General features: G+C 55.5%; 179 protein-coding genes, 1 tRNA gene, 2 other RNA genes, 3 pseudogenes, 1 CRISPR repeat array and 1 riboswitch (2 of these 187 only partly in view). Of the genes and pseudogenes, 56 read left to right on the top strand and 129 right to left on the bottom strand.

Annotated elements, in window-relative coordinates; genetic code table 11:
- Positions 1-1,484 carry the 5' portion of a preprotein translocase subunit SecA gene (secA, locus tag CE153_RS03705; protein ID WP_033513099.1) on the bottom strand. Its footprint begins 1,393 nt before the window's first position, so the window shows 1,484 of its 2,877 coding nt (coding positions 1-1,484); its start codon is at positions 1,482-1,484; the stop codon falls past the left edge of the window.
- A gap of 213 nt (positions 1,485-1,697) precedes the next feature.
- Positions 1,698-2,357, bottom strand: coding sequence for a ribosome hibernation-promoting factor, HPF/YfiA family (hpf, locus tag CE153_RS03710; protein ID WP_003834414.1), 660 nt, complete (start codon positions 2,355-2,357; stop codon positions 1,698-1,700).
- A 177-nt stretch (positions 2,358-2,534) separates the two neighbouring features.
- Here hpf and rnpB point away from each other — a divergent pair.
- Positions 2,535-2,897: RNase P RNA component class A (gene rnpB, locus CE153_RS03715), an RNA gene on the top strand.
- A gap of 73 nt (positions 2,898-2,970) precedes the next feature.
- On the opposite strand, the gene CE153_RS03720 is transcribed toward rnpB, so the two are convergent.
- The 9 genes from CE153_RS03720 to miaB form a co-directional block, all read right to left on the bottom strand.
- A complete protein-coding gene (locus tag CE153_RS03720) occupies positions 2,971-3,651 on the bottom strand; it encodes a regulatory protein RecX (RefSeq protein WP_099571269.1) in 681 nt (226 codons plus the stop codon).
- 3 nt (positions 3,652-3,654) lie between these two features.
- Complete coding sequence (recA, locus tag CE153_RS03725; protein ID WP_099595161.1) at positions 3,655-4,836, bottom strand: recombinase RecA; 1,182 nt, start codon at positions 4,834-4,836, stop codon at positions 3,655-3,657.
- 254 nt (positions 4,837-5,090) lie between these two features.
- A complete protein-coding gene (locus CE153_RS03730) occupies positions 5,091-5,324 on the bottom strand; it encodes a DUF3046 domain-containing protein (protein ID WP_180753391.1) in 234 nt (77 codons plus the stop codon).
- A 90-nt stretch (positions 5,325-5,414) separates the two neighbouring features.
- A complete protein-coding gene (locus CE153_RS03735) occupies positions 5,415-5,927 on the bottom strand; it encodes a helix-turn-helix domain-containing protein (protein ID WP_099595162.1) in 513 nt (170 codons plus the stop codon).
- A 60-nt stretch (positions 5,928-5,987) separates the two neighbouring features.
- Positions 5,988-6,554, bottom strand: a complete 567-nt coding sequence (locus CE153_RS03740; RefSeq protein ID WP_099595163.1) for a CinA family protein — start codon at positions 6,552-6,554, stop codon at positions 5,988-5,990.
- Positions 6,555-6,561: 7 nt separating this feature from the next.
- Positions 6,562-7,242 (bottom strand): CDP-diacylglycerol--glycerol-3-phosphate 3-phosphatidyltransferase, encoded by a 681-nt coding sequence (gene pgsA, locus CE153_RS03745; protein WP_099595164.1) that lies wholly within the window; start codon positions 7,240-7,242, stop codon positions 6,562-6,564.
- A 67-nt stretch (positions 7,243-7,309) separates the two neighbouring features.
- Complete coding sequence (locus CE153_RS03750) at positions 7,310-10,108, bottom strand: FtsK/SpoIIIE family DNA translocase (RefSeq protein ID WP_099595321.1); 2,799 nt, start codon at positions 10,106-10,108, stop codon at positions 7,310-7,312.
- Between the two features lie 138 nt (positions 10,109-10,246).
- A complete protein-coding gene (gene miaA, locus CE153_RS03755; RefSeq protein WP_099571497.1) occupies positions 10,247-11,230 on the bottom strand; it encodes a tRNA (adenosine(37)-N6)-dimethylallyltransferase MiaA in 984 nt (327 codons plus the stop codon).
- A gap of 43 nt (positions 11,231-11,273) precedes the next feature.
- Complete coding sequence (gene miaB, locus CE153_RS03760) at positions 11,274-12,728, bottom strand: tRNA (N6-isopentenyl adenosine(37)-C2)-methylthiotransferase MiaB (protein ID WP_180753392.1); 1,455 nt, start codon at positions 12,726-12,728, stop codon at positions 11,274-11,276.
- A gap of 132 nt (positions 12,729-12,860) precedes the next feature.
- On the opposite strand from miaB, the gene CE153_RS03765 reads away from it, so the two are divergent.
- Positions 12,861-13,589: a GTP pyrophosphokinase gene (locus tag CE153_RS03765; RefSeq protein ID WP_099571274.1), complete on the top strand. Its 729-nt coding sequence runs from the start codon at positions 12,861-12,863 to the stop codon at positions 13,587-13,589.
- On the opposite strand, the gene CE153_RS03770 is transcribed toward CE153_RS03765, so the two are convergent.
- A complete protein-coding gene (locus tag CE153_RS03770) occupies positions 13,576-14,571 on the bottom strand; it encodes a DMT family transporter (RefSeq protein WP_099595165.1) in 996 nt (331 codons plus the stop codon). The two genes, CE153_RS03765 and CE153_RS03770, sit on opposite strands and share 14 nt — an antisense overlap.
- A 118-nt stretch (positions 14,572-14,689) precedes the next feature.
- On the bottom strand, positions 14,690-15,523 hold the full coding sequence (locus tag CE153_RS03775; RefSeq protein WP_099595166.1) for a Bax inhibitor-1/YccA family protein: 834 nt from the start codon (positions 15,521-15,523) through the stop codon (positions 14,690-14,692).
- A gap of 276 nt (positions 15,524-15,799) precedes the next feature.
- Between CE153_RS03775 and CE153_RS09160 the strand changes: the two genes are divergently transcribed.
- The gene (locus CE153_RS09160; protein ID WP_236824453.1) at positions 15,800-16,429 is read left to right on the top strand and encodes a hypothetical protein; all 630 of its coding nucleotides are present in this window, start codon (positions 15,800-15,802) and stop codon (positions 16,427-16,429) included.
- Here the strand turns inward: CE153_RS09160 and CE153_RS03785 are convergent.
- Positions 16,313-17,575, bottom strand: a complete 1,263-nt coding sequence (locus CE153_RS03785) for an AAA family ATPase (RefSeq protein ID WP_442861966.1) — start codon at positions 17,573-17,575, stop codon at positions 16,313-16,315. The genes CE153_RS09160 and CE153_RS03785 overlap by 117 nt on opposite strands.
- Before the next feature lie 360 nt (positions 17,576-17,935).
- Between CE153_RS03785 and CE153_RS03790 the strand changes: the two genes are divergently transcribed.
- The 3 genes and pseudogenes from CE153_RS03790 to CE153_RS03805 all read left to right on the top strand — a co-directional run bounded on the left by CE153_RS03790 (position 17,936) and on the right by CE153_RS03805 (position 21,202).
- The gene (locus CE153_RS03790; RefSeq protein WP_099571277.1) at positions 17,936-18,355 is read left to right on the top strand and encodes a nuclear transport factor 2 family protein; all 420 of its coding nucleotides are present in this window, start codon (positions 17,936-17,938) and stop codon (positions 18,353-18,355) included.
- Positions 18,356-18,801: 446 nt separating this feature from the next.
- Positions 18,802-19,038, top strand: a pseudogene (locus tag CE153_RS09165) (response regulator transcription factor); the annotation flags it as partial.
- A gap of 52 nt (positions 19,039-19,090) precedes the next feature.
- Complete coding sequence (locus CE153_RS03805) at positions 19,091-21,202, top strand: GmrSD restriction endonuclease domain-containing protein (RefSeq protein ID WP_099595167.1); 2,112 nt, start codon at positions 19,091-19,093, stop codon at positions 21,200-21,202.
- Between the two features lie 63 nt (positions 21,203-21,265).
- On the opposite strand, the gene CE153_RS03810 is transcribed toward CE153_RS03805, so the two are convergent.
- Both CE153_RS03810 and CE153_RS03815 read right to left on the bottom strand, forming a co-directional pair.
- Positions 21,266-21,928 carry a response regulator transcription factor gene (locus tag CE153_RS03810; protein WP_099595168.1) on the bottom strand — a complete coding sequence of 221 codons (663 nt, stop codon included), beginning with the start codon at positions 21,926-21,928 and terminating at the stop codon, positions 21,266-21,268.
- Positions 21,925-23,247: a sensor histidine kinase gene (locus CE153_RS03815; RefSeq protein WP_099595169.1), complete on the bottom strand. Its 1,323-nt coding sequence runs from the start codon at positions 23,245-23,247 to the stop codon at positions 21,925-21,927. The genes CE153_RS03810 and CE153_RS03815 overlap by 4 nt, the downstream gene beginning before the upstream one ends.
- A gap of 234 nt (positions 23,248-23,481) precedes the next feature.
- Here CE153_RS03815 and CE153_RS03820 point away from each other — a divergent pair, with 234 nt between their 5' ends.
- The 3 genes from CE153_RS03820 to CE153_RS03830 are packed head-to-tail and all read left to right on the top strand — an operon-like array spanning position 23,482 to position 27,031.
- On the top strand, positions 23,482-24,480 hold the full coding sequence (locus CE153_RS03820; RefSeq protein WP_099595170.1) for an ABC transporter ATP-binding protein: 999 nt from the start codon (positions 23,482-23,484) through the stop codon (positions 24,478-24,480).
- 30 nt (positions 24,481-24,510) lie between these two features.
- Positions 24,511-25,755 carry an ABC transporter permease gene (locus tag CE153_RS03825; protein ID WP_099595171.1) on the top strand — a complete coding sequence of 415 codons (1,245 nt, stop codon included), beginning with the start codon at positions 24,511-24,513 and terminating at the stop codon, positions 25,753-25,755.
- Complete coding sequence (locus CE153_RS03830) at positions 25,742-27,031, top strand: ABC transporter permease (protein WP_099595172.1); 1,290 nt, start codon at positions 25,742-25,744, stop codon at positions 27,029-27,031. Before CE153_RS03825 ends, CE153_RS03830 begins: the two co-directional genes overlap by 14 nt.
- 70 nt (positions 27,032-27,101) lie before the next feature.
- Here the strand turns inward: CE153_RS03830 and CE153_RS03835 are convergent, their stop codons facing one another.
- Positions 27,102-28,157 carry a helix-turn-helix domain-containing protein gene (locus tag CE153_RS03835; RefSeq protein ID WP_442861964.1) on the bottom strand — a complete coding sequence of 352 codons (1,056 nt, stop codon included), beginning with the start codon at positions 28,155-28,157 and terminating at the stop codon, positions 27,102-27,104.
- A 189-nt stretch (positions 28,158-28,346) separates the two neighbouring features.
- Here CE153_RS03835 and CE153_RS03840 point away from each other — a divergent pair, with 189 nt between their 5' ends.
- The gene (locus CE153_RS03840) at positions 28,347-28,994 is read left to right on the top strand and encodes a sugar O-acetyltransferase (protein ID WP_099595173.1); all 648 of its coding nucleotides are present in this window, start codon (positions 28,347-28,349) and stop codon (positions 28,992-28,994) included.
- 117 nt (positions 28,995-29,111) lie between these two features.
- Positions 29,112-30,491 carry an MATE family efflux transporter gene (locus CE153_RS03845; RefSeq protein WP_099595174.1) on the top strand — a complete coding sequence of 460 codons (1,380 nt, stop codon included), beginning with the start codon at positions 29,112-29,114 and terminating at the stop codon, positions 30,489-30,491.
- An 88-nt stretch (positions 30,492-30,579) separates the two neighbouring features.
- On the opposite strand, the gene acnA is transcribed toward CE153_RS03845, so the two are convergent.
- The 13 genes from acnA to CE153_RS03910 form a co-directional block, all read right to left on the bottom strand.
- Entirely contained in the window at positions 30,580-33,282 is a 2,703-nt protein-coding gene (gene acnA / locus CE153_RS03850) for an aconitate hydratase AcnA (protein ID WP_099595175.1), read from the bottom strand.
- A 69-nt stretch (positions 33,283-33,351) separates the two neighbouring features.
- Positions 33,352-35,838 (bottom strand): HAD-IC family P-type ATPase, encoded by a 2,487-nt coding sequence (locus CE153_RS03855; protein WP_099595176.1) that lies wholly within the window; start codon positions 35,836-35,838, stop codon positions 33,352-33,354.
- Between the two features lie 136 nt (positions 35,839-35,974).
- Positions 35,975-36,556, bottom strand: a complete 582-nt coding sequence (locus tag CE153_RS03860) for a sugar ABC transporter substrate-binding protein (protein ID WP_099595177.1) — start codon at positions 36,554-36,556, stop codon at positions 35,975-35,977.
- A gap of 2 nt (positions 36,557-36,558) precedes the next feature.
- On the bottom strand, positions 36,559-37,824 hold the full coding sequence (locus CE153_RS03865) for a class I SAM-dependent RNA methyltransferase (RefSeq protein WP_099595178.1): 1,266 nt from the start codon (positions 37,822-37,824) through the stop codon (positions 36,559-36,561).
- Complete coding sequence (locus tag CE153_RS03870) at positions 37,824-38,570, bottom strand: DUF3159 domain-containing protein (RefSeq protein ID WP_099571288.1); 747 nt, start codon at positions 38,568-38,570, stop codon at positions 37,824-37,826. The genes CE153_RS03865 and CE153_RS03870 overlap by 1 nt, the downstream gene beginning before the upstream one ends.
- 26 nt (positions 38,571-38,596) lie before the next feature.
- Positions 38,597-39,427, bottom strand: coding sequence for a DUF3710 domain-containing protein (locus CE153_RS03875; RefSeq protein ID WP_180753393.1), 831 nt, complete (start codon positions 39,425-39,427; stop codon positions 38,597-38,599).
- A 117-nt stretch (positions 39,428-39,544) separates the two neighbouring features.
- Positions 39,545-40,405: an exodeoxyribonuclease III gene (locus CE153_RS03880; RefSeq protein WP_099595179.1), complete on the bottom strand. Its 861-nt coding sequence runs from the start codon at positions 40,403-40,405 to the stop codon at positions 39,545-39,547.
- A gap of 77 nt (positions 40,406-40,482) precedes the next feature.
- Positions 40,483-42,492, bottom strand: a complete 2,010-nt coding sequence (locus tag CE153_RS03885) for a dipeptide ABC transporter ATP-binding protein (protein ID WP_099571291.1) — start codon at positions 42,490-42,492, stop codon at positions 40,483-40,485.
- A gap of 20 nt (positions 42,493-42,512) precedes the next feature.
- Positions 42,513-43,478, bottom strand: a complete 966-nt coding sequence (locus CE153_RS03890; RefSeq protein WP_099571292.1) for an ABC transporter permease — start codon at positions 43,476-43,478, stop codon at positions 42,513-42,515.
- Between the two features lie 17 nt (positions 43,479-43,495).
- Positions 43,496-44,422, bottom strand: coding sequence for an ABC transporter permease (locus CE153_RS03895; protein WP_099595180.1), 927 nt, complete (start codon positions 44,420-44,422; stop codon positions 43,496-43,498).
- A 301-nt stretch (positions 44,423-44,723) separates the two neighbouring features.
- Positions 44,724-46,376 carry a peptide ABC transporter substrate-binding protein gene (locus tag CE153_RS03900; protein WP_099571294.1) on the bottom strand — a complete coding sequence of 551 codons (1,653 nt, stop codon included), beginning with the start codon at positions 46,374-46,376 and terminating at the stop codon, positions 44,724-44,726.
- A gap of 226 nt (positions 46,377-46,602) precedes the next feature.
- Positions 46,603-48,246: a peptide ABC transporter substrate-binding protein gene (locus tag CE153_RS03905; protein ID WP_099595325.1), complete on the bottom strand. Its 1,644-nt coding sequence runs from the start codon at positions 48,244-48,246 to the stop codon at positions 46,603-46,605.
- A gap of 142 nt (positions 48,247-48,388) precedes the next feature.
- Positions 48,389-49,315, bottom strand: a complete 927-nt coding sequence (locus CE153_RS03910; protein ID WP_099571296.1) for a tyrosine recombinase XerC — start codon at positions 49,313-49,315, stop codon at positions 48,389-48,391.
- A 178-nt stretch (positions 49,316-49,493) separates the two neighbouring features.
- Between CE153_RS03910 and CE153_RS03915 the strand changes: the two genes are divergently transcribed.
- Positions 49,494-49,751, top strand: a complete 258-nt coding sequence (locus tag CE153_RS03915) for a DUF6725 family protein (protein ID WP_099571297.1) — start codon at positions 49,494-49,496, stop codon at positions 49,749-49,751.
- 4 nt (positions 49,752-49,755) lie between these two features.
- On the opposite strand, the gene CE153_RS03920 is transcribed toward CE153_RS03915, so the two are convergent.
- From CE153_RS03920 to infC, 14 genes are all read right to left on the bottom strand, one after another.
- Positions 49,756-50,793, bottom strand: a complete 1,038-nt coding sequence (locus CE153_RS03920) for a prephenate dehydrogenase (RefSeq protein WP_180753394.1) — start codon at positions 50,791-50,793, stop codon at positions 49,756-49,758.
- Positions 50,790-51,770 carry a prephenate dehydratase domain-containing protein gene (locus CE153_RS03925; RefSeq protein ID WP_099595182.1) on the bottom strand — a complete coding sequence of 327 codons (981 nt, stop codon included), beginning with the start codon at positions 51,768-51,770 and terminating at the stop codon, positions 50,790-50,792. The genes CE153_RS03920 and CE153_RS03925 overlap by 4 nt, the downstream gene beginning before the upstream one ends.
- Positions 51,771-51,836: 66 nt before the next feature.
- The gene (locus CE153_RS03930; protein ID WP_099595183.1) at positions 51,837-52,403 is read right to left on the bottom strand and encodes a hypothetical protein; all 567 of its coding nucleotides are present in this window, start codon (positions 52,401-52,403) and stop codon (positions 51,837-51,839) included.
- Positions 52,404-52,485: 82 nt separating this feature from the next.
- Positions 52,486-54,417: a translational GTPase TypA gene (gene typA / locus CE153_RS03935; RefSeq protein WP_099571301.1), complete on the bottom strand. Its 1,932-nt coding sequence runs from the start codon at positions 54,415-54,417 to the stop codon at positions 52,486-52,488.
- Between the two features lie 87 nt (positions 54,418-54,504).
- Entirely contained in the window at positions 54,505-55,794 is a 1,290-nt protein-coding gene (locus CE153_RS03940; protein WP_099595184.1) for a cysteine desulfurase family protein, read from the bottom strand.
- The gene (gene nadC, locus CE153_RS03945; protein WP_099595185.1) at positions 55,791-56,678 is read right to left on the bottom strand and encodes a carboxylating nicotinate-nucleotide diphosphorylase; all 888 of its coding nucleotides are present in this window, start codon (positions 56,676-56,678) and stop codon (positions 55,791-55,793) included. Before nadC ends, CE153_RS03940 begins: the two co-directional genes overlap by 4 nt.
- On the bottom strand, positions 56,672-58,273 hold the full coding sequence (locus CE153_RS03950; protein WP_442861967.1) for an L-aspartate oxidase: 1,602 nt from the start codon (positions 58,271-58,273) through the stop codon (positions 56,672-56,674). Before CE153_RS03950 ends, nadC begins: the two co-directional genes overlap by 7 nt.
- 104 nt (positions 58,274-58,377) lie before the next feature.
- Positions 58,378-59,658 carry a quinolinate synthase NadA gene (gene nadA, locus CE153_RS03955; RefSeq protein ID WP_099571305.1) on the bottom strand — a complete coding sequence of 427 codons (1,281 nt, stop codon included), beginning with the start codon at positions 59,656-59,658 and terminating at the stop codon, positions 58,378-58,380.
- A 97-nt stretch (positions 59,659-59,755) separates the two neighbouring features.
- Positions 59,756-60,535 carry an NUDIX hydrolase gene (locus CE153_RS03960; RefSeq protein WP_099571306.1) on the bottom strand — a complete coding sequence of 260 codons (780 nt, stop codon included), beginning with the start codon at positions 60,533-60,535 and terminating at the stop codon, positions 59,756-59,758.
- A 404-nt stretch (positions 60,536-60,939) separates the two neighbouring features.
- The gene (locus tag CE153_RS03965; RefSeq protein WP_099571307.1) at positions 60,940-61,779 is read right to left on the bottom strand and encodes a ParA family protein; all 840 of its coding nucleotides are present in this window, start codon (positions 61,777-61,779) and stop codon (positions 60,940-60,942) included.
- An 87-nt stretch (positions 61,780-61,866) separates the two neighbouring features.
- Complete coding sequence (xerD, locus tag CE153_RS03970; RefSeq protein ID WP_099571308.1) at positions 61,867-62,820, bottom strand: site-specific tyrosine recombinase XerD; 954 nt, start codon at positions 62,818-62,820, stop codon at positions 61,867-61,869.
- 150 nt (positions 62,821-62,970) lie between these two features.
- Complete coding sequence (gene rplT, locus CE153_RS03975) at positions 62,971-63,354, bottom strand: 50S ribosomal protein L20 (RefSeq protein ID WP_003834366.1); 384 nt, start codon at positions 63,352-63,354, stop codon at positions 62,971-62,973.
- Positions 63,355-63,404: 50 nt separating this feature from the next.
- Positions 63,405-63,599 carry a 50S ribosomal protein L35 gene (rpmI, locus tag CE153_RS03980; RefSeq protein WP_003834365.1) on the bottom strand — a complete coding sequence of 65 codons (195 nt, stop codon included), beginning with the start codon at positions 63,597-63,599 and terminating at the stop codon, positions 63,405-63,407.
- Positions 63,600-63,617: 18 nt separating this feature from the next.
- Positions 63,618-64,316, bottom strand: a complete 699-nt coding sequence (gene infC / locus CE153_RS03985; RefSeq protein WP_004220560.1) for a translation initiation factor IF-3 — start codon at positions 64,314-64,316, stop codon at positions 63,618-63,620.
- 314 nt (positions 64,317-64,630) lie between these two features.
- On the opposite strand from infC, the gene CE153_RS03990 reads away from it, so the two are divergent.
- The 3 genes from CE153_RS03990 to ybaK all read left to right on the top strand — a co-directional run bounded on the left by CE153_RS03990 (position 64,631) and on the right by ybaK (position 67,225).
- Positions 64,631-65,386, top strand: coding sequence for a thiamine diphosphokinase (locus CE153_RS03990; protein WP_099595187.1), 756 nt, complete (start codon positions 64,631-64,633; stop codon positions 65,384-65,386).
- 147 nt (positions 65,387-65,533) lie between these two features.
- On the top strand, positions 65,534-66,589 hold the full coding sequence (gene gap, locus CE153_RS03995; RefSeq protein ID WP_099571310.1) for a type I glyceraldehyde-3-phosphate dehydrogenase: 1,056 nt from the start codon (positions 65,534-65,536) through the stop codon (positions 66,587-66,589).
- Between the two features lie 129 nt (positions 66,590-66,718).
- Positions 66,719-67,225, top strand: coding sequence for a Cys-tRNA(Pro) deacylase (gene ybaK, locus CE153_RS04000; protein WP_099571311.1), 507 nt, complete (start codon positions 66,719-66,721; stop codon positions 67,223-67,225).
- Between the two features lie 25 nt (positions 67,226-67,250).
- Here ybaK and CE153_RS04005 read toward each other — a convergent pair whose 3' ends face one another.
- The gene (locus CE153_RS04005) at positions 67,251-68,264 is read right to left on the bottom strand and encodes a 4-hydroxy-3-methylbut-2-enyl diphosphate reductase (RefSeq protein ID WP_099571312.1); all 1,014 of its coding nucleotides are present in this window, start codon (positions 68,262-68,264) and stop codon (positions 67,251-67,253) included.
- 161 nt (positions 68,265-68,425) lie between these two features.
- Here CE153_RS04005 and CE153_RS04010 point away from each other — a divergent pair, with 161 nt between their 5' ends.
- Together CE153_RS04010 and CE153_RS09170 are read left to right on the top strand one after the other, a co-directional pair.
- Positions 68,426-69,376: an aldose 1-epimerase family protein gene (locus CE153_RS04010; RefSeq protein ID WP_099595188.1), complete on the top strand. Its 951-nt coding sequence runs from the start codon at positions 68,426-68,428 to the stop codon at positions 69,374-69,376.
- 147 nt (positions 69,377-69,523) lie between these two features.
- Complete coding sequence (locus tag CE153_RS09170; RefSeq protein WP_003817083.1) at positions 69,524-69,598, top strand: 50S ribosomal protein bL37; 75 nt, start codon at positions 69,524-69,526, stop codon at positions 69,596-69,598.
- Between the two features lie 158 nt (positions 69,599-69,756).
- Here CE153_RS09170 and CE153_RS04020 read toward each other — a convergent pair whose 3' ends face one another.
- Both CE153_RS04020 and CE153_RS04025 read right to left on the bottom strand, forming a co-directional pair.
- On the bottom strand, positions 69,757-70,005 hold the full coding sequence (locus CE153_RS04020) for a hypothetical protein (RefSeq protein ID WP_099595189.1): 249 nt from the start codon (positions 70,003-70,005) through the stop codon (positions 69,757-69,759).
- Entirely contained in the window at positions 70,002-70,643 is a 642-nt protein-coding gene (locus CE153_RS04025) for a sigma-70 family RNA polymerase sigma factor (protein ID WP_081995949.1), read from the bottom strand. The genes CE153_RS04020 and CE153_RS04025 overlap by 4 nt, the downstream gene beginning before the upstream one ends.
- A 59-nt stretch (positions 70,644-70,702) precedes the next feature.
- Between CE153_RS04025 and CE153_RS04030 the strand changes: the two genes are divergently transcribed.
- Together CE153_RS04030 and CE153_RS04035 are read left to right on the top strand one after the other, a co-directional pair.
- Positions 70,703-72,256, top strand: coding sequence for a UDP-N-acetylmuramoyl-L-alanyl-D-glutamate--2,6-diaminopimelate ligase (locus CE153_RS04030; RefSeq protein ID WP_099595190.1), 1,554 nt, complete (start codon positions 70,703-70,705; stop codon positions 72,254-72,256).
- Positions 72,257-72,317: 61 nt separating this feature from the next.
- Positions 72,318-73,316 carry a lipid II:glycine glycyltransferase FemX gene (locus tag CE153_RS04035; RefSeq protein WP_099595191.1) on the top strand — a complete coding sequence of 333 codons (999 nt, stop codon included), beginning with the start codon at positions 72,318-72,320 and terminating at the stop codon, positions 73,314-73,316.
- Positions 73,317-73,477: 161 nt separating this feature from the next.
- On the opposite strand, the gene CE153_RS04040 is transcribed toward CE153_RS04035, so the two are convergent.
- A complete protein-coding gene (locus CE153_RS04040) occupies positions 73,478-75,097 on the bottom strand; it encodes a bifunctional folylpolyglutamate synthase/dihydrofolate synthase (protein WP_236824457.1) in 1,620 nt (539 codons plus the stop codon).
- Between the two features lie 146 nt (positions 75,098-75,243).
- Between CE153_RS04040 and CE153_RS04045 the strand changes: the two genes are divergently transcribed.
- Positions 75,244-76,845, top strand: a complete 1,602-nt coding sequence (locus CE153_RS04045; protein ID WP_099595192.1) for an aminopeptidase P family protein — start codon at positions 75,244-75,246, stop codon at positions 76,843-76,845.
- 1 nt (position 76,846) lies between these two features.
- Entirely contained in the window at positions 76,847-77,368 is a 522-nt protein-coding gene (locus CE153_RS04050; RefSeq protein ID WP_099595193.1) for an NUDIX hydrolase, read from the top strand.
- 103 nt (positions 77,369-77,471) lie between these two features.
- Here CE153_RS04050 and CE153_RS04055 read toward each other — a convergent pair whose 3' ends face one another.
- The 4 genes from CE153_RS04055 to CE153_RS04070 all read right to left on the bottom strand — a co-directional run bounded on the left by CE153_RS04055 (position 77,472) and on the right by CE153_RS04070 (position 83,252).
- Positions 77,472-79,181, bottom strand: a complete 1,710-nt coding sequence (locus tag CE153_RS04055; RefSeq protein ID WP_099571318.1) for a dipeptide ABC transporter ATP-binding protein — start codon at positions 79,179-79,181, stop codon at positions 77,472-77,474.
- A 4-nt stretch (positions 79,182-79,185) separates the two neighbouring features.
- A complete protein-coding gene (locus CE153_RS04060) occupies positions 79,186-80,358 on the bottom strand; it encodes an ABC transporter permease (RefSeq protein WP_099571319.1) in 1,173 nt (390 codons plus the stop codon).
- Position 80,359: 1 nt separating this feature from the next.
- Positions 80,360-81,451 carry an ABC transporter permease gene (locus CE153_RS04065; protein WP_099595194.1) on the bottom strand — a complete coding sequence of 364 codons (1,092 nt, stop codon included), beginning with the start codon at positions 81,449-81,451 and terminating at the stop codon, positions 80,360-80,362.
- A gap of 169 nt (positions 81,452-81,620) precedes the next feature.
- Entirely contained in the window at positions 81,621-83,252 is a 1,632-nt protein-coding gene (locus CE153_RS04070; protein ID WP_099595195.1) for an ABC transporter substrate-binding protein, read from the bottom strand.
- 329 nt (positions 83,253-83,581) lie between these two features.
- On the opposite strand from CE153_RS04070, the gene CE153_RS04075 reads away from it, so the two are divergent.
- From CE153_RS04075 to CE153_RS04090, 4 genes are all read left to right on the top strand, one after another.
- Entirely contained in the window at positions 83,582-84,784 is a 1,203-nt protein-coding gene (locus CE153_RS04075) for an ROK family transcriptional regulator (RefSeq protein WP_099595196.1), read from the top strand.
- Between the two features lie 27 nt (positions 84,785-84,811).
- Positions 84,812-85,711: a carbohydrate kinase family protein gene (locus CE153_RS04080; RefSeq protein ID WP_004220608.1), complete on the top strand. Its 900-nt coding sequence runs from the start codon at positions 84,812-84,814 to the stop codon at positions 85,709-85,711.
- Positions 85,712-86,087: 376 nt separating this feature from the next.
- Positions 86,088-86,484: a transfer-messenger RNA gene (ssrA, locus tag CE153_RS04085) on the top strand.
- Positions 86,485-86,784: 300 nt separating this feature from the next.
- Positions 86,785-88,041 (top strand): AGE family epimerase/isomerase, encoded by a 1,257-nt coding sequence (locus tag CE153_RS04090; RefSeq protein ID WP_099595197.1) that lies wholly within the window; start codon positions 86,785-86,787, stop codon positions 88,039-88,041.
- Between the two features lie 156 nt (positions 88,042-88,197).
- On the opposite strand, the gene CE153_RS04095 is transcribed toward CE153_RS04090, so the two are convergent.
- The 12 genes from CE153_RS04095 to mraZ form a co-directional block, all read right to left on the bottom strand.
- On the bottom strand, positions 88,198-89,292 hold the full coding sequence (locus tag CE153_RS04095; protein WP_442861965.1) for a cell division protein FtsQ/DivIB: 1,095 nt from the start codon (positions 89,290-89,292) through the stop codon (positions 88,198-88,200).
- Positions 89,292-90,857, bottom strand: coding sequence for a UDP-N-acetylmuramate--L-alanine ligase (gene murC, locus CE153_RS04100; protein WP_099595198.1), 1,566 nt, complete (start codon positions 90,855-90,857; stop codon positions 89,292-89,294). Before murC ends, CE153_RS04095 begins: the two co-directional genes overlap by 1 nt.
- Positions 90,858-90,989: 132 nt before the next feature.
- A complete protein-coding gene (gene murG / locus CE153_RS04105; RefSeq protein WP_033524071.1) occupies positions 90,990-92,165 on the bottom strand; it encodes an undecaprenyldiphospho-muramoylpentapeptide beta-N-acetylglucosaminyltransferase in 1,176 nt (391 codons plus the stop codon).
- A gap of 130 nt (positions 92,166-92,295) precedes the next feature.
- Positions 92,296-93,537, bottom strand: a complete 1,242-nt coding sequence (locus CE153_RS04110) for a peptidoglycan glycosyltransferase FtsW (protein WP_004220622.1) — start codon at positions 93,535-93,537, stop codon at positions 92,296-92,298.
- Complete coding sequence (gene murD, locus CE153_RS04115; protein ID WP_180753407.1) at positions 93,518-94,957, bottom strand: UDP-N-acetylmuramoyl-L-alanine--D-glutamate ligase; 1,440 nt, start codon at positions 94,955-94,957, stop codon at positions 93,518-93,520. The genes CE153_RS04110 and murD overlap by 20 nt, the downstream gene beginning before the upstream one ends.
- 95 nt (positions 94,958-95,052) lie before the next feature.
- Entirely contained in the window at positions 95,053-96,150 is a 1,098-nt protein-coding gene (gene mraY, locus CE153_RS04120; protein ID WP_099595199.1) for a phospho-N-acetylmuramoyl-pentapeptide-transferase, read from the bottom strand.
- Positions 96,151-96,223: 73 nt separating this feature from the next.
- A complete protein-coding gene (locus CE153_RS04125; RefSeq protein ID WP_099595200.1) occupies positions 96,224-97,699 on the bottom strand; it encodes a UDP-N-acetylmuramoyl-tripeptide--D-alanyl-D-alanine ligase in 1,476 nt (491 codons plus the stop codon).
- Positions 97,700-97,804: 105 nt separating this feature from the next.
- Positions 97,805-98,683, bottom strand: a complete 879-nt coding sequence (locus tag CE153_RS04130; RefSeq protein WP_099595201.1) for a UDP-N-acetylmuramyl peptide synthase — start codon at positions 98,681-98,683, stop codon at positions 97,805-97,807.
- A gap of 33 nt (positions 98,684-98,716) precedes the next feature.
- Positions 98,717-100,462, bottom strand: coding sequence for a peptidoglycan D,D-transpeptidase FtsI family protein (locus CE153_RS04135; protein ID WP_099595203.1), 1,746 nt, complete (start codon positions 100,460-100,462; stop codon positions 98,717-98,719).
- Between the two features lie 53 nt (positions 100,463-100,515).
- Entirely contained in the window at positions 100,516-100,971 is a 456-nt protein-coding gene (locus tag CE153_RS04140; RefSeq protein ID WP_099571326.1) for a hypothetical protein, read from the bottom strand.
- Positions 100,972-100,973: 2 nt separating this feature from the next.
- Positions 100,974-102,005 carry a 16S rRNA (cytosine(1402)-N(4))-methyltransferase RsmH gene (rsmH, locus tag CE153_RS04145; RefSeq protein WP_099595204.1) on the bottom strand — a complete coding sequence of 344 codons (1,032 nt, stop codon included), beginning with the start codon at positions 102,003-102,005 and terminating at the stop codon, positions 100,974-100,976.
- The gene (gene mraZ, locus CE153_RS04150) at positions 102,005-102,475 is read right to left on the bottom strand and encodes a division/cell wall cluster transcriptional repressor MraZ (protein ID WP_180753408.1); all 471 of its coding nucleotides are present in this window, start codon (positions 102,473-102,475) and stop codon (positions 102,005-102,007) included. Before mraZ ends, rsmH begins: the two co-directional genes overlap by 1 nt.
- A gap of 306 nt (positions 102,476-102,781) precedes the next feature.
- Here mraZ and CE153_RS04155 point away from each other — a divergent pair, with 306 nt between their 5' ends.
- A complete protein-coding gene (locus CE153_RS04155) occupies positions 102,782-105,061 on the top strand; it encodes a HelD family protein (RefSeq protein ID WP_099595208.1) in 2,280 nt (759 codons plus the stop codon).
- Positions 105,062-105,071: 10 nt separating this feature from the next.
- A complete protein-coding gene (gene serA, locus CE153_RS04160; protein WP_099595209.1) occupies positions 105,072-106,271 on the top strand; it encodes a phosphoglycerate dehydrogenase in 1,200 nt (399 codons plus the stop codon).
- Positions 106,272-106,456: 185 nt separating this feature from the next.
- On the opposite strand, the gene nrdR is transcribed toward serA, so the two are convergent.
- On the bottom strand, positions 106,457-106,909 hold the full coding sequence (gene nrdR, locus CE153_RS04165; protein WP_033500596.1) for a transcriptional regulator NrdR: 453 nt from the start codon (positions 106,907-106,909) through the stop codon (positions 106,457-106,459).
- Between the two features lie 294 nt (positions 106,910-107,203).
- Between nrdR and lexA the strand changes: the two genes are divergently transcribed.
- Positions 107,204-107,917 (top strand): transcriptional repressor LexA, encoded by a 714-nt coding sequence (gene lexA, locus CE153_RS04170; protein WP_039198951.1) that lies wholly within the window; start codon positions 107,204-107,206, stop codon positions 107,915-107,917.
- 110 nt (positions 107,918-108,027) lie between these two features.
- Here lexA and CE153_RS04175 read toward each other — a convergent pair whose 3' ends face one another.
- The 3 genes from CE153_RS04175 to hflX all read right to left on the bottom strand — a co-directional run bounded on the left by CE153_RS04175 (position 108,028) and on the right by hflX (position 111,863).
- Entirely contained in the window at positions 108,028-108,963 is a 936-nt protein-coding gene (locus tag CE153_RS04175; RefSeq protein WP_099595210.1) for a cation diffusion facilitator family transporter, read from the bottom strand.
- 274 nt (positions 108,964-109,237) lie between these two features.
- Positions 109,238-110,200 (bottom strand): L-lactate dehydrogenase, encoded by a 963-nt coding sequence (locus tag CE153_RS04180; protein ID WP_004220646.1) that lies wholly within the window; start codon positions 110,198-110,200, stop codon positions 109,238-109,240.
- A 202-nt stretch (positions 110,201-110,402) separates the two neighbouring features.
- Entirely contained in the window at positions 110,403-111,863 is a 1,461-nt protein-coding gene (gene hflX / locus CE153_RS04185; protein ID WP_099595212.1) for a GTPase HflX, read from the bottom strand.
- A gap of 161 nt (positions 111,864-112,024) precedes the next feature.
- Here hflX and CE153_RS04190 point away from each other — a divergent pair, with 161 nt between their 5' ends.
- Both CE153_RS04190 and hrpA read left to right on the top strand, forming a co-directional pair.
- Positions 112,025-112,636 (top strand): class I SAM-dependent methyltransferase, encoded by a 612-nt coding sequence (locus tag CE153_RS04190; RefSeq protein ID WP_180753395.1) that lies wholly within the window; start codon positions 112,025-112,027, stop codon positions 112,634-112,636.
- Positions 112,633-116,733, top strand: coding sequence for an ATP-dependent RNA helicase HrpA (gene hrpA / locus CE153_RS04195; RefSeq protein ID WP_099595214.1), 4,101 nt, complete (start codon positions 112,633-112,635; stop codon positions 116,731-116,733). Before CE153_RS04190 ends, hrpA begins: the two co-directional genes overlap by 4 nt.
- Before the next feature lie 108 nt (positions 116,734-116,841).
- Here the strand turns inward: hrpA and CE153_RS04200 are convergent, their stop codons facing one another.
- From CE153_RS04200 to CE153_RS08825, 3 genes are all read right to left on the bottom strand, one after another.
- Positions 116,842-117,918: a hypothetical protein gene (locus CE153_RS04200; protein WP_099595215.1), complete on the bottom strand. Its 1,077-nt coding sequence runs from the start codon at positions 117,916-117,918 to the stop codon at positions 116,842-116,844.
- 6 nt (positions 117,919-117,924) lie between these two features.
- Positions 117,925-118,983 carry a hypothetical protein gene (locus CE153_RS04205; RefSeq protein WP_236824458.1) on the bottom strand — a complete coding sequence of 353 codons (1,059 nt, stop codon included), beginning with the start codon at positions 118,981-118,983 and terminating at the stop codon, positions 117,925-117,927.
- A 113-nt stretch (positions 118,984-119,096) separates the two neighbouring features.
- Positions 119,097-119,633 carry a hypothetical protein gene (locus CE153_RS08825; RefSeq protein ID WP_033524074.1) on the bottom strand — a complete coding sequence of 179 codons (537 nt, stop codon included), beginning with the start codon at positions 119,631-119,633 and terminating at the stop codon, positions 119,097-119,099.
- Positions 119,634-120,000: 367 nt separating this feature from the next.
- Between CE153_RS08825 and CE153_RS04215 the strand changes: the two genes are divergently transcribed.
- Positions 120,001-120,651: an ABC transporter ATP-binding protein gene (locus CE153_RS04215; protein WP_099595217.1), complete on the top strand. Its 651-nt coding sequence runs from the start codon at positions 120,001-120,003 to the stop codon at positions 120,649-120,651.
- Between the two features lie 91 nt (positions 120,652-120,742).
- On the opposite strand, the gene CE153_RS04220 is transcribed toward CE153_RS04215, so the two are convergent.
- Complete coding sequence (locus CE153_RS04220) at positions 120,743-121,969, bottom strand: MFS transporter (RefSeq protein ID WP_099571339.1); 1,227 nt, start codon at positions 121,967-121,969, stop codon at positions 120,743-120,745.
- Between the two features lie 135 nt (positions 121,970-122,104).
- On the opposite strand from CE153_RS04220, the gene CE153_RS04225 reads away from it, so the two are divergent.
- Complete coding sequence (locus tag CE153_RS04225) at positions 122,105-123,034, top strand: hemagglutinin (protein ID WP_099595219.1); 930 nt, start codon at positions 122,105-122,107, stop codon at positions 123,032-123,034.
- Positions 123,035-123,149: 115 nt separating this feature from the next.
- Here CE153_RS04225 and glnA read toward each other — a convergent pair whose 3' ends face one another.
- The 16 genes from glnA to CE153_RS04305 all read right to left on the bottom strand — a co-directional run bounded on the left by glnA (position 123,150) and on the right by CE153_RS04305 (position 142,281).
- Complete coding sequence (gene glnA, locus CE153_RS04230) at positions 123,150-124,487, bottom strand: type I glutamate--ammonia ligase (RefSeq protein ID WP_099571341.1); 1,338 nt, start codon at positions 124,485-124,487, stop codon at positions 123,150-123,152.
- Positions 124,488-124,599: 112 nt separating this feature from the next.
- Complete coding sequence (priA, locus tag CE153_RS04235; protein ID WP_099571342.1) at positions 124,600-125,325, bottom strand: bifunctional 1-(5-phosphoribosyl)-5-((5-phosphoribosylamino)methylideneamino)imidazole-4-carboxamide isomerase/phosphoribosylanthranilate isomerase PriA; 726 nt, start codon at positions 125,323-125,325, stop codon at positions 124,600-124,602.
- 126 nt (positions 125,326-125,451) lie between these two features.
- Positions 125,452-126,099, bottom strand: a complete 648-nt coding sequence (hisH, locus tag CE153_RS04240) for an imidazole glycerol phosphate synthase subunit HisH (protein ID WP_099595221.1) — start codon at positions 126,097-126,099, stop codon at positions 125,452-125,454.
- Between the two features lie 96 nt (positions 126,100-126,195).
- Positions 126,196-126,969, bottom strand: a complete 774-nt coding sequence (locus CE153_RS04245; protein ID WP_099595222.1) for a hypothetical protein — start codon at positions 126,967-126,969, stop codon at positions 126,196-126,198.
- Positions 126,969-127,568 carry an imidazoleglycerol-phosphate dehydratase HisB gene (gene hisB, locus CE153_RS04250; protein WP_099595224.1) on the bottom strand — a complete coding sequence of 200 codons (600 nt, stop codon included), beginning with the start codon at positions 127,566-127,568 and terminating at the stop codon, positions 126,969-126,971. The genes CE153_RS04245 and hisB overlap by 1 nt, the downstream gene beginning before the upstream one ends.
- Before the next feature lie 59 nt (positions 127,569-127,627).
- Positions 127,628-128,803, bottom strand: coding sequence for a histidinol-phosphate transaminase (locus CE153_RS04255; protein ID WP_099595226.1), 1,176 nt, complete (start codon positions 128,801-128,803; stop codon positions 127,628-127,630).
- The gene (gene hisD / locus CE153_RS04260; protein WP_180753409.1) at positions 128,800-130,182 is read right to left on the bottom strand and encodes a histidinol dehydrogenase; all 1,383 of its coding nucleotides are present in this window, start codon (positions 130,180-130,182) and stop codon (positions 128,800-128,802) included. The genes CE153_RS04255 and hisD overlap by 4 nt, the downstream gene beginning before the upstream one ends.
- Positions 130,183-130,306: 124 nt before the next feature.
- On the bottom strand, positions 130,307-133,897 hold the full coding sequence (gene dnaE, locus CE153_RS04265; RefSeq protein WP_099571348.1) for a DNA polymerase III subunit alpha: 3,591 nt from the start codon (positions 133,895-133,897) through the stop codon (positions 130,307-130,309).
- A 34-nt stretch (positions 133,898-133,931) separates the two neighbouring features.
- Positions 133,932-134,870, bottom strand: a complete 939-nt coding sequence (locus CE153_RS04270) for an RluA family pseudouridine synthase (protein WP_099571349.1) — start codon at positions 134,868-134,870, stop codon at positions 133,932-133,934.
- A complete protein-coding gene (locus CE153_RS04275) occupies positions 134,867-135,415 on the bottom strand; it encodes a signal peptidase II (protein ID WP_099595331.1) in 549 nt (182 codons plus the stop codon). The genes CE153_RS04270 and CE153_RS04275 overlap by 4 nt, the downstream gene beginning before the upstream one ends.
- Before the next feature lie 21 nt (positions 135,416-135,436).
- Positions 135,437-137,128 (bottom strand): DivIVA domain-containing protein, encoded by a 1,692-nt coding sequence (locus tag CE153_RS04280; protein WP_099595229.1) that lies wholly within the window; start codon positions 137,126-137,128, stop codon positions 135,437-135,439.
- 108 nt (positions 137,129-137,236) lie between these two features.
- Positions 137,237-137,518, bottom strand: coding sequence for a YggT family protein (locus CE153_RS04285; RefSeq protein WP_099571351.1), 282 nt, complete (start codon positions 137,516-137,518; stop codon positions 137,237-137,239).
- Positions 137,519-137,611: 93 nt separating this feature from the next.
- Positions 137,612-138,091: a cell division protein SepF gene (locus CE153_RS04290; protein ID WP_099571352.1), complete on the bottom strand. Its 480-nt coding sequence runs from the start codon at positions 138,089-138,091 to the stop codon at positions 137,612-137,614.
- Between the two features lie 30 nt (positions 138,092-138,121).
- Positions 138,122-139,372: a cell division protein FtsZ gene (gene ftsZ / locus CE153_RS04295; RefSeq protein WP_180753397.1), complete on the bottom strand. Its 1,251-nt coding sequence runs from the start codon at positions 139,370-139,372 to the stop codon at positions 138,122-138,124.
- 174 nt (positions 139,373-139,546) lie between these two features.
- Complete coding sequence (gene dusB / locus CE153_RS04300; RefSeq protein ID WP_099571353.1) at positions 139,547-140,776, bottom strand: tRNA dihydrouridine synthase DusB; 1,230 nt, start codon at positions 140,774-140,776, stop codon at positions 139,547-139,549.
- Between the two features lie 29 nt (positions 140,777-140,805).
- Positions 140,806-142,281: a glycine--tRNA ligase gene (locus CE153_RS04305; RefSeq protein ID WP_099571354.1), complete on the bottom strand. Its 1,476-nt coding sequence runs from the start codon at positions 142,279-142,281 to the stop codon at positions 140,806-140,808.
- Between the two features lie 409 nt (positions 142,282-142,690).
- Positions 142,691-142,799, top strand: a riboswitch (TPP riboswitch).
- Between CE153_RS04305 and CE153_RS04310 the strand changes: the two genes are divergently transcribed.
- The 9 genes from CE153_RS04310 (at position 142,790) to CE153_RS04350 (ending at position 153,470) form a co-directional block, all read left to right on the top strand.
- Positions 142,790-143,659, top strand: a complete 870-nt coding sequence (locus CE153_RS04310; protein WP_099595230.1) for a hydroxyethylthiazole kinase — start codon at positions 142,790-142,792, stop codon at positions 143,657-143,659. It overlaps the preceding riboswitch by 10 nt.
- A gap of 115 nt (positions 143,660-143,774) precedes the next feature.
- Positions 143,775-144,617, top strand: coding sequence for a bifunctional hydroxymethylpyrimidine kinase/phosphomethylpyrimidine kinase (gene thiD / locus CE153_RS04315; RefSeq protein WP_099571356.1), 843 nt, complete (start codon positions 143,775-143,777; stop codon positions 144,615-144,617).
- Between the two features lie 67 nt (positions 144,618-144,684).
- Positions 144,685-145,050 (top strand): thiamine-binding protein, encoded by a 366-nt coding sequence (locus CE153_RS04320; RefSeq protein ID WP_099571357.1) that lies wholly within the window; start codon positions 144,685-144,687, stop codon positions 145,048-145,050.
- 105 nt (positions 145,051-145,155) lie between these two features.
- Positions 145,156-146,199, top strand: a complete 1,044-nt coding sequence (locus CE153_RS04325; RefSeq protein ID WP_099595232.1) for a LacI family DNA-binding transcriptional regulator — start codon at positions 145,156-145,158, stop codon at positions 146,197-146,199.
- Between the two features lie 284 nt (positions 146,200-146,483).
- On the top strand, positions 146,484-147,809 hold the full coding sequence (locus CE153_RS04330) for an MFS transporter (RefSeq protein WP_099595234.1): 1,326 nt from the start codon (positions 146,484-146,486) through the stop codon (positions 147,807-147,809).
- A gap of 164 nt (positions 147,810-147,973) precedes the next feature.
- Positions 147,974-149,530 (top strand): glycoside hydrolase family 32 protein, encoded by a 1,557-nt coding sequence (locus CE153_RS04335; protein WP_099595235.1) that lies wholly within the window; start codon positions 147,974-147,976, stop codon positions 149,528-149,530.
- Between the two features lie 271 nt (positions 149,531-149,801).
- On the top strand, positions 149,802-150,650 hold the full coding sequence (locus tag CE153_RS04340; RefSeq protein ID WP_236824459.1) for an ABC transporter permease: 849 nt from the start codon (positions 149,802-149,804) through the stop codon (positions 150,648-150,650).
- A gap of 292 nt (positions 150,651-150,942) precedes the next feature.
- Positions 150,943-152,040: an ABC transporter substrate-binding protein gene (locus tag CE153_RS04345; RefSeq protein ID WP_099595239.1), complete on the top strand. Its 1,098-nt coding sequence runs from the start codon at positions 150,943-150,945 to the stop codon at positions 152,038-152,040.
- Between the two features lie 188 nt (positions 152,041-152,228).
- Complete coding sequence (locus CE153_RS04350) at positions 152,229-153,470, top strand: nucleoside hydrolase (RefSeq protein WP_099571362.1); 1,242 nt, start codon at positions 152,229-152,231, stop codon at positions 153,468-153,470.
- A 61-nt stretch (positions 153,471-153,531) separates the two neighbouring features.
- Here CE153_RS04350 and CE153_RS04355 read toward each other — a convergent pair whose 3' ends face one another.
- From CE153_RS04355 to CE153_RS04380, 6 genes are all read right to left on the bottom strand, one after another.
- The gene (locus CE153_RS04355; protein WP_099571363.1) at positions 153,532-154,323 is read right to left on the bottom strand and encodes an isoprenyl transferase; all 792 of its coding nucleotides are present in this window, start codon (positions 154,321-154,323) and stop codon (positions 153,532-153,534) included.
- Between the two features lie 5 nt (positions 154,324-154,328).
- Positions 154,329-155,057 carry a DNA repair protein RecO gene (gene recO, locus CE153_RS04360; protein ID WP_099595241.1) on the bottom strand — a complete coding sequence of 243 codons (729 nt, stop codon included), beginning with the start codon at positions 155,055-155,057 and terminating at the stop codon, positions 154,329-154,331.
- Positions 155,058-155,145: 88 nt separating this feature from the next.
- On the bottom strand, positions 155,146-156,858 hold the full coding sequence (locus CE153_RS04365) for an alpha/beta hydrolase family protein (protein ID WP_099595243.1): 1,713 nt from the start codon (positions 156,856-156,858) through the stop codon (positions 155,146-155,148).
- 109 nt (positions 156,859-156,967) lie between these two features.
- Positions 156,968-158,164 (bottom strand): flavodoxin-dependent (E)-4-hydroxy-3-methylbut-2-enyl-diphosphate synthase, encoded by a 1,197-nt coding sequence (ispG, locus tag CE153_RS04370; RefSeq protein ID WP_099571366.1) that lies wholly within the window; start codon positions 158,162-158,164, stop codon positions 156,968-156,970.
- Between the two features lie 87 nt (positions 158,165-158,251).
- A complete protein-coding gene (gene dxr / locus CE153_RS04375; protein WP_099595245.1) occupies positions 158,252-159,430 on the bottom strand; it encodes a 1-deoxy-D-xylulose-5-phosphate reductoisomerase in 1,179 nt (392 codons plus the stop codon).
- Positions 159,431-159,520: 90 nt separating this feature from the next.
- The gene (locus tag CE153_RS04380; protein ID WP_099571368.1) at positions 159,521-161,086 is read right to left on the bottom strand and encodes a DivIVA domain-containing protein; all 1,566 of its coding nucleotides are present in this window, start codon (positions 161,084-161,086) and stop codon (positions 159,521-159,523) included.
- 208 nt (positions 161,087-161,294) lie between these two features.
- Here CE153_RS04380 and CE153_RS04385 point away from each other — a divergent pair.
- A tRNA-Val gene (locus CE153_RS04385) sits at positions 161,295-161,368 on the top strand.
- Between the two features lie 142 nt (positions 161,369-161,510).
- Here CE153_RS04385 and CE153_RS09095 read toward each other — a convergent pair.
- The 3 genes from CE153_RS09095 to CE153_RS04395 form a co-directional block, all read right to left on the bottom strand.
- On the bottom strand, positions 161,511-161,633 hold the full coding sequence (locus CE153_RS09095; RefSeq protein WP_260847286.1) for a hypothetical protein: 123 nt from the start codon (positions 161,631-161,633) through the stop codon (positions 161,511-161,513).
- Between the two features lie 132 nt (positions 161,634-161,765).
- Positions 161,766-162,191: a DUF3052 domain-containing protein gene (locus tag CE153_RS04390; RefSeq protein WP_180753398.1), complete on the bottom strand. Its 426-nt coding sequence runs from the start codon at positions 162,189-162,191 to the stop codon at positions 161,766-161,768.
- Positions 162,192-162,277: 86 nt separating this feature from the next.
- Positions 162,278-163,180: a YlbL family protein gene (locus CE153_RS04395; protein ID WP_427177921.1), complete on the bottom strand. Its 903-nt coding sequence runs from the start codon at positions 163,178-163,180 to the stop codon at positions 162,278-162,280.
- A gap of 57 nt (positions 163,181-163,237) precedes the next feature.
- On the opposite strand from CE153_RS04395, the gene CE153_RS04400 reads away from it, so the two are divergent.
- Positions 163,238-164,815 (top strand): zinc-dependent metalloprotease, encoded by a 1,578-nt coding sequence (locus tag CE153_RS04400; RefSeq protein ID WP_099595250.1) that lies wholly within the window; start codon positions 163,238-163,240, stop codon positions 164,813-164,815.
- A gap of 22 nt (positions 164,816-164,837) precedes the next feature.
- Here CE153_RS04400 and CE153_RS04405 read toward each other — a convergent pair whose 3' ends face one another.
- Complete coding sequence (locus CE153_RS04405; RefSeq protein WP_410050008.1) at positions 164,838-166,337, bottom strand: ATP-dependent helicase; 1,500 nt, start codon at positions 166,335-166,337, stop codon at positions 164,838-164,840.
- A gap of 217 nt (positions 166,338-166,554) precedes the next feature.
- On the opposite strand from CE153_RS04405, the gene CE153_RS04410 reads away from it, so the two are divergent.
- Positions 166,555-168,075 carry a phosphotransferase gene (locus CE153_RS04410; RefSeq protein ID WP_099595253.1) on the top strand — a complete coding sequence of 507 codons (1,521 nt, stop codon included), beginning with the start codon at positions 166,555-166,557 and terminating at the stop codon, positions 168,073-168,075.
- A 60-nt stretch (positions 168,076-168,135) separates the two neighbouring features.
- A complete protein-coding gene (locus CE153_RS04415; protein WP_099571373.1) occupies positions 168,136-168,360 on the top strand; it encodes a DUF3107 domain-containing protein in 225 nt (74 codons plus the stop codon).
- Positions 168,361-168,536: 176 nt separating this feature from the next.
- Here CE153_RS04415 and CE153_RS04420 read toward each other — a convergent pair whose 3' ends face one another.
- Positions 168,537-169,415, bottom strand: a complete 879-nt coding sequence (locus CE153_RS04420) for a PHP domain-containing protein (protein ID WP_099595255.1) — start codon at positions 169,413-169,415, stop codon at positions 168,537-168,539.
- A gap of 90 nt (positions 169,416-169,505) precedes the next feature.
- Between CE153_RS04420 and CE153_RS04425 the strand changes: the two genes are divergently transcribed.
- The gene (locus CE153_RS04425; RefSeq protein ID WP_180753399.1) at positions 169,506-170,174 is read left to right on the top strand and encodes a vitamin K epoxide reductase family protein; all 669 of its coding nucleotides are present in this window, start codon (positions 169,506-169,508) and stop codon (positions 170,172-170,174) included.
- Positions 170,175-170,315: 141 nt separating this feature from the next.
- Here the strand turns inward: CE153_RS04425 and dapF are convergent, their stop codons facing one another.
- The gene (gene dapF / locus CE153_RS04430) at positions 170,316-171,215 is read right to left on the bottom strand and encodes a diaminopimelate epimerase (protein ID WP_099595257.1); all 900 of its coding nucleotides are present in this window, start codon (positions 171,213-171,215) and stop codon (positions 170,316-170,318) included.
- Between the two features lie 66 nt (positions 171,216-171,281).
- On the opposite strand from dapF, the gene murI reads away from it, so the two are divergent.
- The 3 genes and pseudogenes from murI to CE153_RS04440 all read left to right on the top strand — a co-directional run bounded on the left by murI (position 171,282) and on the right by CE153_RS04440 (position 174,114).
- The gene (murI, locus tag CE153_RS04435) at positions 171,282-172,058 is read left to right on the top strand and encodes a glutamate racemase (protein WP_099595259.1); all 777 of its coding nucleotides are present in this window, start codon (positions 171,282-171,284) and stop codon (positions 172,056-172,058) included.
- Between the two features lie 12 nt (positions 172,059-172,070).
- Positions 172,071-172,295: pseudogene (locus CE153_RS08830) on the top strand (DUF6363 domain-containing protein); the annotation flags it as partial.
- A gap of 169 nt (positions 172,296-172,464) precedes the next feature.
- Positions 172,465-174,114, top strand: coding sequence for a peptide ABC transporter substrate-binding protein (locus CE153_RS04440; RefSeq protein WP_374110575.1), 1,650 nt, complete (start codon positions 172,465-172,467; stop codon positions 174,112-174,114).
- 131 nt (positions 174,115-174,245) lie between these two features.
- Here the strand turns inward: CE153_RS04440 and CE153_RS04445 are convergent, their stop codons facing one another.
- A complete protein-coding gene (locus CE153_RS04445; protein ID WP_144166037.1) occupies positions 174,246-175,184 on the bottom strand; it encodes an isoaspartyl peptidase/L-asparaginase family protein in 939 nt (312 codons plus the stop codon).
- A 155-nt stretch (positions 175,185-175,339) separates the two neighbouring features.
- On the opposite strand from CE153_RS04445, the gene CE153_RS04450 reads away from it, so the two are divergent.
- The 3 genes from CE153_RS04450 to CE153_RS04460 all read left to right on the top strand — a co-directional run bounded on the left by CE153_RS04450 (position 175,340) and on the right by CE153_RS04460 (position 178,634).
- Positions 175,340-176,188: a patatin-like phospholipase family protein gene (locus CE153_RS04450; RefSeq protein WP_039199042.1), complete on the top strand. Its 849-nt coding sequence runs from the start codon at positions 175,340-175,342 to the stop codon at positions 176,186-176,188.
- A 13-nt stretch (positions 176,189-176,201) separates the two neighbouring features.
- On the top strand, positions 176,202-177,218 hold the full coding sequence (locus CE153_RS04455) for a LysR family transcriptional regulator (RefSeq protein ID WP_099595262.1): 1,017 nt from the start codon (positions 176,202-176,204) through the stop codon (positions 177,216-177,218).
- A gap of 189 nt (positions 177,219-177,407) precedes the next feature.
- Positions 177,408-178,634, top strand: coding sequence for a MalY/PatB family protein (locus CE153_RS04460; protein ID WP_099595263.1), 1,227 nt, complete (start codon positions 177,408-177,410; stop codon positions 178,632-178,634).
- A 209-nt stretch (positions 178,635-178,843) separates the two neighbouring features.
- Here CE153_RS04460 and CE153_RS04465 read toward each other — a convergent pair whose 3' ends face one another.
- From CE153_RS04465 to CE153_RS04510, 10 genes are all read right to left on the bottom strand, one after another.
- Entirely contained in the window at positions 178,844-179,086 is a 243-nt protein-coding gene (locus CE153_RS04465) for a ribbon-helix-helix protein, CopG family (protein ID WP_099595264.1), read from the bottom strand.
- Positions 179,087-179,168: 82 nt separating this feature from the next.
- A CRISPR array of direct repeats spans positions 179,169-183,038; the repeat unit is 33 nt; unit sequence ATTTCAATCCACGCTCTCCATGAGGAGAGCGAC.
- 384 nt (positions 183,039-183,422) lie between these two features.
- A complete protein-coding gene (gene cas2, locus CE153_RS04470; RefSeq protein ID WP_099595265.1) occupies positions 183,423-183,713 on the bottom strand; it encodes a CRISPR-associated endonuclease Cas2 in 291 nt (96 codons plus the stop codon).
- A gap of 67 nt (positions 183,714-183,780) precedes the next feature.
- Positions 183,781-184,812 carry a type I-C CRISPR-associated endonuclease Cas1c gene (gene cas1c / locus CE153_RS04475; protein ID WP_099595266.1) on the bottom strand — a complete coding sequence of 344 codons (1,032 nt, stop codon included), beginning with the start codon at positions 184,810-184,812 and terminating at the stop codon, positions 183,781-183,783.
- Positions 184,812-185,489 (bottom strand): CRISPR-associated protein Cas4, encoded by a 678-nt coding sequence (cas4, locus tag CE153_RS04480; RefSeq protein ID WP_099595267.1) that lies wholly within the window; start codon positions 185,487-185,489, stop codon positions 184,812-184,814. The genes cas1c and cas4 overlap by 1 nt, the downstream gene beginning before the upstream one ends.
- 33 nt (positions 185,490-185,522) lie before the next feature.
- Positions 185,523-186,368 (bottom strand): type I-C CRISPR-associated protein Cas7/Csd2, encoded by an 846-nt coding sequence (gene cas7c / locus CE153_RS04485; protein ID WP_099595268.1) that lies wholly within the window; start codon positions 186,366-186,368, stop codon positions 185,523-185,525.
- A gap of 60 nt (positions 186,369-186,428) precedes the next feature.
- Positions 186,429-188,306: a type I-C CRISPR-associated protein Cas8c/Csd1 gene (locus CE153_RS04490; RefSeq protein ID WP_099595269.1), complete on the bottom strand. Its 1,878-nt coding sequence runs from the start codon at positions 188,304-188,306 to the stop codon at positions 186,429-186,431.
- Between the two features lie 3 nt (positions 188,307-188,309).
- Positions 188,310-189,017, bottom strand: coding sequence for a type I-C CRISPR-associated protein Cas5c (gene cas5c, locus CE153_RS04495; protein WP_004220816.1), 708 nt, complete (start codon positions 189,015-189,017; stop codon positions 188,310-188,312).
- A 242-nt stretch (positions 189,018-189,259) separates the two neighbouring features.
- Complete coding sequence (locus tag CE153_RS04500) at positions 189,260-191,677, bottom strand: CRISPR-associated helicase/endonuclease Cas3 (RefSeq protein ID WP_099595270.1); 2,418 nt, start codon at positions 191,675-191,677, stop codon at positions 189,260-189,262.
- A gap of 571 nt (positions 191,678-192,248) precedes the next feature.
- A complete protein-coding gene (ileS, locus tag CE153_RS04505; protein ID WP_099595271.1) occupies positions 192,249-195,560 on the bottom strand; it encodes a mupirocin-resistant isoleucine--tRNA ligase in 3,312 nt (1,103 codons plus the stop codon).
- 352 nt (positions 195,561-195,912) lie between these two features.
- Complete coding sequence (locus CE153_RS04510) at positions 195,913-196,923, bottom strand: LacI family DNA-binding transcriptional regulator (RefSeq protein WP_099595272.1); 1,011 nt, start codon at positions 196,921-196,923, stop codon at positions 195,913-195,915.
- A gap of 119 nt (positions 196,924-197,042) precedes the next feature.
- On the opposite strand from CE153_RS04510, the gene CE153_RS04515 reads away from it, so the two are divergent.
- Positions 197,043-197,249, top strand: a complete 207-nt coding sequence (locus tag CE153_RS04515; protein ID WP_236824461.1) for a hypothetical protein — start codon at positions 197,043-197,045, stop codon at positions 197,247-197,249.
- Between the two features lie 47 nt (positions 197,250-197,296).
- On the opposite strand, the gene CE153_RS04520 is transcribed toward CE153_RS04515, so the two are convergent.
- From CE153_RS04520 to CE153_RS04535, 4 genes are all read right to left on the bottom strand, one after another.
- A complete protein-coding gene (locus CE153_RS04520; protein ID WP_099595335.1) occupies positions 197,297-199,300 on the bottom strand; it encodes an ABC transporter ATP-binding protein in 2,004 nt (667 codons plus the stop codon).
- Between the two features lie 67 nt (positions 199,301-199,367).
- Positions 199,368-201,179: an ABC transporter ATP-binding protein gene (locus CE153_RS04525; RefSeq protein WP_099595273.1), complete on the bottom strand. Its 1,812-nt coding sequence runs from the start codon at positions 201,177-201,179 to the stop codon at positions 199,368-199,370.
- 38 nt (positions 201,180-201,217) lie between these two features.
- Positions 201,218-201,931, bottom strand: coding sequence for a MarR family winged helix-turn-helix transcriptional regulator (locus CE153_RS04530; protein ID WP_236824462.1), 714 nt, complete (start codon positions 201,929-201,931; stop codon positions 201,218-201,220).
- Between the two features lie 193 nt (positions 201,932-202,124).
- Positions 202,125-204,371: an exo-alpha-(1->6)-L-arabinopyranosidase gene (locus tag CE153_RS04535; protein ID WP_099595274.1), complete on the bottom strand. Its 2,247-nt coding sequence runs from the start codon at positions 204,369-204,371 to the stop codon at positions 202,125-202,127.
- Between the two features lie 266 nt (positions 204,372-204,637).
- Between CE153_RS04535 and CE153_RS04540 the strand changes: the two genes are divergently transcribed.
- Positions 204,638-205,216: a TetR/AcrR family transcriptional regulator gene (locus CE153_RS04540; protein WP_099595275.1), complete on the top strand. Its 579-nt coding sequence runs from the start codon at positions 204,638-204,640 to the stop codon at positions 205,214-205,216.
- 340 nt (positions 205,217-205,556) lie between these two features.
- Complete coding sequence (locus CE153_RS04545) at positions 205,557-206,741, top strand: glycerate kinase family protein (RefSeq protein ID WP_099595276.1); 1,185 nt, start codon at positions 205,557-205,559, stop codon at positions 206,739-206,741.
- Positions 206,742-206,880: 139 nt separating this feature from the next.
- On the opposite strand, the gene CE153_RS04550 is transcribed toward CE153_RS04545, so the two are convergent.
- The 6 genes from CE153_RS04550 to CE153_RS04575 form a co-directional block, all read right to left on the bottom strand.
- Positions 206,881-209,223, bottom strand: a complete 2,343-nt coding sequence (locus CE153_RS04550) for a glycoside hydrolase family 3 N-terminal domain-containing protein (RefSeq protein ID WP_099595277.1) — start codon at positions 209,221-209,223, stop codon at positions 206,881-206,883.
- 177 nt (positions 209,224-209,400) lie between these two features.
- Positions 209,401-210,036 (bottom strand): TetR/AcrR family transcriptional regulator, encoded by a 636-nt coding sequence (locus tag CE153_RS04555; protein ID WP_099595278.1) that lies wholly within the window; start codon positions 210,034-210,036, stop codon positions 209,401-209,403.
- Positions 210,037-210,083: 47 nt separating this feature from the next.
- Positions 210,084-211,283, bottom strand: coding sequence for a glycoside hydrolase family 5 protein (locus CE153_RS04560; RefSeq protein WP_180753401.1), 1,200 nt, complete (start codon positions 211,281-211,283; stop codon positions 210,084-210,086).
- A gap of 222 nt (positions 211,284-211,505) precedes the next feature.
- Positions 211,506-213,152: a glycoside hydrolase family 43 protein gene (locus CE153_RS04565; protein WP_099595279.1), complete on the bottom strand. Its 1,647-nt coding sequence runs from the start codon at positions 213,150-213,152 to the stop codon at positions 211,506-211,508.
- Positions 213,153-213,371: 219 nt separating this feature from the next.
- Positions 213,372-214,589 carry a glycoside hydrolase family 5 protein gene (locus CE153_RS04570; RefSeq protein WP_099595280.1) on the bottom strand — a complete coding sequence of 406 codons (1,218 nt, stop codon included), beginning with the start codon at positions 214,587-214,589 and terminating at the stop codon, positions 213,372-213,374.
- A 496-nt stretch (positions 214,590-215,085) separates the two neighbouring features.
- Complete coding sequence (locus tag CE153_RS04575) at positions 215,086-216,411, bottom strand: MFS transporter (RefSeq protein WP_099595282.1); 1,326 nt, start codon at positions 216,409-216,411, stop codon at positions 215,086-215,088.
- Positions 216,412-216,768: 357 nt separating this feature from the next.
- Between CE153_RS04575 and CE153_RS04580 the strand changes: the two genes are divergently transcribed.
- The gene (locus CE153_RS04580) at positions 216,769-217,395 is read left to right on the top strand and encodes a TetR/AcrR family transcriptional regulator (RefSeq protein ID WP_099595284.1); all 627 of its coding nucleotides are present in this window, start codon (positions 216,769-216,771) and stop codon (positions 217,393-217,395) included.
- 20 nt (positions 217,396-217,415) lie between these two features.
- Here CE153_RS04580 and CE153_RS04585 read toward each other — a convergent pair whose 3' ends face one another.
- The 8 genes and pseudogenes from CE153_RS04585 to nrdG all read right to left on the bottom strand — a co-directional run.
- A complete protein-coding gene (locus CE153_RS04585; protein ID WP_099595286.1) occupies positions 217,416-219,542 on the bottom strand; it encodes a beta-galactosidase in 2,127 nt (708 codons plus the stop codon).
- Between the two features lie 285 nt (positions 219,543-219,827).
- Positions 219,828-221,021, bottom strand: a complete 1,194-nt coding sequence (locus tag CE153_RS04595; RefSeq protein ID WP_099595288.1) for a histidine kinase — start codon at positions 221,019-221,021, stop codon at positions 219,828-219,830.
- Positions 221,005-221,676 carry a response regulator transcription factor gene (locus CE153_RS04600; protein WP_039199107.1) on the bottom strand — a complete coding sequence of 224 codons (672 nt, stop codon included), beginning with the start codon at positions 221,674-221,676 and terminating at the stop codon, positions 221,005-221,007. The genes CE153_RS04595 and CE153_RS04600 overlap by 17 nt, the downstream gene beginning before the upstream one ends.
- Positions 221,677-221,787: 111 nt before the next feature.
- On the bottom strand, positions 221,788-222,594 hold the full coding sequence (locus CE153_RS04605) for a DsbA family protein (RefSeq protein WP_099595290.1): 807 nt from the start codon (positions 222,592-222,594) through the stop codon (positions 221,788-221,790).
- Between the two features lie 433 nt (positions 222,595-223,027).
- The gene (locus CE153_RS04610) at positions 223,028-223,657 is read right to left on the bottom strand and encodes a TetR/AcrR family transcriptional regulator (RefSeq protein WP_099595292.1); all 630 of its coding nucleotides are present in this window, start codon (positions 223,655-223,657) and stop codon (positions 223,028-223,030) included.
- A 180-nt stretch (positions 223,658-223,837) separates the two neighbouring features.
- Entirely contained in the window at positions 223,838-225,109 is a 1,272-nt protein-coding gene (locus tag CE153_RS04615; protein ID WP_099595293.1) for a glutamate-cysteine ligase family protein, read from the bottom strand.
- A gap of 288 nt (positions 225,110-225,397) precedes the next feature.
- Positions 225,398-230,293, bottom strand: a pseudogene (locus CE153_RS04620) (acyl-CoA dehydratase activase-related protein).
- Between the two features lie 206 nt (positions 230,294-230,499).
- Positions 230,500-230,686: the 3' portion of an anaerobic ribonucleoside-triphosphate reductase activating protein gene (nrdG, locus tag CE153_RS04625; RefSeq protein ID WP_099595295.1), read on the bottom strand. Its footprint extends 527 nt past the window's final position; only the last 187 of its 714 coding nucleotides appear in the window; the start codon falls outside the window, past its right edge; it ends in the stop codon at positions 230,500-230,502.

Raw genomic sequence — 230,686 nt, forward strand, 5'->3', positions numbered from 1 at the left:
ATATCGGTACCACGGCCTGCCATGTTGGTAGCCACGGTGACGGCGCCCTTACGGCCTGCGACGGCCACGACGGCAGCTTCCTTGTCATGCTGCTTCGCGTTCAGCACCTGGTGGGGAATGTTGGCAACGTCAAGCAGGGACGACACGATTTCGGAGGATTCCACGGAAGCGGTACCCAGCAGCACCGGCTGGCCCTTCTTGTGACGCTTGGCAACATCGCGCACGATGGCGGCAAGCTTCTCCTTCTTGGTACGGAAGATCAGATCGTCCTTGTCTTCACGAATCATCGGCTTGTTGGTCGGAATCGGGAGCACGCCCAGCTTGTAGGTGCCCATGAACTCCGCGGCCTCGGTTTCTGCGGTACCGGTCATGCCCGACAGCTTGTCATACATGCGGAAGTAGTTCTGCAAGGTGATGGTGGCAAAGGTCTGATTCTCAGCCTTGACTTCCACGTTTTCCTTGGCTTCGATTGCTTGGTGCAGACCTTCGTTGTAACGACGACCCGGCAGGATACGACCTGTGTGTTCATCGACGATGAGCACCTCGCCGCCGGTCACCACGTAGTCGCGGTCGCGCAGGAACAGTTCCTTGGCCTTGATGGCGTTGTTCAGGTAACCGATCAGTGCGGTGTTGTTCGGCTCGTACAGGTTGTCGATGCCGAGATAATCCTCGATCTTGTTGATGCCTGGATCGAGAATGCCGACAACCTTCTTCTTCTCATCGACCTCATAGTCCTCGTCACGGGTGAGCTTGAGCACCAAACGAGCGAACTGGCGGTACCAACGGGTCACGTCGCCTTCGGCCGGACCGGAGATGATCAACGGGGTACGAGCCTCGTCGATGAGGATGGAGTCGACCTCATCGACGATGGCGAAGTGGTGGCCGCGCTGTACCAGATCGGACTTCTCCCACGCCATATTGTCACGCAGGTAGTCGAAACCGAACTCGTTATTGGTGCCATAGGTGATATCGGCGTTGTACTGCTTACGACGCTCCGGCGGCTTCTGGTTGGTGATGATGCAGCCGGTGCTCATGCCGAGGAAGCGGTAAACACGACCCATGAGTTCGGCCTGATAGCTTGCCAGATAGTCGTTGACGGTGACGACGTGCACGCCCTGGCCATCGAGCGCGTTCAGGTATGCCGGCAGAGTCGCCACGAGGGTCTTGCCTTCACCGGTCTTCATTTCAGCGATGTTGCCCCAGTGCAGCGCCGCGCCGCCCATGAGCTGCACGTCGAAGTGACGCAGGCCCAGCGTGCGCTTGGAGGCCTCGCGCACGGTGGCGAAGGCTTCCGGCATCAGCTTGTCGAGGGACTCGCCATTGTCGAGACGCTGCTTGAACTTGGCGGTCTGGCCCTTGAGCTCCTCGTCATTGAGCGCTGCAATCTCGTCTTCCAGCGCATTGGTTGCCTGAGCGACAAGCTCAAGCTTCTTGATCTGTCGGCCTTCGCCCATTCGCAGAGCTTTGTCAACGATATCTACCACAATCACTCCCTTTGTGTATGCGAGTTACCTCGTCCGAGGTTAGTCGCTGTTTAACGATTTCCGAAAAACACCGTCCATTTTACGTAACTTTCAGCGTGTTGCGGCTTTCTACCATTCGACATACCGTCTGCAGTCATGAAAAAGAGGCCCGCACATACACTGTGCGGGCCTCATTCGGTCAGATTATCTCCCTATCCGACCACGTTGCATGTCTTACTTCGCCACATTCTCCGGGGTGTCGATCTCGAAGACGCCATAGCTCCAACCGTGACGATGGTAGACGACGGACGGACGACCGGTCTCCTTGTTCACGAACAGGAAGAAGTCATGTCCGATCAGCTCCATCTCATACAGCGCCTCATCGATGGTCATCGGCTCCGCGATATGCAGCTTGCGACGGATGACAATCGGAGTGTCGCCTACCTGGACCTCGACGGACTCACCCGGACCCAGCTCAGCGGCGACAGCATCGGCCGGGCTGTTATTCGGCTCTTCGACCGGCTCCTCGACTTCCGGAGTCGGCTCGACGACGCCAAGATCGACCGGGACCGGATCGCTGTAGCCACGACGATGATCCTTGCGACGATCACGGGTGCGACGCAGACGGAGGGTCAGCTTGTCGAGAGCCATGTCCAAAGCGCTGAACTCGTCGGCGCTTGAAGCCTCGGCACGCACCACAGTACGACCGGCGATGACAGTGATTTCAACGCGCTTGGCAGTATCGGCCTGACGCGGATTGCCCTCATGCGACAGCACAATCTGAACACGCTGCGCATCCGGAGCGATAGCGGTCACACGATTCATCTTGCTTTCGACAACGTCACGGAACCTTTGCTTGATCTGCGTATGACGTCCGGTAACGACGATTTCCATGTGGACCTCCCTAGACTCAAGCGGTGTTACCCGCTATATACGGACCAAACAGCTGCTTCGCTGTTCGGTAGTCAACATTGTAGCCGCAACATTGTGATTTCACTGAAAAGTTGACGAAAGAAAAATAAAGTTTTTTTGATTTTCCTTTCGTCCGTTTTCTTGCTATCATAGTGCGTTTGAGACCTCTTGATGGCCGCGACCGATCCGTCGGTTGAGGAACTTCCGGGCTCCATAGAGCACGATGGCGGATAACGTCCGCCCAGGGCGACCTGAGAGATAGCGCAGCAGAGAACAGACCGCCTATCGGTTTCGACCGGTAGGTAAGGGTGAAACGGCGGTGTAAGAGACCACCGGGCCACTGGTAACAGTCGGCCGCATGGCAAGCCTCATCGGGAGCAAGGCCAAGCAGAAGGCGTTTGAGGGCTGCTCGCCCGAAGCCTTCGGGTAGGCTGCTAGAGCCTGGCGGCAACGTCAGGTCGAGATGGATGGCCATCCGTGCCTAAGGCACGACAGAACCCGGGGTATAAGAGGTCTCACTCCCTTATCGCATCGACCGATCCCCGTGGCGAAACAGTGTTCAAAACCCGCATAGCCACTATGCGAATCAGCCGTTTCAGACGAACAATTCCTGTGCGATTTCCCGCAGAACTTCAGGATTATGGCCTTTCCTACCACCAGCACTCCAGAACCGTCTTTTACGCACCTCGACATCCAATCCAGCAGTTTTTCTCGCCGTCCGACGTCCCAGCTCCCATGCGGCCTCGGCGAACACGCCTTGGGATTCGGCCTCATCGCACACACGTTGCGCAAGCTGGCGGTCTACACCTTTGCGTTTGAGCTCCATAACTGCTCCCCTATGCCCCATCAGTCGTGATGCGCAGTACCGCACCGCGGACTGGGCGTACGCCTCGTCGTCGATGAGACGAACCCGAATCAGTCTGGCAATCACATCGTCCACTATTTCAGGAGCGTACCCTTTGCCAACGAGTCGCTCCCTCACCGCACCTGACGGACGCGGCGCCGCATCAAGCAACCGGAGGGCGGCCTCCCTGCACGCATCCAGATTATTCGGATCGTCAGGGGTTCGCGACACGCCAACCACGACACGCCCTGCGTGTCGTGCGTGTCGCGCACGCTTCGGCGTGTCTTCTTCATCATTGCGCAAAACCTGTCCGCAGCCGGATTCGATTCGGTCGTCCTGCAGCCGCCCGCCGCAGGCAAGGGCAGGGCCCCCAGCCTCGGACGATACCGGCTGGAGGCCCTGCTGTTCAAGAAATTGCTCGGCACTGATCATACGTCATGCCTTGTCGGCGGTCTTGGAAGACCTTGCCGCGCCCTTGACCGTTTCCGGCTTGGCAGCAGATTTCGCCTTTTCCTCGCCCTTGGCATCCTTCGCCGACGCATCGTCACTATCCTCGGCGAATTGGTCGGTAGGCTCAATGAGGCCGAATTCGGCTTTCACCTTATTCTCGATCTCTTCAGTGAGCTCCGGGTTGTCTTTGAGGAACTGACGCACGTTCTCACGCCCCTGCCCCAGTTGGTCGCCACCATACGTGAACCACGATCCAGACTTCTTCACGACATTGACCTGCAACGCCATGTCAAGTACAGATCCTTCTTTGGAAATCCCCTCGCCGTACAGCACGTCGAACTCAGCAGTCTTGAATGGTGGAGCCATCTTGTTCTTGACGACCTTGACCTTGGTGCGGTTGCCCACAGCCTCGTCGCCGTTCTTGATGGTCTGGATGCGACGAATATCCATGCGGACGGACGAGTAGAACTTCAATGCCTTGCCACCGGTGGTCGTTTCCGGATTGCCAAAGAACACGCCGATCTTCTCACGAAGCTGGTTGATGAAGATGGCCGTGGTGCCCGCCTGAGCCAAAGCGCCAGTCATCTTACGCAATGCCTGGCTCATCAGTCGCGCCTGCAAACCGACGTGGCTGTCGCCCATTTCACCTTCGATTTCGGCCTTCGGCACCAATGCCGCCACGGAATCAATGACGATCACGTCAAGCGCTCCAGAACGAATCAGCATATCCGCGATCTCCAGCGCCTGTTCGCCGTTATCGGGCTGGGAGACGATTAGCGAATCCGTGTCGACGCCAAGCTTGCGCGCATAGACAGGATCAAGCGCATGCTCCGCATCGATGAACGCGGCGACCCCACCGTTTTTCTGAGCATTGGCCACCACATGCAGCGCCAGCGTGGTCTTGCCGGAGGATTCCGGACCGTAGATCTCCACAATACGACCCTTCGGCAAACCTCCGATGCCCAATGCCATATCCAATGCCAGTGATCCGGTAGGAATCACCTCGACATCCTGCTCGGGACGATCGCCTAATCGCATGGCTGACCCCTTGCCGAAACTCTTCTCGACCTGCGCAAGCGCCGTATCAAGCGCGGCCTGACGACGCGGGTCGATGCCGTTCGCGGACTTGTTCTGTGCGGCTCCCTTTGCCGCGCTCGTCTGTGCCATGACTACTCCTTCTGCCGACTATGACGAATGGTGGCTTCACCGTAAGGCCACAGCATTCGTTTTTGCAAATCCAACGACCGTTGTGGTCGGAAGACATGCAATCCAACGAGTCATAAACCAACATTCCTTGGAAAATCAACGTTCTCACGCGACTTGAGGAATTTGGAAACAGCCCGTTTATGTTGTTGTCTGTGGATAACTATATCCCAACATGCGAACATCTGTTCGAAAAGGTGTGTTGTATTCGAAAAAACTCAACGAACCGGCATGGGAGGCGCGTTATGATCTTTGCCCCAACGTTGGGAATCCGGGATGCCCATCTGGTCGCATAGCACATTCCAGACCACTCGAGGCTCCTCGCCCGCACTGAGCGCGTCGACCGCCGTCATACCGCCAAGGCGATCAAGTACCTGATCATGCGCCAACGATCGACCATAGCTACGTCCGAGCACTTCCTCAAGCAACTGCCAAAATTCACGTTCCTGCACGCGCCCCAGTGTACACAGACTTGATTTATATGCGAAAAGAGAAACGCCCAGCGAACAATCGCCGGGCGTCATCATGTCATATTCCACAAATCAGGCAGTCACGGAATCAAGATAGTCAGCCACCATGCGAAGCATCTGGGCTGTGGACAACCCCAAGGACTGCGCGATGGATGACAGTAGCTCAGAGCTGGCTTCCTTCTGCCCGCGTTCCACTTCGGAAAGGTACCCCAACGACACACCGGCCTTTTCGCTGACCTCACGAAGCGTCCTATGGTCTCGCGTGCGCAGGTCACGCAGCACATGACCGATGGCCTCGCGCAACGAAACCTCCTTGGCCTCATCAGACTGCTCCGGAGCATGCTGCACAGCATGCGTACGTACACGCTCGGAGTCCTCTTCCTGCCACATTCGCGTCAACGCGGCCTGACGCTCGTCCTTGGCTTTCTTGGCCGCACGAGCACGGAGCACCTGCTGCTGCGCGAACATCACCGCACGCCTCTGAGCCGGTGTGAGTTCCCTGACACGAGCCCCGGCAGCCTGCGCGGTTGCGGGGGCCATAGCCTTGAGTTCCCTCTGTTCTTCGGTGAGTGTCATCGTTTCCATTCATCAGCCCCTTTTTCGTGCGTACGTCTGTCCACTATGGTCAACACTCATCTTTGTAGATTATTCCTGTGAATCCGCTGAAAGCTCCCTCAGTTTTTGCAGAATACAATGCACGACTCCACGCCGTACGCTTTCCCTATCTCCCTGCAGGCGCAGCTCGAAAGCCTCCGTTCGCCTGGAGCGAACAGATCCAAAACCGTCCGGCAGGGAACAGCCGACGTAGGCAAGTCCCGCAGGCTTGTCTCCGTCAGGTCCAGGACCTGCAACACCGGTGGTCGACAATCCGACGACACAATCGCCATCCTCCCGCTGCCGGTACAGCCTCGCCGTTCCGAAAGCCATCTGGCGCGCCACTTCGGGATGGACAGCCCCCTCTCGGCGCAACAACTCGGCATCCACACCAAGAATCGACGCCTTGGCGCGAATGTCGTATGTCACGGCGGAGCCAAGAAACACTTTCGACGCCCCCGGCACACGCACGAAAGCATCGGCCAGCAAACCTCCCGTCAACGACTCGGCCGCCGCGATTTTGAAACGATTGGTTTCGCAATATGCAAGAACGGCCGTCGCCAATTCATCGCATTGCGATTGGTTGGCGGCAGCCGTCTGGTTCAAGGATTCAACCATGAATACCCTACTTGGTTTCTTTTCCGGTCTTGTCTGCGGGCTTCTTACGACCGCCGAAAGTATTAACCAGATACTCGCCGCCGGAATACAGGCAGAGAATCAGCGCAAGATAAATCAGCGCGTACGTGATGATGTAGTAGACGGTCATCCACATCGGGATGTCGTTAAACCCTTTCGGAGCCAAGCTCCACATCGGCAGCATCAACATAGCCAGACCGATGCACTGGCAGAGCGTCTTGTACTTGCCCGCCTGGGATGCGGCGATAACCTTGCCGCCCGTGTCGATCACGAAGAAGCGCATGATGGTGATACCGATCTCACGAATCAGGAACAGGGCGGTCACGACCCATCCCAGCACCGGATTACCGAATTCGTTGAAGATGGCGGCAACGATCAGTGTGCCACAGGTGAGCAGTTTGTCGGCGATCGGATCCATCAGCTTGCCAAGTTCAGTGACTTGGTTGTATTTGCGAGCCATCCAACCGTCAAGCTTATCGGTGCATGCCGCGATGATGAAGATGACCGCGGCAACCCAACGCATGGTGACGTTGTCCACGCCCCACGCGCCAGCTTTGGCGTACAGCACCAAAAACACGATGACCAAGATGATACGAGAGAAGGTGACAAGGTTCGGCGGCTCATTCCAGCCGTCAAGCAACGATGATTTGCGTTCTTCTTGCTTTTCCATACCGTTCACGTTACCCCGACACTTCTACTTGCTTACCAATTTGCGTTTCATACGGAGCGTTCCCCGATCACATCGCCTCTTCGGAATCCGCTGCCGAAGAAGCTGCCGAATTCAGCGACGAGGTCTCGCCTTTGATGAAGGCGAGCACCTGCGGCAGGTCCTGGGGCTGCACCAACACCTCGCGTGCCTTGGACCCTTCGGACGGCCCCACGATGTCACGCGACTCCAGCAGATCCATGAGACGTCCTGCCTTGGCGAATCCGACGCGCAGCTTGCGCTGCAACATGGATGTCGAGCCGAACTGCGATGTGACCACCAGTTCCGCCGCCTGCAACAGCACGTCCATATCGCCGCCGATGTCTTCATCCGGTTCGATGGCCTTCTTGTCGGCTTCCTTGGACATTTCCTCGATATCTTCGCGGTAATGTGGCTTGCGTTGGGTGCGCACGAACTCCACCGCACGACGGATTTCCGATTCGTCGACCCATGCGCCCTGCACACGCAACGGTTTGGCCTGTCCCATCGGCAGGAACAGCGCATCGCCCTGCCCGATCAGGGTTTCCGCTCCGGTGGAGTCGAGGATGACTCGAGAATCCGTGGCGGACGAGGTCGCGAAAGCAAGCCGTGAAGGAATATTCGCCTTGATCAGACCGGTGACCACATCAACCGACGGACGCTGAGTGGCGAGCACCAGATGCACACCTGCCGCTCGCGCCAGCTGCGTGATGCGCTGAATGGAGCTTTCCACATCGTTCTTGGCCACCATCATCAAATCGGCCATCTCGTCGACGACCACCAGGATGTACGGATATGGGGCGACCTTCCGCTTCGACCCGGCCGGCGCATGCACTTTGCCCGCACGCACGGCCGCGTTGAAATCCTTGATGTGGCGGAATCCGAAGAATTCAAGATCGCTGTAGCGGGCATCCATCTCCTTGACCACCCATTCAAGCGCCTGCGCGGCCTTCTTCGGATCGGTGATGATCGGGGTCAGCAGATGCGGTATGCCCGCGTAAGCGGACAGTTCCACTCGTTTCGGATCAACCATGATCATGCGCACTTGGTCAGGCGTCGCCCTCATGATCACAGATGTCAGCATGGAGTTGATGAAACTGGACTTGCCGGAACCGGTGGCGCCTGCCACCAGAAGATGCGGCATCTTGGTGAGGTCGGCCGTTACAAAATGACCTTCCACATCCTTGCCCACGCCTGTGAGCATAGGGTTCGGATCATTCCTTGCCTTGTCCGAACGAAGCACGTCGCCAAGCACCACGGTTTCACGGTCGGTGTTCGGTATTTCGATGCCGATGGCAGACTTGCCTTCGATCACCGACAGGATGCGCACGTCGGAGCTGGCCACCGCGTAGGCAATGTTTTTCTGCAGATTGGTGACCTTCTCCACTTTCACGCCAGGACCAAGCTCCACCTCGTACATGGTTACGGATGGACCGCGCAGGAAACCGATGACTTTGGCATCGACGTTGAATTGCTGGAAGGTGACCGTAAGCGCGCGAATCACACGATCGTTCTCCGGCGTGTGCACGGCGTGCGGTGCGCCTTGCTTCAGCATGCCGAGGTCAGGTAGATGGTATGGGCCTTCCGGAATCTCGTCGGATTCATCGGAAACGCCTTCTTCGCTCAAACCGCCATTCAGATCGTCTACGACCTCGTTGGTCGCCGCATCGACCATGACCTGCGTTCCGTTGGATGTGCCGTTCTCATCGATGACCGCCCACGGATCGTCCGCAGCCACGCCGATTGACTTGATTTCACTGGATGGCACCGCTCCAACCATCGCAGGGACGGTTTCTGGAATTTTCGGCATGGTGCCACTTGCAATTCCGATCGGATCTGACGAAAGGGAACGCGCCACAGGCATCTGAGTCATGACGACGGTTCCGCCAGAATCCTGAGCGGAATGTTCGCTGGATGAAATGCTGCGCGGCTGCGAAACACTCTGATATGGTTCGTCAAGCATGGTTTCCGCCGTTTCGCCATGTCGTTCGGCGGCATTGCGAAACGCCTCATCGCCGTCATAGTATTCGAGTCCGCCCTGAGCGCCCTGTTTCTTGGTTTTTGATGATATCAACTGCTTTAAGCGAGAAAACAGCATCGGTTTCTTCTCTTCGGCTGCCGCATCGTCGGTCCCATCATGCGCCGGCACTCCCTCGGCAAAGGACAGCGTGGTATCTCCGATGCGCACCTCATTCGGGAATTGCTCAGTCTCGTCATCGTCCGTCTTATTTGCACCGAAACCAAAACGGGACATCAACGCGCATATTTTGTCGGGAACCTCATCAACCCGCGTACGGGTGATCAGCAACAGCGAAAACAGAATGACGACCGCGAAAATAACGATGGCAAATGCTTTGGAAAGCCCCCATGCCAACGGGCAACCAAGCACGTAGCCGAGCAATCCTCCCGATTTCTGCAGCAGTGCCATATCGAAGCCTTGGATGTCGGATGCAAGCGCCGCGTCAAGTATGGAACAGACAGACCACAAGATCATGGACCATCCCGTCGCCATACGCGCATTGTCGCTTTTGCGCTGGGTTTTATGCATAAGGCTGAACACCACTAGCATTAGGAAAACCGGCAAAATGATGCTCATCAGGCCAAACAATCCGGAGGCCATGGCATGGAGCGCCCGGCCGAACGCACCTTGCACCCGGAACCATTCCGAGGCGCAGAACAGCACCGCGAGAATCACCAGAACAAAACATGCGATGTCGCGCCTGTACTTGGTCAAGACGCCCATCACTGGCGATGGTTCGACCGCGTCCATGACCTTGGTCTCGCCGGAACGGGCCTTGCCAGCGGATCTTTTGCCGCTGGATTTCGTGTTGGAAGATGCTGTTCGTGCCATAACGGTCATGATTTTACCCATGGGATGAACCATGACATGTCATTTCCTCGAATCGCACACATTTTCTAACTTAAGGCAGAGGGGAGGCATGATACTGCGAATGAAACCCCGTTGCCGATATGGCAGCGGGGTTTCATTTCAGGCGAGGTCTCCGAGATGATGCTGGGTGTAGGCGTCCGCCTGCACGTCTATGGCGTCGTAGGCGCCTGCATCGGCATGCTCGATGATGGCCATCGCATTGTCTAGCAGCGCCGGATTGAGCGCTTGGAGCCAGTGGATGCGCGGGTCACGGCCGAACCATCCCATCTGTTTGCGTGCCAGACGCTTCGTTTTCTGTGCGATGTCCATGAACGTGTCGTTCAGGTCACGCAACCCGTCCAAATAGTCGACGACCTGCTGGTAACCGAGCGCTTTGGCTGCGGTGATGCCCAGTTTGGGGCGTATGCGCTCCACTTCTTCGATGAATCCGCCTTCGAGCATCTGCTTGGTGCGAATGTCGATGCGACGGTCCAGTTCCTCCCGAGGCAGATCGAGACCGATTTGCACGGTAGGAATGACGTACCGATAGTGCGGAAGGCTTGCCGAATAGGGACGTCCCGTCACTTCGATGACTTCCAGCGCGCGGATGGTTCGTCTCGGATTGTGCGGGTCCATGCGCGCCGCCGCTTCGGGATCCTTGGCCTTCAGCTCGTCGAACAGCGCGCCCGCACCTTCGGCTTTCTCCCGTTCCTCAAGCGCCTTGCGTACTTGCGGGTCGGTGCCGGGGAAGGAGATGTCGTCGATAGCCGCCCGTGCGTACAGGCCGGAACCTCCAACAAGGATCGGACGCACTCCCCTGGCCTGTAGTTCGGCTATTTTCTCGCGGGCGAGCTCTTGGAACCGCGCCACGGACATGGCATCGTCCGGCTCGATGATATCGATGAGATGATGCCTGACCTGCGCCTGCTCCTCAGGGCTCGCTTTGGCCGTACCGATATCCATGCCCCGATACATCTGGTATGCGTCGGCGTTGATGATTTCCGCCTGTTCGCCTTTGCGCGCCAACGCTTTGGCGACGGCAATGCCCAACCCGGTTTTGCCGGATGCGGTTGGACCGACAATGGATACGACCTTACGCTGCAAGGCAGGATCGGCATCCCCTGTTTTGCCTGTTGTTTCAGAAGTCTCAGTGTCGAACGGCATAGGTCTGCCCCGCCTTCAAATCGGGATCGGCGATGAGATTGTGGCGCCCCGCATGGGTGATGGTGACGGTCACGAAATCGCCTACCTGCGGCATTGGCTCGCCTTCGGGCACACCGACATGCACGAGCACGCCGGTTTTCTCTCGCCCGGTGACGCGATGGGTTGCGGCATCCTTCTTGCCGGATGCGCCGGTGACCATCACTTCGACGTCACGGCCTTCGAAGGTTTTGAGATTTTCTTCGGTGATTCGTTCCTGCAATGCCACGAGTCGTTCGAACCGGTCTTGTGCCACGTCGTGCGGCACCTGCTCCATTTCGGCGGCCGGAGTGCCTGGGCGCGGCGAATAGATGAAGGTGAATGCGGACGCGAATCTCGCCTCTTCCACCACGCGCAAGGTTTCCTGGAAGTCCTCTTCGGTTTCACCCGGGAAACCGACGATGATGTCGGTGGAAATCTGCGCATCCGGCATTGCCTCACGAATTTTTCGCAGAATGTCAAGGAACTTCGCGGAACGATACGACCGGCGCATGGCGCGCAGGATTCGGTCGGATCCGGACTGCAGCGGGAAGTGCAGCTGGTGCATGACATTGGGCGTTTCGGCCATGGCTGCGATTACGTCGTCGGTAAAGGCGGCGGGATGCGGCGAAGTGAATCGCACGCGCTCCAATCCTTCGATCTCACCGCATGCGCGTAATAGCTTGGAGAAGGCGAAACGGTCTCCGATGCCGTAACCGAACGAGTTCACGTTCTGGCCGAGCAGCGTGACTTCCTTGGCTCCTTCATCCACGCACTGGCGAATTTCGGCAAGAATGTCTCCCGGGCGACGATCATGTTCCTTGCCTCGGGTGGTAGGCACAATGCAGAATGTGCAGGTGTTGTTGCATCCGACGGAGATGGCCACCCAGCTTGACACCTTCGACGCACGGTCGGTGGGAAGCTGGCTTGGGAAGTAGTTGAGCTCCTCTTTGACCTTGACCTGGGCATGGCCTTCGATACGTGCCTGATCGAGCAGCTGCGGCAGTGAGCCGATGTTCTTCGTACCGAACACGGCATCGACCCACGGCGCCTTTTTGGCGATTTTCTCACGGTCGAGCTGTGCCATGCAGCCGCCGACGGCGATCTGCAGGTTCGGGCGCTGGCGCTTCATTTCGGCCCACAGGCCGATGGTACCGTACATGCGCTCCGCCGCGTTTTCTCGCACCGCGCACGTGTTCATGACGATGAGATCCACGTCATGGTCGAGGTATTGCCCCTCGGTGGCGGGCACGTAGCCGTCCGCTTCAAGCACGCCTGAGATACGTTCGGAATCGTGCACGTTCATCTGGCATCCGAGGGTGTGCACATAGAACACGCCTTTGCCTCTCGTGGCGGTGTCTTCTGCGGTAGGTTCCGCGAGTTTCGAGGCGCGCTCCGCCTCGGTCATCATGTCTTCGTTCATAGTGTTCCATGCTATCGGCAGGGATTCCCAGCACGCGCCGTACTGTGCTTGGCATGTTGAAGGATTGAAGGAATAACGTTTTTTCAGCGCTTTTCCAGTTTTCCACGCCCCTTTTGGGTACACTATGGAACCGTGATACTTGATAGACAGAGCCGCATCAATACCAGTGAACTGCAAGCGCGATTGAAATCGATAAATTTCGACGATGGTTCGTTGCCATCCAATCAGATCACCGAGTTCATCGATCAGATGCAGGTGTACGAGGGTGCGATGTATGAGATTAGCACCAAGTTGGAGATTCTTGATTCCGAATTCCAGGTACGTTTCTCCCACAATCCCATCCATCACATGGAACGCAGGCTGAAGTCCATCAATTCCATTCTCGGCAAGCTGGAACGTAAGGAGCTGCCGCTGACGGTGGAGTCGATCAAAGACAATCTGTTTGATGTGGCCGGCATTCGCGTGATCTGCAATTATCGCGATGACGTGTATTCAGTATCGAATTATCTGTCTGCCCAGAACGATATTCAGGTGTTGCGCGTGAAGGATTACATCAAGAATCCGAAGCAGAATGGTTACCGTTCGCTGCATGTGATTTACGCAGTGCCTGTTTTTCTGTCTTCCGGACCGCATTACACGCCTGTGGAGGTGCAGTTCCGCACTATCGCCATGGATTATTGGGCGAGTTTGGAGCACGCTCTGCGCTATAAGACGGATCTGCCCGACACGAAGCTGTCGGAGCATTCGCAAACGCTGCTTGATTGTGCGAGGAGTCTGCAGAATATCGAAACGCAGATGCAGAACATCCACCGCGACATTAATGGCGCGCCTCAGGCTGGCGAGGCCCCTAAGGCCGATTGACGTCCGCCTGCCTGCATTTGACCGCGTGCAGAAGCTGGTCGATGGGCAGCTGGGCAAGTATGGTGCCCGCGAAGATGAGCGCACAGCCGATATAGGCTCGGGTGGTCATGATCTCGCCAAGCAGGAGTGCGCCGCCGACCGCAGAGAAGAACGATTCGAGCGACATGATCACGGACGCTCTGGTCGGGGTCACAAGTTGTTGCCCTACGACCTGAAGCGTATAGGCTACGCCAGCGGAGCAGACGCCCGCGTAGACGATGGCGATCCAACTTTGCGCGGCACCGGCCCAGTCGATGGATCCTTCGATGATAGAGCCGATCCAACTGAGGATCGCGGTGGTGGTGATCTGCCCGAATGAAAGCAGGATGGGGTCCATGTCTCGCCCGAAGGTGTCTATGACGAGGATGTGCCCAGCGAAGAGAACCGCGGTGAACAGCAGCACCATGTCCGCCAGGGTGATGGATCCGAATCCGTCGGTGACGCACAGCAGGTAAAAGCCGATAACGGAGATGGCGACGCTGATGACGACGCTGAGGTGCACTCGTCGACGCAGTATGACGAAGGCAAGCAGCGGAGTCATGACGATGTATAGCGCGGTGATGAAGCCAGATCGTCCCGCCGATCCGGAGTAAAGGATGCCGTATTGTTGGACGGTGCTTGCGGTGAAAAGCACGATTCCGCAGATGATGCTGACCACGATGGGATTGCCGGCCCATTTCGGCATGGCGACGATTGCGCCGTTGCCGAGGGTGATGGACGGTTTTCCCTGGGTTTCACGGCGTTTACGCTCTTGTTCCGCTATGGTGCTGCGGCGAACCCAAAGCAACGGTATCAGCGAGATGGATCCGAGGGTGAATCGGGTGGCTCCGAAGAACAGCGGTGTTGTGGAGTCCATGCCTTGCACTTGCGACACGAATGCGAATCCCCAAATGAGGGCCGCCAGTACGAGGCATGCCATGCCGCCAATCTCTTTTCTCTGCATGAGCACCCACCGTAAAGCATGTCTTTGACCAACGGATAAAGCCTGGCCACATTCTGGTCAGGCTTTATCCGTTACGTTGACCGAGGAGCAATTCCGAGGACGCTCCGTCATTTGGATTTCAGTCGCGATTGCCAAGGAGTTGGAGAATATACATGAACATGTTCACGAAATCCAAATACAGATTCAGCGCGCAAAGGATGGAAACCTTCTTGACCATTTCGGGGCCTTGGGCGGAATACTGTTCAAGCATCGCGCGGGTGGCTTGGGCGTCGTAGACGGTCATACCAGCGAAAAGCAGAAGGCCGATGGCAGAGACGATCATGAGGGTGGTGTTGCCGGGGGCGAAGATCATGAGAATCACTTCGGCGATGATGAGCACGATGAGACCGACGAAAAGGATGGGGCCGGCCTTGAGCATGTTGATCTTGGTGGTGCGTCCGAACATGGTGAGCGCGAAGAAGAAGCCGGCGCACAATGCGAGGGAAATGCCGATGGTGCCAAGATCGTAGGCCATGAAGATGGTGCTGAGGGTGAAGCCCATGAGCGCCGCATACACGTAGAACATGACGTATGCGGTGGAGACCTTCATTGTATGGATGCGCGCGCCAAGGTAGATGGCAAGCACGATTTCAATGATGGCGGGAGCGAAGATGCCGATGATGCCCGTGGTTTGGATGAGTGCCAGGTATGCGCCGCTCATTTGGGTGATGATGGCGACCACGGCGGTGACGATCAAACCGAGGGTCATGTGCGTGTATGCGCTGTTGACGGAACTGCGTTCGGCCTGCTCGTAGGAATAGGTGGCCTGCACGTTGACCGCGGCGGTACCGTTGGGCGCGTAGGCGTATTGCGGCTGCGCATTGTACTGGTTGTACTGTTGGTTGTACTGGTATTGATTGTTGAAGCCGTTATTCTGGGCGTTGTTACCCTGGGGCTGCTGACCGAATGCCATAATCGCTCCTTTTTGCTCGATTGCGCATCACGATACGGCATTTTCCTGACGATTTCATGAATATTGGCTTAATCTCGTATTTTCTTCAAAGCCCGCATAGGTTTCGCGTTCGACACGGGGAGTGTGCCGGACGCGAAAGACTGGGACATGCCATGTCAGATGGCGAACTTGTGCGTCACTTTGGCGGTGTCGAGTTCCTGACCGTTTTGGAAAACTTTCGGACCTTCCCCCGTCGACGTACCGGTACGCACCAGAATCTGGTGCACCATACCGATGATGGCGTGCGCTAGTTTCGCCTGTCTGGCGCAGGCATCTTTCGCGTCCCAACAGTATGCGCAGGATAGCGCACCTTATTTATGGATGATCCTATGCGCGCTCGTTGCGATTTCTTCGGGCTTGATCCTTCTGTCCCGCAATAGCCACCCGCAGGCAGTGTTCTGGACCGCATGCCTACTGGTGGTGGTGCTCCCCTTCGATTCGCTGATCGTGCTTATGGCATTGACTCCGCTGCTCGCCAGGCGTCAGGATGTCAAGATGACGCTTCGTTCCGTATTGACCGCAGCGGCGGCGACCATCTGGTCCCAGGTGCGCGATGCGTTGCAGTCTGCCGAATTGACCCGCGATTCGCTGTTGCGGTTGATTGGTGACGTTCGCGCCGCGGGCATGCGGATCGACACGTGGATCGATATTCAGCAGTTGGGCCAGTTAGATGATTCCATCAGCATGATCGCGTATCGTGTGGTGCAGGAGGGGCTCACCATGAAGCGTTTTGTCAAGTGCTTTTTTGAGTTATTGACGCAAATTATCGTGAAAGTGCGAAAGTGCAAAGTGCAAAGGGTCTGCGTTTTGCACTTTCAGCTTGCGGGTTCGGGGGGCTACTCCTTCTTGATGAAGTTGTACCATTGAACCGCCCACGCGCCTTGCGCCTAAAACCGCGCTCATGTTGCGCTTGGCGTTCTGCACCGTTCTCTCGGATATTCCGGCTTCGGCTGCGGCTTTTACAATGTCCTCGCTGGCAAGCTCTTTCCCGTCTGCAAGCAGGTCAAGTATCAGCCTTTCAGCCTGTTCGGTTTTGGTGGCGCTGTTGCCGCCCGCGCCGGACAGCAGCTCGTCGGCGGTGATGTCATATTCGCCTACCCACGAAAAGACCGTTTCGGGGTCAAGACAGAACGCCATCGGCTTGCCCTCCGGCGCAAGAGAAGATTTGTCATGCACGATTACCCGGATATTCGGCTCACGCTTCACGCACCCGATCAGCAAGACGCTCCTTGCTGCGGCGCGAAAGTCGATAGAACCTAATCCCCGGTATGCGCTCTGCCCTCCGGCTGATTTGTTTAAGTGTCCAATAAGCACAACGGCGCACCCGGTACACTCCGCAACATCGGCAAGGCGGCGGAACATGGGGCGCACTTCGTTTGCCCGGTTCATGTCGGTTTTTTCGCCCATGTACGCTTGTATGGGGTCAAGGATAATCAGACGCGCCCCGTTCTGTATGATTGCTTTCTCTATGCGCTCGTCGGACAGGGTAAGCTCCCGTTTTGCTTCATCAATCACAAGCACCCGGTCAAGGTCTGCGGCAGCTTCTATCAAGCGGGGCTTGACGGTATCGCCCAAACCGTCCTCGGCGGTCTGATAAATCACTTGAAACGGCTGCATGGGCTTCATGCCCGGAAGCGTCCCGCCAGTGGTGCAGGCAGCGGCAAGGCGCAGCGCAAATGTGGTCTTTCCCTCGCCGGGGTTGCCCTGTACTATGGTTATTTTCCCAAAGGGGATATACGGTTTCCATAGCCATTCGACGGTCTGTGTGTCAACCTCGCTCATGCGGATAATCTCAACGATTTCCTCCTGCGGTGGCTCTTTCAAGCCGTAGACTGCTTCCCGCAAAAACTTTCCGTCTGTGATTTCCGCCCGGTGCTGCAACACCTCGTTCCAATCCTTGAAAAGAGGGATAAGCCGGTGAACGGCGCAGCCCTCCGGCATGAGCTTCACGAGGCGGCTGCAAGCGTCGTTTCCGGCTTCGTCGCTGTCAAGGCAGAGATAAACGGTCTTGATGGCCGGCGGTTGGGCTGCGCCTTTTCTCCTGCCAGCAGTTCAACGGCTTCGGTGAAGCTCTTGCCGAAAACTCCATGACAAAATCAACGGGGCCGCCGCCTTTGCTTTGGCTGTGGCGATACCATTTGTTTCCCCGGACGGTCAGGCTGTCGTGCCGCGTCCAGCGGTATTCCTGTCCGGCGCGGGTAAGCTGCTCGCCCTGTGATTGCAGGAACAAAACAAGGTCAGCTTAGTTCGCCCGGTCTATCTGTTCTTGGGTGTAATACATAAGTTTTGATACCTCGCTTTCTATGGTTGAATTGTTCATAGTTTTGATGTAGAACGAAACCGAAAAATCGGAAGTTAGTGAGGTGTCGGATTGTGAATGAAAGAGAAAGAATTATTCACTTATGGTTTGAAATGTGGCTTACAAAACAGGATTTAGGTATTGATAATATTTTTGCAGAAGATGTAATTTATACTGAAAGTTGGAGTCCAAAATATAATAACCGTCAAATCGTAAAGCACTGGTTTCAGGAATGGAATACCCGTGGCAAAGTCGTTGCTTGGGAAATCAAACAATTTTTCCACAAAGGAAATCAGACGATTGTGGAGTGGTATTTCAAAAATGAAATGAACAATGGGAGCATAGAGGAATTTGATGGAATTTCCCTGGTTGAATGGACAAAGGATAATAAAATAAAATCATTGAAAGAGTTTGGTTGCAATTTGAATAATTATAATCCTTATGAGCATAGTGACTTGCCCGAATTTAGGGACGAAAGAGCAAGTTGGTTTTAATATTAGGAATCAATAGCGTCCATTTTATCGGAAAACATTTAGGACGGACAGGCAAAGCAATGCGCGTAGACATGCGCTTGGAACGCCGGTGACGTTGCAGGTCAATGCGAATCCTTCACAAGGAGTGCATGTGCATGTCAGCAATCCGACGATATCGCAATCTCATCCCGATACGGCAAATCCAAGGAAGGGGGCTGGACTTCCCAGTTTGGCGGAACGTGTTCGGAGAGCTGGTGGAGCATGCCAATATGGTTTTGACCAACATAACGTCTTCCACCTTGATGTGCGACTACCATGGGTTGGGTGAGCACCGAGCGTAACCATGACGAGCAGCCGATCACCGTCGGCGTGATTGATGATGATCCGATGATCTGCCAGATGATGCGTTTGATTTTGGAGGATTATTCCTCCGGACGCATCAGCGCTGTGTTCACCTGCACCAGCAACAGACTCAGTCCCGACGTGACGAAGCACGCGCCATGCTCGACGCTTTGCCGGAGCGCGAACGTGAAGCGGTCATCCTCGCGGCCGAAGGATTCGCAAATGCAGAAATCAGTGAAAGAATGTTCATTTCCGAACGCACGGTCAAAGCGCATCTTTCATCAGCCGCAGACAAACTCTACATGGGCCGCGTGCAAATGGCCCGCCTAGTGGAACGCGCCAACCTGCCGCCACGACTATGACATCACACACTCGTACACTTGAACACAGAGCAACGCAACGAGGGGGAACGCCATGTCAATCAACGCAACGGAAAAACCATTAGGCAAGATTTTCACTTCGGATTACCGATTCGTCATCCCATCATTCCAACGCGCGTACACCTGGCAAACAGAAAACATCGCGCAACTGGTCACCGATCTGCAGGACGCATGCCACGACCCGGACACGCCGTATTTCCTCGGATCGCTGATCCTCGTCCATGATGGACAAACCAAATACCAAGTCATCGATGGACAGCAACGCCTCATCTCACTTTCCATCATCATTTCCGTACTACGAGAACTGGAAGATGACCCCGAACTCATCGAAAGCCTCAACGACCTCATCGTCGAACCAGGAGACAAACTACGCGGTATCAAAGCCGAGCCGCGCCTCAAACTACGCGAACGCGACACCAATTTCTTCCGCATGTACGTGCAGGAAGGAGATCTGGAGGGACTGTTCGACCTGCGCGACAACGACATCGAATCGCACGCGCAACGCAACATCGCCATCAACACCAGACAAGTATTCGACGAACTCGCGAAAATGCCAACCCAAGACCGCCGCGCATTCGCCTCATATCTCGTCAACGAAGTCACCCTCGTCATCGTAACCACCGACGATCTCGCCGGCGCACACCGTATTTTCGACGTCATGAACATGCGCGGGGTGCCCCTCACCGCATCCGACGTATTCAAAGCAAGAACCATTGCGGAAATCTCCCCAGTCGCACGCAACGCCTATGCCTCCCGCTGGGACGACATCATGGATCCGCTCGGCGATGACGCACAAACACTCGAAGCGTTCTTCAGCGACATCCACCTCATCATCTCGCATAAAGCCGTCTGCACGCAACTGCTTGAGGAATTCCGCAAAGACGTACTCAAACCGTACGTCAAGAAACAGAACGTCATCTCCTTCATCGACGATCTGCTAGCCCCCTACGCCAACGCCTGGCGCATCATCGGCCACCCGACCGACGCCAACCTGCCAGATGACATCATCGGTCAACTCGTCGCACTCAACGACTACCAGACCACCGACTGGAAACCGGTGGCCATGTGGGCGCTCGTCAACTCCATCCGCAACCTCGGCAACCCCGGCACACGCATATTCTCTACTCCAGGCACACACGCGCCAACAGCCACACGCACCTCGAAAAAAGACCTCGAAGAACCACAGCTGCACGACCTCGAGCGACTCCACGACGTACTCGCGGCCCTGGAACGCGCAACCGGCGTAGATAGTCTCAACAGACAAACCCCACTCAGCCGCCGCACACGCTCAGCCAGCACCATCCGCGACCTCGACAAAAACCACACCATCCAACAAATCCGAGGACTGCTCATCACCGACGAAGACCGCCGCAGCGCGCTCGCCCACCTGCGTGGCGAGTTGCAGACCAGTCCCGCCATGAAGAAACTGCTGCTGGTGCGTGCCAACGAGCAACGAGCCGGGCATCGTATCATCCGCCCACGTAGCCTCAATGCTTTGCCGATTATGCCAGAGCAGGTAGCTTCTGATTCATCGTTCGCCACATGGCCTGAAGCGACGCGCGACCATTGGGCCAACCGCATCGGCAATCTTGCGCTCAGCCAGGCCAACGACAAGCAGATCGCAGAATTGGCCTCTTATGAGGACCGTCGTGACCGCATGCTGCTGTCCCCGAGTTCCAAACGGTTCCCACTCACCGCGGAACTGGCCGATATCGCGGACTGCACGCCTCAAACCCTGCAGTATCGGCAGGATGAGGCCGTTCGTCTGATCGCCGACTATTGGAATATCCGTTATGATGCCGAACGCAATGATCTGTCCACGTTCAGCGAGGAATCGTTGAGGGTTAAGGATACGTCCACCTCGCCTACGTCCAAACGTGTGTCCATCACGCAGGTGCTTGAGGCAGGTCTGCTTATTCCTGGCGAAACGCTGGTGTGGGATCGGCCTCGCAAGGGCGAACGTTGGGTAGTGACCGTCACCGCGGAAGGCAAGCTGCGCATGGATGACGGCAACGAATATTCCACGCCGACCGCGGCCGCACGCGCCGTCGGCGGCAGTTCGGCGGGATTGACCGTGTGGAAGCGCACGTCGAACGGCCAAAAGCTCAGCGATGTGTGGAAGACCTATCGTCTGCGCACACGCTAAGAGTGGTATCCGTTGGTCGCTTGCGTGGGTGCCATTGGCCAGCGGTCATTTACTGACGGTCGCTTATTGGCAGGCCAGCCATTCGACGGCAAGCTTCGTTCGATTCGTGATGTTGGTTTTCGCGAGAATGTCGCTGATGCGATTGCGTACCGTACCTTCGCTTAAGAACAGTTTCGCGGCGATCTCCCGATTATCGTAGCCTTCGGCGACCAGTTGCAGCACGTCGCGCTCCCGTTCGGTGAGATTCGTGAAACGGCCCGGAAACTGAGCCACTTCGCTCTTATGCGCTTGTGAAACGTCGTTCCGTGCTGGACTGGTATTGCCGACGTGCAGTTTCTGCAACACCTGTGTCCCCATGACGACCTGCCCTGCCATCACCGACTGCACTGCGGGAATTACCGATGAGACATCCTGTTTGATCAGATAGCCTTTGGTGCCGATTTCCAGCGCTTTGGCGATATACGACTCGTCCGCGAATGTGGTGAGGATCAGGATTTTCGCATTCGGATGGGCGTCGATGATCTTGCGTGACGCAGTGAGCCCATCCATGACCGGCATCTGCACGTCGATCAGGAGCACGTCCGGATTATCGTCTTCATATCGGTCCACCGCGGTTTCGCCATCGCAGGCCGTCCATGCGATGTCGGCGGTGCCTGTCGCCTTGAGGATCGTGGACAGCGACGAGCATACGATCGGATCATCATCGACGATTGCGACTCGCGTCATACGTTCTCCTTCGTTGCCATATGCGTTGCCGTGCTATTGTCCGTTTTGGGAATGGACACAAACACCCGCCACCCTTCATGATAAGGGCCGCACACCGCTGTGCCACCGAGGGCGCGCGCACGTTCCTCGATATCGGCCAATCCAATGCCTGTATCTCCTTGCATCGCCTCCTTGCGAACGGCACTGCGGAACTGGTGGATGCGGACGGAAGTCTCCCCCATCATGCTGGCGTCTCTTTCCTGGGAGCCATCGCTCCACAAGGCCCCGTCATCCTGTATACGCAACTGCCATAGCGCAGGAAAATCACGCAAAACGATATCGACGTTGCGCGCCATACTGTGACGGATCGTATTGTTCAACGCCTCACGAATCGTCGTGGCGAAACAGCGTGACACCGCGGCCGGAGCCGCATCAATGCCGTTGCTCAACATGACCTTCACTCCACTGGAACCATCAAAACCATGTGCGGAGGCTTCGATCTGCGCCACGAAATCCGTGCCTTCGTCCTTCAGATCATGCACCGCGCCTCGCACCAATGTCATCGCCTCGCCCACAGTGTCGCGAATCTGCGCGAATCCTTGAGCCGCCTGTTCCTGTCCGGAAATCTGCGCCACCACCTGCGACGCTTCGGACTGCATGATGGCGCGGGTGAGCATATGACCGACGTTGTCGTGGATTTCCCGTGCTATGCGCGTACGTTCCGCAAGCGTGGCCGCACGTACCGAGGCGGCGCGATCCTCCTCGCTTTCCGCCAATTGCGAGCGCAACCGACGTATCTGGTCGCGTCTGGAATCTTGGAGTCTCTTGTTTTGCCATGCAAGTTCGATGTTGCGGGCGCATAGCATGCCGACCGCGAATCCTAATATCATGTGCAGGATCAGCAGCGCGGCGACCATTGGAGAGTTTTCGTTCGTGCTTGCACCGTGGCAACGAAGCATCGACGCCACGGCAGGAGCGAGCCATGCCCATCGCACGACAATCCGTATGATTCTCGGCAAGATGTGGTGCGGTCTTGATGCTTGCTGACGTTGGATAGCGTATTGCCGGTCGGCGTCATGTGAGGCTGCAGGCAACATGGCTACATTGTATGCGGCGATCGGCACCATCGCGCACCATGAAGGCATGATGCAGGCGCCGCAGTCCAACACCAGCAATAGGGCAGCGTTCCATACCGACGAGCGTGCATACTCCCCCACTGAGGCGCAGCAGATGGCCAGTAACGCTCCACATACCAGTTCGGCTGACGCATCTCCTGTCATATATAGATTCGCAATCAACGCGAACGCCAGGAAAATGGCTTGGAACATCAATCGCAACATGCCATCCTCCATTGTCGCCGCCCAACGTGGTCACGTCTTATCAGCGTAGTGCACGATGCCGTCGTTACCGTCCCGCTTTGCCTCGAAGATGACATTTGTCACCTTTTGCCCGTTCGTCTCGCATCGTATTTCATGACTGCAAACACTGTGTTGTTCCTCTTTCATCGGAGAGAATGGAATCATCATCGAACAACGGCCGCCATCGTCGGTGGAACATGTGAGTAAGGAGTTGCTATGAGCGGGCATATGGAACGCGGTACTGATGAGCGTTTCGGTAGCGCGGTCAAGGTGTCGAAGCTGGTCAAACGGTATGGGGATATGCTTGCGCTTGACTATTTCGACCTTGACGTGCGTGAAGGTGAGATTTTCGGTTTGCTTGGCCCGAATGGTTCAGGCAAGACCACTGCGATTAATTGCATTCTCGCATTGCTTACGTTCGATGAGGGTACGGTGCGCGTGTTCGGCGAACCGATAGGCCCGACCAGTTATGCGCTGAAACGTCGCATTGGCATTGTGCCTCAGAATGTTGCCGTGTTCAACGAGCTGACCGTTGAGGAGAATATCGATTATTTCTGCTCATTGTATGTTCCCGACAGGGCTCGTCGCCATGCGATGGTTGAGGATGCGCTGGATTTCGTGGGCTTGCGCGATTACCGCAAGTTCCGTCCGTCGAAACTGTCGGGAGGTTTGCTTCGTCGATTGAACATCGCATGCGGTGTGGCGCATAAGCCGGATCTGATTTTCTTCGACGAGCCGACCGTTGCCGTCGACCCGCAGAGCCGCAATGCGATTCTGGAAGGCATTCAGCGGCTTAACCGCGAAGGCGCGACGGTGATTTACACGAGCCACTACATGGAGGAGGTCGAACAGATCTGCGACCGCATTCTCATCATGGACCACGGCAGGCATCTGGCATTGGGCACTGCCGACGAGTTGAAGACGATGATCGACACCGGCGAACGTATCAGCGTGGAAACCGATGACTTGGGCGGTACTCACGATGAGTCCGGCATAAGGAAGACGTTGGAAGAGCTGAGAGCGCTGCCATGTGTGGTCGGCGCCGATTATGACGGTCACGAATTGACGGTGCGTTGCCGCAGAGGCGACCACAATCTTCTTGACGTGCTGACGTTGCTGAAAACCAACGGCACGAATATCGGGCATCTTTCCTCTCGGCAGCCGACGCTGAACGACGTGTTCCTCGAGCTGACCGGCACCGCGTTGCGCGACTAGTGGAAACCATAATCTGAAAGGTTTGGCATTATGCTGCAGACACTGCTGGTCAATCTGAAACTTCATTTCAGGGAAAAGTCGTCACTGTTCTGGCTGTTCGCTTTTCCCATCATTCTGGCGACCATGTTCAACGGCATGTTCGGCAATATCGCAGAAAGTTACGAATTGCACACGATCGATGTCGTCGTGGTCGACAATGACGATTGGCGTGCCTCCCCTGGCGCGCAAACGTTGGTTGACGGCATTTCGTCCGGCTCCGACGGCGATCATGAAAAGGCCGATAGTGGTGATGGTGCCATGCCAAAGCTCATCACGGCTACGAAAACCAGCTCAGTGCAGGCCGCGAATCAGCTGCTTTCCGACGGGAAGGCGCAAGGCGCGCTATCCGTCGACGGCGAAGGGAAACTGCAGTTGGCCATTTCACAGGCCACGCAATCGTCCGTCACGGATGTGATGGCATCAAGCAGCGGCTTGGACATTTCCCTGACGGTATTGGGCAATATCGTGGACTTGTACAATCGCAACACCGACGTGGTGGTCAATGCCGTGCAGCATAATCCGTCGGCTTTGCTGGATGACGCATTCACCGGCAGTATCGGATCGTCAAGCGGGTTCACGAAAGAAATCCAGTTGACGAATTTCAAACCGAGCAGCACCGCACGCTACTATTACGCGCTGCTTGGCATGGTTGCGATGATGGCCATGAATTTAGCCGTGAACGTGGTATCGATGGCGCAGGCGAATCTTTCGACGCTTGGCATCCGACGTTCCGTCGCTCCCCTGCCGAAATTGCAGCAGTTACTTGCCGGTTTTCTTTCCAGCTGGATCTGCTCGTTCCTAAGTCTGACCGTGGACATGCTGTACATCCGTTTCGGTTGTCAGATCTCCCTTGGCGGCCGTGAATGGGCAGGTTTGTGCGCATGTTTGATGGCATCGTTCGCCACGAGCGCGTTTGGCACATTAATCGGCGCATTGCCGGGTATTCCCGCAGGCGCCAAGCAGGGATTGTGCACGGCTCTGGCTTGCATTCTTTCACTGTTTTCCGGTTTGTATGGTTCGTTCGCCATGGCTCTGAGCGATCAGATAGCGCAGCACGCGCCCATATTGAGCACATTGAATCCGGCACAGCAGGTAACGAACCTGTTCTACGACATTCTGTATTACGACAGTTTCCGGCCGTTCCTCACCACGGTGGGCGTGCTGGCTGCAATGAGCCTGGTCTGCCTTGCTGTGGCGACCGTTCTGTTGAGGAGGCAGCGCTATGAACACCTGTAAAGCCGCGATGCGCATTCTCAAGGCGCGCAAATTGTATGTGATCATCTATTTGGTGCTGATCGGCACGATGATGTTCTCAATCAGCTGGCAGATCATGCGAGGCTCCTCAACTGCCGGAGCGTCGACGTATGAGCCGAAATCAGCCCGCATCGCAGTGATCGACCGTGATAATAACGCTGACCATGTGGCGGAATCGTTGCGTTCCTATCTCGCCTTGGATGGTGAGATGGTCGACATTGACGACGATTCCGTATCATTGCAGCAGGCTGTCGCATCGAATTATGTTGATTTGATTGCGATTGTTCCAGAAGGTTTCGCCGAGCACTATTTACAGTACGCGGACGGTGGCACGGATGCGCAGCCAACCATCGATACCGTGGTCAGCTATGCTTCCGGAGCTGGATCCCTGGCCCAGCTGGAAGTCAACGAATTCCTTTCTTTGACGCGTACCTCCTATCTTGGTCTGCCGCAATCGCAACGCGAACTCGGCACCGCCATGACAACGGTGTTGGATGTTGCCAACGACGATACGAAACAATCACATATCGCCGTGGTGTCTTCGTCTTCCGAAGATGAAAGCATAGTCAAACCGGGTGCGTCGGCATTCGCGGGCACGATCAAAACCGGCCTGTATCCACTGCTGCTGGTCATGCCGATATGCACGTTCCTGGTGGTCAGCACGTTCAACGACAGCGAGATCAGGCGCAGACTCTACTCGTCGCCCGCACGCACGGTATCGTTGGAAGCACAGCAAATGTTGACATGCGGAGCGTTCGGCCTGCTGGTATGCGTGGCCTACACTGCGGTGACGTTCCTGCTGATGATGTTGGCCGGAGTCTCCTTTGACGGGCTCACCATCATAAATGTCGGACTGGCATTCGTGTCGCTGCTGACTTACACGTTCATGGCGATCGCATGCGGCTTTCTGCTGGGATCGACAGGCTTCAACGAAATGGCGACGAATGGCTTCGTCAACGTGTTCGCTCTGCTGGTCATGTTCACCTCCGGCATGTCATTTCCTACGGACATGATGCCGGATCCCATGATCACCATCGGCAAGCTGTTGCCTGGATGGTGGTTCTGCACGTCAATCGATCAGGTGTTCGGCATTGGCACCGCAGCATCCACCGGCGTGAATATCGGCCTATGGGCATCATCCATTGGCTTGGTGGCACTGTTCGGAGTGACTTTTATCTGTCTTGGCCTCACTTTTGGACGCATCCGACGTACAAGGCCAACACTCGCCTCCCCCGCTACCACACAACTCGCCAAATAACATAGGCGATCACATATGTCTTCAGCATTGCGCTGATCACGCACCCCGTCGGCCTACCGCAAAAACGCGTTTATCTGCGCATGCTTCTGCGGTAGGCCGATGGCGTAACATGCATATATCGTTGAAACACTCGCGCAAAAAACGACGAACGTGAGAATCCCACCCGCACCGCAATCTCCGCAACCGGCAATTGCGTGGTCGCCAGCAATTCAGCGCCAGCGCGAACGCGCACATCATTCACAAACTCAATCGGCGACTGCCCAACCATGTCGTGAAACAACACCGCGCATTGCGTGCGTCCCACACACCCCGCAGCAGCAATCTGCGCCAACGTAACCCGTTGATGATAATGCTGTTGCACATAATCAATCATGCTGCGCAGCGCGGCAATTTTCGCCTCATCAACGCCACCAACACGAGAACCATCCCCTTCTCGTTCCTCCGCAAACGCCGTCAATGCTCGTACCATGGCATAGAAACAACTCAGTACAGTCAACGATTCACTATCGGACCACAGCTTTCTATACAGCATGTCAACCGGTTCGGATGAAACGAATTCAGAAGAAACCAGACCAGACAACGCCGGATGTTCGTTGCATGTCGAACAGCCGAATTTCGCGCGATGGATTCGTCTGATGCCGTCAACCAACGCATTACCATATTCGCTGTCGGTATCGAACACGATATATGGCATTGATGAATCCGCCAGAATCGGCGCTATGAATCGTTCGTATACCGCATTGGGCGCGCCCATTCGCGTGGGATTGAGCAATGTGCATGAGAATTCACATTCCGCATTGTCTTTGGTGAAACCGTAATGCAGTTGTCGCGAGTTAACGAATATGCCTTGCCCCTCATCGAGGCGGATTGTTTCGCCATTCACGAAATACCACATATGGCCGCGCATAATGTAAGTGAATTCGAAATCGATATGCCAATGGCATTCCGCACGCATGTTCGGATATTGGCTCAATAACGAATGCTCGGTGAATGAGAAGAACATCGGAGCGTCGTATTGCACCATTTCCGCACCATTGGGCAAACGTCCCCATCCAGTGATCGGCATGCATACACAAGAAACGTTCAAACCGCCTGTTGCCGCGCTTTCTGCTTGCGTCACGGTCATATCGCATGCCATATCATTCACCACTGTATTCCACCATTTCGGTAAATAATGCAAATTCTGGGAACGATAATACAGGCAGATACTGTGTTGCCGGGCAATCATGCCATTGAATGATATGCGTAAGACCATTATTGACCAGAAGGGGCGTGCGGCATGCTATCGCACGACTCATAACACAGGAGCATTACCATGGCAGATACTGCAAAGCAGTCAGCGGCAGATGAGTGGGAGCGCATGCTCTCCGGTGAACTGTATGTGGCCGATAGTCCACAACAGCATGACGCGAATATGCGCAAACGTCGCTTGGTGCAGGCCATCAACACATCCAAGTACGACGCGTTCAAGGAACGTGACGAGCTGTTTCACGAATTGTTCGGTGCCTTTGGAGAAGGCGGATTCGTAGAGCCACCGTTCAATTGCGATTATGGATGCAACACGTTCATCGGCAAGAATTTCTATGCCAATATGGATTGCATTTTCCTTGATGTGGCACGCATCACCATCGGCGACCGCGTTTTTTTCGGACCTCGCGTGGGCCTGTACACGCCGTATCATCCGATTGATGCGGCCGTACGTTCCTCCGGGCCGGAAGGTGCACGCCCGATCACCATCGGCAATGATGTCTGGTTCGGCGGCAATGTGGTGGTCGGCCCCGGCATTACCATCGGTGACGATGTGGTGATCGGCGCGGGATCGGTAGTGGTCAAGGATATTCCTTCGCATTCGGTGGCAGTCGGCAATCCATGTCACGTGATCCGTGAGATCACCGATGCCGACCGCGAATATTGGGAAGGCAAGGCAGCGGAATATCGCGCTTGGAAGGGTTCGATTCAGTAAATCGTTAGTTCACGCACCGCAATTTCACTCGGGTGCGGGCATTGGCTATCATCGACCACACCCCATCAATGTATTTCTCGTACATTTCCTACACGCACCAACCATTCTCACATCATCATGCAATCTTCCATCACTTGGCGCGAGTTTCTTCGACAGACGTTGACGCTCGCCCTGCCCATCGCGTTTCAACAACTAATGCTGGCGCTGTCATCGTGCGCCGACACTCTTATGCTGACGAACGTTGGTCAAAATGAGCTGTCGGCAGTGTCTCTTGCCACACAGTTCCAGTTCATTTTCAGTTTGTGTCTTGCCGCGCTCACGCTTGGCATGAGTATTCTGGTGGCCCAGTATTGGGGTGCGGGCAACACGAATGCCGTCGAACGTGTATTGGCGTTCATCATGCTGTATGCCGGCGGATTGTCGCTGGTGTTTTTCGCATTGACGCTACTCATTCCGGAAACGTTGATGTCGATTATGACGAACGACATAACGCTGATTGCTACCGGCTCACAGTATTTGCGGGTTTCGTCGGTTTCGTACCTGTTCATCGGTTTGTCTCAGATGTATTTGTGCCTGATGAAGAATGTGGGTGCGGCGGTCACCGGAATGACGATAAGCACGGTTGGCGTGATCGTGCATGTTGCGCTGAACGCGGTGCTGATCTATGGTTGGTTCGGTTTACCTGCATTAGGTATTTTCGGCGCGGCGATTTCCACGGTGATTTCCCGAGCTATCGAACTGGTGTGGTCTGTGCTTGTAGCCAGCCGCAATGGTCGCCCACATTTGCGGTTGTCGATGATGCTGCATCCGGATGTGGCGTTGCAGAAGGATTTTTGGAAGTATAGTCTGCCCGTGCTGGGCAATGAGCTGGTTTGGGGTTGCGGTTTCACCATGTACACCGTGATTATGGGTCATCTTGGTACGGATGCGGTGGCGGCCAATTCCATTGCGAATATCGTCAAGGATTTGTTGGTCTGTTTGAGTCTTGGCCTTGGCAATGCGGGCGGCATTCTTGTCGGTAATCTGCTTGGCCGCAATGCTTTCGATCAGGCGAAGGTTATGGGCGATAGGCTCTGTGTACTGGTGGCGGCAGTTGGCGTTGGAACCGGCCTGTTGATTATCGCGGTACGTCCTTTGGCGTTGCAGTGGGCGGGATTGACGCCGCAGGCCACGCATTATCTGTCGGTTATGCTGTTCATCTGCGCCTATTATGCTGCATGCGGGTGCATGACGAATCTGACTATCGCCGGCATTTTCCCTGCCGGAGGCGATTCCCGGTTCGGACTTGTCTGCGATGCGATCGTTATGTGGCTGATTGTCGTACCGGTCGGTCTGTTGGCGGCTTTCGTGTGGAAGCTGCCGGTATTGGCGGTCTATGCTTTGCTGAATACCGATGAATGCCTCAAGATGATCCCTGCTTTGCTGCATTATCGGAAGTATCGTTGGGTCAACAATGTGACGCGACAAACCGATTCCGCCACAGTATCAAACGCATGAACAATCCGACATCAACAAAGCCCGTGTCATACTGCATTGCGCAGTGCGACACGGGCTTTGTCACTTGCCGATCTCAATCATTTGATATTTATTTCATGAGATTGCGCAGCACGTACTGGAGGATGCCTCCGTTGCGGTAGTAGTCAGCCTCGCCAGGAGTGTCGATGCGCACGACCGCATCGAATTCGGTCGTGGAACCGTCACCATGGGTGGCAGTGACATGAACCGTCTTCGGAGTGACGCCATCGTTAAGCCCTTCAACACCAGAAATATCGTATGTTTCAGTGCCATCAAGACCAAGGCTCTCATAGGATTCGCCTGCGGGGAACTGCAACGGCAGCACGCCCATGCCGATCAGGTTTGAACGGTGGATACGTTCAAAGCTTTCGGTGATGACGGCTTTGACACCCAGCATGACGGTTCCCTTGGCGGCCCAATCACGAGATGAGCCGGTACCGTATTCCTTGCCTGCGAGCACCACCAACGGTACATCATGTTCGATGTAGTCACGGGACGCCTCGAAAATCGTGGCCGGCTTCTGGTCAAGGAAATCATACGTAAAGCCGCCAGGAGTGACCTCCTCGCCTACAGATGCAAGCAGCTGGTTGCGCAGTCGGATATTGCCGAACGTGCCACGTACCATGACCTCATGGTTGCCTCGACGGGAACCATAGGAGTTGAAGTTCTTCGGTTCGACGCCGCGGTCGGTCAGGTATTTGCCAGCAGGACTGGAAGCTTTGAACGCGCCGGCCGGAGAAATATGGTCGGTGGTCACGGAATCACCGAGCAGCGCGAGCACGCGGGCGCCATGAATGTCTTCGACGGGGTCCGGAGTGGCCTTCATGCCATCGAAGAACGTCTGCTTACGCACGTAGGTGGAATCCTCATTCCATGCGAACAGTTCGCCTTCCGGAACGTCAAGTCCTTTCCAACGACGGTCGCCTTCGAATACGGAAGCGTAATCCTTCAGGAACATCTCACGGCTGACGGTACCATCCACCACGGAGGCGACTTCGCTATTGGTTGGCCAGATATCCTTCAGATACACATCATTGCCGTCCGAATCCTTGCCAAGCGGCTGGGTTTCAAAATCGAAATCCATGGTGCCTGCGAGCGCATAGGCGATGACGAGCGGCGGGGATGCCAGGTAGTTCATCTTGACGTCCGGGCTGATGCGGCCTTCGAAGTTGCGGTTGCCTGACAGCACTGAGGTGACGGTCAGATCGTTGGCGTTGATGGCTTCGGAGATTTCCGGCAGTAGCGGGCCGGAGTTGCCGATGCAGGTGGCGCAGCCGAAACCGACCAGCTGGTAACCGAGCGCGTCGAGATCGTCTTGCAAGCCAGCCGCCTTAAGATAGTCGGCCACAACCTGGGAGCCCGGTGCGAGCGAGGTCTTGACCCACGGCTTGGGCTTCAAACCCTTGGCATGCGCGTTGCGTGCAATCAGGCCGGCGGCGATCATCACGGACGGATTGGATGTGTTCGTGCACGAGGTGATGGATGCGATTGCCACATCACCGTTGGTGATGTCGAAGTCGCCGCGGAAGTCGGTGGAAACAGCAACCGGCTCCTGCACGGTCTTGTCTGTTTCGTACGCGAGCAATGTTTCGGCGAATTTCGCTTTGGATTCAGACAGTTTGATGCGATCCTGCGGGCGCTTCGGGCCTGCGATCGACGGCACGACAGTACCGAGGTCGAGTTCCAGGTATTCGGAATACTGCGGTTCGACGTAGTTCGGATCGGTGGTGTCGCCCCACAGCTTGTTCGCCTTGGCATACGCTTCGACCAATGCGATCTGGTCTTCGGAACGGCCGGTCAAGCGCAGATAGTCGAGAGTGACGCCGTCGATCGGGAAAATGCCACAGGTGGAGCCGAATTCCGGCCCCATGTTGCCGATGGTGGCACGATTGGCCAGCGGCACCGAGGCGATGCCATCACCGTAGAATTCCACGAATTTGCCGACCACACCATGCTGACGAAGCATGTCAGTGATGGTCAGCACCACGTCGGTGGCGGTGACGCCTTCAGGAATGGAACCGGTAAGCTTGAAACCGACAACACGCGGCACCAGCATGGAGATCGGCTGTCCAAGCATGGCCGCTTCGGCTTCAATGCCGCCAACGCCCCAGCCGAGCACGCCCAAGCCATTGACGGTGGTGGTGTGCGAGTCGGTGCCCACGCAGGAATCAAGGTAGGCAAGAGTCTTGCCACTGTTTTCTTCGACCTTGGTCATGATGACCTTGGCGAGATATTCGATATTGACCTGGTGGATGATGCCTGTTCCCGGCGGTACCACGCGGAAGTTCTTGAATGCCTGCTGGCCCCAACGCAGGAACTGGTAACGTTCGCCGTTGCGCTGGTATTCGATATCCATGTTTTGTTCGACCGCGTCGGCGATGCCGTACTTGTCGATCTGTACGGAATGGTCGATGACCATGTCGGACTGCACCTGCGGGTTGATGACCTCCGGGTCTCCCCCAAGATCCTTGACCGCATCACGCATGGTGGCAAGATCCACAATGCAGGGCACGCCGGTGAAATCCTGCATGACCACACGGGACGGGGTGAACTGGATCTCATGGCTCGGCTGTGCAGCCGGATCCCAATCCAACAGTGCCTTGACATGATCATCCGTGATGTTGGCGCCATCGATGTTACGTACCAGATTCTCGACGAGAACCTTCAACGAATACGGCAGATGATCGATGCCCGGCAGATCTGCGATGCGGTAATATTCATAATCCTCGCCGTTCACCTTCAAGGTGTCGAGCTGGTCGTCGCGCACAGACATGCTACCTCCGAGCTTCTTGGCTGTATAACACAGCTGATTATTCGTTGCCTACGATACAGCCAAGTTAATTCAGCTCTGGCGTGTCTTCTTAAAGTATGGGAAAATACTCGGAATTTTCGGTACCAAACGCAAACATACCAAGAACACGAGCGCCGAAAGCGCCATTGCCACCGTCGTCGCAGCCAGCATCTGCCCGGTCGGCACCACCAGCGCAAAGAAATTCGCCACCGGTTTTACAAACATGCCCCCGAATCCAATTGAGGCAAAGGCCAATACCAATATGCCACGCCACGAATGCAACGGCCTTGCCACACGCGCAAGCACAAACACTCCCATCATGAGCAGAATAATCGCGTTGACTCCACGCAGCATCGCCAACTGCGCACCCGAATCCTGCACATTCCACTTCATGAATATCGGCAGCAGCCACGACGTGGACAAAATCGACAATCCAACAGCCACACCGCAGGGCACAGCAAAATGCAGCACACGTTTCAGGAATCCTGGAATATAACGACGCGTGTTCGGAGCCAACGCAAGAATGAATGCCGGCACACCAATCGTCAATCCGCCCACATATGTGATGTGGCGAGGCAGATACGGAAATGGTATCTGCGTCAACACCACGCCCAACGAAATCAGTGCGGAATACACGGTTTTCACGAGGAATAGGCTTGCCACACGTTCCATATTGGCCATGACCTGACGCCCTCGCGCCACTACATCGGGCAGATGTGAAAATTTCGAATCGACAAGCACCACCTGCGCCACGGCCTTGGTGGCGGGAGCAGCATTGCCCATCGCAATACCCAGATCGGCCTCTTTGATGGCGAGCGCGTCGTTCACGCCGTCGCCGGTCATCGCCACCACATGCTCACCCGCATGCAATGCCTCCACGATCGCCTTTTTCTGATCGGGCAGCACACGCCCAAGCACATCCACGTTTTCCAGTACTTGTGCCAGTTCCGCAATGTCGGCAGGCAATTCACGCGCGTCCATGAATCGTGGTTCATGGACGCCGGTCAGATGCACTTTTCTTGCGATTGCGCCAACGGTTACAGGATTGTCACCGGAGATGACGCGACAACGCACACCCTGTTCACGGAACCATGCAAGCGTTTCTTCGGCATCGGCGCGAATATGTTCGGAACAGCACACCAATGCGACAGGGCACGATGCCGGATTGAGTTTTGGATTGGTTTCGTAATCGTCGGGCGCTGCACCGTCGATTCGCGCGACCAGTAGCACACGGTTGCCGTCGTTGGCGAAATCATTGACCTGCTTGAGTATGTCGGCATGGTCGCCATCGATTTGGGAAAGAATGACTTCCGGCGCACCCATCGTCCATACTGCATTGCCGTCATAGATCGAACTCCACTTGCGCGCCGACGAGAACGGTACTCGTGCCTCGACAGTGCCGTCCGCAAATCCCTGTTCCCGTAGTCCAGACAGAATCGCCTGTCCTGTACCATTGGGCTGTCCTTCGTTCGATAGGTCGAATAGAGCCTGTTTGACGTCATGCTCATTCACGTTGCCGCACATAGTGCCGGCGCTTCGAATATCCAGCAATTCCACGGAATCAAGTCGGATGGTGCCGTCGGTGACAGTACCGGTTTTGTCAAGGTTCAGGCAATCCACACGAGCGAGAGTCTCCACGGATTCCAGCTCCTGCACCAGCGTGTTCTTACGTGCCAAACGAATGGCTGCGAGCGCGAAATTCAGCGAGGTGAGCAGCACCAGGCCTTCAGGGATCATACCGACCACACCGGCCACTGCGGAAATGACTGCGGAACGCCATTCACCGGTTGAGATGGCCGCATTCCAGCCGCCAACAGTGCGTACCTGCGACCAGATGAGCAGCACACAGAGCGGCACCACCAGGAAGGTCATGAATTTCAGAATCGTATTGATGCCCTTGTTTAGGTCGGATACGGTTTTCTTGTAGACCTTTGCCTGTGCGGTAAGTTTGGCTGCGTAGCTGTGTTCCCCGGTGGCGGTGACTTTCACCAATGCCATGCCGGAGATGGCGGTGGATCCGGAGAAAATGTCGCAGCCTTCGCCTTTGCGTACGGTCCGTGATTCGCCGGTGAGCATGGATTCGTCCAGTTCCAGTCCCCAAGTGTGCACGATCTGTGCGTCCGCGGGTACCTGTTCGCCGGAGCGGATCCACATGAGATCACCGAGCACGATATCGTTGTGTGGTACTTCAACGTCTTTGCCGTCGCGATGCACAAGGTAATCGGAGGCCACCAGAATCGATAGTTTGTCAAGCGTACGTTTGGCTTTCAGTTCGGTGCAGATGCCGATGCCGGTATTGATGATGATGATCAGACCGAACACCGCGTCTTTCCACGAACCGGTGATCAGTACCATGACCATGGCGGCGAAAATGATGCCGTTGAACAGGGTGAACACGTTGGCTCGCACGATGTCGACAAGAGATCGCGAAGTCGATGCTTTGACTGTGTTATCCAGTCCGCTTTTTTTGAGGGTGATCACTTCGCCTTGTGTTAGCCCCGTCTCTTCGATGGGAGGCATTGTTCGACTTTCGCTCATAATTGCCAGACTACCGTCACAGTCCCGTTTTCTGGTCAACTTCTTGTGAAACACAGGTAAAAATCAGGGAATTTTCAGGGTACTCGCCGAGCACTGATTTGGCACCCATCTCACGTAGGCAAGGCACAGAGCCATGTCAGTGGTCGATTGTAGTCACCAGCATCTCACGGTCGTGGGGATCGTTGTTGGCTACGGCCACGACCGCATCGTCGAGCGGCGTCGCTTCGGTCATGCGGTCGTTGATGGTCATGGTTGCCGCATAGAGTTTGTTGTCTTCCGGCACAGCGATAGGATCGAGAAGCGCCACTGGAACGCCCGCTTTTCTTGCGGTTTCCAAAGCATCATTCCAGTTTTCGGCATTGGTTTTGTCCACGTCGATTCCTGCGATGACAATGAGGTCGGCCTTGCGTTGCGCCATGTCACGCACGCCTTGCTGCGCGGTGGATTGCGCGTCCACAGTGCCTGAGACGGTAATGTACACCGGCTTGAGCTTACCGGCTTTCATGGCATCCATTGCCATGGAATCGGCAGTGACATCATCCGATCCAATCATGGCGATGGACAGGCTGTCACGATCCTCCATGGAGTGCGCCACCGCGGTACCGGGAGATTGCGTATCCCCCACCGCGGCATTCGACGGCACGCAACCAGATAGCGACGCGCAAGGCAACGCAATCGCGGTCATTCCATAAAACGCACGACGTGCGAATAACGGCATGCTCACTGCTCGTGCTTTCTGAACAGCGCCACAGTCTCAACATGATGGGTCATGGGGTAAATGTCGAATGCGCGGATATCCGCCAATTCGTAGCCCAGCGACACGAGTGTGGCAGTATCTCTGGCGAGGCTTGCCGGATCGCATGCGATATAGACCACGCTTTTCGCTTCGGCTTCGGCAATCTGCCTGCACACTTTCGCACGAGCGCCGGCACGCGGCGGATCAAGCACCACCACATCGGGTTTGGCGAGATCATTGCGCACGTTGGCAAGTGTTTTCGCCACATCGCCCACACGTGCATCGACGTTGCCCAGATGAATGTGCCTCAAATTACGCTGCGCGTTCCTTACCGCGGTTTTGCCGCCTTCGACGCTCAACATGCGAGTGCGCTCCGCCGTCAGCGTAGCCAACGGCAGCGTGAACAGACCTGAACCGGAATACAAATCCCACAGGCATGCGGATTTGGCGCCGTCGAGCTCGCCGCGTACCAAATCAATCACATGGTTGGTCAAAGCGATCGGCGCATGCCTATGCATCTGCCAGAAACCGCCTGCATCCACGTTGTATTCGAATGCACGGCCGGCAACAGTCACCTTTTCCGTAAGCTCACGGCTTCCAGCAACCACCTCACCGTTCACAAGCACGGCGTAATTGTCTGGAATCGGCGCATTATCGCGAGGTTCCGGAACGGATAGACGAATCTGGGAACCCGGCTCAAAGCCACCCTCCCATACATGCTCACGCTCGGCCACTTCCAGCAACGTACGGCTGGCCAACGGCATGGTATCAATCGGAACGCGCACATGCGTGCCCCGACGGCGCATCGACGGACGGCCATCTGCATCAGCGATCATCTCGATGCGAGTACGCCAATGCAGACCTTGCTCCGCATCGTCTTCCGGCATACGCTCAATGGGCACTTCCGTATCAACGTGGCCGAGTCTTGCCATCTGTTCCGCAACCGACGCGGCTTTCCACTTGAGTTGCCCGGCAAGCGACACATGCACCAGATCGGCGCCGCCGACGCCACCGCCCATGGCAAGGGGGCCTGCCAATGACCATATTGGATCAGTACGGTCTTCGCTCGCCTCGAGCACTTCCACCACTTCGCCCGTCCAGAAGCGATCCTCACGATCATGTGGCTCGTCCAATGCGACACGGACCAGTTCTCCGGGCAATGCGAATCGCACGAACACAACACGTCCGTCAATATGACCGACACAACGGCCTTGGTCGGCGTACCGTTCAATGCGGATGGTTGTTTCCATCAGTGTTCTTCCCTCATTTCGGTGGTTTGTGCTGCCTCAGCATCATCTTCGGAAGCTTCCTGCACCATCTTATGCCGGTGCATTGGCGTCGCCACGATCAGATACGAGACCCAAATCGCGAGCGCCCAGAACGGAATGCCCATCAGCAGACGCGCCGTTCCCAGCCAGCCGACGTGATTGCCGAAATAGAGCGGCACCTGCACGATCAGACGCAGCGCGAACACCCCGATCCACATCGCGGTGATGATGGTATAGGCGCGATTGAGCGCCTTGTCACCTCGCCAATCGGCAAGCCAGGCACGAAAATGTTCGGTCGGTAACGTTCTGATGAACTCGATGACCAATCCTAAGCCAGGCACTCGGGCCAGCAGTGAAATCGTCAGCAGAATAACGTAAAAGGCGTTGGTCAGGAATCCGAACATGTAATAGTTACGTGCCTCGTGACTGTTCCATGCCCAAATCAGGCAGATACCTACTGCCAGCAAGCCTGATACCGCTCCCATGACGGACTGTCGTTGGCACAGGCGCACGATCACCTGCAGCACGGCCAACACTGCGGACACGCCGATGGTCAGTTGCAAATTGGACGTGATGACGAACAACACCACGAACACGACGCCCGGCAGCATTGATTCGATAACGCCTCTCGGACCGCCAATGGCGTCGATCACGGAAAAATCGTCAGTATTACCGGCATCGGCAAGCGCACCAAGACCGGTTCGTTTTTTTGCTTCGGTTTCAGCCATACGTATTAGTTATCGGTTCGAGCGGCTCAGCGCACTTCGGAGAACATCGGTCCACGAGACAGCGTGGTCTTGACCTCAACCTGCTGGTCGGAGTCGAATGGACCTTTCGGCTTGCCTGGAATCTCAGTCTTCTGCTCAGCCTCTTCCGCAGCGGCCTTCGCGGCCTTGCGTTCGGCCGGAGCGACCGGCGGATGCATGGGAATCAGGTCGCGCGGTGCCAACGGATCATCGCCTCGCTCCACCACAATATCGGCGAAGAACTGGTTCAACGCCTTTGCTTCCTCACCCTCAGGATCGGTGGCGGCCTTGCCGGAGAAGATGCCACGCAGCATCCAACGCGGACCGTCGACGCCTACGATGCGGGTAAGCACCTTGCGTCCACCCTTGACGGTGACCGGCAATGCCAGTTCGGTGCCGAACACACCTTCGACTTCTTTCGCGTCCTTGTTGGCTTCAATCAGGTCGGCGCGAACGTCATCCCACAATCCGAGCGTCTTCGGGGCCGCGAACGCTTCAATCTCCACGCTGGAGGAACCGTAGGTGATGGTGGTGCCAAGAACCTGCTGAGTGGCACGGTTGGCTTTCACGCGCAATTCAATGCCCTTCAGGAACGGCAGATAATATGATCCCATATCGAGGTACTCGTCGTAATCAGGAACGTTCTCATCTTCCACGTCCCACGGACCATGCTTGTCACCGCGACCCTCGTATTCAGCGGAAGGCTTCGGAAGCGCCACGCCCTCCTGAGCTTCGTCAACATTTTCAGCTGCGTCGACAGCCTCTTCGTTTTCTTCGGCGGATGCTTCAAGAGCTTCCTCGCTCTGACGCTTCTTCTTACCGAATCCAAACAATCCCATGATGTTCCTCATTTCATAACGTTTGCAACCGTGACTAGCCTAGCACCCATGCTTAATATGGGCTGGGAATCGGGGTGTGATATTCCAATTCCCAGTCTGTGCACGGTAAACAGTGGCTTAAATGTCATACATAATGCTGAGCGGCGCATGATCGGACCAGCGCAGGTCGTAGGTCGGAGCCTTATCGATCACGAATCCGCAGGCCGTTTCCGCAAGTTCCGGTGTTGCGAACTGGTAGTCGATTCTCCAGCCGACATTGTTGTCAAATGCACGACCTCGCTGACTCCACCATGTGTACGGTCCCTGGATGTCTCCGGCGAGATCACGCATCACATCCACAAATTCCAGTTCTCCCAGCCATTTGTCGACATATGCGCGCTCTTCGGGGAGAAATCCGGCATGCGTTTCGTTGGCTTTGGCGTTTTTGATGTCGAGCGGCGTGTGCGCGATATTAAAATCACCGCACAGCACCGCTTGTTTCCCACCATGTGCAGCTTCATCGCGCAATTGCTCCATACGTACCAGCATGGTGTCGAGGAAACGGTATTTCTGCTTCATTTTTTCCGGATCATCGGTATTTCCCGCATGCACATACACGCAAACCACGGTAACGGCATAGCCTTGCGGAGTTTGCACGTCCGCTTCGATCCAGCGTCCAGAATCAACATCCTCATCAAGTCCCGGCAAGCCATACCGCCGTTCGGCAACAGGCAATGCCGACAGTAGACCGACACCGGCACGCCCTTTGATGCGGCAGATCTCGTTCATGCGATGCAATTCACTTTGATCAGCGATACGGCCTGCAGTCGAATATTCAAAACCGAATTCGTCAAAGATGGGATCGATTTCGTTTTGCGGAGCACGTACTTCCTGCAGGCACCATACGTCGGGAGTGTTGCGACCCGCCCATTCCTCGATGCCTTTGCGTTTCGCCGCGCGGATTCCATTCACATTAGAGGTTGTGATAGTGATCGTCATAGCGTCCTAGAGTAGCCGGAATACAAGAAAAGCCTCCGGCAATGCCGAAGGCTTTATTTTGAGACATATCGGTCGGATCAGTCAAGACCGAGCTGCAGCTTGCCGCCGGGGATGGCGTCAAGCAGATCACGAGTGTACTGCTTTTGCGGATGCTCGAAGACCTCGTCAGTGGTGGCGTGCTCCACAAGCTTGCCGTGCTGCATCACCACGACCTCATCGGCAATCTGGCGCACAACCGCCAAATCGTGGGTGATGAACAGGTAGCTCAGGCCCTTTTCCGTCTGCAGGTCATTGAGCAATCGCAACACCTGGTCCTGTACCAGCACGTCCAAAGCGGATACGGCCTCGTCGCAGACGATCACGTCCGGATCGAGAGCCATGGCTCGTGCGATGGCGATGCGCTGTCGCTGACCACCGGAAAGCTCGTTCGGGTAACGGAAACGCACAGATCCCGGCAGTTCCACCATATCGAGCAACTCACGCACACGGGCAGCACGACTTTTCTTGTCTCCAATGCCGTGGATGCGCAGTGGTTCTTCGATGGAACGGTAAATGGAGTACATCGGGTCAAGCGAACCATACGGATTCTGGAACACCGGCTGCACGTGACGACGGAAGTCAAGCAATTCCTTGCCTTGGAAGCCGGAAATGTCCTTGCCTTCATAGGTGACGGTGCCTGAGGTCGGTTCAAGCAGCTTCAGCACCATGTTGGCCACCGTGGACTTGCCGGAACCGGATTCGCCCACAATCGCCAGCGTGGTACCCTTTTTGACGGAGAAGCTCACATCGTCAACGGCCTTGAACATCTCCTTCTTGCGCGGCAGCTTGAACTCGCGCGTCAGATGATTCACCGTGATGATGGATTCGCCGGTCTTCAGTGAATCCTCATTCACCTTGTGTTCCATCACACGGCTGGCATCGCCACCATGCTCCTTGACGGAGATGATGCGCTGCGAGGCCAACGACGGCGCTGCCGACACCAGTCGCTTGGTGTACGGATGCTGCGGATGCTGCAGTACTTCCAGAGATGGGCCAGACTCAACGACCTGTCCCTTGTACATGACCACGATGTGCTGCGCACGCTCAGCCGCCAAGCCCAAGTCATGGGTGATGAACAGCACTGCGGTTCCCAACGAATCGGTGAGCATCTGCAGGTGATCAAGGATCTTCTTCTGCACGGTCACATCAAGCGCGGAGGTCGGCTCGTCGGCGATCAGCAGTTCCGGACGGCATGCCAAGCCGATGGCGATGAGCGCACGCTGGCGCATACCACCGGAAAACTCGTGCGGATACTGGCGTGCACGAGTGGCGGCATCCGGCAGACCTGCCTCAGAAAGAAGACCTGCGATGCGGTCGTCCATGGTAGAGCCGATTACATACTTCTTGGCGATGTACCAAGCGTCATCCTCGGCCACGCCGGCCTTGATCAGGTCGTCGGCCACGCGCCAACGCGTTTCAGATCCCGGAACCCACTCCGACTCGAAGTATGCCACGGTCTTGTCGAAGTCGTCGCCGGTCTTGCCGATCTTGGACAGCGCTTCCTTCGCCGCGGACAACAGCTCCGGAAGATCCTTGGAGCCAAGGAAAGTCTCATCGTCGTTGTTTTTAAGCTCGACATCAGCATCGGCGAGAGCCTTCGACAGCGAGGAACGCTTCTCATGGGCGATATCCATATTGTTGGCGACCAGCGCCTCCTTCACCTGGGTGCCGATACGCCACACCGGGTTCAGGTTGCTCATCGGATCCTGCGGGACAAGACCCATCTTGTTGCCGCGCAACTTGTCGAAATCCCTCTGCTTGTAACCGGAGATTTCCTCGCCATCAAGCTTGATGGATCCTCCGACCACATGGCCTGTGCCTGGAAGCAGACCAAGCACTGCCATAGCGGACGTGGACTTGCCGGAGCCGGACTCACCAACGATAGCCACCCACTGACCCGGGTATACGCTGAAAGAGGAGTTGCGCACCGCATGTATCGGCCGGCCATCATCAGTGGTGAAGTCGACCTGGAGGTTCTTGACTTCCAGCAGCGGACCGTTGGCGCGTTGCATGGCCTCGAGCTTGTTTTCGGTATTCATTTCAGTCATCGAATATCCCTCACTTACACTCACGCACGGCTCTTCGGATCAAGCGCATCCTTCACAGCGTCGCCCATCATGATGAAGGCAAGCACAGTGATGGCAAGCGCCGCGGACGGGTAGAACAGCACCATCGGATCTGTACGCAGAATGGACTGCGCATTGGAGATGTCGCCGCCCCAGCTGACGGTAGTGGTCGGCAGACCCAGACCAAGGAAGCTCAACGTTGCTTCCAACACGATGTAGGTAGCCAGAGACGTTGTGCCCACCACAATGATCGGTGCCAAGGAATTCGGCAGAATGTGGCGGAACAGGTTACGCCATGGCGTTGAGCCAAGTGCGGTGGAAGCCGTATTGAACTCCAGATTCTTGGCTTCCATAACAGCGCCTCGCGCAATTCGCGCAACAGATGTCCAGCCGAACAACGTCATGACCAGAATAATCTTCCAAATGGAACCGTTGGTCTTGAACATCTGCAGCACCACGATGGCACCAAGCAAAATCGGCAAAGCCAGGAAAATATCGGTCAAACGGCTGAGAATGCCGTCAACCCAGCCTCCGAAGAAGCCGCTCAATGCACCGATCAGCGTGCCCAACAGCACCACCAGCACCGTAGCGAACACGCCGACGCTCAGCGAGGTACGAGTACCATACACCACGCGAGAGTACACGTCGCATCCTTGCAGATCGAATCCGAAAGGATGTCCCTTCGAAGCCGATTCCAAGGAGTTCTCAAGCGTGCAGTAATTCGGATTCTGCTTGGTCATCACTCCTGGGAACAGCGCCACGAAGATAATGAACACAATAAGCACAGCGGAGATGATGAACATCGGGTTCTTGCGCAGGGTACGCCATGCGTCAGCCCAAAGGCTTGAAGCCGGTACGGACTCGTCGACCGAGTCAACGTCCTTAAGCGGCGTCTCCTCAAGAGGAGCAACATATCGTTCCTGTCCCGGAAGTGCGTGGGAAAGATTCGTTTCGTTCATATCAGTCATTGTTCAATCCTCCCAACTCACGCGTAGCGGATTCGCGGATCAAGCGCCGCATAGAGCATATCGACCAGCAGGTTGCACACTGCGAAAATCAACATAAGCAGAGTCACAATGGACACCACCAGGTTGCCTTCGCCCTTGATGATGCTTTGATAAGTCAGGTAACCAATGCCGTGCACATTGAAGATGGTTTCGGAAATCATGGCACCGCCCATCAGTGCGCCAAGATCCTGACCAAGGTAAGTGACGACAGGAATCATGGAGTTACGCAAAACGTGACGATTCATGACCGACCTATTGCTCATGCCTTTGGCGCGTGCGGTGCGCACATAGTCAAGCGCGATATTGGAGGAAATCTCCGAACGACTCAATCTGATGATATATGCCATAGACACAGATCCAAGCACTATTGCCGGCATCAGTAGATCGATGAATCCTGGATTGGCGCCGGCCGTAACTGGAAGCAGACGCAACTTCACGCCTAGGAAATACTGGGCAAGGAAGCCCGTGACAAAGGTCGGGACGGAGATGAGCAGCAGAGAGATGATCAGGATCACGGTATCGCACCACTTGCCCTTGTTCAGACCGGAAATCGCGCCGAAGATCACGCCGAATACGGCTTCGAACACGAAAGCCATCAGTGCGAGCTTGATAGTGACCGGGAATGCACGTCCGATCTGGTCGATGACCAGCTGGCCGGAGAAGGTCTTGCCAAAATCAAGAGTCAGCGCATTTTTCAGGAACAGCAAATACTGTACGATGAACGGTTTATCCAGATTGTATTCGGCACGAATCTGCGCAGCGACGGCCTCATTGACCGGCTTATCGCCAAACATCGCCTTAACCGGGTCGCCCGGCAATGCGAACACCAGGGCGTACACCAAAAGCGTCGTGCCGAGAACCACAGGGATCATCTGCAGAATGCGTCGCAGAAGATATCTGCCCATTGGTTTCTCCTTTTATTGCTTATTCATTGTCAACCTTTTCAGATTATTACTCATAATCATCGGGGAAGGTTAACGATTTACCCCGCAAGTTTTGTGGCAACACACAACAAACTGCTTTATATTGCAGTTTCATGGGAATCAGCTGGGAAAAATGCATTGGTTGCCGGCATCTATCCCTGACGCCTCTTGGCCACACTGATCTCACCCTAAAAAACGGTGCGTATTACATGGAAAGGAAGGAACGGATATGATCCGTCCCTTCCTTCAATTGGCTCAGCGAGATTCACTCACGAAGATCGGCTCACTTGCCGGACTTGGTCATGTTCTCGTAGACCGGCAGGTTCTGCCAGTTCATTTCGAAACCGGAAACGCCGGTAGCAGCCACACCGTAGGCGTTGGCGTAGTACAGCGGAACGGCCGGGAGATCGTTCAACAGAATCTCCTGAGCCTGCTGGTACAGCTTGTTGGCCTCGTCGGTGGTCTGAGCGGCAGCGGCCTTGGAGCACAGATCGTCGAACGCCGAACTCTTGTAATCGCCATCGTTGGAACCATTGCCATCGGCAGCGGAGGAAGCGAAGTTGGCCACCAGATAGTTTTCGGCGGACGGATAATCCGGCTGCCAGCCGCTACGGAATGCGCCCTGCACCTTGCGATCGGACACGGCGGTACGGTAATCGTTGAAGGTCGGGTACGGGTTGGTGGCAGCCACTTCGGAACCAAGCGTGTTGTTGATGGAGTTCACCACAGCGGTGTAGGTGGTCTCGTGGCCACCGTCAGCGTTGTAGGCGAAGGTAAGCTTGTCGTCGGAAGTCCACGGGCTGATGGCGTTGGCCTTCTCCCAGAGTTCCTTGGCCTTCTTCTCGTTGTACTTCAGATTCTCGCTACCCTTGAGAGAGTCGGAATAGCCCGGGGTCAGAGGAGAGGTGAAGTCGACGGCCGGAGTACCGGTGCCGTTGAGCACCTTGTCGCAGATGTTCTCGCGGTTGATGGCCATGGAGATGGCCTGACGACGCAGGGTGCCTTCCTCGGTACCAGCCTCGAAGTGCTTCAGGCTGGACGGAATGGTGAACTGCTGGATGACGGAACCGGCCTTGTTGTAGGCCTGTACGGTCTCATCGGTTTCGAAGGTCTTGGTGGCGGAGGCCGGCACGGACTCCATCACGTCGAGGGCACCGGACTGGATGTCGGCGTAGGCGGCGTCATCCTTGGTGTAAACCTTGAAGGTCACGCCGTCGTTCTTCGGGGTGCGGTTGCCCTTGTAGTCAGGGTTCTTCACGAGCACGATCTCGTTGTCGTGATCCCAGGATTGGAACTTGTACGGACCATTGCCGACCGGAGCCTCACCGAAGGCATCCGTGTCCTTGTAGAAGGATTCCGGCAGCGGAGCGAATGCGGAATAGCCCACCTTGATGGCGAACACGGAATCGGACTGGTTCAGGTCGACGGTGAACTCGTGATCGTTGACGATCTTCAGACCTTCAAGCTGCTCGTCACCCTTGAGGTTGTCGGTGTTCTGCAGTGCGTCATAGCCCTTGATGGTGGAGAAGAAGGAGGAGCCGACCATGCCATTCTTGGCGTTGGCCACGTAGCTCCAAGCCTTGGTGAAGGACTCGGCGGTCACATCGGTGCCGTCAGTGAACTTCCAACCATCCTTGAGCTTGATGTCGTACTGGGTGGCGTCATCGTTAGCCTCAATGGACTCAGCCACTTCGTTGGAAGCATTGCCCTGGGCGTCGAAGGAAATCAGGCGGGAGAACAGCAGATCAACCGGTTTGCCACCACCGGTCTCGTTAGTGTTGCCCGGAATGAGCGGGTGCTGCGGTTCGGAATTGTATGCGGTGATGATGTTGGCACCTTCAGCGGCGGTATCGCTGCCGTTGGAAGAGCCACAGCCGCTCAGCAGCATACCAAAAGCGCATGCGGCGGCAGCGAAAGCCAATGCTTTCTTCTTCATATAATCATTCTCCTATTCGATATCACATCGGGATTGTCCTCCCGCAAATGGAAACGAGCCGACCTACTCACCGACGCATCTCTATTTGGCGATAGTGCACTATTCTTGCTCAATTGACGGACAACCTTCCCGTGAAACCAAAAAACGCATACCGTTCCTTAACGATATGACGGCGGAAAACATACGTTTTCCGCCGTCATATCGAACAATGTATCCGAAGAATAAGTCAGCTCTTCGAAATCTCGTTATACATCGGAACATTCTGCCAGTTCATGACGAAGTTCTTCACGCCGGATGCTGCAACGCCATTGGCATTGGAGTAATACAGCGGAACGGCCGGGAGGTCGTTCAACAGAATCTCCTGAGCCTGCTGGTACAGCTTGTTGGCCTCGTCGGTGGTCTGAGCGGCAGCGGCCTTGGAGCACAGATCGTCGAACGCCGAACTCTTGTAATCGCCATCGTTGGAACCATTGCCATCGGCAGCGGAGGAAGCGAAGTTGGCCACCAGATAGTTTTCGGCGGACGGATAATCCGGCTGCCAGCCGGTACGGAACGCGCCGGTCATCTTACGGTCGGTAACGTCGTTTCGGAATTCCTGGAAGGTCGGCACCGGGTTGGTGGTCACGTCGATACCAAGCGTGTTCTTCACGGAATTCACCACGGCTTCAAAAATCGGCTTGGCTCCGCCGTCTGCGTTATAGGAGAACGTAAGCTTGTCGTCGGAAGTCCACGGGCTGATGGCGTTGGCCTTCTCCCAGAGTTCCTTGGCCTTCTTTTTGTTGTATTTCAGATTCTCGTTGCCCTTGAGCGAATCGGAGTAGCCCGGAGTCTTCGGAGACGTGAATTCGACTGCCGGAGTTCCCAAACCATTCAGCACCTTGTCGCAGATGGCCTGACGGTCGATGGACATGGACAATGCCTGTCGACGCAACTGGCCTTCTTCAGTGGATGTCTTCCAATGTTCAAGATCCGACGGAATGGTGAACGTCTGAATCACGGAACCGGCCTTGTTGTATGGCACCACGGAGGAATCGGATTCGAAGGTCTTGCTGTCGGCGGACGGCACGGTATCCATCACATCAAGGTTGCCGGCCTGAACATCGGCATAGGCCGCGTTGGCGTCCGTGTAGATCTTGAACGTCACACCGTCGTTATTCACCTTGCGATTGCCCTTGTAGTCGGGATTCTTGACCAGCTTGATTTCCTTGTCATGATCCCAGGAACTGAACTTGTACGGGCCATCGGAAACCGGCGACTCTCCGAAGGCCTTCGGATCCTTGTAGAAGGATTCTGGCAGCGGATAGAATCCCGAGTAACCCAGCTTGATGGAGAACGCGGAATCCGGCTGGCTCAGGTCGACGGTGAACTCGTGATCGTTGACGATCTTCAGACCTTCAAGCTGCTCGTCACCCTTGAGGTTGTCGGTGTTCTGCAGCGCGTCATAGCCCTTGATGCTGGAGAAGAAGGAGGAGCACAGCTGCGCGTTCTTCGCATTGGCCGTATAGCTCCAAGCCTTGGTGAAGGACTCGGCGGTCACATCGGTGCCGTCAGTGAACTTCCAACCATCCTTGAGCTTGATGTCGTACTGGGTGGCGTCATCATTGGCAGTAATGGAGTCGGCCACTTCATTCTTGGCCTTGCCATCCTTATCGAAAGACACCAATCCGGCGAACATCAGATCGATAGGACGACCACCGCCGGTTTCATTGGTGTTGCCCGGAATCAAGCTATTCTGCGGTTCGGAGTCAAATGCCGTAATGACATTCGACCCTTTAGCCGCGTCCCCAGATGTGGAAGATCCACAGCCGCCCAGCGCCATGCCAAGCACACAGGCCGCCGCCGCAACGACAAACACCTTGCTTTTCCTCATATTCATTATGTTTCCCTTCATTATTTTGATTACCGGTCGGTATCGTTTCCCCGTACCAGCTCCACCTAGTAAATACACCCTAAATCAAGAAGAAACACCAATTTCTGTTACAGGAATGTAACGAAATATCCATGGACCGCGTCTACGCACGGGGAAAAGCCTGACCGTATCGGGCTTTCAGCTGTTCGATGGAGACATGCGTGTACCGTTGCGTGGTCTTCAGCGAGGAATGTCCCAAGAGCTCCTGCACCTCACGCAAATCCGCTCCCCCGTCAAGCATATGCGTGGCGGCACTGTGCCGCAGAGCATGAGGGCTAATGTCGGGAACGCCGGCATCACGCGCGCATGCGTGCACCACACGACGTACCATCCGCTGATCAATGCGTTTGCCTTGCATTCCAAGAAACAGCGCTGCCGCGGACTGCTCCCCCACCAACAGGGGACGCCCATCATCCAGCCAACGACATATCGCTTTTTGCGCCGGAGCACCAAATGGCATGACTCGTTGTTTGTTGCCTTTGCCGGTCACTTTGACCGTTCGATTGGAAAAGACCACATCCGGCACATCGAGTCCCACCAGTTCAGCCACACGCATGCCCGTCGCATACAGCAGTTCCAGCATTGCGGCGTCACGCAGCTCAATGGCCTGCTGCTTCATGGTCCGCTCCTTCGAATGAGACGTTTCACCCTCCTCATCCACGCGTTCCATCAGTTGTTCGGCCTGTGATTCGCTGAGCACCTCCGGCAACGTATCGGGTATCTTCGGGGTCATGAGCACACAAGCCGGATCCGACATCGTCACGCCATGCTCATGCGTCCACGCGAAAAAACCACGTACCGCCACGGTTTTTCGGGCCATGCTGCTTCTCGCATGGTTTTTCGATGATTCTGCCATCCACATGCGAAGATCTTCGATGGTCACCTCGTTAAGATCCCTGCATCCAAGCCGTTCCAAGGCAAGCAGACATTCTTCGACATCACCTCGGTATGCCTTCCGCGTGTTTTCACTCAATCCACGGTTAGCTTTCAGATATGTATCGAATGCCTCTGCACTCTCATCGAACAGCATGCCGATCAGCCTTTCCCGAGCTCAACAGCAAGCCCGAATCCATGAATTTCTCTCCATTATGTGTCCATTCTCCGATAGAAACCGCAATCCCGACACAACTTGAAAGGAGACCAACTATGCTATCCAGTAGCGTTCGCTTAGCGAATCCGTCGATAATCGTCTATTCGAAGGGGAGATTATGCCGATTCCAAACGAAATTCCAGCAGGCGCGCGCATTGTGGTGCGCACATGCGAAGGTGTTGATCCAAAGGACCAGCGCATGAAATTCCGCGATTATGTCGGTCACGTGCGTTCTTGGGACGGGCAGACACTGGAAATGACGCGCGATGCGGCAGCCAACGGTTCGCGTCCGGAGCAACGTGTCAGTATTCCCGCCGACACCGTCGTCACCATCAAACCGGTTCCGGAACGTTCCATGACCAGGCCGCGCCCATAGCGCGTCATACTGAGGAACGCACCTGTGCCATGGCTTGACGGTAGCCGTTGAATCGCACAATATGCTCTCCCCTGCGTGCCGAATCCAGCAGCATCTTCTGCCAATCGGTCTCAGGGATTGACAGTTCGGCCGTTTCGCAACGTTCTGCGAAATCAGGTTCTTTGGCGAGAGCCTTGTATTCACGGAATGGCTGTCCCTGTACGAAGAAACGCGCCATTTCCTTATCATCGCCCGCAGTAGGCGCGCCCTGCTGCGCGGTCATGCCATGCAACACATTGGCCATAAGCATCAAGCGATTGGCCATGTTACGCAATAACGCTTCAACGTTGGCCGCGTCCTCTTCCACCATTGCACGGGTACGGTTCGGATCGGTCAGCGCAACACGGGTCATATCTCGCCACGAGCCGGCGGCGAGCGCTGCCGCGATGTTTCGATCGGGATTGGCCACCAGCTCGTTGATCATGGCCGTGGAAATGACGTGTGGCATGTGAGAGATCAGTGCCGCGCAACGATCGTGGGTCGCATCGTCGAGTACGATGAGACGATTCGCGCAATGGTCGACGATCATTGTCGCAACGGCGCGGAAACGCTGGTATTCAGTGTTTCCATCCACGGTAATGGCCCAAAGAGCACCGTCGTAAAGCGTTGGATCCGACGATTCCCAACCGGAAAGTTCATTGCCGGCCATGGGGTGCGCCCCCACATAGCAGTGTTCCAGACCTGCGGCCCTGACCTGCTCCCTGACCATTCCCTTGACGCTGCCTACATCGGTGAGCGTGGTGACACTTGGATCGATCAGCGGTTTGAGTGCACCCAGAATTTGCGGCATGGCTTTAAGCGGATTGCATAGCACAAGCACGTCAGGTTTTGCATCAGTAAGCACAGCCAGCGTGGGCACGCATCGTATGCCGTCCGCCTCCGCGGTTTCATATGGCCGATCGTTATGGTTCCATGCGACGACCTCGCAGCCCGCATTGACGAGCCTGCGCGCCAGGGACCCCCCAATAAGTCCGAGACCCACGATTGCGATACGTTGCTTCACCACATCAGCTCCTTTTTGGCCGTTTCACTGTCCTGCCAATCGTTTAGCAGATGCTGTTCGTCAAGACGTACGCCTCCCTGGGGCAGCATCCATGAGGTGACTGGAGGATTAGGGCGTTCTCTACGCGGATATACGGCCAGAGTTTTGGCCCAGTCACCATGTTCTGCGATTTCGACCAGAGCATCGTGGAAACGTTGCTCCCACGGTGCCGCATCGAACGTCGCAATAAAACTGTAGGTGCCTGTGCGTCCTTTGATTGGCCGTGAGATGAAGCTTGTCATGTTGAGTCCCGCGTCGCGGAATACGTCCAGCAGGTTCGCAAGTACGCCGGGGCCGGTGACGAGCGGGATAAGCGTCAACACGGATTCGTATTCCATACCGGCTTGGGAACGTGGCTGTTCCAACAGTTTCCCTGCTTCCCCGCGCGGGGCGAGCACAAGGAAATCAGTTTGCGCGCCTTGATAATCCTGCACGGCGGTGCCGATGCGTGTGACGTTGTAGAGTTCACCGCAGACACTTGGCCCAAAGGCTATTTCGTTCGCTTTAATGTCTCGACATGCGGCGGCGTTGGATGGTGCTGGAACCGGCTGCAAACGGTGTTCCGCGATAAAACGTTTGCATTGCGCGAGTCCGTGCGAATGCGCGGTGGCCACGGTGGCATTTTTCGGATCGGATCCCGAACGCACGTACGCGTCAAAAGTAACATCGACGCCCACACGCGCGAATCCGGCCAGGTCTTTGGCGTCGATCAGCGCGTCCAAGTTCGGTACCACGAAGCCTTCGACATTGTTTTCCCATGCCACGACGCCCCAGCCCTCACCCTGCTGCACGGCTTCGAGAATCTGCGGTACATCGTCCAAAGCCATCAATTCGAACCCTTCAGGTTCGAGATGGGCCAGCTCCTGCGATGCATTGACCGCAGCCTGATGGGTGAAGGTGCCTTGCGGCCCCAGATAGAACAGCTTTCGTGCGCTCATTCAACCCCATTTCTTGTCTTGATGTTTCCATGCACCTTATCTCATTGACATGGAATCAGCCGCCAATCATTTCACTGGTTGGGCGATGCCAGACGTTTCGGGCCCTCTCGTTTGGGTGTCGGTAACAAACGCATCATCATGCGTCTTCTTGCGCGGAGGCGTGACGAACCAACATTTCGGTAATACCAGCATCACGATCGGAATGAGCACGACTCCGTATAGCCAAAAATATCCCGCTTGTGCACTGAAGAACGGCATGGGATCGTCTCCGCCGAATCCAACGGGAATCATGGCATCTCCGCCAGGACCATACCCAGCCATCACTGTCCAGACCACCAGAGAAGAGCTAATCAGATGCAACGCGAGGCCTGAAACGCCGTCACGCGATCGAGCGGACCATGTTGAGATGATCACCATGAGATAGGCGATCAGCAATCCGTAGGGAACGTTCATGGATGCCCCCATACGGTGAGACATGGTTCCTACCATGCCAACTACGATTCCAGAAGCAAGATCGATCAGGAATCGTCCCCATATCGGCAGGCGGTACGACCATGGCATCAATCGCGCATCAGCCACCATCCGTTGATTGGATTCATCCGTATCATGCGATTGCTTCATCTGTTGCGTCATATCTCCACTATCTCTCGCTAACCTGAAAAGAAAAAGAGACACGTGAGAACACGTATCTCTTTTCGTAAAAGCAACGCGAAAATCACTTGTTATTTTGAGCGTTATTCTGTCGGCGCTGCTTGGCGCGCCACTTATACCAGTCCTCACGGCTGAGAATGATCTTGCGCACGCGGATGGATTCCGGGGTGACTTCCACGCACTCGTCCTCGTTGGCGAAGTCCAAAGACTCCTCGAGGCTCATCTTGATCGGCGGAGTCAGAGTTTCAAGCACATCCGCGGTAGAGGAACGCATATTGGTCATATGCTTGGCCAATGTGATGTTCACATCAAGCTCGTCCGGCTTATTGTTCACGCCGACGACCTGACCCTCGTACACCGGAGACTGCGGCTCAACAAAGAAGTTGCCGCGCGCCTGCAGACGCTGCATGGCGTACGGGGTGGCGATACCCTTACGATCGCAGACCATGGAGCCGTTCTGGCGCGTCACAATCTGACCGGCCCACGGAGCGTAGCCGGCGGAGATGGAGGATGCGATGCCGGTGCCGCGGGTGGCGGACAGCAGCGCGGTACGGAAGCCAATCAGGCCACGGGACGGCACGGTGAACTGCAGACGGACCCAACCGGTGCCGTGGTTGGTCATGTTCTCCATACGGCCCTTACGGTCGGCAAGCAGCTGAGTGACGGTACCCATGTACTCTTCCGGAACGTCGATGGTGGTGTTTTCCATCGGCTCGTTGATCACGCCGTCGATGGTCTTGGTGACCACCTGCGGACGGCCGACGGTCAACTCATAGCCTTCGCGACGCATCTGCTCGGCAAGCACGGCCAGCGCAAGTTCACCACGGCCCTGAACCTCCCAAGCATCCGGACGCTCGGTCGGCAGCACCTTGATGGACACGTTGCCGATGAGCTCGCGGTCGAGGCGATCCTTGATCATGCGGGCGGTAAGCTTGTGGTCTTTGCCTTCAGTGCCTGCAAGCGGGGAATCGTTGATACCGAAGGTCATGGAGATGGCCGGGTCATCAACGTGAATCAGCGGCAGCGGACGCGGATCAGACGGGTCGACGATGGTCTCGCCGATCATGATGTCGTTCACACCTGCGACTGCGACGATGTCGCCAGGGCCCGCGGAATCGACCGGAGTACGCTCAAGGCCCTGCGTACGCAACAGTTCGGAAACACGGAAGTTTTCAATGGAACCGTCCACACGGGACAGTCCGTAGGTCTTACCCTTCTCAAGGGTGCCATTGTAGATGCGCACCAAGCCGAGTCGTCCAAGGAAGTCGGAGGAATCGATGTTGGCGACGTGTGCCTGAAGAGGAGCGCCTTCCTCATATTCCGGAGCCGGAATGTTCTTGATGATGGCCTCGAACAACGGTTCGAGATCTTCATTGTCTGGCAGACCGCCATTTTCCGGCTGGTTTTCGGAAGCATAGCCAGCCTTTGCCGCACAGTAAATGACCGGAAGGTCGAACAGTGCGTCTTCATCGAGGTCGATGCCTTCCTCGATAACATCCTGGGCCAAGCCGAGCAACAGGTCGGAGGATTCACCCACGACTTCTTCAATACGGGCGTCCGGACGATCGGTCTTATTCACGCACAGGATAACCGGCAGTTTGGCTTCCAGAGCCTTGCGCAGCACGAAGCGGGTCTGCGGCAGCGGGCCTTCGGAAGCGTCGACAAGGAGCACAACGCCGTCCACCATGGAGATACCGCGCTCGACCTCACCACCGAAATCGGCGTGGCCAGGGGTGTCGATGATGTTCAGGGTGATGCCTTCCGGATGCCCGTACTTGGCTGCCAGCGGACCGGTGTACTGCACAGCGGTGTTCTTGGCGAGAATGGTAATGCCCTTCTCACGCTCCAGATCATTGGAATCCATCACACGATCCGGAACTTCCTCACGCTCGTTGAACACGTGGGACTGTGCCAGCATGGCATTTACCAGCGTGGTCTTGCCATGATCGACGTGTGCCACAATCGCTACATTTCGAATATCGCCGCGAACCGCCATCGAAACCTCTCTTAGTATTACTGTTCTTGTTGCGTAATGTTCGGTACGTGATTGATTATCTGCACTTACACATAAACCGAGCCAATATTAGCGAGGTAATGCGACAGCGTCCGTGTGGGTGAGTAAACGGCAGGATTCCTCAATGGCCGCAGCAACGCGGTTGATCTGTTCGGACGTAAGCGGCGTGCGGAAGGTCATACGCAACGCCGATTTCGCAACCGGCGCGGTGAATCCCATGGCCAACAGCGTTGCGGGCGCCTCATGGCGGCCAAGCGCGCACGCCGAACCGGATGAGCAGGCGATGCCACGCGCATCCAGATCGACCAGCAGAGCCTCGCCCGACAGGCCGGGGAACACGAACGACGCGTGACCGGGAAGCCTGCGTTTCGGATCACCGGTCACCTGCGCCCTCGGTTCGACGCGCAGCACGGCATCCATCAGCCTGTCGCGCGATTCGGTCAACGCCTGATATTGCCCGGCCATGCGCGTGTTCGATTCATGCAACGCGATGGCGAGCGCCACGGCACCGGCCACGTTTTGCGTGCCGGATCGCAATCCCCGCTCCTGCCCGCCGCCGGACAGCACCGGTTCGGCCGGCGTGCGACCGCGCAGCAGCAAGGCGCCGAGCCCTTTCGGGGTGCCGAACTTATGCCCGGATACGCTCAGCGCGTCCACATCCCAGTCGCGCATACGAATCGGGATCTGTCCGGCCGCCTGCACTGCGTCGACATGTATGGGTACGCCGTGGGCGTGCGCGATGTGCGCGATCTCATCGACGGGTTCGATGGTGCCGACCTCGTTGTTGGCGAGCATGACGGACACCAGCAGCGTACGGTTGGTCAGGGCGAGCGTACTTCCACTCCCCTGCCCGGCCATTTCGTGTTCGCCGTTGTCGATGCCGGTCATATCGCCTTGCGCGAGTTCACGCTCCAACGCCGCCATATCGATATGGGCCTGTTCGTCGACGGGGATGCGTACGACTTCCACGCCGAACCAGCGTTCCATCCAAGCTGTCGACTGCAGTACGGCAGGATGTTCAATCGCGGAGACGATGATACGCGGTTTCACCGATTCGCCGTACTTGTCGCGCAACATGCGCATCCGGGCCATGCCGATGCCTTTGACGGCGAGATTGTCAGATTCAGTGCCACCCGAAGTGAAGATCACATCATCCGGACGTGCCCCCAAATCGGCGGCCAGCGAGGCGCGGGCCGCGTCGAGCGCACGCGCCGCGGTTTTGCCCGGCTGATGCACGCTCAGCGGATTCGCGTATGCCTCGGTGAGGAACGGCATCATCGCTTCAATTACATCGCGTGACACCGGTTCGGTGGACGCCGCGTCCAAATACAGTTCGTCCCCTGCTCCGTTCCCGCTCATCGCACCCAATCCAATCCCAAGTCGATGCTGCGCACGCTGTGCGTCAACGCGCCCACGGAGATCACGTCCACGCCCGTGGACGCCACTTCGGGTACGCGTTCCACCGTCATGGTGCCGCTGGCTTCCACAATCGCACGGCCATCGATCATATCCACGCCGGCGCGCGTATCCTCCAGCGTGAAATTGTCGAGCATGATGGTGTCTGCGCCGCCGTCGAGCGCCGCCGGAATCTGTTCGAGCCGGTCGACTTCCACCTCGATATGCGTGGTATGCCCCACCTGTTCGCGGATATGCCTGATCGCGCCGGCCATGTCAATGCCTTGTTCAGCAAGCGCGACCAAGTGGTTGTCCTTGACCATCACCGCGTCGGACAGCCCGTACCTGTGGTTGTGCCCACCGCCGCAGACGACCGCGTATTTCTCGAACGGACGCAGTCCGGGCGTGGTTTTGCGCGTGTCGACGATGCGCGTGGCGGCGTAGGTGCGCGGGACGCGATACCCGGGCAGGGTTCTCGCCTGATCGGCCGCGGCCACGAACGTGTCGGTCATGGTGGCGATGCCGCACATGCGCTGGGTGAAGTTCAATGCCACGCGTTCCGCGGTGAGCAGGTCACGCACCGGGCCGCTCACGGTGGCGAGCATCCGCCCCGGTTCGAAACGCTCACCATCGGCGATTGCCGGCGTGACCACGATTTCGGGATTCTGCATCTTGAATGCCGCGGCAAACACGTCGATGCCGCTCATCACGCCACGCTCGCGAGCGACGAGACGCACCTCTCCCCATGCCTGCAGCGGAATCGTAGTGGCGCAGGTGATGTCGCCGTTGGGCGCATCCTCTTCAAGAGCGGCCTCCACGGCCTTGCGGATGACCTGACGGGTCAGCATGACGTTCCTTTCAGACGGTAGGCGATGGAATGTGCGATGGTCGGATTGACCATCGCATAGTCGGTGCGGGTGTGCGCGCCACGCGATTCGCAACGGTTCAGCGCGGCGACGGCCTCGACGTATCCGACGGTGAGCAGATTACGGTTCTCCAGCACGGCGATGCAATCGGCATACGAACCAGCACCTGACATGCCGGGTACCGCGGCGTTCGCTCCGGCGAGCGCGTCGGCAAGATCCGTCACCGCAGCGGCAAGCCCGTCATGGTCGCGCAGCACACCGACATGCTTCCACATCTCGTCCTCGATGTGCTTGCGGTCCCATACGCCCGTGTTCGCGTTGCCATCATCATGGCTGGGCATGTCCAGCACCATCGGCTCTTGGGCGACCGGCAGGCTTGCAATCGCACTGTTGTTAAGAGTTTGCGGCTGCCATACGGCATCGTCCGTATCACGCACCGCGGCGAGTCCCGCGCGGTATCCGTAAACGAGTCCTTCAAGCAGTGAGTTGGAGGCGAGACGGTTCGCACCTTGCACGCCGGTTCGCGCACATTCGCCCGCGGCATACAGGCCGGGGATGCTGGACCGTCCGAACAGGTCGGTGCGGATGCCGCCCATCCAGTAATGCGCGGCTGGGGCGACCGGAATCGGCTCCTTGCTCCAGTCGAAGCCGAGGGAGCGCGTGTATGCGTCGATGGTCGGGAACCGGTGACGTAGGAACGCCGCCAAATCAGGGTTCTCTTTGGCCATGGGTGAAACGTCAAGCATGACCGGCTTGCCGCCCTGCGCCTGCATGGTGCGGAAGTTGGCACGTGCCACCACGTCGCGCGGTGCGAGTTCGGCCTTGTGGTCCACGTCGGTCATGAACCGGTGCCCATGCTCGTCGAGCAGTATCGCGCCTTCTCCTCGGACGGCTTCGGAGACGAGGAAGTGTTCGCCAATGGCCATGGCCGTGGGGTGGAACTGATAGAACTCAAGATCGGCGACCTGCGCTCCGGCACGCAGTGCGGCGGCCAGTCCATCGCCGGTGGCCACGGCGGGATTGGTGGTGTACGGGTAGAGTCGGCCCGCACCGCCCGTGGCGAGGATCACGCGCGTCGCGTCGATTGTGCGGGATTCGGCTTCGCCGTCCACGCCCCGCACGATGAGCCGCACGCCGGAGACATGCCCGTCGCGCACAATCAGATCGTTCAGGAACGCGTGCTCAAGCACGTGGATGCGCCGATTCTCACGAACCATGGCGCTCACATCGAGTTCGAGCACCTTGCCGGTGGCGTCCCCTCCGGCGTGCACCACGCGGGAACGGCAGTGCGCGGCTTCGAGCCCGCGCAGCACCGAACCGTCCTCGCCGCGATCCACATGCCATCCGGCGGCGATGAGTTCGCGCACGCGGCGCGCCCCCTCATCGGTGAGCACGTCCACTGCGGTGCGGTCGCATAGGCCATGCCCTGCGGCCATGGTGTCCCCGGCATGCAGCTGCGGGTTGTCGTCGCTGAAGATGGCACATGCCACGCCACCTTGGGCATGGTAGGTGTTGGACTCCACGAATTCATCCTTGCAGACGAGCAGCACGTCATCCGAGGAGTTGTTCCCGGCGATGTTCGCGTTCCCGTATGTGGTGAGGCCTTCCGCGCCTACGCGCTTGTCCCCCGCGGCCGCGAGCGCCGCGGACAGTCCGGCGATGCCGGCGCCGATCACGACGATCACGGGTGCACCTCCAGCATGCGCTGCAGGGCGATTTTGGCGTCGCGGGCTGTGGCGTCGTCCACGGTGATGCGGTTGACGATATTGCCTTGTTCGATGTTTTCCAACGCCCAGGCGAGGTATGCCGGGTGGATGCGGTACATGGTGGAGCACGGGCAGACCACGGGGTCGAGGCAGAACACGGTCTTGTCGGGGTATTGCGCGGCGAGACGGTTCACGAGGTTGATTTCAGTGCCGACAGCCACGGCGGATCCGGACGGGGCGTTGGCGATTTCCTTGACGATGTAGGCGGTGGAACCGGTGCCGTCCGCCGCATCGACCACGTCCATCGCACATTCGGGGTGCACGATGACCTTCACGCCGGGGTATGCCTTGCGGGCCCGTTCGATTTGTTCGACGGTGAAACGCTGATGCACGGAGCAGAACCCCTTCCATAGGATCATCTTGGCATTGGCGTACACGGACGGGTCTTCGGCGCCGCCGGCGGGCTTGAACGGATCCCATAGTGGCATTTCTTCCAGCGGGATGCCCATGGCGCGGGCGGTGTTGCGGCCCAAATGCTGATCGGGGAAGAACAGGACGCGCTTGCCGCGGGCGAATGCCCATTCGAGTACGGCGTGCGCGTTGGATGAGGTGCATACGATGCCGCCGTTGCGTCCACAGAACGCCTTCAGCGCGGCGGACGAGTTCATGTAGGTAACGGGCACGATCTGCTGGCGACCATCTGAACCGGGCTGGGTGCCGCAGATTTCGCCGAGCTGCTGCCAGCATTCCTCGACCTGGTCGATGTTGGCCATGTCGGCCATGGAGCAGCCGGCGGAGAGATTCGGCAGGGTCACGGTCTGTTCGGGCGTGGAGAGAATGTCGGAGGTTTCGGCCATGAAATGCACGCCGCAGAAGACGATATGGTCGGCGTCGGGACGTTCGGTGGCGTTCTTGGCGAGTTGGAAGGAGTCGCCCACGAAGTCGGCATGGCAGATGATTTCATCGCGCTGGTAGAAGTGGCCGAGGATCAGCAGTTTCTTGCCAAGGCGGGATTTGGCTGCGCGGATGCGTTCCTGCAGTTCCTCGTCGGAGGCGTTACGGTATTCCTCCGGGAGCACCTGCTGTCTGGGGGCGTTGCTCGGCAGCGGGTCGAACATGGATGCGCCGGGTCCGTAGCTCGGCTTGGTGGTGTCGAAATGCCATGGATCCTGGGTGAGTCCGGCGTCGCAGGTGCTTTGTGCGCCGAGCTTGGCGATGATTTCGTCGACGGACGGCGAGGAGAGTGTTGCAGTCATGCTGCGTTCCTTTCATATGGTGTGTTCACGATGATGCCGACATGGCGCTGTGATGTGCCGATGCCGAAAGATTTCCGATGTGGCTCGCCGTGCCCTGTCACGACGGCATGAGCGCGGATAGCGCGTCGTCGGCAAGGGTTTCCGGTTTGCCGTGTTCCACCGTTGTGGGAAACGTGAATTCGGCGCGTGGCTCGCCGTCATGCCGGTACCGGTATATGGCCGCTGGGCGGCTGCGCCCCACGTGGAGTTTCCTGCCAGTATCTTCCAAATGTCCGGATGCGAGCATTTTTCTGCGGAAGTTCGCCAGGTCGATCGGCTGGCCGGTAACAGCCTCGTATACGTCGTGCAGCTGGCTGAGGGTAAATTCCTCGCCGACGAGTTTGGTGGCGATGTCGGGGTATTCGAATTTGCTGCGCGAGCGCCACAGGGCGTAGTCGATGATGCGTCGATGGTCGAAGGCGAGATCCGGCAGATCGTCGACCGGGAACCATTTGACGTTGTCCTTTTCGGCGAAATCCTTGGTTTCGGCTTCGCCGACGAGCGCCCAATACACGATGGAGACCATGGGAAGCCCACCGCTCGACCGTGAGGGGTCGCCGAACGTGTACAGCTGTTCGAGATATTTCGGATGCAGTTCGGTGGTGGATTCCAGAGCCTTGAACGCTGATTCCTCCAGGGAATGTCCTACACGCAGGTCACCGCCCGGTAACGCCCAGGAACCCATGAAGGGTTGTCTGACGCGGCGGACCAGCGGCAGCCATAGACGGCTGCTTCCGTTGGCCGCGCTGTCGCCATGCGGGCCGAGCGCGAGAATCACCACGGAGATGCCGATGCTCGGTTGCGCCAAACGCCTTTCCGAGACATTTCCGATGCCCATGGCCGTTCCTTTCACGGCAGGGTATTTCCCTGCTATGAGACATAGCGTAACACCATTTATAGTCAAGCCGACCATAAATGGTGTCATCATGGAATCATCGACTTCCCGCAGCCGGCCCACCGGGCATCAACACCTCTTGGCATACCCGAACAACTGGCTTTGCAGAACGAACGCACCCGCCATCACGGCAGCCGTCGCCATTGCCTGTTTACGCCGTTCCGAGGCATTTCCCATGATCCTTGCGACTTCACTCCTTCAAATTCCCGTCAATACAAATTGTTTCGAAATCACAACGTATCACTTATAGTCAATGTGACTATAAGTTGGGTGTTCCACCAATCAATCATCACAATTCAGCACACATCCAGCCAACGAAAAAGGCCCCGCAAGGGAGCCTTGAACATCTATGCGATAACGCCTTGGAAAATCAGCTCCCGGGCAACCTCACGGTATTCCTTCGCCGTCTTGTGATTCGGCGCATAGATGGTAATCGGCGCAGCAGCGACCGTTGAATCCGGCAACTTGATGGATCGCGAGATCACCGAGTGGAAGACCTTGCCTTGAAACGCCTCATAAATGCGCTGCAACACCTCATCGCAATGCAGAGTATGCGTGAACATGGTGACGAGCACTCCATACACTTCCAGACTCGGATTGATACGGGACTGCACCTTTTCTATGGATTGCATCAGCAAAGCCACGCCACGCAACGCAAAGAACTCGGCAGCCACAGGGATGATCACGCCATCCGCCGCGGTCAGCGCATTCACCGTGAGCAAGCCCAACGAAGGCTGGCAATCAATGATGATCACGTCATATTCATCCTTGACCTGTCGCAGCACGCCAGCCAGCACCTGTTCACGTCCAACTTCGGTGACCAGCTGCACCTCGGCGGCCGATAGATCGATATTGGCCGGCATGATGTCGAGGTTCTCGAAATCGGTATGTTGAATCACGGTATGTACATCCATGCGCGGATTGAACAGTGCCGTGTACACCGTATCTTCCACGGCATTGGCGTTGATGCCCAGTCCCACCGTGGAAGCACCCTGCGGGTCGAAATCGACGATAAGCACACGACGACCGTACTGGCTCAACGCACCGGCGATATTGATGGAACTGGTGGTCTTGCCAACGCCACCTTTCTGGTTGCACATGGCGATGACCCTCGCCGGACCGTGCGTCTGCAGCGGTTCCGGAGCGGGAAACGTCTCATAATCTCGTCCAAGCAAATCCGTAGGCATACCGTTTACCTTACCAACATCCTTGTGTCAACTTTCACTGTAATCCATGCTAGTCCATTGCCGCCGTTCAAAACGGCAGCAACACCATCATCTGGCGCGGGGGTGAGACGTCAGATACGTTTCAATCAGGTTTTCGGGACTGACGTGCGTGTATATCTGTGTGGTGGTGACGCTTGCATGTCCAAGCAGCTCCTGCACGGTACGTACATCAGCGCCGCCTTGAATAAGATGCGTGGCGAAAGAATGACGCAACGTATGAGGATGCAACGGCTTGTCGATGTGCGCGCGTTCCCCCGCAACCCTTATGATCTCCCAAACCGACTGTCTCGACAATCTTCTTCCGCGCTTGTTGAGAAACAGGGCGCGACGCTCTTGAGGACCTTTCGACTTCGACTCCAGTATTGGGCGTCCCGAACGCACATACCGGCTGATCGCCTCGCATGCGTAGCTGCCGACAGGAACCAAACGTTGTTTTGAACCTTTGCCCATCAGTTTGGCGATTCTGGCTTCCGTATCGACGTCATCAAGATTCGCCCCGCATGCCTCCGACACTCGCGCGCCGGTCGCATACATGAATTCAAGCAGCGCCTTGTCTCGAAGCATCACAGGATCATCCGGGACCTCCAACGAAGCGTCGCCAGGAGCTCTGTTCTGGGAAACGGGAATCGCTTCCAATAATCTGGCGACCTCATCAATAGCCAGCACATCAGGAAGGGTGTTTGCACCTTTGGGAGCCTTCACCTGCGCGGATACATCGTCGGCGACGCTATGTTCGTTCACTGCGAAACGATGAAACGCGTGGATGCTGGCCAACCGGCGGGCCTTGCTTCGGGCAGATTCCCCGGATTCGTCAAGAAAAGCGACGTAGTTCTCCACATCCTGCGTCGTCACGGACGTAATGTCATTAATACCATGATCGGCAAGCCACTGCCGATATTTTTTCAGATCGGCGCCATATGCCGATACCGTTGCTTTTGACAATCCTCTTTCAACATCGATGTGTGCAAGAAACTGTCTGATCATCCGCTCGAAATCGTTCATCACCCTCCTTCCGCCGAAGGTTGCCCGTTTGCATCGTATACCGCCGTTGCCATGGCTATGAGATGGATGGTTTCCGATGCGCAATGCAAGAACCCCCGCCCATTGCTGGAGCGAGGGTTCCCATCAGTCACGCTGAATCAGCGAAGAAGCTCAGGCTTCCTTCGGAGCGTTCACATCAGCCGGAAGAGCAGCCTTGGCCTGCTCAACGATGGCCTTGAAGGTCTCCGGATCGGAGATGGCCAGCTCGGCGAGAGCGCGACGATCCAGCTCAATGCCAGCGAGGTGCAGGCCCTGGATGAAACGGTTGTAAGTGATGCCCTCTGCGCGGACAGCAGCGTTGATGCGCTGGATCCACAGCTTGCGGAAGTCACCCTTGCGAGCCTTGCGGTCGCGGAAGTTGTAGGTAAAGGAGTGAAGCAGCTGCTCCTTGGCCTTACGGTACAGACGGGAGCGCTGGCCACGGTAGCCGGAAGCCCTCTCGAGAACGACGCGACGCTTCTTGTGGGCGTTTACTGCGCGCTTGACACGTGCCATATTTAATTCCTCAGCTTTCTATTAAGTCTTCTTATTGGCTCTCGCTATGCTCAGCGACCGAGCAGCTTCTTCATGTTCTTGCTCTGGGAAGTAGCCAGAACGCCGTCGGCCTTCAGTGCGCGACGCTTACGAGCGGACTTGTGCTCGAGGTTGTGGCGCATTGCGGAGCCAGCGTGCATCAGCTTGCCGGAACCGGTCACGCGGACGCGCTTGGAAGCGGCGGAATTAGTTTTCATCTTCGGCATTGCTGCCCTCCTTGTTTGTTACTTCGTTTCGGAAGTCTTCGGTTTGTCGGACGTCACTGCGGCCTTAGCTTCGGCTGCTGCCTGAGCCTGGGCTTCCTGCTTGGCCGCCAAGCGTGCGGCCTGACGAGCCTGACGTTCGGCACGGGACTGATCACCACGACGACGCTGCTCGGACTGGGTGTGGACCTTCTTGCCCTTCGGTGCGAGCGTCATGATGATGTTGCGGCCCTCCTGCTTCGGAGCGAATTCGACAGTGCCGTATTCCTCCACTTCGCTAGCAAGACGCTGCAGCAGCTCGACGCCACCAATTGGACGGGACTGCTCGCGACCGCGCAGCATGATGGTGACCTTGACCTTGTCTCCGCCATTCAGGAAGCGCACAACATGGCCCTTCTTGACTTCGAAGTCGTGGTCGTCGATCTTCAGACGGAAGCGAATTTCCTTGATTTCCGCAGTGCTCTGGTTACGACGTGCCTCGCGAGCCTTGATCTTCTCGTTGTACTTGTACTTGCCGTAATCGATGAGCTTGGCAACCGGAGGCTTCGCGTTGGGCGCCACCTCGACGAGATCGAGGTTCGCTTCCTTTGCCAGGTTCAGTGCGACGGAAGTCGCGATGACTCCCACCTGTTCGCCGTTCGGGCCGATCAGACGCACCTGGGAGACGCGAATCTCGTCGTTAATGCGTGGTTCGTCGCTGATGATGACTCCAATCCTCATGTTCCATTCAACGGAATGCTCCCAGATTGGCAGTTCTTCAACGTCTCAAAAGTTCATGGCACGCCAGACGCACCCATAAGGGCACGCCGAAGAACGTTCTGATACGCTCTTCATTGCACTGTTTCAACACAGTGACAGGGCATTATGCCTGAACCCGAGGCCCTGAAAGGCTTCCAGGTGGGGACATCCCGCTTTCTTGATTTCTCAAGCCTCGTAGATAATACCACACACCACGACCACCGCGTGTCGCATTCACAAGCCCAGCTAAAGCGCACCTTACAACAACGCCGGTCAGCATACTACACTGACCTTGTATGACAAATAATTCCAATACCTGTGTGATTTTCGCGGCAGGCGAATATTACGGAGAAGCACCAATAGTTCCGGCTGACTCGTTCGTCATCGCCGCGGACGGTGGGCTCGATCATGCCCGCGCTCTTGGAGTGACGCCCGATGTGGTGGTAGGCGATTTCGATTCGATTACGGGAAATCGCCCAACCAAAAGCGAACGTACCATTGAACTGCCACCGGAGAAAGACGATCCGGATTTGCTGTCCGCACTTAAGATCGGATGGTTTCACGGTGCAAGGCTTTTCCATATCTACGGTGCGCTCGGAGGACGAATCGACCATACGATATCCAACATCCAATTGATGGCATTGCTCGCCAATCATGGCGCCATCGGTTTTCTGCATGGCAATGATTCCATTGTGACGGCGATATGCGATGGAGATCTCGACTTCGCAGCAAACGATGTCAAACCGGGTCGCATGATCTCCGTCTTCTCGCATTCCGACACTTCCGTCGGCGTTTGCGAAAAAGGATTGAAATACAAGTTAAGCGACGTACTCATGACCAGCACCAAGGTCAACGGAGTCAGTAACGAGTTCCGGCATGGCCTGCCCGCGCATGTCGGAGTTACCCAGGGCACGCTCATCGTGACATTCCCAGCCGAGGCTCCTCTGCCGCAGGTCTCCTGGCATCATGCGTTCAAGGGCGATCTCGGCCCATTGGACACCCAAATCTCGTCTGCGCTTGTCGAATGCGGCCTGAAACCACATGCAGCGTGAGCGCTCACAGAAAATACGACGTTTTCTGAAACACACGCGCGAATGCGTTGCCTTAAGTACAGGTGACGCACTAAAGTGGGTGACGTTGGTAAACAATGGCTTCTGTGTGCCCAGCACACGTGTGGCCTACCCTAAAGGGAGAATTACATGACAGTTAAGATTGGTATCAACGGCTTTGGTCGTATCGGTCGTCTGGCTTTCCGCCGCATCTTCGAGCTGCAGGCTCGTGGCGGCCAGGCCGGTGACATTGAGGTCGCTGCAATCAACGATCTGACCACCCCGTCCATGCTGGCCTACCTGCTGAAGTACGACAGCACCCACGGCACCTTCCGTCATGACGATGGCACCCCGGTTGAGGTCACCTCCACCGAAGACTCCATCGTGGTTGATGGCAAGGAATACAAGGTTTACGCCGAGAAGGATGCCAACAACATCCCGTGGGTCAAGAACGATGGCGTTGAGTTCGTGCTCGAGTGCACCGGCTTCTACACCTCCGCTGAGAAGTCCCAGGCTCACATCAACGCTGGCGCCAAGAAGGTCCTGATCTCCGCTCCGGCAAAGGACGAGACCACCCCGACCGTCGTCTTCGGTGTGAACCAGGACATCCTGAAGGCTTCTGACGTGATCGTGTCCGCCGGCTCCTGCACCACCAACTCCATGGCCGCTATGGTCAAGCTGCTGGACGAGAACTGGGGCATCAAGGCTGGCTTCATGACCACCATCCACGCCTACACCGGCACCCAGATGATCCTTGACGGCCCGCGCTTCCCGAAGGCTCGCAACAACCGCGCCGCCGCAATCAACACCATTCCTCACTCCACCGGTGCTGCCAAGGCCATCGGCAAGGTCGTTCCGTCCGTGAACGGCAAGCTGCAGGGCCACGCCCAGCGTATCCAGGTTCCGGATGGCTCCGTCACCGAGCTGACCACCGTCCTGAACAAGGAAGTCACCGCTGACGAGATCAACGCCGCATTCAAGGCCGCCTTCTCCTCCACCGACTTCTACGGCTACAACGAGGATGGCATCGTGTCTTCCGACATCATCGGCGACACCCACGGTGGCGTGTTCGATCCGACCCAGACCGACGTCAACACCGTTGACGGCGTGACCATGGCTCGTACCGTTTCTTGGTACGACAACGAGTACGGCTTCACCTGCAACATGGTGCGCACCCTGCTGTACTTCGCCGAGATCTCCGAGTGAATCAATAGCGGAACAATCCGCACGATTCTAAGTAGAACTTAGTGTAAGGGCTTTCGCTTCACGGCGGAAGCCCTTTTGTTAACCGACGCAAATACGTACCGATACAAATACGTTTTAGAGTAAAGCAACATGGGCAAGAAAAAGCATGAAAAGGGAGCCGGTTCAACACCGGCAACAGTGCAACTCGAACAAGCGGGAATCCCATTCAAGACTTACGAATATGCACATTCAAACGACCATATGGATGACGGCTATGGGGTCGAAGCCGCCACCAAACTTGGCTTTGACGAGCACCAGGTATTCAAAACGCTTATGGCCGATACCGGCTCCGAACGCGTAGTAGGCGTAGTTCCAGTAAGCGGACACATGGATCTGAAGGCGTTGGCCGCAGCGGTCGGAGCCAAAAAAGCCGCCATGGCCGACCCAAAGGTCGCCATGCGCGAATCCGGATATGTGGTTGGAGGCATCTCACCGCTCGGCCAACGCACACATCACAAAACCGTGCTCGACGAAAGCGCTTTGCAATATAGCGAAATACTGCTGTCGGGAGGCAAACGCGGCTTCTCAATCGGTGTCAATCCTAACGATCTGCTCAAAGTGCTTGACGGCGTAGCCGCGCCTATCGGCACTTGGTAAAGTACTCGACGATCGTAAGGTCCAATCAGCAGACCGGTTTCTTGCGAAGTTCACTGGGAAGCACGAAATGCATGTTTTCCTTGATGGTTTCAATGGTGGTCACATCATTGAAACCTTGACTTTGCAGCGATTCGATCACGCCTGACACCAATTCGTCAGGTACAGATGCGCCCGACGAGATTCCCACGGATTCAACCCCCTCGAACCATGCGGGATCAAGCTCGGACGCATCATCCACGCGGTAGGCCTTTCCGCAAGCACCATCAAGTACACCGTCAAAACGCGTGTTCAGTCCCTCCTGCGCAACCTCCATCAAGCGTACAGAATTCGACGAATTCGCCGAACCGACGATCACCACGCAATCCGACTGCTCGGCAACGAGTTTGACCGCGGCCTGACGATTCGACGTGGCATAGCAGATATCGGAATTCGGAGGCATCTCAATCCATGGGAACCGCTCTTTCAACGCGGTGATAGTGCCTGCCGTCTCATCCACGCTCAGCGTGGTCTGCGAAAGCAGCACCAACTTCGTGTCCGAAGAAAAATTCAGCGAATCAACATCCGACTCATGCTCAATCAGATGCACATGTTCCGGAGATTCGCCGACCACGCCAACAGCCTCATCATGACCCTTATGCCCGATGTAGATGATTTCGTAGCCTTCTTTGACGAAACGCAACACCTCACGATGCACCTTGCTCACCAAGGGGCATGTGGCATCAACAATATGCATGCCCCGAGCCGCGGCCTCAGCCTTCACTGCAGGAGACACGCCGTGCGCAGAGAAGACAATCGGAATTCCTGCGGAAGCCGCGGAATCGGGAATCTCAGCCAATTCCTGCACGAATACTGCACCTTGAGCCGACAATTCTTCGACGACATGCTTGTTGTGCACAATCTGACGACGAACATACACCGGCGGCAGATCGTCATTCCGAGATGGATTGGCAGCCTTGAGAATCGTCTGCACAGTCAGAATCGCCCTGTCTACGCCCGCACAAAAGCCACGGGGATCCGCCAGTACGATGCGTTTGGTCATGATGGCCGCCTTTCGTCACTTCGTGAAAACCTCATCAATACTAAGACATGGACGGCACGCCGAAGAAGCTGCATCGTCATACGGCGTAAAACAGGTAGACTGTGGTGTTGGTGGTAACAATACCGTTACCGGAACCTATCCAACGGCACTATGGAGTGACTATGACCTGCATCAACCTGCCTGCCCGCACCGGACAGCAATTCTCCATCTCCCATGGCGACTATGAAGCCGTCATCACCGAACTTGGCGCAACTATGCGCAAACTGACCTATAAGGGCGAGGATCTGACCGTCGCCCTTGGCCCTGATGATCTGGTAACCTGCTGCCACGGCCAGATCCTCATTCCGTTCCCGAACCGTATCAAGGGCGGCGAGTACACGTTCGAAGGTAAAACCTATTCGCTGCCAATCGACGAGCATGACCGCAACACCGCCATCCACGGCTACGGCTACCGCTCGTTCTGGAAGCTGATCTCGCTTGCCGAAGACGCAGTGACCCTCGCCTGGCGCTCCCCCAACATGGTCGGTTACCCGTTTGACCTGTATGTCACCGCCACCTACAGCCTCGCCGATGACGGCATGCACTTGACCGTCAGCGCCTACAACAATGGCAACGCAAACGCGCCGTGGGCTTTGGCCATTCACCCGTGGCTCGCCAACAGCCTTAACGGCTATGGAGACGAGATCGACGAGCACAACGCCAAATGCAGCCTCACGCTGCCGGCTCGAACGCACGTCACCGTAGACGAGAACCTCATTCCGACCGGCACCGAGCCGGTTGACGGCACCAAATACGATCTGCGCGAAGACACTCTGCTTACCGAGCAGCCGTTCGACGATGCATGGACCAATCTGGAGCATGCCGAAGACGGTTCCGTCACGGCAGTGTTCACCCGTGCCGACGGCAAGAAGGTCCGTGTTGGCGGCGATGAAACCATTACTTCGTTCCAGGTGTGCACAGGCACGAAGTTCCCCGCATCCCAGCATCCCGCCGGCGTTGCAGTGGAACCGCAGACCGCTTATGCCAACGCGTTCAACACGGGTAACGACCTGATTGTGATCAAGCCGGGCGAAACCACCAGCACGTCGCTGTTCCTCGGTATGGCCGAGTGATCTGATCGTCTGAATCAACCGACCTCGTTCACATCAAGGTCCACGGATAAGCCGAAATGGTCATGTATCGAACACAGGATTTGTCAAACGTCTTGCTTGTGTGCGATAATCCCGAAGGCTTGTTAATCGTAAGTAAAGGAGTCCATCATGGGCATGCGCGGACGTAAGCGCAAGGATCGTCGTAAGAAGGCCGCCAATCACGGCAAGCGTCCAAACGCCTGATCCCTGCCAGCGTGAATAACGCTACAGAACATTGAAAACCCCGCCGAATCACCATTGATTCGCGGGGTTTTCTCATATCTCCTTTCAGTCTGTCACAAGTCCGTCGTGCCAACTGCCACTGCCGATACCAATGCCACTGTCAAACGGCATGCACAAGCTCACTCGCCACAGCAATGGTCGAGTGTGGCTTCAAGACGGTCAATCAGACTCTGCGGGGCATGCTGCGGACGCAGATACGCGCGCATGGCCGCGATCAATGCCCTTTCATGCTCGTCGCAGCAACGTTCGGGGTCGAAACAATCACTGGAGGCGCTAACGCGCACGCTGGTATGCGTAACCCGGGTCACAACAGTGCCGTCCTCGCTGGTGGTGACAGTGGTGATATGCCGTTCGATCGATTCACTCATGCTCTGCCCTTCCCCGCCGTGGCATAGCCACGTTCCTTCGCATAGTTGGCAAGTTCTCGTTTCAACTGCGTGCGCGCGCGATTGAGACGGCTCATCACCGTACCGATTTTCACACCCTGCTCGTCAGCTACCTGCTGGTATGACTTGCCGTCGATCGCAGCGTCGATGAACACCTGACGGCGTTCCGGCGAAAGCTTGGCGAGCGCCGCCATGATTTCTTCAGGCGCGTAAGCGTCCAAATATTCCTGTTCCGCTGATTTAAGCTCTTCCGGTGAATGCCCAGAAGCCGAATAGATGTCCCAATCGTCGTATTCGCCGGTGGAATCGTTGGCCCGCTGCGGTCTGCGCTTGGCTTTGGCGTATTGATTGAAGTAGGCGTTGCGCTCAATGGTCGTCATCCATGCGGCGAAATTCGTTCCCTCTTGGAAGGAGTCGAATGCCTTGAATCCTCGTTCGAAAGTATCCTGCACCAAATCTTGGGCGTCATCGGGATCGTTGGTCAGCTTCATCGCCTGCCGGTACAACGCATCAACCACAGGCATGGCAAGTTTTTCAAAACGCGCCCTTTTGCTTGCCATGGTTTCCGTTCGTACTTCAGTCACAGCTTCATTGTAATCACATCGACTTCCACATGCCATGCACATAGCTGAAGGTAGAATGGCTGTTCGGTATCCGAAGAACAGGGAGAACACGAAACATGGCTTTGACTCTGGCATCAGCAGCACGTCTGCTCAGCGAGTACGGATTGCTGCGCGAAATCATCCAAGGAGACGCCTGGACGCTTGACGCGCAGACCATCAACGGATTCGACAAGCCATTCAGTTCAATCACCTACGACACCAGGCAGGTCGTATCTGGCACACTCCTGTGCTGCAAAGGCCGTTTCAAAGCGGAATATCTCAATGGCATCGATGATCGTGGTCTTGCCGCATACGTTGCGGAAAACGACTTCTCCGCAACAACAACGGCCCCTGGACTCATTGTGAACGACGCGCGCAAGGCCATGAGCCTACTGTCTGCCGCGTTCTACGGCCATCCGCAGAATCAACTGAAAGTCGTCGGCATTACCGGGACCAAGGGAAAAACCACCACCGCCTATCTCACCCAGGCCATGCTCAACGGCTGCTCCGGAGGAAAATGCGCACTATTCTCCTCCGTCGACAATTGCCTTGACGGACATACCTATGTCGAATCCGACCTGACCACTCCGGAATCCATGGATGCGTTCCGTATGATGCGCGAGGCTGTTGACAATGGCATGGAATACCTGGTCATGGAGGTTTCGTCGCAGGCGTACAAAGTCGACCGTGTTTTCGGACTCACCTTCGACGTCGCCGCATTCCTCAATATCAGCCCGGACCATATCAGCCCCATCGAACATCCTACATTCGAGGATTACTTCCACTGCAAACGCCAGATCGTAAAGAATTGCCGTTCCCTGGTTCTCGGCACGGCATGCGCACACGCCGATCTTATTCGTCAGGATGCTGCAATCGCCGATATTCCCGTCGCCACGTTCGCTCTTGGCGAAGCATCGGCCGCAGATGTGACCGCGTGGCCGAAATCCGCCGACCATAGTAGATTCGCCATTGCGCTGGAAGGTGAACAGATTGGCTCTCTCAGCCTGCAATTGGATGGCGATTTCAATTATGCGAACGCCGCCGCGGCCATTGCCATTGCGCATGCCGTTGGATTCGATTTCCACGAAACCGCCGCGAAGGAAGCGCTGCGCAATATGGAACCGGTACGTATCGCCGGTCGTATGGAGCATTTCCACGATACGAAATCGAATACCATCGCCATTGTCGATTACGCGCACAATTATGCTTCCGTAACGGCGTTGCTCGACTATGTTGACCAACGTTACGGCAAGGACGATCCTGAAGTCACGCTGGTCACTGGATCCGCAGGCAATAAAGCGTATGACCGCAGATCAGAAATCGTCAGGGCCGCGCAGAATCGCATCGACCATCTGATTCTCACCTTCGAAGACACGGATGATGAGCCTGTGGAACGCGTCTGCCAAGACATGCTTGACAGTGTCACCAATCCTGATCTGGATGCGAGAATCATTCTCGACCGTACGGAAGCAGTGGAATCGACCGTAGCAATCGATCGCAAGAATCCCAACCGCCTCCATATCATCCTCATCATCGGCAAAGGCAACGAGCGCTGGTTCAAAGACCACGGCAAGCATGTTCCCTTCGAAGGCGACGACCACATTGTGGAACGTATTTTTGAACTTGCCTGACCTGCGGCAACAGCCGACCAACATCGAGTAATCACCAACCATAAGGAACAATCCAACAATCATGATCACTCTTGAATTCACCGACGCAGCCACCATGGAGCAGCAGGCTGTGCAGGCGGGTCTTACCCTGCCCATCGAACAGACCGCAGTGTGGGCCAAATATCAGAACACCATTGACGGACGTACGCCGTGGGGTGCGTATGTGGTGAAGCAGGACGACGCCCCAATCGCATTCATCTCATTCATAGATTACGAAACCCATGGCTACCACTATTTGAGGTCCGTTCATGGTCCGGCTTGGCTTGACAAGCCTTCCGCACAGCTGGAAAAGCAGGTTCGTGACCTGCTTGTTGAGGATGTACGCAAGCGCGATAAAAACGTTGTGTTCCTGCGTATCGATTTATGGGATTTCGAAGGCTCGTTCCCGGTGCTTTCCACCGTTCCTTACAACGAGACCGTGTATGTGGACATCACCGGTGGTGATGAGGCGGTTCTTGCACGCATGAAGAAGCGTGGCCGCCGCGACGTACGTAAGGCGTTGAGGGAGAGTCCTGCCGCTTGCGCCGATGAGACCGCGCAGGCGATGGCTGATTTCTCCGAATACTACGAGGTCATGGTTGATACCGCCCGCCGTGATGGCTTCTCCCCCGCTCCGATGAGCGACTACGTCGATATGATCAGCAATCTTGGCCCTGATCATGCTCGCGTATTCGCGGCACGTATCGACGGCAAGGTCGTGGCATGGTCCATCGTCACCATCAATGGCGATCACGCGGTCTATTACTATGCGTGCATGCGCACGGAAATCATGAGCCAGCATGTTCCTGACAAGCTGATTTACGTTATATGCTGCGCGCTTGGAGAGCAGGGCTGCACTGTTCTCGATTTGATGGGCATCGGCAACGATTTCGCCCCTTCGCTCAAGAGCCTGAATGGGTTCAAAACGAAATTCTCAGAGAACATCGTACAGATTTCCGCAGGTCGCGATATCCCAGTCAAGAAAGCGTTCTACCGTTCGCTCACATTGCTGCAGTCGCTGCGTCGCAAACTGCGCAAGTAGTGATCGCACTGCACAATAGATAGTGCAAATATCATAACAAGAAGGATGCCGCGAAACCAGTTCGCTGCATCCTTTTTGTATTGCTTATGGACTGTTTACGAATGCATCGCCGATTGCAAGGATCTCAAGCGACGATGCACCATTCACATGCGTATATGCGATTACCGCACGCCATCGGAAGATGCATCATCCGCACGTTCAGTATCGGCAGCATCTTCGGAAACATCAGTATCTTCATTTTCAGCAAGATCAGGACCGACACTGCCGAAATCGTTGATATCGAAATCAGGATTGGCGTCGGATTCGAAATCGAGATCCGCCTCGTCCTGATCCTTACGCGGCTCCGGCTCAACAGCCTCCTGGAAGACACGTTCCGACTTCGGCTTCTTCAAATCGGGATTGACTTTCTCTTCCAGCATGAGACGCGCATCGCCAGCCGTAGTGAAGCTACCGCAAATCAGCACACCGTGACCATAGCCAACGCCAAGCTCATCATCGGCGTCAACCATATTGACAGCCTCCTGAATGGCGTCCGGCAGTTCAGGAACACATGTAACCCTTTCCGCCCCAAACACGCGCTCGGCAATCTTTTTCAGATCTCCCGCAGGCATCACACGATCACGCCACGAATTCTCCGTAACGATCACATGGCTCAACAGCGGTTCAAGCACGCCCAAATACTCTTCGACCTGCTTGTCTCCCATCATGGCGATCACGCCAACGAGCTGCTGGAAATCGTAATTTTCCTCGATAGCGGCGCGCAACGATTCCGCAGCATTCACATTATGACCGCCGTCCAAAATAATGGTGGGAGACGTACGGATCTGCTCGATGCGGCCTGGAATCTTCACCGTGCTCAATGCCTCGGCCACAAGATCGCCGTCGAGCGCACCGTTGACGGGAATCACCACTTCCGCCGCACACAGGGCCGCGAGCGCATTATGCGCCTGATGTTCGCCGAATTTGGCGACCGGCACTTCCGCGTATGTGCCATTCGGCGTACGCAAGGTCACAACCTGACCGCCGACTGCCGGAATGCGGGTCACGACTTCCGCTTCGATGCCGTCCCTCACCAGATTGGCATGGTTCTGCTTCGCCGCTTCTTCAATGATCGGCATGACGGCCTCTTCATGCGGTTGACGCCCGATGACCGCAGTGCAGCCAGGCTTGATAATGCCGACCTTTTCGGAAGCGATCTGTTCCACGGTATTGCCAAGCCATGCCATATGGTCCATATCGACCGGTCCAATAATGGCCGCATCGGCATCAAGCACGTTGGTGGCGTCCCAGCGGCCGCCCATGCCAACTTCAACGATGGCCACATCGACCGGAGCGTCGGCGAACTTCCAGATGGCCATGGCGGTGAGCACTTCGAAGAAGCTCATTTTCGGCTTGTCGAGTTCTTCCATCTTCATGTCGACCATGGCTACAAGGTCCTTGATTTGATCCCAGGTATCAACGAAATCGTCGTCGGAGAGCTGCTGCCCGTCGATGGCGATGCGCTCGTTGACATGTTCAAGATGCGGTGACGTGTACAAGCCGGTTCGCATGCCGTAGGCACGGCAGATCGCCTCGGCCATGCGTGCGGTAGACCCTTTGCCGTTGGTTCCGGTGATGTGAATCACACGGAACGACTGCTCGGGATGTCCCATGATGTCGAGGATCATCTTCATGCGTTGCAGGTCAAGATTGGTGGTATTGCGCTCTGATGGGCGGCTCATGATGTCGCGTTCGACGTCGATCATGCTTTCATTGTTGCGATTCGGATGTTCGAATGACATATTCTTTCGAATTCCTCCCCTACCTTGGAATTACTCACTCAATCTCCCTTATTCTATGTGCTTGCATGAACGTTGCGCGGCACAAAAGGTTATAGGATGGTTTGCGGTAATTGCGTAAGCATGGATAACCATATTCAGGAGATGTGATGAACGAAGTCATTACCGATAAAGACAAGGAGTATGAAGCCATGGAGCAGTCCAGCGCCCCTGGCCCTGATCAGGCGATGAGCGACCGTGTGAACAATCGTTCGCTGCGCCCGCGTTCCGAGGCGTTCAAGGAGTTCATGACCACCGGTTGGGATGATAATGAGCCGACTATTGAACCGTTGGAGTCTTCCCATTACATTCAAGCTCGTCTTGACACGCTGGGTAAGGCTTTTCCCGGAGAACGTATTGTGATTCCGGCCGGTCAGCCGAAGGTGCGCAACAACGACTGCGATTATGCGTTCCGTCCGGATACGACGTTTTCGTATTACACCGGTTTGGGTGAAGACTACGAGGCCGGTGCAGTGCTGGTGTTGAATCCGATTGATCCTGATTCTCCGGAGGCTGCGGCCGGCAAGACGCATGTGCCGGAATTGTTTGTGGCTCCGCGTGCGAACCATTACACGCAGGACTTTTTCATGGATGCCCATTATGGAGAATATTGGGTTGGACCTCGTGCCGGATTGCAGGAGATGACTGCAATGACCGGTATTGAGACCAATGACATTGCACAGCTGGCTGATGCATTGAGCAAGGATGTCGGTTCTGAGGCTGGTGCCGTGCGTGTGCGTGTGATTCGCGAGGCTGATCCGCAGATCACCGAAATGGTGGAGGATATTCGCGAGGCGAACGGCTTCGCCGATCCGGATGGCAATACCAATGCCGATGACAAGCTTCATGAGTTTGCCGCCGAGGCTCGCATGTGCAAGGACGAATATGAAATTCGTGAGATGCGCAAGGCCGTTGCCGCAACCAAGCATGGTTTCGACAATATTCTGCGCAAGCTGCCGTCATCGCTCGACAAGCCTCGTTCGGAACGTATGCTGGAAGGCGCGTTCAATGCCATTTCCCGCGAGGAAGGCAATGAGGTCGGCTACGATACAATCATCGCTTCCGGCGCTCATGCGCCGATTCTGCATTGGATGCGTAACACCGGTACCGTGGAGTCCGGCGATCTGCTGCTGATTGATGCCGGCGTGGAAGTCAATAGCTTGTATACGGCCGATATCACGCGCACGTTCCCGACCAACGGCAAGTTCACCGATTTCCAGAAGAAGCTGTATCAGGCGGTTTTGGATTCTCAGCAGGCAGGCTTCGAAGCCGCCAAGCCGGGTGCCACGTATTCCGACATTCATCATGCGTGCATGCGTGTGATCGCCGAGCGTCTGCATGATTGGGGCATTCTTCCAGTCGATGTCGAGGAGTCGCTTTCTCCGGAAGGACAGCAGCATCGCCGTTGGCTCGCCTGTGGTGTGGCCCATCATCTTGGTTTGGATGTGCATGATTGCGCCCAGGCACGTTATGAGTCGTATCAGGGTGCTGCGATTCGTCCTGGCATGATTTTCACGATTGAGCCGGGTCTGTATTTCCGTGAGGATGATCTGTTGATTCCACCGGAGTATCGCGGCATCGGCATTCGCATTGAAGATGATGTGCTGATGACTGAGGATGGTCCGGAATGGATTTCCGCCGGCATTCCGAAGCAGATAGATGAGGTCGAAGAGTGGATGGCCAACATGGCTGCCGAAGGCGCAAAGGCCTGATATGCCAACGCCTGAATTCATTCTCGAGTTACGCAAGAAAGTCGGTCATGATCTCCTGTGGCTGATGGGCGTCTCCGGCTATGTCGAAGACGAGCAGGGTCGCGTGCTGCTCGGCAGACGTTCCGATACCGGTGAATGGGCCATGGTATATGGCATCAATGAGCCTGGCGAGGAACCTGCCGACACGGTGGCGCGTGAGATCAAGGAAGAAACGGGCGTGGATGTTATCGTCACCGACTTGGTGTCGGTGAAATCCTCACGCAAGGTGCTTACCTATGCGAACGGCGACAACACCATGTACATGGATCACCTGTTCGTGTGCAAGCCAGATCCGAATGGCAATGCCGAACCGTTCGTAGGTGACGAGGAAAGCCTCAACGTGGGCTGGTTCTCTCCCAACGACCTGCCTCAGCCCTTAGCCGACACCACAGTGGAACGCATGGGCTACGTGCGCGAGTACCTTAAGAACAGGGCAAACGGAGACGCACACGCACAGTTCTCCTTCAACGGCACGATTCGCTGAACACAGTCACAATTGAATATATAAACTAAGAGCTGGTGTGACGATCATGAACCGTCACACCAGCTCTTGTGTATGTCAGGAAGCCGCGAAACTCACTCCGGAATCAAATTCCTTTGGCGAGCAATTCGTGCAGCTGGGCGCGATGTTCTCGCTGTTCACGCGGATCAGGCACCGGCAGCGATGCCAACAACTTCTGCGTGTAGGGATTCTGCGGGTTATTCATAACCTGATCGGCATCACCATGTTCCACAATCTCACCCTTATGCATCACCATAATGCGATCGGCCAGCATATCGACCACAGCAAGATCATGGGTGATGAACAGGCATGCGAAACCTATTTCCGCCTGCAGTTTCTTGAACAGTTCCAACACCTTCGCCTGTACCGACACATCCAATGCAGAAGTCGGCTCGTCGGCGATAAGCAGGCTTGGCTTAAGCGCCAGTGCTCGCGCCAAGGAGGCACGCTGACGCTGACCGCCGGAAAGCTCGTGCGGGAATCGGTTCATATACGCACGCGGCAACTGCACCATTTCGAGCAGATCTCCCACATAGTCGCTCGCATCCGACACAGACGAGTACTTTTTATGCACAATCAGCGGTTCTGCCACATTCTCCGCGATTGTCATCAGCGGATTGAATGAGCTACCCGGGTCTTGGAACACAAAGCCAATATCAGCACGCTTGGGTTTGAACTGACGTTCCTTGACACCGTTCATTTCTACACCCAACACATTCAGGGAGCCACCGGACACCTTCTGCAAGCCCGCGATGGCACGACCAGTAGTGGATTTGCCTGAACCGGATTCGCCGACCAATCCCAGCACTTCAGAACGGCGAATAGTGAAATCAATGCCATTGACCGCCTTGAAATCAGGCTGCGTCAAATGCCCCGGATAGGTGATAGTCAGTCCCTTGGCCTCGACGGCAATGGGTTGGTCATGCCAATCCTTGCTGCGTTCAATCACCTTGCCCTGCTCATCACGAACGACCAGTTTCTGCCCGATACGCGGCACAGCTGCGAGCAACCGCTTGGTGTAATCGTCTTTTGGCGAGTAGAAGATCTGTTCGACGCTGCCCTGCTCGACCACATGACCTCGATACATGACCACCACTTCATCGGCGATATCGGCGATCACACCCATATTATGAGTAATAATCAGCACGGAAGCGCCGAATTCGTCGCGGGCAAGACGCAACAAGTCAAGGATTTCGGCCTGCACAGTCACGTCGAGTGCAGTAGTCGGTTCATCAGCCAGAATCAGACCTGGATTGAGCACCAACGCCATGGCGATGACGATACGCTGTTTTTGGCCGCCTGAGAACTGATGCGGATAGTAGTCAATTCGAGTTTCGGCATCAGGAATACCTACTTTTTTGAGGATATCCACGGACTTGGCACGAAGCTCCTTCTTGTCTTTCATGCCGTGAGCGCGAAGTCCCTCTTCGATTTGCCATCCGATGGTATACACCGGATTAAGTACCGAATTAGGTTCCTGGAACACCATGGCCGCTTCCGATCCGCGCATACGGCGCAGATCTTCTCCGGAAAGGGACAGCACGTCAAGCTGCTCATTGCCTTCACGGTTCGACAGATAAATCACGCCGGAAGTGGTTGCCGTCTCCGGCAACAGCTTGATAATCGAACGCGCGGTCACGGATTTTCCGGAACCTGATTCGCCAACCACACCTACCACGGTTTTGCGTGGGATGGTGAAGTTGATTTTGTCGATGGCTTTGATGGATCCTGCGTCGGTCATAAAGGAGACGCTCAGATCCTTGACTTGCGCAAGATTGGTTTGTTCGTCACTCATTGCGTCACTCTTCTTCCTTGGAGCCCCATTCGGAGGCGGTAAATGACGGGTCGCGATCCGTAACGGTCACTGGCTGATCGCTGGCTCCCATTGGATTCTTGGCGGCCTCGAGCTCGGCTACGACCTCGTTGCGAACGCCCGGCTTCTGGGTGGGATCAACCGAAGTATCTTCGATGGATCCAACCACCTCACCAGCGGATTTGCGTGCACGCAGACGCGGGTCGGCAAGGTCATTGAGGGATTCGCCCACCAAGGTGATGCCCAGAACAATCAATACGATGGCGATACCCGGGAACACTGCGGTCCACCAAATGCCTGCGGTGACGTCCGACACGGAACGATTCAGATCGTAACCCCATTCAGCGGCTGCGGTAGGCTCGATGCCGAATCCGAGGAAGCCCAATCCTGCAAGAGTCAGAATCGCTTCGGACGAGTTCAACGTCAGAATAACCGGTAACGTTCTGGTGGAGTTCTTAAGAAGGTGCTTGGTCATGATGCGCCATGTCGACGCGCCCACCACGCGAGCGGAATCAACGTAAGCGGATTCCTTGATGCGAATGACTTCGGATCGAATGGTACGGAAATACTGCGGAATATAAACCACGGTGATGGAGATACCCGACGCGAAAATGCCACTCCACAGACCAGACTGACCGCCGGAAATCATAATGGCCATCAGAATCGCAAGCAGCAGCGAGGGGAAAGAATAGATGGCGTCGGCGATCATGACAAGCACACGATCCACCCAGCCACCGAAATATCCGGAAACCAAACCGAGCAATACACCCGCGAAAATAGAAAGCAGCACAGCGATCACAATCGCAATGACAGCAGTACGAGAGCCCCAAATCACACGGCTGAACACGTCATAACCACCTGCGGTGGTACCCCAAATATGTTCGGATGAGGGTGCTGACTGAGCTGGGAATGAAACTCCATTGGCATCTTTGAGCTGCGCATAGCCGTACGGCGCAATCACGGGCGCAAACAAGGCCACGAGCAGGAAGAACGCAGTAAGCGACAGGCCGGTAATCAGCATGCCTTTCTGCCAGCCGACCGCTACGTGAAGCTCCTTGATGATCGGAATCTTGGTCCAGAACGGAGCTTTCCTGCTGATTTTGAGATCGTTCAGACGAGTGTCACCCGGGACGGTGACGTTATTTGCTGATGCAGTCATATCAGTACCTCACTCTCGGATCCACCAACGCGGCGATAACGTCAACGATGAAGTTGACGACGGCCACGATGATGGCGATCAGAATCACAATGCCCTGCACAGCTACGAAGTCACGCGCCTTCAGATATTGGGACAACATGAATCCGAGTCCCTTCCATTCGAAGGTGGTTTCGGTAAGCACCGCGCCGGCGAGCATCAATGCGATCTGCATGCCCATAACGGTGATGATTGGAATAAGAGCCGGCCTCCATGCGTGCTTGCTGATCAGACGCTTTTCGGAGACGCCACGCGAACGCGCAGCCTCGACGTAGCCGGAATTGTAGGTGGAAATCACATTGGTACGTACCAAACGAATAAACACGCCTGCGGTGAGCAATCCCAACGCCAGTGCAGGAAGTACGGCGTGACTCAACACGTCGGTAAGCACGCTCATATCACCCAGCTGCAGTGCATCGATAATGTAGAAGCCGGTCGGAGAGACGAGTCGGCTGAACTGCATTTCCGAAGACAACGAGCATCGACCGGATGCCGGCAACACGTTCAGCCAAATGGCGAAAATGAGTTTGAGGACCAATCCCAAGAAGAACACGGGGGTGGCATAGCACAGAATGGCAAAGGTTCGAATGCCCGCATCGGCAGCGTGATCGCGTCTGCACGCAGCTACACGACCTAAGCCGATACCTACAATCAAAGCAACAATGAGCGATAGGAGCGCCAATTCGAAAGTCGCTGATCCGTAATGAACAAGAATGCTGATAACCGGCTGATTATCAGTCAATGTAGTGCCGAGATCCCCATGGAGCAAACCCCCAAGGTAATCGATATATTGCACAATAAGAGGACGGTCGTAGCCGGCCGCATGAACACGCTTTTGCAACTCGTCAGGGGTAAGACGACCACCCAATGCCGCAGAAATAGGATCACCTGTAGCTCGCATCACAAAAAACACGACGGTGACGAGAATGAAAACGGTTGGAATAATAAGTAGGAATCGAGTCAGGACAAAACGGAAAAATCCGCCTGACAAATGATTCTTTTTGGCTTGTTTCGGCTTCGTCTCTTGAGAGACGGCCGGAGCTGCTGTGTCTGACACGCGATGCTCCTTGATAAGAAGCCTGTACGGCTTTGATTTACAACAATATCGAATCACTGCGCCGTTTCAGGCAGATAATTCGGGAAATGGGGACCTCCGGCCATAGACCGGGGATCCCCAGTGGTTTTCTATGCAGACTGCGGCAGGTTATGCCGCACATCCGCACACATCACGCCTTGGTGACAGATGCGAAACGGAAACGGAAGGAAGCGTCGAGCACAACACCCTTCACGTTGGTGCCGGTAACTGCAACCTGCGCACCCTGCAGCAGCGGGATGGTGGACAGGTCTTCGGTTTCAAGGGTCTGAATCTTCTTGAGCAGATCCTCACGGGCGCTTTCGTCGGTTTCACCAGCCTGCTCCATAATCAAATTGTTGATTTCGGAGTTGGAGTAAGCGTTGTTCACGAAGTTGCCGTCACGGAAGAACGGAGACAGATAGTTATCCGGGTCGGAGTAATCCGGGAACCAGCCGAGCTGGTAGACCGGGTAGGATCCATCAGAATCCTCGGTAACAACACGGTCTTTGTTGTACTGAGTCCATTCGGTGGACTGCAGGTCGACCTTGAACAGGCCACCCTCCTCGAGCTGAGCCTTAAGAGCCGCATACTCGTCGGCGGAAGAGGATCCATAGTGGTCCGGATTGTACTGCAGCTTGAGCTCAACCGGAGTGGAAACGCCTGCGTCCTCAAGAACCTTCTTGGCCTTGTCGGCGCTCGGCTTGCCGTTGCCGTCACCATACGCGGTCTTGAAGGTGTCTTCGTGACCAACTAAACCGTCCGGAATGTAGGAGTACATCGGGGTGTACGTGTCCTTATAGACCTTGGTCGCCAACTCCTCGCGGTCGATGAGGTTAGCAACGGCCTGACGCACAGCCTTGGCCTTGTCGGCATTCGGTTCATCGGACTTGGTGCCGTACGGCTGGATGCTGAGGTTGAAGACCAGGAAGCGTTCCTCACCGCCCGGACCCTTGACGACCTTAACCTTGGAGTCCTTAGACAGATCATCGATATCGGTCGGAGTCAGAGAACGGTAGGCCACGTCGATCTGTCCCTGCTGCACGGCCATCTTCAGGTTGGAAGAATCGGCAAAGTACTTGACCTGAACAGTGCTGTTCTTGGCCGGGGTCAGACCCTGATAAGAGTCGTTCTTGGAGTAGCCTGCAACCTCATTGGCCTTGTAGGAGGTCAGAATGTATGGACCAGCGAAAGCCTTCTTCTTGATGATAGTGTCAGCATCAGTGAGCTTGTTGGCGGAGAAGACCTCTTCATCGACAATCGGACCGGCCGGGCTGGAAAGCACCTGCTTGAGGGTCACATCGTTCTTGACTTTGGAATGGAACACTACAGTGGTGTCATCTGGCGCATCTACGGATTCGATGTTGGCCAGCAACGAACTCGGACCATTCTCATCGTTGATCGTGTTGACACGGTCGAAGGAGAACTTGACATCGGACGAAGTCAGGTCGTGACCATTGGCGAACTTCAGGCCAGACTTGATCTTAACGGTGAACTCAGTACCGTCGTCACTCCAAGTACCGTTATCCGCAGCAATGTCCGGAGACAGTTCAGAAGTGTTGTAGTCCTGCGCATACAGGAACGGGAACACGTTGATTTGAACGGCATAGGAACCGTTGTCATAGGAGCCGGCAGGGTCAATGCTAGTAACCTTGTCTGTGGTGCCGACGGTAATGACATCCGCATTCCCCGAGGCGGAACCACTATCCTTTACGCCGCCGCATGCCGCGAGCGAGGCCAGCGCGGCAACCGAAACAGCCGCAGCCATAATCTTCTTGTGATTCACTATGGAATCCTTTCTCTTCCTACTGCCGTAATTGGTACTCCAAAACGACGCGCCTTAAGGGTAGGGCACACTTTGTTAGCGGAACATTTCATGGAAGTTCATTTTGCGACACCACCCTTTTTATATACGACGAAAACCCAGCAATCACAACTGTTTTGCAGTCAATAACTTCCCAAAAAGGGTGTGTCAAATAATGAGATAGTTAAGCCCATATCAGGAATCGACGTTCTTCATGACACGCCGAAAGACGGAACTTGCATCAAGTAATTAACGTCGTTAATATATCAACTAGTTCAACGAGGGTCCATGCACTGTCGCAGGGAGGTGTCATGAGTAGTTACAGCGCTCAGCAATCATCGATTTCAGAAAACAATCGTTCCAGGATTTTGCAATACCTCTACCACAACGGCATCAGCTCACGTGCGCAGATCGCCAAAGCCATCGGACTTACGCCCGCGGCCATCACGAAAATCACCGCGAAACTGCTATTCAGAAACGTCATCGAAGAAACCGGAGATATGGAAGGCGATAAGAACCGCCGTTCCATCGGACTGAACCTCAATTGCGCGAAATACCATGTCGTAGGAGTGAAATTCGCACGAAGCCTGGTTCAGATCGCAGTGTTCGATCTGAAATGCAACCGCATCTCGCTTACCGATCTGCCGACCGTCGACGAAAAGAACATTCCAGAAACGGTGGAACAGATCCGCTCCACCGTGCGCCAGCTCATTGCCGACGATCCAAGCATCGTGGCGGTCGGCATGGCCGTTCCCGGTCCATATTTAGTGGAGGAAGGCCACACCGCGCTCGTCTCATCCATGCAGGGTTGGAGGCGAGTCAACTTCATCAAGGAATTCAGCGAAGCCTTCAATGTGCCCGTATTCGTGGAGCAGGACGCACGCGCAGGCGCCCTGGCACAGTTCCTGTTCAACCCGGAGCTGTCCGAAGGATCCCTCGCCTACTATCTGCTTGGCGAAGGCATTGGCCTCGGCATCATCGATAACGGTTCAATCTATTACGGGGCGCATGGCACGGCCACCGAAATCGGCCACATCTCCGTCGACGTCAACGGCAAACCCTGCGATTGCGGCAATGTCGGGTGCCTGGAACGCTACTGCTCGGCCAATGCGATCCACGAGCGACTCAACGAGCAGCCAAGCATTGTCCCAGGATGCGAAACCATGACCCACGCACAGGCATGCACCGCACTGTTCGCCAAGGTTTCCGCGGGAGACAAGGCAGCCACGGAACTGACTTCCGAAGTCGCACGATATATCGGTTATGGCGCGGTCAACATCATCAACGCCTTCAATCCGACGCATATCGTGTTGGGAGACATCATTTCCCAAGCAGGCCAACCCCTGCTCGACGAAGTCAAGAAAGTCGTTCGTGAGCGCACCATTCCCGAAGTCGGGAACGATACCGAAATCACTCTGTCCAGCCTTCCAACGGACGCCACCGTCACTGGCGCCGCAGCCGTGGCCATCACCAGTTTTCTAGAACATCCTTCGATGTTCTTTGACGTCGCATAGCACGCCACAACCAAAGAAAGGAACACCATGTCCAAGCCAATCGTCATCTCTCTCGGCGAAATCCTATGGGATATGCTCCCCACCGGCAAGCGCGCCGGCGGCGCGCCCGTCAATTTCGCATATCATGCGTCCCAGAATGGCGCGGAAAGCTTCGCCATCAGCGCGGTCGGCAACGACGAGCTGGGCAATGAGCTGCTTGCAGACGCCCACAAGGCCGGCATCAACACGCTGGTGCAGGTCAACGAATACCCGACCGGCACGGTTGATGTGGCTCTGACCAACGGCATTCCGGAATACACCATCGTCGAAAACGTGGCCTGGGATCACATCAAGCTCACCGACGAGCTCGTCGAAGCCGTGTCCAAGGCCGACGCCGTCTGCTTCGGCACCCTCGGCCTGCGCTCCCCCGAATCCCACGACACCATCGTCGAACTGCTCAAGCACACCAAGGAAAGCGCACTGAAGTTCTTCGACATCAACCTGCGCGCCAACTTCTACTCCAATGAGCTCATCGAAGAGCTGCTCGACTACGCGAACATCTTCAAGATCAACGACGAAGAGCTGATCATGATGCGCGACATGTTCTCCATTCCTAAGTGCAATGACGAAGAGGCATGTAAGTGGTTCATCGACCGCTTCAACCTCGAGTACATCATTCTGACCGGCGGCGCCACGTTCAGCACCATCACTGCCAAGAATGGCGAAGTCTCCACCCTGCTGACCCCGCATGTCGAGGTTGCAGATACCGTCGGGGCCGGCGATTCCTTCTCCGGATCCTTCACCGGCAAGCTGCTGACCGGCGCTCCGCTCAAGGAAGCCCATCGTGCCGCCGTGAACACCGCGGCCTACGTGTGCACCAAGGAAGGCGGCTGGCCGACCTACCCGGCGGAAGGCGTTCCGGATTATCTCGCCGAAGCCGGTAAATAATCCTAGTTTTCCCTTTCATCATCACCAACGAGGCCATGTCTGTTATCATGGCCTCGTTTTTCATCCTCATATTCAATCCGCAATTTGCGCAATCCCGATTGCCACGGCATACGCACCTCAACGAAGAAGATGCTCTGAACGAACCCTACACCACCATGAATGCCGTTTCTCAATCCGATATTCCACAGTCATCCTCCGATTTCATGCAGCGCATCACCGACCTGTATGGATTATTTCGATATTCGGGTCAGGCAGTAAGCCCATGTTTAGACTTCGCTCGCAGCGCAAGAAAAGCGGCATATAATTTGCAATTATTGACATTCCGTGATATCTTGAAAAGTCCGGTCTTGCATCGGGTGCTTGATAATTCAAGATTGGGGATGATCGGTTTCGACGGTGACCTGTTCGTCGCAGGGAAGCGTGCCGAGAACGTAGGGTCCACTCGTGGATGCCCCCTACAAAAGAATAAGTGCTAAATCTAACCGCACTGAGTTCGCTCTCGCTGCCTGAGCTTCGCGCCAGGATTAACCAGTGAGCAGCCGCTCCGTTCACTCCTTCTCGTCTTTGGGAGGATGTTGAGCGTCGTTAAGAAGACTTGCTTTGTCGGCTGAGCCACAGGGCCGGCAAGGGACTTTTACTGTAGATATGCTCGCCATCAGTTGTCTGCGATATCGATGGGGGCAGAAAAACCGCCGCACGGCCAGCAGACTACGCACGTAGAAGACTGAGGGTTCGGTTATCGGACCGGGGTTCAATTCCCCGCATCTCCACGTATTGAAAGCCGCCAGAAATGGCGGCTTTTCTTTTATTTCCAACGGTTTTCAAAGATCCTTGAGTTTACTGTAAACCACCCCCGCCATACCGGATATTCAAAAAATATTGACGCAATATTGTCGAAAGCCCCCTTCTTGTCTTGCTTGATCTCACATACCCAGCCCCATTACAAATCGCATATAATCCCAGCTTCAAATTCCGCGTGTCGACTTGCATTAACCGCTTAAGTGATTAACATAGTTAATACTTCAACCTAGTTATCACGTCACAGCAGACGATGTCAAGGAAGGACTTGATCGATGACCTGCACTTACTCTCCCGAAGCCTACGTATTCGGCTCCGAAGAAAACCATAGCCTGCTCAATGCGGAAACCAACGAGCTCCTGCACTTCGGCCACAACTTCCCCGCCCCGCAGGGTGGCTCCTATTGGCTGGACGACACCGGCAATCCAGATCTGACCCAAAGCATCCACACGTGGATCACCTGCCGTATGGCACATGTGTATTCCTTGGGATTCCTGTATGGCGAGCCAGGCGCAGTCGAACTGGTCGACAAGGCCATCGCCGGTCTGTGCGGTCCACTGCATGACGATGAGAACGGCGGATGGTATCCGTCCATTTCCGCAGACGGCTCCACACATGAAGCAGGCAAGGTCTGTTACGCTCACGCTTTCGTGATTCTTGCCGCCACTTCCGCCAAGCTCATCGGCCGTCCGGGCGCTGACGAGCTGCTCGAAGAGGCTCTGGCAACTTACGACAAGCATTTCTGGGATGATGAGATCGGCTTAGCCGTCGATACTTGGAACACGGAATTCACCGAGCTTGACTCCTACCGTGGCATCAACGCCAACATGCACACCACCGAAGCGTTCCTCGCCGTCGCCGATGTTACCGACAACGAGGAATACCGCGAGCGTGCGGGCCGTATCATCGACCATGTGGTCGGCTGGGCGTCCAACAACAGCTGGCGCATTCCAGAGCATTTCACCGCCGACTGGCAGCCGGACCTCGAATGCAACCACGACAAGCCGGATGACCAGTTCAAGCCGTACGGAGCAACCCCAGGCCATGGCATTGAATGGGCTCGTCTCATCACCCAGTATGCGCTGAGCTCCAAGCAGCGTTCCGAAAAAGGCAAGCAGCAGCTTATCGAGGCAGCCGAAAATCTGTTCGCCCAAGCACTTTCCGACGCATGGAACGCCGAAGGCACCATTGGCTTGGCCTACACCACCGATTGGAACGGCAAGCCCGTCGTCACCGACCGTATGCATTGGACCCTCGCCGAATCCGTGAACACCTCCGCCACGCTGGCCACCGTCACCGGCAAGCAGGTGTACAAGGACTGGTATGCGACCTTCTGGAAGTACATCGACGAATACCTGATCGACCACGAGAATGGTTCCTGGTTCCACCAGCTGAACAAGGACAACGAGGTCATCGGCACCGTCTGGCCAGGCAAGTCCGACCTATACCACGCCACGCAGTGCACGCTAATCCCGCGTCTCGATCCGGCGGTTTCCGTCGCTCCGGCGCTGAAAGCCAATCCGAACGCCTGACGGCACGCAATAATAAGCTCCCCCTTTTTTTCTCTCTTCTTTTCTCTCCTCCTATTTGCGAAGAACCCCGGTCACGGCAAAGCGACCGGGGTTCTTCGCATACCAAACCAGACTACTCAACGTATGTAATTCCCCTAATTTCCCATGTCTTCACCACTATTTGATGATCGGGCGTAGAGGCGCGGACACGTCGACGTTGTGTTTGTCTCCGATCACATTTGGATCGTTGATGATCTTGTCGACAACGGCTTTCTTCAACTTAAGATCGGAAGAGTCACCCCATACGATCACACGGTCTCCCCCATTGATTTCCGTGGTGATGGAATCCTGGGTTTCAGCCGTCACCTTGGTAATGGAGTTACGTATAGATTCAGGAAGCGAGCTCAAAATCTTCAGTGCCTCTTTAATGGAGCGGTGGCTCAGACTCGTCTCGACATCCTTCACTTCGATGACGGGAATTCCATCCACGGAGGCACCGCTGACGGAATTCAATATACGGCCCTTGCTATCGACCGCGGTCATGCTGTCTTCACCTGTTTTAAGCATCGCAGCCGGCTTCTGCGCTTTGATGGTCACTTCAAGGGAATTAGGAAGTTGCTTCTTGGATTGCGCGGTGGTGACTCCCGGTATTTCCTTGATTTTCTTCTCCACATCATTGTTTGATACCAGCAGAATCGATTTGCCGGCCTGCTGACCGGCAATATCCAATACTTGCGACTCGCTCACCCATTCGTTGGCTCCGACAACGGAAATATTGCCAGCTTCAAGACGAAACACCGATGAGAAGAAAAACAACCATATCAGCGCCACCACGACGGCCGCAACCGCGGCCGACACGAAAGCTCGCATCGCTACAACACGTGCATTCGCCTTACGTCGTTCTTTCAACCGCGCTTTGAAATCAACCACTTTCGGACGGGTGACCACCCCCAAAGTGCCAGTGGTTTCCTCCAGCGTCTTCGCAACGAAATCCTCACCCGCAAGATTGCGCGCATCCACGAAGTCACCTGACCGGGAGCGACTTGCCTTGTTCTTGCCTCCGTGCGCCATTTTGGCTTCCGCCTGCGCATGGCTCACTGAAGAAGACGAACGTCCCACTCCTCCAGCAATGGAACGACCATTCGGCTGAGACTGAGCCGGGGAGTCGAAATGTTTCCGGCTTTGAATGCTCCTGCCGCGCAACGCATGCTTTTCAGACGTCGTTTCAGAACCATCCGACCCCGTACCGGAGCTGACGACCCTTCGCGCCATCAGCCCTCACAATCCCAGCGATGAGCCTGCAGCGCGTGCAATATCACCTCGTCCATCTGCGTGATATCACCCGCACCAACGGTGAAGATGACATCACCATGATGGGCGCGCATCACCATCATCTGCGCCGCGGTATGCATGTCTTCCACACCACGGATCCAATCCTCGGCAGGCGTATGGTCGAGCTTAAGAGCCTCATCCACAATGGTGGCCGGGCCGACCGTCGGATAATCCTCCTGCTTTTCACGTGCAGGGAAAATGCCAGTGACGATCACATCATCCGCCTTGGCCAGCGCCTCCGCGAATGCTTCCGCGAAGAACTTGGTGCGGGAGAACAAGTGCGGCTGGAAAATCACACGAATCGCCGATTGCGGATATTTACGGCGGGCAGCATCCAGCAAAGCCGAAATCTCAGTGGGATGATGCGCGTAATCGTCAACGACGGTCACCTGGCTGACGGTGCCGCGTACTTGGAAGCGACGGGCTGCGCCGAGGAACGACGTGGCCGCTTCAGCGGCCTTCTCAATGTCGACTCCCAGCAATGCTGCCGCGATAATCGCCGCAGAAGCATTGCGCGCATTGTGAATGCCTGGAACGGCGAGCGTCACGGGAACCATACGTTCCTGTTCGCCCAGCAGTCCCGCAGGCACATGCAAGGTGAAATGTTCGGCGCCGCTTTGCGCGCTTTCACTTTCCGATTCGATATGTACGAATGCCGCACCGTTCAGCTCACCCAACGAAGCCGCATCCTGTGTCGCATACACGACCGTATGTGCTGCCGCAGACGCGTCAAGAGCGCGCAACACAGCCAGATTCCCTTCGTCGTCACCGCACATCACCACCGATTTGATGGCATGCTGAACATGGTTCACGAAAGCCGCCCGATAGTTTTCCTGCGTTCCATAATGGTCAAGATGGTCAGCTTCGGAATTGGTGACAATCGCGATTTCCGGATGATATTTGGCAAAGCTTCCATCGGATTCGTCGGCTTCCGCCACAAGCACATCGCCTTGGCCTGCATGGCCTCCGTCAAGTATCACGCCATCCTTGCCTTGGATGGATCCGCCAATGGCATAACTTGGATCAGCCAGATTTCCCTCACCGGCATGGGTGAGAATATGGGCGAGCATGGAACTGGTTGTGGTTTTGCCATGGGCTCCCGCAACCGTTACCGCACGTTTCGTATTCATCAGCAACGAAAGAATGTCGCTGCGGTGCACGATGCGTTCGCCCGCCGCATGCGCTGCGACGATTTCCGGATTGTCAGGCTTGATGGCACTGGAAAAAACAATAGTTTGTTTGCCTTCGACGTTTTCCTCGCGCTGCCCGAATTCGACGGCAATGCCAAGCCCCTGCAAACGATCGGTTTTGGCGCTGGGCTCACGATCCGAGCCATCCACCTCCACACCCTGCTCGTGCAGCATCTCGGCAAGTACGCTCATACCCGCTCCTCCGATGCCGATGAAATGGGTGGCCCCCAAATCGTTCACGCCTTCCTGCTGGCTGAATGACACATGGGTTGGATCAAGAATAATGGTACCGGCCTCACGCTGGTTGTCAGTCACGACTGCTCCTCTTGCATATTATGTTTAGCTTGTTCCATTATGGTCTCACCCATGGTCTCGTACTTGGTCGATCATGGGTGAGATTCGGAACGCGACTTCAAATGCGACGGACACACCTGCCGCCGCTACGGCTTACCTTTCGTCAATCATGGAAAGTACACGCTTGGCCATGACTTCGGCGGCATCTCGAATACCATATTTCCAAGCGTTATCGCCATACCTGGCAAGCGCATCCGAATCGGCTAGCAGATTCGGCACATGACGTTTGACCCATTCGGCAGTGAAGTCAGCGTCCGCCACCATCAGGCCACCTTCCGCATCGACGACCGGCTGAGCGTTGAAACGCTGCTCGCCGTTGCCGATCGGTAATGGAACATAAATCGCAGGAAGTCCCAAAGCAGTCAATTCCGAAACGGTGCCCGCTCCGGAACGGCAGATAATCAGATCGGCACAAGCGAACGCAAGGTCGATACGTTCCAAGTAAGGCGCGACTCGATAATCACCGTCGTTGGCATGCTCTGGTCCAAGCTCACCAAGCACCTGCTCTCCGGCACTCACCGACACCAACGAACGCACCTCATCGTCTTTGCCTTTTCCCGTCAGGTGAATCACCTGCGCATGTTCCAGCAATTCCTTGGCGGAAGCCGCCACCGCACGATTCACGTTCACAGCACCCAACGATCCTCCGGTCACCACCACCAGAGGACGGTTCGGATCGACTCCCAGCTGCGCTGCAGCCGTTTGCCTTGTGGCTGCACGGTCATGTTCCATACCTTCGGCTATTGCCGCAATTTCAGCACGCAACGGCAATCCCACACGTTCGGCTTCAACACCCTTGCGTGGTTTCAAACCGGTTTGCGCGTACGCGGTGCCGATCATGGACGCCCAGCGTGCACCCAGCTTGTTGGCCATGCCGGCACGGGCGTTCTGCTCATGCATCGCAATCGGAATGCCCATCTTGTGCGCAGCCGCATACACGGGAGCCGACGTGTATCCACCGAATCCGACGACCACCTGCGCCTCGTGTCGGGTGAGAATATCACGTACCTTGGCCGTTTCAGCCTTCCACTGCGCAGGAAACTTCAATGCCGCCATATTGGGTCTACGGGGGAAGGGCACCTTTTCAATGGTTTCCAGCTCGAAGCCCGCTTGCGGAACCAACTCGTGTTCCAGACCGACTGCAGTGCCCACCACCGCAATATCGGCATCCGGCTCAAGCTCGCGAATCACATGTGCCACGGCGAGCAGAGGATTGACATGACCTGCCGTACCACCGCCGGCTAGAACGATATGCTTCTGATTGCTCATAATGTACGAGCTTAGCCCCACGGTATCCCGGCACACCATGCGCCATACCGATGCTCACAAGGATACTCACATTTCATCTACGTTTGATTACCGCCGCATGCGACAGCACCCCGCAGGCAACAGTGGCTTTTCAGACTCTCTGAATCTCCGCTTGGATCTGCGGCTGCTGTTTCATCATGCTGATGGTCACGCCCGCAGCGCCCAAACACAGAATCAACGACGAACCACCGGCCGACACGAAAGGCAAAGGCACACCCATAACAGGGAACAGCCCCACCACGACACCAATGTTCACAAACGCCTGACCGACGATCCACACGGTAATATTGGCCAGCACCAAAGTGATATATCTGTCATGCGCTTGGATAGCCACCACCAGCATGCACCATCCAAGCACAAGGAACAGCAGAATCACCAACGAAGCGCCGACGAAACCCGTTTCCTCACCAATGATGGCGAAAATGAAATCGTTGTGCGCTTCCGGAAGATATCCCCATTTTTCTCCGGAATTGCCGATCCCAACGCCCAGCAAGCCTCCGGAAGCCATGGCGTATTTGCCATGCACCACCTGATAGCAGACACCCTCCATATCAGCTGCGGAACAAGTCTGATATGTAGCCATGACGCGGTTAAGTCGGTTCGGACTGCTGATAACAAGACCGCCGACCAAAGCCAGACCGCCACATGCCACAATAGCCAGCCATTTGCCAGGAAAATTTCCCAGCAACAACGCGGTTCCCGCAATCGCAAAGAGAATCATGGCCGTACCAAGATCCTTGCCGCCCATAACCAACAGCAATGCAAGACCAAGCCACGTAATCAACCTGCGATATGCATTGACCGGCCCCACCTTACTTACCCGCTTCTGCGCGCTAATCAGCTCCCGAGGCAGCCATACGCATAGCGCAAGCTTGACGACCTCAGCCGGCTGGAAGGTAAATCCAAAAAGACCAATCCAACCTTTATTACCCTGAGCATCAACACCTAACGGCGTAAATGTCAACGATTGCAAGAACAAGGCGACGAGCAGAAAAGCGAAACTGACCCTTCTGATAAGCTCCGCCGGAACCATCATGCAGGCCACGCCCACAATAAGTCCGAGAACGCAGAATGCGCCCTGCTTAATCGCTTGTGACCATGGAGATTGGTCATTGGCAATCATATACACCGAAGAGCTGGAAAACACCATGATCACACCGAAAATGGTGAGGATAACCACAGAGACCCTAAACCCGTGAAAACACCAAATCGGATTAAGCATGCTTCGCAGACCGACATAACCACGAAAATCGTCGACCCGTTCTTCAGCAGCAGCCTGCCTCTTCTGACGGGTACCGTCACTCTGCTTGGTTTTAGGCTTCTCCATGCTCATTCACCCAACGCTGAGCCTGCTGCGCGAACTGGTTTCCACGATCGGCATACGACTTGAACTGATCCATGGACGCACAGGCAGGCGCCATCAGCACCACATCGCCGGATTGGGCATATTCACCCGCAGCATCGACGGCCCGTTCCATAATGACGTCATTATTCGCCGGATCGATGATGGTCAACGGAATGTCGGGGGCACTCGCTGCGAACGCGTCCAAGATGGGCTGCTGATCTTTGCCGATGACGACCGCGGCTTTGATGGTGTGCGACTGTTCTGCCACCAACTGTTCGAAACGGCTGCCCTTGGCCAATCCGCCAGCGATCCACACCACGGATTTGTCTGCAAAACTATTGAGCGATGCCTTGGCTGCATGTGCATTGGTCGCCTTGGAATCATCCACGAAACGAATGCTGCCCCCATCTGGCGTGGTGGCGGTGGCGACAGTCTGAATGCGATGCCCGCCTGGCGTGAATTGTTCCAGAGATGCGATGGCTTTCTCTTTGTCTGCGCCAAGCCCCAGCACCAGCGCCAATGCGGTCAACGCATCAGCAAGCAAATGCGGGTACACCGTGCCATCAGGCTCAGTCAGATGCGTAAACTCAGACACCTTGGCGACCTGCTCTGGCATTCCAAGCTCGCCACCTGCGATGCCAGACATATCGACGATCCAACCGTCCTTCACGCCGATCTGACCATCTTGCGGCTCAGACAGAGTGAATCCGACCTTGCGGCAGCCTTCCGCCGTCTCGGCTGCGAACGCCAGCCTGGTCACACGCTCGTCATCGGCGTTATATACCAAAGCCTTCTTGACGCGGTGGAAGACCTTCGCCTTATCTGCCGCATAATTTTCAATGCCGCCATGCCAGTCAAGATGATCATCCGCGATATTGGTAATCGCAGCGCAATCCAAAGCCAGCGAATCGGTGAAATGCAACTGGAAGGAACTCAGCTCAACGCATAGCACATCATTTGCCGGATCGACCACGGCATGGGATACCGCCTTGCCGATGTTGCCGACAGCCGGTGCCGTCAGGTCACAAGCCGTCAGCATTTCCGAAGTCATTTCCGTAGTGGAGGTTTTGCCGTTGGTGCCGGTGATGCCGATCCATTGTGCTGGTTCGCCGGTGGAATCGCAATTCACTCGCAGCTGCCAAGCAAGCTCAACCTCGCTCATCACAGGAATGCCACGACGCTGCGCCTCAAGAATAAACGGAGTCCTCGGATTGAACACCGGCGAAGTCATAACCAAATCAACATGATCCCAGTCGATGCGATCAAAGGAGTGCAAATCAGCATCGGGCTTCTTTTCATCCACGCCAAGCACTTTTTCGGCGCGGGACCCCAACACTTCCATCATGCTTTGGCCAGAAACTCCAAGACCCGCCACAATCACGGTCTTACCGCTCATATCCATATCCATCATCCTTCGATTGTCGGCACCTCATATGCCTTGATATTCCTTACAGATCACAGTCATGTTGCAGCCGTTCACATATCAGCGGAACGCAACAGCCGTCACAGACCGGAACGGGAGACCCAATCGCCGTAGAAAATCACCAACGCAATTAACACGAACAGCAATTCAATCATCCAGAAGCGAATTACAACCTTGACTTCCGGCCACCCCTTCAATTCGAAGTGATGATGGATCGGAGCCATCTTGAACACACGCTTGCGAGTCATCTTGAAATAGCCGACCTGAATAACGTCGCTCATGGTTTCAATCACAAACAGGCCGCCAAGGATAATCGCCAAGAATTCCGTATGTGTGGCGATTGACATGGCCGCAAACAAGCCGCCAAGCGCCAGAGAACCGGTATCTCCCATGAAAATGGATGCTGGATTGGAGTTGTACCACAGGAATCCGAAGCACGCCATCGCCGCGCAGGCCGCGATGATGGTCAGATCAAGAGGATCGGACACCGCGTAGGCGAAGCCTTCATGTCCCAAACCCTTGAGGTGGTAGAACTCCCAAAAAGTGATCACCGCATATCCCATGAATGCGATCATCGAAGAACCAGCAGCCAATCCGTCAAGACCATCGGTCAGGTTGATGGCATTGGTCCATGCGGTCATCAGGAAGTTCACCCAGATCACGAACAACACGATGGCCACGGCTTTGCCTGCGAACTCGAAACTGAAAAACGGCTCTTCAATGAAGCTCATGCCGGCCTGCGCGCTGGGGAAGCCGGAATTCGTCGGCAGAATCAACGCCAGCACCGCATAGATGGTGGCGAGAATGAACTGGCCGATGAATTTGCCTTTGACCGTCAGGCCTTCGCTCTGCTTTTTGCGAACCTTCGCGAAATCATCGATGAATCCCAGCATACCCATCGATAGCATGGCGAACAGCACCAGCAGCGCCGACCATGACGGCACCTCTCCCCTGGTGATGAAGCGATACAGTGCCGACGAGCCCCAACCCAACACAACCGCCAGATTGATGACCACGCCACCCAACGTAGGCGTGCCACGCTTGACCAGATGGGACTTCGGACCATCTTGGCGTATGTACTGCCCGTAATTAAGCTTGTGTACCAAACGAATCAGCAGCGGTGTTCCCACAATCGTTACGACCAGCGACACCACAATTCCGATGATGAGCGAAATCACCTGATGTTCTCCGTTTCAGTCAGACATTCTTCAGATAACGTCGATTATTCAAATCTTGCCAAATGCTTTTGTTCTATTGTGCAGCCAGGGCCTGCCAACGTTCGGCCAGAGCGCTCAAGCCGGAAGCGTGGGAACCTTTAAGCAGCACCACGGCACCTGGATGTTCGACGGCGAGTCGCGTCACAAGACGATCGGCCTCATCGATATCGTGAACCCAATCGACATGAGAAGCGTCTCCCGCCGAGGATGCGCCGTCCGCCATGGCACCTGCCAGAGCGTCCAGGGAAGCATCGGATGCACTGCCAACCGTCAGCAGCGCATCAACCCCGCCTTCCAACGCATACCGGCCGATGCCAACATGCAAATCCTTTTCATCCGGACCGAGCTCAAGCATGGCGCCCAACACCGCAACACGGAATGGCTGGCTTTCGGAACCAGCCTTCCAACGCAGCAATCCGTCAAGACCGGCTTTCATGGAATCAGGATTGGCGTTGAATGAATCATCGATCAGCGTGAATGACGTTTCCTGCTTGTTCACGATGGAAACAGCCATGCGATGGGGACTGATGGCCGTCACATCCGACAATGCGGATGCGACATCGCCAATCGACATGCCCAAACGCATCGCCACTGAAGCGGCGGCAAGCGCATTCATGACATTATGCTGACCGCAGATGTCCAAGGTGACTTCGGCATGCTCGCCATCACCGTTTTCTAAAGTGAAGGACGGATGATCCAACTCGTCGCAACGCACATGCTGAGCGGTGATCGCAGGATTGCCACCTTCACCATTCGGAAGTCCGAACCACATCACATCGCCCGGCGCGAAGGCGCTCATCGCAGCCACATGCTCGTCGTTCGCATTCAGCACGGAAAGACCGCCGGGAACGAGACCATGAATGATTTCCGACTTGGCCTGCGCGATGCGTTCCACGGAGCCGAATTCACCCAAATGCGCAACGCCGACTTTCAGCACAACCGCGATGTCCGGCGGCACCAGCGACGTCAGATTGGCGATTTCCCCAACATGGTTGGCGCCCATTTCCGCTACCAGAAAACGAGTTTCGGCATTTACTTTGAGCGAGGTCAGAGGCAGGCCAATTTCGTTATTGAACGATCCGACCGGCGCAACCGTCGATCCCATGCGAGACAGCAGCGCCTTCATAAGATCCTTAGTGGTGGTCTTGCCGACGGAACCGGTAATGCCGACCACCGTAAACGGAGTTCCCAGCGCGCGACGGCGCTCGATATTATGCTTGGCCAACGCCCCCAAGGCCAGCACCGTATCCTCCACCACAATCTGAGGCACACCGGCGTCGGCGATCTCATGGTCGACTATTGCGGCAACGGCACCTTGAGCGCCCACACGCGGCACGTAATCGTGACCGTCCACACGTTCTCCGGCAATCGCTACGAAAACCGAACCTTCAACGATCTGTCTTGAATCGGTGAATGCGCTGGTGGCCGCCGGCACATTCACTGCCGCAGTTCCGGCAATCAGCCGTCCCTGAACCGCCTGGGCGATCTCCTCCAAGCTCATTGGCATCATGGTCGGGCTGCTCACTGTGTTTTCTCCTCTGTGTTGCTGTTCCGTTTACTGTTCACGTTGTTTTGCGATTATCGTGTGCGTTTTACGCATCCGTTCCGATTGAAACTAGTTCAGATCTCGGGATACGCGCAACGCACTTTTGATGTTGGCCTTGCGCACACCCGCCGCAAGCACCATCGATATGGACAGCGACAATGCGCTGCTGTTCGTCTGCCCGTACGCCGCTGCCGCTTGCGATGCGAGCATATCGGATTCCTGCGTACGGACGGCGATACGGGTCCGCTTCCCGACGGTGCATCCGAATCGCGCAACCGATTTGACGATATCGGCTTCGCTTAGACCATTGTCATCGCAACCAAGCACATCGACACTTACCGACTGTAATGCGTCGTCTTTCAACGTCTCCTCGCTCAGAGCGAGAATCGCAGCCGCAGCACCGTCTTCAGCGCACACGGCCATCGTACGCTGCACGTCAAGAATCGACAATGGATAGTTCAGATCAAGATATCGTTCCAACGATTGCGAGTTGCCCGAGCTGATCACACCAACCGGATTACCAAGCATATGCAGGAAATCAGCGAGATCCCTCACCCCTTGGTCCACCGCCTGCGTATCGCTTCCCGCCACGGCGAACACCGCTAATGAATCGGACGGACTACCCGCCATTTCGCTGGCAAGCCTACCCAACTGCTGTGCGGTCGGCTCGGCATAGATCACAGGAATCTGTATATCTTCTGTCTTTCCACGCAACGCATGAGGTACCACCGCACCATATGCGCCAAGTGCCTGAGCCTGACGCAGCTGTTGCTCATCCACCGGTGCGGACGGCATGAACAACGATCCCGGCCGTACCGAATCGATATCGTCCGCAATGGACGTGATCGTCACTTCAGTGGCAAACGTAGGATCCAAGTCAAAGCCATATCTGCTGGCAAGCAGACCCAATGTCATTCGTCTGTTCATGGACTCACTGATCGCGCTCATCTTTCCACCCCTCCGTTCTTCATGCTTGCATACTCACCAAGTTACTGGAATAGCATCAGTTCGCGGGCTTGACGCAGGCACTTCATACTTCTGCATAAGGAATTCACCAATCTCCGCGGTGACCGGACCTGCCGTCAGACCACCAAAAACGCCTTGCGGTTCCTTCAACACCACCGTGACGACAAAGCGAGGATTGTCCGCAGGAATAATCGCCGAATAATCGCTGATAATCGACGACAGTCTGCCATCGGCACCAGCGACTTCCGCCGTACCGGACTTTGCTGCGACACGATAACCATCCACCTTGATGAACTGGGAGTAATGGTCGGACACGGATTCCATGGCGTTCAGCACCTGAGAGGCCACCTGCTCGTCAATCACGCGCGTTGCCTCGCCCTCGGGCTTTTGCTCTTCGGAATGTCCTTCGGCATCGCTGATCGCCTTGATGATGCGCTGCGGCTTCTTAACGCCCTTATTGGCGATCACGGCAACCGCATTCGTCAGCTGGAGTGCATTGGTCGTGTAAGCCTGGCCGAACAACACGGTGTTCTGGGTTCGCAGATCCCATTGATCGGCCGAATATAGCAAACCATCCGATTCGCCAGGAAGCCCGAGCCCATTGTCTTGGCCGATGCCGAATTTGCTGATGAAATCGTATCGCTGCTCGTTAGACATCTTCTCCCCTGCGATGATCATGCCGACGTTCGACGATTGCTCGAGAATGCCCGCAAGGGTCCAGTGTTCGTCACCGTGGGTGGTCGCGTCGCTGTAGGTCTGCCCGTTCATCGTGATATGGTCCGGTACAGTGAATTTGTCTGACGCCTGATGCAATCCAAGCTGGATCATTCCCGACATTGTGAAGACCTTGCCAATGGAACCTGGCTCAAACGTTTCGCTGACGGCCCTGGAAACCGTCATCTTCGCCTGATCGCTGCCGGCTTCGATCTCGTCACTGTCTGCGAGCGCGAGAATATCCCCTGTTTGAGTGTCCTGCACCACGGCGATTCCCCATGGCGAACTGTATTTTTCGCAGCTTTCTCTCAGTATTTTTTCGACATACCACTGCACGTCGTGGTTGATGGTCAGCGTGACATCGGATCCATTGACCGCATCTTTCGATTCGGTCATGGTTCCTGGGATTTCGACGCCGTTGTTGCCTTGTTGGTAAACCTGGTATCCGTCTTCGCCAGTCAGCGTCTTATTTTCCATTTGTTCGATACCGGCGACGCCTTTGCCTTCGCCATCGACGCCTCCCAGCAACGCTCCCATCAAGGTTCCGTTAGAATAGATACGTTCGTTGCTGAGTTCCGCATAGACGATACCGTCCAAATTGAGCTTGGAGATTTTGCGTTTAACCGCCGGCGTCACGTCTTTCTTCAGTACCGCGTATTGACCTGTTCCCGAGAGCATGGCACCCAATTCGGTAGCATCCATGTCCAGTACCGGGGCGAGCAGCCTGGCCACGGCCGCGGCTCCTGTGGCACCTACCGGTTTGCCGTTGATCTGGTGGCAGATGTCTCCGGTTTGTTTGGTGCACGTTATCGGCGTGAAGGCCTGCGCCCTCTCGGGATTGCCGATGATGGTGTATCGTTCCACGCTCTGTGCGAGGATAGAACCGTTCGTGTCCATGATTTTTCCGCGGCTCGCCTTTAATGTCACTGTGATGGTTCTGCTTTGCGCCGCGGCTTGCGCCATGCTTTTGCCGTTGATCAGCTGAACGTTGGCCAATTGGATAAGGCATGCCGTGCCCATCAGCGCCAGAAGGACGCCGATGGCCATGGTTTTTGTGAGCAGCTTCTTATGGAAACGCGTGTACGTACTGCGAAAAGGATTCACTGAGCGTCGTCTCCGCTTGGCTGATAGCCGTTCAGATCAATCGTCAAGGCACCTTTTTGAGGCACCATACCCATTTCCTCGGCTTTGCTTGGTAGCGAGGCCTCAAGCTCGTCGAGCTTGGTCTGGTCATCTCCCACGTCTTGCGTCAAACGGATGATGTTCGACTCGATCCTGTTCGCGTCGAAGGAATCCTGCACCATTTGGGTGCGTAGCATCAAGGATCCCACAAGGCAGATTCCAAGGAAAATGACAGCAATGACCAAATGCAGCAACGGGGTGCTTCTGGTGCGAGTCCATGTGATGAGCTGTTTGAATCCTCGCTTGACACCATTGCCTTCGGCACGCGTTCCTTTGACGACATGCAATTCAGGGCGAGTGGTGCCTACAGTTTCGGTTTGGTCCCGGCGTCCTGCGGGAGCCGCGTTTGATGCGATCGTTCTTGGTGCGGCCACGTTCAGCCCCTCCTTCCTTGCCGTTTCATGCTTGCGTAGTCATTGCCCCGGTCGAATCGTTTTCGCCAGCGTTCGGGAATTGGCCTGGTCAGTTCCACTGCACGCAATCGTACGGAAGCCGACCTCGGATTCATGGCGATTTCCTCCTCGTCGGCTTTAATGGCGCCTCGCGTGAGTTCCTTGAAGAACGGCATCATATCCGGCGGAACCACCGGCATGTCCGCAGGTACATCAGCTTTCAGACCTTGGTTCATGAATGTTTTGACGGTTTTGTCTTCCAGCGAATGGTACGACTCCACCACCAAACGCCCTCCCACCGCGAGACGGTTGGCGATCTGGGGCAATGTTCCCGCCAATTTGTCGAGCTCACCGTTGACTTCGATGCGCAACGCTTGGAACACTCGTTTGGCAGGATTTCCTGCAGGACGGTGCGCCTGCGGCACAACCTCATCCACAAGACGGTTAAGCTGCCCTGATGTGGTCAACGGCTCGATCTCACGCCTACGCACGATCGCACGGGCGATCTGCTTGGAGAAGCGTTCCTCACCATACGTACGGAAAATGCGTGCCAGATCGGCAAACGAATATTCGGCAAGCACCTGCTCAGCGGTCAATGGCTGGGTCACGTCCATACGCATATCCAAAGGCGCATCGTGGGAATACGAGAATCCCCGCTCCGTCTCATCAATCTGCAGACTTGACAATCCCAAATCCATGAACACGGCGTTCACTTGATCGATTCCCTGATCATCAAGCACTTGCGCAAAATCGTCGAACGCGGCATGCACAGGTATGAAGCGATCGGCAAGGCCTTCCATCTGCATTCGCTGTGTGGCAAGCGCAAGCGCCTCGGTGTCTCGGTCGATGCCGATCAGGCAAGCATGCGGGCTCGCTTTAAGGAATGCCGTGGAATGCCCGGCCAAGCCAAGCGTGCAATCCACTGCGATCGACCCTGGCTTCGCCAATGCAGGCGCCACCAGATCCACGCAGTCACGCAGCAACACTGGCTGATGAATCGTTGTCACATCTGTCATCAGAATTCCACCGCCGGTAATACGTCATCGGCAATATCGGAATACCCCTGCTCCTTTTCGGCGAGATATTCCTCCCATGCCTGCTTATTCCAAATCTCCGCTCGGGTTCCCACACCAATCACCACAATGTCGCTTCCCAACTTCGCGTAATCGCGCAACATCTGCGGCACGAGCACACGTCCTTGCTTGTCCGGCTCCTGGTCAACAGCACCGGAAAGGAATACGCGCAAATAGTCGCGCGCGGCCTTATTGCCCATGGATATGCGCTGAATCTGCAACGCGATCCGGCGAAATTCCGATTGGGGCAGCAGGTAAACACAACGCTCCTGACCTCGGGCCATCACCATGCCCGGTCCCAATTGACTGCGAAATTTCACAGGCAGTGCCATGCGTCCTTTGGCGTCGATTTTTGGAGTGTATGTTCCCAGCAACAATGGCGGCAATTCCACCATCATGTTGCCTGCCTGCATTGCATCGTCCTCGGAGAATGGTGTGGTTGCAACACTTTGAACCATCACCACACCTCCTTATCCGACACACATGAACACCTCAGGCCCGAGACTCTTTCCCACTTTACCCCACAGGTCACCATAAATCCCCACGTAAATGGAAAAAATCGGCAAATAAAAGTCCGTTTCTCCCCACAATGAACAAGCTCCGTCGAAATTCACTCATCATCCTGCCCTAGAAACATCGCTTTTCGTTTGACAATAATGTTTTCGTAGAAGCCTCGGGGTACATTGGAGTGCCTAAGTTTTGTGAGGAAGGGATTGTAGATGTCGAGTTATTCCGCCCAGTTGCGTGAAGAACAACAGGCCGTCAGCCGCGCGTATGGCCGCTTGGACGACCTACGGGCTCAAGCTCGCGCCCGTCTCGACACCGTGCGGGCAGCGGGCTCGCACGGTTCGCCCACGCAACGCACCGAACGCGACTCCTTCGCCACCATGTACGAGGACCGTCTCACCCAGTTGCGTGCAGTCGAGGACCGTCTGGTGTTCGGCAGGCTCGATGATGTTCACGGCACGCACCGGTATATCGGTCGTATCGGATTGTCCGACGAGCACCATGAGCCGATCCTCACCGATTGGCGAGCCGACGCGGCACGCCCGTTCTATGAGGCGACGCCTTCGCACCATGGCGATATCGTAATGCGTCGCCATATCACGCTGAGTTTCCGTGAAGTGGTCGGTGTCGAAGATGAGGTGCTCGATGTGCATTCCGACCAAGTAGGTCAAGCGTCCTCGGACGGCACGCTAACCGGTGAAGGCGCGCTGCTTGCATCATTGAACGCCAAACGCACCGGCAAGATGACCGACATCGTGGCCACCATCCAAGCCGAACAGGACCGTATCATCCGTGCAGACCTCAATCAGGCCGTGGTGGTGCAGGGCGGTCCGGGTACCGGCAAAACCGCCGTTGCCCTGCATCGCGCCGCATATCTGCTCTACACGCATCGAAGAATGCTCGAACGTTCCGGCGTGCTGGTGGTTGGTCCGAGCTCTACGTTCCTGCATTACATCGACCAGGTGCTTCCCTCCCTTGGTGAGACCGGAGTAGTCAGCCGCACCATCGCCGATCTCATTCCCGGCGTAATCGCGACAGCGCATGACGATCCGTTCGTGGCAAAACTCAAGGGCGACCGACGCATGGCCAAGGCCATCGCCAACGCCGTCGCAGCAAGGGAACGCGTTCCTTCGCAATTGCCGTCGATTCGTATCAACGGATTCACTGTGTCCATCGTGCGCACGGATATTGAACAGGCCATCACCGATGCCAAACGCACGCGACAGCAGCACAACAAAGCACGCGAAACCTTCGTGCACAGCATGCTGATCGCCATGCGCAACCGTTATGTGGACAAACTTGATTACGAACCGGAACAAGCCGAGTTGACGGATGTGATGCAGCAGCTGCGCATGAACGACGCACTGCGTAAGACGTTGAATCTCGCCTGGCTGCCGATGACCGGCGAATGGCTGGTCGACCAATTGTTCTGCAAGCCGCAGCAGCTTCGCCGTTTCGCACCTTGGCTTGAGGAACGAGACATCGAAGCGCTGACGCGCCCGAAGGGATCGCCGTTCACAGTCAGCGACGTTCCCTTGTTGGATGAGGCCATGGAGCTGCTTGGCCCCGACCCGAAGGCGGTCGCCCGTCAAAAGGCGTTGGACGCCAAACGCGCCGAAGAAGAGCAATTCGCACAGGACACGTTGGCACAGGCTGGCATCGGGTCCGGCATCGTTACCTCGCAAATGCTGGTGGACAATATCAATGGTATGGACGCCGAACTCACCGCGCAGCGCGCCGCCTCGGACCGCGAATGGACGTATGGCCATATCGTCGTCGATGAGGCTCAGGAGCTCACCGCCATGGATTGGCGTATGCTCATCCGCCGTTGCCCATCGCGTTCGTTTACCATTGTGGGCGACGTAGCGCAAACGTCCGCGTTAGGCGGCACTCGTTCGTGGCGACGCATGATGGATCCTCTATTCGGCCCCCGCAATTGGCAGCTCAACGAATTGACGATCAACTACCGTAATCCAAAGGAAGTGTCGCAACTCGCCTGCGATTTCGCGGCTGCCGAAGGTTTGTACATCTCCACCGTCAATGCGGTTCGCGGCGTGCCTGATTCGGTCAAGCGTCTCACCTTGGCCGATGAAAGTCTGATTTTCGACGCCGTGGCGCAGCAGACCGTCGATCTGGTTCGTTCGTACATATCCGCCGACGGCACTGGACGTGTGGCCATCATTGCGCCTGATGATATGGTCAAGTCACTGCGTAGGCGCGTGTACGAACAGTTGCGTGAAACATTGCCGACAAAGGAATTCGACCGTCTTGATGCGCAAAGCTCCTGGGATGAGCAGGTGACCGTCTGCTCCACCCAAATGGTAAAGGGACTGGAGTATGACGCGGTGATGGTGGTACAGCCGGGAATCATCGAGGAGAACGCTCCTTCGCGCATTGTGGCAGCCGCCGATCTGTATGTCGCCATGACCAGACCGACGCAACGCCTGCTTATAGTCCGGACAAATGCTGACGAAAAACTGCTCAAGCTATAAGGTAGGAATCATGCCTAAAGCATTGTTACTTGAAAACATTCATCCCGACGCGGCGCAGTCGCTGCGTGACCACGGCTTCGAAGTCGAGTGCCTCAAGGGCGCTCTCAACGAAGACGAACTCATCGACGCTCTGGAGGGCGTTGACCTTCTGGGTATCCGATCCAAAACCAGCGTGACCCGCAAGGTCATCGATGCCCGTCCGACGCTCACCGCGGTCGGATGCTTCTGCATAGGCACCAATCAGGTCGATCTTGACTATGCGGGCAAGCATGGCATCGCCGTGTTCAATGCCCCATATTCGAACACCCGTTCCGTGGTGGAACTGGTCATCGGCGATATCATCTGCCTGATGCGCCGCATTCCCGCGCACACCCATCACATGAAGCATGGCACGTGGGATAAGTCCGCTTCCGGCTCCCATGAAGTGCGAGGCAAAACGCTCGGCATCATCGGCTACGGCAATATCGGTTCCCAGCTTTCCGTTATCGCCGAGGCGCTTGGCATGCGTGTGGTGTTCTACGACATCGAAGAGAAGCTTGCCATGGGCAATGCTCACCGTTGCTCCACGCTAAACGAGCTGCTTGAGCAGTCCGATGTGGTCACCTTGCATGTCGATGGCCGCAGGTCCAATACCGGTTTCTTCGGTGAGGACCAGTTCTCCCATATGAAGCAGGATTCGATTTTCATCAATCTGTCCCGCGGTTTCGTGGCGGATTTGGACGCGTTGAAGAAGCACTTGGATTCCGGTCATATTTCAGGCGCTGCAGTGGATGTGTTCCCTATCGAGCCGAAGAAAAGCGGCGATGAATTCCTGACGAACCTTTCAGATGAAGACAATATGATTCTGACCCCGCATATTGGCGGCTCCACACTTGAAGCGCAGAAATCCATCGGCCAGTTCGTTTCACAGCGTCTTGAGGATTATTGGTTCAAAGGTTCCACGATGTTGTCGGTTGATCTTCCGCAGATCACCTTGTCCGATATCCGTTCGAACTTCCGTATCGCGCATCTTCATGCGAATCTGCCTGGCGTCCTCGCCAAGGTGAACCACGTGCTTGGCGAAGAGAACATCAATATCGCAGCCCAGGCGCTTGGCACCGAAGGCGAAATCGGCTATGTGGTCACTGATGTGGCGCAGCGCCCGAGCCAGAAGGCTTTGGACGAGCTTGCAGCCATTGAAGGCACGATTCGCATGCGTATAATCAGCTGACGGTCTGCAATACGACATACGTCAATACGGCATAAATGCATTGTGGGGGGTTCCAGCCTAAGCGGCTGGACCCCCCCACAATGCATAAATCGTCATGTCATGCCGTAATCGCCCAACTTCTGCGTCACTTAGTCCATCCTTGACGAGACAACGCATTGCCACACGTTTCGATAGCGACCATCAAACTACTTCAGCGCGTCAGCTTTCAGCTCATTGATAGCGTTCTGAAAATCCCCAAGATTCTCAAAGTTCTGATACACACTGGCGAAACGCATGTAAGCAACCTCGTCAAGATCACGCAACGGTTTCAAAATGGCTTTGCCGACCTCGTCGGACTTGACCTGGGCAAGCCCTCGAGCACGAAGATCCTCTTCAACCTGCTGCCCGAGCGCCTTCAAATCGTCTTCCTTGATCGGGCGACCCTGGCATGCTTTTCGAACGCCGGAAATCACCTTGTTCCTATCGAACTGTTCGACGTTGCCGGAACGCTTCACCACCAACAGCATGGTGGTCTCCAGCGTAGTGAAACGCTTGGAACATTTCGGGCACTCTCGCCTACGGCGAATGGAGTGGCCGTCATCGCTGATGCGGGTATCGACCACCTTGGTATCTGGATTCTGACAAAAAGGGCAATGCATGATGTCAAGAATAGCCTGAGCCATTGAACTAGGACAATCCCACGTGAGTTACACCTCGTCAGGAACGATAAGCCTTTGCCCACTCTGAACGAAACAGAATCCAGATTATTCAAGCGCGCCAGCTCGTTTACTGCACACGAATCATCACAACAACCCTTCTCAAACAGCTGTTCTATCGAACGCACGTTCTACACATAGCACATATGTTCGATAATCGCAAACACACCTCGAACAGATGTTTGATTTCCTCAGCGTTTCGCGTTATGCTTACCTGAGACCTGAAAGGAGCCCACCGTGAGCACCGTCCCATTCACACCCAAAAAGGATGCTGAGCGTCCGGATGAAAGCACGCTGACCGATCGCCAGCGCAAGGTGCTCGGCGCCATCAAAAAGCATCTGGCGGAACAGGGTTTCGCCCCTTCGTTCCGCGAAATCGGCGAAGCCGCAGGGCTGAAAAGTCCGTCATCCGTCAAACACCAGCTGCAAGTGCTTGACGAAAAGGGTTTTATTCGCATGAATGCGAACAAGGGCAGGGCTATTGAAGTCGTAAGCTTTGACGATGAATCCTCGCCGAACAAGGTGGCACGGGTCATTCCATTCCCAGGCCAATCCGATTCCAGCGGTTCCATCATGGCCTCACGAGATGTTCCTTTGGTGGGGCGCATCGCCGCGGGAGTGCCCATCACCGCCGAACAGCATGTGGATGATGTGATGCGACTGCCCGAACGGCTCACCGGTACCGGAAATCTGTTCATGCTTGAGGTGCACGGCGATTCCATGATCGACGCGGCCATTTGCGACGGCGATTTTGTGGTGGTACGCGAGCAGAATACCGCGGAGAACGGAGATATTGTGGCGGCACTGCTCGACGATGAGGCCACAGTGAAGACGTTCCGCAAGGATCACGGTCATGTCTGGCTCATTCCGCACAATCCCGCTTACTCCCCCATTGATGGCACGCATGCTGAAATCATGGGCAAGGTGGTTACCGTACTCCGCAAGATCTAAGGCATAATGATCGTCTCGCCCTTTACAAAACCGCGCTCTTGGACGTGAAGTCAAACATTTGATTTCACGTCCAAGAGCGCGGTTTTTCATAACACAGCAGGCTTCGTTGGTCAGGAATGCATTTCGGATTTGCTCGCCGAACTGTATCCCTCCGGTTCGAGCTGGAAGGTAGTGTGTGGCACCGATACGGGGAAATGCTCACGCAGACAGTCCTGTAGTTGGGCGAGTATTTCTGCAGCCTCCTTCATGGTGAGGTCTCGTTCGACCACGACATGTGCCATGAGGATCGGCATGCCGGTGGATACGGTGCTGGCGTGAAGGTCGTGCACGGCAATAACATGTGGCACTTGTTCCAAATGGGCCCGCACTTCGTCAAGGTCAAGTCCGTTGGGTGTTTCTTCCAAGAGCACGCGGACCGCATTGTGCAGGAGCTTGATGGCGCGTGGAATCATCATGAGCGCGATGATGCCGCCGGCAACCGCGTCGAAGCCGGCCCAGCCGGTGCAGATGAGTACGATCGCCGATACGATTACGGTTACGGATCCCAGGGCATCGTTCATAACTTCGAGGAACGCCGCTTTCATGTTCATGTTGTCTTCGCTTTGCGATGCAAGGATGAAGATTGATCCGACGTTGGCGGCAAGGCCGAGTATACCCATGAAGAGCAATAGTCGCACATCGTTTATTTCGTCAGCAGCTCCTCCGAAAAGTCTCATGCCTGCTTCCACGAGAGCGTAGATGCCGACGATGAAGAGTATGAGGGCTCCGACTGCCGCGGTGAGCACTTCGAGCCGCGCCCATCCCCAAGTGCGTTTGTTGCTGGGTTTGCGTTGCATCAGTATTGCGGTGACGGTTGATGCGATGAGTACGGACATGTCGGTGAGCATATGGCCCGCATCTACGAGCAGTGCCAATGATCCGGTGATGATTGCGCTGACGACTTCCGCGATGAATACAGTCGAGGTGAGCCCCAGTGACATCATGAGTCGTTTTTGATGTTCTGCTCCCGTGTTCGCCATTGTTCCGTACGTGTGGTCATGTGCCATGTATGCAATCCTTCAACCTAATTAATTGAGGAACTTATTGAAATTGTTTCTCAATACCATTTTCATTGCTTGTAAAACGCAAGAAACCCCAGCCAAAGGCTGGGGTTTCCGTTATTTCTGCTTGCAGTCTAACGACTCATCATCCGTCTGTCAATAGTCAAAACAAACAAAAAACGCAGCAACGCTTGCATCGGCAAGGCACACAAGACGAAGGCGTGCAAAAGTACGTCGAATTCCGTGTAACGCAGCTGACGCTCCGTTACCGCGTTTTTTATCAGAAGCCGAATTGGGCGGCGGTTTCCTTCAGCGTCTCTGCAGAGCGCGTAAGGGCTGCGAGTTCGCGGTCGGACACCGGGGTGTTGATGGCGGTGTTGACGCCGGAGCGGTTGAGGAGGGTCGGCACGGACATGCAGACGTCGGAGATGCCGTGGAAGTCGTGAAGCATGGAGCTCACCGGCAGGATGCGGTTAGAGTCGCGCATGACGGCTTCGATGATGTCAACGCCGGACATGCCGATGGCGTAGTTGGTCGCACCCTTGCCGTTGATGATCTTGTAGGCGGCGTTCTTGACGTCCTGGTGAATCTGCTCACGGACTTCGGCGTCGAGCGGGGCGTGGCCCGGCAACGGGGTCCAGTCGCACATCGGGACGCCACCGATGGTGGCGGAGGCCCACAGCGGCACTTCGGAATCGCCGTGTTCACCGGCAATGTAGGCGTGCACGTTCTTGACGTTGACGCCGGTCTGCTGGGCGATCAGGAAGCGCAAACGTGCGGAGTCAAGGTTGGTGCCGGAGCCGAAGACCTGGTTTGCCGGCAGGCCGGAGATCTTCTGGGCAACATGGGTTGCAATGTCGACCGGGTTGGTGATGAGCATGTAGATGGCATTCGGGGCGACCTTCACGAGACCTGGAATGATGGCCTTGAGAATGTTGATGGTGGCACCGACCAGTTCGAGGCGGGACTGGCCCGGCTTCTGACGCGGACCTGCGGTGATGACGATCATGTCGGCGTCGCGGCAGATTTCCGGATCGTCGGAGCCTGCGATGGACACGGTCGGGAAGAAGCTAGAGCCGTGCTGCATGTCGAGCACTTCGGCTTCGACACGTTCCTTGGCAATGTCTTCGAGCACGATCTCACGTGCGACGCCACGCTGAGCGGCAGCGAAAGCGAGAGTGGAGCCGACTGCACCGGCACCGATGATAGCGAGCTTTGTGGGCTTGATTGGTGAATCCACCATGTGCTTACCTCTCTTACAAGAAAAGAATGTCCCGCTAGTAGCAGGTTTTCTCTTAGGATTTCATCTTTACTTTATCCATACAGCATGACGTTTTGACATGCTGTAACACGACTTGCAAGTACTGAAAAAGTGATTTGCCTCACAAAGTATGTGAGCGCTCACAAACGCTGTGTCCGTTGCGTTGCACTGTTTTGCAAGGTTTTCAGCCGATTGACTGTTCCACGATTTGCGCAGCCAAATGATCGTCCACTTCCGCTTCGAGCATCATACCATCGTCACGGTATTCGACGTTGATCACTTTGCCATATTCACGTACGCGCGACACCAGCGAACCGGCAGTGTATGGCAGCAACGCCTCGACATGCACGTTCGGCGTCGGCAGCATGGATTCCACCTGCATACGCAGCTCGTCGACGCCTTCGCCGGAAAACGCCGACACGATGTACGCTTCTGGCATCAACGCCTCGATACGCTCGTGTGTGGCCTCATCCATACGGTCGGCCTTGTTGAACACGATAATCGTGGGAATGGTTTCGACGCCGTCGATGTCGGAAAGCACATCGTCGACCGCGTCGATTTGCGAGAACGGGTCCGGATGCGAGCCGTCCACCACATGCACGATCAGATCGGCTTCGGAAACCTCCTCCAGCGTGGATTTGAACGCTTCAATCAGCTGCGTAGGCAGTCGACGCACGAACCCGACGGTATCGACGTACGCATATTGACGTCCATCTTTGGCGCGCGCCCTGCGCACTGCGGTGTCCAGTGTGGCGAACAACGCATTCTCCACCAGTTCCGCGGAACCGGTCAGCCGATTTGTCAACGACGATTTGCCCGCATTCGTATATCCCACCACGGCAACGGTCGGCAATCCGAAACGACGGCGAGCGCCACGTTTGACGTCACGCGCGGGAGCCATCTGTTCGATCTGTTTGCGGAGTTTGGCGATGCGGCTGCGGATCACGCGGCGGTCCATTTCGATTTTCGTTTCGCCTGGTCCTCGCGAGCCGATGCCGGCGTCTCCTGCGGCTCGGCCGCCCGCCTGTCGTGACAGTGACCCACCCCAGCCTCGCAGTCGTGGCAGCATGTACTGGAGTTGCGCCAGTTCCACTTGGGCTTTGCCTTCGCGTGAGGTTGCGTGTTGGGCGAAAATGTCAAGGATCACGGCGGTGCGGTCGACGACTTTTACTTTGGTGGCGTCTTCCAAGGCGCGGCGTTGACTTGGCGGCAGGTCATCGTCCACAACGATGGTGTCGGCTTCCTCTTGCGCCACGATTCCAGCGAGTTCGCGGGCTTTGCCGGAGCCAACGTATGTAGCTGCGTCCGGCTTGATACGATGCTGCAGCAGGCCGTCGCATACCACGGCGCCGGCGGTTTCGGCAAGCGCGGCAAGTTCTCGCAATGATTCTTCGGCCTGTGCCTGTGTGGTTTCACGGCTTGACCATACGCCGACGAGCACGACGCGTTCAAGGCGGACTTTTCGGTATTCAACTTCGGTGACGTCTTGCATTTCGCCGAGTCCGGACACATGCTTCAACGCATTGCGGGATTCTCGTTCCTGCCATTGTTCGTCATGGGATTCGTTGAAATGGTTTTCGCCGTTGGTATCAAGCAGCACTTCGGACTGGTCTGCGAGCACGCCTGACACGTCGTTGGCACTCATGCTATGCTCGATGTCGTTTTCTTGGCTCAATGGCACCTCTCACGGTTAAACTATGGTGTCTTTATTATCATCATTCTCTAGAGACATGGGTATCGGGCATTCGCCACGTGGATGAGCGTGGCTTGCGTGATACCGGAGGCGAGCGTTTGCAAGGAGTGGGTATGGCACAGGCCGAACAGTATTTCGCGGCTGATCCGCAGTCGAAGGATGTACGTAAGAGGCTGCATGTTGTGTTGCGAGGCAACGAGGCCGATGTTGAGGTTTCCAATGGCGTGTTTTCCGGCAATCGCGTGGATTTGGGAACGTCCGTGCTGCTTCGTCAGGCTCCGGAGCCTCCTGAGGAGGGTACGTTCCTTGATCTGGGTTGCGGTTGGGGTCCGATTGCGTTGACACTTGGTTTTGCTTCGCCGAAGGCTGATATTTGGGCGTTGGACGTGAATGAACGCGCGTTGGATCTGACGCGTCGCAATGCCGAGCTCAATGGTGTGGGAAACATTCGTGCGGTCACCGCCGATGAGATTCCTTCGGATGTGACGTTTGATCTGATTTGGTCGAATCCGCCGATTCGTGTCGGCAAGGATGTGCTGCATAAGCTGCTGATGACATGGCTGCCGCGTTTGAATGCGGGTGGTGCCGCCTATTTGGTGGTGCAGAAGAATCTGGGGTCGGATTCGTTGATTCCGTGGCTTGCCACGCAGCTTGGCGATGGTTATGAGGTAAGTAAATACGCGAGTTCGAAGGGCTTCCGCGTTATCGAGGTTATGAAGGCATGAAATTCGAATATCCTTCCCAACTGCCGGTTTCTGCTGCGCGCGGCGATATTGCCGAGGCGGTGAAGTCGAGCCAGGTGGTGATTGTTTCCGGTCAGACTGGTTCCGGTAAGACCACGCAGCTGCCGAAGATTCTGTTGGAATTGGGTCGCGGATCGCATGGCAGGCAGATCGTGCACACGCAGCCGCGTAGGCTGGCCGCGCGTACCGTAGCCGAACGTATCGCCGCGGAGATGGGCGTGCGTCTGGGTGACGAGGTCGGCTATCAGGTGCGTTTCACCGATGAAAGTTCGCCGAAGACTCGTCTTCGTGTGGTGACGGACGGTATTCTGCTGGCGCAGATTCAACGTGATCCGAAGCTGATGCAATACGATACGATCGTTATTGACGAAGCGCATGAACGTAGTCTCAATATTGATTTTCTTCTTGGATATTTGACTGCACTGTTGCCGAAACGACGTGACCTGAAATTGGTGATCACGTCGGCGACGATTGATTCGGTGAAGTTCCAAGAGCATTTCGAACATGCTTTGCATACGAAAGTACCGGTTATCGAGGTTTCGGGGCGAACCTACCCCGTGCAGGTCGTGTATGAGCCGCTGGGTACCGCTCCCGCGTTGATGCGTTCCGTACCCGGTTTTGAAACGGGCGCGATGCCGGGCGATGCTGACTATGAAGCATTGTCTGCCGCCCCCGATGCGAAGGATTCTCGCGAGCCGAATGTTGATATGCCGACGGCTGTGGCACGCGCCTGTGCCGAATTGGTGATTCATTCGAGTCATGACCGTGGACCGCGCGATATTCTCGTGTTCGCTTCCGGCGAGCGCGATATTCATGATTTTGAGAATGCGTTGCGTCATCATTATGGCCCGCGTGCTGTTGATATGCGTCGTCCTGATGCGATTGAGATTGTGCCCTTGTTCGCACGATTGTCTGCCAAGGAGCAGCATCGTGTGTTTGAGCTGCATGATCATCAGCGTATTGTGATCGCTACGAATGTGGCTGAAACGTCGTTGACGGTACCGGGCATTCGTTATGTGGTTGATCCTGGTACCGCCCGTATTTCGCGTTATTCGAAGAGTGCGAAGGTACAGAGGCTTCCGGTTGAGCCGATCAGTCAGGCGAGTGCGAATCAGCGTTCGGGCCGTTGCGGCCGTATTGCCGATGGTATTGCGATTCGCTTGTATTCTCGTGAGGATTTTGAGACGCGTCCGGAGTTCACGGAGCCTGAGATTCTGCGCACGTCGTTGGGTGCGGTTGTGTTGCATATGCTATCGGTGGGTGTGGCTCGTACCGCGCAGGATGTTACGGATTTCGGCTTTATCGATCCGCCTGATATGAAGGCGGTGTCTGATGGTTTCAATGAGTTGACCGAATTGAAGGCTGTGGCGCGTAAGCATGGCGAGGTTGTGCTGACGCACACGGGCCGTATGCTCGCGCGCATTCCGATCGACGTGCGTTTGGGCCGTATGGTTATCGAGGCTGCAAAGTCGACTACGCCGAACACGTTGGCCGCGGTGCTGGTGGTGGTCGCGTTTCTGAGTTTGCAGGATCCTCGCGAGCGCCCGGATGAGAATCGTGAGGAGGCCGACCGTATTCATAACCGGTATGCCGATTCGTCCAGTGATTTTCTGACCGCGTTGAACTTGTGGGATCGTGTGTTTCAGGCTGACGGTGAGCCCAGTAATTCCGCGCTTCGTAAGATTTGCAAGACTGAATATTTGAGTTGGCTGCGCATTCGTCAGTGGAAGGATCTGGTCACGCAGTTGCGTGAGATGTGCAAGGAATTCAAGTTCAAGGTTGGTGATCCGATTCCGGTTTCGCGTCCACCGCTTGAGATTCGTCAGCTTCCGTTGAACCAGCAGGCTGCGCATTCGCTGTGTTGTTCGTGGGATGCGCAGGGTATTCATACGTCGATGCTTTCGGGCTTGTTGTCGATGATGGGCATGCAGATCGTGCGTGAGCCGAAGGCGTCTGATTTCGCTGGTTTGAAGGGCGCTGCCCGTGCACGTGCCATGAAGCGTGCGCAGAAGATGGCGAAGAATGATTATCAGGGTGCGCGTGGCACGCATTTCGCGTTGTTCCCGGCTTCCGCGGTTGCCAAGTCGACGCCGCAATGGGTGATGAGCACGGAGTTGGTGGAGACGAGCCGCTTGTGGGCGCGATATTCCGCCCAGATCGATCCTGCTTGGGCTGAGCCGTTGGCGGGTTCGTTGACGCGAACCACGTATGCGGATCCGCATTGGTCTGGTTCGCGTGGTTCCGCGGTGGCGAGCGCGAAGGTGCTGTTGTATGGTTTGCCGATCGTGCAGGATCGTACGGTGCAGTGGGGTCGTATCAATCCGCTGGAGGCCCGTGATTTTCTGATTCGTCAGGGTTTGGTCGAGGGCGATATTCAGCAGCGGTTCTCGTATGACGATTTCATTGCGAAGAATCGCGATGTGTTGGAGGATGCCGCAGACGATGCGAGTCGTACACGTCAAATGGCGCAGACGGTCAGTGATGAGGATCTGTTCGATTTTTATAATTCGGTGATTCCCAATACTGTCACGTCGGTTGCGGATCTTGCGAAATGGTGGAAGTCGACGCGTGATGAGCAGCCGGATTTGTTGGATTTTGATCCGGAGAAGGTGGAGCGTCTTGCTGATGCCGAGTCGGTGTCGTTGGCTGACTATCCGGATCATTGGCATACGTTGGGCACGGACGGCTCCCCTATCGATTTGCGGTTGAGTTATGTGTATGACCCGCATGATCCGCATGATGGCGTGACTGTGCATGTGCCGTTGAAGGTGTTGTCTCGTTTGACACCGGAGCAGTTCACGTGGAATGTTCCCGGATTGTTGGATGAGTTGATTGTCGGTATGATCAAGTCGTTGCCGAAGACGCTGCGTGTGCAGTTTGTTCCCGCTCCTGATACGTCTCGTAAGATTCGTGCGTGGATTGATGAGAGATATCCGGATCTGCCTGGTTCTGGTAGCCAGCAGAAACCGAATCTTGCTCCTGCCAATGCGGAGGGTGTGAGCACGTGGCCGGATTTGCCGCATGTGTTTACGCAGGCGGCCATCAACATTGTCGGCGCGCAGATTCACCCTGAAGTGTTGACTGGTGAATTGTGGAGCAAGCTCACACCGTATTTGCGCGTGACGTTCTCGGTGGAGCAACAGTTGCCTCCGAGTCGTAAGAGTCAGCATGGCAGGCGGCATGCGCGAGGTCCGGTCAAGGTGCTTGGCACGGGCAAATCGTTGGTGGAGTTGCAGCGCAAGTTTGCGGAGCAAGCTGAGGCTTCCGCACGGCAGATGGTGAAGAAGCAGGCGGAAAACGCCGGGAATCAGGGTAAGCTTGTGGAGCAGGCCAATCTGCTGCATAAGGCTGGTGCCACTACTGAAGCCCGTTCCACCATGCTGTGGCGCGGTGCGCTTGATGTTTTGCGTATGCCCAGCGAACGTATTTCGTCGCGTTGGTTGGGTGCGGAGGCGTTGATGTTGGCGTCCGCACCATATCAGTCCACGAAGGATCTTACTGAGGATCTGCAGTTGGCTGCGGTGAAGCGTTTGCTGCCGAATGTTGATGAATTGCCGGATGATGAGGCGTTGGCGAATGCGGTGCTTGATGTGCGTGAAGTGTTCGAAGATACCGTGTATGCGGTTGCGCATGATGTGATTGCTATTTTGAAGCGGTATGCGGAGGTTGATAAGGCCGTGTCAGGCAAGGCTGATCTGCCGATGTTGAGCGTTTTGCAGTCGATTCGTGAGCATATCGCCACGCTGGTGTATCCGGGATTCATTGGTAAGACTCCCCCGGATGCGTTGGCGTCGATTGAACGGTATCTGCATGCTGACATGCTTCGTTTAGGTAAGGCGAAGAACGACAAGAATCGTGATGTACGTTGGGCTTGGGAGGCTGATGAAGCCAAGCAGTTGGCCGACAAGGCCATGGCGAAGGCCGAGCGCGAGCCTGCAGGTCCGCGTCATGAGGCGTTGATGAAGCAGGCGGCCACCGCACGTTGGATGCTTGAAGAATTCTACGTATCACTGTGGGCGCAGGAACTCGGCACGCCGAAGCCGATCAGCCTGCAGCGCATCAAGAAAGCGTTGAGCTAACGCATATCATCTTTCGCATTCCATTGCCGTCGATACTTGCAGTTTTCCAGTATCGACGGCAATGGAACCTAACGAAATCATTCTCAACCGAACCATGGTTAGCGATGTTTAGCGTTGCTTGAAGAAACGGAACAACTGCGTTTCACGTATCGTCATACCGACGAGCATGCTTGATACCATCACTCCAGCGAATATCGCACATGGCGTGCGCATCGCACCCAACCATACGGTCATCGCATCGGCGCTGCTCATGCGAACGCAATACGCACCCAACAGCGCGACTGAAGAGACACACGCCAAACCGCTCCAAATCATCGTTTCCGCAGTGATTTCCAGCAATTGAGCACCTTTGGACTGTCCTGAATGCAATGCGCCAGCGTATTCCAATCTACGACGACGTACGCTGAACGCGCCGAACATCAGCCCCACAGCTAATCCCAGCCACGGCATCCAACGGGTCATGCGCTGCTCGTACGAAGCTTGCGCATCGTAATGCGAATCGAAACTCTTATTCACCTGCGTCACGCCGGCATTGGATGACGACCCCGACGCGACCAGCGTGGAATATAACAAATCCCCCGTCTGCCCGCTTTGCGGCCACTGTCTGACCCAACATTCGTCGAATGTGCCATTCGACGCGGATACAGGCACAAGGAACGCGTAGGCGAATCGCGTGTCACGACTATCGTTCGGCCAATCAAACACGCCTGCGACGCTCATCGTTCCCTGTTCGGTCTGCATTACGCTGCCTTTGGTGAGACCAAAATCCTTGGCCACGTCGGTAGATACCCACACGCCGGACACATCGGACTTCGTGCTCCCAGCGATCATCCTGATCATGCCGGGCGTCACTTCATACGACGATATATCCTTGCCGGGCGTGGCAAGCGGCACAATCTGTTGACCGGCACGCATCGCACCGGCCAAGGTGCCCATCACACCGTCGCCAGCGTCGGCGAGCCTGTCGCATGCGGCTCCGTCCACCGTTCCCCCGACGATGGCGTCAACGTCGGCATAGGCGTTGATGCGTTGTACCGCCTCGGTTTCGAGCCCTACCACATTGACGGCCTCGTACCCGCCGAGCAATGTAGACGCAAACAATACCGCTGCGAACATGAGCATCGCATGACTCACTCCCGCGCCAATATTGCGTAACGCTTCGGAAAGTACCGATCGTAATCGCATAATCGTCTACTCGCAGGTGAAATTGTTGAGTCCGCTGCCGATTTCCACATTGGAGATCGAAGCGATGTCTTCGCTGTTGGCTTGCACGAGGCTCACGCCAAGTTCGCCTCCCACGATCGACACTTTCACGGGAGTGTTGCCATGGTTATTGGATTTGGGCACGATGCAGCCGGTTGAACCGTTTATGCCGAATACCGCGCCGGCGGGAACGCGCAGCACTCGCATCCGTTCGCTCAAGGCCAAAGTGGCGTCAAATCCCGCTTTTCTGGATTCCACGTCCACGGATTGGTAACTGTCGTTCGCTTCGACTTGTTGCAGGAACCCGGCATCCGTGATTTCAGTGGTATTGGCTGGCAATGTTCCCGTAATGCCGAATATCGTCAACGAACGTTCCTGCGCGGATGCAGTGCCGTTTTTGATGGTGAGTTTCGTCAATGATCCGGGGATTTTGCCGATTGCAGTGCCGCCCGTCACCATGGATCCGGCGGTTGCGTTCCACTCGGCAACTGCGACTTCGTGTTCGGGAATCCACAATGTGTCGGCCAATGACAATGATCCGTCCGACGTATTACCGTTGTCGGCCATCAACTGCTTCCACCCGTCCGATGTGGCCCACCCGTAGGTATCCGATCCGGGAACGCTGTTGTAGCCAAGTAAGTTGAGTTCATTATTCAGGGCGAGCACATCGCCGCCGGTGTCTCCGGTCTTCAAGTCGCGATACAAGGGGGTTGCGGTGTTCAACGCCACTACCGTGCGATCGTTCACCTGGTAGGCGCCTTTGCCTGAGATCAGGCCGTCGCCGGACCAGTCCGCGGTGACCATGCCACTCGCATTGCCGGAAAGATCACGGTCACTGGAAATGGTGGGCACCACAGTAACCTGCTGCATGCCCGCGTATTCCTGTACGCTGGCGGGAGCCACAGCCTTTTCCCCCGCCGAACTGAGCAATGTCGGAGTGCGGTCAGGCAGCCACAATGCGCAGGATCCGACCGCAATACAAGCTGCCGTGACAGCCGCCAGCAGAGTCCAAGTCACAGCAGTGCACTTCGAACGCTTACCGCCCATCCTTTGTTTCATTTCGAATCGTCGCGTCATACTCACATATACCCACTCACTCACAGCCAACAAGCACCATCAGCGAACACATCACCATGATTCCCCTGGAATCACTTACCTTCTCACCACAACTGTTCCGTATCGTCGGTCGCATATCCCACGTTGTAGCCGTTCGACACAAGGCAACTGCGCACTTGCAGGTTCTGCATGTCAAACGAAGTATTGCCATCCGTTCCGGAAAACTCCTTGTTGAACCGGCTTACGGTATAGTCCTTCGGCACGAGCGAGTCTCTATGCAAACAATCGACCACGGCCTGCGCTTGATCGGCATACAGATTCGGATTGCCTACGATAATGCCGTACACATCTTGCACATCTGCAACATACTCATCGCCGCATTCCGTGGAATCATCGGAATATCGGGATTCCTGAATAGTCGTCCCCTGTTTGTGTCCAGCTTCGGCATAGAGTCCGCTCGGATATTTGATGAGTTTGATTTCCTTATATCCTTTGTCGATCATGCACTGCCGGTAATCGGACCAGGCTTTCTCATAATCCGACGTCGAAATCTCACCCGTACTTTTGGCTTTGTCCAATATCGTTTTCTGCGATTCAGCGATATTACCTTGCGATTCCCGCTGTTCGATCCATTCGCTCAAAGACGCCGCCAATTTCTGTCCACTGGTTGACCCATTTTCGGATGATGATTCCGATGTGACAGAATCAGAAGATGTGCCTGTGGCATCCTGATTAATTGAGCATCCAGCCAAAAGCATTGACAATGCGACAGCAAGAACGCAAGTCTTGCAAAATGACATCCAAGAAGTCACCATCTTCACCCCCGTACTAATGCGTCACAGCGAGTGTAGCACTGCACGATAATGTGCATAGCAAGCGGCGTTTCCGAAAAACTTACTTGCATATACACGAATGAGGTAGGGTGGGTGTTGCACGGGGGTGATTGGCGGACTATAAATGATTGGCAAGGGTGCGTTGGTAAGGTGATTGCCTCGTGAAAGGTTGGCTATGCGCGTTGCGGTTGAGGGGTTGGCTCATCGATTTGAGGGAACCGATCTGCTGTTCGAGAATTTGAGTTTCGTGGCCGAACCTGGTGTAACCATTGCGATATGCGGTCCGTCGGGATGCGGCAAGTCAACATTGCTGTCGATTCTTGCAGGATGGGAGCAGCCTTACGCTGGCACGGTGACGCGAGAAGGTGTGGATCGTGTCGGATGGGTGTTTCAGAATCCGTATGGTGTTGCGGAGCGCACGGCGCTCGACCATGTGGTGTTTCCACTGCTCGCCAAGGGAATGAGCCGCCGCGAAGCGGAACCGAAGGCTTTGGAAGCGATGGAACTGTTCGATCTGGCGTATGCGGCGGACAGGCGTTTCTGCGATTTATCTGGAGGCGAGGCGCAGCGTCTTATGCTCGCGCGTGCGGTATGCTCCAGGCCGAGCATGTTGCTGGTTGATGAGCCGACCGCCCAGTTGGATACGCGTACATCACATTCCGTAAGCCACGTGCTCGGCAATCTGGCCGGTCAGGGCATGATCGTGCTGGTGGCAACCCATGATCCGGACACGCGGAACGCATGCGATCGCGTAATCGACCTAGCCGACTACGCTCCGCAAGTCGGTGGATCTACTGCCCAACTCGCCAACATCGCAGTCCCCTAATCGTTTTCCGCAATCTCAACGAATGACAGATAAAACTTCTATAACTTTGCCGCTCTCAAAACCAATCGCTCAAAACCACAACCAAATGCCATCAGGCTTGCTGTTTGGCATAGAAATCGCGTTCTCGAGCTACGAACGGGAGCAGCAGGGTTGTGGTGCCAACCGCACACAGCAAGAAGATCGCGCCCACAGGACCAAGCCACATCAATCCCAAATGGGTGTTGACCAGTCCGCCAACCGCGGAGCCGACCGCAATGCCGATGTTGAACGACATGGAATTGAGCGACGCGGCCAGATTCAACGATCCCGGATGCGACTGCGAGGCAACATCCATATACAGCACCTGCGAGGCGGAATTCTGCAGATACATGAACATGCCAAGCACCACCAGCAGCAACGCACCATACACAGGCACCCAATGCGCTACGATCAACGATGCCATAAGCACGGCGTGCGCGCAGTAGATCGGACGAATATGCGTCAGCGGTTCCACTCCCCTGCCACGGTCGGCAAGCTTGCCGCCATACAGGTTGCTCCACAGGCAGGCCGCGCCGAAAATCACCAGGCCGACGCTTAAATACTGTTCGGGAACATGCACTTCGTCTCGCATGATCGGCGTCAGATACGTGTAGAACACGTAAGTTGCCGCCGCGCCAAACACCACGTCAAGCACGCCCAGCTGAATACGACGGTCGAAAAACAGGCGGAATTGCGGCAGAAAACCAATCTTCACAATATGGCTGTTGCGCGGCAGCACCATCACCATGAGCACAATAAGCGCCACCGTAAGCACGTTCACCAAATGGAACGCCCAACGCCAGCCGAACGTGTTCGCAACCCACGTGCCAACCGGCACACCCACCACGGATGCGATGGAGAAGCCGGAGAACACCCATGCGATGAACTTCGTGCGGTACTGTTCAGTTGTTACATCGGGCGCGTACGTCATGGCGATAGCCACCAGCGTGCCAGATACCAATGCGATAAGGATTCGCGCCACCACAAGCACGCCATAATTCGGCGCGAACGCGCACAACACGTTGCCAATGAGGAACACCCCAACCAGCGTCAGATGCGTGGCAAAACGCGGAAAACGAGCCGACAACGCCGATCCGAGCGGCGTGACCGGCGCATACACGAACGCGAACAGCGACACAAGATTGCCGACCGTCACCTCCGACACCTTCAAACCGGCCGCGATATCCGGCAGAATGCCAACGACAATGAACTCGCTCATACCCAACATGAAACTCAGCGAGATCAGCACAATCACAGGCAGATTGAAAAACCGTTCCTTCGCCACATCACTCTTAGCCATACTCTTCTCCTCCATGACCCCTCACGCTCCCCACGCCTTGCCAGACTCACATTTTCCTTGAATCTTCTCACGTCAATCGTTTGACGAATCAATCGTCAAACAAACGATAAGCCAAACGCGATACAATGATGCGCGATGACACGCAAAACAACCACCACAGCAAAAAACAACCGCAAACCCAAGAAAAACAACCAGCCAAGCTTCGCCAAACTCCGTAACGTCTGGAAAAAAGCAAACACCAAAAAGCGCATCCTCATAGTCGGCGAAACAACCGTAGCCATTATCGCCGCGCTCGCGTTGATCATTGGATTGGTGCGATTCATCGGCTGGCGTGTGCAAGTGGACGAAGCGGTCGCCTCGCAGGAACAATTGCAGACGAAATACGATTTCAATCCGGGCAACATCATTTCAGATGGTCTGTTCTTTAACGGGAACGCGCTGAGCGAGCAGCAGGTGAACGCCATCATCGAAGAGCAGGGCGCCGCATGCAACGGCGAGAAATGCTTGAAATCCATGACGTTTAGCACCGAATCGCAGCCTGCCAACGAATACTGCGAAGCATATGAGGGAAGGTCGAACGAAAGCGCCGCGGCGATCATCTACAAGTCGGGAAAGGCGTGCGATATCAGTCAAAAAGTGTTGCTTACCGTGCTGCAAAAGGAACAGCATCTGCTTACCGCCACCGATCCAAGCGACTTCCAATTCAAGTCGGCCATGGGATTAAGCTGCCCGGACGACGCGAACTGCGATCCGGAATATGCAGGTTTTTTCAAACAGGTGTATGGCGCGGCGAAACGCTACCAGTATTACGTGCATCATGAGGATCGCTACGGATACCATGCGGGCACGCTCAACTATATTCAATACAATCCGGACGCCAGCTGCGGTGGCAGCAACGTGTACATCGAAAACAAGGCGACCGCACTGCTGTACATTTACACGCCTTATCAGCCGAATACAGCCGCATTGGATGCGGGAGTCGGCGAAGGAGACGCCTGTTCGACCTACGGCAACCGCAACTTCGCAATCATCTACGATTCGATGTTCGACTCTCCTCGAAGCTAATCAGCAATTGTAGATACGTAAATACAAATTTTCAGGCATACGAAAACCCGCTGTGTGATCATTTTCGATCACTACAGCGGGTTTTTGATATGCGATTTTCGATTATGGGAAACCGTTACAGCCTCGGCAAGTACTTCTTCAATTCGAACGGAGTGACCTGCTTGCGATACTCCTCCCATTCCTGACGCTTGTTGCGCAGGAAGTATTCGAACGCGTGCTCGCCGAGCACGCTGGCCACGAAGTCGGACTTCTCCATAACCTTCAACGCCTCGTCAAGAGACTCCGGCAGCGGCTGGATGCCCATGGCCTGACGTTCCGCATCGGTAAGCTCCCAGACGTCATCGCTGGTCGGCTCACCCAACTGCATCTGCTTGTCGATGCCATCGAGTCCCGCGGCCAAAAGCACGGAGTATGCGAGGTACGGGTTGGCGACCGGATCGAGCGCACGGAATTCCATGCGGGCGGAATTGCCCTTGCCTGGCTTGTACTGCGGAATGCGCAGCAACGCGGAACGGTTGTTGTGTCCCCAGCAGATGTAGCTCGGAGCCTCATTGCCGCCCCACAGGCGCTTGTAGGAGTTGACGTACTGGTCGGTGACCGCGCAGATTTCAGCCGCATGGTACAGGATGCCGGCGGCGAACTGGCGTGCGGTGACGGACATGTTGAATTCCTGACCCGCCTCATAGAACGCGTTGGAGTCACCTTCGAACAGGCTCAAATGCGTGTGCATGCCTGAACCTGGAGCGTCGGAAAGCGGCTTCGGCATGAAGCTGGCATGAATGCCACGCTCCAGCGAAATCTCCTTGACGACGGTACGGAAGGTCATGATGTTGTCGGCCGTGGTGAGCGCATCCGCATAACGCAAATCAATCTCATTCTGGCCTGGACCCGCCTCATGGTGCGAGTATTCCACCGAAATGCCCATCTGTTCGAGCATGTTGACGGTGGCACGGCGGAAGTCCATGCCAGGGCTGCGCGGCACATGGTCGAAATAGCCGCCCTCATCGATTGGGGTTGGCGTCTGGGACCAATCATCCTGCCTTTCGAACAGATAGAATTCAATTTCCGGATGCACGTAGAAGGTGAAGCCCTTCTCCTTGGCTTTCGACAGAGCCTGCTTCAGCACATGACGCGGATCGCCCAACGACGGCTCGCCATCAGGGGTAAGCACGTCGCAGAACATGCGCGCAGTGCCCTGCGGACCGCCACGCCATGGAAGAATCTGGAAGGTCGACGGATCGGGTTTGACGATCATATCGTCTTCGGACACACGGGTGAGACCTTCCACCGCGGAACCGTCGAATCCGAGCCCTTCCTCGAATGCAGCTTCCAATTCAGCCGGTGCGATAGCCACGGACTTCAATGTTCCCAACACATCCGTGAACCACAAACGAATGAAGCGCACGTCGCGTTCTTCGACTGTGCGCAAAGCAAACTCTTGCTGTTTATCCATAGTGTCCCATCGTTCCATGCGCATGTTACGAAAGCCGTTAACACGCGCCGAAATATGACGAGACCGTCCACGTTGTAGACGGTCCTATCATCATTGGCTTGTCGAACAATGTTCAGCGTGCGACTTCAAGAGCCTCTTCCAAGGTGAAAGCGCATGCGTACAGCGACTTGCCGAGAATGGCGGAGTCCACGCCCAAATCGGCGAGCTCCTTGATGGCACGCAGGTCATCGAGCTTGGAAATACCGCCGGACGCGGTGACCTTCGCATCGGTACGTTCCGCGACTTCACGCAGCAGGTCGATGTTCGGGCCGCTCATCATGCCGTCGCGGGCCACGTCGGTGACCACGTAACGGGAGCAGCCGACGGAATCCAGAAACGCCATGGTTTCGAACAGGTCGCCGCCTTCCTTCACCCATCCGCGTGCCGCGAGGGTGTGGCCGCGCACATCGAGGCCGACTGCCACGCGATCACCGTACTTCTTGATGACGGAAGCGGTCCAATCCGGATTCTCGAGAGCGGCCGTGCCAATGTTCACACGGGCTGCTCCTGCTTCCAAGGCCGCATCGAGCGATGCATCGTCGCGCACACCGCCGGACATTTCAATATTGACCTTGTCGCCCAGTTCCTTGACGATGGCACGCAGCTGGTCACGGTTGTTGCCCGTGCCGAACGCGGCGTCAAGATCGACCAGGTGAATCCATTCCGCACCGGACTCAGCCCACGTGCGAGCGGCCTCCAACGGCGAACCGTAGTCGGTTTCCGAACCGGATTCACCCTGACGTAGGCGAACGGCCTTGCCATCACGAACATCGACGGCGGGAAGCAATGTCAAAGACATGTCTGTACCTCTCTGTGATCAACCGATCGCCATTACATGGCAATCGCAAGTATGTGCATCAAATAAGCGTGTATCAATCGTATATATGAAGTCAACGTCGAAACAGGCGATGACGATCTCATATCATCAGAACGTCGCAATCCAATTGCGCAGCAGCTGCGAGCCCGCTTCGGCGGACTTTTCGGGGTGGAACTGCGTGGCGAACAGCGGACCACGCTCGTAGGCCGCCACGAAACGGCTACGTCCGTACGTGCACCAGGTCACGCGCTCCTCGGCGTCATCGAAATCAAGCTGGTCGCCGGACATGTCGGCAGGAGCGGCGTTCATCGCGGCGAAGGAATGCACGAAGTAGAAACGTTCACCTTCCACACCCTTCATGAGCACGGAACCTTCCGGTGCCTCGACGGTGTCCCATCCCATGTGCGGCACCACATCGGCGTCAAGCAGTTCCACGTCGCCCTTGATCAGACCAAGGCCCGGAGTGCCGGCGCCGTGTTCCATACCACGTTCGAACATGATCTGTTCGCCCACGCACACACCGAGCACCGGTCGCCCGGCACGCAGACGATCTTTGATCACGGTGTCTCCGCCCACCGACTTGAGACCTTCCATGCATGCACCGAAAGCGCCCACGCCGGGCACTACCAGACCGTCGGCTTCCAAGGCCTGCCGATGGTCGGAAGTGAGGGTCACGTCAAGGTTGAGATTGGCCAGCGCACGAACCATGGAACGCACGTTGCCGAAACCATAATCGAAAACCACCACGGATGTCATGGGCGTTCTCCTTCTTGTGTCATTCGTTGTTCTATGGCGTGAGTCGTCTTGTGTCGCGTAACGCATGTTCGGCAGGATGACTCACGTTTGCCGTCGTTAACTGATGCTTGATGCGCCGCGTCCGAACCGCGTATGCTCGGCGATAATGCTCATCGCTGCATCCCGATCGAGGTCGGCGGAATCGAAAATGGTCATATCCGCCTGTTCCAGCGCGTTCATATCGGTGATGCCAAGCATGAGATCTTCAACGAACGGCGCAGTGGAGGTGAATAGCACCGGCGGAGCGAAGGTTTTGCCCGCCTTGCCTTCCACGTACATCGTCGCTTCGAGCTTGTCCGCACGGTTGACGGCAAGAATCGCGGGCATGCCGGCAACGACGATCGTCATGTCTTTGACCGCCGCTTCCGGACCGTCTCCGTCGAGATTGCGCAGCACCGCGACAGCACCTTGCGCCGATCCGATGCATTGTGCGGAAATATCGGACAATTCGCAGAATGCCGCCAGCAATCGTGGCGAGGTCAGTCTGGTGATGATCACAGCCACTTTCGCACGATTGCCAAGCAGTCCCTGCAGCTCGTCTTCGAATTTCAACGAATCCTCAGCCGCGTTGAGCATGTCGTCGATTCCCGAGGATTCGGAGGATTCCGCATCATCGGAAGCTTCGGAGGAATCGAGAGCTTTAGATGGCGGATTGTCCGTCCGCTCATTCTTGCTTGCCTCGGCATCTTTGAATTCCTGCTCGAAGCCAGCCATAGCCGCTTCCAATTCCTCTTCGCTGAAATGCATGCCATCAGCGTTGGGATCGCCGAAATCGTTGGATCCGTCGAATCCTTGGAAATCGTCGAAATCGTTATTTCGATCGTCGCTCATCACAGAGCGCCCTTCGTGCTCGGAATACCATCGACACGCGGATCCGGCTCGATGGCGAAACGCAGCGCACGCGCCAAGGCCTTGAACTCGGCTTCGGCGATGTGGTGCGGATCACGGCCAGAGATCACCTGCAGATGCAGGCAGATTCCGGCATGCATGGCGATGGATTCCATAACGTGACGCACGAGGGAGCCAGTGAAATGGCCGCCGATCATGCAGTATTCGAAGCCTTCCGGCTCTCCGGTGCACACGCAGTACGGGCGTCCGGAAATATCGACCACAGCCTTGGCGAGCGCCTCATCCAACGGCACGGTGGCGTCGGCAAAACGACGGATGCCACGCTTGTCACCCAACGCCTGCTTCAACGCCTCGCCGAATACGATGGCAATGTCTTCGACGGTGTGGTGCGCGTCGATGTCGGTGTCACCGGCGGCTTTGATAGTCAGGTCGATCAGCGAATGCTTGCCGAGTGCCGTCATCATATGGTTGTAGAACGGCACCGAAGTGTCGATGTCGGTTTTGCCTGTGCCATCGAGATTCAGGCTCAGTTCGACTTTGGATTCGCTGGTTTCACGAACGATGGTTGCGGTACGCGCCATGTTGCGACTCCTTTTGAAAATGCTCGATCCTGCTTTGGTGCAGTTTTTACGTATGTATTTCAGTCCTGTTCCACAATACGCAGCACTTCGACCAATGCTTCGCGGAAACGCGCCATTTCCTCGTCGGTGCCCATGCATACGCGCATCCAGCCATCAGGGCCGACGGTACGGATGAGCACGCCACGCTTGAGCAGTTCGTCGAAGATGCGGCTGCGATCGTCGAAATGACCGCCAAACAGGATGAAGTTGGACTGTGTTTCGGCCACTTCGAGCGGCTGTCCCTTGTAGGTTTGTTCCTTGAGCCACGCTGCGGTCTGATTACGAATGTCACGCAGGTGTGCCACACGGCTGAGCTGCTCGTCGGTATGTTCGAATGCGGCAAGCGCGGCTGCCTGGGTGACGGCCGACAGGTGGTACGGCATGCGCACGATGCGCACGCAGTCGATGATGCCCTTGTTGGCGGCCAGATAGCCGACTCGTGCGCCTGCGAAGGCGAACGCCTTGCTCATGGTTCGGCTCACGGCGAGATTCTCATACTCGTCGATGAGTTCGAGCGCGGTGGGCGTGCCCGGATCACGGAATTCGATGTAGGCTTCGTCCACTACGACCACCGGATGCACGCCCTCGGCGGCGCCTTCGACTTCAGCGGTTTTGGCGGCGTCAAGCACACGCTTGAGATCGTCCATCTTCAGCGGGGTGCCGGTCGGATTGTTCGGGCTGGTGAGCACGATCATGGCCGGCTTGACGTCTTCGATCGCTTTGATGGTGGCGTCGACGTTCAGTGAGAAATCCTCGTTGCGGTGCGCAAGCTTCCACGTGGTGAACGTGTCGCGAGCATATTCCGGATACATCGAATACGTCGGATCGCAACCGAGCGCAATGCGCCCTGGACCGCCGAAAGCCTGGAACAGCTGCAGCATGATCTCGTTGGACCCGTTGGCGCCCCACAGCTGGTCGACTTCCATCTTAACGCCGGACTCGCGTTCGAGATAGCCGCAGAACGCCTGACGCAACGCGATATGCTCACGATCCGGGTAACGGTTGAGCGACGGGGCGATCTCCTTGACTCGCTGCGCGATGGTTTCGACCACTGCCGGTTCCGGCGCATACGGGTTCTCGTTGACGTTGAGGCATACAGGCACGTCCAATTGCGGCGCACCGTACGGCTCTTCGCCGATCAGATCGTTACGCAGCGGGAGATATGCCGGAATGGCGTTGCTGGAAGTCTCACTCATCGAAGGCCTGCCTGCTCTTCCTGTTCCTTGATGGTTTCCTTGTTGTACGGATCGTCGATGAAGCGGCTCAGCACGCTTTCGCCGTGTGCCGGCAGATCTTCCGAAACGGCGAAGGCGTTCACGCGAGCAGCGAGGGTCTTCAGGCCCTGCTCGTCGTATTCGATGACTTCGACCGGCTTCATGAAGGTGTGCACGCCCAGGCCGGAGGCGAAACGTGCAGTGCCGGAGGTCGGCAGCACGTGGTTGGAGCCGGACATGTAATCGCCCAGCGGCACCGGAGAATACGGGCCACGGAAGACGGCACCGGCGTTGCGGATCTTGGCGATCACGGCATCCGGGTCGGCGGTCTGGACCTCAAGGTGTTCGGCGGCATACGCGTTGGCCGCGTCGATGGACTGTTCGATGCCATCGGTGAGGATGATGCCGGACTGACGACCACGCAGCGACGTGTTCACACGCTCGGAATGCTCGGTGCGAGGCACGCGGTACTTGAGATCCTCCTGCACCTGTTCGGCGATCTCTTCGCTGTCGGTGATGAGCACGGAACCGGCGAGTTCGTCATGCTCGGCTTGGCCGATCAGATCGGCGGCCAGCCAGCTCGGATTGGCGCCCTTGTCTGCGATGATGGCGATTTCGGTCGGTCCTGCCACGGCGTCGATGCCGACAATACCCGACACCATACGCTTGGCGGTAGCGACGAAAATGTTGCCAGGACCGGTGATCTTGTCGACCGGATCGCACAGGATCTCACCGTCCTGCGGTTCGGAACCCTTGGCACCGTAGGCGAACATGGCCACGGCCTGAGCGCCGCCGACCGCATACACTTCATCAACGCCAAGAATGGCGCAGGTGGCGAGAATGGTCTTGTCAGGCAGACCATCGGCATTGTTACGGCTCGGCGGGGTTGCGATGGCGAGAGATTCCACGCCGGCGGCCTGTGCCGGAACCACGTTCATGATAACGGAGCTCGGGTAGACAGCCTTGCCGCCAGGCACATACAGACCGACACGCTGCACCGGAATCCAACGTTCGGAAACGCGGGCACCCTCAGCCAGATCGGTGTGGAACGGTGCCGGCACCTGGGAAGCGGACACGGCGCGGGAACGACGCACGGACTCTTCGATGGCGGCACGCACTTCCGGATCCAACTCGTCGACGGCGGCCTTCATGGCTTCCACCGGCACGCGCAGATTCTCCGGACGGATATGGTCGAATTTCTCCGCGAAGTCACGCAGGGCCGCAGCACCGCGGGCCTTCACATCGTCAAGAATGGGCTGCACGAGATCGGTTGCCTCGTTGGTGCCCATCTCGGCGCGGGGCATAGCCTCCAGCATTTCAGCTCGGGTCAACTTCTTGCCGCGCAGGTCAATGATTCGCATATAGTTTTCTTCGCTCATAACGCCCCATGGTAACAACGTAATGTCACGAGAACGCCTGCACGTCTCAAGTTCAGCCGCATAGTGAGATATTCGGCTGAACTTTCGGCATCATCCCCACGACCGGTCAGCCCAAAGGCAGAGAACTGGGACCGAAAAGGATTTTGATTTCAGCGAACAGACTCGTGTCGCGGCGCACGCGGAAACGGTCGCCGAACGTCAGTACCTTGGCGTTGCCCTTATCGTCCATCAATGCGAGCTTCACTTCGCAGGGTCCAGGATGATTCGAGAGAATCTGCCCCAACTGCTGCACATGCGATTGGTCAAGCGCGATCGGCGGCAGCATAATCGTCACCGGCTTCTCATCTTGCGCCTCCAACGTCGGCACGTTGAATTCCGTGGCACGCATGCTCACCGTCTCATCGCGTTTTTCGACCTGTCCACGGATCTGCACCACCGTATCGACTGCCAGTTCGGGAGCGGCGGCCTCGTATACCTTGCCGAAGAACATGCACTGGATGGAGCTTTCCAAATCCTCAATCGTCACAATCGCCCAAGGATTACCCTTCTTCGACACGCGACGATCCACATTCGTGATCAAGCCCGCCACCGTCACCTGCTGACCGTCAGGCATATTTGCGGCACGATCAATCAGATGCGCGATCGACATTTCACACAACGACGCCAGAATCGACTGCATGCCGCTCAACGGATGGTCGGACACATACAAACCAAGCATTTCACGCTCGAAATTCAACTTGGTTTTCTTATCCCACTCCTCCACGTCAGGCACGTTCACCATGGCATCACCCATGCCGGCATCATCTTCGCCGGAATCCTCCAAATCGGCGAACAAATCAAACTGGCCCTCAGCCTGCTTACGCTTCAAACCGACCACCGAATTGATCGCAGCCTCATGAATCGTAAACAACGCACGACGGTTCGGATCAATCGAATCAAACGCACCGGCCTTGATCAACGATTCAACCAATCGACGATTCAATGCCTCCATCGGCACACGCTTGATGAAATCAGGGAAATTCACATACTTGCCATGACTGCCGTCACGTTCCTTGACGATCGCATCAACCGCAGCCTTGCCAACGTTACGAATGGCGCCAAGACCAAAACGCACCACATCGCCAACAGCGGAATACTCATACACCGACTCGTTCACATCAGGCGACAACACCTGAATGCCCATGCGGCGAGCCTCACCCAAATACAACGCGGTCTTATCTTTGTTCGTGCTCGCACCCTGCAGCAAAGCCGCCATGAACTCCACCGGATAGTGCGTCTTCAAATACGCGGTCCAATACGAAATCAAACCGTATGCGGCCGAATGCGCCTTATTGAACGCGTAGCCTGAGAACGGCACCAAAATATCCCACACGGCCTGAGCCGCCTCCTGAGAATACCCATGCTCCTTCATGCCCGCGAAGAACGGCACCTTCTCCTTGGCCAGTACCTCAGGCTTCTTCTTACCCATCGCTCGACGAAGCACATCTGCCTTGCCCAACGAATAACCAGCCAAAATACGCGCAGCCGACTGTACCTGCTCCTGGTACACAATCAGACCATACGTCTCATCAAGCACCTCCTTCAGCGGCTCAGCCACCTCAGGATGAATCGGCGTGATCTTCTGCAAACCATTCTTACGCTTCGCATAATTCGTATGCGAATCCATATCCATCGGACCAGGACGATACAACGCGATCAATGCGGAAATATCGTTGAAGTTATTCGGCTTCAACGTTTTCAGCAACGAACGCATACCATCGGAATCCAACTGGAACACACCAAGCGTGTCACCTCGCGACAACAGATCGTACGTGGCACGGTCATCCAACGGAATCTTCGTATGGTCGATACGCTCCTTGCCATTCGCCTCGATATTATTCAACGTATCGCGAATAACCGTTAAGTTGGAAAGACCAAGAAAATCCATCTTGACCAAACCGAGCGTTTCACACGTATGATATTCCAACGTGGTCGTAACCGTACCATCGGTACGTTCCAGCAGCGGCGACGTATTCGAAATCGGCTCGCTACCCATGATCGTGGCGCACGCATGCACGCCGGTCTGACGAATCAACCCCTCAATACCCATCGCCTCATCCGTAACACGCTTCGCATCCGGATCGGAATCATACAATTCACGGAATTCACGAGCCTCCGCATAACGTTTCGACGTCGGCTCGAAAATATCGCGCAACGGAATATCCTTGCCACCCGTCTGCGCCGGCGGCAACGCCTTGGTGATACGCTCGCCCATGGAGAATTCGTAGCCCATGATTCGCGCGGAATCCTTCAGCGCCTGCTTGGTTTTGATGGTGCCGTAGATCACACATTGCGCGACCTTGTCTCGACCGTACTTGTCGCCGACGTAATCAAGCACTCGGCCGCGGCCATCCGGATCGAAATCGACGTCGATATCAGGTAGTGACACACGTTCCGGATTAAGGAATCGTTCGAAGATCAGACCATGTTTAATCGGGTCGAGTTCGGTGATGCCCATGGCGTACGCCACCATGGCTCCTGCCGCGGATCCACGGCCCGGCCCCACCATCACGCCATGCGATTTGGCCCAGTTGATGTAGTCGGCCACCACGAGGAAGTATCCGCAGAACTGCATCTGGCAGATCACACCGCATTCGTAATCGGCCTGCTTAAGCACTTCGATCGGCGGATGACCGTCATAGCGCTGTTCCAAGCCTTCCTCGACTTTTCGCAGGAACAGCGAGGTCTCGTCCCAGCCTTCCGGGCAGTCGAATTGCGGCATGAACGCGCCGTCCTCATGATCGTCGAACATGACATTGCAGCGTTCGGCGATTTCCAACGTGTTGTCACACGCTTCGGGAATGTCTTTGAACAGTTCGCGCATTTCTTCGGCAGATTTCAGGTAGTAGCCGGTTCCGTCGAATTTGAATCGTCCCGGCTCGTCCAACGTGGAACCCGAGTTGATGCACAGCATGGCGTCCTGCGAGCCCGCGTCTTCGGCACGCACGTAATGCGAATCGTTGGTGGCAAGCAGCGGCGCGTTCAGTTTTTTCGCAATGTCCAGCAGACCGTCGGTCACTTGCTTTTCGATTTTCAGACCGTGGTCCATGAATTCGATATAAAAATTGTCGCGTCCGAAAATATCCTGTAATTCCCCTGCAGCACGCAATGCTTCGTCGAATTGGCCGAGCAGCAGTCGCGTTTGGATGATTCCTGACGGGCATCCGGAAGATGCGATGATGCCTTTGGAATATTTGGCAAGGATTTCCTTATCCATTCGAGGGTATCGCATGACACGTCCCTCAAGATTCGCGTCGGTGGACGCTTTCATAAGATTGACGAGGCCTTCGTCGGTTTCGGCCCACATCGTAAGGTGGGTGATCAGGCCGCCGCCGGATACGTCGTTAGGGTTGCGCCGGCGATGCTGCGGATCGATATCGGGATTCCAGTTGGTGTCCCAGCTGACGCGGGTTTGGTCCTGTCGCGCGGTTTCCGGCGTCACATACGCTTCGATGCCGATGATCGGTTTGACGCCCTCTTTGACCGCGGTGCTCCACATTTCGTATGCACCATGCATGTTGCCATGGTCGGTGATGCCGACGGCGGGCATATTGAGTTCTTTGGCACGCTTGACCAGATCCGGAATTTTCGATGCGCCGTCAAGCAGCGAATAATGCGTGTGATTATGCAGTTGTACGAAATTTCCGGAAGTAGCCATGCGTTCCAATCTACCGGTGATTGGTGACGTGCGCTCACGCTTCGGGCTTGTCTTGTGTGTCGTGTCTGTCGCGCATCACATCAAGCGCATGCTCCAGATCAGCTGGGTAATGTGATTTCACCGTAGTCCAGACACGGGTTCGCGGATGGCGGAATTCGAGTTGCATCGCGTGCAGCCACTGCCGTTCCAGTCCTAACGTTTCGCTCAGTTGCGGATTGGCGCCATACATGGCGTCTCCGGCAAGCGGATGCCCGATGGATGAGAAATGCACGCGAATCTGATGCGTACGCCCGGTTTCAAGGTTCACGGAAACTAGTGTCGCCTCACCGAAACGTTCCATCACATCCCAATGGGTAATGGCCTCTTTGCCGGCAGGAGTCACGCAAAAACGAAAATCGGAGACTTTGGCGCGACCGATCGGTGCTTCGATGGTTGCTTTGTTTTCCTTGAGATTGCCTTGCACGAGCGCATGATAGGTTTTTACGACTTCATGTTCGGCGAATTGTCTGCGCATTTCCACATAGGCGAGATCGGACTTGCATACGAGCATCAATCCGGATGTGCCCACGTCGAGGCGGGATACGATGCCTTGACGCCCTGCAGCGCCATAAGAAGTGATGTGCACTCCCCTGTCGAGCAGACTGCCGAGCACCGTCGGACCGGTCCAGCCGACGGAAGCATGAGCCGCCACACCCACCGGTTTGTCAACCACCACCACATCGTCGTCTTCATAGACCACGGCCATATCATGCGCGATCGGTTCAGGATCGGTTCGTTCCTCGACGATATCGAATTCCACGGTTTCGCCTGATTGCAGAGTCGACGATTTGGAAATGTCACGGCCAAGTACACGCGCCTGCCCGCTTTCGATGAGTTCCGCTGCCTTGGCACGGGAAATGCCCAGCATTTTGGCAACGGCGACATCGAAACGTTTGCCGACAAGCGCGTCGGGTGCGGGAACAAGACGGCTCATGTGCTCTTCTCTCCAGCCGTCCGTTCCATCTGTTCCTTGTTCCGTTCGTCAAGTTCCTTCTGACTGAACGGTTCTCCTACGAGCAGCAATGCAACTGCGGCAACGCCCGCCACCATCAGGAAAACGTCAGCAACATTGCCGACCGACCATCCGTAGTTGAGGAAGTCGACGACTTTGCCGTTGAGGAAACCTTCGGCATATGCAACGCGGTCGATGAGATTGCCTAACGCTCCGGCGAATGCAAGAGCGAACACCACCGTCCATTTCATGGAAATGGTACGGATCTCCAGTACCACCAACGCCACGCAAGCCACAATGGCAAGCAGGGAAATCAACCACGTCATGTTGGATCCCATACCCAAGGACGCGCCCGGATTATGCACCAACGTGAATGAAAGCATTCCCGGAACCACACGTACCGTATGCCCGTCGGCAAGCGCCGACTGCGCCCATGCCTTGGTGATCTGATCAAGTACCAGCGCCGCAACGGCGATACACGCAAAGACGGCCACGCGAGTGCGCAGCCGTCTTTGATCATTTGTCATGATGTCAGACACAGCCTAATCTCAGTCGTTCTGGGAATCCTGATCATAGTTGTTCGTGTCGGACACCTGCGACACGAGCTGTCCGAGGAATTCGGTAAGACGCGCGCGGTATTCGGTTTCGAACTGCTTGAGGCCCTGAATGTTACCTTCGATGACCTTGGTCTGCGCTTCGAGATTGTCGCGGACCTGCTGAGCATAATCGTCGGCTGCGGTACGGGTCTTCGAATCGTAGTCGAAGGCACGCTTCTGCACTTCGGACTCGTACTCGTCGGCTTCGTTGTGCTTCGTGGAGAAGTAGGTATCGCCATCCTGGGTCTTCTGTACAAGGTAGGCATCGCCCTCCTGAGTCTTCTGATCCAGATAAGCATCACCATCCTGGGTCTTCTGCGCAAGGTAGGCATCGCCCTCCTGAGTCTTCTGATCCAGATAAGCATCACCATCCTGGGTCTTCTGCGCAAGATAAGCATCACCATCCTGGGTCTTCTGCGCAAGATAAGCATCGCCCTCCTGAGTCTTCTGATCCAAGTAGGCGTTACCCTCCTGAGTGCGCTGTGCCAGGTAGTCATCGCCTTCTTGGGCACGCTTGGCCAAGTACGCGTCGCCTTCCTGAGTCTTCTGGTTCAGGTAACCATCAGCCTTGGCACGGGTGTCGGCCGAATACTGATCAGCATCGGAACGGGTGCTTTCGGAATAGTTGTCAGCCTCGAAACGAGTACGGTTGGAGTAGTCGTTGGCATTGCCGATGAGCTCATCGTACTTGCGCTGGGACTCGTCGGTAATTTCCTTGGCCTTGGCCTTGCCCTTGTCGACATACTGGTCGTGCAGCTGCATGGCCAAGGTCAGCATGGCGGTGGCGCGCTCCGGCTCCGTATTAGCGGTGGCTGCGGCTCCTGCGATCTTCTGCAGGCTTCCGGTTTCGGTGCTCGGCTCGACCTTGGCGACCTGCTCGCGCAGCTGGGCTTCACGCTGCTGCGATTCCTGCAGCTGCTGTGCAAGCTGCTGAATCTGCGCGGCCTGCTGCTGGGCACGCTCATCCTGCTGCTGGGACTGTGCCGCATGCTGCTGCGTGAGCTGCTGAGCTTGGGCGACCTGCTCCTGAGCCTCTTCAAGCCTTGCATTGAGCTGCTGGATCTCAGCCGCCTGCTGCTGGGCCACCACAACCTGCTGCTGGGCGGAAGCCAGCTGACGGGACAGGTCTTCGGTCTGCGCACGGAATGCGTCGCGCTCATGCTGCATGGAGGTCAGCTGTTCGCCCAAATCCGCCTGGCCGGCAGCTTCAGCCGCCTGTGCGGTGAGCTGGTCAACCTGTGCGGACAGACGATCCACCTGATCCTTGAGCTGTTCGTTCTGAGCCGACAGAGCACGGTTGCTTTCCTCAGCCTCGGTAAGCTTGGCTGCTGCGACCTGAGCTGCCTGAGCTGCCTGATCACCAGCGCCGGCTGCCTGCTCGGAGGCGGACTTCAATGTCGCGTTCTCCTGCTGCAGGGACTGAACCTGAGCGCTGAGCTCGGAAATCTTGGAGTTGAGCCCCGCAACATCCGGGCCGAGGGCCTGAGTGGCCTGGCCGCTGGCGACTGCCTGCTTGCCTAGAGCCTCCACCGTCTCGGTTACCTGATCGAGAAAATCGTCGACTTCGTCGACGTCATACCCCTCTTTGAACCTTACGGTCTGGAAAGTATGCTCTCTGATATCTTTCGGCGTCAACAGAGCCATAAATCTTACACCTCGCTTTGGGCTTGATGCCTTGCTGTTGTTGCTTTCATTTGTTGACTCTAGCACGGAACCACCGATTTTTTGCGAAAAATCGGCATTTGACATGCATTAAATGAGGAAATCAATAACAATGAGAATGAAATAAAGAACGATGAATGCCACATCGAAATAAATAGGACCCATTGGAATAGGGCGGATATATTGGCGTAGCCAGCGCAGTGGAGGCTCTGTCAACTGGTAAACCGCGTCAATCAGCGACGACGCCAACCCCCGTGGACGCCATGCCGACGCCAACACAGCTATCCAATCGAGAATCATGCGAATGAACAGCACCAGAATGTAGGCATTCACCAGAAAGTGAACGACGCTACCGATCAAAGTCAAAATCATGGAGCACCACCATAGCAACAGAACATAACAAAGCCCCCATCACGAGTGATGGAGGCTTTACGCAGTCTGATTTCGCAATGGCTTTCGTCTGCGTCAGTCGGCGAACAAATCGTGCGACGAGCTATTCACCTGCGGTTCCTCAACCTTGATATTCACTTGAGCTGGGCTAAGCAGGAACACACGCGGAGTGACACGTTCGATGGAGCCACGCACGCCGAAAACCACACCCGCGGAAAAGTCCACAATACGATACGCCACGGCCTCGGCAACGCCAGTTAGGTTCAGCACCACCGGAACGCCGTCGCGAATGGCACGTCCGACCAGCTGCGCATCCTCATAGGACTTCGGGTGAATCGTGGTGATACGGCTCACCCTTCCACCTTGGAACGGGTTGGCTTTGGTCTGCTCGCGCGGTGCGGACGTCGCGGCAGGCGTCGAAGCCATCGGGGTCACAGAATGATCGGAATCGAACGAGGTTTCGCCGCTCTCAGCCTCCTCGTTAAAATCCTCGTCACCCTCGGCAACGTCGGTCATGCCCAAATAGGACATCGCGCTTTTCATAAAACCTGCCATGAACGATCCTTTCGCGTCTTCGCGTTGCTTTTAGCGCAGGAAATCCGGAATATCCAAATCGCCGGCGTCGTTCGAAGACACCACTTCATGCTCGGTGGTCTGATCGAATGACGGAACGACGGGTTCCGGAGTGGACGGAACATAAGTGGACAGCGGCTGCACCTTCGGGGCTTCCGGAGTCTGAATGAGCTGAGGCTGCTGCGGAGCCGCCGCCCTCGGAGCAGCAGCTCTCGGAGCCGCGGACAGCGCCGACAGCGGAATCGTATCTTCCGCAGGCTCGGCCTGCTTCTGGGCCTCGGCCTGAGGGGCCTTCTTGGAGTTGGCATCGAAGCCTGCGGCGATGACAGTGACACGCACTTCGTCGCCATAGGCGTCGTCGAGGGAAAGACCCCAAATGATCTGCGCTTCCGGATGGATGGCCTTGCCCACCAGCTGAGTGGCGGCAGCCGCTTCCTGCAGCTTCAGGTCGGACGGACCCGCGATGTTGATCAAAGCGCCATGAGCACCCTCGATGCTTTCTTCCAGCAGCGGAGAGCTGATGGCGATTTCGGCGGCCTGGGTGGCGCGATCCTCGCCCCGGGCGGAACCGATGCCGAACAGTGCGGTGCCTGCGCCACGCAGAATGGCGTTGACGTCGTTGAAGTCGACGTGAATGTAAGAATTGGAGGAAATCAGGTCCGTGATGCCCTGCACACCTGCCAGCAATGCAGTGTCGGCGGTCTTGAACGCGTCGACGATACCAATGGTGCGATCGGAAAGCTCAAGCAGTCGATCGTTCGGAATCACAATCAGTGCATCGACTTCCTTGCGCAGATTCTCAATGCCAAGTGCTGCGGAAGCCGCACGCTGGGGACCTTCAAAGCCGAACGGACGGGTAACCACCGCAATGGTCAACGCACCCTGCTGGTGTGCGGCACGAGCTACGATCGGGCTTGCGCCGGTACCGGTGCCACCACCCTCACCGCAGGTCACGAACACCATATCGGCGCCCTTGAGCGATTCCTCGATATCAGACTGATGATCCTGAGCGGCTTTAGCGCCCTTCTCCGGGTCGGCACCGGCGCCAAGACCACGGCTGGTGGCATCGTTCAAGGAGATCTTGACATCAGCGTCGGAACGCATCAGATCCTTCGCGTCGGTATTGATCGCAATAAATTCAACACTTTGAAGACCCTCGGCAATCATGCGATTGACGGCATTACCGCCAGCTCCACCAACACCGACAACCTTGATATTCGTCTTGTCGTTGAAATTGTCAGTCTGGGCAATCTCGCTCACCATAGTCTCCTGTCACTCGCGTTTACGCACAACTTTATCGCAGACACGCCGTAATACGCGCGCTTTTCGCCGTGTGTAACGACGTTTTTTCACTTTTTATTGCTAACGTGTTCATTTCGCCTCAGATGTACCCTCTTTCGGCGCCCCACACGATTTAACCACATCAGCATGTCATGTTCAATAACTGGCATCCATAGGATCATCGCCGAACAGCGCCTGACGTTCATCATGCGTCGTTTCCCGTGATTCCAACCATCCGTAGGGCAAATGCACTTTCTTTGCGAAGCGCACGCGCCCCCTTGGCTTGTCGACCACTCGTTCGGGGAAACGGGTGTCGGGATCCAGCTTGCCTATTTCGGTTCTGACATCCTCAAGATTTTCACATTCCATGAAAGCGCGACGGGTGGAGCCTCCAACGGGGAATCCCTTGAGATACCACGCGATATGCTTACGCAGATCATGCACGGCCATCTGCTCGTCGCCATCATAAAATTCGGTCAACAGTTCCGCATGGCGTTCAACCACACGGCACACGTCTCCCAATGTAGGGTCGACACGCTTGTCGCAGCCGGCGAACGCGTTCTTGATATCGGCAAACAGCCACGGCCTGCCTTGACAGCCACGGCCGATCGCAACACCAGCGCAACCGGTTTCGGCAACCATGGCAAGCGCATCGTTCGCACCCCAAATGTCACCGTTGCCGAACACTGGAATATCTAGCGCTTCGACCAGTTCACCGATTCTGCTCCAGTCGGAATGCCCACCGTAATATTCGGCGGTGGTACGCGCATGCAGGGTAACGGCCCTGCAACCTTCCTCCTGCGCGATATGCCCGGCTTCAAGGAACGTCTCATGCTCGTGGTCGATGCCGACACGAATCTTCGCCGTAACAGGCACATTGGCCGCATCACAGACCTTGACCACGCGTTGGATAATCTCACGGAACAGATCCGTCTTCCATGGCAACGCCGAACCGCCGCCACGCCTGGTCACTTTGGGTACGGGGCATCCGAAATTCAGATCGACGTGGTCGGCCATGTTTTCGTCGATGACGATTTTCGCAGCCTGTTCCACGATTGCTGGATTCACGCCATACAGTTGCAGCGAGCGAATCTTCTCGCTTGGAGCGAAATGACACAACCGCAATGCTTTGGGATTGCGGGCAACCAACGCGCGCGCGGTGATCATTTCAGCTACGTACAGACCGTCAGGACCGTAGCTTTCGCAAATCACGCGGAACGGCCAGTTGGTCACTCCCGCCATAGGCGAAAGCACCACCGGCGTCTCAACATGCACCGACCCTAAATCAACAGGCTTAATAACCGGAGGAACCGACGGCCTCACCGCGTCGGTACGCGGGTCGAGCACGTCGGATTCCTCGTAAGCAGTCACAATGCTATCTGGCATAAGAACGCTATGGTAACCAGTAACCAGTTTTAGTACAAGCCACCGGCTTCGGCGATCTTGACGGACTCAGGCCAAGCCTCGCCGCCCATCTCGACCGGTACCTGCGGGTAGCGCACATGCTTCTCGCCAATGCGTGCAGACACGTAATCGGCCACCTTGTCGAGTGCGACGCGCTCCTGCTGCATGGTGTCACGTTCACGAATGGTGACGGCCTGATCGTCGAGCGTATCGAAGTCGACGGTGATGCACAGCGGGGTGCCGATTTCGTCTTCGCGACGGTAGCGACGACCGATCGCACCGGCCTCGTCGTAGTCGATCATCCAATCGTGCTGACGCAGGTCGGCTGCCAGATCATGTGCCACGGTCTGCAGTTCCGGCTTCTTGCTCAACGGCAGCACTGCGGCCTTGACCGGAGCCAGGCGCGGATCAAGACGAAGCACGGTACGCTTGTCGACGCCGCCCTTGGTGTTCGGCGCCTCGTCAACGTCGTAGGCATCAACAAGGAAGGCCATGAGAGAGCGGGTCAGGCCTGCGGCCGGCTCGATGACGTACGGCACGTACTTTTCGCCGGTGGCCTGGTTGAAGTAGCTCAGGTCCTCGCCGGAATGCTTGGCATGTGCAGAAAGGTCGAAGTCAGTACGGTTGGCCACACCTTCGAGTTCACCCCAATCGGATCCTTGGAAGCCGAACTTGTATTCAATGTCGACGGTACGCTTCGAATAGTGGGCCAGCTTCTCCTTCGGATGCTCATAGTGGCGCAGGTTCTCCGGTTTCACGCCAAGATCGATGTACCACTGGGTGCGTGCGTCGATCCAGTACTGGTGCCATTCCTCATCGGTACCCGGAGCCACGAAGAATTCCATTTCCATCTGTTCGAACTCGCGGGTACGGAAGATGAAGTTGCCCGGGGTGATTTCATTACGGAAGGACTTGCCCATGTTGGCGATGCCGAACGGCGGCTTGGAACGAGAAGAGGTCATCACGTTCTTGAAGTCCACGAAAATGCCCTGCGCGGTTTCCGGACGCAGGTAGTGCAGCGAATTCTCGTCTTCGACCGGTCCGAGGTGGGTGCGCAGCATCATGTTGAAGTCGCGCGGTTCAGTCCAGTTGCCACGGGTGCCGCAATCCGGGCACACAATATCCTTGAGACCGTTTTCCGGCAGCTTGTCGCCATGCTTTTCGGCATAGGATTCCTCAAGCTTATCCGCACGGTGGCGCTTGTGGCAGTTGAGGCATTCGATCAGCGGATCGTTGAACACGGACACGTGGCCGGAAGCCACCCACACAGCCGGCGGAAGAATAATGGACGTGTCAACGCCCACCACGTCGCCACGGGTGACGACCATGGAACGCCACCATTCGCGCTTGATATTGTCTTTCAGCGCAACGCCGAGCGGACCGTAATCCCACGCGGAACGGGTTCCACCGTAGATTTCACCGGCGGGGAAAACAAAGCCACGACGCTTGGCGAGGGATACGACTTCATCGAGTTTGGATACAGCCACAATGCACCTTCTGGTTTGAACGGTTTGGGGTCTTTACAAGCGCAAAGCCTACCTTCACGCGGTGACAGAACGCCACCCAATTGGGTCGTATCTCGCCTGCGTATGGCAGATTCCACATCTCGACATGAGGCTTCTCGCTTATATATGGTAGGTCAAATAGTCAAACCGGCCATTTTCACACCCCCGATATGGCCTTTCTTCGGAGAGGACTGCCATATATAAGCGAGAAGCCTCCGTACAAACCCCATACACATATTTACATATCCATGGTTTAGCAGAATCTAAACAACAATAACTATGTAATTATCTGCTGTTTAAGATGGATCATAACCACAGATGTGAATCACCTCGAGCAAGGCATCCACGTCAGTAGTACAGTGTCAGGGCCTTTGTATAGGTTGGATACGTTATGTACATGCAGGGGGGCTTCCGACGAAAGTGGGAGCTGAGATAGGCGAATGCCTGACCCTTTGAACCTGTTGGTTAGGACCAACGTAGGGAGCAGACAATGAGCGATGACTCATTTTCGGCAACGTTGCGCGAACAGATTGCACAGGCAGTCAACAACGTACGAACGACCACGCCTTTGGCGCAGTCGTTCACCAATTTCGTCACGATGAATCTTGTGGCCAACGCACAGCTTGCCGCCGGAGGCACTGCCGCCATGAGCTTTCTACCGGACGATGTAATCGACACCGCGGAAATCGCAGGATCGAACTACATCAATGTGGGCACGTTGCTGCCGTTCTTCAAAGATGCGCTGCCGGAAATCGCCTACAAACTACACAAGAACGGCAAGACGTGGGTGCTTGACCCGGTCGCCGCGGGCATCGGAAAAACCCGTACCGCCATTCTCGAATCGTTCCGCACCTATCCGCCGACCATCGTGCGCGGCAATGCGAGCGAGATCATCGCACTCGATGCGATGTGGGGTCTTGCACAAAACGATTCCACCGTTCCCGGCACGCGTCCGGCAGGCGTGGAGGCTGTGGACGAGGTCGATGCAGCTGTTGACGCAGCCAAACGAGTGGCTCGTCATCTTGCCAAACACTCCCCCACCGGCGCCGGTGCGGTGGCCGTTTCCGGAGCAGTCGATCTGGTGACCAACGGCGAGCATGTGTTCCGTCTGCCAGGCGGCAGCGCGATGATGACGAAGATCATCGGCGCCGGCTGCTCACTTGGCGGCGTTACCGCAACATACTTGGCCGTAGCGGAACCGTTGGTAGCTGCGATTTCCGCTTCACTGCTGTACAACAGGGCTTCCGAAATCGCCGAAGCGAAATCTTCAGGCCCGGGGTCCTTCCAAGTAGCGCTGCTCGATGCGCTTTGGAACGTCACAGCCGAGGAAGTCGCCGCCTCCGAAATCATCGTCGACTAGACTTTGCCGAACCCTGCACACTATGCGGCATGTTATGCAGGGTTCGGCAATTGCGTATGCGGAGTATTTCAAAACTTCAGATCACAAGTAAGCAAGAGCAAGTAAGGAGTCATTCATGACCAGCACATTGCCACCGGTATTGAGCATCGCGGGATCGGATTCCTCCGGTGGTGCCGGCATTCAGGCGGATTTGAAAACCATGATCGCCAATGGCGTGTTCGGCATGACCGCCATCGCTGCACTGACCGCGCAGAACACCACAGGCGTGACTATGGTCACGAACACTCCTCCGGAAATGCTCGCCGCGCAAATCGACGCAGTATTTGAAGATATTCCGCCGGTCGCCGTGAAGATTGGCATGGTGTCGAGCGTGGAGCTCATCAACGTGATCGCCGACCGTCTGATTGCGCATGGTGCCACGAATATTGTGCTTGATCCGGTAATGGTGGCAACGTCCGGCGCGAAGCTTATCGAAGATGACGCGATTGCGGCACTGACTTCCAAGCTGTTCCCGCTGGCCACCGTCATCACGCCGAATATGCCGGAAACCCAGGCGCTGTGCGAGCTGGCCGTCGAACAGGGTGCCGACGCGATCGACTACGAGAATGGCGAGAGCATCTCCAGCGAGAACGACATGGTGACTGCAGGCCATATGCTCGCCGGCCATTTCGGCTGCGCGGTGCTCGTCAAGGGCGGTCATGGTACGCAGGATGCCAGTGATGTGCTCGTTGAGCCGAACGGCAAAGTCACCTGGTTCCGCGCGCGTCGTATCAACAATCCGAACACGCATGGCACCGGATGCACGCTGTCTTCGGCGATCGCGTCGCATCTGGCGCTTGGCGAAACATTGCCGGAAGCCGTCGACAGGGCAAAACTGTATCTGACGGGAGCCTTGGAGGCACAGCTTGACCTCGGTCACGGATCCGGACCGATGGATCACGCTTGGAAATGGCGCTGACAGCCAAATTCGCACCATCCAATCCAAGCCATATCAAGTCGATAGGAACGCAACGAAAGGAACGAACATGACCCTTGATCGCAATGCGGAAAAGCAGGAAGTGCCGATCAATCCGGAAACAGGCAAGCCGTATATCAACACGCTTGCCGCAGTCGCCATTTCCCCCGCTGGAGCAAGCCCTGAAAAGTCCACGTACGTGGCGCAGGCGGTCGACGTGATCCGCCAATCCGGATTGCCGAGCGAAACCAACGCCATGTTCACCAACATCGAAGGCGATATCGACGACGTGCTCAAGGTGATTCGTGACGCCACCCTGAAGCTGGCTGGCCAAGGCTATCGCACCGACGTGGTGATCCGTCTCGATATTCGTCCGGGTTTCGAAGGTCAGATTCACGCCAAGCAGGCGCTTGTGGATGAAATCCTGTCGGAATAAATCCGGCAATAGACTGTTATATCGTCGTAAAAAAAAAATCGAAAAGCGCGTCATCTATAAGAAATGGCGCGCTTTTCTTATTGATTCAGGTATAGTGTAGCGATCATGACTACGATGAAGGAAATTGCCGAAGCGGCAGGGGTGTCCATTTCCACCGTTTCCTTGGTACTTAACGGCAGAGATGAGGGACGTGTGAAAGCCCCGTTGGCCGCACTCATACGTGAGAAGGCGGACGAACTCGGCTACACGGTCAATCCTCTGGCGCGCAGCCTACGCACTTGCCGCACACGAATTCTCGGCTTCATCAGCGAGGAAGTCGCCACCACCCCGTATGCAGGCGGCATCATTCTGGGTGCGCAGGATGCGGCAAGCACCTACGGGTATATGATCATCACGGTCAGCACCGATGGCAAGGCAAGCGAAGAGAATGAAATCGCCACATTGAAACGGTATGGCGTGGATGGTTTCTTCTATTCGAAGATGTCGAACCGCATTGCAACCGTGCCCGCATCCCTCGATGATTATCCGGTAGTGATGGTGGATGCCACCGATGCCGACAACCAGATCCCCAGCATCGAGCCAGACGAATTCCAAATCGCCTACGATGCCACAAAACGGCTGATTCAAGCCGATTGCGAGAGGATCGCCTATATCGGATGTTCCGAAAACATGATTGCGCAGGATGGTCGTTTTGCCGGATATCAGGCAGCGTTGCAGGATTCCGGTTTTACCTACGATCCTTCGTTGGTATGCAATGTACTCCATAATGGCCCGGCGTTGCGCGCCGTCGACAAGCTGTTCGACGAACGCAATCCCGACGGTTTCTTCTGTTTCAACGATGCGCGCGCGTGGTATGTGTACGAATGCGCGGCACGCCGTGGACTGACTGTCGGCAAGGATATTTCCATCGTCGGCGTCGACAACCACCGCGTGTTTGCCGAAACGCTGGAACCGCAGTTGACCACAGTGGAGCTGCCCCACTATGAGATGGGTTATTGGGCTGCCTGCAAGCTGATTTCGCTGATCGAACGCAAGCCTGTCGACAGCTCGTCCTGGCCGAGCACCACCGCTCCCCTGCCACCGTTGGATTCGCCGATTCCCGCGAAGATCCATTGTGCGCTGATAGAAAAGGGATCAGTCCGAAGCTGATTTCCTTGATTTGAGATCATGCAAGAAGGTTTTTGACATGTCTGTTGCGACACGCCGAAGGCCTTCTTTTTTCATACCTCATTTCGGCTTAATTGCAACACTTCTGAGAAGCGTTGCAATTATTGACGTCAATCGATTGACGTCAATCGTTTGACACGCTATTATTTAACCATGTTCATTCACTTGGCACGGAAGCCGGGTGAATGACGGTACAACACAGCATCGGTCAAACAATGAAGTGCTGCGCGGTAGCGGCACCAACAAAGAGAAACAGAGAAAACAACATGGCAAGCAACACTCGATCTGCATGGAAGAATCCTTCCTACCTGCAGAGCTCCTTCGGCATCTTCATGTTCTTCTGCTCGTGGGGCATCTGGTGGTCCTTCTTCTCCCGCTGGCTCACCGACCCGACCCACGGCCTGGGCATGACCTCCGCAGAGCAGGGCCAGATCTACTCCATCAATTCCTTGGCAACCCTAGTCATCATGTTCGCCTATGGCGCCATCCAAGATCAACTGGGCATCAAGCGTAAGCTCGTGATCTTCGTCTCCGCCATCGCAGCGCTCGTCGGCCCGTTCGTACAGTTCGTGTATGCCCCGATGCTGACCGCCGGCGGCACCACCCGTTTCATCGGCGTGCTCATCGGCTCCATTGTGCTCTCCGCAGGCTTCATGGCCGGCTGCTCCCTGTTCGAAGCGCTCACCGAACGCTACTCCCGTAAGTTCGGCTTCGAATACGGCCAGTCCCGCGCTTGGGGCTCCTTCGGTTACGCCATCGTGGCACTATGCGCAGGCTTCCTGTTCAACATCAACCCACTGCTGAACTTCTGGGTCGGCTCTATCTGCGGCCTTGGCATGCTGTGCATCTACGCTTTCTGGGTTCCGGCCGAGCAGAAGGAAGAACTCAAGAAGGAAGCCGATCCGAACGCGGCTCCAACCAACCCATCCTTCAAAGAGATGATCTCCGTTCTGAAGATGCCGACCCTGTGGGTGCTCATCGTCTTCATGCTGTTCACCAACACCTTCTACACCGTGTTCGACCAGCAGATGTTCCCTAACTACTACGCTTCCCTCTTCTCCTCCACTGAAGTCGGCAACGCCACCTACGGCACCCTGAACTCCTTCCAGGTGTTCCTCGAGTCCGCCATGATGGGCGTCGTCCCGATCATCATGAAGAAGATCGGCGTTCGTAACTCCCTGCTGCTCGGCGCAACCGTGATGTTCCTGCGTATCGGACTGTGCGGCGTGTTCCACGATCCGGTCAGCGTCTCCATCGTCAAGCTGTTCCACTCGATCGAGGTTCCGCTATTCTGCCTACCGGCATTCCGCTACTTCACCCTGCACTTCGATACCAAGCTGTCGGCAACCCTGTACATGGTGGGCTTCCAGATCGCTTCCCAGATCGGACAGGTGATCTTCTCCACCCCGATGGGTGCTCTGCACGACGCCATGGGCGACCGTCCGACCTTCTTCACCATCTCCGGCATCGTGTTCGCCGCTCTGGTCTACGGCTTCTTCGTGATCAAGAAGGACGACCAGGAAGTCGGCGGTGATCCGTTCTACACCGATAAGCAGCTCAAGGCCCAAGCCGCAGCTGAAGCGAACGCCTGAGCGTACGCCAAAATCAGCAAGAACACAACTAAATCGTGCTGCTCGAAGCGTTTCACCCTTTTTCCGCTTCGGGCAGCATTCTTAAAAACTCTCACTTAAAAACTCAATACGCAACAATTCAACAATCGCAAGATTCAACAATCATTAAGAAAGGCTGTTCAACGATGACTGACTTCACTCCGGATGCACCCGTCCTCCACGAAATCAAGAACCACAGCGAAGCTCTGGCACAGGCGGAAGCAGGCGTTGCGGCCATGGCCGCCGAACGAAACAACCGCTGGTACCCGAAGTTCCACATCGCATCCAACGGCGGTTGGATCAACGATCCGAACGGCCTGTGCTTCTACAAGGGCCGTTGGCACGTCTTCTACCAGCTGCACCCGTATGGCACCCAGTGGGGCCCGATGCATTGGGGCCACGTCTCCTCCGCCGATATGGTCAATTGGAAGCGTGAACCGATTATGTTCGCCCCGTCTCTGGAAGAGGAAAAGGACGGCGTCTTCTCCGGTTCCGCAGTGATTGGCGACGACGGCGAACTCAAGTTCTACTACACCGGCCACCGTTGGGCCAACGGCAAGGACAACACTGGCGGCGACTGGCAGGTACAGATGCTCGCCGAACCAGACAACGATGAGCTGACCAGCGCCACCAAGCGCGGCATGATCATTGATTGCCCGACCGACAAGGTCAACCACCACTACCGAGATCCGAAGGTCTGGAAGACCGGCGACAAGTGGTACATGACCTTCGGTGTCTCCTCTGCCGAGAAGCGCGGCCAGATGTGGCTGTTCTCCTCCGATGACATGGTTCGTTGGACCTACGAACGCGTACTGTTCGAACACCCGGATCCGAACGTCTTCATGCTTGAATGCCCGGACTTCTTCCCGATCAAGGACGCCGAAGGCAACGAGAAGTGGGTTATCGGCTTCTCCGCCATGGGCACCAAGGCTTCCGGCTTCATGAACCGCAACGTTTCCAATGCCGGCTACATGATCGGCACATGGACTCCGGGTGAGGCGTTCCAGCCGGAAACCGAGTTCCGCTTGTGGGATTGCGGCCACAACTATTACGCTCCACAGTCGTTCAACGACGGCGAACGCCAAATCGTATACGGCTGGATGAGCCCGTTCGTTGAGCCGATTCCGATGCAGGATGACGGCTGGTGCGGCAACATGACCCTTCCACGTGAGATCACGCTGGGTGCCGACGGCGACCTGCACACTGCTCCAGTTGCCGAAATGAAGGGCTTGCGTGAAAACACCACCGATTTCGGCGCAATCTCACTGGGTGTCAATGGCGAGCAGACCATTGCTGATGATGCTGAAGCCGTGGAAATCGAAATGACCATCGATCTCAACGCCTCCACTGCGGAACGTGCTGGTCTGAAGATTCACGCGACTGAAGATGGCGCTTACACGTACGTTGCGTTCGACGATCAGATCGGTCGTATGGTGGTCGATCGTCAGGCCGCAGCCCAGGGTGATCGCGGCTACCGTACCGCCCCGCTTTCCACCGAGGAACTGGCTTCCGGCGAACTCAAGCTGCGCGTGTTTGTGGATCGCGGCTGCGTGGAAGTGTATGTGAACGACGGTCACCAGGCCATGAGCTCCTTCAGCTACGCTTCCGAAGGCCCGCGCGCCATCAAGCTTGTTGCCGAATCCGGCACGCTTGAGATCAAGTCCCTGAAGCTCCACACCATGAAGTCCATCGGACTGGAGTGAAGCTGATCCAGGGCAGTAGCAAGGGGTAAATAGTAAGGTGGGTTCCGTGTCAGGCAAGATGCGGAACCCACCTTGCGTTATGCCGCAAGTTGTGACTTACGTTTTGGTTTGAAAAACGATTTTCGTTTCAGAACGTGGTTTAGGGAGTGCTTTATACTAACACCCCGGTAATGAACTTTTCTGACCGGAACGCGGGCAGGCTCCTCACCTTACTGATTTCTCGCCACCGGTCACGTGCGCGCCCACTATGGCGCAGAAAGCAAGGTGAACGATGGCGGTTTCGCACGTTCAACACATACACTCTGAGCATGCTCAGTCAGTAATCTCACGATATTTCTCCACTGTTTTGAGTATCTGCAAGCGCCGCATTCCCACAGTCATCGCAGTAGTGTTGCTGTTAGTGATTTGGGAGGCGTGGGTTCGTATCGGCAATGTGCCCAGCACTATGATTGCCGCGCCGAGCGAAATCGCGCAGGCCACCGTCGAAACCTGGTCGACGTTATGGCCCGCCACCCAAGTTACCCTGATTGAAGGCACCGTCGGTTTTCTGTTCGCCGTACTGTTCGGCATTCTTATCGGCATATTGTTGTACTGTTCGCGCATTGCGAACGCCGCATTGTTCCCGTTGCTTTCGGCCGCGCAGACCATGCCGTTGATTTCCATCGCTCCCCTGTTCTTGATTTGGTTCGGTTTTGAAATTTCCGGAAAAATCGTGATCGTAACAGTATTCGGCTTATTCCCGATTGCAGTGCAGACGATTCGCGGTCTTGAAGCGGTCCCCCAGTTTTATTCGGATGTTGCGCTGACTTGTGGTGCCACGAAAGCGTGGACACTGTGGCATGTGAAGTTGCGTGTTGCCGCTCGTCAGATTTATGGCGGCATCCGCGTTTCCGGCGCATACATTTTCGCCACTGCCGCCACCGCAGAATATTTGGGCGCACGCAAGGGTCTTGGCATTTGGCTACAGGCCGCCTACAATTCGTTCCGCACGCCGCTGATCTTTGCGGCAACGCTTGTCATCATCGCCATCACCGGCATATTGATGATTGTGGTGAACCTGAGCGAACGCATATTGCTTGGCCCTGCCGACGCTGACGCCGATCCCGACGCGGACCAGTAAATCGCGCGCGTACCTCATTACGGCAATCACCCGCCTTTCCAAAAGCACGCGGCAATCCGCCACTCCGCATCATGCAGACGGTCACACTGACTGCATATAATAAAACCCGCTGTTAAGCCAATGTGTGGCAAACCGGCAATGTTCCACAGCCTTTCAACAGGCACCATAAGGAACGTCGGGGGCATTGGACGAGCGGGGGCCTTAGGCCCTTCGTATCGTTTTCTGCCCGAACTCCGCTCGCAGCACATCCCTAGAAAACGGTAGAGAAGATAGATTCAAGGGAAATCGCTTTATGAGCATCTTCAGCAGGCATGACGCCACCGCACATACTCACATCGCAGGTAAAATCATCGCACTCTTCAGCGCAATCGCCATGCTGTTCAGCGTCACCGCATGCGGGCAAAGCAACGATTCCGCAACAAGCGCAACAGACGGCAGCGGTCTGACCAAAGTGACCTTCATGCTGTCCTGGGCGCCCGACACCAATCATATCGGCGTATATGTGGCAAAAAACAAGGGCTATTTCAAAAAGGCAGGTCTTGACGTCAATATCGTGGCCGTGGCACAGGCCGGTGCCGAACAAGCTGTGAACAACGGCGTGGCCGACTTCGCATTGTCGAATCTCACCAACGTAGGCACGTATGCCATCAAGGGCGCAACCATCAAGCAGGTGCTGCAGGTGCAGCAGAAGCCAAGCGCCATCTGGTGTTCGCTCGCTTCCAACACTGAAATCAAATCTCCAAAGGATTTCGACGGCAAAACCTTCGCCACCTTCGGTTCCAACGAATCCGATGCGGTGATCCGCCGCATGATCCAGTTTGACGGCGGCAAGGGCGAATTCGACAAGGTGACCGTCGGCACATCCACGTTCCAAGCGCTTTCCAGCAAAAAGGCCGATTTCGGCGGCTTCTACGCCACTTGGGAGGGTGTGCAGGCTGACATGTACGGCCCGAAGCTCAACTGCTTTGCCGAACCGGATTACGGCGTTCCCGGCAATGCCGACACTATTGGCGTGATCACCAACGACAAGACGATTTCCAAGAATCCTGAGCTGGTGAAGAAGTTCGTGCAGGCCACCAAGAAGGGCTACGAGTACGCATATTCGAATCCTAACGATGCGGCGAAGATTCTTGTGGACGAGGCTCCCGATGCGAATCTTAAGCTCGATTTCGTCAAGAACAGCATGAAAACCATTGTGGATGGCCAGTATTGGGGCGATCCTGCCAAGATCAAGGACGGTTCGTTCACGTTCGGCACGAACGATGTTGAAGGCGCACAGCAGTATTTCGACTTCCTCGCGCAGGAAAACGCCTACACCGATTCGCATGACAAGGTGATTCATGACGCTCCGCAGGCCAAGGATCTCGCCACCGACGAGTTCCTGAAATAATCGGGTTTGAACGAATAGGTTTGTAACCCGTTTATGTGCGAATAATCGAAATATTGGAATACGGCATCCTGCATTTTTATTTCATGCCCAGCACTGCTTGCTCAGTACGGGTTGAACATGGTTTGTAGGATGCCGCACCTTTATGCGTTGCGCTTGGCTTCATTGCACGAGTTTGATTAAATAAAAATATGACACGACTGATTCTTGATGTGGACACCGGTATCGACGATGCGCTGGCGTTGGCGTATCTTGCGACGTTCGATACGGTTGACGTGCTTGGCGTGATCGGCACGTACGGCAACGTTTCTGTCGACACTGCGGTTCGCAATACTTCGTATGTGCTGGAACGGTTGGGGTTTCGGCACATACCGGTGATGCGCGGATCGTCGCATCCTTCGTGGGCTCGGTGTTTCATTCCGGATGCAGGTTGTGCGCAATTCCATGGCACGGACGGATTGGGAGGATTCGGCCCGGCTTGCGATAGTTCGTCTTCAGATAATGCTTTTTCAGATAATTTTGTGGGTAATTCCGGTTCTGATACTGTTTTTTCTCGTGATTATCGCAGTCTGATTTCCGTTGGCGGATATGCGTTGGATGATATTCATGCGAATCCTGCGGTTGATTCGTTTGAATTGTCGCTTACTACGGATTCGGCTTCTTCTATTCATGCTGATGATTCTTCCGCCGACTCGGTTTCCGAGGGCGTACAGTTCATTATTGATCAGGTTCGTGCTTATGGTTTCGACGTCACTGTGGTTGCGACTGGTCCGTTGACCGATATTGATGCTGCGATTGCGGCCGCTCCGGATATTGCGGGCAAACTCAAACTGGTGATGATGGGCGGCACGTTGACGCAGGAAGGCAACTGTTGGGATCTGACTGCGGAAACGAATATCATTCAGGATCCGGAAGCCGCGGATCGTGTGTTCCATTCCGGTGCAGACATCACTATGGTCGGTCTGGACGTGACACATCAATGTCTGATGGGTTCTGATACAACCCGTGCTTGGCGTGAAGCAGCAAATGCCGACACACTTGGTGATCCAGCCGGTAATTCGAATGCAGCTTCAGCTCGAACCTCAAGTTCGGACTCAGGCCCATCTGCTTCCGATGTGCGCGTATTCCTCGCTGGCATGGCTGATTTTTCCATTGCCGCGAATTACAAAGCCGATGCACGCCTGTTTTCTCAAGGCATGCCTTTGCATGATCCACTGGCCGCAGCTGTCGCCGTAGATCCGTCACTGGTGAACTGCATTGATCTGCCAATGAAAGTTGAACTCGAAACCGGCGATTTCCATGGCACGCGCGGCCGAACCATCGGAGACCCCGCCGGCCTGATCGACTCCAACGCCCCTCGTATCCACGTGGCCCTTCAAGTCGATTCCCATCGTTTCGTCTCTGACTTCACCACCCGCATAAAGTCTCTGTAGCAATACAAAACGGGGAGAGCCTTATGCTCTCCCCGCAGTGAACGCGATCAATTAGGCAACACTACTTTTTGACGCCACCGAAACGACGGTCGCGGTGAATGTAGTGATCGATCGAACGCCATAGCACGTCTCGACCGCAATCAGGGAACAGTTCCGGCACGAAATCGAGTTCGGCATACGCCGCTTCCCACGGCAGGAAGTTCGACGTGCGCTGTTCGCCGGAAGTACGAATCACCAAATCGCAATCAGGAATATCAGGATTGTACAGGTGTTCGGCAATCATTTTTTCCGTTACGCGATCGCCGGAGATCTTGCCGTCACGCACTTCCTTTGCGATTGCCGCGCAAGCATCCGCGATTTCGGCACGTCCGCCGTAATTCAGGCAGAACACCACGTCGATGGTCGTGTTGTTTTTGGTACGTTCCTGTGCTTTTTCCAATTCGTCGATAACGGATTTCCATAGTTTCGGACGGCGGCCGGCCCAGCGCACGCGCACGCCCCACTCGTTCATCTGTTCCACACGACGATGGATGATGTCACGCGAGAAGCCCATCAGGAAGCGCACTTCCTGCGGAGAACGCTTCCAGTTCTCCGTGGAGAACGTATATAGCGACAGGTAACGCACACCAGCTTCGATGGCACCTGCGATGGTGTCGAACACCACCGGTTCGGCAGCCTGATGTCCGTCAGTGCGAATCAGCCCACGCTGCTGCGCCCAACGACCATTGCCGTCCATAATCACGCCGATATGGCGCGGAACCTTGTTCTTCGGAAAATCGGGAATAATCGACGGGTCCGAAAATGGTGCCGCCGGAATGTCAAGGGACTTGTAATCCACGTTCTCAAAAGCCATACCCGCTAATCTAGCAAGCACATGGAACGAATCGGACGTTCCAAATAGTATTCACCCCATTTTTCCACCATTTGGCGGGTTTTCGGAAGCAATGCCGTACCGTCCAGCTCTCCCCAATCGCCGTCGACAAGCGCCTGCAACTGGCAGATCGCATTCCACGAAACGTCAAACGATTCACGAATATGATCGGTCGAACACATCAGACCACCCGCGGAAATCGAGAAGAACCATGGACGATCAGTAGAAATCGGATCCCTGCACACCACGCAGGCACGCAAACGTGGCGTCCAACCAGCAATTGCAAGAGCACGCATCACGTAGGAATCACCAATCGCAGCAGACTCATGTGCATGCTTGGAAAGGGCATTCAATGCTCCCAACACCAGCCGATACTGCGCCACGGAACGCTCATGCTCCGTCACCACAAGCTTGTCAGCCGTTTCGCAAATCACATTCGCCGCGGTATACGCCTTGAAATCGGTGCAGATGCCTCTCGCATACGCCGACACCGACTCGGCTTGGGAAATCACATCAAGCGAACGTCCTTCCGCAATAAGCAACGAGACGCGCATGAAAGGCTCCAAACGACCTCCGAAACGCGATTTGGTTCGGCGCACGCCTTTGGCGACGGCACGGATTTTGCCATGGTCGCGTGTCAGCAAAGTGACGATACGATCAGCTTCGCCAAGTTTGACGGTGCGCAAGACCACGCCCTCGTCCTGATACAGCGGCATTCACACGCCTCCTTTGCCTCGCCTCGTTTTCCCAACTGAACTATATATTTTCCGCACATTCTCGCGCCAGCCGCACTTTCCCGCGATATCAGTAAATAAACAATCCCCAGAACGCGAACACCAACAGCATATACAGCATGGTGACCGCCGTGATCCAAAACATCACACGTCCGAATCGCGTCGATGCGAGCACCGGCTGGCGGCCACTCACAATCGCGCCTATAGCCCCCTTACGCGGTGGCCATTGTGCAAGACCACGATTCGTCGCCTCCTCGATAAGACGCATGAATACGCGGGACCACGCCCACACCACGGCAACGCAAACCATTTGAATAACCGGCCAACTCCAATACATCATGCCCGGATTCTCGGCGGGAGCGCCACCCCACGCTAGCTTGACCACGCCCATAACCACTTCGCCCAATCCTGCACCAAACAGCACAAAAGTGGCCATGGTGGTCACGGCAAGCGTAATCAACGCGTTTTTGAACACAGGACTCAGCCCCAACACATATCGGCGTCGATGCACACGCGCCCAAATTTTACGTACAAGCACAATCAACCACAGCACGCCGATCACCAGCAGCAAAAGCACCATGCTGACATGCAACACCACTAGATAGATGGTCAGCCCACTATTCGATCGCAATTCCAACGGAACCGCGATCGACTGGTACAGGTTGGTGCCGGCCACACGTTCGCTGGTCTGCTCCAGTCCTTGCGTGGTACCGACGGCCCAACTGATCACATCATCCACGTAGGCGTCAGCGAACGGAGTACCGCTGTTGGCTTCGTCGCCGAGTCGGAGCACATGGTTGGCGATCGGATATGTGCGCACGGTCACGTCCCAATTGCCCGACTTATGCGCCATGTCGATGATTTCCTCCGTGCCTTCCACCTGCGCGGTCATCACGTCTTTGGTGCCGTACGCCACAAGCGTGGGAATGGAATAGGCTTGGGGATTCAACGTGTCGAGGTCGAGATTAGTCAGGCCGAACAATTTCGCATCGATGTTGAATGCGCGGCGCACGATGGACTGGTATCCATCATGCGCTCCGACCAGCGCGAAATCCTGCGCCGCAAGGAATCCCAACGAATATCGTGGCGAATACACCATTGGGCTCAACAGCACTTGGAACGCCACGTTAGGGTCTTGCCCAAGCAGATATGAGGAAATCCATGTGCTTTCGGAAGTCGCGTAAATGCCAACATTCGAAGCGTCAACGTTGTCGAGATCACGCAACATGTTGATGACCTGATCGTAGATGGCTGCGGATCCTGGATAGTCACGGGTCGCATCGTTGGTGGACCACACCGGCTTGTCAAGCACAGCCGTCACGAAACCCGCGGATGAGAGCGCAAATGCCATGTCTCCGAAGGAGCTGTCGCATGTGCCATAACCTGCTCCATGCATGAACACCACGCCAGGCCGATTATTCCCTGCACCTTTCGGCTCACGGATCAGCACTTTGATATGTTGGATCTCACCGGTTGACGGTTGCTTGGCGTCGATGGTGACATAGCGTTGCGTCACTTCGTAATCGCCTTGTTTGGCAAGGGTTTTGCCCGAAGGATTGCCGAAGGTCACGGACGTGTCGGACGTCAACGTTTCGATGGTTTGCCCGGTCGGCTCGTAATTCCATGATGATGCCGTCAGATTGGAGACCGATACCAGAATGCCCAACAATATGATGAAAATGGGCAGACTGACCATCAGTCGTTTGCTCCTCGTCCACTGACTGGATTGGATTTCCCCGTTGGACATGACTGACTGACGTTCCTGATCTGACACGCCGTTCATTGTACCGACCCCAGCTGAAATGACAATCAACAGCCAGCGAAATCAGCAGGAGGTCGATCACAATCTGTGATCGACCTCCTGTAATCAATGAATCAGAGCACTCAACGAATCAGCAATTACCCTGTGTCACCGGCACCACTACAGGGCCGGTGGCATTGACTGGCATCTGTCCGTCCGCTTCCATCTGTGCGGCAATTTCCTGCGCTTTGGCCAGCAACGTTTCCACAATCTGATCTTCGGGAACGGTCTGAATAACCTTGCCCTTGATGAAAATCTGCCCCTTGCCGTTGCCGGATGCCACACCCAGATCGGCTTCTCGTGCCTCACCTGGACCGTTCACGATACAACCCATCACGGCCACACGAATCGGCGCGGTCACGTCCTTCAATCCTTCGGTCACGGCATTGGCCAGCTGAATCACGTCAACCTGGGAACGGCCGCAGCTCGGGCAGGATATAATATCAAACTTACGCGGGCGCAATCCCATGTATTCCAGCAGTTTGCAGCCGACTTTCACTTCTTCGACGGGCGGTGCGGACAGTGAAACACGAATCGTATCTCCAATACCTTCAGCCAGCAGCGCACCGAATGCAAGACAGCTTTTGATCGTACCCTGCCATGCGGGACCCGCCTCGGTAACGCCGAGATGCAGCGGCCAATCGCCTTTGGACGCGAGCAGACGGTACGTCTCCACCATGGTGATCACATCATGATGTTTGACGGAAATCTTGAAATCATGGAAGCCGACGTCTTCAAACATGCGCGCTTCCTTCATGGCGGACGCAACCAACGCTTCCGGCGTCGGACCGCCATATTTTGCATACAGTTCCTTATCGAGCGAGCCCGCGTTCACGCCGATGCGCAACGAGATGCCCGCATCGGTGGCGGCCTTGCAGATGGAGGGACCAACCTCATCGAATTTACGGATGTTGCCCGGATTCACGCGTACCGCGGCACAGCCCGCATCGATAGCCTGAAACACGTATTTGCTTTGAAAATGAATATCGGCGATTACCGGGATCGGCGATTTCTTCACGATTTCCGGCAGCGCGTTGGCATCATCCTGGTTTGGCACGGCCACGCGCACGATGTCGCATCCGGCTGCGGTCAGTTGGGCAATCTGCTGCAATGTTGCGGGCACATTAGCGGTCAGCGTGTTGGTCATGGATTGCACCGAAATTGGCGCTCCCCCACCTACCGGCACCGATCCGACCATGATTCGGCGGGACTTGCGGCGCGGATGCAATGGGCTTTCGCTAATGGCTGCCTCACCGGTTTTACGGAACGGCTTTTCGATTTCTGGCATACGTCAAATCCTTGCAATAACAAGGCTCCCAACACGGGGAGCCTTGCGTCACTCACGTTTCGTTTGTTTGTCTTGTTTCGTTTTCCGTTACTTGTTTATCAGGTTGTCGGCACGATGGCGGGCTTCAAGCTCGAGTTGGCTCATTTCCTCCACGGAAGCGAACAACGGATTGCCACGCAGCTCCGCGTCCATTTCGTCCAACACTTCCCTGACGGTATCGACAATGCCGAGATACGGCAGACGATGTTCAAGGAAAGCATGGACGGCCTGTTCGTTGGCAGCGTTCAACACGGCCGTATGCTTTTCGGAAGCTTCCAGGCAGTGTCGAGCCAAGCTCACCGCGGGGAAAGCCTCATCGTCGAGCGGTTCGAACGTCCAGGTCGCGGCTTTTGTCCAATCGCATGCCGCCGCAATATTGCCAAGTCGTTCCGGAGCGGACAGTCCAAGCGCGATCGGCAGGCGCATGTCAGGCGGCGAAGCCTGCGCAATGGTGGCACCATCGCGGAATTCCACCATGGAGTGCACGATAGATTGCGGGTGCACGGTCACGTCAATGCGGCTCGGAGGCATGTCGAACAGACGACTCGCCTCAATGACTTCAAGTCCCTTGTTCATCAGTGTGGACGAGTTGATGGTCACCACCGGACCCATATTCCAAGTGGGGTGGTTCAACGCCTGTTCCGGTGTGATATCGGTCATCTGTTCGCGTTTCCAACCACGGAACGGCCCGCCCGAAGCGGTGACGACCAGTTTCGACACTTCACCATGTGTGCCTGAACGCAACGATTGCCAGATGGCGGAATGTTCGGAATCGACCGGATTGATCTGCTGGGCGCGCACTTGCGCGTCGAACAGCAAATGCCCGCCTGCCACTACGGATTCCTTGTTGGCGAGTGCCAGCTGCGATCCTGCCTGCAGTGCCGCGATGGAAGGCTCAAGTCCGATGGATCCGGTGATGCCGTTCAATACCACGTCGGCTCCGGATCCGGCCATGGCGACCACGGCCTCCGGTCCGGCTGTGATTCTCACATTGCCTGCACCAGCTTGCTCTAATGCCTCACGTAGTGCTTTTGCCGCGCTTTCTTTGAAAACAGCGACTTCTGAGACATGGAATTGTGCCGCCTGTTGGGCCAGAAGTTCCACGTGGGAGCCGCCTGCGGCAAGTCCGACCACGTTGAAGCGGTCGAGATGTCGGGAGATGACGTCAAGACCTTGGGTACCGATGGATCCGGTGGATCCGAGAATGACTACGGTTGAGGTTTGCATGGGTTATGCGTGTGCTCCGTATTGTTTTTGTTTGCTCGTGTGAACGTGAAAACAGGCTGACGGTCACGCCAGCCTGTTCAATGCGATTGCTTATTCAAAAGAGGGGAACGACAGGTCGGGAATGTCGACATCCAGATTGCTGTTGGTCGCTCCGAACATCGGATTGGTTGCCGGCTGAATTTCGTTCTTCTTCTCTTCCACTGTCGGCTTCGCCGGTTCAACGGGAGTTGCCGTTGTCGAGTGATCTGCAGAGGTTGCCGGTTCCGGCGTGAAGGAAGGTGGAACGGTCGGCAAGGTTCCGAGATCGATCGAGTCGGTGTTGATCTGCGGAAGGTTCGGCGTCGATAGGCTTGGCACGCGCGGGGTGAACGTGTCTTCAACCGGATCGGGAGCGTCGATGTTCTGGGCCATCTGCGCCAAGGCAGCCAACGAAGAATCGGGAGCGATATTGATGCCGTGAGACTCTTCCGGCTGATGCGCGACCGGAGTGTCTGGAATCACAGGAGCCGAAGGCTCGGACGGAGCATCATAGCTCGGCGCGTCATCATCGGAAAGCGGATTGAATGCTTCGGTTTCCGTTCCTGCGGAAGATGGCTCATCGGCAACCGCATTGGACGCTTGGAACAGGTGTGCCAACGACTGTTCCGGAGCCGCTGGAGCAATCGGAGCAGCCTGAGGTTCCGACGTTGCAGAAGCTGCCGGAGTTACCGGAGCCGGCGGAGTGCTGACGGTCGGCTGGAACACAGGCGGAACCACGGGAGCATACGTCGGCGCAGCGGTTTGAGCGGCCGGAATGCTCACCGGGGACGCTGCAGACGTGGTGAAAATCTCACGTTCCGCCTTATTCAAAGCATCGAAGGAGTCGGCGCCGTTTTGAACCTGAGCGGACTGCGCAGTAGGTTCTGCGGAAACGGCTGGAACGGTGAATAGCGGCGAAACCACCTGCGTCTCTTGAGATTCCAGACTTGTTGAGGACGGATTGACTGCGGCTATCGCGCTTGCGGAGGGCTCGCCCACGAAGTCGGCCACACGCGCATAGGATTCGAGTCTGGTCAGCAGCTGCACGCATTCGTTCAGGTAATAATCCACCTGACGCTCGTCATAGCCACGCTTGCCCTTGCGCTGGGTGAAGATCACATTCGCCACGGTCTGGGAGTTCAGATCGACGAGTTTCTTGGCATCGTCTTCCGATACTTCCTCAACGCCGAGCTCGCCAGCGGCCTTCGTCAGGCACTGATCGACGATGCGATCCACTTGCTTGCGGTCATAGCTCGGGTCCTTGCCTTCTCCTGGCTTGAAACGTTCGCCGTGCTCACGTTTGGAGTGGGTGTCAAGCTGACTGAACAGGGTTTCGGTCTGTGCCTTCCACGCCACGCGGCCATGCTGCGAGATCTCCCATGTGGTCTGCTTGTCTACCACGGCACGCTCCAGCCGGGCAAGGGCCGCGTCCACCTGAGCGATCATATAGCCGCCCTTGACCAAATCGAAAGAAACATTTTGAATATCATGCTGGGTGAGTTGCGCTCCCTCACCTTCGTATAGCATGTGCGCACGCTCAAGAAAAGCGTCCACCTGTTCGGAATCGTACCCCCACTTGCGCTTCGAAGTACGAGCGATCCCCGATGCGTTCCTCTCGGATTCAGGTTCCTGCGCCATTGGCTATCGACCTCCTACTGCACTACTCAACGCAACTACTCTACGTGATTGATTCGACGCGTGCCGCTTTCATGTGGAAAATTCAGCGAATTGACACTCAAAATCGCACCGTTTTTCACGCATTTGCCGTGAGAGGAACCCCTTATCTGACAACGCGACACACGTTGAAGCTGTCGCCGGCAACGAATACTGTACAGTAGAGCTTTGCGGGCGATTAGCTCAGTTGGTTAGAGCGCCACCTTTACACGGTGGATGTCGGGGGTTCGAGTCCCTCATCGCCCACCTTTCGTTTCCGCGGAAAATAAGCCGTTCCGACTCTTCTGATATTCCCAACTATCTCGCGTGCATGTCAGCCTCGCGTACACGTTCGAGAAGTCATGGCTTCCGTCAATGCTTTGTCAAAACCTCTGTCAACGCTACCGATTCATTCTTCGATGATGTTGCCTTCGGCGTCGATGCGAGGCGCGGTAACCGCAGCATAACCAAAAAGCAGCAATATGGAACGGCAGAATCCAACGCGATATACACGGTTATTACATTCGCTCAAATATGGAATTTCATGGAAACATCTTCTTCGACCGTTTCCACAAGCAAAAAGGCTTGGAATGGTGTGATTCCAAGCCTTTATATGAGCGTCCGACCTTGGCCAAGCGTGCCGAGGCGGGCAAAACGAATACGATCAGCGGCCTTTACCGAATGCACGCAGACGGATGCCGTTCCAGTCGCCGCTGACGGTCAGTGGCGTGGCTGCATTCATGCCGGCGGTCTTCGCGGCGGACTGCACGGTGCTTGAACTTGCCGCGCCCGGACGTCCCGGCTTCGGGGTGAGCACCCACAATGGACCGTCGCCTCCAAGGACCGCATACGCATCGACGATGGTGTCAGACAGTTCGTCTTCGTCATCGCCGTCGCGCCACCAGATAATCACGCCATCAACGGCGGAATCATAGTCCTCGTCGACCAGCTCCTCACCGGTCAGCTCCTCGATCTTGGCACGGATCGAGTCGTCCACATCATCGTCCCACAGCCATTCCTGTACCAGGTCGCCGGCGTGGAAACCGAATTCTTCAGCGTTATCAGATGCCGTTTGATTCACGTTCGTCAATATACCAACACTGCTCGAACATATACGTTACAAACCGTGAAATTGCTCACTTTGCGAGATTGTTTTTTCTTATATTTTGGAATGCGTCACTCTTCCGCAGAGCATTGCGGCAGTGATGCACCCTTGCCGTCTCGGATGGCGATCAGCGCATCGTATGCCTCCTGCAAAGTGGACGCTTTCACCACGTTCAAGCCTTCCGGAATATGGCCTACAACGCTGGAACAATTGGATTCCGGGGCGAGAAACCAGGTTGCGCCGTCGCGTTTCGCTCCGAGCATCTTCAAACGGATGCCTCCGATTTCGCCGACTTCACCTTTGTCGTTCATCGTGCCCGTTCCCGCGATGATCTTACCCCCGGAAAGTTTTTCACCGGTCACCTTGTCGATCAGACCAAGCGTGTACATCATGCCCGCCGAGGGCCCTCCGATGTCGTCCACATGCATGGACACTTTCATGCCGGACACGTCATAGCCATGCTCTTTCAGAAACTTTTTCGCCGCCGCGGTGGCGGAATCCTGCGATGACGTCATCTCCTTGTCGCTGGAATCCTTGTATTCCTCTGCGGTCTGCCCAACAGGAACCACCGCCTCCTGAGGCATCACCGTGGATTTCGAATCGGCCCACGCCACCAATGCCTGCGCGTTCGACACCGGGTATCCTGGCACACCTGAAGCATTGACCGTGACCAACAGCAGCTGGCCTGAGTCCTTATACGTTTTCACACCGGAAACGGCGACGACCTGCTTGCCGGAAACCTCCCCGAGCACATTCTGCGTCGGACCGGGCATCTGCACCACATATGCGCTGGGCATAATCAACACCAATACGCACAGTACCGCCACCACCGGCCCTGCAAGATAACGCCATGAACGCGCGGACAGCCAACCTTCCGCGTTTATCAGCCATCGTTTGACACGTCCCGGAGCACCGTTACGTGTGTTTTTGCCGTAAATTCGTCGTGTTTCCTTCATCTTGGGCATACCTCCCATAGCATAGTATGGAACCAACCAAACTTGAAAAAACGCTTAGGAAAAGGCAGGGCCGGCATGGACGAGAACGCGATCCGCCAATGGTTTATCGATTGTTTCGGACCAATTCAAGGCGAGATGGCATGGAACCAGTTTTCCAACATGCCGGAGGAGTTGCGCGACCAGCTGATGAGTCAGGATGTAAGCAAGCTTCCCAAACCGGCTGAAGTCAGGTCTATGATGCAGGCGTTCACCGCGGGCGGACTCAACACTTTCGGAGACATCCAGCACATTACCGAAGAAGGTCCAATCAACGTCAAATTGGCAAAATCATTGGCACTGCAGCAGACCAATGGCGAGGGATCTGAAACCAGCGTGAGCGCGGAATACGGAGAGATGGCCCGCCGCGCCATCAGCGAGGCGAATCTGTGGCTCGATACCGCCTGCGAGTTCAATCCAGCACAGGGCGAGACGCAGGTACTCACCCGCGCTGGATGGGTGGAAGGCTGCATCGATTCCTGGGCGCAGTTCGCATCTCCCATAGCCGAGTCGATGAGCGACGCACTGGCTTCGATTTTATCTCAGCGCTTTGGAGATTCGGAGTTTCATACAGAAGTTTCCGGCATTTTCGCTGGTCCGGTGCAGATTCCGATTCCTGATGACATGAAGGATCCGGCAAAGCTGATGCGTTTCGTCGGCAACACGTCGTTTGCCATGCAGTTGGGACGCGCCGCCGGTGATCTGTCACATGAGGTGCGCGGCAGTTTCGACCAAGGTATTTCGCTGCTGAAGAATCCGGCTGGAGGCCTGATTGTACAGAACGTCGTTGAATACGCCAAATCCTTGGAAATCGATGTGACCGAGGTGATGGGCTATCTTGCGTTGCAGGAGCTCGCCCATTCGCGCCTGTATGCTTCCGTGCCGTGGCTGATGCCACGCTTCGAGGCGCTGTTGGGCAAATATGCCCGTGGCACCAGCATCGATTTGGACGCCATGGAGGAGCAGATCCGCGATGCGCAGTCCGTCGACCCGGATTCCATGGCCGACGCGGTGAACATCACCAAGGTGGCGTTCCCCGACACGCCTGAACAACAGCAGGCCATGAAATCGCTGGAGAATCTGCTCGCCTTGGTCGAGGGCTGGGTAGACACCGTAGTGTGGCGCGCCGGCATGGCCCATATTCCGCATATCGAACAGCTTCGTGAGATGCTCCGCCGCGAGCGCGCCATCGGAGGTCCTGCGGAACGAACCTTCGAAAGCCTGATCGGCTTGCAATTGCGTCCGAAGCGCATGCGTGAAGCGGCCGCATTGTGGGATAACATCTGCGCCACGGAAGGCGCGCAGGCACGAGACGCGAAATGGTCGCATCCCGATCTGCTGCCGCAACTGCCGAATGATGACGATGGCAACGCCTCGCAATCGCAAAACAACGGATCGTCGGAAAGCACGGAAAATACGACGTTCGCCGCTTCCAATGCAACCGGCACGGCACCACAGCCCCTTGGCGACGCCGATGGCATGACCATCGATTGGGATGCCGAACTCAGCAAGCTGCTTGACGAGGAAGAGCACAAGGGCGGCGAATCCGATACCAATGGCGACGGCTCTGACGATTCCGCAGAATCCGGCAGCAACAACGAAACCGACGCCGAGTAATCGCGCTATTCCGTTAGCAGTATCAGCGGAAGAAGCGCGACACTCGTCGTGCCCTTTCGCCCTCATTGCCTTCACGGGTGCGCGCATATGAGACGTCCAACGTGTCCTCGGCGCGCGTCACGGCCACATACATGAGTCTGCGCTCCTCTTCAAGCACGTCGCCCTCCTGCGGCGCCCCATACGGTATGAGCCCTTCCGAGCAGCCGATGAGGAATACGTGTTTGAATTCCAGACCCTTGGATGCATGGATGGTGGAAATGGTCACGCCGCTAAGATCCGCACCGACGCCCAATGCCTCCAACATGGCCAATCTGGTTTGTACATCGTCGGAAAGCGCAGAATTCTGCCACCCGCTATCCCTGCGCACGCGATATCTCAGATGCTGTTTGCCCAATGCCTTGCACAGGATTTTCTGCTGCGCGTTGACTCTGGTGAGGATCGCGCAATCGGCCGTCGACTCCCCCGCATCCACCAGTTTACGAATACGTGCCGCTACGCCTTGCGCTTCTTCCCAATCATTGCCGTATATGGTTTCCACAACCCTCCGCCCTTTGCTCCTTTCAGAGCTAAGCTTCAGATAATCGGCCCGTTGCGGCGATGCGGCAAGTATACGATTGGCATAGTTGACGATCTGCGGCGTGGAACGGTAGTCATTGTTGAGGTTGATATCTGCGGTGAGCGGACCGAATTCCGAAGCGAAATTGAGCAGACTGTAACTGCTTGCGCCCGCGAACGAGTAAATGGTCTGCGCGGGATCTCCTACCACGCAGATGTTGCGGTTTGAGCCAAGCCATCGGGTGAGCAAGCGGTGTTGCAATGGCGAAACGTCCTGATATTCGTCGACGGTGAGCCATGCGATATTGGAACGGATGGCCGAGGCCACGTCATCATCGCTTTCCATCAAATGGCATACGATCAGCAGAATATCGTCGAAATCGATTTCGTTGCGATTTGTTTTTTCCGCTTCATACGCTTTGTATACATCTACGAATTGGCTTGGTTCAAGACCTGAAGGCGGCTGACGATGCGTTGCCGCGCAAACGCGCACGTAATCTTCCGGCGCGATTAGTGAGATTTTGCACCAGTTGATTTCCGTCTGCAAGTTGCGTATGGTGTCGTCATCCACCTGGAAGGTGGTGACGCGGCGTAGCGAACGCTCCACCAGTTCCCGTGGATTTCGACAGATGAATGGCATCGGCCCTTCGCACACGTCCGGCCAAACCTGACGAAGCTGGTGGAGGGCCGCGGAGTGGAAGGTCGCGGCTTTGACGTCGGCTGCGACATCAAGCTTCGACAGTCGGCTACGCATTTCCGCCGCTGCTTTGACGGAGAACGTGACCGCCATCGTGCTTCGCGGATTCCATGCTTTGGTGGCGCACGCATAGGCGATTCTACGGGTTACGGTTCGCGTTTTGCCAGCGCCAGCGCCAGCGATAATGCGCACCGGACCGTCCACTGCCGTGGCGGCAGCCCGTTGCGCGTCATCTAATCCGTCGAGAATCTCTTCCACTGTTGCACTCATGCGTTCCATTGTGGCAGATTGCCGTCATCGGCGCATGCGTTTTCACGAGATGTCATTGCATGTCTTGCCTGACTGCACCCAATATGCCCGTCATGACTGCGCAATATGATGCAACGTCGATTTAAGGGCGGTTTGCCGGCAGTTTTACGGGCAAGTCGGCGCATCTTCGCCCCTACTGTGTATTAAGGTTGGAATTGTGACCGAACGAAGCAAATTTATGATGGCTGCCCTGACCAGCGCGACAATGCCCAATGCCGCCATTGCCGGCACGCGAGCCAGCGAACAGACCAACTCGACCGACAAGGGGTATGGCGTCGACCACGCCGTGGTTCAGGATACGGCAGGCAAACTGTATGACGTGTTCGCATCCAATACGCCTGAAGGCCGCAAGCGTCTTGCCGGCCGTGTGCGTGCGGCTCAAACGTTGGCGCAAGCCCGCGAATTGGGTGGATTGGGGTTTGCTATCGATCACGTAGTGGCTTTTTCCAACGGAGATTTAAAGCATTCCGCCACTGGAGACACGTCCGTGCTCGTGTCCACCCACCATGTGGGCCAGGCACGACCGCTGGAACTGCTGACGTTGGATGATTGTTCCAGTGTGGGCACCGCTCTGGGTGCGATCCATCGACTTCGTCCTGATTTTCTTCAGGAAGCGGGTTATCCGGTGTTTGTCACTGACCAGATTCGCGCTCAGCTGACCGCTTGGATCAAACGGTTGCGCCAGGCCGGGCATGTTCCGCAGGAGATCACCACTAGCTGGGCGAATATTCTTGAGACCGACGGGCTATGGTCGTTCTCCACTTGCCCGGTGCATGGCGGGTTGCGCGACGGCGATCTGCTGTTTTCCGGTTCGTCCATCACCGCGGTCACGAATTGGCAGGACATGCAGGTAAACGATCCTGCTCGCGATTTGTCTTGGATTTTCGCCAAACTTGATGAGAATCACCGTAACGCCCTGCTTTCCGCATATGGTCGCATGTTGGGTAACCGTTTGGATGATCTGATTATGCTGCGCGCGAATCTGTGGCTGCAGATGGAACAGGTCGGCGATTTCATTTCCGCTTTGAACAAGGCGGACAACGCCAAGATCATGCAATTCAAGGCACAGGTGGAACGTTTGGCGCACCAGTTGGGTGTTGTCACGGCAAAGAATCGCGCACAAACCGAACCGAGGCAGGAATCCAAGGATCATCCCCAGCGCCCGCCGAGCACGATCACCGTAGGCACGTTACTGAACGAATCGGAGCGTCGCCGTAACGCGGCCGCACAGCAGAATAATTCCGACACGACCGGCGAACGTCACATCGACGCCGTAGACATGGATGATTCCACTGGAGATTTCGACGTGACCGGCTCCCAGCCGGTCCGCAAGACGAAGGAAATCGTCAACGACGCGACGGAAGCGTTCGCACCGGCCGGAACCCAGCAATCACAAGCACCGTCCGACAATACGAATGAGCGTGAGGCGACCCCGGTCAGTACCTTCATTCCGGAACGTTCCGCAAAAGAACGGCACGAATCCATGCCGTCAAGTTCCACCATGGTAATCAGCAGGCTGGGAACGGCCGACGACAACGACGATACGAACGAAGAATCGATTCCCGCATCGCATAGCGAGGCCGCAACAGTACTCATTCCACTGCTGGAACGAGATGAGGCGACCATGCAGAAAGCGCAGGCGCAGATCAATCAGTGGGAGGCGGAAGACGCCACCGATGAGAAGCCACGCGTAGAATAGGCACACATAACCCGTACATACATGTGCGCATGCATTGCGCATTATCACGAAGGAGCATCCATGGATATTGAACTCGGCATTCAGAATGTGGCCCGCACCGTCACCTTCAGCACCGAACAGAGCGCCGATGAGGTCAACACGGCCATCGCCGACGCCGTGGAGAACGGCAAGACCATCAATCTGACGGACGCCAAGGGCCGTCGCATTGTGGTGCCGGCAGGCTCGCTCGGCTACGCCATCATCGGTTCCGAAACCAAGCACGCCGTCGGTTTCGGCAACCTCTGATCCGTTCGCATCACCAGATTTCAGCTTCGAGCTGAAACACACGTTTTCGACGTAACAAGAAAAGCCAGACGTTCACGTCTGACTTTTCTATTTTGGGCGATCAACTCGTTCCTGGTTTCATATCGCGATTACGCATCGATGATTGCGTTTCGGTTTTTTATTTTCGCCTTCGACGATTATTTGCTCAAGTGAACGCCTCGATTGATGATTTCCTGAACCGTTTCATCATCGGTGAGGTTCTCCCCCAGCACGTTCGGCTTGCCTTTGCCGTGCCAGTCGGATCCACCGGTTACCAGCAGATCATGCTTGCCGGCAATGGCAAGCAGCCGCTCACGCTGCTCGGGTGGATTGCCGCGATGCCACACTTCCAAACCGTCCAACCCTTCGGTGATGAGAGATTCGATTTGCCGGTCAGTCAGCAGGGTCCGGTTACGCCGGGGGTCTCCGGCGTGGGCGATAACCGTCACCCCGCCCGCACCCTTGACCGCGGCCACCACGTCATGTGTGGTCGGCGATGGCGTGGGAATGTAATATTTCGACGTCGCGCTCACCGCGTCGGCGAACGCGTCGGATCGCGTTTCATACACGCCGGCAGCCACCAATGCGTCGGCGATATGCGGCCGACCGATCGTGGTGCGTTTGCCTTCACGCACCTGCGCGAGCACATCATCCCACGTAATCGGAAAATCCTGCGCCATCAGTTCGACCATGCGCTTGGTTCTACGCAGTCGCGCCTCGCGGGTGGACGCGAACATCTCGCTGATATTGGCGTTCAACGGATCATATTGGAACGCAAGCATATGCACGGACACATTGCCGTCGACGGCGGTGATTTCCGTGCCACGCAACAACGGCAATCCAATCTCCTGCGAAGCGGCCAACGCATCCTGCCAACCGGAGGTCGTGTCATGATCGGCAATCGCAACACCATGCAATCGCAATGATCGTGCCTCTTTCAGCAACACACGCGGCGTTTCCGTACCGTCGGAAAAAACGGTATGACAGTGAATGTCCCAACCTTCAGCGGGCGGTGCCGCAGTGCCTACGCGAATCATGTATCCATCGTAAGCTGTTCTTCGTCGCAACGCGGCACAATACCGCGTAAACTAGGCGATGACAACGTTTGTATTTTGATTCAAGGATGCATGATGAGCGATTTCCCCGGCGGACTGGTTGCCGAAGCCACTCTCGACGATGATTATACGAAACCGCGCGGCTGGCGTCACGGCGCCACTTGGACGTATCTGATTATGCTGGTCGCTTCGGCAGTCGCGCTGGTCGTATCGTTCGTGCTTTCCGCCGAGACACTGAAATTGGCTCGCAATCCCGGTCAAAAGCTCAGCTGTGATGTGAATGCCGTGATGTCGTGTTCCACGGTTGCGGAATCGTGGCAGGCTGAGATTGTGAAGTTCGCCGGTTTGAGTTTCCCGAATGCGTTCTTCGGTATCGCCGCGGAATCAGTGTTTGTAACGATTGCGGTGATTGGATTGATGAAGGTTGCCGTGCCTCGCTGGTTTGCGTTGTGCACATGGCTGGGTGGACTGGCCGCGCTGGCTTATTCGTATTGGCTGACCTCGCAGTCGCTGTTTGTGATCAACGCGCTATGCCCGTGGTGCCTGTGTCTGATGTTCTCCACTACCGTGCAGTTCATGGCGTTGTCTCATGCCACGACGGTGGTTCAGGGGATTCCGGCCAAAGGTGCGGGCGTACGCACTTACTACCGTCTTAATTACGATCTAATGGTCGATGCCGTATGGATTGTGGCATTGATCGTGATCATTCTCGTCAAGGATGGCCCGATGCTGTTCAGCTGACGTCAGCCAACAATCTATGCAATATCAAATATTTGCCTGAATACAAGAGAAGCCGACTGGAAACAGCCGGCTTCTCTTGTATTTATTTGCGGATTTCGGTTTCTCATATGAGATTCGCGCGAAAACCGTCTTACAGCAGTCTTACAGCAGTTCGATTTTTCCGACGATGGTGGCCGATCCGGTGAGTTTCACATCGTCGTCGGTCACGTCGACGCGCAAGGTGCCGCCACGTACGGTGATCGTCCAATGGTCGATGCCTGTTTTGGCACGCAGGGTGATGGCGGTGGCGCACAGGCCCGTACCGCACGACAGCGTTTCGCCGCAGCCGCGCTCGTTGACGCGCATGGTGGCGCTGCCCTCGTTGTCGCCTTCGCTTTGTTCGTCGATACGCACGAATTCAACGTTCTGGTCGCTTTCGATCTGGGGCGAGACGACCGGCTTGGTCACCAGATCAAGCTGTTCCACGGTCGGCAGGCTGGAGAACGCGTCTTCGATGACGGCGACCACATGCGGATTGCCCATGTCCACGAACGTGCCTCGCGCGGAACCCTTGGTTCCCGGAATCGTTACCTCGTAGAAGTCGAGGTCACCACGCTTCCACGCGCCCATTTCCACCTGGAACACGTCGTTGCCGAGGCCGGGCACATTGCCGAGCGACGTCAGCACTTTCACGCCGGCGCGCGTGCCAAGGCGGAATGGTTTGCCACCCGGCTGGTCGGCGATACCCTGGCGTTGCGCGAACAGGGTGATGGCTCGTGTGCCGTTGCCGCACATTTCGGCCAATGATCCGTCGGCGTTACGGTAGTCCATGAACCATTGCGCGTCCCCGGCAGCGCATTCGTCCACTTGGGCATCATTCAGGTCGGAAACGTCTTTCGGGTGGGCGAGACGAATCAGTCCGTCGCCGCCAATGCCGAAATGACGGTCGCACAGCATTCGCACTTCGTCGGCGGTCGGCTCATACGCTCCTTCGGGGTCAACATACACCACGAAATCGTTGCCTGTGGCGTGCGCTTTGTAAACAATGTTCGGAATGCTCATACCAATTCACTCTACACGCGGTAGGCTATTGGAGGCAGGCTAAGTCTGGCAATCGCAGGAGGAATCATGACTTCAACGGCACCAATCGGCGTATTCGACTCCGGTTTGGGAGGTATTTCCGTGGTCCGTGAGATCCGCCATAACATGCCGAATGAGCGTGTGCTCTATTTCGGCGACTCCGCAAACGCCCCATATGGCACGAAATCTCCGGAACAGGTGCGCGACCTGTCGAACACCATCGTGGAGCGTTTCGTGAAACAAGGTGTGAAAGCGGTGGTGATCGCCTGCAATACCGCAACTTCCGCAGCAGCCAACGAACTGCGCGACCGCTACGACATTCCGATCATCGGCATGGAACCGGCATTGAAAGTGGCATGCGACCGTGGTGAGGGCCATCGTCAGCGCGTGATCGTGGCCGCCACTCCCCTTACGTTGCGCGAGAAGAAATTCGCCGTGTTGATGGACCGGTTCAAAGCCGATCATACGATTTTTCCGGAACCATGCCCCGGTTTGGTGGAGATCGTCGAACATGGCCTGCTTGACAATCATGACACGGTGATGCGCACGTTGCATGAGTATTTCGACCAGTATGATTTGTCGACGATTGATTCGGTAGTGCTTGGCTGCACGCATTTCGTGTTCTATCGTGACTATTTCCGCGAATTGCTGCCGAGTTCAGCTGCGATCATCGACGGTAACGCCGGTACCGTGCGCCATCTTGGCGTGGTGCTCGAATCGTTGGGCAAACTTGCGCCGGACCATGCCGACGGCGGTATTGAACTTGCGAATTCAGACACTTGCGAACGAATTGCACGGTTAGCACAGTCGCTGCTCGATCGCTGATCGGCGAATGAGCGCAAATGTCCTCAATACGCGCGTAGAGTCAAGAAAACAGCAGCTTCAGAGAACGATGAAGTGGTGTTGGCCAAGGAATACGAGAAAGACGGCCGCGTGCTTATTCTCGCACCGGAAAGCCTGTATGGTTTAAGCACGTTGAGCAAGTCGTTCGAAGGTTTGGAACGCATGTACCGCGCGGGCCATGCGGCGGCCGAGGCCATTCCCTCATTCCTGGAAAGCTGAGGATGGCGTCCGCACACGCATTGGATGCGGACACGCCGTATTCATCGCCTGCGAGCTGTTCGTTTCCAAATTGAGACGTAACACGAAAATTTTATAAAGCTCCTATATTGTGTCCTATTGTTTTTCGCCGACATAATCGGCGGAAATGCCGACATTAAAGGAGAATGAAATGAAGAACAACGCGTTCCGTCGACTGCTGGCCATGGCCGCAGCGGGCGCCATGCTGACGTCGATCGCCGCATGCGGCTCGTCGTCCAGCGATGACACAGCCTCCAACGGCTCCGATAGCACCTCGCTGATTTCAGTGAACAACAGCGAACCGCAGAACGGCCTAATTCCAAGCGACACCAACGAAATGGGCGGCGGCAAAGTTATTCGATACCTGTTCGAAGGTCTGGTGAGCTTTGACGCAAAGGGCAAGCAACATCTCGAAGTCGCCGAGAGTATCACCCCGAACGAGGATGCCACCACGTACACAATCAAGTTGAAGAAAGGCTGGAAGTTCACCAACGGCGAGGCAGTAACCGCCCATTCCTTCGCCGACACCTGGAGTTTCGCCGCCAATGTGAAGAACGCGCAGAAGACCGCAAGCCGATTCTCCACCATCAAGGGCTATGACGAGCTGCAGGATCCGAACGTCGATCCGAAGGCCACACTTTCCGGTCTTTCCACCCCGGACGACTACACGCTGGTCGTCGAGCTGAACAAGCCTGATTCCGTATTCCCGACCAAGCTCGCGCACCAATCCATGTTCCCGCTGCCAAGCGTGGCATTTAAGGACATCAAGAAGTTCGGTCAGGCTCCGATTGGCAATGGTCCGTACAAGTTCAAGTCCTGGTCCCACGACAAGAACATCATCGTCGTACCAAACAAGGATTATAAGGGCAGCCGCAAGGTGTCCAACAAAGGCATCGAATACCGCGTCTACACGAATGAGGATTCCGCTTACTCCGACGTGCTGTCTGGCAACCTCGACGTGATGGATCAGATTCCACAGTCTGCGGTGAAGACCTTCCGTCAGGATTCCAGCGTGATCGCCTACAGCCAGGCAGGATCCTCGTTCCAGTCCTTCATCATTCCGGAACGTCTTGAGCATTTCGGCAACGACGAAGAAGGCCAGTTGCGTCGTCAGGCCATTTCCATGGCCATCGACCGCGACCAGATCGTCAAGAAGGTTTACAACAACACGAAGACCCCGACCACCGATTTCACTTCACCGCTCGTCCCCGAATATGTGAAGAAACTGGAACAGAACGGCAGCAACCTGAAATACAACGCTTCCAAGGCCAAGGAACTCTGGAAGAAAGCCAATGCCATCAAGCCATGGTCCGGCAACTTCCGAATCGCCTATAACGCCGATGGCGGCCATAAGGAATGGGTCGATGCCGTGTGCAACCAGATCAAGAACACACTCGACATCGACGCCGCTGGCGAGCCGTACGCCACGTTCAGCGACGTGCGTAACCAGGTGACCAACCGCACCATCAAAACCGCGTTCCGTGCCGGCTGGATGCTGGATTACCCGTCCGCTGAAGATTATCTCAATCCGCTATATGCCTCCAGCTCCGCTGACGGTCATGGTTCGAACGATGGTGATTACAAGAGCGCGGAATTCGACGAGCTCCTGAACGCCGCACTTGCCCAGACCGACGTAAAGAAGCGAACCGAGGACTTCACCAAGGCTCAGGAAGTGCTGGCCAAGGATCTTCCGGTGATTCCGCTGTGGAACGACAACGTCGCCGCCGTGTCCGCGACGAACGTGAAGAACGTGTCGTTCGATTACACCAATCTACCTACCTACAACACCATCACTAAGTGATGTTTCTGGACGGCGAACGAATGATTCGCCGTCCAGAAAGGGAGCTAAAGCACAGCGGGGTTCGAATCCTTCATGGATTCGAACCCCGCTGTGCTTTTGTGACTTGTTTTTGACGGTTTGCCGCTACAGTATCAACTCTGCACGTAGCTGCCCTTCGGAGACTTCCAACCGCAGTTCATCATCTCGCTATTGAATACCATCGCGCCTTCACCGTGCGCCGGAACGACGATCATACCGCCATCGCCATGATGACGGGCGACACCATCCAGCGCCGCCTTCGCAGCCTCGACCGGCTCCTCCTTGGCGTACAGAACGCGATCAGAAACCTGATGCGCAGCGACTTCCTTGACGAACGCCTCACCGATGCCGGTGCAGGAGATCGCGACGGAATCGTTGTTGGCATAGGTGCCACAGCCCGGCAGGGGCGAATCGCCGACGCGTCCCGGCATCTGGTTGGTGATGCCACCGGTGGAGGTGCCGGCAGCGATGTTGCCGAACGAGTCGCGGGCGACAGCGCCGATGGTGCCATGCTTCTCCCACTCATCGCCGTTGGATTGCGCCTCGCGCAAGGATTCCTGGCGTGCCGGAGTGATGAAATATTCGCTGTCGCACAGTTCGATTCCCCACTCCTTAAGCAAATCATTACCGGGCTTGGCAAACATGACATGCTTGGTCTTTTCCTTGATGGCACGCGCTACGTTGATCGGATTCTTAGACGTGGTCAGACCACACGCGGAACCGACCTCGCCATCGACACCGGTCATCAGGCAGGAATCCATGGATACGATGCCTTCGCTCGTCAATGCAGCACCACGACCAGCGTTGAACTCCGGAGCATCCTCCATAACACGGATAGCCGCGCACACGGCATCCTCCGCCGGCGCACCCTGCTCCAGCAGCGCATAGCCAGCTTCAAGAGCCCTGTTCAAATCCTGCTCCACCTGGGCACGACGTTCCGGCGTATCCTTTTTGCCACGATTGCCGGCACCCGCGTGAATCACCAGCAGAATCCCGTCCGGATCAGCTTGGGCGATGTGGACCGTCGACTGAGGCAGTGCAGCTTCGTTCATTGATATCTTCTCCACTCCATTTTTATTGATTGTTCGCAGATATCTTACGTCGTTCTTCGCTAAGAAATGACCGAATACGCAGAAATACGTCAATTAGACCGCGTAAAGTCAATTGAACCCGCAAAAGGGACGGACGGCGAAAGGACGGGGCGCATATGGCTCACAGGACGGCAATGATCGACGTCGGCGGCGGTTTCCGCGCGATCTACGGTGCGGGCGTGATGGACCGCATGCTTGAGGACGGCATCAGCGTCGACCATTGCTACGGCGTTTCCGCAGGCAGCGCCAACATGGTCTCGTTCATCGCGAAGCAGCACGGGCGCAACCACACGTTCTACACGCAGTACGCGTTCCGCAAGGAGTACGCGAGCTTCGACAGCTACGTCAAGAACCATAATTTCGCCAACCTCGACTACGTGTATAGCACGCTCAGCAATCATGATGGTGAAAATCCGGTTGACTACGCGGCTTTCGAAGCCAACCCGACCGATTTCACCGTGGTTGCGTGCAACGCCGAAGACGGCTCCACGAAGTATTTCAGCAAGTCCGACGTGAGCTACGACAATTTCGATATCATGAAGGCGTCATCAGCAGTGCCGGTAGCTTGCGAACCGTATGCGATCGATGGCGTCCCCTATTACGACGGCGGCATCGCCGATCCGATTCCGGTGCAGAAGGCCATCGATGACGGCTACGACCGTATCGTGGTGATACTCACCCGCCCGAAAGACACCGTACGCGAACAGAAGAGGGACATCGGCCCGGCCAGGATTTTGAAGCGCAGCCACCCCGAAGCCGCGGAAAAACTGCTCAACCGTTATCAGAAGTACAACGACGAAGTGGCGCTGGCCAAGGAATACGAGCAGGACGGCCGCGTGCTCATCCTCGCGCCGGAAAGCCTGTACGGCCTGAACACGTTGAGCAAGTCGTTCGAAGGTTTGGAACGCATGTACCGCGCGGGCTATGCGGCAGCCGAGGCCATTCCCGCATTCCTAAAAAGTTGAGCACTACCCTTATATGAACACTCCAGCCGATAGCAACACGCGCGAAAACGCCAACACGAACACCGACATCAGCATCACCGCGAATGCCACGGGATTCAGCACGAAAACACTGAACCCGCAGATTCTCGTGACCTTGTGGAATGTGGAACGTTTGGGTTCGTTCTCCGCGGTCGCGCGCGAAACCGGCTGGTCGCAACCGGCCATCAGCCAACAGATCCGCAAGGTCGAACGCGAACTTGACGCAAAACTCGTGCAGCGCACGTCGCATGGGGTGGGATTAACGCCGATCGGCCGTATTCTGGCACGCCACGGGCAGCTCATCGACAATCGTGTTACGCAGGCCGTCAAAGATGTGGAGGAATACCAGCGCAACGGATCGACGCATATTCGCCTAGTCGCTCCCCCATCGGTATGCTCGTCGTTCGTGGCGCGCGTACTCGTGCATATCAGCAAAACGTCCGACATTCGCGTGAGCCTCATGCAGATGGAGCCGCCTGAGGCCATGGACGCGTTGGAACAGGGGCTTGCCGATTGCGCGATCATCTTCCAATACAATTCACTGCCCGCCTTAGTTGGTCCGGACGATTTGGAAGTCTCCCCCTTCGGTATCGATCCGCTGATGCTGCTGATCGGCGCGAACAACACGATCGCACGCCAGTATGAAAGCTCGCATCTGCCGGTCCAGCTGGTTTCGGCACGCGGCGAACAGTGGATCGCCGGCTGTGAGACCTGTCAGGCGAATCTGGTGTCGTTGGCGCATGCCGCCGGTTTCACGCCGGAGATTACGCATTCGACCGATGATTTTTGGGCAACGCAGAATCTTGTGGAAGTCGGCATGGGCGTCTCGATCGTATCCCGTTTAGCCACAACCGCTGGAATGCAGTCCAATCTGGCCGCACTGCCGATTGCCGACAACAACGCATTCCGTACCGTCTGTTTCGTCACAAGAAAAGCTGACGACCGACCGTCAGTGGCCCGCGTCAAAGACGAAATCGAAAAGGCGTCACATCAGTATTTGGAAAGCATCTGATTCGCTTCTGATTCCCTGATTGCGGAATGCTGATGCGAGCGAATGTTTCTTGTATTTTTCAGCATCGACATGATCAGATTAATAATTGAATAGCAAAAGCATCTGATATAAGAAAACTTCATAACCATCTCTGCTTTCAGCACAAGAACACACTGTTCTTTCACCCAACGCGTACGTCATGCTGGAACCATGGAAGAAATCATGGATATCAAGCATCGTACCGATTCCGGCTTTAACGCCGACGCCATCGACCACACCACCGCAGCCGACCTTGCCGAAGTCGGCTCCGACAAGTGGACACGCTACCCCGGCTGCATCGGCGCGTTCATCGCCGAAATGGACTACGGCCTAGCACCCTGCATTCAGGAAGCCATCGACAACGCTTGTGACCATTGCAAACTCGGCTACATTCCCGAACCTTGGAAACAACGCGTGGCAGAGGCATGCGCAGGCTGGCAGCGCACACATTACGGCTGGGATGTGGATCCCAGTATCATTCGCGTGGTTCCCGACGTGCTTGAGGCATACGAGGTCTTCCTGCGCGAACTAGTCGGCGCAGGCAACAGCGTGATCGTGCCGACACCTGCCTACATGCCGTTCCTAAGCGTGCCGAAACTCTATGACGTCAATGTGATCGAAATCGAAATGCTGCAAAGCAGCGACGCCGAAACCGGTGAGGCGCAGTGGCTGTTCGATTTCGACGCCATTGAACGCGCGTTTGCGGCCGGATGCCATGCGTTCGTGCTCTGCAACCCGCACAACCCGATCGGCAAAGTGCTCACCTTGGAAGAGGAGCTGCGTCTGAGCGATCTTGCGGCACAGTATGACGTGCGTATTTTCAATGATGAGATTCATGCGCCGTTCGTGTTTGAGGGCAAGCACATTCCGTTCCCCACCATCAGCGAGCAGGCCGCATTACAGTCGATGACCGCTACCAGCGCGTCGAAATCGTTCAATATTCCGGGCACGAAGTGCGCGCAGGTGCTGCTTACCAATCCTGCGGATCGTGACATGTGGGCGGTCAAGGCGGAGTGGAGCGAACATCAGACCGCCACCATCGGCGCAATCGCCACCACCACCGCATATAACGAAGGTGATCCGTGGTTCCAGGACGCGTTCGCCTACGTGCGTAGGAATATTGCCCTGTTCGATGAGCAGATGCGTGAGCGGTTCGCCGGAATCGGCTATATCAAACCGCAGGGCACATATATCGCATGGCTTGATTTCTCGCCGCTTGGCATCGAAGACCCGGCCACATACTTCCTTGAGAAAGCGCAAGTGGCGCTAACCGATGGACGCTCATGCGGCGAGGCAGGTGTCGGATGCGTGCGTGTGAACGTGGCAATGCCCTATCCGCTGCTGGTTGAATGCTTGGACCGAATGTTCAACGCATTGCACGCCGACGGATTATTGTAGGCTTCGCCACATATTCAGTGTTTTCCTCAACCAACGGCAGCATAACGGTGAACGCCCCGCGTTAGAACGAGAAGGCTTATAAATCAGTTTGCTTTAAGCAATACCCCAAGAGTGCGGAACACTCTTGGGGTATTTTCATCAGGCGGGAACCCCGACAAACATGTTCAAGTAAACAAAATCCCGGCAGCCAAAAGCAACCGGGACAATGCTCAAGCGTCAACGAGATCGCGCGCTATCGCATGGCGTATCACGTCATCACGCCCAACGCCCAACCGCCTAGCTTTCGCGTCAACCAACGCCAACATGTCCGCGGAAACACCCAACGAGACACTATCGGGATAATCGGCGTCCACTGGGAAAATAGGACCATGCATCACGGGTCCCTTACTTCCACCGTAATCGCCACGTTCGGCGGCTTCGCCCCAACGATCAAACTCGGCATCACTAATCACAACACACCTCCTACTCGGTAACTTCACGCAAAAACTTAGCCGTGGCCGGCATAGCATGGAATATAACCCAATGGTCAACGTCGTTTCAATCCACGCTCTCCGTGAGGAGAGCGACCCGGTCACGCTTCGCTTGACCAAACGGTCCAAAAATTTCAATCCACACTCCCCTTGCGGGGAGTGACCCGGAATCCGCAGACCAAGGACTTGGACGTCAGGATTTCAATCCACACTCCCCTTGCGGGGAGTGACTTCGGCTCACGGTTTGAGTCTTCCTGATGTTGACCGTATTTCAATCCACACTCCCCTTGCGGGGAGTGACGGCCGGGGCGTTTGACGAGCGCCTGCATCGATTTATTTCAATCCACGCTCTCCGTGAGGAGAGCGACCCGTCTACGTGCGTAATCCGAAGCCCGACAAGGTATGATTTCAATCCACGCTCTCCGTGAGGAGAGCGACGACACATGGGACGGAGCCGAGACCTTCGACCGAATTTCAATCCACGCTCTCCGTGAGGAGAGCGACCCACTGGACTTGCCGACCGATTTGGCTCCGTCGAATTTCAATCCACGCTCTCCATGAGGAGAGCGACGCGGTTGGCCGGATCGTTCCTGAGGTTCGAGCAATTTCAATCCACGCTCTCCATGAGGAGAGCGACTCTGCGCGGTCACGTCGATCGTGTCGTACAGCCAATTTCAATCCACGCTCTCCATGAGGAGAGCGACTTGCGGAGCCACCGCGCCGTGCGTGGCGTATCGATTTCAATCCACGCTCTCCATGAGGAGAGCGACCAGCGTCTTTCGAACCATCGACTCCCACGCATGGTAATTTCAATCCACGCTCTCCATGAGGAGAGCGACTCGCCGCCGATGGCGATTGGCGCGATGGTGACGTTATTTCAATCCACGCTCTCCATGAGGAGAGCGACCGGCCGGTATGGCGTGTAGGCGGTGGCCCATTTACGATTTCAATCCACGCTCTCCATGAGGAGAGCGACTCAACGCCGATGACCTGTGGGTGGCTGACCTGCAGATTTCAATCCACGCTCTCCATGAGGAGAGCGACCGAAGAGGAACGGCAGACCGAAACCGTAGACGATATTTCAATCCACGCTCTCCATGAGGAGAGCGACCTCTATATCCAGCATGCCGATTGGGACGATCCATTATTTCAATCCACGCTCTCCATGAGGAGAGCGACTAAGGACAAGGCGAGCTTCCAGCCGGTCGGCGTTATTTCAATCCACGCTCTCCATGAGGAGAGCGACTTCACGGTCTGGCCGTTGGAATTGATGTCGTATGTATTTCAATCCACGCTCTCCATGAGGAGAGCGACGCGTCGCCCCAGTCGAACACCACGTCGGACTTCGAATTTCAATCCACGCTCTCCATGAGGAGAGCGACATCAATTGAATTAGACAATGCTTTAAGATTCATATTTCAATCCACGCTCTCCATGAGGAGAGCGACAGTCGGAGGCATACAGCATGTCACCGGCAAGTTATTTCAATCCACGCTCTCCATGAGGAGAGCGACATGTGAGCGCAAAACCATACAGCGTACCGAATGTATTTCAATCCACGCTCTCCATGAGGAGAGCGACCCGTTATGGTGCCGTCATTGTTGGCGATGCCCGCCATTTCAATCCACGCTCTCCATGAGGAGAGCGACCAAGACCGGTAATGAGCTGGTGGAATTAACCGTGTTATTTCAATCCACGCTCTCCATGAGGAGAGCGACAGGTCGCTGTAGTTGGCGGTGTCGCTGCCGGCGAATTTCAATCCACGCTCTCCATGAGGAGAGCGACTAGCGAGACCGTCTTTTTGGTGGCGCGCGTGGTATTTCAATCCACGCTCTCCATGAGGAGAGCGACCGAAAAGTTCCTCAAAGGCAAACGCTCCCGCAGATTTCAATCCACGCTCTCCATGAGGAGAGCGACAGAGTGGGGTGTGCGTCTTGGACACCACCAAAGAAATTTCAATCCACGCTCTCCATGAGGAGAGCGACTCGGCCCGCCGGCCGCTTTTGTGCAGCCAACGGAAATTTCAATCCACGCTCTCCATGAGGAGAGCGACGCAATCATTGTGGACCGGCATCATGGCCGTCGTATTTCAATCCACGCTCTCCATGAGGAGAGCGACAGTTCGAGGATGTCGCATACGTCCTTGGCGACATTTCAATCCACGCTCTCCATGAGGAGAGCGACATGCTATGTCGTGGGTGACTCCATGGCGTGACTCATTTCAATCCACGCTCTCCATGAGGAGAGCGACCAGCTGGCGCAAGCCACGGCGCAAGGCGATTATGAATTTCAATCCACGCTCTCCATGAGGAGAGCGACTCCAGCACGATATCCAGCTCGGCAACGCCTACGTGATTTCAATCCACGCTCTCCATGAGGAGAGCGACCCGTTTTATGGTCACGTCCGGCAATATTGGCGGTGTATTTCAATCCACGCTCTCCATGAGGAGAGCGACCTACGCGCGCTTCGGCATATGGATATCCGTATCCATTTCAATCCACGCTCTCCATGAGGAGAGCGACCAGATTTGATGGCAATGAGTAATTTCACGTACTGATTTCAATCCACGCTCTCCATGAGGAGAGCGACATTGTGTGGCCGCGAACTGCGATTTGTGGCCAACATTTCAATCCACGCTCTCCATGAGGAGAGCGACGGCAACACGGCCACGCCAGTGGTCAACACTTGATTTCAATCCACGCTCTCCATGAGGAGAGCGACCGGACTCCCACACGGTCACGGCCTCGGGGTCGATATTTCAATCCACGCTCTCCATGAGGAGAGCGACCGGCCATGTTGGCGCGCCGGCTGCTGTCCCAGTCATTTCAATCCACGCTCTCCATGAGGAGAGCGACAAGGCAACACGGCCACGCCAGTGGTCAACACTTGATTTCAATCCACGCTCTCCATGAGGAGAGCGACTCGGCATCTTCAGCTCGGCCGCGAACGGTGCCAGATTTCAATCCACGCTCTCCATGAGGAGAGCGACTAATAATCAAGTTTGGCGTGTCGCACACTAGACTGATTTCAATCCACGCTCTCCATGAGGAGAGCGACTGATACCACCGCCATGCTGTCCAAACTGGTGGAATTTCAATCCACGCTCTCCATGAGGAGAGCGACCGGTCGATGTCGAGCCGCAGCCGGCCGACGTGAGATTTCAATCCACGCTCTCCATGAGGAGAGCGACCAATGCAATGCTCATGCCAATCATGATACTACGATTTCAATCCACGCTCTCCATGAGGAGAGCGACTGGCATTGGCGACTGTCTTGTCCGAGAGCAGGTCGATTTCAATCCACGCTCTCCATGAGGAGAGCGACCCGTATTCTTGTGGATATCCTGCATAGTCTTCCGCATTTCAATCCACGCTCTCCATGAGGAGAGCGACCTGCACTTGAGCACTCAATATTATCCGATTTTCGACATTTCAATCCACGCTCTCCATGAGGAGAGCGACATGTTCGTCTTTTATTTGGGGCGTACCATGCGAATTTCAATCCACGCTCTCCATGAGGAGAGCGACGGAAATCCTCACCGCACTTGGAGCGGACAACGTAATTTCAATCCACGCTCTCCATGAGGAGAGCGACGGCTATTACTTTTACACAATGGATTGACCAGACGAATTTCAATCCACGCTCTCCATGAGGAGAGCGACTACCGGGCGCTGGGGTTCAGGGTACGGCCTTCCATATTTCAATCCACGCTCTCCATGAGGAGAGCGACTACACCACACGTCGATAGGTTCCGACGATATGGCATTTCAATCCACGCTCTCCATGAGGAGAGCGACTTGATGCGTTTTGGGCATGGTGGGCGTATGTCCAAATTTCAATCCACGCTCTCCATGAGGAGAGCGACCTTTTCGGTCGCTCTCCTCATGGAGAGCGTGGATTATTTCAATCCACGCTCTCCATGAGGAGAGCGACAGTGCAGCTGGACATTTTTGTCCGCTTTTTGAGACGCAAGCCAGCTGCCTAGCTTTAAGCATATCAAACAACACCGCCGATACGACGAACAACATGTCTAAAACGAGCAACTGGCTTTCTATCTCATTTTAATGTCCATTATTTAGTTTTCAAACGCCCCACGAAAATCACAATTCGGATTTCGATAGTTTTTCAGGTGCGAAAGACGTCCCTTATCATGAGCGCTTCCACTTCGCACAAACACCATTCCAAGACCGGCCACCTTGCCGAAAACACAATACTGCTGGCTAGAAAACACACTCTGAATACCGGACGGCACACTCAAACACTCAACCCAGCATACCCCACACCATATCGTTATGGCACCATACCATTTTACCTGTGCTATATCATCATCACATCATTAACCGGCAAACTCCGTTCACGTCCATAATGCTCAATCCTATCCGCATATCGAGCGCCAAGTTTATAAAAGCGCAGGCTGTCCTCATCGGTATTGGCAATCTTCAGCAAATCGTGCACCAACACCAGATAATCGGAAGGATTCACCGAGCATTCGAAAACACTGTTCTGCACACGCTGTCCGTATTTCATACATGTCTTCGCCACCAAACGAAGACGACGCTTCCCCTCAGGGGTTTCCGTACTCACATCGTACGCAACCACAACCATCATGGTTTTTCACCTCCAATAACGTATCACCACGAATCATCGCATACCGCCACACACAGCTACACACCTTTTACTTCCACATAAATGGCGGGTAATCATCAAGATCACCCCGCAACGATCGAGCTAGCAGCAACGCTTGCACATACGGAACCAATCCCCACGAAATTTTTTCTTGCAGGAACGGATGAAGAATCTGATCACTCTTCTTTTTCTGCCACGCCGTAAGCACTTTCTTCCGCCCGGAATCAGACAGCAGCACACCGCCATTCTCCCGTATTTCAAAATCCCCCGACTTAACAGCACCTGTATTAACCAATGTCAGCACAAAGCGGTCAGCCAACACCGGGCGAAACTCTTCAACCAGATCCAATGCCAGAGAGGCTCTCCCAGGCCGATCCGTATGCATAAAACCAACATACGGATCCAACCCCACGCCTTGCAAAGCCGCAATGCAATCATTCGTCAATATGGAGTAACAAAAAGATAACAATGCATTTAGTCTGTCCAGCGGAGGCCTCCTCGACCTACTGGTGAAAAAGAAATCATCTTTATTCTTCAGAACCAAATCGTCAAAAGCGTAGAAATAATCTTTGGCAGCAAGCCCTTCGACACCCCTCAACTCATCAACCGTCAAACTTTTCCGAGCTTCTAACAATGCCACAGACAATTTGCCGCTCTGCTCGGCAAGTCGATCGATATTCACCCGCAAAGCATGATCACGTTTCGTGCGTTCGAGCACCCATTTCGCATTGTAAAGTTTTCCAACAATGAAAGATTTCGCGTAACACAAAGATTTTTGTTCGTCATCCGCGACTCGAAATTGTTCACGGCGAAGTAGCACATTACGATTCTCCTCCCCTAACACGGAACAGTAATAATGACCTCTCGGTGAATAGAATGCCATAGAAACACCCAGTTTGCCGCAGCGCCCCATAAGAGCAGGCGAAGCACCCTTATACGAGAAACACATGATTCCTTCAATTGACCGTAATGGCACTTTCGCCAAGGTTTTGTCATTCTGATAAATCACAACATTATCGTTCTCCAAAGCAAGATAGGCATCTTCCGTCATCACAAACAGCGTGTTTAACAGCTGCTTCATCACTCCCCGCTTTCCTTGAGCCGTTCTTCGATATATGCTTTTGCCGATTTCACCTTCCGTAATTCAGGCAGGCACAAATCCCGTAGAGAACATGACAAACACGATCTGGTCTGTTTCACTTTGGGAGTCCATCCGCGGAAGAAAAGATCATGCATTTGCAAGAAGTCAGCTTCGACCATGCGGCGAAGATCTTCGTCCAATTTTACCCGCTCACGACGTTTTGTCTGCCGATAGAACAAAGCACCTTCAGGAATATCACACGCGAGCATTTCTTCCAAGCACATCGCTTCCGCGCATAGCTGTAAACGATCAGCATCAATCGTTTTGGATTTGCCGTGTTTGTATTCAATCGGATACGGCAACCACAATCCATCTCTTCCGTGAAGCGGAACACCATCATTAGACTTATGGAATTCCACAACATCACAGGCTCCAGTTATGCCGAGCGCTCGCGAATAGACTCTCAAATCTCGCATGATCAGCGTATCGCCGCGAGATTCAGAAGCCGCATAATCGTGGGCACGTTCATGTTCCAGATGCCCAGCTGTAGTCAAATAGTTCTCTGACCACAGCTGTTCGATATGGATAAGCGCCCACTGTCGTTTGCAGAATGAGAAATGCTGGATACCTGAAAGGGCCAGCCAATCTTCTTCCGGATATCCTTCTGGCCCTTTCATGCAACACCCCTTACTCACTCAATTCCAAACGCTTCAGCGTCCTTCAAGCACTTCGTACCGCAAGTCGGGAATAGAAGATTCATTCACTGCCACCGTTCCATTCACATTAACGGAAACGGAACGATGAACTTTGGCGGAAGAGTATTGCCCTGACTTGCTGTTGTGCGTGAACCACACAACGTCCAACACTTCCATGGACCCCGCAGGACGAGCCGAACTTTCATCATTCTCAAACAACGTGACGAGAGCTTCCTTGATTTTTTCGGCATCTTCTGCAGTAAACCCGGTTTTTTCGGCAAGCTGCGGGCTGATGCTGCCATACGTCGCATACACCGCACGGCCGGAAACACGGTATTTCATTCCCATGGTATCGGAGGATTTCTTACCGGTGTCCGTGGTTTCACTGTTCACTGACTTAGTGATCTGCACGTCGTCAATGGCAATGGGTTCAACCGAGAACGCAGCCTGAATGGAAACCGGACCGCGCACGCCCAGGGAGACTTCATCAACATCCTTAGCTTTTTTGAACGCGAATACTTGTCCGAACGTGCGTACGTCAAGCCACTGTTCGCACACTTTCTGGAACACTAGGTTCTTTTGCTTCTGCTCTTCTTTCGGCAAGGTTTTCATATATGTGTTGAAACGGTCCGACAATGATTTTGCGCCGTCATCGGAACGGTCATCGGACTGCACGAAAATCGTTTCACCAGCATCTTGCAGGCGATTGCGAATCTTCCTTTTCAGCGCAACATCGGAAACCTCGCCCAGCCCTTCCGATGTGGTTCGTGGACGATTGCCATTCAACGGATCACCGTTAGGATTGGCATTATTAGCCGCAAAAACGACTGCGAAATCAATCTTATTTTCCAAAGCTGCCATGATAATGACTCCTTAACTTTTTCTTGGATAATTAACGTCGATAACTTCAAAAACTAAACGCTAGTTTTCTTTGCTCTTCTGGGATGCTTCTTGCGCTTTACGCATAGACTCCCTTCGCTGGCATGAATAACCGAGCAGAAAGAGCGGTGAAAGTGCACGGTTATCTTCGAAGTCTCCTTCTTTGAAAAGCGCCATGACCTCATCCACGCTGTTCTGGAACCAAGGCGCGCCATTCGCTGATTTCAGGTAGGGCATCAGTTGCTTCCACAGCGTTCCCCATGTTGCAAACGGCTTTGCGACGAAATTGCTCATGAGCTTAACAGCATTGGTCGGACGGGTGTCACTGATTCCTTGCTTGTACAGGACGCCGTTTTCAAAGCGGTCCGCGAGTGCCAGCAATCTCCCGTATAAATAGTCGCGGTCATTTCGTGTTGGTTCAAGGTACATGGATATCGTGTCCTCCTGTTTGTTTTGCTTCCTCGCGTCATCAATGTAATGTTTTTTCCATAGGCTGCATGCGATTTCAAAATCTCTTAGCCATGCTCCTGGAGCGTCATATCCCATAGGTTTAGTGACTCTGTGGTATGTGGCGTCCAATATGGAACGGGGAAGCGATTCTCCTCCGAACATGCATTCTATAAGCTGCTTTTTCGTGTTTTTCGCAAAACGTTTATAGGCTTTGCTGCTTCTGTCTGACACGTTGTATGCACAGCTGATGATGTCAGCAAATGGTGGCGCACCTTCATATGTGACAAACTTCTTCTTTTCTTTGTCGTATATTTTCAACGGCCATGCTGCATCAACATGCCACTGCAGAATACTTTCGACATATTCGTCTCTCGAAAGTTCACGATAATACGTAACGCTCAAACGTCCAGACGTCGCCGCATCCAGAATGACGATCATCATTGGATCGGTATGCTTTTTGAGTTTGTTAGCATTGCCATATCCGCGCAGTACCTTCGAAAAAACTTTTGCGTATTGAAAGTTTGTTGCGGTCAGCGCATCTGCAACATCGTTGCGTGGAGTTTCCGGCTCGACTACAGCCGATGAGAACAAAGAGCCAAAATCATAAGAGCCTTCCTGCGGGTCGAGTTTCGGCTTTTCGTTGGGGTTTTTCACCGAGCAGATGACTATAGCCTGAGTATCGGTAATCGTTCCATGATTATTGACCAACCATTGCAGCGTCGAATGTATCTTCTGCGATGTTTCACCATCGACTTGCAAAGCTTCTTCTTTGGAAGCAAAGCGCCCTCGATAGGTAAAATTCGATGAATCGTTCGCCGATAACAGTTTGGCATTGCCATTGACACTGACAATTTTCTTAGGGAAGTTCAAGATCGGAGTATATAGGTCCTCTCCAAACATATCCTTTCCTATTTTCTGACGATCATGTCGTAAATAGGAAATCCATTGTGCCTGTATATCGGGATCATTCGAGACATCTGAGTTTTGCAGCCCAATTTCAACTTCGAAGCAAACGCCTGCTTTTCGGTCTTTTTCGGTTATTTCCACATTGAACCGAGCGGCTTCTTCGCTGATGCTGTGTTCCGAAACGCATCGATAGATGGCATTGAGTTTGACGTTATCACCCTTCCAAGCGGCAAGCTGCTCCAAATACATGGAGGTTTTCTTCTCGTCGAAATGCAAATCGAGATATTGGAGTTGATCAAACAGAGGATGCGGCACCGGCTTGCTGGTACGTCCCATGGAACTTTCTGTGCACGGGATGACAATCGTTTGTTTTTCCCTCAGAAGCCGTAGTATCTCACCATTCCCGTTTACCCCTAGCGTCAATAGTGTCGGAAGTGTCGTATGCCCCGGAGGAATCAAGGCTTTCCTAATGTCAAGCGTAGAACCGTCGCCACTTCTCGGAATTTTTCCGGCGGCGTTGTGCACAGATTCGTTGATAAGCAACAGATTGTTCGACAGGCTCATCACTCACTCCTCTCCCACCGGCTGCAGATTGCTCCCCAAAGCGAATTCCTTAACACTCTGGTTTTTCCTGATAATTCGTCCATCCAATTTCGTGGATTCCGGACGCTCAAATTCGATGATGCCGTCGGACATAACAGGCGACCAGAATCGGGCGATAAAATCGTGGTCCTCGTTTTCATCCGGATACGTGAATCCATGGAACATGTATCCCATATTCCACTCGCCATAACCGTCATAAAACCCTTCGCCAGATCCGAACTCACATGGTTCCACATACCCCTGGCACTCGCGCGTCCCCAAGAATATGTCTCGGCGACCGCCTTTCTGAACGGATCTCAAGGCGATATTATGATGTTTGTTTTCGTCGCGGTCAGCGACAAGATCTTCACGCTGATCATTCCATTCGAAATGAGCCAAAACCTGATAACGCACGTCTTTGAGATATGTGTAGTACGAAAGATCATTGCCACCGCTCATTTTGATGGGTCGAATTCCCTTTCCTTCAGTCTGAACTCTGTTCATCACACGAACAGCGTCAATAACCCACATAAAAGTTGGCTTCCAATAGATGCTTTCCGTAATGCCTTTCAAAGCTTGGTACGTTGGCACCTGATACGAAAATTTCTCACCCCCAACACGTGTTGCCGCTTCCGAGAACAACGCATATCTGCCTGATACCTCATATTCAATTGAGTTGCGATGTCGTTGCATATAACTCCTTCGTTAATCGTTCCCTCAACCAGTCACTGTCAATATAGCACATTTTACGCTTGTTGTACATAGAACTCTTTGAGTGTTTCTCAATCAACAATCAACCAGTTATTCTTGTATAAGTGGGTTTTCCTACTGTCGCCACATTCATGGCGTGGATTGAAAATATGTACAACATGCGTATTTACCAAACGAAACTCTCCTGCAGATTCCCATCGATCTGCAGGAGAACCACTGCCCTTTCATATCATCAACAGAGACATGTCCGTCTCTGTCACCACGCCATATTCGCCTTTGTAATAATCTCCATTCAGAACGCAAATATCGAAATCCTCGTTAGCGATGGAAATCGCATGTTTTTCGTTCAAAATCTTGTATTCGTAATCGAAAAGGGAAACCGTGTATTCCTGTAGCCGCCGCAGAATCGCAATCTTCTCCCTCAACTCACCGTGGCCCAACATATCCAGTAATTCCATCGCATTGCCATAGGGAACCACAACATTGTGCGTGATTTTCGGAATCACACGATATTCATTGCCGACCGTTTTGAACGCCTGGGCAAAAAACGGATTGTATCTCTCCCCCATCGTATTGTTCTCGAATTGCTTACGTTGGCTTTCGTTGTATGCCAGCAACTCATAAATCGTTTTTCCAGCGTTTTCCTTTTTCCAAAGCGGACCATCCAGCAAACTATTGCCGCCATATCGATCCTCACTTTGAAGCAGCATGCCATAAAACTCATTGAGCATGCCAGTAGAAAGCAGATCAGCATCAGGATGCTCACCCATAATCTGCAAAGTGAGCTTTTTGCCTCTGTGAATCTCTGGAAGATAGTCCTTGAACCTTTCCTCACCTTGCAACGGATAGACATACACATCCTTGATTTCTTTCGATTCACCATTCCTGTTGCACCTGCCAGCCGCTTGCATAATGCTATCCAGACCAGCCATCGCCCTGACTACGCATGCGAACGAAAGGTCCACTCCCGCTTCGATAAGCTGAGTGCTTACGCAAATCACCGGCTTGGAATCATGAGGATCAGTTAACACCTTTATTCTCGCTAACTGGTCTGCCCTATGTTTGCCACACATGGCAGTACTCAAATGAATCAACTCAAACTGCCCGCCAGCATTGAGCTCTTGCAAACACTGATACATTTTGCGCGCTTCACTCTTCGTGTTGACGATAGACAGGCAATTGCCGTTCCGAAGTGCCTGCTCATATATGATGTTCGCAAGTTCCTCGCAACTCTTGCTTTCCTGTGAAGCAATAATCCGGGTACGCTTGAGCTTCTCTTCGTAACCATCAGTATTGTCGATAAGATCAGGCTCGTCTGACAGACGCAGATTCTTTCGCGCCGTTCGTTCCAATAAAGGCTGCGTAGCTGAGCACAGCAGAATAGTCGAGTCCAATATCGTCGAAAGAAAACTCACAACTTCATTAAACGGATTGATGATATTCAACGGAAGCGACTGAATCTCATCAAAAATGATGACGCTATTGGCCATGTTGTGGAATTTACGAAGTTTCGTACCACGCGCCGACATAACCGTTTCCAAGAATTCGACCATCGTAGTCACGATGATCGGATTATCCCAACGTTCAGACGCCAGTTTACGTTGACGTTCCTTCGCATCCTCTTCCTCACTTGTGCCGATAGATCCCGTGTTATCGGAATTCTGAAGGCCCGCGGTGGAGTAATGCTCCAACACAATATTGCTGTCAGCATCCAGACCAAGCATATTCCGGAATGTTGCCACGGTCTGTGACGTAATAGACAAGTACGGAATCACATAAATGATTCGTCTTTTCCCTGTTTCCAAAGCATGATGCAAGGCGAAATTCAACGAAGCCAACGTTTTACCGCCTCCGGTCGGAACCGACAATCGGTAAATCCCTGTCTCCCTGCTCCCAGCTTGACGGCACTGTTCCGTAATCTGTTGACGGATTTTATTGATTTCGGATGTCGAATCGAATGATTTCATGCTTTCGTCAAGACGGCGAATCAGTTCCGACCAATCCGCCTTGATCGGATGATATTGCTCTTTCGTCTCAAAATAAGCCGTATCTGTTCTATCGGCATCAATCAAACGAGAATAAACGTATTTAACTAGTAATCCCGAGTAGAAATAACGACTATCTTTCGACAATTTCAGCGATTTAGTTCGTCCTGCAAAATCGAAAACATCTTTTTCGGCCTGCTGGAAGGTGTCTTGCAAGTCGAGGTCCAAATCATGTAGCCCCTGTTTGATCTCCCCATACGCATATTTAGGATTCTGTTTATCTGCTTCCGTAAAACCTGTGAGAAAAGCCTCATCACCGATTTCATTGATGCAATCAGGAAGCTCTCCATGATGTTTTGCAATAACAAGTTCAAGAATCTCTTTCACGATTTCCGCTGCCGAATTCGAAATCGGCAGGTCATTGACGACGAACGCACCCTGCCTCGCATGAGGAATCTCACCACGACGTCCCTTGCCTGATATCAGATACGTTTGAAACTGTTGCGCGACCTTTCCAACATCATGCAGGAGCGCCGCCATTCGCGGAATCTGAGAAAACTCCGATTCATAGCTTTCCGCTAAGTCACCCGCATTGTGAAGATGGTCACGCAACGTCTGCACACCGCCATCCGCGTCCTTGTGCGCCAGCAAAGTCATAATCTGCTCCTTCACAGATATGTTCAAGCACCCCTACATTACCATAGCGTTACAGTTCTCACGAGCATTGCAACGAGGTTCGGCATATAGAGGCAGAAGACTTTCAAGTGGAATAATCCGCATATACGCATACTCATTGGTATACCTATTCATATCTTTCCATTTTCAATTCCAAATGGAAAGATATGAATATTTTTGCGTTAGCTACACTTAATCGAATAAGTGTAGCTAAATTCCGCGTTAGCCACATTTATTCGCACATAGAAAAAGCCGGACAGCGGATTCTTGGAATCCACCCACTTGGGCGAACCCGTTGAATCCGCCGTCCGGCGGCGCGACTGCTTCTCAAGAATGTGTGCTTGACTCACATGGATGGTACTGAGAACCATTCGCTTAACGATCTGTTTCCGTGCGCGCCAACCGCGTAAGGAACGCGGCTGCGCGGCACGGACACAAATCAAGTCTTGAGTGGACTCGAGCCGCGGTGGGCAACGCCACGGCGGCTCGAAAGCCAAGGGATTACTCTAGCCGCAGCTTGGAATAATCACAAGCCGACCGAGCTTCGTTCAGTTCAGGCCTTGGCGACCTCGACGTTCAGCTCATCGCCGGCAGTCACTTCGAAGGAAGTGGCGAGCGTCTCGGAGGAGACAAGTTCCTTGAACTGTTCGACCTTGGCCACGTCTTCGGCGGGCACAACGAGCTTCAGTGCGATACGGTCGGAGATCTGCAGATCGGCGGCCTTGCGGGCGTCCTGCACGGCGCGGATCACGTCGCGGGCATAGCCTTCTGCGATCAGATCGTCGTTCAGCTCGGTGTCGAGGATCACGAAGCCACCGGTCGGCAGTGCAGCACTTACAGAGTTGGCGGCCTCTTCGGCGTTCTTCTCCTCCACGCTGTTAATCAGCTCATATTCGCCTTCCTCAAGCACGATCTCACCGTTCGGAGTCTCACATACCGGAGCGCCTTCGGCGTTCACATGCCATGCGCCGGACTTGGAAGCCTTGATGGCGAACTGCACGTCCTTGCGCAGGCGCTTGCCTGCCACGCGAGCGTTCACACGCAGCTCGTTGATGATCTTCAAGCCTTGGGCTTCGGCATCTTCAAGCGTGCACAATTCAACGTTCTTCACGTTCAGTTCGGATTTCAGAATCTCGTCGTATGCGGCCACGGCGGTAGTGTTTTCCACCACAACGGTCAGCTTGGACAGCGGCTGGCGCACGCGAATCTGCTTCGTCTTACGCATAGACAGGGTGCCAGACACGACCTCGCGCACCTTCTCCATCGCATCAACCAGAGCCGGATCGTCAACAAGCACGCGGCCCAGTTCTGTTGCCTCTCCGGTCTGCTCGTCGGCAAGGAATGGCCAGTCGGCCAGATGCACGGATTCACCACCGGTCAGGCCACGCCACACGGCTTCCGCTTCCATCGGAGCAAGCGGTGCGATCACGCGCATGAATGCTTCAAGCACGGTGTACAGCGTGTTGAACGCGTTCGCATCCTCGTTCCAGAAACGGTCACGATTGTTGCGGATGTACCAGTTGGTGAGCATGTCGATGAAATCGGACACGGCTTCACATGCATCGGAAATCAGGAAGTCATCCAGCGAATGCTGCGTCTTCTCGATCAGTCGGCGGGTACGTGCCAGCAGATAACGGTCCATTTCCGGCAGTGCGGCAACCTCATCGGCACGCAGCGCACGAGCATCGAAACCAGCACCATTATTAGCAGCGTTCGCATACAGGGTGAAGAAGTAGTACGAGCTCCACACCGGCAGCATGACCTGGCGAACGGTGTCACGAATGCCATCGGCGGTCACGATCAGATTGCCGCCGCGCAGAATCGGCGAGCTCATGAGGAACCAACGCATGGCGTCGGAACCGAAATCGTTGAACACACCGTTCACGTCCGGATAGTTACGCAGATGCTTCGACATCTTCTGGCCGTCGGAGCCAAGCACGATGCCGTGGCAGATCACGTTCTTGAATGCCGGCTTGTCGAACAGGGCGGTCGCCATGATGTGCTGCACGTAGAACCAGCCACGGGTCTGGCCGATGTATTCCACAATGTAATCACACGGGAAATGCTGTTCGAAGGTTTCCTTGTTTTCGAACGGGTAATGGTACTGGGCGAAGCTCATGGAACCGGATTCGAACCAGCAGTCCATCACGTCGCTGATGCGGTGCATATGGCTCTTGCCGGTCGGATCGTCCGGGTTGACGCGCGTCAGCTCATCAATGTACGGGCGGTGCATGTTGACATTGCCCTCATGGTCGCGCGGATAGTCACCGAAGTCGGCCTTCAGCTCCTCCAACGAACCGTACACGTCCACGCGTGGATACTTAGGATCATCGGACACCCACACCGGAATCGGGGAACCCCAGAAACGGTTACGGGAAATGGACCAGTCACGTGCGTTGGCGAGCCATTTACCGAACTGGCCGTCCTTCACATTGCCCGGAATCCAGTTGATCTGCTGATTCAGTTCGAGCAGACGGTCCTTGATCTTGGTGACAGACACGAACCAGGAGCTCACCGGCTTGTAGATCAGCGGAGTGGCGCAACGCCAGCAGTGCGGGTAGGAGTGCACGTAGCTCTTCTCCTGGAAAAGGATCGCGCGCTGATCTTCCGGAATGCGCTCCAACGGGCCGTCGCCGGCACGCAGGTTACGCAGGATCGGCTTGTTCGCATCGAACACATACATGCCCTCGTAATCCGGGCACAGCGAAGTGAACTTGCAGCCCGCGTCGAGCACATCAACGCTCTTGATGCCCTTGGCGTTGAGCGTATTCATATCGTCTTCACCGTACGGAGCCTGATGCACGAGGCCGGTACCTTCAACGGTGTCGACATAGTCGGCGGTGAAGATCTGATAGCCTTCCGGACCCGGAACCTTGCCTTCGACGGCGTTCTCGTCGCCTGCGAAGTACGGGAACACCGGGTAGTAGCGCCAGCCTTCCATTTCGGCACCCTTGAGTTCGCGCACGATCTCATAGTTCTCGCCGAGTTCCTTGGCGTAAGAACCGAGCAGCGGCTTGCCCAGATAGAACTTCTTGCCAGCGAACTTGCCTTCGGTCGGACGCACTTCCACATAGTCGATGTCTGCGCCGACCACAATAGCAAAGTTGGTGGGAACGGTCCACGGCGTAGTGGTCCAGAACACCGCGTAGGCGTCTTCCTCATCGCGCAGCTTCACGGCCACGGACACGGTGGTGTCTTGACGATCCTGATACACGTCGGCATCCATGCGCAGCTCATGCGCGGAAAGCGGCGTCTGATCCTTCGGGCAGTACGGCAGCACGCGGTAGCCCTGATATGCGAGGCCCTTGTCGTACAGCTGCTTGAACGCCCACATCACGGATTCCATGTATGGAATGTTCAGCGTCTTATAGCCATGCTCGAAATCGACCCAACGTGCCTGACGGTGCACGTAGTCCTTCCACTCGTTGGTGTACTTGAGCACGGAGGCACGGCAGGCATCATTGAACTTGTCGATGCCCATTTCCTTGACCTGATCGACCGAATCGATGCCCAGTTCCTTCTGGGCTTCAAGTTCGGCCGGCAGACCGTGCGTATCCCAACCGAACACACGATTGACCTTGTGGCCCTTCATGGTCTGGTAACGCGGAATCACATCCTTGGCGTAACCGGTCAGCAGGTGGCCGTAATGCGGCAGACCGTTGGCGAACGGAGGGCCGTCGAAGAACACGAATTCGTTCTGGCTGTGATCGCCGGAAGGACGGCGTTCAATGGACTTCTGGAAAGTGTCGTCCTTCTCCCAATAATCAAGGACGGATTCTTCCAGCTTTGGGAAACTGGGGTTCGGCGCTACATTGGCGCTCTGCTCACCCGCAGCTGCCTTCGGATACACGTTGTTTTCGCTCACCGTATCTCCTCGTAGGTTCTTACTATTTGTCTCCTACGAGGACGATGGCATCGCGCCCATCCGGACGCCGCCACCGCGGTACCACCTCGTTTGCCATGCTTTTGTGACGCGCACGACCGCTCGTATGTTCGGCTGTTCGGGCCTTCCCGCCGGGTCTAATAAGCCGCTGACACGACCGTTCTTCCGGAAGCTCCCCGCTGATAACGGATCATCGCTCGCATTTCGGTTGTCACTATAGCATGCGGCGCGAACTATTTCGCTTGTTTTTCATGATTATGGACGATTCTTTAGTAGGATTCACAAGAATGAAAAAGTAAAAAGAAACACCAGACGCGTAACGTCTTAAGCATCACTATTTCGCAGGCACAAAACTGTCACGCGCCACCAATGACGTCGACAGATACACATGCTGACGAATCGTACGCTTGCCAGAAATGGCGTCGCCCAATGTCAAGGTCGCAACGCGCGCAAGCTCGTTCAGATCAATGGAGAAGGTGCTCAATGGTGGCGAAGTCAACTGCGAAATCGTCTGATTATTGATGCTGATCACGCTGATGTCACGTGGCACCAGCACGCCAACCGCATTGAATGCCTGTAGCATGCCCACCGCGATCACATCGGCGGCGACAATCACGGCATCCGGTAGCACACCATTATGATCGCGCACGAACCGCTCCCCCAAAGCACGTCCGTTGCTCACCGTGAACAGGCCGTCGGAATACACGAGCCCGTCGGACTGAATGCCGAAACGCTTCGTTTCACGGCGGAAATACGTGGCACGGTTCTCCTCGTCGGCCTCATAAAAGTTCATAAGGGAGCCCTTGCCACCAATAAATCCAACACGTTTCATGCCCTTGGCCGCACACGCCGCAACCGCATCATGTATGGTCTGCTGCAAATCAGGTTGCACGGAATCGAACAGATTCGGCGCCGGATTCACATCAATGAACACGCCATACGGCATGACCCTGTGCAGCCGTTCCAATTCCTTCTCGCCAATCTGGTCGGCGCCGATTACCATGAAACCGTCGAACTTGGAACCGGACGCAATCATGTCATTGAGGTTGTGGAACACCGTCATTTCCATGCGCTGCTGCTCAGCATTGCGCTCGAGCGCCGAACGCAAATCAGTGAAATAGGAGTCACGCAACGCTTCTTCGGACTTCTCATTATCAAGCAGCGCGACCTCATGAGGAATGACGATGCGTTTGGTCTGCATGCTGTAGCCGAGATCTTCACTCGCCTGAATGATCTTACGACGCGTCTCCTCACGCACGGAAAGAGTGGGATCCCCATTCAGAAGTCGAGACACCGTAGCCTGAGAAAACCCGGTACGCTGCGCAATTTCTTTAATCGTCGCCATGTCTCGCTCTCCAATTTAGTAAATCGTTTACCTCATGAAAGGATAACCTATTATTGATATAACGACAAACCAAGCGAGATTTGTGCAACGATTACGCAAGCCAATTATAATCGTTGCTCATGCAGCAGTCTCATGAACGTATGACGGAACAGTCTTCACGGAAGGCAGGCTGGCCGCAGCCGAATACCATGCACGGCAAAGACAATAAGAAATCCCTTGCTTCGAAACCGCAATTCCAAAGCAAGGGATTTTCCAGAGGATCCATGCCGTTCAAGGCCACCGGCCATAAGGGCGGCATCAGCCGACAGGGCTCGAAGCGCGGCTAGTATAACTAGCGTACGCTCGCATCGCTCCAATTCAGGAGACCATTCGATTATTCGAGTTCCACGGCTCCCGTGTACAGCTGGTAGTATTCGCCCTTCTGCGCGATGAGCTCGTCGTGCGAACCACGTTCGATGATACGGCCATGGTCGAGCACCATGATCACGTCGGAATTGCGCACGGTGGACAGGCGGTGAGCGATCACGAACACGGTGCGACCCTTCATGAGGTTGTCCATGCCAGCCTGCACCACCTCTTCGGTACGGGTGTCGATGGACGAGGTAGCCTCGTCGAGGATCATGGCCGGCGGATCGGCCACGGCTGCACGAGCGATGGAAATCAGCTGACGCTGGCCCTGAGACAGACCGGAACCATCGCCTTCGAGCACAGTCTGGTAGCCGTTGGGCAGCATGCGGATGAAGCCGTCGGCGTTCGTGAGCTTCGCCGCTTCGATGCATTCCTCGTCGGTGGCGTCGAGTCGACCGTAACGGATGTTGTCCATCACCGTGCCTGTGAACAGATTCACGTCCTGCAGCACCACACCCAGCGAACGACGCAGATCCGGCTTGCGGATGCCTTTGACGAAAATGCCGTCGTACAGAATCATGCCGTCTTGAATGTCATAGAAACGGTTGATCAGGTTAGTCACCGTGGTCTTACCGGCACCCGTGGCACCGACCAATGCGATCTTCTGCCCGGGCTTGGCGAACCAAGTGATGTCATGCAGCACCGGCTTGTTGGGGTTGTAGCCGAAGGTCACGTCGGTGAAGCGCACATCGCCCTGCAGCAGGGTGAGGCGTCCATCCGGCGAAGTGATAGCGGTTTCACGGGCCTTCATGGCCACTTCGGCGGCACGTGGGCTCAAGGATTGCGCGGCCTTGAGCGAACGGGTGCCGTCATCGCCTTCCTCGCGCTTCCACGCCCAGTGGCCGGTTTCGTGGTCGACTTCGGTCATTGTGCGACCGTCTTCGCCGAGTTCCACATTCACCAAGGTCACGGAACCGCCGTCATCTTCCGGCTGTTCGTCCATGAGCGCGAAAATGCGGGAAGCACCGGCGAGCGCCATCATCACCATGTTGAATTGCATGGACACTTGGCCAAGCGGGTTCACAAAGGAACGAGACAACGTCAATAGCGAAATCAGCGTACCCAAGGTGAGCGGGCCAGTACCGGACAATCCGAAGTTTCCAAGTCCGCTAATCGCAGCAAATCCGCCGAAAATCGCCAGCAGAATGTACAGCAGGTAGCCCATGTTGCCTACGATCGGCATGGTCACATTGCCCCACGTGTTCGCTTCGGCGGAAGCTTCGAAGAGTTCTTCGTTCTTCTTGTCGAAAGTGGTTTGGGTGGCGTCTTCGTGGTTGAAGACCTTGATGACCTTCTGGCCGTTGACAGCTTCTTCCACGAATGCGTTCACATCGCCGATGGCGATCTGCTGCTTGACGAAGTAACGTCCGGAGCGGGAAACAACCTTGCGTACCACCACAAACAGGATCACGGTGAAGGCGAGCACGAAAATGGTGACGGGCACCGACAGCCACAGCATGGAGACGAGCGCCGCGAGCGCAGACACCGCAGACGAGAACATTTGCGGGAACGACTGGCTAATGGCCTGACGCAATGTGTCGGTGTCGTTGGTGTAACGGCTCATAATGTCGCCGTGTTCGTTGGTGTCGAAGTAGCGGATCGGCAGGGTCTGCTGATGGGCGAACATGTCGTCGCGAATCTTCTTCAACGTGCCCTGTTCCACAGTGACGATAACCCACTGCCACAGCCAGCTGCAGAAAATACCAGCCACATACAGGCATGCCATAAGCGTCAACGCACGCAGCAACGGCATCCAATCAGGATTGGTGGCACCAACCATCGGCAGAATGTACGTATCGACCAGCGACTGTAGGAACAGTGACGATCCGGCCTGCGCTGCGGCTCCGACAAGAATGCACACTACTACGAGCGCCACACGCCATTTGTATTGGAAGATGTAGCCGAAAATACGCTTGGTGGTGCCCGGTGCGGCTTTCTGCATCGGCGGCTTGCCATGCGATTGCTGCATGCCGGCCGCGTTGTTGTTGTCTTTGGATTTCAATGCGGAAGTTTGTTCAGTCATCTGTTGCCTCCTTTCACTGCAGTTCCTCAGGTTGAGCCTGATTCTTGGTTTGCGATTCGTAGATGGAACGGTATTCGTCGCAGTTTTCGAGCAGTTGTTCATGCGTGCCGGCTGCCATGATGCGGCCATGGTCCATGACGAGAATCATGTCGGATTCCTGCACAGAGGCCACACGCTGGGCGATGATGATCTTCGTGGTGTCGGGAATCTCATGATGGAATGCGGTACGAATCAGCTGATCGGTTTTGGTGTCGACCGCGGATGTGGAATCGTCGAGGATCAGGATTTTCGGCTTTTTCAGCAACGCACGCGCAATGCACAGACGCTGGCGCTGGCCGCCGGAAACGTTGGTACCGCCCTGTTCGATGTACGTATCGTACTTGTCGGGGAATTCCTGAATGAAGCCGTCAGCCTGCGCAAGCTGGCACGCGTGGCGAATCTCTTCATCAGTGGCGTTTGGATTGCCCCAACGCAGGTTTTCGGCAATGGTTCCGGAGAAGAGCACGTTCTTTTGCAACACCATGGCAACCTGATCACGCAATACTTCCAAATCGTAATCGCGCACATCCACACCGCCGACCTTCAGCGAGCCTTCGGTCACGTCATACAAACGTGGCACAAGCTGCACCAAACTGGACTTTGCGGAACCGGTGCCGCCGACGATGCCGATGGTCATGCCGGAACAAATCTTCAAATCAATATCGTCAAGCACCGGCTTTTCGGAAGTGGAGGAATAACGGAAGGTGACATGGTCGAAATCGATCTCGCCATTCTTCACTTCCTTGACAGGATCAGCCGGATTCGTAACCGTGCTTTCCTCGTTCAGCACCTGGCAGATACGTTCGGCGGAAGCCTGCGAAATAATGCACATCACGAAGATCATCGACAGCATCATCATGGCCATGAGAATCTGCATGGCGTAGGTGACTAGTGCGGTCAGATCGCCGGTGGTGAGGCCTAGGGCCGCATTGTTGCCGGACGCCACGATCTGCCGGGCGCCCATCCACGCGATGAGCAGCATGGACACGTACACGCACAGCATCATAAGCGGATTGTTGAAGCTCATAATGCGTTCGGCCTTGGTGAAGTCCCTGAAGATACGCTCGGAAATACGGTTGAACTTTTCGGTTTCGTGGCTTTCGCGATTGTAAGACTTGACCACGCGGATGCCTTGCAGGTTCTCGTCGACCACGTTGTTGAGCTTGTCGTACGTGTGGAACACGCGTTCGAACACCGGGTGCACCAGCACCACCAGGCCACACAAGCCGATGGCGAGCACTGGAATGCAGGCGAGGAACACCAAAGAGATGGATGGGCTGATGCGGAAGGAGAAGATCCACGCCACAATCACCATGATCGGAGCACGCACACCCATGCGGATGATCATCGAATACGCGTTCTGCAGGTTGGTCACATCGGTGGTCAGTCGTGTGATGATCGAACCGGTGGAGAAACGGTCGATATTGGTGAAGCTGTAGCCTTGCACCTTCTCAAACTGATCGTGACGCAGATTCTTCGCGAATCCGGCACCTGCGATAGCCGAGAACTTTCCAGCCAAAAAGCCGGATGTCAGCGAAACTACCGAGCAAATCAGCAGAATCAAGCCGAATTTCAAAATCGCCGGCATGCTGCCACCGCTGATGCCCTCATCAATCAGCGATGCCATGACAGTCGGAATAAGGATTTCCAGCACGCTTTCCACGGCTACGAATGCCGGGGAGAGCAGACTGGCTTTTTTGTATTCGCGCAGGGATTTGCCCAGTGTGCGAATGACGTGCTGCTTTGGTTTCGGCGCTGCGGACGCCGTCGCGTTTGCCGTTGTCACTACTTGTCCTTTCCTTTTATTTTTACCTATGACGTGTGTTACTTGCGATTGCGCGCAATCGCCATTTCCTGCGATATCCGCAGTACGTGCGAGACGTACTCATCACGAGCATCGCGATTATTCGAGGCATAGTCATCGCATGTTTTTTGCGGAACCTGCGATTCTTGCGGAACTTGCGATTTGCTTGCGTCCTGTTCCTGTATTTCCAAACTTGGATATCGACTTTCGTCTCCGATCAAACCTGTTTTCACCAGATTCGTCTGCATGATGTCGAGCACGTGCATGAATTGGCGGATCTGATCGTCTTCAAGGCCTTCCAGCAGGATTCGTTCCATGTTTTTCGCATTGTCGCGCAAGACTTCGGCGATATGCCTTGATTTGTCCGTCAACACGATTTTCTTCAGTCGTGCGTCGCGTTTCACCGGTTCGCGCGCGATCAGGCCCTTCTGCTCCATCAGCCCCAGCACCCGGCATGATGTGGATCGGGTCACGCCGAAGCGTTGCTCGATGTCTTGAGGAAAGATTTCCTCGTTGTCATGCCGTGCGAGATACACGATGACGTCAACGTTGCCGTTGCTGATGTCTTCCGCCGCTTCAGGGCGGGTGACGCGCAGATACCGGTTGACCACGTTGTGCAGCGAGCGAATGGCCACGCTGGGGGGCTTTGCCAAGCCGCTTTCCCAGACTTCGAAGAGTCGCGAGCCAGTCGGTTCCTTGTATTGTTCGTTCGTCACTTCTGTCACAGCGTACATAGTAAACCGTTGTATATGCAACTGTTGCACATGCAACAATCGGCGTGTCGCACGTATCCGCTTGCCCTGAAAATCGTCATAAAGCAACAACCCCAGAGCAACCTTCCGACAATGCAAAGGCCGGGAAATCAGGTCCACACCGGTTCAGAGCAACGGACCAGATTCCCCGGCTTAAGCCTTGAATCCCGCGAAACTACTTGGTGAGTTCAGCATATTCGGCAAGCATGTATTCGAAGACCTGCTTGCCATCGGCACCCATCAGCACCGACATGCTGTTGATTGGCATGGAATCGAGGAACAGACGGGTCATGTCATTGTCGGGCACGATCGGCATGCGGCCGGCTTCACCTTCGGCACGCAGCTTCTCAAGCACCTTGGAGCCGAGCGGATCCTTGCGCCATTCCATGAAGTTGGACCATTCGGTGAGCAGCTGGGCCTTGCCGTCGCCGTCGAGCTCCACTACCGCGGAACCGGCGATGTCACGGCTGGACGTGCCGACCTCGATGGTGTATTCGCCGCTCTCCACGTGCCAGTCGTTGAACTTCTCAGACCAGTAGGCGAAGGCGCGATCGTCGAGCTCAAAGGAGACTTCGGCGGATTCGCCGGCCTTGAGGAACACCTTCTTGAAGCCCTTGAGCTCGTGCTTCGGACGAGCCACGTCGGCCTTGCCGGGAGCCACGTACACCTGCACGGTTTCGGCGGCGTCAACATTCGAGGTGTTCTTGACCACTGCGCTGACGGATGCGGTGCAAGCACCGGTCTTGACGGCCTTCACGTCGCTTACTTCGAACGTGGCGTAGCTCAAGCCGAAGCCAAACGGGTAGTCGACGGCCTTGTTATAGGTGTCGTAGTAGCGGTACCCCACGAACACGCCTTCGCCGTAGTCGACATGACCCTCTTCGCCCGGCCAGTTGATGGTGCTTGGGTCGTCGTTGATGTCGAACGGAATGGTCTGCGCAAGCTTGCCGGACGGGCTCACCTTGCCGAACAGCACGTCGGCGAGCGCCGGACCGCCGGACTGGCCGAGCAGCCAGGATTCGAGGATGCCCTTGGCGTTCTTGGCCCATGGTGCCACGGTGACGACGGAACCGTTGGAGAGCACGACCACAACGTTCTTGTTTTCGGCTGCGACGGCTTCGAGCAGTGCGATCTGCTTGGCCGGCACGTCGAGGGTCTCACGGTCGAAGCCTTCGGATTCGGCCGCATCAGGAAGCCCTAGGAACATGAGCACCACGTCGGCGCCCTTGGCAGCTTCGACGGCTTCGACTTCGAGTGCCGGATCGGCCGGTTCGAGGTCGAGGGTGAAACCTGGAGCGAACTTGACATCCACGCCGCGTTCGGCGAGGGTGTCGAGGAAGCTGGTCATCTTGGTTGGGGTGATGTGCGAGGAGCCGCCGCCTTGGTAGCGCGGGGTACGCGCGAATTCGCCGATGACGGTGACCTTGGCATCGTCAGCGACTGGCAGAATGGCGTCATCGTTCTTGAGGAGCACCATGGATTCGACGGCGGCCTGATGTGCGACTTCGTCGTGGGCTTCGACGTCGAAGCGATAGTTTTCGATGCTCATGGCCGAGCGGGTCTTGTTGACCAAGTCGATCATGCCTTGTGCCATGCGGTCGAGCTGTGCCGGTTGGATGCGGCCGTCACGTGCGGCGTAAACGATCTGGTCGTCGGTGTAGCTTGGCGGCATTTCGAGGTTGAGGCCCGCGTTGAGGGAGGCCACGCGGTTGTGGTCGGCGCCCCAGTCGCTCATGACGATGCCTTGGAAGCCCCATTCGTCGCGCAGCACGTTGGTGAGCAGCCAGTGATCCTGGGCGGCATGTACGCCATTGATGCAGTTGTATGCGCACATGATGGTCCACGGCTGGGCTTCCTTGACGATGTGTTCGAATGCCGGGAAGTAGATTTCGCGCAATGCACGCTGGGAGATGTTGGCGCTGACGCGCAGACGGTCGGTCTCCTGGTTGTTGGCGGCGAAATGCTTGAGCGAGGTGCCGACGCCCTTGGACTGCACGCCTTCGACGATGCCGACCGCCTCGTGGCCGGCCAAATACGGATCTTCGGACCAGTATTCGAAGCAGCGGCCGCCAAGCGGGTTGCGCTTGATGTTCACGCCCGGGCCGAGGATTACGGCGACCTTCTCTTGAATGCACTCTTCGGCCATGGCTTCGCCGACCTGGTGGATGAGTTCCGGGTTCCACGAGCTGGACAGGCCCGCGGCCGGCGGGAAGCAGGTGGCTGGCACGCAGTTGTTCAGGTCGACCTCGCCGGTGGTGGCCGAGTTGGACTTGCGCAGGCCGTGGGGGCCGTCGGTGATCATGTAGCCGGGAATGCCCTTGGATTCAATGCCCTGCAGATGCCAGGCGTCGCCGCCGGAAGTCAGGGATGCTTTCTCTTCAAGTGTCAGGTCATTGATGGAAGGATAGGTTTTTTCGCTCATACGTTCCTCTTTCGCATCGTTTTCTTGAGTTCGTATCGGTTAACCGGTTTGTGGAATCTCAACCCCGAAATCTTTACTAACCGGTCGGTAGGTACTTTATCAAAACCAACATCACAACACGCCAATCATCTTTGAAAAATCAGTTAACCGACCGTAAAGTAACTGCAGTACTCACAACATACGAGAAGACATGGCGTCAACGCATATTTGCAATGCATCGCGGTGCGTACAAGTCGCCATCATGAAGGGCAAAAGAAAGGATCATCATGGCCAACGAAGAAGTCGACCGAAAAGCGGAGATCCTCAATGCGGCCGTCGAACTGTTTGGAACGCTCGGTTATTACGGCACTTCCCTGCAAAAAATCGCCGACCGTGTGGGCCTTACCAAGGCCGGCGTACTGCATTATGTCGGCAGCAAAGAGGGTCTGCTCGCTTCCGCATTGGACGAGGTCTATGATTCCGAAACGGAAGACATTCTGACCGATATGGTACGTGAGCCGCGCCCGCTGATCGCCAATATGTGGCGCAAAATCGTGGCGGTGAACGCACGCAGACCGCTTCAGGTGCACATGTTTTCCACATTGAGTGCCGAAGCGATCGATCCGAACCACCCTGCGCACGAGTATTTCGCCAACCGCGAGCTGCATAATGCCGATACCGCACTCAACATTCGTTGGCGCGCGCCCGAAGGCGTTGATACGCGTCGGCTGCTTAATGCGGGATTCGCCATGATGGACGGCGTGCAGCTGCGCTGGCTGCGCACGCCCGGTCAGGACCTGAACGCCATGTGGGCGGAATGCGAAGACGCCCTGTTCCCCCTGCCCATGTGGGAGGGCTACCGCTGACCCCCTATCCTGAAACACATACTTGTCCACTCATACAAGTCCAAATTCCTCCAGCCACTGGAGAAATCATCCCGCCAGAAGCCCTTCCAACAGGCAAAAACCTCCAGTCACTGGAACAATCACCCCGCCAAGAACGTCATCAGCATCCCAAAACCTCCAGTGACTGGAAGAATCCAGACTCCAAAACCCACCCTAACTGACCAGATTCTTCCATTCACTGGAAGAAACACCCCGCTTAGAACCTCACCAGCGTCCCAAAACCTCCAGTCACTGGAAGAAATGGTCACGTCTGGAGGCAGCTGTTGTAGCCTAAATTTGGGAAGACGTAAAGGAGGCATGTATGCGGATCTTGCTGGCACCGGACTCGTTCAAAGAGGCCGCTTCGGCTGAAGCAATCGCGCAGGCGATGGCTCGCGGCGTTATGTATGGTAACCCGCAGGCAGAATGCCGGCTTTTACCGCTTTCCGACGGCGGAGAGGGATTGACGCAAGCGTTGGTTCACGCCACCGGCGGCACATTGCGCGATGTCGAGACGGTTGATGCGATCGGCCGCCCGATTACCGCACAATATGGCTTTCTTGGCAATAACCACGCTTCTTGTAATCTCCATACCGCCGTGGTCGAATTGGCTTCAGCAAGCGGACTTGAGCGGGTCTCCCCCGCCGACCGCAATGCGCTGACCGCTTCCACATTCGGCACTGGCTTGCTGATTCGTGCGGCGATTGATGCCGGAGCGGATCGCATCGTGCTTGGATTGGGCGGTAGCGCCACCACGGATGGCGGTACCGGATTGGCACGCGCGCTTGGGTTTCGTTTTCTCGATTCGACAGACCACGCTATTCCGCTTGGCGGCGGCGCTCTCGCTGATTTGGTGAAGATTGACGATTCGGAAGTCCCCGATTCCGTGAAGAATATTCCAATTATTCTTGCCTGCGATGTCACCAATCCGTTGACTGGCTCCGAAGGCGCCGCCCATGTATTCGCCCCGCAGAAAGGCGCGAACACAGCACAGGTCGAACTCCTCGATCAGGGACTTGCGAATCTCGCACACGCGATCATGCAATACAATGGCCGCGATATTGAGCGCATTCCCGGTACAGGCGCCGCGGGCGGTACCGGCGGCGGGATGCTCGGCCTGTTCAATACAACAGTACGGCCGGGAATCGAACTTGTGCTCGATCTTGCGCATGGTCGAGAAGCATGCGCATGGGCCGACGTCATCATCACCGGCGAAGGTTCCATTGACAGTCAGACACCGTACGGCAAAGTGCCGAGTGGCATTGCGAAACTGGCGCAATCGCAAGGAAAACCGACTATCGCCATCGGTGGAACGGTAACCCGCGATTCGCACACCATCGAAGCGCTGAACGAGGCCGGCATTGTCGCGACGTTCGGTATTGCGCCCGGGCCGGCGGATCTTGCGACGCTGATCGCCGGCACGGAACGCAATGTAGAAATCACCTGTGCCGCAATCGCCAGCACATTGCGCATTACTGCAGCTACTTCACCCTGCGAATCAGCATGACATTATGCAAGACAGAACATTATGCAAGACAGAAATGTTACGTGAAATTACATGAGCCGCCCACGATCAGTATTCCGTAGGCGGCTCATATCAGATCGTGTCGATTATTGGGTTCTGTGACACGGTTTATTTCGTTTGCTTACGCGACAGTGAAGGTGGTGCGCTTCAGGTCTTCGCGGCGGCTGGAGTGGCCGATAAGCACTTCGAATTCGCCCGGTTCGACGATTCGGTTGGCTTCAGAATCGACGATGGTGCAGTCGGAAACAGGAATATCGAATACGACGGTCTTGCTTTCGCCTGGTTCGAGTTTTACACGCTGGAATGCCTTGAGTTCACGATCAGTCCAGCTGTAGGAGGTCACGATGTCGCCGATGTAGAGCTGCACTACTTCCGTGCCCTTGCGATCGCCCGTATTGGTGAGGGTGATTTCAGCATGCACGGTGTCGGTTTCGCCGAATGCGCCGGATTCCGGAACGTTGGTGACCGTCGGTTCGCCGTATTCGAACGTGGTGTAGCTCAGACCTTCGCCGAATGCGAATGCCGGATCCTGTGTGAGGTCGGCGTAGCGGTTGCCGTGCTGGCCGCGAATCTGGTTGTAGTAGACCGGCAGCTGACCTGCATGGCGTGGGAAGGCGATCGGCAGGCGTCCGCTCGGCTCGGTTTCTCCGAGGATGATTTCGGCGATGGCCTGGCCGCCCTTCATGCCCGGGCTTGGAGCCCACAGCAGAGCCGAAGTGCCTTCGGCCGGAGTTTCGTCAACAATCACACCGTTGGTACCGATCACGGATGCCGGCAGCACCTGCGGCTTGGAACTGACGAGCACCACCACGAACGGCTTGCCGGTTTCGCGAGCCACGTTCGACAGCGCATCGATCAGTGCATTCTGTCCGCCAAGCAGTTCGAGCGTGGCGGTAGAGCAGCCTTCACCAATGGCCTGAATCACATCGCCCACCACGGCCACGATCAGGTCGCTTTGGCGAGCGTTTTCCACAGCCTCGTCAAGCAGCACGCGGTCAAGCTTAGCGGAAACGCCGATCTTCGGGCGAGGCTGGCCATCCGGATAGAACTCGCCTTCCGGATCGGGCGCCAAATCCACGATGTTGGCACCGCGAGAGTACACGACCTCGCAACTTTCCGGAGCGAGTTGCTTGAAACCATCAAGCACGGTGGTGATCATTTCACGCGGATGGCCATCAGGCATCCAGTTGATCTGGCCGGAGCTGCCGGCCCAGTCTCCCAACTGGGTCTGGGCGTCATCGGCGAGCGGGCCAACGACCGCGATACGCTTCGTACCGGCCACGTTGAACGGCAGCGAACCGTTGTTCTTCAGCAATGCCACGGCTTCGCGAGCCACTTCAAGGTTGAGCTGCTGATGCTCTTCGGAACCGATCACTGCATCGATACGCTTCTGGTCGGGCAAGCGTGGATCTTCGAACAGTCCAAGACGGAACTTCAGTGCGAGAATACGAGCCACGGCGGCATCGATCAACGATTCGTCAAGCAGACCGGTCTTCACGGCTTCGATCGCACCCTCGTAGAACTTTGGCGTGGTCATCACCAAGTCGTTGCCGGACTTGACCGCATCGGCAGCAGCCTGTGCATAGTCAGGCTTGACCTTCTGCTCCCACACGGAACGGCCGACGTTGTCCCAATCGGTGATAAGCGTGCCCTGATAGTTCCAAGCGCCACGCAGCTTGTCGGAAAGCAGCCACTTGTTGAAGGTGACCGGCACGCCTTCGATGGATTCGTAGCCGAGCATGAAGGTGCCGCATCCTTCCTTGGCTACACGTTCGAACGGCGGAAGGAACCAAGACTCCAGCTTGCGGTGGCTCAGATCGGCTTCGGAAGCGTCACGACCTCCTTGGGTTTCGGAATAGCCTGCGAAATGCTTGGCGCATGCGAGGATCGCGTCTTTGGCGAGAGGCTCACCCGCTTTGGCTCCACCCTGATATCCCTTGACGATGGACGATGCCATTTCGCCGATCAAGCACGGATCTTCACCAAAGGTTTCGCCCACACGACCCCAACGGGTGTCTCGTGCGATGCACAGCACCGGGGAGAACGTCCAGTGCACACCGGTGGCTGACACTTCCTCGGCGGTGGCACGGCCTGCGGCCTGCACTTTTTCGGAATCCCACGTGGTTGCCATGCCCAGCTGCTCCGGGAAAATGGTGGCTCCCGGCCAGAAGGAATAGCCATGAATGCAGTCGTCGCCGATCACCAGCGGGATGCCGAGACGGGTTTTGGTGTTCACCGTTTCCACGGCTTTCGGCAGATCAGACGGCGAGGTGTGCAGAATGGAACCGACATGCTTGTTGACGATCAGATCGTCCAAATCGCCGCTGCGCGCGTCAAGCTGCATCATCTGCCCGACTTTTTCCTCAAGGGTCATGCGTCCAAGTAGATCAGCGATGCGTTCCTCAGTGGAAAGTTCCGGATTTTTATAGGGCAGATTTGCAGTATTTTCAGTGGTTTCGGTCATGGATTGCTCACTTTCCTCATTGAAGCGATTTCCTTTAATTACCAATTGGTAGTTTAACGCATCATATGTGCATCCGCAACTCGACATAACCACATCAATGCAAAAGGCGAGAGCGCCATCGACCTCCCGCCTTTTCACACGAAAACATGCAATGAAATATCAAAAAAGATTCAACAATCAGCGATATGCATCCCACAACGGGGACGGAAACAGCATGTTTTCCATCTGAGCCCACTCTTTGCACAAATCAACTTCAGGCTCGCGCAACCACCATAATTGCACGCCATCCATAATTTCCATGGCCTTACGCACCACCGGACGCATACTCGACTTCCACGAACCCAATTGCGGAGGAATCAGCCAAGGATATTGCGAATAGTTCTCCCAAATATCGTCCATACGAGCAGTGAATTCATCATGCAACGGATGTTCAGGATTCAACGATTCCGCAGAAAGCACGGTAAACAACTGCACCATCATGCGGCGACGCGAATTATGGCGCACCAAATAGCGCAAATATGCAGGAAACAGCGGCGCGGTAGGGTCGCTGCCAGGCATGCCGGACGCGAAGAAATCCTCAGGAGTACCCGTTTCACCGTAATACTCGTTGAACACCATGGCCAGCATATTGTCTTTATTGCCGACATAGCGGAGCACGCCCTGCTTGGAAATGCCCACCCTGTCGGCCACGTCCTGGATGGAAATGCCATTGAACCCACGCTCGCTGATCAACTGAACCGCAGCATCCAGCACTTCCGCTCGACGCTCCTGCGGTGATTTTCGGATACGTTTCGAAGTCTCTTCCTCTGCCATGATTCCGAGTCTAATGCACCTTGCGTCGATTGCCGTTGATTGACTGCCTATGGCACGTCATCGTGAGAGGTATCCGCCCGAATCCATCCATGACGCCATACGCGAGTCAGATCCCACGCCTCAAGATTGCCGCCGTTGCGAGGATCCCGCGGCGGTTTCCCTTCGCCACTACCCGGTTTCGCGGAGCGCGCAAGCTGGTAGCTCCAATAGATCTGCCCCGCCGACACGTCCCATGCCGCGCGTTGCAATCGTGACACTTGGCGGTATGCAGCCGATCGGTTTTGGCTGTGTAGGGCCCACTGATTCTCCACGCACCACTCGCCCACCAGCACGGGAATACGACGAGCCGCCAAACGGATGGCGATGCCACTCGCGCCCACCAACATCCGGTACAGCCATGGCAGTCGCCGCGATCGCAGGTACAGCCGGCGTGCCGGTCCCGAGAACAGCGGATCCTCCATCGCGATGAGATACTGATGGGTGTCGAGCATGACGTTGCGCATGCCAGCACGACGAAACCAACCGCCCCAGCGGAGTAGTCGGAAACCGTCATGGAATACAATCACGGTTTCCGGACGTAGCACGGCGCGTAACCGGGCGTAAGCGTCGCGGTAGAAGCGCTTCAGAAACCGCAGTGAGACATACGTGCTACCGGAAGCCTCATGAGAGTCTTTCGCCGTGTTCGACGTGCTATGGAACACCGACCAGCTCACTGGTTCGTTGAGTACTTCGATGCTGTGCAGGGCCGGTTCGTCGCGGTATCGGCGAGCCAATCGTTCCAGCACGTTCAGCGTGTACTCCACCAAGTCCGTATTCTGCGCCCATTTGCACACACCCGTCAGACCGCCGTTGTCGAAACCGTTCTGCGATTCGGGAACAGTATGCAGGTCAATCATAATCTTCAATCCCGTCTCCCGCGCCCAGCGGAACGCGCGGTCGAGGTACGTGATGCAGCCCGGATGCCCGGGCCAGTCGCCGAAGATGAAATACGGTATGGGAATGCGTACGAGGTTGATTCCGTGACCGACGATAATACGGAAATCCTCCAAGGTGATGTAGGTTTCGCGGTGCCGGTGCAGTTCCTCGGCGAGATTCCGTTCGGACCAGAGGGATACGTGCGTGCGGTGCATCCAGATTTCATCGTCTTCGGCGCTGCGGGTGAACGGTTTCGGATCCATCCATTTCTCCAGCACCAGCCAGTTGCCGAGGTTCACGCCGTCGATTCGCTCGTCGATGCCTAGCACCATGCGTCTCACCGCCCTTACGTTCGGGGGTTGCCCGACTTTTCGCTTCCGCCCATCACAACCCATGGCAAAACCCATTCGGCCCAATGGGCCAAGGAACCGCACATCATTCGCAACGTTCCTTGGTCCATTGTATGCACCCCGCGAGCGGCCACGCGGCCGCTCGGAATCGGATCACGGCCGGATCAGGGTCGTTGAATGATCGTGATGGCCGGCCGGGCGGGATCAGTCGACGGGCTTCGTCTCGTCTGCCTCGTAGTCGAAGAAGTCGAAGTCGGCGGTCTTCTCGTGCAGAGCGGCGTCGGTGACGGCGATGCCGACCATGGTGCCGGTGAATTCGCCGTACTTGCAGTATTCGTCGGAGAAGGTGGTGGTGTCGAAGTCGGGTCCGATCTGGGCCCAAGCTTCGCCGTCATAGCTCCACTCGAACCAGGTGCGGCGACCTTCGATATTCAAACGGAAATAGATCGGCTTGTCTTCCACAGCAACGCGAGTGTCAAGCATTTCCGTCTTTTCACCGTTTTCGAGACGCACAATCGAAATCGCGCCGCCGCCAAGCGTCTGTGAATAATACTTGCGCAGGAAAATATTGTTCATGTTGTCGTAGTAGATGGTCAAGCCAGCGCTGTGCTGGTAGACTTCCGGCTCGAACTCCATTTTGGTGGTTACCGTGGCATACACGCTCGTCAGCTTGCGCGTAAGCAGGCTTGTACGATTCAGCGAGGCAAGCGATTCCTCACCACGAATACGCAGCCAGCCCGGGCGTTCCGTGGCATTCGCGAACGTGCTCGGCATCTGACGCGGCGAGTAGTACCAGTTCCCCAGCTCGCCGCCATCGAAATCGTCAAGGCTTGGAATTTCCGGCATCGGCACATCTGGCAGATTCGGCTCCTCGACTTCAATCTTTGCCAGATTAGAACCGTCAGCCATACGCAACCAACCATCAGGCGTCCACTGCATCTTCTGAATGGCGGTTTCACGGCCAAGCGTGCAACGCAATTCCGGCACGAACGGACGGCTGGTCAGATGCACAAGATACGTCTCGCCGTTCGGCAGATCCACGTAAGAGCCGTGACCGGACTTCTGCAGCACAGAATCCGGGTTGAAATAGCGCGGCTTGAGATGATCGTCATCGGCGCGTTCGTTGGATTCCTTAGGCTGTGAGGTGACGAGCGGACCGTTTGGGTCCGGCTCATATGGCCCCCACACGTTACGTGAACGGCCCATGGTCACGGCGTGGTTGTAGCCAGTGCCGCCCTCGGCGCACATAATGTAATACCAGCCGTCACGCTTGGTCAGATGCGGAGCCTCAATGCAGCCACGATCAGTAGCGCCACGCCATATACGCTTCGGATAGCCAACCACATGCTTGGTTTCCGGATCATATTCCACACAGCAGATCACACCCGGCTTCTCATAGCCTTCACGGGTCTCCCACTCCAAGCTGACGATGTACTTCTTGCCATTGTCATCATGCAAAATGGACGCGTCGAAACCGGAAGATGTCAGATATACCGGCTCGCTCCACGGACCTTCAATGCTCTTTGACTTAATCAGATAATTATTCACGTCGAAATAGCGTGCATTCATGGAATTCATAACGCCGTAAATCACGTAGAACATGTCCTCTTCCTCACAATACGTGAGACATGGAGCCCAAATGCCCTTCGCGCTCGGCAGCTTGGTGAGGTTCGGCTTCGTATCATCAGTGAGCACGTGGGTGAGCAGCTCCCAATGCTTCATATCCTTCGAATGGTAGATCGGAATGCCCGGGAACCATTCGAACGTAGAAACGGCAACATAGTAGTCGTCGCCTTTACGGCAGATGGCCGGATCAGGATTGAAGCCTTTAAAAATAGGATTTTGCAGCATTATTTCTCCTTTGATTTCTGCTTTTTTATTCAGTCACCGCAGTTTTTTAGTTACTGCAGCGTCCGTCTGGGTCTGCGATGCTCTATTGCTGACACGCTCCAAGGCCGTTCTGGCCGGTTTTTACGATCTTCAACAGAGCATCGCAAACTCCGGCTCGTAACGTTTTGCGTTACGTTGCGTTGCACTTACGCAAGTTGAATGTTCCCGTAGTTTTCCTTTTTAAAGGGTGGAAGGAGAAATAGGGAACCAGTTTTGGGCGATGCAGCGGCCGAGGTCCCAAGAGTCCCAACCGATCCAGCCGGGGGTGTTGACCGTGTCGGTGAGCAGCTTGTAGTTCCAGTAGTAGAAGCCGTTGCCGTGGCTCCATGCATTCAACTGCGATTCGGCGACGCCACGGTAGAGAGCACGCTTTTCTTCGTCGCTAAGCGTTTCCGCTTGAGCGCCTTCTTCGCCATTGAGCACGCTTTGTCCGCCATGGGTATCCACACCGCAGCCGACAGAGTTGAACAAGCACCATTCGCCTACAATCACCGGGAAGTATTCGTTCATTTCAGCAATCATTGGCGCGTACGTGTTCTTCACGAAATCGTCGTAGCCTTCCACGGTTTGCGGGCAGCCCATCATTTCGGCAGTCATCAAATACTGGTGCGTGTCAAGAATCACGTTTTCGAATTCCGGCGCAAGTCCGCCGTCTTCGCCGCGCATGAAGTCCTTCCACTGATCGATGCCGAAGCCATCATGGAACACCACGGCCTTGCTCGTCGGCAATGCACCCTTATCCACATCGCGCAGGCGATGGTATGCGGTGACATAGAAGTCCTTCAGCCAGTCGAATGCGATCGGACCGGTCCCTTCGGCCAGTTCGGGGTCGACGGCCTTGTATCGTTCAGTCACGTTCATCATTGGCCACGACGTGGTGGTGTTCGGCTCGTTGATGATTTCAATACCCATCAACGCTTCCCTATCGCCATAACGCTTGGCGAGACGTTCGAGCACGCTCAACACAAATTCGACTTCTTCCGGCAGCTGCGCCCACTTACACACACCGGAAATACCGCCATTGTCGAAACCGTTCTGGCTCATCGGAGCGGTATGCAAGTCGATAAGAATGGTCAGACCGTACTTTTCAGCCCAATTGAAGGCCTTGTCAAGCTCATCAATACAACCAATGAACGGTGCTCGATCGCCGAAAATAAAATACGGTACCGGAATTCGTACGGAATTCAATCCCCATGATTTGATGGTGGCGAAGTCACGTTCATTGACATATTCCGCACGATGCGTTTTGATGCGCGCCTCATACACGGCCGGATCGAGTTGCGTCGGCAGATAGTATTCGTCATCAGCAGTGGTTCCATCGAATAATGCCGGGTTCATCCACTTTTCCAGAACCAGCCAGTTACCCAGGTTCACGCCCTTGACGTAATTGAGATCCATATGCACTCCTTCGTACGCTTTCAACCGTAGTTTCTATTACTTAGTAACTACTTAGTTAAATGATAATACGTTTTTCTTCTTTGCGCAATTCGCAACGAAAAAACGTCTGCATACGGCGATTAGTAACTAATCACCGCAGACAAACGTCCTACAACACAACACCGGCTTGCGGAGGTGTCAGGAAAAGTGGGAAACCCACCACCCGGCATCCAACAAACCATTGCCACAGCCAAGCCAACATGTTACGCACACATCCACGTCAGCCGGCAAAACTCCCCGTCAGTCCAACACGAACGCGTTACCTGAACACGGAACAAGCGTCACCTTGATACCATGATCGGCATTGCAAGGATCAGCAAATTCAAAAACCCTCAGCATCGTCATGGGCCCTCCGTGTTCATCACTTTGCAATTGTATGCTTCCTCACGGAAGACCCCGGACCCAATCGAGAAGAGGGAAACGATGGATCCGGGGCGATCGTTCAAGGAAGGATTACTTACTTGACCTTCTTGATGGCCATGATGAAGAAGCAGCCGATGATAGCCAGGGCGATGGCAGTCGGGAAGGCGAAGTTGTAGCCGAGGCCCACCACGATGGTGGACATGATGACCGGGCCGCACATCTGACCAAGGGTGGTGCCCATGTTCAGAATGCCCAGATCCTTGCCAGCCTCTTCCTTGTTCGGCAGCACATCAACGAGCAGAGCCTGATCGACCGCGGAGTAGACAGCGTAGCCGAGGCCAGCGATGCCAGCGAACAGGTACATGCCCAGGGTGGACGGGATCAGCCACGGCATGGCGATACCGATAGCGAAGAGCACGGAAGCCACGACAACCGGAACCTTACGACGGCCGATGAAATCGGAAACCGGGCCGGAGATGAAGGAGCCGACCAGAGACATGACCATCATGATCATGGAAACGACAGACACGGTGACAGCGGATTCCTTGACGGACTGACCAATGTAGTTCTGGATGATGTAGAGCTGGTAGACGTTGATCATCTGGTAGCTCATGATCATGCAGAAACGGCCAGCGAAAGCCTTGTAGAAGTCGTGGGCGCCAGCGAACTTCGGCGGACGGAAGGATACGAGGACGTCCTTGAAGGAGCCTTCTTCCTTCGGCAGGAAGTCAGCGGACTGTTCCTTCGGCAGGATGATCACGGCGACGATGCCGCCGAGGAACATGAGCACGCCCGCGACAGCGAAGCCGGCAGTCAGGTTTTCGATGAAGAATGCGCCGATCATGGTACCGATCGGAGCACCGATGGTAGAGCCTGCGCCATAGAAGGCGGACATGGTGCCACGAATGCCGGATGGCACACGGTCAGACAGCACGGCGACCAGCGGGGCGATCATGCAGTTGAGGCCGAACATGCAGGCGCAGTAGAAGATGGTGAGCAGCACCGCGTTGTGCGTGGTGCCGGTCAGGAACAGGGTGACGCCACCAAGCACCGCACCGAAAACGATCCACGGAGTACGACGACCGAACCTGGAGCGGGAACGATCGGAGAAGTTGCCGAACATCAGGTTGGCAACCAGGGATGCCACTGCGGTGAACGCATTGACGATGCCAACGAGAGCATCCGGATCGGCGCCTTCGATGGTCTTGTAGTGCATCGGCAGAAGCACGGCGGAGACGATGCCGAGACCCGACATCCACAACACGCCGAACAGCAGGAAGCCTGCGCCGAAACGGATGGTGTTGACCTTACTCAGTGGCTTGCCGGTTTCAGGAGACAGCTGCGGATCCTTGTCCGCAGCGGCGATGTTGGCGTTATAACGCACCAAACGCTCCTCTTTGCTTGCGATTGTTTCACTCATGAAACTCTCTCCTTCGATTCATGTTTCAGTAGTGTTTTCTGTGATATTCCTGTTTTCCGATAGGGCCTCTCTGCCCAGTCAACTAACTACCACTTGGTAACTAGCTGGTTTTCATCATAGATGCCTTCTCAAAAGAACGCAAGTCAGACGCGAATTTTTCCGACGGCAGCGTTTTTCGAATAGCAATCCACAACGATTCGCCCCATGCAGAAAACTTCAGTTTTTATTACTTAGTAACTGCTTAGTTAAAGCATATTACAATCTCTTGTATCTGTCATTTTCCGGCGTGTCCCAACGTTTCTACCACACTTCCTCTCCCCCTTCTTGTAACTTAGTAAGCACAAGAAAGGAGAACGCATGCGTCGCCGCACCGAAAGCAAAACCAAGAAACGAATGAGCGCAGAAGACCGCAAGAAAGCGATTCTCGAAACCACGGTCTCCTTCATCTCACAATTCGGATTCTGGGGATTTACTATTCGCGACGTGGCACAAGCTCAGAACATCACCGAAGCAGGCCTCCTTTACTACTTCAAATCCAAAGAACAACTCCTTGAAGAAACACTCAAATACGCCGATCGTACTAACCAAATCGCCATTGCAGAGCATCTTGGCGTTGAAGGCGTGACCGGCGAAGTCTTGCAAGACGGCATCGCATACCATTGCGATCTCGGACTCAAGGCCATCTCCACGGGAACCGTGGAAACCAACGCAGGCCGACCCGAAATGGTTCGCCTCTACACCCTGCTCGAAAGCGAGGCCCTAAGCAAAGACCATCCGGTGCACGAGTATTTCGAACAGCGTGAAATCAATCTGCTGAAGGAATACACGTTCGCAGCCAAACGAGATGGCGTCGCCGATCCGAAACGCACCGCACTGCAGGTGCTATCCGCCATGGAAGGCTTGCAATTGCGGTGGCTCAACGGATCTCACGATATCGATTTCATTGGGGAATGGAAGGCCATGATCGACCTTCTCATTCCCTAATCGTTCTCTTTTCGCCGATTTCAGCCGGCGATCACCGCAACATTCCAGCGGCCGATCGTCAGCGGATCGCCCTGCTTGACAGCAGCACCTTCCTTCAGCGCGACTTCAGCAGTTGCAGCCTCATCGACGTTGCCGTCAGTGGCGATGGCAACCGGGGCAACCACCACTTCACCTGCGACCGGGCTTGCAACAGTAACCTCATCAGCCGAATAGTTGAGCAGATAGGTCACGTTCTCGCCGCGAGCGTTTACGCCCTGACGAACTGCAATCTGACCCGCGAGCGCGGTTCCGGCACCGGCGACACTGGCATGCTCCACAGCTTCGCGCATGACCGCACGAATGGAATCGGCGTCAAGCAGGGTGGCGATCCACTCGGCGTCGCCCTTGCCGAACGCGTGACGTGTGACTGCGGCGTAATCCTTCCAAGCGTAGTGACCGTAGGATGCGAGCACCTCGGTATCGGCGTCGGCGTTCAGCAGTTCGATCAGCGCTTGAGCGTCGGTGGACGCGGTTTCGGCGAGCGCACCTGCGAATTCCACGGAAACGTGGCCGTTTGGGCGGGTGAACTGGTTGTACGTCATGCCGAACACGTCGGTGAGGTTGTGCGGCGCGCGGTCGTGCCATACGGTCACCTCGTCGTCGGTCACGAAGGAGCGCATGGTAGAGACGAGGTGTCCGCCGTTGGAGACGAATTCACGCAGGCGATCGGTCGTTTCCTGCGGAGCACAGTACAGCGCCGGGGTCACAATCATCTCGTATGCGGCCAAACGCTCGGCGGGAGCGTCGGAGGGGATGAAATCGCATTCCACGTTGAGCTCGAACAGCGCGTCGTAGACATTGCGCACCACGTCGTTGTATTTGAGGGTGCCGCCGAATGGGAAGCCGGCTTCGATGAGGAACCAGTCGAGCGCGGTCAGCGATTCGTTGCTGACCATGATGGCTACTTTGTTGTGCTTCTTCAAGTGGACGAGCCGCTCCCCCACTTCCGGTTTGGCGATCTCGCGACCGAATACGCCGGCTTCGCGATACGTGGGGTTCGGTTCGAGGTCGTGGCTCAGCAGGCCCTTCCAATATGTTTCAAAGGAATTATGGATGGAGTGCCAGTGCCAGTATTCCACCATGTCGGCGCCGGAGGCGAGGTGGGAGTAGGCCTGCAGGCGCAGCTGGCCGGGGAATGGCACCCAGCCGTGCTGGCCTTGGGCCTCGGTTTCGAGCACCAGGTAGTTCTGGCCGTTCTTGGTGGAGCGGGTCATGTCGCCGCCGAAGGCGATCTCCTTGCCGGTCAGGTCGTCTTCGGTCGGGTGGTAAATGTCCACGCCGGTGATGTCCACAGCGGTCGCGGCCTTGAAGTGGTCGACGGCCGGCTGCACACCGTAGGAGTATCCGCGCCATTCGAAATCGAAGTTGTGGGTGATGAACTGGTCGTCATGCGCGTATTCGCGCACGATGTCGGCCTGCCACTGCAGGAAGGCGCGCACCTGATCGCGGCGGAACTTGTCGAATTCGCCGCCCAAGGACTCGTTGATGGTGGCGGTCACGTCCGGGAAATCCTCCCAGGAGTCGATGCGGTTGGACCAGTAGTCGAGGCCGAAGTGGTGGTTGAGCTCGTTCAGATCGCCGTGGAACTTCTCGCGCAGATACTTGACGAACAGGCGCTGCATGTCGTTGGACACGGAATCGTAGTACTTGGTTTCATTATCGACCTGGTAGCCGATCACCGCCGGATGGTCGGCAACGTGGGAGATCAGCTTGCGGATCACGCGCTCACCGTAGAAACGGTAGGTGGCGTTGACAATGTCCATGATCTGGCGGGCGCCGTACTTGCCTTCGCCGTTCGGGGTGACCGCGAGCACGCTCGGATCGATCTTGACGAGCCAGCTCGGCACCGCGTAGGTTGGAGTGCCGACGATGACGTCGATACCGACACGCTGTGCCGCGTCGAGCGCACGATCCACATAGGTGAAGTCGAACGCACCCGGTTGCGGTTCGCAGGTGCTCCATGTGGATTCGGCAATACGGATAACGTTCAGTCCCGCTTCCTTCATCATCCTCATGTCTTCATCGACACGGTCGATGCCTTTCATCATGAGGTATTCGTCGTAATATGCGGCACCGAAAAGAATGTGATTTGCCTCGTAACGACTCATGGATCCTCCATCGTCTTCATTGACTTGTTACTGATTACTACTTATTTCTGCTGTTTCTGCATCTAAAGCTGTTTTATATTGCCTGCGATATCTCCGGAACATATCCTTAGAACATTCGTATCTAACAGCCATTAGATATAAGAAATCTAGATCTTCCAGATTTAGTTGTCAAGAACCGCATAATTTCAGGCGTGTCTTACCTAACAACCATTAGATAAAACGTTTCCTTAGTCGACAAATACCCAAATCAGCACCAACAAATGCGCCAAACACTTCATCGCTGCATCATTGCTGCCCACCAGCAAATTTCAACACATCACCCGCCATTGCGGCAGGGAAACAGGCATGAAAATGCCACGTATCCCCCTCGGAAGACGTTCGAGCAAATCCTCCTACAGATTCAATCCAACGCCTATGCAAAGCCAAACCCTTTTTCGACAACGGCTTATCAGGAAACAAACTTCGTAATGAAACATCATTCACCGAATCCACATGAACCCAATTATCATCATGCACACCAACAGCAATGTAGTACGTGCCCTCAGGACTCCCATGCACGGCAATATTCGTATACAATTCATGAACTAAAGAAAGAATCTCTCGAACATAATTACCGTCAAGATTATTCAAATTATCTATCTCTATTTTCGTCTGCCCATGAAAGCCAAGTTCTCGTAAAAAAGCATCCCCCTGTTCGCTGATACCCCGTAATTCAGCAAGGTAAGCGTGTTCATCCTGTTGAGACTCTTGCCGATCGCTGCCATGCATCATGTCAACAACATCCCGCACCTCATGCAAGGTTTCAACAACAAGCGTTCGCAACTTTCTCATCTCATGTTTGTCGGACGGATTCTCAGCATCCAACATAAATCCATCCAGCACAATCGCCATATATGTCAAATTACCTGCGATTGAATCATGAATTCGACCAGCCAACATATGTTCCCTACGCAAATATTCAACATGCTGGCTGAGCTTCTCATATTTCAGTTCATTTCGCCGAGCCTGATCAACAAATTCTTTCCACGCGAGTGATTTTCCAATAAAAAATGCGAAAAACATAACAAAAATCAGCATGACGTACTCGTTCAACGGCACACCGTCAGCATTAAACCGCCACATTCGAACCGTCGACACCGCCAACGGATACAACACGTCCCACCACGATGTGATCCGCATTCCCACATATCCCAAAGCCAGCCAAGTCCCCCACAAAAGACTGGGTCCGCCATCATCAGGAATGAAACAGCATGCCACAAAAGTCAAAAGCACAATATTGCAGCACACACGGGGTCTCCATGGCATCAATACAAGAGACAACACATGCACGCACACGAACAAAGCTGTCGCCGCACCTACGGGAGGGAATATCAACGTTTCCACAACAGTCATGGCAACGCAAACCACTATCAGCAAGTATTGAACATGATTAACGCACCACGACGCCAACGACTTCAGCTTGTCAGTTTTCACGCCCATCCATTTCCATCCATCGAATCACCGCCTGCGTTCTGTTCTTAGCGCCCAATTTCCTCATGACTCTTCGGACGTACGTTTTCACCGTAGGCTCCCCAATACCAAGCTTGGCACTAATTTCTTTTGAGGTGAAACACAAAACGCACAGCTGCATCACTTCCCTCTCCCGCTGCGAAAACGCCTCGCAAACGCCCTCTTTCCACCCTTCATTCAGCAGTCTTTCATGTGACTCCTGCGCATTTTCAGAAGACACATATTCAGCATTCGGACGCCGACCGTTCGCAAGTTCACACAAAGTCTGGCAAAGACCTCTCACATCCGCCTTGTCAACAAGGCAATCCGCTCCGTTTTCCAACGCGGACGCGCCGTAGCGTTCCAGAGAGAAAGCCGTCATGCCCACCAGCGCGATGCGAGCGGTTTCCACGCGAATACAGCGGCAAACATCACAACCGCTCATCCCCTCCAAAGACATATCCACCAGTAACACATCAAGTTGCGTTTTTGGATCAAGACCCTTTCGTACCGCCGTCGCACCATCAGACGCAGTCCAGCACACATCCGCCAGCGGAAGAATCCGTTCGACCATCAGCTTCATGACGCCAAGCGTGAGTTTGTCATTATCCACGATGCCGATTCGTATTCGCTTACCTACATACATGCATTCGCCTACCTACACACATTGCCGCCCGCATGCAAAGCATAATTCTTCAATATTTCACTCAGCCTGCTGCATCAACTCAATCAAACATCTCAACTCACGGTTGTAATTCTAATTCCTGATTGAGTTCCCGATTTCACTCTTTTTCGACGTTAATTCACGCACGAAATCATTCGATAAATCATCAAGCGAAAGACCATCCATGGACCATATGTTGCCATCGATACGTATCAGAGGAGTTGCGAATCCTTCCTTGCCAACAGCAATCAAATCATCTCTCGTGATTGTGTAATTCGTAGCGTACGTCACCCATCGAACATACCGTCCATCAACACTCTTCTTCGCTATCGAGGAAGGCACACCGGCCTCTTTCGCCCATTGAATTATTTCTTTATCTGGAACTGGTGCGTAATTTACTTCTGATGGTTGATTGCTTTCATCATATATTTTCGCAATAAACTTGATAATATGTTCGGGATCATGTTCCGAAATATAAGCAATAGCGCTCGACACTCTACTCGAGTAGGTGTCCGTCGATTTTCCATCCAAAAAGTTCAGAGGATGAATTTCTATTTTGATTTGCCCTTCTTCATACATTTTTTCGAGCGTATCGTTAAGAATTCGATCAACCTGCCCACATGCCGGGCACAAAGGATCCAAATAGATCTCCACCGTGGGAGCTTGCTCCTCTGAGCCTACGAAAGACGCCAAACCACCTTGCTTCGTGGCATTTGAAGGCTTACTTTCGACATTTTGCAACAAATCGTAAGCTCCGCCAACATCATCACGATGCTTTTCCGCTGTCCCCTGGAGGAAAAACCCCACAAACGCAACAATAATTAGAGCTGCGATAATGCACGCAGTGATGAACAACGCAAACCGCTGCTTCTTCTTATCTGACTTGGTTCTTTGGAACATACAATGCCAATCTTCATACGCTACAGATTCCTACGGCACCATTATGTCCATCCCCATTTCCCGATCGCCCATTCCATCACCTCTTGTCATCTTCAGATGACAGCACCACTACACCTGGCAGCCGTTCACGCTGCCTCAAACACGCTTCAAACCCAACATTTCACCCATAACTCGCTTATATATGGCAGAATCACGGATCCGACAGGAGACATCTCGACTATATATGGCAGACCTTCCCGGAACAAAGCCAGTTCAGGGGTATTAAAAGGCCTTTTCACCTACTTGACCCGCCATATATAAGCGAGATACAGGCCAATCGGGCTCTCACAACACCACACACGGCTCTAAAACTTCCAGTCAGAGGAGGAATTACCCCATTTATGCGCCTTTTAGCGTCCTTATTCTTCCAAGGACGCTGAGGGAGTCATGCGGCTTAGCGGTAGCCGTCCCAGATGGGCGAGGGGAAGATCATCTTTTCGAAGGCAAGCCATTCGTCGTAGAAGTCAATGGGCGGCTGGCGGAGCCAACGCAACTGAATGCCGTCCATTGCCTCCAAACTTTGCCTCACGTATGCCCGCATATTCTCCCAACCACCGATTTCAGGCGGCAGCTTCCAAGTAAAACTCGAATAATGCTCCCACACGTATTTCGGTCGATTCTCGAAATAGTCATGCAACGGATGATCCTCGCTGAACGACTCGGTTTCCAACACCATGTATAGCTGCAACAAGCTGCGTCGGCTCGCATTGTAGCGAACCAAGAATCGCAAGTAGGCGGGGAATAGCATGCCTTCCGGATCGCTGCCCGGCAATCCGGATTTTGCAAAATCAGCCGGAGTGCCTTCCTGATCATAATTGTCGGTGACTAGCAGCGACAGCAACCGTTCCTTATTGCCAATGTAATGCAGCAATCCAGGCTGGCTCATGCCAATCGCATCAGCAATATCTTTCAACGATGTACCGTAATACCCCTTTTCCCCGATAAGACGGCTCGCCGCAGCTATGATTTCCTTCTTACGTTCCTCAGGTGATTTCCGAACGCGCTTCTTCCCCTCATTACCCATACGGAACAGTGTACTATCTACCGTTCATTAGACAGGCGAAATCGTATCAAAACACAGCATTTCCACTCGCCACATAAAAACGAGCCGATCTTCAACAGACCAGCTCGAAATTACATTCAAAACCACTTCGAGATCACATTCAGTCAGCCTCAGCCAACCAAAAATATTCGAAAAGCAGTTTTACTTCTGGAATACGTCAGGATGCTTTGGATCGCCGGGTTCGTCGGCAAGCACACCTTCGAGCCCTAAGAATTCCTGCCAGAATTCCAGCGAATTGCCATACGGAGCGGCCTGATGGCCACGCGCCTGCAGGTTCGCCTTCGCCTCAAACACGTCTTCCTCACGAATACCATCGAAATACGATTCGAGACGCTCACGGTTCGTCGGATCGTAGAACAGCGATCCGATGATTTCCGTCAACCGTTCCGCACGCGCTACCGGCAGCGAATCCCAGTGACGGAATTCAATGAAGTTCTTCAAACGGACGTCATTGAAATGTGTGGAAATCACATGATTGATTTCGTATGCGTTGAGTTCACGATCAGGATACACGTCGTTCGCATTCTCGTAGAATGCAGGATGATGCAGATCAGTTCCGGGAGTTTCCAACGCTTCCGGAGTGTGCGTCAGATCAGCGAACATCATCGGCGTGCTCAACACGTCGACCGCATAATCTTCCCAACCGAAGCGAGAATCGAACAATCCTGGAATAACGTTCGTACGCTGGAAATCCAAATAATCCCACATGCGTTGGCGCAGCAGCGGATACGGATTCTCCTGCCCCTCGAAATACGGGGTGTTACGGAAGAACCATGCGAGGATCGGACCGACCACCGTACCCAAACGCAGCTTGGAAATCGCATCCTGTTCGGAAACATAGTCAATGCTGACCTGCGTCGATGCGGAGCAGCGCATCATGCACGGGCCGAACTGGCCGACGCGCCCCAAATACGCGGTCATCGACTTGTAACGATCCTTCGGATTGACGGGAATGTCGGCATAGCCGGACTTCGGCTGATACCCGTAATTGACCAAGCGAAAGCCAAGATCGTCAAGTACAGGATCGACTTCGCGGCGGAACGCACCATAAATCGTGCGCAGATCTTCCGGCTTATGCAGAATGCCCAGCGAGCATTCCAGCTGACCACCCGGTTCAAGCGACACAGAAATACCTTCGCGGCCAAGACCAACAAGCCTGCCGTTCTCCCAGTATTCCTTGCTTTCGTCGTAATACGGGCGAATGCGGTTCAGCAACGCCTCGATGCCATTCTCCTCGTAATAGTTCACGGCGGTATCATCGCTGTTATGCACCGGCAGATGCTCGATTTCCACACCGAAACCGCCGGTTCCGCGCTCTTGGCAGCCTGATTCGAAGAATTTGACCAGACTTTCCACATGCTTCGGGTTCGGCTCAGTAAGCAGGTGTGCATAAGAAATTCGTGGCGTCGTCATGTTGGCAATCCTATCGAAACGCATTGATGAGCACGGCGCAATCGCTATACGAAAAACTGATAGCCAACTCTTGCGTATATCGAACCGAATACACATTTTCGGTTAAAACAGACATGCTCTGCAAAGCCGGCCAATAATAATTAACAGCTACTAATAAGGTCAGAAGCAATTACCGTTATTTGAAGAATTGTTTGTATATATCAAATGAAAATACCGACGCTGAAGATGTTGCCAGCGTCGGTATTTTAGTCAATTCCAGTCAGTGCTTATTGATTTATCCGCCTATGATCAAGCGGATTTTTCGCTTTGCGCCGTCTCACCCTGCTGCGCGGCCCTGTGAGCCTTCTTAGCGGCCGCGATCATCAGTTTGATGCGGTTGAGCTGGTTCGCTTCGGATGCGCCCGGATCGTAGTCGATGGATACGATGTTGGCTTCCGGATGCAGGCGGCGGATCTTGCCGAACATACCTCGGCCGGTCACGTGGTTCGGCAGGCAGGCGAACGGCTGCGCACAAATCACGTTCGGGCAGCCGGATTCGATGAGCTCAAGGATTTCCGCAGTTAGCAGCCAGCCTTCACCAGCCTGCACACCCACGGAAGTGACCTCGTCGGCCTTCTTCACAAGTTCCGGCATCGGCAGGTCCTGGGAGAATTTGCCGTGTGCCAAATCGATCGCCTTGTGCACAGGAGCGTTGTACATGTCAAGCGCCTTGCGCATCAGCGCGTAGCCAAGCTTGTTGCCGCCCATGCCGAGGTAATGCTCGTTCCAGTCGGAAATGTACGGGCGGGTGGTCATGAATTCCATGATGCCCGGCACCACAGCCTCGCAATTCTGCGATTCGATCACGTCGACCACATGGTTGTTGGCGTCCGGCTGATATTTGACGAGAATTTCGCCCACCACGCCAACGCGCACCTTGCGCGGTTCGTCCTTCAAGGGCAGCGCGTCGAAGGATTTCACAATCTCCTTGACGAGCGTCTGGTACGGCAGATACCCCTTGCCGATGAACTTACGTGCCGTCTCGGAATAGCCGTGGTGTTCCAACGTTTCACGCACGATGGTGTTCCACGTGTGATACAGCTGGTTAGCGCTGTCCGGCGTCACCTCGTACGGACGCACGCGGTACAGGCATTTCATCAGCAGATCGCCGATGATCAGCGCCTTGATAGCACGATGCAACAGCGCCGGCGTGGCTTTGAAACCGGGATTATCCTCAATGCCCTGCGTGGAGATGGCGATAACCGGGATCTGCGGGTAACCGGCATCAACCAGCGCCTTGCGAATCAGACCGAAATAGTTTGTGGCTCGGCACATGCCGCCGGTCTGGGTGATGGCGAGCGCGGTGTGTTCCGGATCGTATTTGCCGTCCAAAATCGCGTCCACGAGCTGACCGATAACCATGATGGCCGGGTAGCAGGCGTCGTTGTTGACATATTTGAGGCCGGTTTCCACGTTTTCACGGCTGGCGTGTTCGAGAATGTCGAACTTGTAGCCGCCGGAGCGGATCGCGGATTCCACCAGGGAGAAGTGGATCGGGCTCATCTGCGGAGCCACGATGGTGTAGTCCTTCATGTCTTTGCCGAATGGCACGCGGTTGGCGTACTTCGACATGGTGGCGGAATTGTGCGCGGACTTCTTCACTTCGCCGATGCCGTTTTCCGCGGCACGCTTGGATGCGGCTTTAACGGCTTCGGTGAGTTTCGGATTGGCTTTCATCACGGTGTTAAGCATGACTTGACGGCCCGGAGTCGGCGCTTCAGTTCCGGTCTTGCGGAATTCGCCACGCTTGGCATCGGCTTCGGCGGATTCAAGCTGGGCCTGCGCTTCGGCGAGCTGCGCCTGAGCCATTTCCAGCTTGGCTTTCGCTTCAGCCACGGCATCCGATTGCACCGGCTGATCCTGCTTGCCGGGCACGGCACCGGCCAGAGCGCGGCGATGGTTGCGTTCACGCTCTTCGACGGCTGCTTTGAGTGAGCGAAGGCGGATTTTCGCCGCGCCCAGGTTGGAGACTTCGTCGATTTTCAGCATGGTGTACACGTCGGCCTTGTCCGCCAGGATCTCCGACACCTGATCGGTGGTGATGGCGTCAAGACCGCAGCCGAAGGAGTTGAGCTGCACGAGTTCGAGGCCGGGGTACGAAGCGACGAAATTGGCCGCCGCGTACAGACGGGAATGGTAGGCCCATTGATTGGTGACGCGCAGTGGCATTTTGGTGACCTTGCGGTCTTCCACATGGCGGAAGCCGTTTGCGTTCTTCTTACGTGGATCGTCTTCATCGGCTGCGAGGAATTCGCTCGGGTTGAGCTTCTCCCCCGGCTGCAGTTCGCAGATCGAATCTTCAGACAATACCACCATGCCGAGCGAGCATATGGTTTCCGGAATGCCATGGTTGACTTCCGGGTCGATATGGTATGGGCGGCCTGCGAGCACGATGCCTCGGCAGTCGTGTTCCTTCATGTAGGCGAGTGCCTTGAGGCCTTCCATTTGCACGTCGTGTTTGAAGACTTCGTTTTCGGCATATGCCGCTTTGACTGCAATTTCGGCTTCTTCACGGGTCACGTTGGCCCAGGCGAATTCTTCGACGATGCGGTCGACCATGAGTTCATGGTTGGCCATGTTGAAGTATGGGCGCATGTAGCGGATGCCTTCTTCGCGCAGTTCAGGCATGTTCGCGCCGATGACCACAGGATAGTTGGCTACCACCGGGCAATTGTAGTGGTTGTCGGTGTTGGGTACCAAGTTCTCTTCGTAGCTAACGCACGGGTAGAAGATGTTTTTCACACCCTTGTTCAGCAACCATTTGATGTGTCCGTGCACAAGTTTGGCCGGATAGCAAATGTTTTCGGATGCGATTGATTCGATGCCAGTTTCGAACAGTTCGTGCGAGCTTCGTCCGGAAATCATCACTTTGAAGCCGAGCGAGGTGAGCAGTGTGAACCAGAACGGATAGTTCTCGTACATGTTGAGTACGCGCGGAATGCCGATTTCACCGCGGGTTGCTTTCTTGTCGGTGAGTCTGCGGTAGGCGAAGCAACGCTTGTACTTGTAATCGTAGAGGTTCGGTCGATCGGAACGCTTCTTTTTCGCGTCTCCGCCTCGTTCGCAGCGGTTGCCGGTCACGTAACGGGATCCGTCTTGGAAGGTGGTGATGGTGAGCTTGCAGTGGTTTTGGCACAGCTTGCACACGTCTCGTTCGGAGGTCATCGACAGGTTGTCGAGTTCTTCTCCGTTCAAAATGTTCGATGCGGTATGGCGTACGCCTGCGATCACCGCTTCTTTGGTGTCGGTGGTATCGACGTCTTCGTCTTCCGCTTCGTCGGCATAGTGCATGCGTGCGGTCAGTGCGGCACCGTATGCGCCCATGAGTCCTGCGATGTTCGGTCGGGTCACTTCACGTTCTGTGAGCAGTTCGAATGCGCGGAGCACAGCGTCGTTGAGGAAGGTGCCGCCCTGCACCACCACAGTGTCGCCGAGTTCGCCGGAATCACGCAGTTTGATCACCTTGTAGAGGGCGTTGCGCACTACGGAATAGCACAGGCCTGCGGCGATATCTTCGATGGATGCGCCTTCTTTTTGTGCCTGCTTCACGGACGAGTTCATGAACACGGTGCATCGGGAGCCCAAATCGACCGGATGGGTAGAGTTGAGCGCCGCTTGGGTGAATTCCTGAATGGTCAGTCCCATGGAAATGGCGAATGTTTGCAGGAACGATCCGCAGCCGGACGAGCATGCTTCGTTCACTGCGATGGAGTCGATCACGCCATCGTTGATGGCGAGATATTTCATGTCTTGGCCGCCGATATCGATGACGGCGGTGACGCCCGGGCTTACCATTTCGGCACCGCGATAGTGAGCCATGGTTTCCACTACACCTTCGTCAAGATGCAGGCCGGTGGTGATGAGGCCTTCGCCATAGCCGGTCGCGCAGGATCGTGCGATCCATGCGCCTTCGGGGAGTTCGGCTTGGATTTTTTTGACGATTTGCACGGCTGCCGTCAGCGGGCTGCCTTCGTTGGTCGCGTAAGAGGACCATACGATTTCGCGATCGTCGTTCACCAATGTCGCTTTGATGGTGGTGGAACCGGCGTCGATGCCCAGGAAGTGCGGTCCTTGGGCTCCTTCGAGCGTGCCTTGATGGACGTGCTCGCGATGATGTCGTTCGTTGAATGCGGTGCGATCCGATTCGGTAGCGAACAGCGGAGGCATGGTCGGGGTGTTGGACGGCAAGTTTTCCAGTTCGTCCAGTCGCGCCAGAAGGTCGGCACAGGTTCGTGCTTCGTAATGCTTAGTCAAGGTCGTCACCATCCTGATCGGCCTGCAATGCAGCACCGTATGCCACGTACAGGTGAGCGTCGGTCGGAACAATGAATTCGTCCACTTTGCCGTCGAGCGCCCGCTTGAACGCGGCTCGCAGCTCGGACATGAAGAACAACGGACCGCCCAGGAAGATCACGGTTCCGTGAATCGGGCGCCCGGAGGCAAGGCCTGCAATGGTTTGCGTGGCCACTGCGGTGAAGATGGAGGCGGCCAGATCCGGTTTGGCCGCGCCATCGTTGATAAGCGGCTGCAAATCGGTTTTGGCGAACACGCCGCAACGTGATGCGATCGGATACAGGGTTTCGTATTGCGCGGCCATTTCGTTCAGACCAGCGGCGTCGGTGTCGAGCAGTGTTGCCATCTGGTCGATGAATGCGCCGGTACCGCCTGCGCAGGAACCGTTCATGCGCTGTTCCGGAGTCGGCTTGAGATAGGTGATTTTTGCATCTTCACCACCAAGCTCGATGATCACGTCAGCCTGCGGATATTCCTTGTCAATGGCTTCGGTTTCGGCGATGACCTCCTGAACGAAGGGCACGTCGAGGCTGTCTGCAAGAGCAAGACCGCCTGAACCGGTAATGGCCAGACGAATCGGCTCGTCGCCTCGGCCAAGCTTTTCCAATTCTTTGTGGATGTCAGCCAGTAGCCCGGCCACGGTGGCGCGCACATTCGCGTGGTGACGCCGATAATCGGAGAACAGCGCGTCCGCGAGCGCGTCGGACTGATCGAGCACCACCGCCTTCACAGTAGTGGAACCGATATCAAGACCTACACGCAACGGCTTTGTGCCGTGCGTTTCGGTCCCGGCTTCTGCTGCTTCAACCATGTATCAACCTCTATCGTTCTATCCGCCGGGCTGCATTCCATGGCAGACATGGAAGCCCCTACCCCGGTTATCCAATCATGTAATCGTAGTCTGTGCCCACGCCTAAGCGCTTCGTGAATGCTCGCAATCAGCATAAAAGGGACGAAACAGTGCATAAACTAGACAACCAATCCAGTCAATGTGCCTAATTATGCATCCGGACACTCGACGAACGTCGAAATCGCAAAACCATCCAAACATTTCCATGTCAGGATGCGCCGCCTTCCCCAGCAGAACGGTCTTTGCCGTATATTTCGGGAATGAATCGTGTTTGATCATGTAATTTCGGCCAAATCACCGCTCGCCCGTTTTCCAGTGATTTCGGCACGTCGATGATGCGTTGGTTGCTGCTTCCGCGGAATTGCAGCAGGGAATCATGTAATTCTTTGATATAA

Origin of the sequence: Bifidobacterium sp. N4G05 (assembly GCF_002742445.1) — a bacterium.
GTDB classification, from domain to species: domain Bacteria; phylum Actinomycetota; class Actinomycetes; order Actinomycetales; family Bifidobacteriaceae; genus Bifidobacterium; species Bifidobacterium hominis.

Excerpts from the sequence above, each read along its gene's own strand:
- cas4 (WP_099595267.1), bottom strand. The coding sequence starts at position 185,489 with ATGAAAGGGCCAGAAGGATATCCGGAAGAAGATTGGCTGGCCCTTTCA.
- CE153_RS04415 (WP_099571373.1), top strand. The coding sequence starts at position 168,136 with ATGGATATTGAACTCGGCATTCAGAATGTGGCCCGCACCGTCACCTTC.
- CE153_RS04355 (WP_099571363.1), bottom strand. The coding sequence starts at position 154,323 with ATGGCTTTTGAGAACGTGGATTACAAGTCCCTTGACATTCCGGCGGCA.
- CE153_RS04605 (WP_099595290.1), bottom strand. The coding sequence starts at position 222,594 with ATGTTCCAAAGAACCAAGTCAGATAAGAAGAAGCAGCGGTTTGCGTTG.
- CE153_RS04220 (WP_099571339.1), bottom strand. The coding sequence starts at position 121,969 with ATGGCTAAGAGTGATGTGGCGAAGGAACGGTTTTTCAATCTGCCTGTG.
- CE153_RS04125 (WP_099595200.1), bottom strand. The coding sequence starts at position 97,699 with ATGATGCCAATGAGCTTGGAGGAGATCGCCCAGGCGGTTCAGGGACGG.
- CE153_RS04320 (WP_099571357.1), top strand. The coding sequence starts at position 144,685 with ATGACCCTTGATCGCAATGCGGAAAAGCAGGAAGTGCCGATCAATCCG.
- xerD (WP_099571308.1), bottom strand. The coding sequence starts at position 62,820 with ATGAACGATTTCGAGCGGATGATCAGACAGTTTCTTGCACACATCGAT.
- rpmI (WP_003834365.1), bottom strand. The coding sequence starts at position 63,599 with ATGCCGAAGATGAAAACTAATTCCGCCGCTTCCAAGCGCGTCCGCGTG.
- gap (WP_099571310.1), top strand. The coding sequence starts at position 65,534 with ATGACAGTTAAGATTGGTATCAACGGCTTTGGTCGTATCGGTCGTCTG.
- recO (WP_099595241.1), bottom strand. The coding sequence starts at position 155,057 with ATGCCGCTGTATCAGGACGAGGGCGTGGTCTTGCGCACCGTCAAACTT.
- CE153_RS03805 (WP_099595167.1), top strand. The coding sequence starts at position 19,091 with ATGTCAATCAACGCAACGGAAAAACCATTAGGCAAGATTTTCACTTCG.
- cas5c (WP_004220816.1), bottom strand. The coding sequence starts at position 189,017 with ATGCAACGACATCGCAACTCAATTGAATATGAGGTATCAGGCAGATAT.
- CE153_RS03890 (WP_099571292.1), bottom strand. The coding sequence starts at position 43,478 with ATGACTGATATGAACGAAACGAATCTTTCCCACGCACTTCCGGGACAG.
- CE153_RS04535 (WP_099595274.1), bottom strand. The coding sequence starts at position 204,371 with ATGAGCGAAAAAACCTATCCTTCCATCAATGACCTGACACTTGAAGAG.
- CE153_RS04345 (WP_099595239.1), top strand. The coding sequence starts at position 150,943 with ATGAGCATCTTCAGCAGGCATGACGCCACCGCACATACTCACATCGCA.
- CE153_RS04200 (WP_099595215.1), bottom strand. The coding sequence starts at position 117,918 with ATGCGATTACGATCGGTACTTTCCGAAGCGTTACGCAATATTGGCGCG.
- CE153_RS04445 (WP_144166037.1), bottom strand. The coding sequence starts at position 175,184 with ATGAACGAAGCTGCACTGCCTCAGTCGACGGTCCACATCGCCCAAGCT.
- CE153_RS09160 (WP_236824453.1), top strand. The coding sequence starts at position 15,800 with ATGGCGTGCGCTAGTTTCGCCTGTCTGGCGCAGGCATCTTTCGCGTCC.
- CE153_RS03750 (WP_099595321.1), bottom strand. The coding sequence starts at position 10,108 with ATGGCACGAACAGCATCTTCCAACACGAAATCCAGCGGCAAAAGATCC.
- hisD (WP_180753409.1), bottom strand. The coding sequence starts at position 130,182 with ATGCGAATCATTGACCTGCGCGGCAAGAAGTTGACCCGAGCTGAAATG.
- CE153_RS04175 (WP_099595210.1), bottom strand. The coding sequence starts at position 108,963 with ATGGCACATGACCACACGTACGGAACAATGGCGAACACGGGAGCAGAA.
- CE153_RS04570 (WP_099595280.1), bottom strand. The coding sequence starts at position 214,589 with ATGGATCTCAATTACGTCAAGGGCGTGAACCTGGGTAACTGGCTGGTT.
- CE153_RS04270 (WP_099571349.1), bottom strand. The coding sequence starts at position 134,870 with ATGAGCCGTCTTGTTCCCGCACCCGACGCGCTTGTCGGCAAACGTTTC.
- CE153_RS04460 (WP_099595263.1), top strand. The coding sequence starts at position 177,408 with ATGGAAGAAATCATGGATATCAAGCATCGTACCGATTCCGGCTTTAAC.
- CE153_RS04550 (WP_099595277.1), bottom strand. The coding sequence starts at position 209,223 with ATGACCGAAACCACTGAAAATACTGCAAATCTGCCCTATAAAAATCCG.
- CE153_RS03940 (WP_099595184.1), bottom strand. The coding sequence starts at position 55,794 with ATGAGCGGGAACGGAGCAGGGGACGAACTGTATTTGGACGCGGCGTCC.
- CE153_RS04595 (WP_099595288.1), bottom strand. The coding sequence starts at position 221,021 with ATGGGCGTGAAAACTGACAAGCTGAAGTCGTTGGCGTCGTGGTGCGTT.
- CE153_RS04050 (WP_099595193.1), top strand. The coding sequence starts at position 76,847 with ATGCCAACGCCTGAATTCATTCTCGAGTTACGCAAGAAAGTCGGTCAT.
- CE153_RS04600 (WP_039199107.1), bottom strand. The coding sequence starts at position 221,676 with ATGTATGTAGGTAAGCGAATACGAATCGGCATCGTGGATAATGACAAA.
- dusB (WP_099571353.1), bottom strand. The coding sequence starts at position 140,776 with ATGCCAGATAGCATTGTGACTGCTTACGAGGAATCCGACGTGCTCGAC.
- typA (WP_099571301.1), bottom strand. The coding sequence starts at position 54,417 with ATGGCGGTTCGCGGCGATATTCGAAATGTAGCGATTGTGGCACACGTC.
- CE153_RS03775 (WP_099595166.1), bottom strand. The coding sequence starts at position 15,523 with ATGGCATTCGGTCAGCAGCCCCAGGGTAACAACGCCCAGAATAACGGC.
- CE153_RS04020 (WP_099595189.1), bottom strand. The coding sequence starts at position 70,005 with ATGAGTGAATCGATCGAACGGCATATCACCACTGTCACCACCAGCGAG.
- CE153_RS04335 (WP_099595235.1), top strand. The coding sequence starts at position 147,974 with ATGACTGACTTCACTCCGGATGCACCCGTCCTCCACGAAATCAAGAAC.
- hisB (WP_099595224.1), bottom strand. The coding sequence starts at position 127,568 with ATGGCGCGTACCGCAACCATCGTTCGTGAAACCAGCGAATCCAAAGTC.
- CE153_RS04310 (WP_099595230.1), top strand. The coding sequence starts at position 142,790 with ATGAGCGATGACTCATTTTCGGCAACGTTGCGCGAACAGATTGCACAG.
- CE153_RS03910 (WP_099571296.1), bottom strand. The coding sequence starts at position 49,315 with ATGCTGTTCGATGAGAGTGCAGAGGCATTCGATACATATCTGAAAGCT.
- rsmH (WP_099595204.1), bottom strand. The coding sequence starts at position 102,005 with ATGACAGATGTGACAACGATTCATCAGCCAGTGTTGCTGCGTGACTGC.
- dnaE (WP_099571348.1), bottom strand. The coding sequence starts at position 133,897 with ATGGCTACTTCCGGAAATTTCGTACAACTGCATAATCACACGCATTAT.
- CE153_RS04530 (WP_236824462.1), bottom strand. The coding sequence starts at position 201,931 with ATGTACGCTGTGACAGAAGTGACGAACGAACAATACAAGGAACCGACT.
- CE153_RS04580 (WP_099595284.1), top strand. The coding sequence starts at position 216,769 with ATGCGTCGCCGCACCGAAAGCAAAACCAAGAAACGAATGAGCGCAGAA.
- CE153_RS04010 (WP_099595188.1), top strand. The coding sequence starts at position 68,426 with ATGACCTGCATCAACCTGCCTGCCCGCACCGGACAGCAATTCTCCATC.
- CE153_RS03810 (WP_099595168.1), bottom strand. The coding sequence starts at position 21,928 with ATGACGCGAGTCGCAATCGTCGATGATGATCCGATCGTATGCTCGTCG.
- CE153_RS04610 (WP_099595292.1), bottom strand. The coding sequence starts at position 223,657 with ATGGGTAATGAGGGGAAGAAGCGCGTTCGGAAATCACCTGAGGAACGT.
- dxr (WP_099595245.1), bottom strand. The coding sequence starts at position 159,430 with ATGCAAACCTCAACCGTAGTCATTCTCGGATCCACCGGATCCATCGGT.
- CE153_RS04285 (WP_099571351.1), bottom strand. The coding sequence starts at position 137,518 with ATGATTTTGACTTTGATCGGTAGCGTCGTTCACTTTCTGGTGAATGCC.
- CE153_RS04515 (WP_236824461.1), top strand. The coding sequence starts at position 197,043 with ATGCAGCAGTCTCATGAACGTATGACGGAACAGTCTTCACGGAAGGCA.
- infC (WP_004220560.1), bottom strand. The coding sequence starts at position 64,316 with ATGAGGATTGGAGTCATCATCAGCGACGAACCACGCATTAACGACGAG.
- CE153_RS03925 (WP_099595182.1), bottom strand. The coding sequence starts at position 51,770 with ATGAGCGCACGAAAGCTGTTCTATCTGGGGCCGCAAGGCACCTTCACC.
- CE153_RS04450 (WP_039199042.1), top strand. The coding sequence starts at position 175,340 with ATGGCTCACAGGACGGCAATGATCGACGTCGGCGGCGGTTTCCGCGCG.
- CE153_RS04325 (WP_099595232.1), top strand. The coding sequence starts at position 145,156 with ATGACTACGATGAAGGAAATTGCCGAAGCGGCAGGGGTGTCCATTTCC.
- CE153_RS03835 (WP_442861964.1), bottom strand. The coding sequence starts at position 28,157 with ATGACCGTGACGCAAGCAGAAAGCGCGGCAACAGGCGGTTTGAACGTT.
- CE153_RS04520 (WP_099595335.1), bottom strand. The coding sequence starts at position 199,300 with ATGCAGCAATCGCATGGCAAGCCGCCGATGCAGAAAGCCGCACCGGGC.
- CE153_RS04615 (WP_099595293.1), bottom strand. The coding sequence starts at position 225,109 with ATGACGACGCCACGAATTTCTTATGCACACCTGCTTACTGAGCCGAAC.
- CE153_RS04455 (WP_099595262.1), top strand. The coding sequence starts at position 176,202 with ATGAACACTCCAGCCGATAGCAACACGCGCGAAAACGCCAACACGAAC.
- CE153_RS04400 (WP_099595250.1), top strand. The coding sequence starts at position 163,238 with ATGGACGAGAACGCGATCCGCCAATGGTTTATCGATTGTTTCGGACCA.
- CE153_RS04585 (WP_099595286.1), bottom strand. The coding sequence starts at position 219,542 with ATGAGTCGTTACGAGGCAAATCACATTCTTTTCGGTGCCGCATATTAC.
- CE153_RS04205 (WP_236824458.1), bottom strand. The coding sequence starts at position 118,983 with ATGGGCGGTAAGCGTTCGAAGTGCACTGCTGTGACTTGGACTCTGCTG.
- ftsZ (WP_180753397.1), bottom strand. The coding sequence starts at position 139,372 with ATGGTGAGCGAGATTGCCCAGACTGACAATTTCAACGACAAGACGAAT.
- acnA (WP_099595175.1), bottom strand. The coding sequence starts at position 33,282 with ATGTCTGTGCGCGACGACCAGCTCGACACCTTGAAGGTGAACGGCGAG.
- CE153_RS04275 (WP_099595331.1), bottom strand. The coding sequence starts at position 135,415 with ATGACAAATGATCAAAGACGGCTGCGCACTCGCGTGGCCGTCTTTGCG.
- CE153_RS04245 (WP_099595222.1), bottom strand. The coding sequence starts at position 126,969 with ATGAGCGACGATCGAAATAACGATTTCGACGATTTCCAAGGATTCGAC.
- CE153_RS04030 (WP_099595190.1), top strand. The coding sequence starts at position 70,703 with ATGGCTTTGACTCTGGCATCAGCAGCACGTCTGCTCAGCGAGTACGGA.
- cas2 (WP_099595265.1), bottom strand. The coding sequence starts at position 183,713 with ATGATGGTTGTGGTTGCGTACGATGTGAGTACGGAAACCCCTGAGGGG.
- CE153_RS03915 (WP_099571297.1), top strand. The coding sequence starts at position 49,494 with ATGCCGATTCCAAACGAAATTCCAGCAGGCGCGCGCATTGTGGTGCGC.
- murI (WP_099595259.1), top strand. The coding sequence starts at position 171,282 with ATGACTTCAACGGCACCAATCGGCGTATTCGACTCCGGTTTGGGAGGT.
- CE153_RS04005 (WP_099571312.1), bottom strand. The coding sequence starts at position 68,264 with ATGACCAAACGCATCGTACTGGCGGATCCCCGTGGCTTTTGTGCGGGC.
- CE153_RS04090 (WP_099595197.1), top strand. The coding sequence starts at position 86,785 with ATGACCTGCACTTACTCTCCCGAAGCCTACGTATTCGGCTCCGAAGAA.
- CE153_RS03840 (WP_099595173.1), top strand. The coding sequence starts at position 28,347 with ATGGCAGATACTGCAAAGCAGTCAGCGGCAGATGAGTGGGAGCGCATG.
- CE153_RS04190 (WP_180753395.1), top strand. The coding sequence starts at position 112,025 with ATGGCACAGGCCGAACAGTATTTCGCGGCTGATCCGCAGTCGAAGGAT.
- nrdR (WP_033500596.1), bottom strand. The coding sequence starts at position 106,909 with ATGCATTGCCCTTTTTGTCAGAATCCAGATACCAAGGTGGTCGATACC.
- CE153_RS04500 (WP_099595270.1), bottom strand. The coding sequence starts at position 191,677 with ATGACTTTGCTGGCGCACAAGGACGCGGATGGCGGTGTGCAGACGTTG.
- CE153_RS04395 (WP_427177921.1), bottom strand. The coding sequence starts at position 163,180 with ATGGGAGGTATGCCCAAGATGAAGGAAACACGACGAATTTACGGCAAA.
- CE153_RS03860 (WP_099595177.1), bottom strand. The coding sequence starts at position 36,556 with ATGCCGTTATTCGCACGTCGTGCGTTTTATGGAATGACCGCGATTGCG.
- CE153_RS03815 (WP_099595169.1), bottom strand. The coding sequence starts at position 23,247 with ATGTTGCGATTGATGTTCCAAGCCATTTTCCTGGCGTTCGCGTTGATT.
- CE153_RS03770 (WP_099595165.1), bottom strand. The coding sequence starts at position 14,571 with ATGCAGAGAAAAGAGATTGGCGGCATGGCATGCCTCGTACTGGCGGCC.
- CE153_RS04130 (WP_099595201.1), bottom strand. The coding sequence starts at position 98,683 with ATGAGCGCGATCAGTGAGTCCATGAACAGACGAATGACATTGGGTCTG.
- CE153_RS04575 (WP_099595282.1), bottom strand. The coding sequence starts at position 216,411 with ATGAGTGAAACAATCGCAAGCAAAGAGGAGCGTTTGGTGCGTTATAAC.
- CE153_RS03735 (WP_099595162.1), bottom strand. The coding sequence starts at position 5,927 with ATGGAAACGATGACACTCACCGAAGAACAGAGGGAACTCAAGGCTATG.
- CE153_RS04425 (WP_180753399.1), top strand. The coding sequence starts at position 169,506 with ATGATGAGCGATTTCCCCGGCGGACTGGTTGCCGAAGCCACTCTCGAC.
- CE153_RS04540 (WP_099595275.1), top strand. The coding sequence starts at position 204,638 with ATGGCCAACGAAGAAGTCGACCGAAAAGCGGAGATCCTCAATGCGGCC.
- CE153_RS04380 (WP_099571368.1), bottom strand. The coding sequence starts at position 161,086 with ATGGCGCAGGAACCTGAATCCGAGAGGAACGCATCGGGGATCGCTCGT.
- CE153_RS04555 (WP_099595278.1), bottom strand. The coding sequence starts at position 210,036 with ATGGCAGAGGAAGAGACTTCGAAACGTATCCGAAAATCACCGCAGGAG.
- nadA (WP_099571305.1), bottom strand. The coding sequence starts at position 59,658 with ATGACTGCAACACTCTCCTCGCCGTCCGTCGACGAAATCATCGCCAAG.
- hrpA (WP_099595214.1), top strand. The coding sequence starts at position 112,633 with ATGAAATTCGAATATCCTTCCCAACTGCCGGTTTCTGCTGCGCGCGGC.
- CE153_RS03825 (WP_099595171.1), top strand. The coding sequence starts at position 24,511 with ATGCTGCAGACACTGCTGGTCAATCTGAAACTTCATTTCAGGGAAAAG.
- CE153_RS04440 (WP_374110575.1), top strand. The coding sequence starts at position 172,465 with ATGAAGAACAACGCGTTCCGTCGACTGCTGGCCATGGCCGCAGCGGGC.
- CE153_RS03880 (WP_099595179.1), bottom strand. The coding sequence starts at position 40,405 with ATGACGATCACTATCACAACCTCTAATGTGAATGGAATCCGCGCGGCG.
- cas1c (WP_099595266.1), bottom strand. The coding sequence starts at position 184,812 with ATGAAGCAGCTGTTAAACACGCTGTTTGTGATGACGGAAGATGCCTAT.
- miaB (WP_180753392.1), bottom strand. The coding sequence starts at position 12,728 with ATGAACGAAGACATGATGACCGAGGCGGAGCGCGCCTCGAAACTCGCG.
- recA (WP_099595161.1), bottom strand. The coding sequence starts at position 4,836 with ATGGCACAGACGAGCGCGGCAAAGGGAGCCGCACAGAACAAGTCCGCG.
- CE153_RS04510 (WP_099595272.1), bottom strand. The coding sequence starts at position 196,923 with ATGGCGACGATTAAAGAAATTGCGCAGCGTACCGGGTTTTCTCAGGCT.
- hpf (WP_003834414.1), bottom strand. The coding sequence starts at position 2,357 with ATGGAAATCGTCGTTACCGGACGTCATACGCAGATCAAGCAAAGGTTC.
- murD (WP_180753407.1), bottom strand. The coding sequence starts at position 94,957 with ATGGATATGGATATGAGCGGTAAGACCGTGATTGTGGCGGGTCTTGGA.
- CE153_RS04060 (WP_099571319.1), bottom strand. The coding sequence starts at position 80,358 with ATGACTGCATCAGCAAATAACGTCACCGTCCCGGGTGACACTCGTCTG.
- CE153_RS04035 (WP_099595191.1), top strand. The coding sequence starts at position 72,318 with ATGATCACTCTTGAATTCACCGACGCAGCCACCATGGAGCAGCAGGCT.
- murG (WP_033524071.1), bottom strand. The coding sequence starts at position 92,165 with ATGAGCAATCAGAAGCATATCGTTCTAGCCGGCGGTGGTACGGCAGGT.
- CE153_RS03865 (WP_099595178.1), bottom strand. The coding sequence starts at position 37,824 with ATGGAAACAACCATCCGCATTGAACGGTACGCCGACCAAGGCCGTTGT.
- CE153_RS04155 (WP_099595208.1), top strand. The coding sequence starts at position 102,782 with ATGTCGAGTTATTCCGCCCAGTTGCGTGAAGAACAACAGGCCGTCAGC.
- CE153_RS04255 (WP_099595226.1), bottom strand. The coding sequence starts at position 128,803 with ATGAGTGAGACTTCCAGCAACGCCATTCCGGCATATCTCCCGCTGCGT.
- CE153_RS04040 (WP_236824457.1), bottom strand. The coding sequence starts at position 75,097 with ATGTCATTCGAACATCCGAATCGCAACAATGAAAGCATGATCGACGTC.
- CE153_RS04560 (WP_180753401.1), bottom strand. The coding sequence starts at position 211,283 with ATGGTGCTAGGCATCGACGAGCGAATCGACGGCGTGAACCTCGGCAAC.
- CE153_RS03845 (WP_099595174.1), top strand. The coding sequence starts at position 29,112 with ATGCAATCTTCCATCACTTGGCGCGAGTTTCTTCGACAGACGTTGACG.
- CE153_RS04180 (WP_004220646.1), bottom strand. The coding sequence starts at position 110,200 with ATGGTGGATTCACCAATCAAGCCCACAAAGCTCGCTATCATCGGTGCC.
- glnA (WP_099571341.1), bottom strand. The coding sequence starts at position 124,487 with ATGGATAAACAGCAAGAGTTTGCTTTGCGCACAGTCGAAGAACGCGAC.
- thiD (WP_099571356.1), top strand. The coding sequence starts at position 143,775 with ATGACCAGCACATTGCCACCGGTATTGAGCATCGCGGGATCGGATTCC.
- CE153_RS04045 (WP_099595192.1), top strand. The coding sequence starts at position 75,244 with ATGAACGAAGTCATTACCGATAAAGACAAGGAGTATGAAGCCATGGAG.
- CE153_RS04410 (WP_099595253.1), top strand. The coding sequence starts at position 166,555 with ATGATGGCTGCCCTGACCAGCGCGACAATGCCCAATGCCGCCATTGCC.
- CE153_RS04215 (WP_099595217.1), top strand. The coding sequence starts at position 120,001 with ATGCGCGTTGCGGTTGAGGGGTTGGCTCATCGATTTGAGGGAACCGAT.
- CE153_RS04095 (WP_442861965.1), bottom strand. The coding sequence starts at position 89,292 with ATGGCGCGAAGGGTCGTCAGCTCCGGTACGGGGTCGGATGGTTCTGAA.
- CE153_RS04340 (WP_236824459.1), top strand. The coding sequence starts at position 149,802 with ATGGCGGTTTCGCACGTTCAACACATACACTCTGAGCATGCTCAGTCA.
- ispG (WP_099571366.1), bottom strand. The coding sequence starts at position 158,164 with ATGCCAGAAATCGAAAAGCCGTTCCGTAAAACCGGTGAGGCAGCCATT.
- CE153_RS03855 (WP_099595176.1), bottom strand. The coding sequence starts at position 35,838 with ATGAGCGAAAGTCGAACAATGCCTCCCATCGAAGAGACGGGGCTAACA.
- CE153_RS03820 (WP_099595170.1), top strand. The coding sequence starts at position 23,482 with ATGAGCGGGCATATGGAACGCGGTACTGATGAGCGTTTCGGTAGCGCG.
- CE153_RS04135 (WP_099595203.1), bottom strand. The coding sequence starts at position 100,462 with ATGGCCATCGGCGTCCTTCTGGCGCTGATGGGCACGGCATGCCTTATC.
- CE153_RS03875 (WP_180753393.1), bottom strand. The coding sequence starts at position 39,427 with ATGGGATTGTTTGGATTCGGTAAGAAGAAGCGTCAGAGCGAGGAAGCT.
- CE153_RS03905 (WP_099595325.1), bottom strand. The coding sequence starts at position 48,246 with ATGAGGAAAAGCAAGGTGTTTGTCGTTGCGGCGGCGGCCTGTGTGCTT.
- CE153_RS03870 (WP_099571288.1), bottom strand. The coding sequence starts at position 38,570 with ATGGCTGAAACCGAAGCAAAAAAACGAACCGGTCTTGGTGCGCTTGCC.
- CE153_RS04080 (WP_004220608.1), top strand. The coding sequence starts at position 84,812 with ATGTCCAAGCCAATCGTCATCTCTCTCGGCGAAATCCTATGGGATATG.
- CE153_RS03990 (WP_099595187.1), top strand. The coding sequence starts at position 64,631 with ATGACAAATAATTCCAATACCTGTGTGATTTTCGCGGCAGGCGAATAT.
- CE153_RS04075 (WP_099595196.1), top strand. The coding sequence starts at position 83,582 with ATGAGTAGTTACAGCGCTCAGCAATCATCGATTTCAGAAAACAATCGT.
- CE153_RS03740 (WP_099595163.1), bottom strand. The coding sequence starts at position 6,554 with ATGGTTGAATCCTTGAACCAGACGGCTGCCGCCAACCAATCGCAATGC.
- CE153_RS04280 (WP_099595229.1), bottom strand. The coding sequence starts at position 137,128 with ATGGCTCTGTTGACGCCGAAAGATATCAGAGAGCATACTTTCCAGACC.
- dapF (WP_099595257.1), bottom strand. The coding sequence starts at position 171,215 with ATGAGCATTCCGAACATTGTTTACAAAGCGCACGCCACAGGCAACGAT.
- CE153_RS04350 (WP_099571362.1), top strand. The coding sequence starts at position 152,229 with ATGACACGACTGATTCTTGATGTGGACACCGGTATCGACGATGCGCTG.
- CE153_RS04490 (WP_099595269.1), bottom strand. The coding sequence starts at position 188,306 with ATGAGCCTGTCGAACAATCTGTTGCTTATCAACGAATCTGTGCACAAC.
- CE153_RS04405 (WP_410050008.1), bottom strand. The coding sequence starts at position 166,337 with ATGAGTGCAACAGTGGAAGAGATTCTCGACGGATTAGATGACGCGCAA.
- CE153_RS03885 (WP_099571291.1), bottom strand. The coding sequence starts at position 42,492 with ATGACTGAAATGAATACCGAAAACAAGCTCGAGGCCATGCAACGCGCC.
- nadC (WP_099595185.1), bottom strand. The coding sequence starts at position 56,678 with ATGCTGACCCGTCAGGTCATCCGCAAGGCCGTGGAGGCCGCTCTTGAA.
- CE153_RS04565 (WP_099595279.1), bottom strand. The coding sequence starts at position 213,152 with ATGCTGCAAAATCCTATTTTTAAAGGCTTCAATCCTGATCCGGCCATC.
- CE153_RS04545 (WP_099595276.1), top strand. The coding sequence starts at position 205,557 with ATGCGGATCTTGCTGGCACCGGACTCGTTCAAAGAGGCCGCTTCGGCT.
- cas7c (WP_099595268.1), bottom strand. The coding sequence starts at position 186,368 with ATGGCAGCTTTGGAAAATAAGATTGATTTCGCAGTCGTTTTTGCGGCT.
- serA (WP_099595209.1), top strand. The coding sequence starts at position 105,072 with ATGCCTAAAGCATTGTTACTTGAAAACATTCATCCCGACGCGGCGCAG.
- CE153_RS04055 (WP_099571318.1), bottom strand. The coding sequence starts at position 79,181 with ATGAGTGACGAACAAACCAATCTTGCGCAAGTCAAGGATCTGAGCGTC.
- pgsA (WP_099595164.1), bottom strand. The coding sequence starts at position 7,242 with ATGGAAAAGCAAGAAGAACGCAAATCATCGTTGCTTGACGGCTGGAAT.
- mraZ (WP_180753408.1), bottom strand. The coding sequence starts at position 102,475 with ATGCAGGCAGGCAACATGATGGTGGAATTGCCGCCATTGTTGCTGGGA.
- CE153_RS04365 (WP_099595243.1), bottom strand. The coding sequence starts at position 156,858 with ATGAACGGCGTGTCAGATCAGGAACGTCAGTCAGTCATGTCCAACGGG.
- CE153_RS04330 (WP_099595234.1), top strand. The coding sequence starts at position 146,484 with ATGGCAAGCAACACTCGATCTGCATGGAAGAATCCTTCCTACCTGCAG.
- priA (WP_099571342.1), bottom strand. The coding sequence starts at position 125,325 with ATGTCTTTGACATTGCTTCCCGCCGTCGATGTTCGTGATGGCAAGGCC.
- CE153_RS04420 (WP_099595255.1), bottom strand. The coding sequence starts at position 169,415 with ATGATTCGCGTAGGCACTGCGGCACCGCCCGCTGAAGGTTGGGACATT.
- CE153_RS03930 (WP_099595183.1), bottom strand. The coding sequence starts at position 52,403 with ATGACGCAACAGATGAAGCAATCGCATGATACGGATGAATCCAATCAA.
- hisH (WP_099595221.1), bottom strand. The coding sequence starts at position 126,099 with ATGACATCCGTGGTGGTTTTCGATTATGGTTTCGGCAACGTGCGTTCC.
- CE153_RS04110 (WP_004220622.1), bottom strand. The coding sequence starts at position 93,537 with ATGAGCATGGAGAAGCCTAAAACCAAGCAGAGTGACGGTACCCGTCAG.
- CE153_RS04290 (WP_099571352.1), bottom strand. The coding sequence starts at position 138,091 with ATGGCAGGTTTTATGAAAAGCGCGATGTCCTATTTGGGCATGACCGAC.
- ybaK (WP_099571311.1), top strand. The coding sequence starts at position 66,719 with ATGGGCAAGAAAAAGCATGAAAAGGGAGCCGGTTCAACACCGGCAACA.
- CE153_RS03965 (WP_099571307.1), bottom strand. The coding sequence starts at position 61,779 with ATGCCTACGGATTTGCTTGGACGAGATTATGAGACGTTTCCCGCTCCG.
- hflX (WP_099595212.1), bottom strand. The coding sequence starts at position 111,863 with ATGAGTGCCAACGACGTGTCAGGCGTGCTCGCAGACCAGTCCGAAGTG.
- CE153_RS04025 (WP_081995949.1), bottom strand. The coding sequence starts at position 70,643 with ATGGCATGTGGAAGTCGATGTGATTACAATGAAGCTGTGACTGAAGTA.
- CE153_RS03830 (WP_099595172.1), top strand. The coding sequence starts at position 25,742 with ATGAACACCTGTAAAGCCGCGATGCGCATTCTCAAGGCGCGCAAATTG.
- CE153_RS03720 (WP_099571269.1), bottom strand. The coding sequence starts at position 3,651 with ATGATCAGTGCCGAGCAATTTCTTGAACAGCAGGGCCTCCAGCCGGTA.
- CE153_RS03900 (WP_099571294.1), bottom strand. The coding sequence starts at position 46,376 with ATGAAGAAGAAAGCATTGGCTTTCGCTGCCGCCGCATGCGCTTTTGGT.
- rplT (WP_003834366.1), bottom strand. The coding sequence starts at position 63,354 with ATGGCACGTGTCAAGCGCGCAGTAAACGCCCACAAGAAGCGTCGCGTC.
- CE153_RS04225 (WP_099595219.1), top strand. The coding sequence starts at position 122,105 with ATGACACGCAAAACAACCACCACAGCAAAAAACAACCGCAAACCCAAG.
- CE153_RS03895 (WP_099595180.1), bottom strand. The coding sequence starts at position 44,422 with ATGGGCAGATATCTTCTGCGACGCATTCTGCAGATGATCCCTGTGGTT.
- CE153_RS03960 (WP_099571306.1), bottom strand. The coding sequence starts at position 60,535 with ATGGGCATCGGAAATGTCTCGGAAAGGCGTTTGGCGCAACCGAGCATC.